Genomic DNA, 230,686 nt, shown 5'->3' on the forward strand with positions numbered 1-230,686 from the left:
ACGGTGTTGCCGTCCAGATCGCGGCCGGTGAACAGATGGGTCAGTCCCCGTGAGCGATGCTCGGGGGAATTCCTGCGCCGTTCGCCGAGTGCTTCCAATAATGACTGGGGCTGCACCGGATCGGACAGCATGGTGCCGAGTGAATGGTCGATGGATACGGCCTCGACTTGCAGTTCGATCTGGAGCTGGGTGCTGTAGATGCCATCCACGTTGTTCAATCGAATCAGGATGGCGTCCAGTGCCTCCCGCATGGTCAAGCCACGCTCCAGATAGCGTTGTAGGAATTGCGCATCGCCCAGCGCGGAAAGCGTCAGACGCCGGGTGGCGCCGGCGGCCTGCATGATCACCGCCGAGTCTTTCAATTCGCCCAGCAAGGCACCGTAAGCGGCGTCGCCGCGCATGACATTGCCGGTGTTCGCGGCGTCCGGATCCAGGTCTTCGAGCGTCTCTTGTGCCGAACCGCTTTCTTCATCGGTGGGGCCGGCGTGCACGGCGCAGGCGGCGGTGCCGGGCTCCATCAGGACATCGGCCAAACGGAAGATGACTGGCGTGGAAGGCTCGCTCGTGGCTGCCGGGGAGGTATCCGACATGTCATCGGACGATATTGGGGTTTGGTTCGACTGGGCTTGGTTCGACTGGGCGGGTTCGATCACGTACAGATCCGTCCCATCCCAAATCATGCCATGGGCTTCGCCTGCCATGGCGGCGAGGCGGACCCAGGATCGAGGGTTGCCGTCGAGCGTGCCGCGGTACAGGCTCAGGGAGGAGGGGGCGGATTTTGATTGCACCAATCCGTTCAAGCGGGCATTCGTTTCCAGCGACAACTCGAAGCGGCGCCCATACGCATCGAAGTGCAGCCGGTGCTCGCCATCCGAGCTGGCGAGGGCCTGCGTCTTGGCGGCGGTTCCGGTGTGAGCGTCGTCCCGTGCGGCCTGCGGCTGCGCGCCGGCCCAGGTGCGCAGCGCGGGCAGGGATTCGAAGTAAAGAACCTGGGGACGCGAGGCATCGATGCCGCTGGTATCGGCCGCCTGCAGTGTCGGCGCGGCCAGTACGCCGATTACGGCATACAGCCAGCCGAGGTGCCGTGCAGCACCGGATGCCCTGCGAAATTGCATATCCCCTCCCGACGACAATGCGCTTTTTCGCACAGCGGCATGAGCGCGGCAAGGGAAGGCGGGAATGGATCGTACAAGACGCGATGCGGATCACGTCGTGTCGGAATACTTTCCAGCGATTGCGAGATGGGGGCGGATTCCCTTGATCCATCGAGTCCGCCTCGCCTGCGCGAATATTGATCTGAATGTTAATATGCAGCATGTCACCGCCACCCCGGGTCTGTGTCCGGCGGCAATGCCGCCGCTGTTCCCGTTCCCGCCATGAGCCTTCATCCGGGCCGTCATCGCACCAGTGTCGGGGTTGAAACCGGCAGCCGCGAATCTCCTTGAGCGGCTCATCGTGGGCATGGCCATCTTGTCCTCTGCGGGAATCTCGCATTGCTCCATCTGCAAATCGATAGGCTGGTATCGGGAGCCGGTGCTATGAATCTGCGTCTGACGATGATGGGACCGCTGATCTTGCTGCTGGCCGGCTGCGGAATCCGCGACGGTGAAGGGCAGGTCATGGGGACCTTGGAGCGCGATCGCCTGGAGTTGATCGCAGAGTCCGGCGAGCCGATCGTGGAGATCATGGTGCGCGAGGGGGATCCGGTCGTACCCGGAGCGGTGCTGCTGCGCCAGGAACTGGGCGTCATGCAGGCGCGGCTGGATCAGGCGGAGGCGGCCGAGCGCGCCGCCGAGCGCCGGTTTGCCGAGCGGGTGAAGGGACCGCGTGCGCAGGAGATTCTCGAGGCCCGTGCGGCGCTGGATGCGGCCGGCAGCATGATGATCGCCCAGTCGAACGAATACCGGCGCATACGGGATCTGGTCGAGCGGCAGCTGGCCAGTCGATCTTCGTTGGACCTGGCGCGTTCGCAGCGCGATGATGCGGTGAGCACGCACAAACAGGCGGTGGCGCGCATGGACCTGTTGCTGGAAGGCACACGCAGCGAGGAGATCGAGCAGTCGGAAGCAGTACTGCGGCAGACGCAGGCCGCGCGCGCGGAACTGCAAATCAGCGCGGCCCGCTATTCGGTGACCGCCCCACGTGCCGGCCGTATCGAAGCGCTGCCCTACAAGCTGGGTGAACGCCCACCTGCCGGCGCGCCGGTGGTCATCATGCTGGCGGACGGAGTTCCCTACGCGCGTGTGTATGTGCCGGAACCGCGCCGGCTGCAATTCATTCCCGGTACGCCAGTGCGTTTGCGCATCGACGGTCGTCGTAAGGCGCTGCAAGGCAGCGTGCGTTTCATTTCGGCCGAGGCGGCATTTACGCCTTACTTCGCACTTACCCGGAAGGATCGCTCGCGCCTGAGCTATCTGGCGCATATCGACGTGACGGATCCCGCGGCGGATGAATTGCCGGTCGGTATCCCCGTGCAGGTCGAGCTGCCACAGGCTGGCAAGTGATGCAGGCCGCGCGACTGAACGGCGGTTCCATGAGCGCGGAGTCAGCCATTATCGCGCGCGGGCTGACTCGACAATTCGGCAAGCTGATCGCGGTCGACCACGTCGATCTGGATATTCCGGTGGCGCGTATCTACGGATTTCTGGGTCCCAACGGCTCGGGCAAGTCGACCACCATTCGTATGTTGTGCGGCCTCCTGCGACCGACCGCAGGCACGGTGAACGTGCTGGGCCACCGCATGCCGCGCGATGCCGAGCGGCTGCGGCACAAGATCGGATACATGACCCAGCGTTTCTCCTTGTGGGAGGATCTCACGGTCGAAGAGAACCTGGATTTCATGGCGCGGATTTTCGGTCTGGAAGCGGCCCGGCGTGCATCCCGCATCCGTCGACGGCTGGGCGAATATCGCCTGGAAAGCCAGCGCACTCAGCGCGCCGGTACGCTCAGCGGCGGGCAGAAGCAGCGCCTGGCGCTGGCGGCTGCGACCTTGCATGAGCCCGAGCTGTTGCTGCTCGATGAGCCGACCAGTGCGGTTGATCCGCAAAGCCGCCGTGACTTCTGGGGAAGCTTGTTCGAATTGGCGGATCGAGGCACGACGATTCTGGTATCGACTCACTACATGGATGAGGCCGAGCGTTGTCACGGTATCGCGATCCTGGATCGAGGCAGGCTGGTGGCGGAGGGTTCGCCGCGACAACTTTCAGAGGGAATCGCGGCGAGTGTCATCGAGATCGAGGCGGACGATGTGCGCGCCGCACGCCGCGCGCTGGAGGGCCATGATTTCGTCAGGAGTATCGCGCAGCTTGGAAATCGTTTGCATGCGCTGCTTGTGCCCGGAATGTCCTCGCCCGAAGCGCGGATCGAGGAGCTCATGGCCGCAGCGCGCGTGACTGCGAAGGTGGAGCGCGTGCGCGCCAGTCTCGAGGATGTGTTCGTGGCTGCCACGGGTTTCGGTGGATCAGATGTCGCCATTACGACGGACCAATCATCCGACCCGCGCTGTTCCTTCACGCCGACGGACGCCGGTTGATCCATGCTGGCGCGCATCCTTGCCATCGCTACCAAGGAGATCCGCCAGCTGCGACGCGACCGCCTGACCTTCGGCATGATCGTGGGTATTCCACTGATCCAGATGCTGTTGTTCGGGTATGCGATCAATTTCGATGTGCGCGGCCTGCATGCCGGCGTGGTCGATGAGGCGCGCACCTCGATGTCGCGCGCACTGATCGCCGACATGCAGGCAAGCGGAGTCATCCGGGTTCAGGCGTATGCCGACTCGGTGCCCGGTCTGCGCCGTCTGATGCAAACTGAAAACATATCCATCGGCATCCATATTCCCGCGGATTTCGAGCGCCGCCGGCTGGATGCCGAGCGTCCGCTCGCCCATCTATTCGTCGACGGCAGTGAGCCCACCGTGGAAAATGTCGCACGTGCGTTCGCTGCCATGCCGTTGCCGCGGCGCGCGGGACTGTACGGATATCCCGCACCCCTGTTCGAAGTACGCACCGAGTACAACCCCGAGAAACGGACGGCGGTACAAATCGTGCCAGCCTTGATCGGGGTCATTCTGAGCATGACCATGATGATGTTCACGGCCGTGGCCATCGTGCGCGAACGCGAGCGCGGCAATCTCGAACTGCTGATCACGACGCCGGCGAGCTCGTTCGAACTGATGATCGGCAAGCTTGTACCCTATGTATTCATCGGGCTGCTCCAGACCACGTTGGTGCTGTTCCTGGGAGCTGCGTTGTTCGACGTTCCCGTCAACGGCAGTCTCGGTAGCCTGTATGTGGCGGCATCGTTGTTCATTGGCGCCACTTTGGCGCTGGGTCTGCTGGCGTCCACGCTGGCGCAGACCCAGATGCAGGCCTTCCAGATGGCATTTTTCATCATGCTGCCCTCCATCCTGCTATCCGGGTTCGTTTTTCCTTTCGAGGGCATGCCGCAGGCGGCCCGTTGGGTCGCCCAGGTGTTGCCCTTGACGCATTTCGTCGAACTGGTGCGAGGAATCGCGCTGCGCGGCGCAAGCCTCGGCGGCCTGTACTTGCCGATCTACAAGCTGGTTACCTTTATTTGTATCGTGTTAGCGGCCGTAATCCTGCGTTTTCATAAGCGCCTGGATTGAACCACCGGGGCCGGTGCAGAATTGAGCGAATGCTCGCGTGATCGGGCCATTCCAAGAGCCCATGAATTTGGCGGGCCCAATTTTTGACAAGGATACATGCACCAAATTCGGGCGACGCGGCACAGGAGATGCGCCAAATCGGTGCGTACCGTCGCTGCCGCCGCTGCTATGACCTGAAAAGGCCTGGAATAGCCGCAGCTGCGGAGCGCTTTCGTCAATAAATGCGACGTCGGGCCGCGTCGGCATGGGATATGCAAGGTGGAATACGCAGTATGAAATATGCAGCTGCCTGGCATGCATGTCTACGTACCATTTTCCGGCGTCACCCATCCGCCCCGGGGATGCCGACCGCATCAGGAAGAGGAGCCACGGGGAATGAAACTCATCAGTGCGATCATCAAGCCGTTTAAACTGGACGACGTGCGTGCGGCGTTGTCCGAAATCGGGGTGTCCGGCATGACCGTTACCGAGGTCAAGGGTTTCGGTCGCCAGCGAGGGCATACCGAGTTATACAGGGGGGCGGAATATGTCGTGGACTTCGTGCCCAAGACCCGTATCGAAGTTGCGGTAAGCGACGGCCTGGTCGATCAGGTGGTCGAGGCGATCATCGGTGCCGCCAAGACCGGCAAGGTGGGTGACGGCAAGATTTTCATCACAGAGTTGGAACGCGTACTTCGCATTCGCACCGGTGAGACGGACGACCAGGCGCTGTAGCCGCACGCCGTTACGTTGCGGCAGACGCAAATTTCAGGCGCGTAGCGTCGTCGCGCCGCGCCGTATCGCCAGGGCGCCGCTGCGCACCACTTCCAAGAGTTCGGCGATGCCGGCAGCTTCAGCGATGAAGGAGGTGATCCTGGACTCGCTGTCGATCAGCTCGATCGTGAAGCTTTCAGCGTGATCGATGAGGATCTTGGCACCAGCGCTTCGGACACAGAGACGTAGATTTTCTATCTGGTCCGCGGACGCCTGAAGCTTGAGCAACAACAATTCTCGCTCCACGTGCTGATCGCGGGTGATGTCCTCGACATTGATGACGTCGATCAGCTTCAACGACTGGTTGATGATCTGGTGGATCACTGCCTCAGTGCCCGTCGTGACCAGGGTGACCCGGGAAATCGTGGGGTGATCGGTGGGCGCCACATTCAGTGATTCGATGTTGTAGCCCCGCGTGGAAAACAGGCTCGTGACGCGAGTCAGCGCTCCGACCTCGTTTTGTAACAGTATCGAAACGATATGGCGCTTACGCGAGCTCATGGCCGGGGTTGTCCTTTCGGTTTCTGGAGCCTGTCCGCACCCTGGGCGGGACGGACGGATCCTTCAAGCATACGGGATCCGGGCACATCGGATCCAGGCATGAGCCGCCTGAGGGCCCGGCACGGCGGCGCGCAGCTGCAGCGCAGTGTCTAGCCCGGTCTGCCTCGAGTGATCGGGCTGGAGGGTGACGGTATGCTATAATCCAGGGAGCAGATCATGCCGCGTCCCGTAATGGCCTCCTGCTTCGCGAAGCATTGTCGGAATCAATCCCGTGAAACACGCTCAGGCTGCCCGCCCAATGAACACCTCTCCCGTCTCGGCGCATGCCCTTGCCGGCACTTCCATGACAGGCGCGGAGATCATCGTCCAGGTATTGGCAGATGAAGGGGTGGATACCGTATTCGGCTATAGCGGCGGCGCGATCCTGCCTACCTATGATGCGATCTTCGTAAACAATCAGGATTGCGAGCGTTGCGATCGCCGTCAGATGTCGCTGATCGTGCCTGCGAATGAACAGGGCGCGGGATTCATGGCGGCAGGATATGCGCGTGCCACAGGCAAGGTCGGCGTATGCATCGTGACCTCCGGCCCGGGCGCGACCAACACCGTAACGCCGGTGCGCGACTGCATGGCGGACTCGATTCCGATCGTGGTCATTTGCGGCCAGGTGCCGACGGGGGCGATCGGCAGTGATGCTTTCCAGGAGGCGCCGGTGGCCAGCATCATGGGCGCCGTCGCCAAGCATGTATTCCTGGTCACCGATCCCAGCAAGCTGGAGGCCACGATCCGCACCGCGTTCGAGATCGCACGCAGCGGCCGGCCGGGTCCGGTGGTGATCGATGTGCCCAAGGACGTGCAAAACTGGCAGGGAAAGTTTCAGGGCGCCGGCCGTCTGCCGGTGGCAGGCTATCGCCAGCGTATGACTCGCCTGACGCACAGCGTCCTGAGCGATGCTCGTTGCGCGGAATTCTTCACCATGCTGGGTGCCGCGCGGCGCCCTCTCATCTATGCCGGTGGCGGTGTGATCCATTCGGGCGGATCCCAGGCCCTGCAGGAATTCGCCATCGAATATGGCATTCCGGTGGTCACTACGCTCATGGGGCTGGGAGCGCTCGATACCACACATCCCTTGGCGATGCGCATGCTGGGCATGCATGGGGCGGCCTTCGCGAACTATGCCGTGGATGACTGCGATTTCCTGTTCGCGCTGGGAGCGCGTTTCGATGATCGCGTCGCCGGCAATCCGGCCAAGTTTGCGCCCAACGCCAAGCAGATTGCGCAGATCGACATCGATATCTCGGAAATCAACAAAGTAAAGCAGGTGCACTGGCATCACATCGGCCTGTTGCCGGAAGCCTTGCGGGGCTTGATCGATTATGGACGGCGCAGCGCATTTAATCGCGACTGGTCGACCTGGCGGACGCATTGCGATCAGCTGCGACGCACATATGCCATGAACTACGAGCGCGACAGCGAGCGGATCCAGCCCTACCATGTGATCGAGGAGATCAACAAGCTGACGCGGGGTGAAGCCATCATCACTACCGGCGTCGGACAGCATCAGATGTGGGCCGCACAGTATTTCGATTTCCGCAGCCCGCGGTTGTGGCTGACCTCCGGCAGCATGGGAACGATGGGATTCGGCTTGCCAGCCGCGATCGGTGCGCAGTTTGCGCAACCCGATAGACTGGTCATCGACATCGACGGAGATTCCAGTATCCGCATGAATCTGGGCGAGCTGGAGACGGTCACGACCTACGGGCTGCCGATCAAAGTCGTGGTGCTCAATAATTGCGGCGACGGTATGGTGAAGCAGTGGCAGAAATTGTTCTTCAAAGGCAGGTTGGCCGCCAGCGACCGTTCCTTGCACAAGAAGGATTTCCTCAAGGCAGCCGAGGCGGACGGCTTCCCCTACGTGATGCGGCTGGAACGCCCGCAGGATGTGGCGCGTGTGGTGAAGGAATTCGTCGAATTTCAGGGACCCGCCTTCCTGGAGGTGATGATCGATCCGGATGCGGGCGTCTATCCGATGGTGGGGCCTGGGCAGCCATACAGCGAGATGATTACGGGCGAGCACATCGTTTCGCGCCACCAGATCGAGGTTCGCCCGCCCGACGCCTCCGAGATGTTTTAACGGGTCTTGGCCTGATCGAACAGGCCCTGATCGGGCCTGGCTCGTGCAACCTCGTTCCTGGAATCAGGTCCCGCCCATGGCTTGACTGGCTGTGTCTTGGGATTCACTGCCAGTCAAGCCATGGGCGGGACCGATCACTGCTTATGGAGCGCCATCGCCAACGGAGCCTCCGTTAGCGGGCCGAATCAGAAGATTTCGAACAGGCCCGCAGCACCCATGCCGCCACCGATGCACATGGTGACGACGCCGTATTTCGCCTTGCGGCGTCGACCTTCGATCAGGAGATGGCCGGTCATCCTTGCGCCGGACATGCCATAGGGATGGCCGATCGAGATCGCACCGCCGGAGACATTGAGCAAGTCGTTGGGAATGCCGAGCTTGTCGCGGATGTACAGTACCTGACTGGCGAACGCTTCATTCAACTCCCACAAGCCGATATCGTCCATCTTCAGGCCCTGGGTTTGCAGCAGCTTGGGTACGGCGAACACCGGGCCGATGCCCATCTCGTCAGGGTCGCAGCCTGCCACCGCCATGCCCCGGTAGGCGCCCAGTGGTTCAAGCCCGCGTTTCTCGGCTTCCTTTGCCTCCATCAGTACCAGAGCGGCGGCGCCGTCCGACAACTGCGAGGCGTTGCCCGCCGTGATGAAACGGCCTGCAGCAATACGCTGACCGTTCTTGAACACGGGTTGCAGAGCTTGCAGTTCGGCGAGCGTGGTTTTGGGACGATTGCCTTCGTCGCGTTCCAGGATGATCTGCTTTTCCGTTGTCGCGCCGGTGGCTTTGTCGGTGACGATCATGGTGGATGTCAGAGGAACGATTTCTGCGTCGTATCGTCCTTCCGTCTGAGCTTGTGCCGTACGTTGCTGTGACTGGAGCGCGTACTGATCCTGTTCCTCGCGGCTGATGTCATAACGTTCGGCAACTATTTCCGCGGTCTCGAGCATACCCATGTAGATTTGGGGGATTTGCTCCACCAGCCAGGGATCGTTGGCGCGGAACGAATTCATCTTGTCGTTTTGCACCAGCGAGATCGACTCGACACCGCCGCCGATGGTGATCAGCATGCCGTCCTGTGTGATCTGCTTGGCTGCCGTCGCTATGGCCATGAGGCCGGAGGAGCACTTACGGTCGATCGTCATGCCGGGCACCGTGACTGGTAGTCCGGCACGCAGCAGGCCTTGGCGTGCGACGTTGCTACCAGTGGATCCCTGCTGCAGAGCGCAGCCGACGACGACGTCGTCCACTTCTGCCGGATCGATCGCCGCGCGCTGCACGGCCTGGGCGATCACATGGCCCATGAGTTCCTGACCCTGGGTATTGTTGAAGGCACCGCGATAGGCTTTGCCGATCGGTGTGCGCGCGACGGAAACGATGACAGCTTCACGCATGGAAGAATCCTCTGTTCATGATCGGGCCGGACATCTCGTACAGCCAGTTCGAAAAATATTGAATTATCGGGACGCCTGCTACTGCAAGTCCTGGAAGCGCTGACCCGTTGCCGCGAGTTTTTCGAGCAGCGGTGAAATGCTGAACCCGGCGCCTAGCTTGGGGGCGTGTTCCTTGAGCTTGGCGACGACGTGGGCCAGCCCGAGCGTATCGGCGTAGAACATCGGACCGCCGCGATATACCGGCCATCCATAGCCGTTGATCCATACGATATCGATGTCCGAGGCGCGGATCGCTATCTTCTCTTCGAGGATCTTTGCGCCTTCATTGATCATGGTGTGGATACAGCGCTCCAGGATCTCCTCATCGGTGATCTTGCGCGGCGTGACGCCCGCCTTGGCCAGGAAATCGTTGACGAGCTTCTCGGTGACCGGTGAGGGGCGGGCATTGCGCTTGTCGTCGTAATCATAAAAGCCAGCGCCGGTCTTTTGTCCGCGGCGATCCATTTCGCACAAGACTTCGCGTATGTTTGCACTGCTGCTGGTGGCTTTTTTCCAGCCGATATCCAGACCCGCCAGGTCGGCCATCGCGAACGGCCCCATGGGCATGCCGAAGTCGTAAAGAACCTTGTCGATATCCCAGGGCATGGCGCCTTCCATGAGCATCGCATTCGCCTGCGCCTGACGCGCAGCCAGCATACGATTGCCGACGAAGCCATGACATACGCCGACCAGGACCGCGATCTTGCCGATTTTCTTTGCCAGCTTCATCGAGGTGGCGATTACCGATTTCGAAGTCGCCTTGCCGCGCACGATTTCCAGCAGGCGCATAACATTCGCCGGCGAGAAAAAATGCAGGCCGATGACATGCTCGGGGCGCCGAGTCATGGCAGCGATCTCGTTGACATTGAGATAGGAGGTGTTGGTCGCCAGAATCGCACCTTGCTTGACGATGCCGTCCAGCCTCGTGAATACGCTTTTCTTGATATCCATATCCTCGAACACGGCTTCGATGACCAGGTCGCAATCGGCCAGATCCTGCATATCCAGCGAACCCTTCAACAGGTTCATGCGCCGCTCGACATCCTCCGGCTTGAGTCGGCCGCGCTTGGCGGTATTTTCATAATTCTTGCGGATCACGCCCAGGCCGCGATCGAGCGCTTCCTGGTTCGCTTCGACGATCGTGACCGGAATGCCGGCATTGGCGAAATTCATGGAAATACCGCCGCCCATCGTGCCCGCGCCGATGACGCCGGTTTTGGCGATGGGGATGATGGGCGTGTCATCGGCGATATCAGGTATTTTCCCTGCCTGCCGCTCGGCAAAGAACGCATAGCGTTGGGCTGCGGACTGGGGGCTCTTCAATAATTCCTCGAACAGCCTGCCTTCGAAGGCGAGTCCCTCCTCGAAAGGCAGATCGACGGCAGCCTCGATGGCGCGAATACCGTATTCCGGTGCCAGAAAACCGCGGAACTTGCGGGCGTTGGCCGCGCGGAACTCCGCGAAAAACGCCGGCTTACCGCGGACTTCTGCAAGTTTCTCGTCCAGATTCCGTATTTTTTTCAACGGCATCTTTTGTGCGATGACCTTGGCTGCAAATGCGATTGCCCCGGCGCGTAGTTCGTCCTCGGCGACGATCTCGTCCAGTAATCCCTCTCGATGCAGCGTGGCCGCATTGACATGCGCGCCCGAGGTGATCATTTCCAGCGCCCGTCGCGGACCGACGATGCGCGGCAGACGCTGTGTGCCGCCGGCCCCTGGGATGATGCCGAGATGTACTTCGGGCAGCCCGCCCTTGGCGGAAGGCACGCTGACGCGATAATGACAGCTTAGTGCGAGTTCGAGACCGCCGCCCAGCGCCGTGCCGTGCAAGGCGGCGATCACGGGCTTGGGGGAGCCTTCGATAAGGCCAAGGACGTCGTTGAAACTGGGTGATTTCATCGGCTTGCCGAATTCCGTGATATCGGCGCCGGCAACAAAGGTTCTGCCTCGGCAGATGAGTACGATGGTCTTAACGGCATCGTTACCGATGGCCTGCTTGATGCCGTTGAAAATACCTTCGCGCAGTATGTGCGACAGCGCGTTGACCGGCGGCGAATCGAGCGCAAGAACGGCGATTTCGCCTTCGATGGCCAGATCAGCCACGGCATTGACAGCCCCCATCAGTACCTCTCCCATATCATGAAGACGTGATCACGAAATCTTGAAGTCAGCGAATCACTCTCAGCGAATCACTGATGCTGCCCGGCAGGCAATCGAGGCTGCAGCGGCGGCATGCCGCGTGTTACGAGCGCTCGGCGAAACGCCTATTATAGCTGTCAGTCCCGCGAAATTCCGGTTGCCGATGTCAAATGAGTCGCAGCGCGCATCGATTCCGGTCCAGTTCTAGGAAATAGCGATATAAATTCCAATAAAACAATTGGTTGCATTGATTCTCGGGGCCATTCAAAGAGCCGCTGCGCGGACGGCTGACGGGGCTCGACCGCCGCCAGGCGGCGGCTGCCATGGATGCCGCAACAGAGATTCTGCAGTGCGATCCTGAGCTGGCCGGGTTCAGGCCTTTGCCAGGATTCATGAACTGCTGCGTCCGGAGGCGGTGCGTGGCTTGCAGAGCGTGAGCGCGCTTTCGACGGCGCAAATGTCCGGGGCGCCATGTTCCTGCCAGTAGGCGCCGATGCCGGAGCCGACGATGATCTTGTCGAAGTGGCGACTCTGGCGCAGAAAAGCGGCTTCGGGTACCCACAGGATGCGCAGCGGTATGTAGCTACGCTGATGTTGTAGCCGCATGATACGGTTGAAAACGAATTCTACTTGGCGCAGCGCGGTCCCGCACAGGATCTCGGTAACGGCGTCGATACGCTGTTCGTTGGCGGCGCGTGTGACGGCTTGCAGTGCAGCGGGTACCTGACGCGAGTTTTCAGCGGCCTTCAGCAGGGGCGCCGCCCATGCTTTGAAATCCTCTGTATTCAGGGTGGCACGCAACACGTCCCGCGCCGATGACAGCTCGGCATCGAGAATCAAAGTCAGTGCATGTACCTGGGCGGCGGGCGTCGATGCGGGAATGGCATCGATTGCGGCTCGAGGCCGTTCCTTCGCCAGCGACAGGTCGGCGTACATGAAGCATTCCTGTGCGCCGGCGTTGTGCGCCTGCAATGCCAGGCTGCGCAAGGCGATGGGACGCGCATCGGCGTAATATCCGGCATCGACAAGCAGGCAGGCGAGGCCTTCCAGTGCGGGTGCATTGTTGATGTCCAGCGCCAGGGCCCGATCGAAACGCTCGCGTGCCGCAATCCATTCTCCCTGTCGCAGATGGACCAGACCCAAGACCGCATGGGCGTCTGCGAGGCCGTCATCGAGCGACAGAGCGCGCTCGGCGGTGGACCGTGCCAGTTGCGTCAGGGATCGTTCGTCTTCTCCGCCCTGGCTCAAGTAACCGGCGGACAGAGCGGCCCACGCACGGGCGAAGTCGGGATGCTTGTGTGCAAGCATTTCCAGGCGTTCGATCGTACGATCGCGGCGTTGCCGGGGTGGGCGAGTGAAGCCGTGGCCATGCGGCCCCAGGATGGAGAATGCGGCGTTTTCATAGGATTCCAGTGTCTGAGGATCGTCGGTGCCGATGAACGCCGTCCAGTCGTGCCGGGCATGTCCCGCATCCAGAAACACAGGTAGCCGTGCGGCAAGAGTACTCAAGATGGCCAGTTTGCCGCTGTGTTCACTGGTTGCGGTTTCGCGGCGTTCGATGATTCCATCCGGTGCGATGAGCATCAGCGTCATGGCGTCTTTCCCCAGTTCGATGCGCAGCGTGTAATGATCCGCTGCGGGCTCGTTCGTGACGGGCGCCACGCGCATGCGGCCGCGGCTCAGCAGCCGCCGCAACTCCAGTTCGAGCCACTCGCCTTGGACATCGAGGTGTGTATCTGGCGCCGCCTTGCCCGCGCTTTGCCGAGCGCCGCCTTGGGCTTGACCCGGCATATCTGCCGGACCCTTTGTCAGCCGTACAGCATCGGTAGCGATGACGCTGATCTGAATGGATTTCGAGGCGTGAAACAGTTCGCGCACGGGCGGTGCCGGGAGTTCGGCAGATTGTTGTGATGATGTGTAACCGCGCAGCACCAGCCATGCTGCCAGCACGGTGACGGCGATCAGGCCGACGATGCGCCATGTGGAGTTCATGACGTGAAGGTTGCCGAGTGCTTGCTAACCGCGCAAGCTTCAATGTTTCCCGGGGGGCGTAATGCCGCTCATGGCCCTCGTCTATGGTGAATCCGAAGGCGCGGTATACGAGGGCTATGAGCGGAATTGCCCGGGATGAGGCATCACTGTCTTTGACGCGATGGCGATGAAGCCATGACAGGACTGTCAGGGATGAAATATCGCGAATTGAAACGAAGTTGGATTCGACCGCGAAAGTCGTCGAATCGCAAACCGTTCGACACTATCCCTTCTGAACGAGGCTTTCCTGAGCCTGATGAGTCTGCGTTTCGGCAGCGGCGCCTGACGCGTAGTCCAGATCGCCGCGGCTGAAGCGGCCGGTTTGTATGGCGCGTTGACTGAACGAGTCGTCTGGACCGGAGGCCTGCAACGAGATGTCGCCGTTTGCCTCGCGGACCATCACCTGCGCGCGGCCGGCGTCGACCTGCAGCCAACCGATCACTTCAGCGGTCGTTCCCATCGGCGTTATTCCTTATGCCATTACCTGCCATATTGGCAAGCATTTATTGTGCCATTTTTCTTGAACTCTTATGAATCAGTTGGTTACGTCAGTAATGGCCAGAAGCGTTGACGCGAATTGTCACCTCCTGACGCGCCGATCCTGACGCCCCGGTGCGCATCACGCGGAAACGAGTACGGCCATTCCCTCCCCGGCGGCACTAGAAGCCTGTTACGGCTGGGTTCAGCCACGCAGACCTTTCCCGCTGCGACGGCTGAATCGCAGTGGAAGGATCAAGGGGATGCAGGCGCGATTCTGGCGGGTGGACCTGCTCCATCCTGCGGCTCGGGCGGGGCAGGCGGGACTGCCGGCGCAGCGATCTCTCCCGCGCCGGGCGCAACATGCTGCGCCAGCCAATCACGCATGGTGCGATACCAGAACAATGAATTCTGGGGTTTGAGAATCCAATGATTCTCATCCGGGAAATACACGAATTTGCTAGGCACGCCGCGCTTCTGCAAGGTGTTGAACAGCTCGATGCCGTGGTTCACGGGGACGCGCTGATCGAGCTGGCCGTGGATGACCAGCGTCGGGGTCTTGAAGCTGCCTGCGGACAGGTGGGGCGAGTTGCGCATGAAGCGTTCGGGATCGTCCCAGTGTTCACCGTGGCGCCATCGCTCTGCCCCATAGTCGCTGCCATACTGGGCATATAGGTCGTACACCGCTGCATGCGCTATCAAGGTCTTGAAGGGATGCGGCCTGCCCAGGAGCACGCTGGCGAGATAGCCGCCATAGCTGCCGCCGCCGGCCGCCATGCGATCGGCGTCGATCCATGGCTGGGCGGCGAACCAGTCCGCGGCGCGAATCGTATCTTCATAGGGAAGCTCGGCGAGTTCCTTGGTGATCGAATCCGTCCATGTCTGACCGAAACCGCTGGAACCATGAAAATTATGCCAGGCAACGACATAACCCCAGTTGGCGAACACCTGGGCGTTCCAGCGCCATTGATAGCCATTGGTCATGGCGTTGTGCGGTCCACCGTGCAGGAGCAAATACAAGGGCCATTTGCGTTCGGGCGTAAAATCGGGCGGATAGACCACCCACATCTGTATGTCCTCGCCGTTGGCGCCCTGGTACGTGACGCTCTCGAATCGGCCCTGTGTGAGATCTGCCAGCCTCTGATCGTTGAAATCGCTGAGCTTGGTTGCCGCGCCGGTGCGCGCAATGATGCTGACCAGGGTTGGGGGTTCGGTGAAGCTTTGCCGAAGCGCCACGATGACCGGTCCGCTGCCCGCAACCGCCAAAGCACTGTAGCTGGAATCGCGGGTGATTGCCCTGAGCTTGCCGCTGGAGACATCGAAGCGGTAGATGCGCTGTGATCCCGCATCGTCGATGGCACCGAAAAGCGCACTGGAATCCGGCGACCAGACCAGCCCGTTCGCGGAACGGTCCCAGGTCTTGGTCAGGCTGCGCAAAGTCGCACTGCGACGATCGAACAGCATGAGTTGAGCGCGATCGGCATAGAAGCCCTTGATCGTTTGGCGGCGAAAGGCCAGCGTACGGCCATCGGGGCTATACAGCGGCGCGGTATCGTCCGCGACATTGTCGCTGGTGATATTGCGCGCCATGCCGGGTTCGATCGAACCCGGGCCGATCGGTAGAATGAAGATGTCCAAATTCGGGTCGATACCGCTGGCATCGACGTTTGCGACGAATGCAATCTCGGTGCCGTCGGGCGAAATATCATAAGACGTGGCGTCCGGATTGGCGGGATCCAGCATCTGACCGGATCCCAGCGTGATGGCCTGCGGCTCGCCGCTTGTCCTATCGGCATCGTTTATATCGACAAAGAAGACATGCATCTGCCGGTCATCGAGAAAACGGTCCCAATGGGCGATGGGAGCCTTGTCCCAGACCCTTGCGGTCATGGGCGATTCGCCGCGCTTCTTCAATCGGGCCTCCACGGCATCCGCACTCTTCAAGTCAGGCCAGACGCGCGACAGAAAGGCCACGCGCCTCGAATCCGGAAACCATTTAGGTACGCTCACGCCCGCAGGCAGATTGGTGACTCGTCTCGCCTCACCGCCATTGACGGGGATAACATAAAGCTGCGGCTCCTTGTCTTCGCCGCGCTTGGAGACGAAAGCGATCTGCTCGCCATCCGGACTCCATACAGGTGCACTGTCGTTGCCTGAATCGCTGGTCAACCGACGCGCCTTGCCGGGCCTGGTGGGTATCAGCCACAAGTCGGTCGCACTCTTGTTCTTGTCGATGTCGAAGCGTGTCACCGGCACGATTGTGAGGCGTCCATCAGGAGAAATACTCGGCGCCTCCAGGCGTTTCAGTTGCCACATGGCATCTGCCGTATAGGGTTGCGCCAGCACCAGGCGCGTCGTGAACGTTGCATGAATACCCGCGATCCACGTGATGGCAGTAACGGCAATTCGCATCAGGTGAATCCTCAATCTCCCGTCTTGCGTGAGGCGAGTATTCGATGTCTCGTTATGACAGTACCGGCAGGTCATTCGTGATCCTCGATATGCCGTAGATGGATTCGATATTCCATAACAAGTCTAGTTTAGCCTACGTATGCATCCGCACTGTGCAAGCTGAGAAGTACATCATTTCTTCCGGGGACTCGCTGCGTACACTGTTCAACATGATTTTGCGCCGCGTTGCGCAACTTAGATCCTGCAGGACGCAGGATTGAATCTCAGGGGTCGATCTCCGGGTTCGATATCGGGGTTTGGCGCCGGGTCGAATCGCCAGCTTCAGGGGCCTTCAGTGATCCAAGTGAAACATCGCAATCGCCTGCCTTTTCCCCAGCCCGCCATTGTGCATCTGCGGCGTTCGTACGCAGAAAGCCGCTATGGTCAGATTCATCTCTGGACGGCCTATCCGTCTGGCGGCGGCTTCGATGAAGGCACGCCGGTCGTTTGTCTGCATCACAGCGGCGGGTCCGGGCGGTTGTTTGCGCCGATGATGCGTGAACTTGGCAGCGATCGCAGTGTTTATGCGCCGGATCTGCCAGGTCATGGCTCATCCGAGGCCGCGGGCAGCAAGGCGACGGTTGCGGATCTGGCGGGCGCGGTAGGGGACTTCATCGACGAGCTACGTCTGCGCACGATCGATTTGTTCGGTCACCAGCTTGGGGCGCTCGTGGCTACCGAGCTGGCGATCCTGCGCCCGCAGCAGGTGCGGCGAATCATGCTTTGGGGGGTACCGTGTCATTCCGCCCAGGACAGGATTGCCTTGCTGCAGCAGGTGAATATACCTGGTACGCGCGAGGATGGTGGTGATGTGATCGAGGCGTGGCAGCGCAGGCTCGATCGCCGCGGAGCGAACGCGCCGATTTCGAGCAGTGTCGAAGAGTTCGCCGACTGTCTTCATGCGGGGCGGCACGGCAGCAGCGCGTTGGCGGCGGTGATGGAATATCCTACCGCCGAACGCCTGCCGCTGGTGAAGCAGCAAACCTTGGTGCTGCGGCTGCACGACGAATATGAAGATCATGCGGCACGTGCGCGTGCGGCATTATCCAACGGTTCGATACTGGATCTGCCGGATTATGGTCAGGGATTTCTGACGGCCGCACCGCAGCGCTTCAGCTCTGTGGCCCGCGAATTTTTCGATCGCTAGGAGCGCTACCAGGAACGCTAGAAGATACGCTCCCAACCCCAGGCGCAGGCCAGCGCACTGATCAGGCAGGTGCCGAACCATCGTGAGGCGACCGCTATCCAGTCCTTGCAGCTGATCGGCAGCACCAGAGCGGCATTGATGAGGCAGGGCAACGTCAATACCGTCCAGCATAAGCCGCCGAACGACAGCCCGCGCACCCACCAGGCGACGTGGACCACTGCGGCAAATCCCCAGCTCAGCCAGAATATCAACCCCAACCCCATTCCGCAGAACATGTGCAGCAATACCTGCGGTGTCTGTAGCGAGGGTTCCAGTGCTGCGTTGTCCGTAGTGCGCTCGCGCAGCATGCCTAGGGCGGAGCCGGCCGCGGCGTGCGCCAGTACGCTGATCAGTCCGCTCAGGCTGCCCATGATCATCAGCCAGGCGAGATGCGTCATCGCAGCACCTGCTGTAGGCCCTGGATCAGTTTCTCGATATCGTCATGCGAGTTGAAGATGTGCAGTGAGACGCGTAGCGCGCCATCGGTGCGCTCCGCTCGATGCACTTCGCGTATGTATATCCGGAATCCATGCGCCAGATGCGCCGCCATGTCGGCTGCGGATCTGCCGGGTACCTGAAAACTCAGGATACCTGCCCAGAGTCCTGGACGCGCCGGCGTCAGCAGTTCCACTCCGGGGAGCGTCTGCAGACGCATGCGTGCATAGATCGCCAGTTCCCGCACGCGTGCCTCGATGCGGCTGCGTAGTATCTGCTGCTGGAAATCGACGGCGATCTCTGCGCCTCGCAAGGCGGGCCAAGCCAGTGGGACGATGTTGCCGAGTTTATGCAGCGCGGCGGGAACGCCGTGCTGGCCGACGGCCACTGTGGGAGTCGGGATCGGCGGCGCATCGATGCCGCGCGGTTCGATCGGCCAGAGCCGCTCCAGGCTGGGACGGCTGACATACAGCATGCCCGTGCCGTGACTGCCGTTCATCCACTTGTGGAAACTGGCCGCGTAGAAATCGCAATCTAGATCATGTAGCTGGAAATCCAGCATACCCAGCGCCTGAGCGCCGTCGACGATGGTGATGACATTGCGGGACCGGGCCAGGGCGCATATCTGCCTGACCGGCAGGAGTGCGCCATCGGCATAGTCCAGGTGCGGGAATGCCAGCACCCGGGTGCGTTCGCTCATGGCATCGCCCAGCACTTCCAGCGTCTGCTCGGGGGTCTCCAGCGGTGCAGGCAGGGTAATTTGTTTGACCACAATGCCATGACGGCGCGCCAGCATCAGCCAGGGGCTCAATGCGGCGGGATGCTCGCGGGTTGTTGTGACCACTTCATCTCCGCTTGCCAGATCCAGCCCCGCCGCGGCGATGCTCAGCGCCTCACCCGTGCCTCGCGTGAATATCAGTTCGTCCATGCTGCAGCCCATGAAATCGGCGAAACGTCTCGCCAGCCGGGTCGTTTCCGTCGCCCAGCGGTCCAGTGCGGCATTCGCCACGCCGAAGCTTTGGGCTTCGCGTGCACGATACTCGGCGGCCATGGCCGCGCGCAGGGTCGGGCCGGCGGTGGCGACGTCCAGGAAGGTGAGGCGCGAGTCGAACATTCCCTGTGTGCGTACCCATTGCCACAGTTCCCGAGAAGACGACGGCATACCGGGTAGCCGACTCTGCCCGAACGCCGGCGCGGAGGCGGCAAGGAGCGTGCCGGCGGTCAGCAGTTCACGGCGAGTCATACCGGTGGGACCGGTCGACTGCGGAGGGGGTGCCTTCGTATCGTTCATCGGCTCATCAGGACGCGATCTCTCATTTATCGCAGGACTGGGTGGAGGTTTCCTGCTACCGTAATGGCTCATATCCTCTGTCCATCGACCCCGCATGTCGCACGACTACCTGGAACGTATTCTGAAGGCGCGCGTCTATGATGTCGCGATCGAAACGCCGCTGGAGCCGGCACCGCGTCTGAGCCGCCGGCTCGCCAACGACGTATGGTTCAAGCGCGAAGACCTTCAGCCCGTCTTTTCGTTCAAACTGCGCGGAGCGTACAACAAGATCGCGCACCTTTCCGATACCACTGCAGGGCGCGGCGTAATTTGTGCATCGGCAGGCAATCATGCCCAGGGTGTAGCGCTGTCGGCCAGGCGCCGCGGCATTCCCGCGGCCATTGTCATGCCCCGGACCACGCCGCAGATCAAGGTTCAAGCAGTCATTGACCTGGGGGGTGAGGCGATTCTGCATGGCGATGACTACGACCAAGCGTATGAGCATGCGCTGCAACTGGCGCGTGAACGGCAGTTGGCCTTCATTCATCCTTTCGACGATCCCGACGTGATCGCCGGTCAAGGGACGATCGGCATGGAGATTTTGCGCCAACGAGCCGGCGAAGAAATCGATGCTATCTTCATCGCGATCGGCGGCGGCGGCCTGATCGCGGGTGTGGCGGCCTATGTCAAGTATCTATTTCCGAAGATCCGCATCATCGGTGTCGAACCGGAGGAGGCGGATACCATGTATCGCTCCTTGCAGGCGGGGCAGCGGGTGACGCTGGAGCGCGTCGGAATATTCGCCGACGGCGTTGCGGTGCGCCGTGTCGGTGAAGAGACCTTCCGTCTGGCACGCGAGTACGTGGATGAAGTGATCACCGTAGGCACGGATGAGATTTGCGCGGCGGTCCAGGATATTTTTGAGGATAACCGCACGATGGTGGAACCGGCCGGGGCACTTCCCGTTGCCGGCATCAAGCGCTACGTCAGCCGCGAGCAGTGCCGTGGCCGAACGTTCGTATCCATCAACGGGGGCGCGAATGTGAATTTCGACCGCCTGCGCCACATCGCCGAACGTGCCGATATCGGCGGCCAGCGCGAGGCACTGGTTGCCGTGCAGATTCCCGAGGAGAGGGGCAGCTTCCTGCGTTTTTGCGAAGTTCTCGAACAGCGCAGTATCACCGAGTTCAACTACCGTTACAATAATGCAACATCCGCGCGCCTGTTCGTGGGCCTGGCGATATCAGCAGGCCGCAAGGAGAAGGAAGCCGTCATCAGCCATCTGCAGCAAGCAGGTTACTCCGTCGTCGATATGACCGACAACGAGATGGCCAAGCTGCACGTGCGTTACATGGTGGGAGGATATGGTCGCGGGATCGAGCACGAGCGTCTGTTCCGCTTCGAATTTCCCGAGCGCCCTGGTGCGCTGCTCAAATTTCTGTATGCGATCGGCACACAATGGAACATCACGCTGTTCCATTACCGTAATCATGGATCGGACTACGGGCGGGTACTCACGGCCATACAGATTCCTCCGAATGAGCGCGCCGACTTCGACCTGCATGTACGAGAGCTCAAATACAGCTTCGTGGAGGAGACGGACAATCCGGCTTACGGGATGTTTCTGGCGGGTTGATCCGTCCGCTCGCCGGGCGGCTCAATGATGATGAAGCCGGCCCGAAAAAAAATAGTGCGTGCCGCCTCACCGCGCAGGAATTCCAGGAAGGGCCTGGCTTGTCGACCGGCATCATGTGTTGCGGCTATCGGATAGGTGATGGGTTCGTGGGAGGACGATGGAAAGAAGTCCACGATGCGTACCCTGGGCTCTGCCGAGGCGTCTGTCGAATAGACGATCCCCAAAGGCGTCTCGCCTCTCGCGACATACATCAAGGCCATGCGTACATTGTCTGCGCGAATCTGCCGCGATTCGACGATATCCCATAGGTTCAGCGTCTCGAGCGCCGACATGGCGTACTTGCCGGCGGGCACCGAGTCCGGGTCGGCAATGGATAGCCGCCCCGCGGGCCCCAACGCCTCGAGTAGCGCGGTACGGATGGTTTTGCCGCGATCCTTCTTGATTTCGGCGAGGCGAAAGGAGGTCTTGCTGTCGCTCGGAGCAATCAGCACCAATCGATTGCCCAGCAGGTTTTGCCGGGATCCGCGGTCGATCAGGTCGTGCGCCTGCAGATAATCCATCCAATCCTGGTCGGCCGAGAAATAAACCTGTGCGCGTGCGCCGGATTCGATCTGACGGGCGAGCACCGAGCTTGCGGCGAACGACAGCCTTACCGGTGTGCCGCTTGTCTGAGTGTATCGCTCGCCGATTTCCTGTAGCACGTCCGTGAGCGATGCGGCGGCAAAGACAACCAGTGGTTCCGGCGGCCGGCTAGCCGCCCCGCTGGCCGCCCCGCTGGCCGTGACCCAGGCCGTCGCTACGCAAGCAATCAGATATCGACGCCGTATGCTCATGGGATATCCCACACTGCTCGAGACTGCGGGATTCGTTCCGGGATCCGAGCGGGAGCTGCTGCGGCAGGTGAACGTTGCAGTTTCAGTAAATCGATCGCCTCGCGTGCACGCCGATCGATCGGGACGTTTTCGCCTTGAGTGTCGACGAGGGTGGTATGGATTTTCGTATCCGGGAGATCGGCGCGTGATTTTTCGATATGTGCCTGATCGCGCTCAGGCGCAATACGCTGCGACTGCCTGAGCGTGATCGTCTGAGCATGATGTACGGCGGCGCAGATGATATGGATCAGCCGGCTGCACTCAGTGAGTGGCAGCCGGCGCTTGTCGTCGTACCTCATATCATCCTGAAACGAGCGGCATTCATGTGTACCGAAAGCCTGTAAAACATGAGGCAACAGCATCTCATCCGAGCCGCAAGCACGATGCTCATAGTCGTTACGTCGATGTGATCGGAGTGCACGAGTACACCGGATGATGTCCGCCGCGGGATCGAGATCGTTGTCCATATCGTCACTCATGGAACGCAATCATGCATCATGAATGGTTTCCCGTGTAATAATGCAGGCGCGCCGAGGCTACACGCGGCGCTGGATCGCAAGATCCAGGTTCGAGTACCGACCCAATTTTGGGGACTAACCCGGAGGCCATACATGGCAACGAAGAGAAAAGTGAGCAAGAAGAAGGCTGGTGCGAAGAGGAAGGTCGCAAAGACTGCCGTCAAGAAGAAGGTCGCCCGGACAGCGGCCAAGAAGAAGGTCGCCAAGGCACCTCGCAAGGTTGCCAAGAAGAAGGTCGCAAAGACCGCCGTCAAGAAGAAGGTCGCCCGGACAGCGGCCAAGAAGAAAGTCGCCAAGGCACCTCGCAAGGTTGCCAAGAAGAAGGCTGGTGCAAAGAAGAGCGCAGCCAAGCGCCGTTCCGCCAGCGTGGTTCGCGCGCCTCAGTAGCACGCGATCCATAAGGTGCCGCTCATCGGAGCGGCACCTTTTCCGACCCGTTACGCGTGATCTGCGCTCCCTGCTCTCGACAGTCTTCCGTCCGCACCACCCCCACCGCGACGTCATGAACTCCAGTCGTATCGCATAACAGCAATCGGTGTTCAGGTGAGCAATAACGCTTGACTGATTGCCACCCTGACCGTTTCAGGCACGAAGGGCTTTGTGACCAGGAATGTAGGCTCGGGGCGTTCGCCGGTCAGCAGTCGTTCCGGATAGGCGGTGACGAAAACGATCGGAATCTGCGCTTCGCTCTGCTCCCGTAGTGTTGTGTTGCGAGCCTGCTACACCCCGTGTACAGCCGTTGGCGCTGTTCCAAAGCGCGTGAAAGACGCAGTACAGGCCGATCCGTGGAGGTACGTCGTCATTCAGTATCGCCGGATCCGCGACAATGGCTTCCAGACAGGCGCGAACATGCGCATCACCGCTGGCTTGCGAGCCGCACAGGGCGCGTGCATGGCGGCGCAGGTAAGGCAGATTCAGCGATGGCGTGTGCTAAAGCCATGAAAAGGCTCCGGGGTGTCACGAGTGCATTGGGGCCGAGCAGCAATTGGGATCGAGTCTAAAGTACACCCGGGATTGATTGAGATCGAACCCGATCACATCCATGGTCATATCTGACAGCCGTTAGGATCGTGTCCAAGATCATCCCTGGGGGTCATCCCTGATCTCCAAAAGCCTCTGGCCTCTGTAGGATGGGCCGAGGCGGCGCATTGCGAGTGCCATGTCGGCGCCGCCGCACCGATCGAGTACGGGAGCCCGGCCATGACTGACCAGGATAAGTTCTTGGAAGACGTCACGGCATTGCTGCCGGCGTTGCGCGCCTTTGGCCGCTCGCTTTGTGGAGATCCATCGAAGGCCGATGATCTGGTGCAGGATACGGTTCTGAAAGCCTGGTCAAATCGGGAACAGTTCAACTTAGGCAGCAATCTCAAGGCCTGGTTGTTCACGATCCTGCGAAACTGTTACTACTCGGAGCTACGGCATCGCAAATTCGAGATCGAGGATCCGGATGGCTTCATTGCGGCGCAGATTGCGGTCATGCCTGATCATGATGCACAGCTGTATCTGGGGGATCTGAGCCGTGCTATGCAGCTGCTGCCCGTGAACCAACGCGAGGCATTGATTCTGGTGTGTGCGACCGGATTGTCCTACGAGGAAGCAGCGGATGTCTGCCGGGTTGCCGTCGGTACGATCAAAAGCCGTATCGCTCGAGCGCGTGATCGGCTGGTGAATATCCTAAGCCGCGATGCGGCCCAAGTCACCAATGTACCTGCCCTTGCGGACGGCATGGAATTTCATCGTACCGGGCATCGTATCGGCCATCGCGCCGACGTGTTCCGGTAGCTTGAGAAACGCCAGAATCGTCAAGACGCGTTCCTGGTTCGGCCGCAATGCCCGGCCTGCGGCCCCGGCTGCCCGACGTTGCTCTCCAAAGCCACTCCGGGGAAGGTTATTGAGGTTGGAAGACCCTGGGCGAGCCTGGCTCAGCCGATGAAATGAAACCCGATGGATCCATTCACGGATCAGGCAGTAATCGCCCGGTCGCCGAGCGATAGGCCGAGGCAGCTGCCGCTGTTTTGATGCACCGGGTGGGTGGTTTCTGCGGGGGACATGCTTTTCGAGATCGCGGTTTCTCGGCATTGACGCCGGAATCGTTGGCGTATACTCGCTCGATGAGTCCGGGATTGCTTTGCCGCGCGGTCCGGATGGGATTTGCGATCGCGGCTTTCTGGAGGGGCTATGAGCGCCGCGAATGCCGCGTCTTGTAATGATGACGCCACATGCCGTTCATTTTCCATTGCCGGTGCGCTTCGTCTCGGCACGGCGGCGCTGCTGTGGTCCACCCTGGGCGGCTGTATGACGGCTAAAATCGAGGAACTGCGTGAGGCGCCAACGCAGATTTCCTCGAATGAGGCCATCGTGCTGTTGGCGAAGCCGCACCTGGAAGGCAGCGGTACGGAAGAAAAGTTTATGGATTGCCTGGAGCGCGAGTTGGTCGGTGTTTCGGTTTCCGCCAATGTCGCCAATCGGCAGCGAGCTGGCCAGGCGGTGGAACCTCGCAGCAATCTGGCGAAGAGACCATTCCAGATCTATGCCGATCATACTTTCATCGATGCCTTGTATCCGTGGCTGGAACCGAGCACGGCGCCGGCGAATGCTCAAGGATTCAATACATTTCTTGCCCGGCCCGGCGTGAGTGAGCGCATCGATTCCATGGGTGTGCGATATATCGTCTGGATCGATGGGATCACCCAGAAAACGGACGGCGGCGGCAGCTTTGCCTGCGCAGCGGGACCGGGTGGCGCGGCGTGCCTGGGCTTGGGCTGGTGGCAAAAAAATTCCGACTACGAGGCGACGATTTGGGACCTGCGGAACGGAATCAGCGTCGGCAGCCTGAGCACCGATGTGAAGGGAACCTCGGTCATGATCGGCGCAATCGCGCCGATCCCCCTGATCGCGCCGGTACAGAGCACGGCCTGTGACCGTCTTGCGGGACAGCTGAAATCCTTTCTGCTCGGTACCGGCGAGGAGGAGGTGGCCGCTGTCTCATCGCCATAGGAACCGTAGCCTGGCAGGCAGGTCGAAAGATCCGCTACCTCGCCGATCCAGGATAGCGATCTCAGGTTGCGTTTAGTTGCAGTGCGGCACAGTGAATTGTCCGTTCCGAGGTCCGGGTGTCCTGGGCCGGCACGCTTGGTTTTTGGGGCCGGCGCGCTTGGTTTTTGAACTCTGCCTTGCCGAGATCCGGCGGCCGCTGAACCGGTGCAAGGAATCGAGTAGAAATCGACAGGGAATCGATGGAGAAGCAATGAAGATTCATCATTCGCTGTATCGATGGATTGCTGTTGTGGTTCGTGTGGCAGCAGCTGGAGCGGTGTCGGTATTCCTGATGGGCGGCTGTGCGAGCCAGCAGTCCACGTCCGTACCTTCCCCGACTTCTTCGCCGTCATCCTCCGGCAGCGCTTCGGGTTCCGGCGGCTCCTCGGGCCGTTCCGGGGACGGCAGTTCGGCGAACACGCCCTCATCCGGCTCCAGCGGCCAGGGTTCCGCCGGTTCCGCATCGATGCCTTCATCGGGAGATTCCCGTCCACAAGAGTCTGCGCCGGGGTCTTCACCGGGAGCTTCATCCAGCAGCCAGGACAATACCGGTACAACGGCAGGCCGCAGCGGCGCCGGCCAAGGGCCGGGAGGCGATGCGGACGGCTCCGGTTCCGCGAGCGGCACCGGCCAGGGAGGATCGCAGGGCACGACAGCGGGCGGGGGGCAGGAGGCCGGCCCCGGCGCCGGCCCCATGACCACGGGCGAGCGCAGCGCACAGATCGATCGCGAACTAAATGCTTCGCTAGGCGTTTTTGATGATCGCCTCCGTGAAGAGCAGGCCAGCATTGCCGGACAGCGCGGCGGGTCAGGTTTGGGAGGAGATGGCCTGGATGGCGATGGGGGCGTTTTCGGTGCCGCCGGCGCGAGCCAAGGGTCTGGCGATCGCGGATCAGACGATGGTGTGCGGGATGCAGAAAATCGAGGCGGCTCAGGGAATGAGGGGAGCAGCGGGGGCCGGGGAGATGCGCAGGGCCAAGGCGGTGGCCGCCAGGGCGGCGGCGGCGTGGGTGGTGGTACCGGCGGGGGCAGCGGGCCGAACACGGTACCGGCCGGAATACCCGATGGCAGCGATGACGACATCGTCGCACGTCAGTTGCGCGAGGCGGCGATGAGCGAGTCCGACCCGGAGCTGCGTGAAAAACTGTGGCAGGAATATCGTAATTACAAGAAGGGTGGTTGAGTTGGCTCGAAGCATCGCAGAACCGAATCACCGGTTATACGCATCATGAATCGCATGATCGCCATTCTTGCTCTTTTGGCCACTGCGTTCGCAGCAGCTGGATGCGTTACTCAGGAAACCCGGCCCCAGCCGCGCATCAAGGCCATTCAGGCATCTACCGAGATTCCGGCGGCGCAGCTGCTGGACGTCGGCGTACGCCTGTTCGACGAAAATCTGCCCACGAACGAGAAGACGCTGGAGCGTGAACATATATTCCCTGAGGTTCGCAAGGCAGAAGCACGTTATTTTCCGATGCAGATTCGCAATACGTTGGAGGGGACGGGTCAATGGGGCCAGGTGCGGGTCATACCCAGGGATGCGGACAGTCTGGACGTACACGTCTCGGGCCGGATTCTCGAGTCCACGGGCCAGCTGCTACGCGCCGAGATCGTCGTCAGCGACGCCACCGGTCGTCGATGGTTCAAGCGCGAATATGAGCAGCCGGCGGATACCCGTTCCTACAAGGATCAAAGCGCCAGACCCCGCGATCCGTTCCAGAACCTGTACAGCACTCTGGCCAACGATATGCTGATGTACCGCAGACAGCTTGCGCCGGCCGATATGGAGAACGTACGCCGCGTATCCGAGTTGCGATTCGCGACGGACCTTGCACCGTATGCCTTTCAAGACTATTTAGGCGAGGATAAGAAGAGCGGACAGTACAAGGTGATGCGTCTGCCGGCCGACAACGATCCGTTGTCGGCGCGGATGGATCGTCTGCGTGAGCGCGATTACGCTCTGCTCGATACGATCAACGAGTACTATTCGCTGTTCACGGACAACATGGCCGAGTCATACACCAGCTGGCGCCGCTATAGCTATGCGGAACTCGAGGCCGAAAGCGCCGCCAAACGCTCGGCTCTATCGCGCAAGCTGCTTGGGGCGGCGGCGATCGTAGGCGGTCTGATCGCAGGCAGCGAATCGGATAGTTATGTTGGACAGGCTGCCGCAACCGGTGCGATCTTCGGCGGCGCTTATGTCATTAAAAGTGGTTTCGACAAGGGCGCCGAAGTAAAGATGCACTCCGAGTCGATCAAGCAGTTGGGCGATTCGTTCCAGGCGGAAGTTCAGCCGATGGTCATCGAGGTCGAAGGTCGTACTTTGCAACTACAGGGTACGGCGGAAGAGAAATATCATGAATGGCGGCGGTTGCTCAAGGAACTCTACGAGAATGAGACGGGGCTGCCTGCAGCACTTCCAGCCGCGGCACATGATACCGCACCGGCGGCGGTGGATACCGATGCTCAAAGCGATTGATGATGATGCGAAGGCCGTGCGGGCGAACCGAGGTGCGCCGCGCCGCGTATGACGCTGGAAAGCGGAGATACGCTGTCGGAAAGATTCGTTTTGATCCGGCAGCTGGGTACAGGCGGCAGCGGCGAAGTATGGCTGGCGCGGGATTATGAGCGGGACAGCTTCGTCGCTGTAAAGATTCTCGCCGTCAAGCAAGGCGGCAATGCGGCTGCCCTGTGGCTGCTGCATCGGGAATATGGGCTGCTGCGCCGGCTTGCGCATGAACATATCGTTCGGGTGGACGGCCTGTACCGCAGTGGCGGCCATGCTTGGATCGCCATGGAATATCTCGACGGCGGCGATCTGTCGCAGCTGCGCGGGTGTGGATGGGGCGAGATCCTGCGAGTGGTCTTGCCGGTCGCAGCAGCGCTTGCACATGTACACGACGCGGGTATCGTGCATAGGGACGTCAAACCCGCGAACGTCATGTTGACCACGACCGGTGCACCTCGCCTGGTCGATTTCGGTACAGCCCTGGCGTTGACTGCCGTACCGGCGCCGGATGCGGGCCGCGGCTCACCTTTTACCATGAGCCAGCAACAACGCACCGGCGCGCCGGCCAGCATAGCGGATGACATCTATGGTTATGGCGCGCTGCTGTACGAGCTGTTATGCGGGTATCCGCCGTTCTATCCGGACGAACCCGTTGCGTATGACCTGGAGGCAGGCCGAGTGGCCGGCGGCAGCGCTCGGCAACCCGCGGCGCGAACCGCGGCCTGTCTGGTCGAGAGGCCTGTCGTGCTGCCGGCGTCCGGCCGATCCATGGCGGCTTTGGATGCATCGGTGCCGTTGCTGCTGGCGCGGCTGCTCGAACGTATGCTGGCGCCTCTGCCTGAGCAGCGGCCGTCCAGCATGCATGTCATCGAACGGGAATTGAAAACAGTGCTTGCGAACTCGGCGGCACCGGTCATGATCGACAACGTGAACTCATCGACGCCTCGTAAAATCATACTCCCTGTCACGCCTCCGGCATCGTGCGCATCGGCTGGACAGGAACCGCTGCGCGGCGAGTGGCGCCGCCCGAGCGCGGCGCCGGTCGGCATGGCGGCCGGTGAGCATGCACGGCGCATCCTGAGAGCGGGGCTGGTCGCAGCGGGTGTTCTTGCCGCTGTCGTGGTATTCATCGTTCTGCCACGCTGGGTCGCCGAGCGGCAGATGCCGGCGCCGCCTGCTGCGGCGCCGGAGCCTCTCGATACGCCGGCACGAGAACCTGTGGATTTGACGGTACTGGCGCATGCCAGGCAGGGCGCCGATGAGCAGCGTATCGGTCTGCAGCAGCGCCTGGATGCACTCCGGGAACGCGCTGCATCGCAATGGGATGAAGCGGCCTATACGCGCGCTGCCGGTGAACTGGCGGCCGGCGACGAGGCCTACGCGGAACGCGAGTATATTGCGGCCACCGAACATTATCGCACGCTGGAATCCCTGGTTGACGTGCTGGAGCAGCGCGCCGACGAAGTGCTTGTGCAACGATTGCAGGAAGGTGCCACGGCTTTGCAGCAAGGTGCAGCGGGTTCAGCGGCAGCCGCATTCGAACTCGCATTGAAAATCGAGCCTGACAATACCGAGGCTCTGCAGGGGCGGAAACGGGCATCGACGCTTGGTGAAGTGATGAGACTGGCGTCCGAAGCGGAGCATCTGGAAAAGGATGAGCAGACGAATGAGGCGCTGGCACGCTTCCGTGAAGCGCTGGCGCTCGATGCGCAGGCTCAGCGGGCCGGCGACGGTGTACGCCGCATCGAGGCCCGCCTGGCCGGGGATGCATTCGCGGCTGCCATGGCGCGTGGTTATAGCGCGCTCGCCGCCGGCGACTATCCGGCGGCGAACGGCGCCTTCGAGGCGGCGCGCAGGATTCGTCCCGCTGCAACGGAGATTGCACCGGCATTGCACCAGGTAGAGCAGGAGCGGCGTACGCACGAGATTGCTACGAAACTCGAGTTGGCGCGCCAGCTGGAGATGCAGGAGCAATGGGCGCGTGCGCTGACGCAGTATCGAACCGTCCTGGAGCTGGATACGACGATCGCCGCCGCTGCTGAAGGTCTCGCGCGCGCGACGCCGCGTGCGACACTCAACGAGCAACTGGAGCTGTATCTGACTCAGCCCGAGCGCCTGTTCAGTCAGTCGGTACGTATATCCGCGAAAGAAATGATGGCGCGCGCGCGCGCGATCGAAAGCCCAGGTCCGGTGCTCAGCAAACAACTCGCCACCCTGCAACAATGGCTGGAGCGGGCTGATGTACCGGTTGTGGTAGCACTGCAGTCCGACAATATTACTCAGGTGACCATCTATCGCGTCGGCGAATTCGGTGCTTTCACGCATCGATCGCTGGAGCTCCTGCCGGGAAGCTATACGGTAGTGGGAACACGAGCGGGCTATCGTGATGTGCGTCGGGAGATCACGGTGCGGCCAGGGACGGTGCTCGAACCCATCGTCATTCAATGTGAGGATCGTATTTGAGCGGCTTGATCGTGCGCGAAGCGCTGGGGGAGCGCCGGTTTGCGACCGCGGATTTTCCGATTTCCGTTGGCGGCCCAGGCAGTACGATCCTGGTAGGCGGCTGTCTGCCCGGTGTCCATGCGTATATCGGATTGCACGAGGAGCAATTGTTCGTGCAGCCGGCCGAAGATGCGGAAGTGTTGCTCAATGGATTGCGGCTCACCAGCTCGAGCTGGCTGCGCTCTGGCGATGTGGTGAACCTCGGGCCGTCCAGACTGTGTATTGCGCGTCAGGACGGGCGTTTCGGCGAGGATTTCGTCGCCCGCGTGGACGACGGCAGCAGCGGCAATATCACGGCGCCGCCGATTATCGCCGCTGGCGCCGGCATTCACGGCGAAAACGACGGCGAGTCAGAGCGCATCGATATCGTCGATTTTCGGCGCAGCGATGCCGACAGTACGCCGCGCCGCTTTCTCGTCAGTCCGGCACGCGCCATGATGGGTATCGCGGCGATCGTTGTAGCCGCCGCGTTGTGGTTCATGTTTACCGCGGTATCCATCAGCGTGGTAACCGATCCGGCACAAGCCAGGCTCGATCTGGATGGACCTGCTCCGATCGTTCGCTTCGGCGGACATGTCCTGTTGCGCTCGGGCAGCTATCGCATCAGGGCGCAGCAGGACGGCTACGCAAGCGCACATATCGATGTGACGGTGACGAAGGAACCCAACCAGCGGTTCAGGCTCGAGCTGGCGAAGCTGCCGGGGCGGTTGCAGATCGATGTGCCGGTGAGCGCTAAAATCGAGGTCGATGGCAAGGAACAGGGCGTCGCGCCGGGTGAATTCGAATTGGCGGCAGGCCGTCATACCGTATCGATCACGGCGCCACGTTACCGGCCGTTCAGCGATACCCTCGAGATCGAGGGGGGCGGAAAGACGCAGGTATTCAGTCCGCAGCTGGAGCCGGACTGGGCGCTGGTCGAGGTGAAATCCGCGCCGCCGGGTGCCGAGGTACGGGTCGATGGCCGGCGTGTGGGGGTAACGCCGCTGAGAACCGAGATACTGGCCGGTAGTCATCCATTGGAATTGCGCCTGGCGGGATTCAAATCCTGGACGACCGACGTGCAGATCGAGGCGGGCCAGCCTGTGTCGTTGGGTCCGATCACGCTGGGGCTGCCGGATGGACGCTTAATGCTGCATTCCGAACCTGCCGGCGCCGGCGTTTCGGTGGCGGGGGTCTATCGCGGGCAGACGCCTTTGCAACTCGAGTTGCGCCCGGAATTGCCACACACCATCGTTCTTACCCGTCCCGGTTACGCCTCCGCATCGCGGCAATTATCTTTGCGTGCCGGAGAAAGCCGCAGCTTGAGCATTCCTTTGGAAGGCGTTTTTGGTGAAATAGAACTGCATGCTCAACCATCGGACGCGCAGCTTTACGTGGACGGTGAGGCTCGCGGTGCGGCAAATCAAACCCTGCGCCTGGTTGCCACCACGCACGAGATCGTGATCCGCAAGGCGGGCTTCGTGGACTTCAAGACCAGTGTGACGCCGCGCCCCGGCATGAGGCAGATCGTGGAGGCGAAATTGCCGACAGTGGAACAGTCGCGACTGGCGGCTACGCCGGCAACCGTGCAAACCAAGGATGGGTTACAGCTGCGGCGCATGCCGATCGGCCGATTCACCATGGGTAGTTCGCGGCGCGAACCCGGACGGCGCGCGAATGAGGCACAGAGGGAGGTGGAGTTCAAACGTTCTTATTACATCAGCGTGACAGAGGTGACCAATGCCCAGTTCAGGCGTTTCAGGTCCTCTCACCGCTCCGGCGTCATCGGACAGCATACCCTCGATCTGGACAATCAGCCGGTGGTCGGGGTGAGTTGGGGTGACGCCGCACAATATTGCAATTGGTTGTCGCAGCAGGAGGGGCTGTCGCCCGCCTACGAAAGCAAGGGCGGCCGGCTCGTCGGCGTCGAGCCGATGACGACGGGATATCGTCTGCCCACCGATGCCGAATGGGAATGGGCGGCTCGTTACGAAACCGCCACTCGTTTGCGTCGCTATCCCTGGGGAGATACCTTGCCGGTGGTGCCGCGTTCAGGAAATTATGCGGACGCGACCGCACGATTGATCCTGCAGGATGTCATTCCAGAGTATGACGATGGGTTTGCCGCCAGTGCACCGGTCGGGAGATTTCCGCCCAATCCGCTGGGTCTGCATGATATGGGCGGCAACGTCGCAGAGTGGGTGCATGATCTCTACACTGTGGGATTGAGCACAAGCCAGCCGGCCGTGGATCCCATGGGGCCGGCGGAAGGGCGGCAGCATGTGATCCGCGGATCCAGCTGGAGACACTCCAGCGTGACCGACCTTCGCCTCTCGGCGCGCGATTTCGGCGATGCCGCGCGCAACGATATCGGCTTTCGCATTGCCCGCTACGCGCAATGAGCGCATGGAGTCGAATCATGAGTTCCAGACGACGCTTTTTCCTGATCTGTACGAGTGTTCTGCTGGTGCCGCTGACTTCGACGTTCGACGCGATTGCGGATTCGCCCGACGATCCCAAGCCGGCCGAGGTGCTGGAGGCTCCACAGGCTCCCGCGCCGCGAACGAATGCGGCGCCGGCGGCAACCGCTTCTGCAGCGCCCCAGGAATCGGCTCCATCCGCCATCCCGGCGCAGTCCGACCCCGATGAAGATGTCGATGCAGGAAAGGCGCCCGAAAGCACATTGGACGGCCGAACGTCGCCACAGCGTTTTGTGCCTTCCGAGCAGGTGCGTGCCGACTTCGACGTGTCCTTCCCCATCGATATCTGAGTCTTCGAGAGCCGTTTCATGGTTATCGCTACCGCACCACCCCCCTCCCGCCGGTTCCAATATCCGAGCGAGTTTTTCGTGACCTTGCTGGCGCTGATCGTCACGATTCTCACGATTCATGCACTGTACGTCGCCTGGATCAATCCCGTGGGCACACAGATCGTCCAGGAGGAACAGGCACGTATGAAGGTGGATCCTGATTATGTGCCGGAGCGTTCGTTCTTCCTGGTGATCAATGCTCCTGAGCAGGAAGCCGAGATCATCCATTTCATCTGGGCGTTGTTGATCATCGGCTACAAGGCGTTGCTCATTCGCCGTGAACGCCAGTTTTTGAATCGTGAATTGATCAATGTTCCGGAAGGCATCAAGGTATTGCCGGAAGATGCCAAGGACTATGCGCGTCAGCTCGAAGCCCTGCCTCCGGAAGACCAATCCATGCTGGTGGTGCGGGCCTTGCAGCGCACTTTGGATCGTTTTGCCGCAACGCGCAGCATTCGTGATTCCTCGGAAACCTCACGTGCGGTCTGTGACTCGGAAGCCGACCGGCTCGATTCCGGGCTGGCCATGATTCGCTATATCGCCTGGGCCATTCCAGCCATCGGTTTCATCGGCACCGTGCGCCATATCGGTGATGCTCTGCTACAGGCGCACAAGGCGGTCACCGGCGATATCACGACAGTGACCTCGAGTCTGGGCATTGCGTTCAACGCCACCTTCGTCGCGTTGCTGCTGACGATCATCCTGATGTTTTTCCTGCACCAGTTGCAGCAGGCGCAGGAAGGCTTCGTGCACGATACCGATCACTGGATCGACCAGCGCCTGATCAAGCATATGCAGGTCAGGTGATTCAGGATCTCCGGCTGCCATGCTGTGCCTCGAGCTCATCGATTCCGAACTGATTCTGGCACGTCTACGAGATGACGTACTCGAACGGTTGGCTACTGCACCGGGTATCGCATTGCTGGGGGACCAGGCTACCTTGACGGGCGAGTCCGCTGCGCGATGCTTGCGCCTGAGGCCGCTGCTCGCGCATACGAATTACTGGCGCACTCTGAGTACCGTACCCCTGCCGCGCCCGTCGCAACTGGTGCGCACCAGCGCCGATCTGGCGTTTGTACAGGCCGAGACCTTATTGGGATCGTACGCGGCCGCGGCGGAACAGCTGTTGCTGGCCGTGCCCGCCGGCTACAGCCGCGAACAATTGGGATTGCTGCTCGGGGTCATCGGAGCAACGGGCATCCAGATTGCCGGCCTGGTGGATGCTGCGTTGGCGGCATCCAGCCTCCTGCCCGCGCCGGCGCGGGCGCTGCATCTGGATCTAGAATTGCACCAGGCGATCCTGACCGTACTGGAATATGTCGGTGGAGAACGCCAGGGATTAAGGCGTAGTCACTACGAGATAACTCCGCACCAGGGTGTGCTTGCTCTGCAGCAGACCTGGATGCGGTTCATCGCCGAGCAATTCGTTCGCAAGACCCGGTTCGATCCACTGCACCACGCAGAGAGCGAGCAGCGGCTGGTCGATGAGTTGCCGCGCTGGCTCGCCCTGCTGGCCGATCAGGATCGAATCGTCCTGGCGATGCAATCGGGTGAGCGTAGCCTGGAAATCGAACTGGAGAAGGCGCAATTCATCGCTGCGGTACAGCCGCATTACGTCGAATTGCGACGATTGGTGCAGCGCGCGCGCATTGCCGGCCTGCCGGTGGAGCTGCATCTGTCTCAGCGCATTGCCGGCCTGCCGGGATTGTTGCAGCATTTAGAGGATCTGCGCGACTGCACCATTCGGGTGCTGCCTCCGGGCGCTGCTGCACTTGGTGCACTGCAGCACGCGTCCGCAATCATTCGTCCAGCGGATGCATTGGCGCTGGTCTACCATCTGCCGGTATTCCGCGCCGCCGATATCGATGATGACAGCCCCGACAGCAGCGCCGCCGGCGACTCGACACCGGCGCTGCTGCGTCCGACGCATGTGCTGTTTCAGGGGCGAGCCTGGCGCATTGCGGAAGAGCCGCTGGAAATCGGCTGGTCGCCACAGACATCGGGCAGGGCATTGCTGCTGTCCGGATCGCCGGGCGTGTCACGCCTGCATTGCACCGTGCTGCGTCGAAACGGTGCGGTACTGATCGAAGATCACAGTACTTATGGTTCCTACGTCAACGAGGAGCGTGTCGTCGGCAAGACGGCACTTACAGTCGGCGATCGCCTGCGTCTTGGCACACCGGGCATCACGCTCGAACTGATCCAGCTGGTAAATGACGATGGCACGCCGCAAGACTGAAATCTTCAGCATGTCGTTCCTGGATTGCATCACCTGTGCCTTCGGCTCGGTGGTGCTTGTGTATACCTTGATCAACGCGCACGGTGGATTGCGACATGCTACCGAGTCGCAGGCGCTGCATGCCGAAGTATCAAGATTGGAACAGCAGGTGCTGGATGGCTATCAGCAACTGGTGGTATTGCGCAATTCACTGATTCAGGCTGATGAGGAACAGGCTCGTACGGAAGGACTGGGGACGCGCGTGCTCAGCGAAACCGAACGTATGAAGCAGCAACTGACCGACGCGGACAAGGAAGCCTTGTCGCGGCGCGAGGCGATCGAGCGTCTGAAAGCGGATCTCAAGTCTCTCGAGGAGGATGCACGGCGGCTGGAAGGCGCCAGCAAGGATGCTGGTGCATCGGGCACACGCGTGCATGGCTTTGTCGGTACCGGGGATCGTCAATACCTGACTGGACTACGTATCGGCGGAGAACGGATACTGCTGCTGGTCGATGTATCGGCCAGCATGCTGGATGAGACGGTCGTCAACGTGATCCGCATGCGCAACATGTCGGATACGCGCAAGCGAATGTCCGAGAAATGGCGCCGCACACTCTCGACGGTCGATTGGCTGGCGGCGCAGATGCCCCTGGACGGGCAGTTTCAAATCTATGCCTTCAACACTCGTGCTTGGGCACTGCATCCGGACTCGGACGGTAAGTGGCTCAAGACCAGCGACTCGAACGCGCTGATCGAGGCCCTGTCGAATCTGCGAAAAATCGTGCCGGCCGAGGGCACCAATATCGAGAATGCATTCATCGCGCTGAACCAGATGAATCCGCGGCCGGATAACGTGATCATGGTGACCGACGGGCTGCCGACGCAGGGAACGAGCGCACCGCTGATCCGCAAAACCATCGACGGCGATGGTCGTTTGAAGCTGTTCGAGCGGGCATTCGCCAGATATCCGCGCAGCATACCGCTCAATATCATCTTGATGCCGATGGAAGGCGACCCGATGGCGCCGAGCGCCTTCTGGGTCGCCGCACGCAGCACCGGCGGCTCATTCATGAGTCCGTCGAAGGATTGGCCATGATGCTCCCGATTGGACCGGGGCGAGCCGGGACGGACGAGGCAGCAGTCCACTGCGTCGATCCGGGGGGCAGTCGGTGTGTGGATCGACAGGGGGGCAGGTCATGTCGCGCAGGTTGAAACGGCGCGAGACCGAAATCTTCAGCATCTCGTTCCTGGACTGTATTACCTGCGGCCTGGGATCCGTCGTGCTGCTGCTGGTGCTGAGCAATATCCGGGCGCCGGACCTGGAATACTCGGAGCAGGATCTGCAGGCACAGCTGCTGAAGTTGCAAGATGAAATGATCGATATCCAGGGACAGAGCGACATTCTCAATCGCGACTTGCGCGCCAGGCAGGAACAATTGGCGGAGGAAAAGCAGCGCGTGGCACGCCTGCAGGGCAGCCTGAGCGATATCCGCGGCAAGTATGCCTCATCGAAGCAGGATGCGGACATCGCCAATCAGTTGGAAGGGCGGCTGGCGTCGGCGCAGCAGTCGCTCACCGAAGAAATGAAGCGCCTGCTCGGACAGGGGTTCCGACGCAAGGCCGATGACGCGATCGGAGGCATTCCGGTCGATAGCGAATATATCATTTTCATCATCGATACCTCGGGTAGCATGGTCAATTACGCTTGGCCCGCACTCCTGAAAAAGGTCGAGGAAACGCTGAACATCTACCCGCGTGTCAAGGGTTTCCAGGTGATGAATGATGAAGGTACCTACATGTTTCCGAGCTATCGCGGCAAGTGGATTCCCGATACGCCGGCACAACGCCGGCTGGTGATCGACCGGCTGCGCACCTGGAACGCATTCTCCAATTCGAGCCCCATCGAAGGAATCCTAGAAGCAATCCGTACCTACCACTCCAGAGATAAAAAGATTAGCCTTTATGTGTTCGGCGACGAGTTCACCGGCCCGTCGATCGACTCGGTGGTCAAGAGCGTGGACATCATCAACCGCGAAGACGAGACCGGAGAGCGGCGCGTACGTATTCATGCTATTGGCTTTCCGGTGCGTCCGGATGCACCGCAGTACACCAGTATCCGTTTCGCGACGCTCATGCGAATCATCTGTCAGCGTAACGGCGGCTCGTTCGTGGGGCTGGAGGATCCGCCGCGTCGCGGATCGCGTTTCCAGATCGGTGATGTCTCGGCGGTACCACCGGCCTTGGAGTCGGCGTTGTTACCGGTCATCGAGCCGGCACCGGTGTCGAGTCTCGTACAATTCCGGCAGCCGACGTGAACACTTTCGGAATGTTCCAGCCGCGGATTTTCCGCAAGCGCATGCAGGTCATCCGCAACGGCATGCTGCGAGTCGTCTGCAGTTTCCTGACCGGGCTGACGCTTGCCATGGTCGCCGGCTGCGGTCCAGTGCGTCTGGTTGTCGCAACAAATATCCCCACGCCGCTGATCGTCAAGATTCCAATGGGCGTGGCATTGTTCATTCCAGCGGAATTTTCACAGTATGTGCATATGGAAGAACGCTGGAGCACAAACTGGCATATCGATCTAGGTCAGGCGCAGACGGACGGTATAACGCGGCTGCTGCAAGCCATGTTCGAACGCGTCGTCATCGTCGATAGTTTGAATTCTGCCAGTCATTTGGATGCCGGCATACGCGTGATTCTCGAACCCAATATCGAGGAGTATGCATTCGTCACGCCTCGCGACGCAGGTTCGCAGTTTTTTGCGGTCAGTATCAAGTATCGCGTAAACGTCTATCTACCGGATGGCAAGCTGGCGGATTCCTGGAGGTTCACAGGTTATGGTTCGCTGCCTTCCCGCGGGTTGTCGAGCGAGGCACCTCTGGCTGCCGCAACGGCACTGGCCATGCGGGATGCCGGCGCCAAGCTGGCGGTGGAGTTCCGGGAACAGGCTGTGATGCGTGGATTGCTATCTAGGCCCGAAGCCGTCGACACATCGGGCGTACCTGCGGGTTTTGCGGCGGGTTCCGGCGTGATACCGGAATCGGATCAGAAATCCATGGTGTCCGATGAATTGTTGCCGCAATCCGCGACGTCGGCCGAATCATCATCGGAATCGCCGGCCGCACCGAAATCTGTATTGCCGGCTGCACCGCCTTCCGAATCGCCGGTTTCAGGCAGGCAATTCCAGCCCGGTCGTCCTGCCGGCAAGGAGACCTCGATGATCGATGTCGAAAGGACTCTTCTTGCGGAGGGTACCGTATCTGCGTGATGCCAGGGCTTCGCGGCTAATCGCCGGACTCGGCTTTAGGCGTGCGAAATATTTCACGATTCCTCATACCGGTCGTTTCTGTCGGTTCTCCGTCCACGAATCTAGGGCGAAAGCGCGATGCCTTGATGGCTTCCAGCGCCTCCGAGGCTTGTCGTGCCGAGCCGTTGTGATCGGTCACTTTGGCATCCTCGACGGTACCGTCACGGGTCACGGTGAATTCGATTTGTACAAAGGTTTCGTCGACCTGGTCCGCCGGCAAGGCCAAGTGACGTGTCGCCTGTAATGGCATCGGGTAATACACGCGGACGGGAAAACTCAGCGGCGTGGGTAGGGATGAAATATCCATGGCGCGGGAATCGGCGGCAATCCCGGTATCGGTGCCAGGCACCTCTTTTCGGGATAAAGCAGCGGCGCGGCGATAGTAGGACAGGGCTTTTTCCGACTGTTGCTTGATCTGATGCCAGTCGCCGTTTTGCAGAAGCACTTCGATGAGCCGGTCCGCGGGTGGCGCCGGCTGCATGTCCAGCAGCGCAAGCGCACGGCGCAGAGCGGTTTCGCCTTCGTTGTCCAGGTAGCGCGGGTTGAGCATCACCGATTCGTTTCTGGCGCCGTCTGCGCTCATGAGCGTCCGCTGTCGATCGGTCCTGCGACGCAGGGTGGAGTACAGCAGTTCGCGCGGATAGCTGGCGGCAAGCACCTGCAGCGGCTCGATCAATGCCGGATCATTGCTGCCCAGTGCCGCCTCCAGGATCGAAATCGCTTGTCTATAATAGGCTCTTGCGATCTGGAAATAGCCGATCTCTCCGTACCAACTGCCGATCCGTACAAGCGTCGGAGCGAGGCGCGGATCGTCACGGCCATAGGCGTGCTCGTCCACCTTCAATAAATACTGCATCTGGCGTTCGGCCTCGGCTGCTTGGCCGCTGCGGGTGAGACTGATCGCAAGCTGTTGCAGGATGCCGCGCTGGCTGAGGTCGAACAGGCCCTCATTGCGATGGATGATCAGCAGGGCACGCTGCAGATAAGGTATGGCTTCCGTATCCCGGTTCCCGCCCGCGAGTGAATACCCGAGGCCGCGCAACGGCTCGATCAAGGCTGAACTTGTCGCACTGGCATGAGCTTGAACGATGCTCAGTGCTTCCTGGTAGGCAGTCTCGGCGGAAGCATAGTCGGCTCTACCGAGATGTGCGTGGGCGAGTAAAATCAGCACATCCGCCAACATTTGCGGGTGTTGTGGGGCCTTTTCGCGGGTGGCGGCGACCAGTTTTTCGGCTGCCGCTGCCGCGGCGGTCCAGTCCTGCTGGTCCACCTGCGCCCAGTATTCCTGCTGGGATTCGGGCCGCTCTGTGGCATGAGCGGTTTGTATGGCCGACCGGCAGGGGACGGTCGCCAGCAATATCGAAAGCACCACAGGATATGAAAACCGCATGAGTTTGGGCGAGTCCATAGGCCGTGACGTTTCTTGCAAGGCTAAGGCGTCGCGGCGTCGGGTACAAGCGCATGCCGTGCGACAGAGCTTGACCCGTCGGGGCGATTTTGTCTCAATCGTTCGGTCATGGGGTATCCGGAACGAATGTCGTGGCGGACTGTCCCGTAGCCCAAACCTGCCTGGTGATGCGATGAGCGAAGAATCCCTATGGTACAAGGATGCCGTCATTTATCAGATGCACGTGAAGGCATTTCAGGATGCCAACGGTGACGGTATCGGGGATTTTGCCGGGCTGACCCAGCGGCTGGACTATATCCAGGACCTCGGAGTCGATACGCTCTGGCTGCTGCCCTTCTATCCCTCGCCGTTACGTGACGACGGATACGACATCGCGGATTATTGCGACGTGCACCCGGACTATGGCACGCTCGAGGACTTCAAGGAATTCATTGCCGCAGCACATCGGCGCGGCCTGAAGATAATCACCGAACTGGTGATCAATCACACCTCCGATCAGCATCCGTGGTTCCAGCTCGCGCGTCGTTCGCCACCGGGATCCGCAGAACGCGACTTCTACGTATGGAGCGATGACGACAAAAAATTTGCCGGCACCCGCATCATTTTCACTGATACCGAAGCCTCCAACTGGGCCTGGGATTCACTTGCCGGCCAGTATTATTGGCATCGCTTCTTTTCTCATCAGCCGGACCTGAATCACAACAATCCCCGCGTCGTCGATGCCGTCATCGAGGTGATGCGCTTCTGGATGAATATGGGCGTCGACGGCATGCGCCTGGATGCCATACCGTATTTGTGTGTGCGTGAAGGAACCAGCAACGAGAATCTGCCGGAAACGCATGCGGTACTGAAGCGTATGCGCGCGGCCATGGATGCCAGTTATCGCGACCGCGTATTTCTCGCCGAGGCGAATCAGTGGCCGGAAGATGTACGCGAATACTTCGGCGACGGAGACGAGTGCCACATGGCGTATCATTTTCCGCTGATGCCGCGCATTTTCATGGCGGTCGCACTCGAGGATCGTTATCCGATCTCGGAGATCCTGCGTCAGACGCCCGATATTCCCGAAAATTGCCAGTGGGCCATTTTCCTGCGCAACCACGACGAACTCACGCTGGAAATGGTGACGGATCGCGAGCGCGACTATATGTACCAGATGTATGCACAGGAGCCACGCATGCGTGTCAATGTCGGCATACGCCGGCGCCTGGCACCGCTGCTCGGCAATGATACAGATCGCATCAAGCTGATGAACAGCCTGTTGCTGTCCATGCCAGGGTCGCCCGTCATCTACTACGGCGACGAAATCGGCATGGGCGACAACATCTATATCGGGGATCGCGACGGCGTACGCACTCCCATGCAATGGAGTATCGATCGCAACGCAGGCTTTTCGCGCGCCGATCCGCAGCGGCTCTATTTGCCGACCATCATGGATCCGATCTACGGCTACCAGGCCGTCAATGTAGAGGCTCAGAATCGCGATCCTTCTTCCTTGCTGAACTGGACGCGGCGCATTCTGGCTGTGCGTCGCCAGTACCAGTGCTTCGGCCGCGGTACACTGGATTTCGTCCGTCCGCAGAACCGCAAGCTGATCGCCTACATCCGCAGCTTCGATGCCGAGATCGTATTGTGTGTCGCCAACCTTGCACAGACGGCACAGGCCGTGGAGCTCGATCTATCGAAATACAAGGGCAGGGTACCGGTCGAGCTGATGGGCCATAATGCCTTCCCGCCGATCGGTGAGCTGCCTTACTTCCTGACCTTGCCGGCTCACGGTTTTTTCTGGCTGCTACTGAGCGATACCGCGCAGCCGCCAGAGTGGCATGTGGAGCGCCTGCCGGCCACGGAATTGCCGGTACTCGTGCTCGCCGAAGGACTGACGACATTCCTGGTAGACGGCGCACGAGCGCCGAGCGGCAGCGGTCTGGCGCGTCGAACGGTGCAACAGCTGGAACAGGATGTGCTGCCCGAGTTTTTGCAGCCGCGATGCTGGTTCAGGCGTTCGCGGGAGGGCTTTGTTGCTGCGCAGCTCGGTCCTCGCAGCTTGTGGCGCATGGACCAGAAGACCTTTCTATTATCGTTCATCGAAGCGAAATCCGCCGAGGAGCCGCAGCGTTATTTTCTGCCTTTGACGATTGCGTGGGAAGACGACACCGACGGTGTTTTGCGCACCTCCGATTGGACGCTTGCGAAAGTTAGGGAACACGCCCGTGCGGGCGTGCTGATTGACGCATACGCCGACCCTACGTTCTGCCTCGGCTTGGTGCGCTGTGCCACAGAGAACGCGCGTGTGCCATTTGCCGGAGGTGAATTGCACTTCGAGCGCTGCGGAAATCAGCTATCACTCCCGCCGGAAGCAGAAGTACAGGCACTCGATCATGCCGGCACCGTGGTTGACCACACCAGCATCGTATTGCACAACGCGCTGTTTCTCAAAGCGTACCGACGCGTCGAAATCGGGCCGCATCCCGATGTGGAAATGGGAAGGTTTTTGACGCGTGCCGGTTTTCGTTCCAGCGCCGCGCTGTGCGCCAGTATCACCTATGTCGATACGGATTCCACCGTGATCGCCGCTGTGTTCGCATATATAGGCAATCAGGGAGATGCATGGACTTACGCGCTCAATCACCTGGATCGCTATGCGACCGACATGTATTCGCAGGATGTTGCCGTCGAGTCTCCGCATGCACTGTTCACCCGCCAGATGCGTACGCTGGGGCGGCGCGTCGGCGCCCTGCATGCGCTGCTGGCGCGGGCGCCTGCGGACGATGCGGCATTTGCGCCGGAACCCTACGAAATTACCGATCTGGAGCGCCTTTGCGATGCCATCTGCCGGGATGCCAGATCGGTGCTGGAATCGCTGTCCGATAAAATGCCGGCATTGACGCCGGCGTTGCGCATATCTGCCGAGAGACTTTTGACGCAGCGCAGAACCTTGCTGCAATGTATATGTGAAATGGGAAGCGTGACCGGCGGCGAACCGCTTCAGAGGTTCCGGACACGCCTGCATGGCAATTTACGGCTGAGCAAGGTGCTACTCGTGGCCGACGATCTTTTGATCACCGGATTCGAGGGTGATCCGACGCTTACGCTGGCGCAGCGCCGTCGCAAGGCTACGCCTCTGTATGACGTGGCCAGTCTGCTGCGCTCCTTCGATCACGCGCGCGCCACCGCGCTGGAGCGCGCGGTGACCGGGCGGCCGGATCTTTCCGAGCATCTGGAAGCAGCCTTGCTGCAGTGGCGTGAGGCGGCCAGCGAAGCTTTTCTCAAGGGGTATCGCGCCAGCATGAGGGGCGTCGGCAGCGTACCGGCGGATAAAGCTTCGTTCATGCGGCAGCTGAATTTATTGCAGATCGGCCTTGTGACGCGTGAATTGCTCGAATTACTGAGCAGCGATCCCGGACGTATCGCCGCGCCGATCGATGCGCTGCTGGAATTGATGAACAAACGGGCCGGGAGGCGGATTGGCCGGCAGGATCACCGGTAGGTGGGAGGTGCGCCTGGCCGTGCGGCCATACTGAAACCGCCGACGACATTACGACAGCGGCCGGCGGTGAGGTCGCACGTTATCGGATCATTGGCCGAATACCCAGCGGATCAACTCGGCCTGTATCGCCTCGCCACTACCTAGATGCGCATCGGGGTGGTTCACGAAAATGACGACCACGTAGGTCTTGCCGGAAGCGGCGTTGACGAATCCGGCCAGAGCACTGACATGATCCAGGCGTCCAGTCTTGAGCCGGATACGTCCTTGCATGCCCGGAGATTTGAATCGATTACGCAAGGTGCCGTCCATGGCCGATAGTGGCAGGGAGGCGGCGAACTCGGGCATGAAGGGATTGTGCCAGGCGATATCCAGCATTTCACCGAGGCCCCGTGCGGTGAGTCTTTCGATGCGTGACAGGCCCGAGCCGTTCTCCAACACGAATCCCGGAATCTCGATTCGCTGGCGCGCCAACCAGTTGCGAATCGCCGTACGCCCCGACTCGATCGAGGCCGGTGTTCCCGTTTGTTCCGCTGCGAGCGTCAACAGCAGGTGGCGCGCCATGATGTTATTGGAAAATTTGTTGACCAAACGCACGACCTCGGGTAGCGGAAGTGATTCATGTTCATACAGGAGGCGCGCGCCCTCCGGCAGTACTCCCATGCGAAAGGCGCCATCGATGACGCCGCCGGACTGCACCCAGAATGTCCGGAATGTGCCGTAGGCGTATTCGGGGGCAGCCATGATGGCGCGGTTGATGGAAAATCTGCCGCAAGCGGCTGGAAATACGCCGCTGATGACCAGCAGCGTCGGATCGTTTTCATCCGGCATGCCGAAGCTGATGCCACGGTTGTAGCCCTGACAGACACCCGAACCCAGACGCAGCTGGTTCTTGACGATGAGATTCGCAGGCAGCGGGTTGATGGTCACCTGTGGTTGTGCGCGCTGCGGCATGGCACTGATCGTGAAGCGCGAAGTCTGGAAATTCACCATCAAAGCGTCCGGCAGGACGTTGTAGGTGCGGAAAGGCTGGGTATCGAAATCGGCACGATTTGTACCGATAGGCTCGAAATAGCTGTTATCGACGACTATGTCACCGGTGATTTTCACCAAACCACGTTCGCGCAGATTTTGGATGAACATCCACCAGCGCTCTGCCGTCATGTAGGGATCACCCCCACCCTTGATGATCAGATCGCCATGCAGCACGCCATTGGCAAGTCTGCCATCCGCGTATGCGCGAGTCTTCCAGGTATAGGCGGGACCAAGCATGTCCAGCGCCGCGAACGTCGTCAGTACCTTGATGGTTGAAGCCGGGCTGCGCGGCTCATCGGCTGACAGATCGATCAGTACTTCATCCGTGCCTGCATCGCGCACGTAAATGCTGATGTGATCGGTCGGGATTTTCGCATTCGCCATAGTCCGTGATACCGCCGGCGGAAGAGGCGTATGGGCATGGAGCGTGCTGCCGAGGAATAATGATGACAGCAGGGCGAGGATGATGCGTGCGGCGGAGTATCTGAACATTGCGAAAAAGGATCGAGTCTGGCCGAGTGCAATTCTACCCGGTCAGGCTGCATACTTCCCGGTCTGCGTGGCAGCGGGTAAAACAGATGCGACGATTGTGGAACACCTTCCTGAAGGGTCTGGTGGCGGTGCTGCCGGTGGCGCTGACGCTTTACCTGGTATTTTGGCTAGGCAGTACGGCGGAAGCCATCCTGAGCGGACCGCTGCGGGCGATACTGCCGGAATACGGCTACTGGCCGGGATTGGGGTTGTTGATGGGTTTCCTGCTCGTGCTCCTCATCGGCGTGCTGGTAAACGCGTACATCGTGAGAGCGATGCTGCGTCAGGGCGAGGTGCTGCTAAGACGCATTCCCATCGTCAAGACGATCTTCGGCGCATTCAAGGACATTACCCGGTTCCTGCCGGATGGCAGCAGGGGGCGGGATCTCAAGCGTGTCGTTCTATGGCGCATGGGGTCGGCGCAGTTGATCGGATTCGTCACTGAGGAACAGCTCGATGTCGGCCTGTTCGGCCCGGAATCCGACCATCTGGTGGCAGTGTATTTTCCCATGAGTTATCAGATCGGCGGGTATACGATGTACCTGAGCAAGAACGATCTGCGCGAGACGGATCTGTCCGTGGAGGAGGCCATGCGGTTGGTACTCATCGGTGGTATCAGAAGCCAGCCGACAGATGCAGCAGGTTCCGTACCGGCACGCGGTGCAGACACCGGTCTGTGAATCAGTTCTCGAGTTGCCCATTCTTGTCATTCGTGGCCGCCTGGTATTTGTGGCCGGCTTAACAGTCCCGCGACTTTGTGGCGATTGAAAGGCAACCGACTGGTAGGATTCATGCGCAGAAAGTCACTACTCGCAATCACGTGTCCGATCCTTCCCCAATGCCGAATCTTCGGCAGCTGCGCATCCTGCACATCGTCGACGCCACCGGTGCGAGCGGCGACCTGCAGCAGCAGTTATTCATGCCTTTGCTTACGCGGATGCCACAGGATCGTATCAAGACCCAAGTTGCGAGCTTGTCGCCCGACGCCGTGCCGGCGGCTGTACTGCGACAGTACCGGATCCCGGTCCACGATGTGCATTTGTCCCGCCGTCGTTTCTCATGGCGAGCCATCCATGATTTGTCGGAGGCGGCCCGGTTATTCCGGCCTCATGTCATCCAGGCATGGGGACACACCGCGCAACTGCTGTCCATGCTGCTCGGCAAGCGTTGCGACTGGCAACCCCGAATCATCTGGAGTGCCGCCGACTCGTCGCCGCTGGCGCGCGACGCCGGTGTGCTCGACCGATGGAAGTTGAAAGGGATCATGCGCCTGTCGACACGCGTCGACCGCATCGTATACGCCTCCGAAGCGGATGCGGTTCGACACCGGCGCGCCGGCTTCCCGGAGGGAAAGCATCTGACTGTACCTCCCGGGGTGGATGCGATCCGCTTCAAGCCGGACCCTGCGGCGCGCAGTCGACTGCGCACACAGCTGCAGATCGACTCTGAAGCGTTCGTGATCGGCATGTCGGCCGCGTTCCGGCCGCAATCCGATCATGCCACCTTGCTGAAAGCGGTTGCGGACCTGATCAAGAGCCATCCCAGGATCGTAGTCTTGCTGGCTGGACATGGCGTGCAGAAGGGGAATGCCGCGTTGGCGGCGCTGCTGGGCAACAGCTCGTTGGCGACGCGTACTCATCTGCTGGGTGAATGGTCGGATCTCGCCGCGCTGTACAACGCCTGTGATGTGGTGTGCTCCAGCGCCTTGCATGACGGTTCGCGCATGCAATTGGTGATGGCGATGCTGTGTGGCGTGCCGTGCATCGGTACCGGACTGGGCGCACAGGGTGAGGTCATCGGACGATTCGGTATTGCAGTCGAGCCCGGCAGCCCGCCGGCATTCGTCAAGGGCGTTACTCGCCTGTTGGAGTTGACACCGGAGAAGCGTCTGCATCTGGTGCGCAATGCCAGAAGACACGCGCTGCAGAATTATATTCATGTGCGCCTGTTGCAGAGATACCTGCAGCTCTACTATGACCTGGCCGGATGCAACGTCCGCGGCAAGGACGACATTCCCGCCTTTCAATGTGATATGACGATCGGCATCGATGCGGCTGCGGATCCAGGTACATCACGGCCGCAGACCGAAGACGAGATCTTGCCGACATGGCAGCAACAGGCATCTTCGGGAAAAAAGCAGGCGCCGTCCAGGACGGCCCCGCCAGGCGCCGAGCGCAGCCAGGACGATGTGCTGAGGTTGTTCGAGGCGGAACTGGCGCGCGAAGCTAAGGCCAACCGCCTCACCGGTTCGCCCCAGCATGAGCGTGCTCGCGGCGTCGTCGAGGAAGGCGAGGATCTGCTTGCACCGGAGGCGTTGCAGATGCCGCCATCTGCGGTAACTGGAATGATGCGCCGCGATATTTGCGACTCGTAGACGAGAGCGGTAACGTACGTCTGATCGATGGGCTGGCAGCAGCAACCAGTGCCGGCAATACAGGTGGCTGCGCCTCGATCCGCAACCCTGCTTGTGCGAGACCGGATTCGCGGTGCTGCGCCGGCAAGCGAGCGAAGAGTTCCCGAGCCGAATCGCAGGTTTCACATGCAAACACTTCCGACGTTCGATCTGGTCCTGTTCGGTGGCACAGGTGATCTGGCGATGCGCAAGCTTCTACCTGCACTCTATCGCCGTACCTGTGCGGGACAGGTCTGCGCCGATACACGCATCATCGGCGCAGCCCGGAGCGATCTGTCGCGCGAACAATACCTTGCTCAGGTCAAGTCCAACTGCGAGGCGCACCTGGATGGAGAATTCAACGAGCGGATGTGGGAGAGCTTTGCCAGATGCGTGGATTATTGCAAGGTGGATGCCGGAGAAGATCTTGACTATGCGGCGTTGTCCCGCCTGCTGGAGGGACGTGAGGATCATGTCCGCATATTCTTCATGTCTACGGCGCCGAACCTGTTTGCACTGATCTGCGAAGGATTGGCGCGGCATTCTTTGGTGACATCGGCATCCCGGGTCGTTCTGGAGAAACCGCTGGGCGAGGATCTGGTTTCCTCCAGGCAAATCAATGAACGCGTCGGCACGGCATTTCGGGAGCCGCAGATTTTTCGTATAGATCATTATCTCGGCAAGGAAACGGTACAGAATCTGCTGGCGCTGCGTTTCGGCAATATGCTGTTCGAGCCTTTATGGCGCCGTGGGCGAGTCCGGCATGTGCAGATCACCCTGGCAGAGGACGTCGGCGTGGAGCGCCGTGCGCAGTTCTACGATCAGACTGGCGCATTGCGCGATATGGTGCAGAACCATTTGTTGCAGTTGCTGTGCATCATTGCGATGGAGCCGCCGGCCACCGCAAATCCAGATGCGATGCGCGATGAAAAACTGAAAGTACTGCATGCGCTGCGGCCGCTTGCGGGCAACGATGCCCGGAACAACACGGTGCGTGGTCAGTACAAGGCAGGTGCGATCGCGGGTCAGCCGGTTATCGGCTATCTGGATGAAAAGGACGTGCCGCCGAACAGCGTGACCGAAACCTTCGTGGCCTTGAAAGTCGAAATCGATTCCTGGCGCTGGGCGGGGGTGCCTTTCTATTTGCGTACCGGCAAGCGGTTGCAGGAGAAGCAGTCCGAGATCGTCGTGACCTTCGAAGACGTACCCCACGCTCTGTATGAGCGGCCGGAGCAGTTGCATTCCCTGAATCGCCTGGTCATTCAACTGCAGCCGGAAGAGGGCATCACGCTAAATGTGCTTGCAAAGAGTCCGGGCGAAGGTATGCGTCTGCGTCCCGCGGAGCTCAGTCTGGATTTCGCGGAGTATTTCAACGGTCAGCGGCTGGATGGCTATGAGCGCCTCTTGACCGATATCATCAATGGCAATCTGACGCTGTTCATGCGTCGTGACGAATTGGACGCCGCGTGGGCGTGGATCGATCCGATACGTGAGGCCTGGCAACAGTACGAAGAGCGGCCAAAGGCCTATATTGCCGGTACCTGGGGACCTGCTGCGGCGAGTTCCTTGATCGTTCGCGATGGATTCGTCTGGAGAAACGAGCTGTAATGCCGCTGCACTGGGTTCATGAACATCACTTTCCGGATTCGCCGACGCTGGTTCACGCCTTGTCCGGCGAGATCAAGGTCGACCTGGAAGAAGCCATCGGCGAGCGCGGCGCATGTAGCCTGGTCGTGTCAGGAGGGCGTACACCCAGAGCCTTGTTTGAACAATTAAGAACCGAGGCACTGGATTGGACGAAGGTCTGGATTGCACTTGCGGATGAGCGCTGGGTCGAAACCACATCGCCTGACAGCAATGAATATCTGGTGCGCGAGACCTTGCTGCAGGATCTTGCTGCCGCTGCGCATTTCATCGGCCTCAAGAATCCCGCACCGAAACCCGAGGCAGGCGCGGAATGGGCGTCCCGTGCGCTGACTCGAGTGCCGCGTCCCTTCGATGTAGTGGTGCTCGGCATGGGAGAGGACGGGCACACCGCATCCCTGTTCCCGGGATCTTTGGCCTTGGCGCGCGGTCTGGACCCTGCTGCCGTTCCGGGCTGTATCGCCGTCAATGCGCTGACTGCTCCGCATGCCCGCTTGAGCCTGAATCTTTCGGCTTTGTTGGATTCCCGCCGGATCATTCTGTACATCGAGGGCGAAGCCAAAAGACACGTATATCTGCGGGCCCGCGTACCGGGGACGGTAGCGGAGTACCCGGTACGTGCCATTCTGCATCAAAGAACCGTTCCCGTTGATGTATTCTGGGCGCCTTAGATCTCATGCTTTCCCAGAATCCCGGGTCTTTTGCGCAAATTCCCGTACCCATCCGCCTGATCGCCGATGTCGGCGGCACAAATGCTCGCTTTGCCTTGCTGGAAGAGACCGGATGGCATGCCGAGCGGGTATTGGCCTGCGCCGATTTTCCCGACTTCGGCGCGGCGGTCGAGCATTACTTGGCGATTGCCGGCGCGGAAACCGGCGCACGGCGGCCTCTGGAAGCCGCGATCGCGATCGCCAGCCCGGTGTCGGGCGATCAGGTACGCATGACGAACCATGTCTGGCAGTTCTCGGCCTCGCAGATCCGCCGACGCCTGGGATGGCGTCGGTTCATCATCCTGAATGATTTCACGGCGCTGGCTATGGCGATACGCCACCTGCCGTCTGATGAACTGGAACAAGTCGGCACAGGATGTGCGGTACCCGATCGTCCACTGGCGCTGCTCGGTCCGGGGACCGGGTTGGGCATGTCGGGCTTGATACCTGCCGGCGAACATTGGATGCCCTTGCAGGCTGAAGGCGGCCACGCCACCTTGCCTGTCGTGAGCGAACGCGAGATTGCGGTCTACCGGCAGCTGCACCAGCATTTTTCGCATGTATCGGCCGAGCGTATGCTATCGGGTCCGGGGCTGGTCAACATATATAAGGCGCTGTGTGCGCTGGATGGGGTCGCTGCGCAGCTGTTGAATCCACCGGACATTACCAGGCGCGCGGCTGAAGCTTCCTGCCGGCAGTGCCTGGAAGCAGTGAGCTTGTTCTGTGCTTTGCTGGGAACGGTGGCAGGCAATCTGGCGCTGACATTGGGAGCCACCGGTGGAGTATATATCGGCGGCGGGATCGTACCGGCATTGGGCCGCGGATTCGCGAACTCACCGTTTCGTGATCGTTTCGAAAACAAGGGCCGATATAGGGCCTACCTGGCAGCCGTGCCGACCTATGTGATTCTCACCCGGTTGCCGGCCCTGGCCGGCCTGGCGCGTTCGTTCACGGCGCCGGGGCCGCGATGGGAGGCCGACTGACTGCCGACCGGGGCACTGATCATCACCCGGCCATTGAAACTGGACCGGCAGGGCGAGGGTCGGAAGATCGTGGCTGTTGTGTCCAGGTTAACCTGTTCCCCCGAGGCATGCGATCATCAGGTCTTTGCGGCATCGGGGCAGGCATTGCGGCTGGATCGACAGGAATCTTCATTGGAACGTGCCGGCGCATCGACGTCGGCCGTAGCGCACGCGGTACCAGGCACCGAGCAGGCTGGCGGATCGAGCGATGGCTTGGCCGCGACACCGGTGTCGAAGGTGTGCCTGCTTCCCGACGGATGCGAAGCCTTTGCCGTGCGAGTGGCGTCCGCGAGGGCAGCGCTCCACAGCATCGACGTGCAGTATTACATCTGGCATAGCGATGCGACCGGTCGCTACCTGGCGCACGAATTGCTGCAGGCTGCCGATCGCGGCGTGCGTGTCCGTGTATTGCTGGATGATATGGATGCGCGCTCACGTGATTCGGTGCTCGTGGCGTTGAACCGCCATCCCAAAATCCAGATTCGATTGTTCAATCCGTTCGCGACTCGGGCGGGCATATTGCGTACGCTGCGGGAATTGTTCTCCCGCTGGTCGCGCCTGAATCATCGGATGCACAACAAGTCCTGGATCATGGACGAGGAGTTGGCCATCGTCGGTGGGCGCAATATCGGCGATGAATATTTTTCGGTCAGTGAGGAGGTGAATTTCGTCGATATGGACGTCTTGTTGAGCGGCGCGGCAGTAGGTGAGACCTTGCATAGTTTCGAGACCTACTGGCGGTTTTCGTCGTCCGTCCCCGTATCGCGTCTGCACCGGGTGGGGCAAAGCAAGTACACGTTGAACGAACTGCGCACCGCTCTTCTTGCAGAATCGACGCGGTTCGCCATGGAAACGCCGTATATGCAGCGCATGCTGAAGGCACCGAAATTTTCCCAGCTGCTGTCGGATGCGAGCCGCTGGTACGAATCCGATACCGTGCGGATCGTAACCGATGATCCCCGCAAAGCAATACGGCACGCACCGACCATCGATCCCGGCGTACTGGAAAGCATGATCGAGAGCCTGGATGCGGCAGATACGGAAATCTTGCTGATTTCTCCTTATTTCGTTCCAGGCGCCGGCGGCACAGCGGCTTTACGGGAACTTTCCAGGCGAGGTGTCGATGTCACCGTGCTGACGAATTCCCTTGCAGCCACCGACGTTGCGGCGGTGCACAGCGGCTATTCGCGGTATCGCGCATCGCTGCTGGAAGGCGGCGTGTGTTTGTATGAACTGAAAGCCCTGGCACCCAGTGAGCACGTCCAGCGAATGCGCCTGGGCTCCTCACGCGCCAGCCTGCATACGAAAGCTGCAATCATCGATCGCCGCCTTGTATTCGTCGGTTCGTTCAATATCGATCCTCGATCGGCACAGCTCAATTGTGAAATGGGCGCCTGGATCGACAGTGAAAAACTTGCGTGCCAAATGGCTGATCTTTTCAAGGATGCCGTGAGACCCGAGAACAGTTATACGGTTTCTCTGGACGAGCGCGGCCGGACGCGTTGGAGCGAATTGGTCGGCGGTGTGGAGGTTTTCCATGACAGGGATCCGCACGCGAACGGGTGGCGGCGGGCGGTCACCTGGCTGTTGGGGCTTCTGCCCATCGAATCCCAACTCTGAGCAGGGCATGCGCAGGTGTGGGATCGGGAGCGATGCGGCGCTCGATATCCGCCGGTCGAGTTAAACTAGCATCATTCCTGACTTGTCATTGGCCGAGCCATCGTCATGAGTCATTCCACTGAGAAGCACATGCCGGAGTCCACCCCGGATGACAGCGCCGTGCCGTTCGAGCCGCCTTTGACCGAGTTGCAGCGCGCGATCCAGTGGCGTGCCCAGGCAGCGAACGATGCCGATCGGGAGCGCGAGTCTGAAGCCAGAAGACCGAAACCCTTGAAATGGTTGATTACCTTCATACTGGCCCTGGTGCCGGTGGTGATGATTTTCGGTGCCTTGGATGCATTTTTGCGGGTTTACTATCGATTGATCGATACTTATCTGGTGACACAGCCTGGCGTAGAGTTCCAACCCGAACAGACCGATTCGCCGCCGCAACCGGGGATCGTGCTGTTGCAACCCTATGATGTGCAAACACCCGCGACTTCATCTTCGCGTGGAGTGGAACCGGATCAGGCATCACAGCCGGATAGAGTCCGGCAGCAAGAGAGCATGACCCCGCATCTCGATACTCTGGAACAAGCCCCGAAGTAAGCCGGTGGAATCAGTTTCAGGACGAACGTCGACACAGGGCGATGGCGATGGCGATGGCGATGCGCCGGTGTTTTATCACCAGAGTACGTGGCCCGGCGCAATCAGCCCGCCGTTGCGGCGGGCTGTGATTCATGGTGGATTCGCGGGGAGGGGCGGGATTTAGCCGGCTTCGGCCAACCGCTTGCCCACGAATTGCCAGTTGGCCAGATTCTCGATCACCGTCTTGACGAAGCGTGCGCGATCTTGCTGGTAGTCCAGATAATAGGCATGCTCCCAGACGTCGCAGGTCCAAAGAGCATGGCCGCCTGAGGCCAGGGGACTTTCCGCATTGGAGGTCGTGGTAATTTCCAGTCTGCCATCCTTGGATACCAGCCACGCCCAGCCGCTGCCGAACTGATTCACCGCGGCTTCCACGAACTTGTCACGGAAGTTCTCCACGGAGCCGAAGCTGGCGTTCAATCGGCTTGCAACTGCTTCAGGCGGCGTGCCACCGCCGTTGGGAGCAAGGGAGGCCCAGAAAAAATCATGGTTCCAGACTTGAGCGGCATTGTTGAATATTTTCTTGTCCTTGCCGTCAGCGCCAGCGGTGCCGCGCACCACCGTCTCCAGGTCGGCGTTCTCGAATTTCGTTCCCGCAACCAGTTCATTGAGCTTGTTCACGTAATTCGCATGATGCTTGCCGTGATGGTGCTCCAGGGTGCGGGCGGACATGGTTGCGCCCAAGGAATCCTTGGGAAAAGGCAAAGGGGACAGCGTGAAGGCCATGGTAGGCGCCCTCCAGTAGGTCGAAGTCAGTAGTTCGGAATGATTCGTGGAATGCGAAACGAACGCATGGACACCTGCCCTGTTACTTGCAGGGGCGTTGTGCCTTGCGTACGCGGCGCTACAGTGCATTTGTACATGAATCCTGCGTGTACGTCATGCGGTGAGACCGCATACGAATTATATTAACGCAGGTTCGTACGGCTCCGAGGAGGATCGGTCGTGGATAGGACGATACGAATCGCAGTGTTTGCCATTATGTTGACGGTCATGGGGGCAGGGCGATCCTGGGCGGAGCCGCCGCCATCCCAGGAACAGGAGCCGGCACGGCAGTCGCAGCACGACGCGCTGCCGGCCGATTTCATATCCCTCAAGCTGGAGGGCGCCTGCGACGATACGAATCGTCGTCTATGGCTGATCAATACACACACTTACAAATCGATCGCAACGACCGTGCGTTGGCGTGCCGATGGGGGTAAGGATCTCACCGATCGATTCTTTTCGGGGCCGGGTGATCTGCGCGAGATCGGCTGTGCTGCCGAGGCGCAGATCCTGGAGGCCGTGTTCGTGGAATTCTAGGCCGACCGCGCCCGGGGATGATTGGCGTCATCCCCGGGCTGTGCGGAAGCGTTCTCGAGCGGATGATTCGACTGGTGGGATACGTCAGAATGTATAGCGCAGATTGATACCGATGGTGTTGGCGTCGTCGGTGGATTGCACCGTCAGGCCGCCGGCTAGCGCATCCAGGAAGAAATACCGGCCTTCCAGCACGATTGCCGTGTCATTGCCAAGGTCATCCAGATCCACATACTCGAACCCGCCTTCCAGTTCGAATTTTGGCGCCACTTCGCCGCGCAGACGGGCGCCCAGCAAGAAGCCGTTGTCGTTTTGATCACGGCTACCGAATTCGACCTTGGATTTCACGATGGCGACTCGGCCGACGATGTCGAGTTTATTGCCCAGGGGCCAGCGCGCGCCGCCGCCGAGGTGAAATGTCGTCGAATCTACTCCACGCTCGAAATCGAGGTCTTCATAACCGGTGAAGACGAAAAAATTCTCATGTACTGCCAGGGAGCCGCGTAGGGCGAAGCCGTCGCCATCCAGATCATTGGGTCCCACATCGATCTCGGTGTCGACGTAGCCGAGTTCGATGTAGGTGTAATTCATCGTATCGGCCTGGCTGGCGACGGGCAAAGCGGTAGCGATCAGGGCAGCCAACAGGCTCGATATGCGTCGTTGCATCGGGTGAATCTCCAGGGCGTTAGGTCGGCGCGTGGCGTCGATTTGTATCGTTGCCGATATTTCTCATTCTACAGGGTATTTGTCCCTAAGGTCGGAAATGTCTCTTAATGGCAACAGCATCAACCGCGCTCGCCGACGGCGCGGGACGTGTCGAGTGATGTCTGTAACGCGTTGCTCATCACGCGCAACGCCAGCATGCCGGCGGCCATCAGAAGCAATGTCGCCAGCAGGAAGGGTGCGCCGGGAAGCTCCCATCTGCCGTGCCCCATGATAGAGCTCGCAAAGATCTGCGTGAACAGCAACGGGCCGATCAGGTTTGCGATGCCGATGACACTGCTGTTCGCACCCTGCAGGCGGCCTTGTTCAGCCGAGTCGACCAGCCGTGTCATCGTGCTTTGCAACGCCGGATTGAGCATGCCCCACAGCGACATGATGACGATGCCGATGCAGTACCACCAACCGTTCGGGGCGATACCCTGGACCAAAAAACCCGCTGCGCCGAAGCCGAGGCTCAACAGCATGGTGCGCCGTTCTCCGAGCCACTTGACCGCTCGGGCGACCAGTAGCCCCTGCACGATGATCGTGCCTATACCGACGCCGGCCAACAGCAGACCGATTTGTTGTGCGTTCCAGCCATATCGATATCCCATGTAGAGCACCGATACGCTGGGCAGCGCTACATGCGCCAGACTGCTCAGGAAGTGGATGCACCCCAGGCCCCACAGGCCGCGATGCGAGCGTAGCAGCTGTAGCGCTCCGGCCGGGTTGGCTTTGCGCCATGAAAAGGCGCCACGCCGTTCCTTGGACAAAGACTCCGGCAGGATGAACAGGCCGTACATGGCATTCGTCAGGCTCAATCCGGCAGCTACCCAGAAGGGCAGGCGGGGATCGATATCGCCCAGCAGGCCCCCCAGTGCCGGCCCCAGGACGAAACCCGCTCCGAACGCCGCACCCAGCATGCCGAATCTGGCGGCGCGCTGCGCCGGCGGGGTGACGTCGGCGATGTATGCACCGGCCGTACTGACGCTGGCGGCCGTGACACCCGAAATGAGACGACCAATGAACAGCCAGCCGATCGAAGGCGCCAGCGCCATGAATACGTAATCCAGACCCAACCCGAAGTTCGACAGCAGAATGACGGGCCGGCGTCCGAAGCGGTCCGATAGCAATCCCAGCACCGGTGAGAAAAGGAACTGCATCAACGCCCAAGCGGTGCCGAAGACGCCATAGGTGATTGCAGCACGCGCGGTATCGCCGCCCATGAAATCTTCGATCAGTCGCGGCAGCACCGGAATAATGACGCCGATCGCGAACATATCCAGCAGGACCGTGATGAAAATGAATATGAACGCCGCGCGGCGCGGAGCGGGCAGAGGTCCAGTCATGCGCAATCCAGTGGGGAGCCGAATCCATGATCCACGTCGGAACTGGCGCGAATGTTACCGCTCCCGATGGTCGGGCGCGTGGTATTTCGGCACCGATCGCCTGATCATGGTCCGTCCGCGCCATGTCTCAGGCCGCTCGTCGTGATCGGCAGGCATGCCGTCCGCGGTTGAGCAGGAGCCCGGCGGCGCCAGGGGCAGAGTGAAATGGAACACGACGCCTGCATCATCGAAGAATATCAAAATCTCCGAATACTCCGGCTTGAATATGCGGATTACCCCGCGGCTTATTTTCCCGGCAATGCCACCGATAGCTCCAGGATTTCTTGATCGTCCTCACGTTCGAGATTGATTTGGATCGCATCCGGATCGACGTTGACATATTTACGAATCACTTCCAATAGTTCCCGGCGCAGCAGCGGCAAATAATCTGGACCGCCGCGCGTGCTGCGCTCCTGAGCGACGATGATGCGAAGGCGCTCCTTGGCCACGTTGGCGGTTCGCGGTGCGCGGCGAAACAAAGCGAGTAGACTCATCTTCAGCCTCCGAACATGCGGGCAAAGAACCCTTTCCTAGGTTCTTCCAGGAAACGCAACGGCAGGGTCTCGCCCAGCAGGCGCATGACCGCGTCTTCATAGGCGTCTGCCACGTCGCTGTCTTCGTTGAGAATGACAGGCGTGCCGGCGTTGGATGCGGACAATACGTCCTGGGATTCGGGAATGACGCCCAGGACGTCGATGCCGAGAATTTCCTTCACGTCCTCGACGCTCATCATTTCTCCCGTGGCAACGCGTCGTGGGCTGTAGCGCGTCAACATCAGGTGCTCCCGCACCGCGGGCTCGCCCCGCTCTGCCCGCGCGGTTTTGCTGGCCAGCAGACCCAGGACTCGATCGGAATCGCGCACCGACGACACTTCCGGATTCACCACCACGATGGCACGATCGGCGTAGTACATCGCCAGATGTGCTCCCTTCTCGATGCCGGCGGGAGAATCGCAGATGATGTAATCGAAGCCGTCGGCGATCAATTCATCCAGTACGCGACGAACACCTTCCGGGGCGAGGGCTTCCTTGTCGCGGGTTTGAGAGGCGGCCAGCACGAACAGCGTTTCGAGCCGTTTGTCCTTGATCAGGGCCTGCTTCAAGGTGCAGTCACCTTGAATCACGTTGACGAAGTCGTACACGACACGGCGTTCGCAACCCATGATCAGATCCAGGTTGCGCAGTCCGATGTCGAAGTCGATCACCGCGACGCGCTTGCCGCGACGCGCCAGGCCGCAGGCGATGCTGGCCGAGGTCGTCGTTTTGCCGACCCCCCCCTTGCCGGAGGTGACAACGATAATTTCAGTCAAAGCTGGATCTCCTGGTGAATAGAGCGTCAGTGTCCGTGGATTCGCCACCGTTCATCCCGCCTGGCAGGTCGTGCCGGGGGGGGGCGTGCTGGACGAGGACTAACAGTCGAAAAAGATGAGTGGACGGTGAACATGGATGATCGATCGTTGCTCAGCCGCCCATGCTTGCAAATCGCAGGTCATCGCCGTCCAGCCAGGCTTGCACCGGGTGTCCGGCCAATTCCGGCGGGATCGTTTCGAAGACGCGGAACACGCCGGCGATCGATACCAACTCGGCGTTGAATTCCTGACAGAACACGCGGGCGGTCATTTCGCCGCGCGCGCCGGCGATGGCGCGGCCTCTCAGGGAACCATAGACATGTACGCAACCGTCCGAGATCACCTCGGCGCCCGCGCCGACCGCGGCAGTGACCACCAGATCGCGATGCCGGGCATAGATGCGCTGGCCGGAGCGTACAGGCCGGTGGTGCATCAAGGTCGGCAGGGCGAACTCGGGGACCTCCGGTACCGGCACCGGTCCGGGCGAAGGCGAAGAAGCCGGCGTGACGGGTTCCTTGACTCGCGCGCTCCCGGGCGTTCGGGCCTGGGCGCGAAACTGTGTCAGGATGGGCAGTTCTAACGCACGCGCCAGGATATCGATGGTCTCCGTGCCATGTGCCAGCCCTACCGGCAGCATACCCGCGCGACGTATGGCGTCTAGAGCCTTGCGGGTTTCCTCGACGTCGGGCTCTTGTTCGAGAGCGCTGAGATCCAGACATACGGGGGCACGCTCGAAGAACTGCGGTGCGGTCGCGATGCGACCCGAGAGCTCATCGAGAAGCGTGCCAGGATCGGTGGTGTGGATCCTCGCCTGGGCTAGTCCCACTTGGCCGAAACGAATCTCTAGCGCAGGGTCGGGTATGGCATCGGCTTTGTTCATCGAGGGAAATTTTTGCTTCGATTTGGCTTCGAGGAGTGTCGGCGGCGCAAGAACGAGCCACGGCAAGTGCGAAGTGTAGCGGGACTGCGCCTGGGATGCAGGCCGGACTGCGTCTGCGGGCACACAGGACGGAGCTTGGGGTGCTGGTTACGCGCAGTCAGGGCATGATGAGATCATCGAGGCGGAAGTTCGGACCTGACCGGCGTCTGCGCAGGCACCGGAAGGGCAGGCTCAACTCTATTGGGCTCGAAGTCTATTGCAGACTTGGTGAAATTCTGGCAGGAGACTGGCTCATGAACGATTGGTGCGACGAGGTGTTGAGCTTCTGGTTCCAAGAACTGGACAGCAGCATGTGGTTCAAAAAAGACGAGCGCGTGGATGCCATGATCCGGATGCGATTCCTGACGCTCTATGAACGGGTTGCGCAGCCGGGCGGCGTGCCACTGGAGGATGCGCGATCGCATCTGGCTGCCGTGCTCGTGCTGGATCAGATGCCGCGCAACATGTTTCGCGGCTCGCCGCGAGCCTACGCGCGGGACAGCCAGGCACTGGCGATCGCGCAGCAGGCCATCGCCGCTGGTCTGGATATGCAACTCGAACGGCAGCAGCGGTTTTTTTTGTACATGCCCTTTCAGCATAGCGAGGATCCAGGGGTACAGGCGCGCTCCGTGGAACTGTTCACTGCGCTGGGTGATGCCAACGGACTGGACTATGCTCGACAGCATCGGGAGATCATCGAGCGCTTCGGCCGGTTTCCGCACCGCAATGCCGTGCTGGGACGACAGTCGAGCCCCGAAGAGTTGCGGTTCATGGAAACGCATTCCGGCTTCTAATATCGAAAATCTACAGGGTGAGCCGGCGGTTTCGGCCTGCTCCCGTTCTCACGAATCGGGTGCGATGGTAACTACCGGAACCGATCAATCGATCGTTGGCTTCTCGAAAGGTGCCTGGCACGGGATTCCGGGAGCCTCAAGTTTGGCTATCCCGCTCATGATCTTCGCCTGCCGTGAATCCGAAGGCACGGCGGGCGAAGATCATGAGCGGGACTACGACCCGCCGCAGATGCAGCCTATTCACGTGGAAGTTTGTGTTTCGGGATGGGGTTGCATGGGCGATAATGAGCGATTCCACATGTCGTTCGGATATCGACGATTCATGAAATCCGCACATGCATTGTTGCTGCTTCTTGCTGCGATTTCTCTCGCCATCTCCCTGGGCGCGTGCCGCCAGGAAAAACGGGCTCTGATCGCGTCGTCCCAGCCGGCTCGCGAGGCGCTCGCGCCGCCGGTCAACGGGCAGCCTGCTAATGCGCAGCTTGAAGCAGTCGTCTACAAGAATGCCAACTGCGGCTGCTGTGGTCACTGGATCGAACATATGCGGAGTCACGGATTCGTGGTGACGGAGCATGATGTCGATAATCTCGGTCCGATCAAGGAGCGGGTCGGGGTGCCTGCGGGAATGGGTTCCTGTCATACAGCCGAGGTCGGCGGCTACTTTCTGGAAGGCCATGTCCCCGCCGCCGATGTGCTGCGCCTGTTGGCGGAGAGGCCGGCGGCGAAGGGGCTCACGGTACCGGGCATGCCGATCGGATCGCCCGGCATGGAGATAGGTGACCGGGTCGACTCGTTCGAAGTCTTGCTGGTGCACCAGGATGGCAGCACCAGCGTGTACGGAAGGTACCCACGGTAGCGCCGTGGCGCATGCATCAGAACAATCCGAAAAATCGTTTCGCGACGTTGCGGCGCTTGCAATCGACGATATCGCGGATGTCGTGCTCCAGAAGTTTCGTGAATAGCACTTCCATGCCTTCCCGTTGCCGCAATGCCATTTCCTCGAGGTATAACGGAATCGCTGCATAGAACGCAATGCGATCCGGCCCGCTGCCCAATTCATAGAATGCCACAGGGACTTGCAACGAAGGCGCCAGGATCGCACCGCACTGCCGGGTATAGGAGACAAAGGGACGCGGTGGATTGCCGTTGGGCACGACATCACCCCAGCCTAGCCAGAGGTTGTGAATGCGGGGATAGCGAGCCAGTGTTCCCAGCCAGCGGATCGGCCAGCCGTACCGCTCGTCCTGGGCGCCGCCGGCCAACGACCACTGTTGCGGCAAGATCATCATCAGCTCCAGCCTGCTTGGTGCTTCGTCCTGATTCTTGTCGGCCGGCAGGATCATCGGCTGGTCGCTCATGCCTGCCGTGACGAGCAGATGATAGGGTAGCGCGGGGTCGGGAGCGACATGCAGCACTTCGATATCATCGTGCGCAGAATACGGTGCATCGCGTGATGCGTCCGGATTCTGGAATACCTGTTCGATCCGGCCGATATGACATTCAACATGGGCGTGAATGTTCTGACGGCGGAGGGGTTGAGCAGATTTTCGCACTGACATAGCTAGGTTGACATCGGGCGGCTCGCAGGGAGCCGAGGACAGGCCGATCTTACCGGTATGTTTCCGCAAGGTCATGCCGTTCGCCGGGCCGGCTGGCGTTCGCGGCGTCGCCCGCGATATGCTGCATGAAGATTCCAAGCCCCGAATTCGTGGAGGTCGGCGGATATCCGCCGCCTGGCGGACTGTACGGCCTTTCTTACCGGTTCCCGATTTCATTTCGATGAGCGCCGATATCGACGATACCCGATCTGCCACGACCGCGTTGGCGGTGCTGAGCGGCCTCAGTTTTTGCCATTTCCTGAACGACATGATGCAGTCGCTGCTGCCGGCGATGTATCCGATCCTGAAGGACGCATTGCTTCTGGATTTTGGGCAGATCGGCTTGGTGACGCTGGTGTACCAGTCGACCGCGTCACTGTTTCAACCTCTGATCGGCTTGTATACCGATCGGCGTCCCCTGCCTTATGCGCTGGCCGTCGGCATGGGGTTCACGTTGGTGGGATTGCTCACGCTGGCGGTCGCACGGACGTTCCCGATGCTGCTTCTGGCGGCTGTGACCACCGGCATCGGCTCCTCGGTGTTTCATCCGGAATCTTCGCGAGTGGCGCGTCTGGCGTCAGGGGGGCGGCACGGCTTCGCCCAGTCCCTGTTCCAGGTGGGGGGCAACGCCGGCTCGGCGGTTGGGCCGCTGGCCGTCGCCTTCATCGTGCTGTCGAGCGGACAAAAGAGCGTGGCATGGTTCGCGCTGGCTGCGCTGCTGGGAATCGTGCTGTTATCGAGGATCGGGACCTGGTATCAGCAGCAGGCGCGTTACCCGGCTGTACGGACGCACAGCTTGCGGGAAGCTGCGCCTCTGAGCCACGGCAGGTTGTATGGTGCTATGGGGATTCTATTTGCGCTGATCTTTTCCAAGTATTTTTACCTGGCCAGCCTGACCAGCTATTACACGTTCTATCTGATCGAGCGGTTTCATGTCTCGGTGTGGAGTTCACAGGTTCATTTGTTCGTATTTCTTGGTGCCGTCGCGGTGGGCACATTCGCCGGCGGACCCATCGGAGATCGTATCGGGCGTAAACATGTGATCTGGTTTTCGATTCTGGGGGTGCTGCCGTTCACCGTGGTGCTGCCGTATGCGAATCTATTCTGGACGGGCGTATTGAGCGTGCCGATCGGGCTCATCCTGGCCTCGGCATTTTCTGCGATCCTGGTATACGCACAGGATCTGGTGCCCGGACGGATCGGCTTGATCTCCGGTCTGTTTTTCGGGTTTGCGTTCGGAATGGGCGGTCTGGGTGCGGCGGTGCTGGGATATCTGGCTGATGCAACCAGCATCGAATTCGTTTACCACATATGCGCGTATCTGCCGGCGATCGGTGTGTTGGCTTTGTTCCTGCCACGAGTGGAGAGCACAGCATCGCACGGGATCATTGCCGTGGATCCGGCGGCGATGCGCAACAGCTTGAAGACGCCCGCAGGCGTCCTGGCGCGCCCGCCCATCCGGGGTGAATAAGGCCGATGTCTCGATATGCAAGTTATTCCTGAGGAACATTCCGGCAATCTGGCCATGGAACACATCGAATCCAAGATTGCGTTCCTGGAACGCGCCAATATGGAGCTCAGCGACGTCGTCTACAGGCAGCAGCAGGAGTTGGAGGAATTGCGCATGCGATTGTCGTTGCTCGCGACTCAGCTCGAATCACTGAGGGGCGAGGATCCCACTTATACGGCCGAACAGGAGCGTCCGCCTCATTACTGAACCGATCCAGCCTCTACGATCTGCGTTGGTCTGGACGGGATTCCAGACCAACGCCCCGGATCCCGGCTCAGCGCGCGACGGACAATGCCTGATCGAGATCTTCCAGGAGATCCTCGATCGCCTCGATGCCGATCGACAAACGGATCGCCTCCGGTGCTACACCGACCTCGCGCTGCTGCTGCTCGGTCAATTGCCGATGGGTGGTGGAGGCCGGATGACAGGCCAGCGATTTGGCATCGCCGATATTCACCAGCCGCTTGAACAGCTTGAGCGCGTCATAGAATTTCACCCCGGCATCGAACCCTCCTTTGACGCCGAACGTCAGGATGCCGGAAGCGCGGCCCTTCATGTACTTTTGCGCCAGGGCGTGATGCGGATGGTTTTTCAGACCCGCATAACTGACCCACTCGACCATGGCATGTTCCTGTAGGTGCTCGGCGACTCGCTGGGCGTTCTCGCAGTGACGCTCCATGCGCAGCGGCAGTGTTTCTATGCCCTGCAGGAGCTGAAAAGCGTTGAACGGCGACAATGCGGCACCGGTGTTGCGTAGTGGCACTGTCCTTGCGCGGCCGATGTAGGCTGCCGGGCCGAGTGCATCGACATAGACGACACCGTGATACGCTTCCTCGGGTTCGTTGAACATCGGATAGCGCTGTTGGTGATCTGCCCAGGGGAAGTTTCCGGAATCGACGATCAGTCCGCCCAGCGTCGTCCCGTGGCCGCCCATGTACTTGGTGAGTGCATGCACGACGATATCGATGCCGTAGTCGATCGGTTTGAGCAGGGACGGTGTGGCGACGGTGTTGTCCACGATGGTGGCGACGCCGTGACCGCGTGCCATCTTGGCGACGGCCTCGACATCGACGATATTACCGGCAGGGTTGCCGATCGACTCAAAGAAGATCGCCTTCGTCTTGGCGTCGATCAGCTTTTCGATGGCAGCAGCGGAGTCGTCCGCCGCGAAGCGCGTTTCGATACCCATTTTCGGCAGCATGTGCGCAAACAGCGTATAGGTTCCGCCGTATAGCTGCGGCACGCTGACGATATTGTCGCCGGCCTCGGCCAGATTGATGATCGCGTAATGCACCGCGGCCATGCCGGCCGATAGGGCCAGGCTGCCGACGCCGCCTTCCAGCATCGCTACGCGCTTTTCCAGCACGTCGCAGGTCGGATTCATGATGCGGGTATAGATGTTGCCGGGGACGGCAAGATTGAACAGGTCCGCGCCGTGCTGCGCGTTGTCGAACTCGTAGGCCACGGTCTGATAGATCGGCGGCGCCACGGAGCGCGTCGTCGGGTCAGTCTCGTATCCGCCGTGTATCGCAATAGTCTGGTCTTTCAAGGTCGGTGTCCTCGGACGCGTTGCAGATTTACAGAAATATCTGGAAGATTCTGGGACATGAAGCTGGAAGTGTGCAACCAGGGGCGCCCAGTTGGCGCGCAGTTGGCGCTGGATCACTGACAAAATGGGGCAAAAACACCCGCGGAACCATCAGCATCTGTCTCGGTTGATCGCCAGCGTGTATTCTCTGCACCAAAGTCATCAGAGAGTAATCTTCCCCGGCCGCGCCGCGGGGCCTGCATCGACAGACTTGGCCACATCGGTCATGGTGCAGGCGACCCCTAAGCTTGATGATATCTTTGACCGCACCTAAGTCCGGTAGGGCCAGGACAGAGTGCAGGACAGGGCGTTCGTTGCGTCCGATTTTCCTGGAGCATGTCTGGATGGAGGCTTTCCTGGTATCTACCGGCGTCGTTGCCCTGGCGGAAGTGGGGGACAAGACCCAACTGCTGGCCCTGGTGCTGACGGCGCGATATCGCAAGCCTTGGCCGATCATCCTCGGCATCTTCGCTGCGACATTGGCAAATCATGCCTTGGCGGGTAGCCTTGGGGCGTCGCTGGCGCACCTCGTCGACCCGCGACTCATGCGCTGGGTACTGGGCGTGTCGTTCATCGCGATGGCGCTCTGGATACTGATCCCCGATCGTTTCGAGGATCAACCCAGCCAGAGATCGTCGCGGTTCGGCGTGTTCGGCACCACGTTGCTGATGTTTTTTTTACTCGAGATGGGCGATAAGACCCAGATCGCCACGGTGGCGCTGGCCGCCAAGTACACCAGCCTCCTGTGGGTCATCGCGGGTACGACCGTGGGGATGATGATTGCAAACGTGCCGGCCGTGCTGCTTGGGGAAGTGGTTGCGCGCAAGCTCAATATGAAGTGGCTACATGCCATCGCAGCCTTGGTCTTCCTAACGCTGGGTATCGCCGTATTGCTGGGCGCTGAGATTTAAAGCTGCTGCAGGAACTCCTGGCAGCCAGACACATCGTGCATCTACGGCTGATCGGTTTTAGCGTAGCGACCGGGCCCAGGCGACCAGGAGGATCGTGCGGGGCAGGCGGGTACCGTGCGTGCCTGCCTGGAGCTTGAGCGGCGACACCGGCACTCAGCAGCCATCCTGGATGCAGGATGCGCGGCGAAGCAGCAGGGTACGGCCCAGTGCGAGGCCGATGACGGCGGCGCAGGCCGAGCCCATCAACACGGCGAGTTTACTGGCCGACAACAGTTCAGGGCTCGTGAAGGCGAGGTTGGCGATAAAGATGGACATCGTGAAGCCGATGCCGCCGAGACAGCCGATCAGTAGTACGCCGCGCGCATCGATTCCTTCGGCAAGGGCGGCAAGACGCAGCTTCAGGCTCAGCCAGGTGGCCAGTGCGATACCGATGGGCTTGCCGAGAACCAGTCCCAGCGCGATGCCCAGGGTCAGCGAGGCGGACGCCTGCAGTGCGTCGCCGACGCCGCGCAGATCCACGCCGGCATTGGCCAGGGCGAACAATGGAACGATGCCGAAAGCGACCCAGGGATGCAGCGCGGTTTCGACCCGCAGCAGCGGTGGCAGCATTTCGCGTTGCGCGAATTTGAAGCGTTTGACGGGGGGCGGGAGCGCCCGCGCGTCGCGGTCATGCCGCAGGCGCTTGGCGGATTCCCGCAGCGCGCCTGCGGCAGCGGCCAGCAGTCCTGCGCGGGCTCTGCTCGGAACGACCGGGGTGAGCAGTCCCAGCGCAACGCCGGCCAGGGAGGGATGCACACCGGCGTGAAGCATTCCCGACCAGACGATGATTCCCGGCAGGGCATAGGCGAGCGGCGAACCGATGCCAAGACGCTGCATCGCGAACACCAGGACGATGCCGCAGGCCGCGATCAGCAGGCCGAGCAGTTTCAGACCGCTGGTATAGAACATGGCGATGATCAGGATAGCGGCGATATCGTCGATGATCGCGATCGCCAGCAGCAAGACGCGTAGTTGTACGGGGACGCGCTTGCCCAGCAAGGTCAATACGCCGACCGCAAAGGCGATGTCGGTCGCTGTGGGGACAGCCCAGGCATGACGCAGTAGCGGATCGTCGTTCAGGGCCAAGAAGATGACTGCCGGCATCATGACGCCGCCCGCGGCGGCAATCAGGGGCAGGGCTGCGAGGCGCACGGTGGCGAGTGCGCCGTCGTGCATCTCCCGTCTGATCTCCAATCCGACGAGCAGAAAAAAGATCGTCATCAAGCCGTCGTTGATCCAGAACTGCAGCGATTGGTGGCTGAGCCAGGAACTCCAGCCCAGAGTGATGGGCGTGTGCCATAGTGCGTGATAGGTCGAGGACCAGGGGGAACTCGCCCACAGCAGGGCGATGAGGGTGGCGACTAATAGCGCAATACCGCCCGCGGCTTCGAGGCGCGCGAAGCGCTCCAGTGGCTGGAGGAGTCTGCGGATGAATGAACGAGACGTACGGGCGCCAGATGGAACAGAGGTGTGCATGCAGCGTATCTCATCAGCCAGCTGCTGGCGGCCCGACCAGCATTAAACCTGTCTTGCCGCCGCTGCGGCGCAACACCCGACGTATGTTTTACACGCAGACTGACGTGGGTTCAACACAAGTTACGTCGATGGTGCCACCGCAGGGTCGCGGGTTCTGCCAGAGTTGCGCACTCGTGCCGAAGTATCGTGATAGCCGCAGCACTATCTCTGCGGTCACAGCCTGGCGCCAACTATTGGCGGACGAGTACGTCTGACTTGTGTACGAAACCGCGCTCGCAGGCATTGCATGGCGACACATAGTAGTAGTCCCCCCTTGCAGCGGTACCGACAATCGCGACCTCCGTGTCGCCGTGGAAGTAGCCGTTGATGCGTGCTGTCCCGGTCAACGCGATCGATTCGGATGCGTCTGCATCGATCGCACCGATCGGACGCCAGGTGCTGCCACGCTCTTCATACAGCATGAACGGGCAGCCGAGGCTGCCACAGGAGAAGACGCTCCAGGCACCCTCACAGGCCACGCTCTCGTCGAGTCGGAACAGGAATTCTCGCCGGCCATCGCCATTCACGTCGATGCCGGTGAGGACGGGTTGCGGGCCGGGCGCGAGGTGGCCACCTGCATCCGCGCACACCTCGCGCGCTTCCGCCAGGGCGGAGACAAGAAAGTCTGGACAATCCGTACTGCGCGGGCCGCTTTCACGACCCATACTCAAGCAGCGACTCACGTCGTCTACGAATGGCGTATCGTGTGGACTCTGACTATACGCTGCAACGGCGCCTACAACCGCAACCGCGGCTATTCCGTATTTTCGCATTTGGCGAGCCCTTCGTTTACGAAGCACTTGCACATGGCCTCACTGACGAGCCAGGGATGGCTGTCTTCGATGCACGATGCGATCAGACATAGGCAATTCGCTTGGGCATGATACCGCCTCACTGCGATTACTTCTTCCTGAGCGTGTTGAACAGATCGATGACTTTGTTCGCCGTGTCGACGGCATTGCCGGGTGCAGCCGGCCCGACGCCACTGAACGTACCTGCCGTCAGATTCGTGAAGCTGACGCTGTTCTGCCGTGTCGAGCGAATTTGCTGGCCGGGCAGGATCTCCAGCTCATCGATCACCACGTCGTAGCCGAAGCCGTTGCCGTAGGGCGGCTTGGCGTTGAACCGCACGACGTTGAAGGTCGCACTGCGACTCTGTCCCGGGCTCAGTGCGAACTGTGAGTCGGCATTGCGGCTGTCGATGATGCCGATGCCCTTCACGCTGGTGTCGTGGGTTCCAGCGCGGCCCCAGTAGTAGTGATTGCCGAGGTTGTCCATTCCCGCACTCGACGAGGCGCGGTAGGCCAGCACGATCGGCTGATCGCTCACGTTACGGAAGCGGACGTGGAGCGCCAGCGTGTGATGTCGGACGCCGGCGGCCATGTTGCCGGGTGAGACCTGCATGACTTCGGCGACGAACGTGCCGGCGTTGTAGCAGCGCGGCGAACCTCCACACGGATCGGCGATTTGTATGGGTGCGGCGGATGGCGTTGCAACTGAGGCAGCCGGCGTGGCGGCCCGTGCCGCAGACTCGCCGGTCGGCATCGCGGTTGCCGTGCTGGGCGCCGCCTTGACGCTCGCCTGCGCGAGGTCGGTGAAATGCAGCGCATGCTCCGCCCCGAGGCGGAACTGATCATCTGCGATGGGTGTGATCTCGCGCACGGCGAGGTCCAACTCGTAGCTCGTGCCGACGATCGCCTTGCCCGGCTCCCACATCAGCTCGAAGCGAGCATCGCTCCCTTGTCCGGGTTGCAACGTGAATTTTGGGTCGAAAGTGTTGCCGGTGATCTCGCCGATGGCGCGCACGGCGTTGGCTCCCGAGACACCATAGCGATTGCCGCGATCGTCAAGCGCAACTCCTGAGCCGCGCACGTAGCCGAGGATCAACGGCTTGTCGCTGCGATTCTCGAAGCGCACCGTTGCCGTGAGGATGCGGTAGCGTCCCTGGGTGCTGGTACGGAAGTTCGTCAACATAGCGACGAAGCTTCCGGTTTCGATACATGCCGCCTGAGCGGCGCAAGTCTTGGTTGCCGCTGCATGTCCCGGCGCAACGACGAAACCCCAAAGCACTGCTGCCAGAGCGGCCGTAAGGGGGCGCAGTGTGTTCATGGTGGATGCCTCCGCCTGCTTGGCTATTGCTGTTCGACTTGCACGCGGCCGATGGTGAGTCCGCGCTGCGCTTCGCGCATTTCGTATTCGATGACTTCAGTGATGAGGGTCCCGCCCGCAGGGCCCGGCTGCACGGAGGCGATCCTGAGCAGCGCGTCCAGCGAAACGTTGTGGAAGTAGCCGACCTTGTCGCGAATCGCCTGCGCCTGGGCCGGCGGCACGCGCCAGATCTGCGCCGTTCTGCCGTTGCCGAATTTCAACGAGACCTTCTGTCCGAAGGCATCGAACGAGACCACCGAGCTGGGTGCGAAAGCGCGCACCGTGAATTCGCCGTACGCCGGATCGTAGTCGCTGAGATTCGCATTCATCGACAAACGGATGAAGCCGATGCCACGCACGGCCGCTGCCGCCGATTCCAGTTCGGCGCGAACCGCTGCGCGCGTTGCGGCCTTGTCGATGGGCTGCGCGAACTTCACTCGGCCGTCGTCTTCAACCCAGCGATCGATCGGCGGTGCGAGGTCGGCCAAATCGTAGTAAAGAAGAACGACCGCGCTGTTGTCGGGATTGACGATCTCGACAGTGCGTCCCTGTATCCCGGGCCGCACGTCGCCGCTCGACACTGAGGGCGCGTGCTGCCTGTTGCTCGCGCCGTCCATTGCCGGAGCAGTCCCGGCAACCGCCGGTATCGCGGATGGAGCTGCGGTCTGCGTGTCTTCTTGCGTCGACCGTTTATCGGTGCACGCAACGAGCAGCAATGCTGCAAAAATGACAAGCGAACGCATGTTGTCCCCGGAATTACATCAAAGTTGCGGTGCGTCGGCGTTCTTGCCCGCGGCTTCCAACTCCTTGACCTTGCGCTGCTCATCCAGCTGCTGCAGCGCCCGTTCAGTGCCGGTGATGGCTTCGTAACCGGTGGCCTGATCCATGGTGCCGACCTGCAGGTACCGAGCCAGACCGGGATTCTCCCTTGTCGCAACTACCATCGCCATGACGACCACGCCGCAATCCGGCGAGAAGTTCGTCGCGCCATCCGGATCTGCCGTGCCACGGCACTGATTATAGAGTGGAGATGTCTCGGTGAGGCGCCGGCCGAGCGGATCGTAGCTCCAGGTCAGAACCCTCGTGCTTCCGGAATCTTGATTGTGCGTCGGCACTCCATACTTCTTCGCGAGTGCCTGCGCGACGCTGTCCATGGTCGGATTGCGCCCTTCTTCGAACCATTCCTCGCGAGCCGCGGCGATGACGCGCTCCTCGCCCGGGACCCCCATGGTGCTCACGTACCACTTGGCTTGTCCGGGCTTCATGTCATCGCGGCGGGCATTGCCCGAGCGCGCGAGCATGTCGTCCTGCATCTCCTTCATGATCTGCTGCGACGTCTTCTGCACGCGCGGCTCGGCGAAGCGGGCCGAGAATCCCTGCCGGATGGTCTGGCCGTAGGTCTGGATGTTGAAGCGGCGGCTGGTATCCGCCGTAACGACCATCAGGTCATGAGTGCACATCACGACGTTGGCCGCTTCATCAAAGGTCATGCCGGGATGCACGCCCACGACATCGTCCACCGGCGCATTGCTTGCACGCGCCGGCGTTCTGCTCTTGGCAGGGCAACGAACCTTGCCGCGAGCTTCCTTGGCAACTTCCTCCGCAGTCGCCGAGGAAGCCGCCTTGGCCGCGCTCGACTGCGAAGGCCTTGTGGATGCCGGACCGTTCGGCGGCGCCTTGTCGCAAGCGGCGAGTATCGACAGCAGCGCTAGCGCTAGAAGAAAAGTCTGAGGTCCGATTCGTGCGGTCATCGTGGTCATTGTTGCAATCTCCCCTTACCCGTGCCGATCCGCTCTGCGCCGGCCCGACCTGTTTTTCTGAATCTGTAAAGCGGAGTTCTACCGCTCGCAACATATTCGCTCGTCAATGGTCCAGGCATCAGGGTAATTCCATAGTGGATGCGGAATGCCTGCCAGACTCCGCAGTCAGTGTTGCATTGCCACCCAACCCTCTTTGCCCCTCACCATGCGCACGCGCGTATCGCTTCTTTGACGCATGCCGAAGACGCTGACGTCCATGGAGATATCGCAGTCGAATCCGTTGCCACGTGTATCTTTCCGGCAGCCGAGCTTCTCCAACTCATGGACTTCGACCAATCTGCCGTTGTCCGCGCCGGCGAACTCCGCCGCGATTTGGGCGAACGGGTTGTCGCCGGCGTTGTTCATGCTGTTCTCCACTGCCCGCCGGATGTCCTTCTCGCTGGGCTCGCCGGAGCAGGCGGCTAGCAGGCTGCAGGCCAGCAGCACGCCGATGACCGCGCGCGCCGGGCGTGTCGTTGCGACGAAGCGGGGGTGTCGTTTCATGAGGGATCTCCTACCGGCGGGATGGGCGAGGTGTCCCGGAGGGTGAGTTTACGGATGTCGCGGGCGATGCCGAGGGACAGGCCGAGCAATTCGGTGCCCATCATCACCAGCCAGTCCAGCACGATCGCAACCAGCAGACCGCACAACGGCCAGCCGATCAGGCCGAGGAGGGCGCCGGAAGTATCCCAGCGCAGGTTGCCCAGTCCTGCGAGCCCCTTGATCAATCCGGCGGCCAGGGCGATCGCGATGGCAATACTGGCCAGGGTTCCGCCTGCGACCCGGACCCAGGTCAGGTGCGGGACATCGTTGGCGACGTCCAATCCGCCGCCGCCGATCTCCCGGAGTTGCTGACCGGTGATGCGCAGGGTACGAAACGGCATGGTGAACCAGGCGGCCCACAGGACGAAGAAACCCTTCACGATTCCGGAATGGGCGATCTGGACAGCTCCGGCACGCAATGCGGCACCGGCAAAACTGGTGCCGCATTGACTGCAACGGCCGGCCCGGTCGGGATTCTGAGCGCCGCAGTTTGGACAAAACATGAGATGTGCTTCCTTGTGGGTCGTATCAGTCGTCGCCCGCGGCGTTCGCGGCAGTGCGGTAGTCGCGGATCGCGTCGATCGCGACCGGCAGCGTGGCTTGAAGCCGCCCAAAAGTCCTCACGGGGCGCTAACCAAACGCTAACTTCGATAGAAATTCCTTTTGAACAGTGTGTTATGTTTTCAGTTGAGGAGGCGAGCAATTCCCGGAGCCGGCCGGCAAGGGCTGCCAGAGACCTAGCAAAGGCGATGACCTGCACATACCGGAAGGTCACGGCAGTTGATCGGTCACCTACAGCCGCTTTGTCGCGCTAGAATCCTCTGAATAGAGCAGGTGATCGGTGAGCTGCAGTCCTGCTCATGGCCTTTGTCCGCCATGCCTTCGGATTCTCGGTAGGCAAAGGCCATGAACGGAACCGTCTACTCGGAGACGGACTGGCGCCATGATGAACTTGGCGGCAGACAGAGGTCATGAGCGGGATCATCCACCCGGGAGGTGGACGGGCACCGGTGCAAGTGCTTCGAGCGACTGAACATGTGCGGGCGGATTGAATCCGTGCGCGAGGCCAATCGATCGCGGGAGCGGCCGATCGAACGAGCAAGTATAAAGGTCCAATCGACCCAGGTTCACGATGCCTACGTTTCGTGAAGATCCGAGATCCTCGTTGTTCTGTTACCGGTTCGGTACGGCCGTGTTCGATGAGGCGCGTTTTGAACTGCGCATCGATGGGCATCCCGTCGAGGTGCAGCGCAAGCCTTTGGAGATCCTCGCCTGCCTGTTGGCCCATCCTGGTGAGGTCGTCACTCGGGAGGAACTGCTGGATACTGTTTGGGCAGGGCGGCCCACAGTCGACAATGTGGTGGCCAATGCCATGGCCAAACTACGCCATGCGCTGGGGGCCGGGAACGCCGAGCGTATCCTGACCCAGCCGCGCGTCGGCTACCGTTTCGAGGGGCCGCTGGAGCGCGTCGCGGTCGGCCGAGGATTGACCAGCGCATTGGATCTGAAGTCCGGCGCGCCGGTGCCGGGACGGCCTAATTTTCAGCTTGAGTCCCTGCTCGGCAGTTCTGGCAATGCGGAGGTCTGGCTGGCGCTTCACCCCCGGACCCGCGAAGTGCGGGTCTACAAATTCAGCTCGGGCGGGGAGCGCTTGAGCGCGCTCAAGCGGGAAGCGACGTTGTATCGGGTGTTGCATGATAGTTTGGGTGATCGCGCCGATTTGACGCGGGTCATCGACTGGAACTTCGCCATCGCACCTTTCTTTTTGGAATGCGAGTACGGGGGCCACAACCTGGCGGAGTGGGCACTGGCCGAGGACCGACTGGCATCGCTGACGCCGCAGGAACGCATCACGCTTTTTCTGCAGATCGCCGACGTGGTGGCGGCGGCGCACAGTGTCGGGGTGTTACACAAGGATCTGAAGCCGACGAACGTATTGATCGCGGCCGGACCCGAGGGGGCTTGGCAGGCGCGCCTGACGGATTTCGGCAGCGGGGGATTGCTGGAGGTCGAGCGGTTGGTGGATTTGAACATCACACGCATGGGCATAACCGTGACGCGCAGTGTACTCGCCGATTCCAGGAGCGGGACGCCGCTGTATCTGGCGCCGGAGTTGATCGCGGGTCAGACGCCAACCGTGCAGAGCGACTTATACAGCCTGGGCATCATGCTCTACCAGATGGTGGTGGCCGATCTGCGCAAGCCCATGGTGCCGGGCTGGGAGCGCGGCGTCGCCGATCCGCTGCTTCGCGAGGACATCGCTCGCGCCACCGACGGGGATCCATTATTGCGCCCGCGCAGTGTGGCCGAGCTGGCCCAACGACTGCGCGCGTTGGAGTCGCGCCGCCAGGAATATCGGCGTGCGATACAGATCGAGGCGGCGGCACGCGGCGCGGCGCAGGCGCTGCAACGCAGCCGGGCGCGCCGGCCTTGGATCATTGCGGCCGGTGTGATCGTGGCCGTGGGCTGCGGCTTCAGCCTGTGGTTGTACCGGGGTGCGGAACAGGCCAGTGCGCGTGCCGATGCCATCAACGATTTCCTGCATTGGGGCGTGCTGGCGAATACGGGTGCGCTCAAGACGGATAACGACAGCGATCCGACGATGCGCCGCGTATTGATCCATGCGGCGGCGAGTGTGGGCGAGCATTTCAGCAACGATCCGGGCAGTGAAGGTTGGATCCGCCTGGCGATCGGCCAGGGATTTTCGGGACTGGGCGATTATGCGGCGGCCGAGCAGCAGCATCGCTTGTCGGTGACGTTGCTCGAACGCGCCTACGGGCCGGTGCATGAGCGCGCGGTGGAGGCGAGGTATGCACTGGCTGTCACCTTGCTGGAGCAATCGAAATTCTCCGCTGCCGAGGCGGTCCTGGCGGAAGTGGATCTGCTGGGTGATCGCGCGCTGCGCTCCAGCGGGACTGCTATGAAGTCGCATGCGCTGCGCGGCATGTTGCGTGCCACGCGCAAGGAATGCCAGGCTGCCTTGGAGGACTTTCGGGCGGCCGAGCGGATCGATCCGGCGCCGTCGGACGGGGCCACCTTCAACCGCTACAACGTGCGCTCATGGATAGGTCAAAGCCTGAATTGCTTGGGACGTCATGAGGAAGCCAAGGCCGTTTATGCGGCGCTGCTGGGCCCCGAGCATCGTGAAGAGGTACTCGGTCCGGCGCTGATCGCTTACGCCCGCCTCGGGTATGCCGAGTCGCTGCGCCAGAGGGGATATATTGCGGAGGCTGAACAGGAATTCTTGCGTGCGTTGGAAGCGGTCGAGACGCGTGTCAGCGCCGTGGATGCCCTGACGACAGGCCAGCGCTGATGAGCAGGGGGCAGCCTATTGGCTGGCAGCGGCACTGGTCAGTGCCGGCCTTGTGAGTCGGCGCTCGCCGCCCTGGCTGCGCTGTCGTCCTGGCCGCTCATCGCTTGCGAGTTTCGGCCGCTATTCCGCCAGCGTCTGAATCGGCCGACTGGCCTGGATCGTCGCTGGGCGCGGTACGGATATCGATGACGCCGCAGGCGATGCGTGCGCCGGAATTGCCCGAAGGCTGCGATGCGTAGTCATCCGGATCTTCGTGGATCACGATGGCCTTCCCGATCACATCGGTTGCGCCGCCTGAATGCAGGCTGACGCTGTGAACGATGATGTCGATTTTGGCTATGCCCTGATCATCGGAACGCAGATTGAGCATGTCGCCGGCATGATGGCTATCGCCGGCCGGGTCGCCATGGGGCTGTTGACCGGGGTTGAAGTGTGCACCGGCGCTGCTGGCATCCGGGGCACTGCAATCACCTTTTTCATGGATGTGAAAACCGAAACTCGCCGTCGGCGGCAGGTTCTGGATCAGCCCGGTGATATGCACGCCGGTGGGCATTTGACTGAGCGTGAGCAGGCCGGAAGCTTGATGGCCACGTGTAGGTGCGAGATGGGCGGAGGCGGTCGGCATGAGGGTCGACTCGCCGGATCTCATCATGTCCATGTCATGGTTCATGCTCGCGGACTGCGTGTCCGCAGCCGCTGCACCTGCCGGTCTTTCGCCGGGGCCGGGTTTGCAGGCGACCAGTGCGAGGCTGACGAGTAGCGCAATACCCGCGGCGGCGGCGCGCGAGGGAGCGGCTGTGGCCGGCCTGGCCGGCAGGGTGAGCGGATGACGCATGGAATTTCGGATGGGGGCATGGTGGGAGGCGTACTGCATGAGCCGGTCTCGCTTGTTCTGAGTGGTTTTCTTGGCTGATCGTCCGGGAAAGTTCCGCGCGGGAAGAGATGAAGTCATTGGTACAATTCACGAAACCAGTATGGCGTTCCGGCATGGGCGAATTTTTTGCTGCCACGCTTGACCGATCATCGCCTGGTCGGTCGTCCGCGGAGCGGTGGCTCGCATCGTCGCAGTGTATGTACTACTCGCGGGGAGCGGCGCCGGGCAGGAGAATCATCATATCGCGAGGGAATTACCATGAGGATTTACCCCAAAAGGGAATTCCGGCAGCGTAATCGTCATGCTTAACGAAGGCTTGCTATTTCCGGCGCAAGCGCGTTGCATGATTCTGGCGCCACGGCAAGCGGCAGGGCACTGCGCTCGAGCGATCTGCCGTTGCCCGATGCGTTCCCTGCAGCGGCGCTGTCCGAGGATGTGATCCAATGATCGACCTGTATTACACGCCCACGCCGAACGGCTTGAAGATCAAGCTGTTCCTGGAAGAAATCGGGCTTCCCTATCGCACGGTGCCGGTGGACATCGGTAAGGGAGAGCAGTTCGAGCCGGCGTTCCTGACAATTTCTCCGAACAACAAGATTCCCGCGATCGTCGATCATGATCCGCTCGACAAAGGGTCGCCGCTGTCCGTGTTCGAATCCGGCGCGATCCTGCTGTATCTGGCGAACAAAACCGGCCGGCTCATTCCTGCGGATGAACGTGGCCGGATGGTAGTGCTGCAATGGTTGTTCTGGCAGACCTCGGGACTGGGGCCCATGGCTGGTCAGAACGGGCATTTCAACATCTACGCGTCCGAAAAGGTGCCGTATGCGATCGAGAGATACACGCGGGAGACCCGCCGCCTGTACGGCGTGCTGGACAAGCACCTGGCGGGACGGGAGTTTATAGCCGGCGAGTACTCGATCGCCGATATCGCCTCCTATCCCTGGATCGTGCCGCATCGAGGACATGGTCAGACTCTGACGGATTTTCCGCACCTGCATCGCTGGTTCGAAACGATCCGTGCGCGGCCCGCGACGATCCGTGCCTACGAGGGCGTCGAGGACAGCTATTCGAAGTCCGGCGGGGGGCTCTCGGAGGAGGCCCGCAAGATCCTGTTCGGACAGGGCGCGGCGGCCCGGGAGCGCTGAACCGCGTCAATATAAAGTTGGTGGGCCCGGCAGGATTCGAACCTGCAACCAAGGGATTATGAGACGGCCTTTTTGCGCATTGCAACTCAGCAGTACGCACGGCGAAGCTGCGTAAGTTATTGATCTTTTTCGTTTACCGAATGCCGCCGCGTTCGCCATGATATGTGCTAGCCCGGATATCTCACCGCTAGGGGGTGCATCGAGGCTGTGATTGGGTAAAACTTGTTTTACGACGACGAGTTAAGACCCAACCACAGGAGTCCCCGATGCCGACACAGTGTAACGCTGAACAACTGCAATTTTCATGTGTAGAACGCCGCCGGGTGGTGGCGGCATTTGACGGCGGCACGGTCAGCTCGGATGCCGGCGCATTGCTGCTGGGCAAGTGCGATGAAGCGATCGGATTGATCGATCGGCTGGCGGGGGGTTTTGTCGATTCGCGCGATCCGAACCTAATCGAGCATACGGTGAGGACGCTGATCGGGCAGCGCGTGTTCGCGATGGCGCTAGGGTATGAGGACCTGAACGACCATGACAGTCTGCGCCATGACCCAGTGTTCGGCGCCTTGTTGGGCAAGCTTGAGCCGAAGCGTCGCGGCGATTGTGCGGCGCTGGCGGGCAAGAGCACGCTGAACCGTCTGGAGTTGCACGCAGCGCAAGGCATCAGCCGCTATCACAAGATCCGCCCCGATACACAGGCCATCGAGGGGCTGTGGGTGGATCTGTATCTGGATGCCCACCACGAGGCGCCCAGCGAGATTGTCCTGGACCTGGATGCCACCGATGATCCGCTGCACGGTCATCAGGAAGGCCGATTCTTCCATGGCTATTACGACGGCTATTGTTATCTGCCGCTGTACATCTTTGCGGGCGAGCATCTGCTGTGTGCGAAGCTGCGTCGCTCGAACATCGATGGGGCCGCCGGGGCGCGCGAGGAAGTCGAGCGCATCGTGGCGCAGATCCGCCAGCGCTGGGGCGCGGTGAAGATTATTCTGCGCGCCGACTCGGGCTTTTGCCGCGAGGAGCTGATGAGCTGGTGCGAGCAAAACGCGGTGGATTATGTGTTTGGGCTCGCCAGGAACGCCCGCCTGGTGCGCTCGATCGGCGCCGAGTTGCAGGCCGCGGCGGCCGAATCACGCGAGACGCAGCAGTCTGCGCGGCGCTTCAAGGAACTGGTGTATCGAACGCGCAAGAGCTGGTGTCGTGCGCGACGCGTGGTGGCCAAAGCGGAACAAACCGGGGATAAAGCCAACCCGCGCTTCATCGTGACCAGTGTGTCGATGCGGCAGTGGCCAACGCGCGCGCTGTATGAAGAGTTTTACTGCGCCCGTGGGGAATGTGAGAACCGCATCAAGGAAGCGCAGCTGGATCTGTTCGCCGATCGACTCTCAACCGCCACGTTCCGGGCCAATCAGTTGCGCCTCTGGCTGTCCTCGGCTGCCTACGTGTTGATGCACGCGCTACGTCGTATCGGACTGGCTGGCACTGCGCTCGCACGTGCCTGTGCGAACACCATTCGACTGCGATTACTGAAAATCGGCGCTGTCGTCACCGTGAGCGTGCGGCGCGTGAAACTTGCCATGAGTGAGGCCTGTGCAACCCAGCGCGAGTTCATCGCAGCCTTCCACGCCTTGAGCGCTGCGGCGCGATAAACCGCACCCCCACGAACCAGACTGCCTCAACGTTGCACCATCGCCTCGATTACCGCTCGCTCGCAGCGGCGGTATTCTATATCCAAAAATCCACCTCCTCATCGGCGCGCCGCGCCGCGCTCGTGCCTGCGCGATCGCGATAACTCTGACATGTGTTTATATACAGTTATGTCGGTCGGTGTGAGAAATGCGGGCTAGTGCATGCAATAAAATAAGTCACTGCACCGAATTTGCACGAAATCGGCGCCAATGGGTTTTCGTGCACGCTGTTTTCTGATCGTTGATCGGCAAGGGAAAATACGTCGAGCCGACCAACGGTGTGAAATTCGGTTGGAGTGACGGGCGAAGACATCAACCGGCCCAGTGGCAGCCGTCATTTGACCTGTGCTTTCTCGATTGTTCTCGCCATCCGTGTCTGCCAGCCTGGCCCCGTAGCCTTCCAGCGCGCGATGACGCTGGCCGGCAGCCGGACCGATACGAGTAGCCGCGGGTCCGCCGCGATCGGCCGGCCCGCACGCTTCACCACAGCGCGCGCGAGCATCTCGTCCGTGAGCTCAGGAGCGTCGCGATACTCATGCGGCTTGATGACGTGAGCGTCTACCTTTTTCAGGTCAGAGCCCAAAGAACGGCGCGAGACGCGCTTTTTCGCGGTCATTGGCTTTCCTCATACTGATGATGTGGCGCGAGTCGCCACGCTGCACGTACACCACCACGACGAGTCGGCCGGTAAGGTGCCCGTAGCAGATGATCCGAGAGTCTCGCCGTAGTCCTTGCGGTCATCTTCGATCTCCACCGTGACACCGGCAAAGACGGAAGCGGCATCCTCGAAATCGAGCCCACGGGTGGCCAGTGTCCTGGCTCTTTTCGACGGGTCGTAGGTGATACCCATGGATTTATTGTATCTACATATATTAGTGGGTCAATATCTGCTCCTTGCTCTTCACGTACCGCTCGATGGCGCCGGTGCGGCGCAAATTCCACTTCTGAATCTTTCTGCGCCCCCTCTTGGCACCCGATTGAATCGCAGCGGCGATCTTGGGGTCCATGCCCGCTCCGGCCAGCAGGGCGCCACGAAATGGCGGGCGGAATCCACGCAGATTTATCAGTGAATTTACAAGTTATTATTTTTATTTATTAGTTGGTGGGCCCGGCAGGATTCGAACCTGCAACCAAGGGATTATGAGTCCCCTGCACTAACCGTTGTGCTACAGGCCCACGATGAACGAGTGGATCGGCAGTGGGCGATTCTAACAGCACCCATCATGTGTGCGCGCAAAACTGTCGAGCGGGATTGAAGGGGTATGGCCTGGGGTGGGGGTATTGTCCGGCATCGAATTTGTCAGGACCTTTGTCAAAGCTTTATCGGGGCGATGAGCCGCACCGCGCTCGACCGGAGAGGCTTGACAAGGCGGATCGAGGCGAACGTACGCTGGATATCCACAGAAGCGGTGGAAAACATCTGGATAACATGGGATTGACTTCACGTACCGGCGGCGGATGATGGCTCTGTCGTTCGATTGGTCGTTCCTTGATCAAAGGCGTACAACCGACGCATGGCCTACCGCGGGAACGCCGCGAAAAAGCAAGCCGTCGGGGAAGGGTTTGCGATGGTCGAAATATCTCCTTCCGACCACGTGCAGGGCGTCGCTGCGCAAGGCCAGCGGCTGGCGAAGGAAGCGATCTTCCGGGAACTGCAGGCGCCATACGCCGAGCTGGAGCACCTGATACGAGCAGGAACTCGAGCGCCTGATCCCGGAGGCCAGGATCACGCTCGGAAACCGCGCGATCCTGGCCCTGATCGTCGTCATGTGCCGGTGGCAGCATCGTTGGACGCCGGGCCGAAATACGCTCGCACACGCCGCGGTGTTTTGTACGCTGCTTGGTGGTTGGTTGCAGGGCTGTTGCTGACGGTGCTGAATCCGATCGCGATCGCCCAGGAACAGGTGCGTCCGGCGCGCAAGCTCGATGTATGGTATGTCCCGACGACGCCCGAGGTCGTCGATCGAATGATGACGGTCGCGAAGGTGCGTACCGGCGATGTGGTGTTCGATCTGGGATGCGGGGACGGCCTGGTGATCGCGGCAGCGAAAAAATACGGTACTCGCGGGATGGGCGTGGATCTGGATCCGCGGCGCATCAGGGAGGCGCGAGCCAATGCGCTGCGAGCCGGCGTGGAGGACCTGGTGCGCTTCAAAGTCGGCGATCTGTTCGCGACCGATATCCGCGAGGCGAGCGTGGTCATGCTGTACCTGCTGCCGAGATTGAATCGGCGTTTGAAGCCGAAGCTGTTCGCCGAATTGCGGCCGGGTGCGCGGGTCGTATCGCACGATTTCGACATGGGGAGCGACTGGCCGCCGGATGAGTACATCAAATTAGGCAACGCCGGCATCTATCTATGGATCATGCCACCCTACGAAGAACGTGATGCATTCCGGCGAGGCGAATCAGGGCGCCGCTGAGAATCGGTGTGGGTCGGCGCGCCATGATATCGCCCAGACGGCGATGCCGCTGAGCATGACTGCCAATGCAATATGGGTGGCGTGATCTTCGGCCTCGGCATAGCACTGCGCCAATCTAGCCATCTCCGGGTTGTACTCCACCCCGACCGAGCGGGTACCGAACTCGCGGGCCGCCGCGATGGCGATCTTGCCGTCTCCGGCGCCGAGGTCATACACCAGGTCCAGGAGGGATACGGATGCCAGCTTCAGCATGCGCATGACCAGCGGGTCGCTGGTGGGAACCCAGATGACATCCTTGCCGGGCTGCCCGCTCCTGGGCTTGAAGTCACGCTCGCAGGCGGCGCGTCCGGGCGCTCGCTCGAGGGCGGGATCGATGTAGCGGAGCGGCGTGATCGCCCGTGCCGGTATTTGGGCCGATGTTTGAGTCGGCGCTTCAGCCGGTGTCTGGGCCGGGATGCCAACCGACCCCATGGTCATGAGCAGCAGGCCGACGAGCCGTAGGGCTGGACCGCCTCCGTATTTGCGCTCATGTGCCAGAGGCCGGCACATGAGCGGTTCTCCTGATGCGAACACTAATCGCCACTGCGACAATGCGTTTGATGCGGGAGGGCTTCTTCGTCGATTATTGTCAAGGATCCTGCGGCATGTAGCAAACGTATCTGCCGAAGGGAGTGCAGGCGAGAGGAGAGATTTACGCGTTATCGGCATTTACGAAATGCCGGCTCAAATGTCGGCTCGAACCCCGGGTGTATACGAAGATCGGATCACTGCATGCATCTCGAACAACCTAGATCGCCGGCATCCGTTTCATTCTTGCAATGGCTTCCGGATACTTTTCGTGAGCCCGAGGCCGAACACGCCGGCCGACCACATGTTTTGCTGCTGACGTCGGGTTTGGGCCTGGGGCATGTCAGGGCCGCGCAGGCGATCGAGGCCGCCCTACGGGATCGAGCCGATGTCTTCACCGTGGATCTGTGGTCCTTGATGAATGCCTCGGTGGCACGGGCGGTGCAAGCCACCTATCTGAGTCTGGTGCAGAATTACCCGCAGCTGTATGAGCGTCTTTACCACCTCGATGAGCGGACTTGGCGCCTGGTGCTGGAAAAGGAAACGGGTCCGCCGCCTGATGTGCTCCAGGTGCTGGAGTTGATCTCCGGCATTGCTGCGAATATCGGCACGGATGAGCCGCGCGGCGGGCGTTATGGATCGGACAAGTTGCTGCTGTCGCTGTTGTGCGCGGCTTTGCCCTACGATGGCGACAGCCTGGCAGGCAACGGTGTGAGAGCGCGACTGGCATTGATGAAGTGGGTCTGGCTGCGCCTGATCAGGCGTCTGGATGCAGCGATCCGCAAAATATCACCGCAGCTGATCATCAGCACCCAGATGGTGCCGGCCGCCATGGCTGCCCGGCTCAAGCGGCGTGGGAAGCTGCGGGTGCCGATCATTGGCGTAATGACGGACTTCGGAGTACACGATTTCTGGAAACAACGCGGCATGGAACACTATTGCCTGGCGCACGAATCCAATTTAGGCAGTATCGGCATGCCGGAGGCCAGAGAGTATGCAACAGGCGTGCCGCTGATGCCCGACTTCTCCACGCCGATGCCGCAAGGCGAGGCGAGGCGCCGGCTGGGATTGCCGCTGAACGCTTCCGTCGTGCTGGTACTGGGCGGCGGATTGGGGCTCAGCGTGGATGGCGCAACGGCGCTGCTGCTGCAGCGGCGCACGCGTATGCACGTGATAGCGATGCCAGGCCGCAATCAGGCGGCACGCAGCGAGCTTGCGCGGCTCGAGCAGGCTCATCGTCTGAATTTAAGCGTATGCGACTGGACCGATCGCATGGATATCTATCTGCGTGCCGCCGACCTGGTGGTCGGTAAGCCCGGTGGCATCACCGTTGCGGAATCGCTCGCCTGCGGGCGGCCGTTGTTGGCGAGCCGCTCACTGGGTGGGCAGGAGGGTTTCAACGTCGATTTTTTGCAGCGGCATGGAGTCGGCGGTCTGATCGCCGACGATGTGCTGCTGGACAGAGTGCATGCATTGTTGTCCGATCATGAACGTTTGAATCTCATGCAGTCACGCGCGTGGCGGCTCGGCCATCGTGACGGAGCATCGCAGATCGCTGCGCTGGCGCTCGAACTGGTGATGCAGCGGCAGTCACTGGCATGGCAAACCCCATGAAGTGGATGCGATGGATTTCGCGCAAGGCGCTCTCTCTGGTCGATACCGGGTATTTACGGTGGCGCCGCCTGCGTCCTCTGGGTCCCGCGCTATATCTCGAATGCACGCGCTATCGGGGACCGGAGCTACGTTTCGAGGACGGTACGCTGCTGCGCGACAAGGATGCGCTCGGACGTCTGCACTTCAATAACGCGAATATCGCTGCGCTGGGAGAGGGATCGATGCATCGCGTGGGATTGCGCTTCGCAAAGCTCATGCGGGAATCCTTGCGGCACCTGGCGGAGGCGGCATCTTCCGACCCGCAGTTGCAGGACGTGCGAGTGTTCCAGGGGGTAACGGGGATGCCGGCGCATGGCGAGGTTGTGGGCTTCGTCAGTACGCCGTTGCCCAGAACCTGGCGTTCGCGCCTGCTGGCCGGCCACTTCCGGCTTCTCATCTGGGTATTTGCGCCGGCGGCGCGCATTCGCGCGCGCGCGCGTACCGAGCCGCGCCTGTATTGGCTGACCCGAAGCGCGTTGATGCGCAACCTGCATAAATTCGAAACTCCTAAACACCATGAGCGGCAGAGGAGCAGGCGCGTCTCGTGCGGTCGGGGCTTAGAGGCGGCAGCGGGCAGACACTTGGAGTGAACGATGCCGTACGCCGTCGATTTCCCTCGGGTCTATCTAAGCTTCGACGATGGACCGGATCGCGAGTGGACACCGCGCATCCTGGACATGCTGGAAGAGGTCGGCATGCGAGCGACATTTTTCATGATCGGTCGACAGGCGCAACGCGCGCCTGAACTGGTGCGCCGTATCGCCGCCGACGGCCATGCGGTCGGCAATCACACCTACAGTCATCGGCATCCCTGGTCGATGGGGGAATGCGCCGCTCGTGCCGAGGTGCGTGACGGCGCAAATGCCTTGAGCGAGCTGCTCGGACAGCCGCCGCGCCTGTATCGCCCACCGTATGGACGACAGCGAACCTGCATGAGCGAGCAGGCACGGACACAGGGTGAGCGGCTGGTGCTGTGGAATCTGAGCGCCGTTGATTGGGGACCATGGGGCACAGCAGGACGCATCAGGCGCCGCCTGGCGCACGTACGAGAGAACGATGTCGTACTGATGCACGACGGCCGTAATCGGCACAATCGGCCCGATGAACTTGGGCGGATGTTGCCGGGGTTCCTGCGGGCGCTGGCGCATCGCGGCCTGTGCTCCTGCAGTCTGTCATGACTTTGAGACGGGTGCGCCGAGCGCCACCAGAGTTGACTTTCTTGCCAGGAGTGCCGTCGTTCTGCCGGGGGAACTGTACGTGGGATGCTACCGTTTGGCTGGAACGGAGGCTGCTGTTTCGCCTCTCGGCGGGGCATCCCCGCCGAGAGGCGACTGTCCCGCCGGGACTTGCCATCCTGTTCGGATTCACTGTTTTTCCGAAGCTGACCTTTCCGCCCGTGGAGCGACACGCTGGATCGCCAGTTGCTTTTCGGCTTGGGGAGCAACCTGAGGCACTATATTTACCAGCCAGGCGGAGGTCTTTTGTGGTTCGCCGGTTTTCAGCCAGCTGAATACCAGTTGGTGCCATAGAATGCGCTGTACATAATTGCGCGTTTCGTTGTATGGAATATTCTCTATCCAAATGTCGGCGGCGATGGCGCGGGCAGGCAGCCATCGGGCGGATGCGCCAGGACCGGCGTTGTAGCCGGCCAGTGCCACAATCGTCTGTCCATTGAACCGATCGATCAGCTCGCGCAGATAGGCGGCGCCCAGCAGGACGTTTGTCCGGGGATCGAACAGATCCTGGATCTGCGGCGCGGGCCGTTTCCACTGGCGTGAGATACGGCGTGCGGTTTCCGGTAGCATCTGCATCAGGCCACGCGCGCCGGCCGATGAGACGGCATCGCTACGGTACAGGCTTTCCTGGCGTATCACGCCATACACGAGTTCGCCGGAGACGCCCGAGAACCGCTCGGCGGCGGCCACTTCCATGTCATAGGGTCGCGGATAAAGTACTTCATAGGCATTGAATACACGATGCTGTGTCGCCGTCGCGACAGCCTGGTCATACCAGCCCCAGCGCCTGGCGAGATGGATGGCCTGGGGACGCGTCTCATCGGGCAGGATACCGAGCCCGTAATTCCATTCGGCGTGTGCCTGCGCTCGCATGTTCAAGCGCAGTAATTCACGGCTGCGCACGAATGCCGGCTGTCGCTCGATCCGGCGAAGCAGAACGTCATCGCGCACCAGTTTCTCGGGATGCGGCGCCAGCGCTTGGCCGAGATGTGCGGCGGCCATCATCGAATAGAAATTATCATCGGGTAGGATGGACTGGTACAGGTGCTGCGCCAGGTCGGTGTCGCCGGTCTGCTCGGCGGCTCGGCCTGCCCAGTAGCGCCAGCGTGCCAGGCCTCGTTGCTGGTCGGTCATAGCTGCAATGGAGCGGGTGACCAGAGGCCAGTCTTGCGCCCAAAGCGCTGCACGCGCCTGCCATTCGAGCCCGGTATCGTCCAAGTCGGCGGGTTGTACACGCCGGAAGTAGGTCAGTGATTCGGCTCGCCGGTCCCAGGACAGGGGCAGCGCCAGCGCCAGCGCGTAGCGGCTGACCGACGAAGGCGTCAGATTTCGAGCGTGTACCAGCGCCTCGTAACGCACGATCGCGGCATCCCGATCGGTGCGGGCGAGTCTTGTCCAGCCGGCAAGCAGCCCTTCCGCATCGATCTGCCTCTCAGGTGCGGCGATCAGCGCGTCGATCTGAGTTCGGGGATTCTGCAGCAGCGCTGCCCACTGCCGCAGCGGCGCTGCGCGCTGCTCGGGCAGCGCCGCCATGATCTGCCGGGCGAAGCCTGGATTGTTTTCCCGCAGTGCCAGTTTGACGCGCCGTTCGATCAGCTGCGCGGTCAGTTCGCCCTGGTCGCGCAGCCAGTCGAACGGCACCTGGCAGTCCGGAATGCTCCTTGGCGTGAGCCATCGTGCAGCGATCAGGGGCACCAGCCCCACGGTGCGATCCAATGCGACGCGGGCATGGAGCGCGTGGCATTCCAGGACGCTGTCGGCGTGCTCCGCGCCTTGGCCGGCCTCGGCATGCTGCAGGAATTCGGTCCACTGCCGGCGCTTCGCCAGGCTCGCGAGCCACACCCCGCGCAGGCCGGCCGCGACGGGCTCGCCTGCGTGGTGCATCAGAAACGACGCGGCGTGCTCATCCGCTGCGCCGAGTGTTTCATCGGACGTCTTGCCCGGCGCTGCGGCGACATCGGCCAGCGCGCGACGAATGCGCGCGGCCTCCAGGTAGGGATACAGGGGATAGCGGCGCAGCATCTCGTCGTCGGGTGCCGGTTCGCGCTCCGTGTCTACGCGGGCATAGGCCTGTCGGAAGGCCTCCCTCGCCTGCGCAAGCGAATCTGTCGCGCCCTGTGCCGGCACCACATTCATGGGCAGGATGCCCAGGGACAAAATCAGAGACAGGAACCGTGGCATGCGGATGTGCAATCTACGGCTTGGGTGAGAGGCGGGTCGAACATCGATGAGATTCATGTCCACAGCGTATCGGCAAGCGGCAGCGGCGGCCATCGTGGGAGATCGTCGATATGTCTCCAGGGACAGGATCGTCGTTTGCGGCAGTCTCTGTCGTACCGGCCGGTGCCGGCCGCTTACCTATAGGCCGTCTTGCATATAGCCTGAAATAAGCGGATTCTTGCCGAGTGAAACTGTACATCGAATGGATCGAATCGCCTCTTGGAACCTTGCTCGCCGCAGCTACGCCAGAGGCCTTGCATTTGCTCGAATTCATCGATGATGAGGACATGCGCAATGCCAGGCTGGGTGCATTGCGGATCCGCTATCCTGAACTTCAGGTCGCTGCCGAGGCAGGGCGCTCGGGCTATGAACCGCTCGCGCAGCTGCGGCTGCAACTGGCGGAGTATTTCCGAGGAGAGCGCCGGGCGTTCGATTTGCCGCTGGCCTATCCGGGTACCGCGTTCCAGGAGAAGGTATGGAAGCTGTTATTGCAGATACCCTACGGGGAAACCTGGTCGTACCGGGAGCTTGCCGCACGAGCCGGTAACGACAAGGCAGGCCGGGCGGTCGGCACGGCCAACGGCATGAATCCGATCTCGATCGTGATCCCCTGTCATCGCGTCATCAATGCCAACGGAGCACTGGGCGGCTACGGCGGCGGCTTGTGGCGCAAGCGCTTGCTGCTCGACCTGGAACGCAGGCAGGGACGCATGGAATTTGAACGCAGAGTGAACGGAGCCGGTTGACGGTCGTTTGCGCAGCATCAGCCGCCGGCGGCACACGCGTTGATCTCGAAAGGGTTGCGGCGGCAGACGAAACTCTGCTGGGCTAAAGACCGGCAGGGATGAGAGAATCTCTCGAGGATCAGGCAGGGAAATTCGGGCTGGGGGACCCTGGATAGGGAACTCGGGACGCTGCGCCGGTATCCAAGCAAAAAGCCTGAAGACACGAGGTGCATTCATGTTCATGCGGAAGCCTGCGGCGGCGTTGGTGATGGTCCTCGCATTTATGATTGCGGGCTGCGCATCGACACGCGGACCGAAGACGCGTATCGATTACGACAAGGCAGCGGATTTCTCGGTCTATCGAAGCTACGGTTTTCCTAAGGAGACCGGCACCGATCGCGGCGGGTATTCGACCTTGATGACCAGCTACTTCAAGGGCTCGATTTCGTCTGCCATGGAAGCTCGCGGCTACAAGTACGACGCGGAACATCCCGATCTACTGGTCAATTTCTTTATGAACACTCGCGAGCGTACTGAGATACTTTCCAGTCCGCGCATGTCGATGGGCTACGGTTACTATGGCTACCGCTACGGCTTGTACAATGCCTGGCCGATGTATGACGAAGATCGCACCGTGACATACCAGGTCGGCACCATCAACGTGGATATCGTCGATGCCGAGAAAAAACAATTGATCTGGGAAGGCGTCGCGGAAGGGCGGGTGTCGGATGAATCGATGGCCAATCCGAAAGTGACCATCAATGCGGTCGTCACCGAGCTGATGCGCAGCTATCCCGGCCGTCCGGACATGTAAATCGAAATTGTTGCGCCGGCGGCAAGAGCCGGATTCCGCCGCTGTGCGCCTGGAAGCGCGCAGCGGCGGGCCGATCTCAGTCGTCCATCAGGAAACTGCGCAACTGCTCGCTGCGGCTGGGATGACGCAGTTTACGCAGCGCCTTCGCCTCGATCTGACGGATGCGTTCGCGTGTGACGTCGAACTGCTTGCCTACCTCTTCCAAGGTATGGTCGGTATTCATGTCGATGCCGAAACGCATGCGCAACACCTTTGCTTCGCGCGGCGTCAGTCCTGCCAGCACCGAATGAGTCGTTTCGCGCAGTGATTCCATCGTCGCCGAATCTATTGGCGAATCAACGGGAGTATCTTCGATAAAATCGCCCAGATGCGAGTCTTCGTCATCGCCGATCGGGGTCTCCATCGAGATGGGTTCCTTGGCGATCTTCAGGACGCGGCGGACCTTGTCCTCCGGCATTTCCATGCGTACGGCCAACTCTTCAGGCGTCGGTTCGCGGCCCATCTCTTGAAGCATTTGCCGGGAAATCCGGTTTAGCTTGTTGATCGTCTCGATCATGTGCACCGGAATGCGGATCGTGCGCGCCTGATCGGCGATCGAACGGGTGATCGCCTGGCGAATCCACCACGTGGCATAAGTCGAGAACTTGTAGCCGCGGCGATATTCGAATTTATCCACGGCTTTCATCAGGCCGATATTGCCTTCCTGGATCAGGTCCAGGAATTGCAAGCCGCGATTGGTGTACTTTTTGGCGATCGAGATCACCAGGCGCAAGTTGGCCTCGACCATTTCCTTCTTGGCGCGCCGTGCCTTGGCTTCGCCCACGGCGACTTCCCTATTGACCTCTTTGATCTCCGCTATCGTCAGGTGCACGCGTTTCTCGAGGGACTCGAGCTTCTGTTGGTGGCTTTCGATATTCTCGCGTAATCGAGCGAGTGCTGCCGAATGTTTGCGCTTGGCACGGATATGCTTGTCCAGCCATTTGGTATTCGTCTCGTTCTTCGGGAACGTAGAGATGAAGTCCTTGCGCGGCATGCCGGCATCGCGCACACAAATTACCATGATCTGTTTCTCGAGGTTACGAACCTCGGCAACATGATCGCGAAGTTGAATAATCAATGCATCGAACATTTTCGGCGAAAGCTTCAATTCCATGAATTCGCCGGCGAGTTTCTTGCGCAACTTCTGGGTTTTTGGTTCCCGTCCTCCCTTCTCGCCCAGCGCCTTCAGCGTCTGCTGGTGGAGTTTGGCAATGGACGCGAAGCGGCGCGCCGCCTCCTCGGGATCCGGTCCCGTATCCAGCGATTCTTCCTCGGAGGAGTCGCCGTCGTCATCCTCGCTCTCCTCGGGTTCCTCGGCGGCCGCCAGCTTGGGATTGACGGGAGCGGCAATCTCATCGGGTGCATTGGGATCGATGAAGCCGGTGATGACATCCACCAGGCGTCCCTGTCCTGCCTTCACCTGTTCATACTGACCCAGGAGAGCCTCATAGGTCATCGGATAGCTGGACAGGGCGCTGCGCACCGTATCCAGACCTTCCTCGATACGCTTGGCGATACGGATTTCGCCTTCGCGGGTCAGTAGTTCGACCGTGCCCATCTCACGCATATACATGCGTACGGGGTCGGTCGTGCGGCCGAACTCGGCGTCGACGGTGGCAAGTGCGGCGGCTGCTTCCTCGGCTGCCTCTTCGTCGGCAACGACCGGTTCGCGCAGCAGCAGCGTCTCGGACTCGGGGGCTTTCTCGTAGACCGGAATGCCCATATCGTTGATCATATTGACGATATCTTCGATCTGTTCAGGATCGACGATTTCGCTGGGGAGATGATCATTGACCTCTACGTAGGTCAAAAAGCCCTGCTCTTTGCCGCGGGCGATCAGCAGCTTCAGTTGCGACTGACGCTCATCGGCGATCTGTGCCGGTTCCTTTCTTGCTGCTAGGGTTTTGCTCAAGTTGGAGGCCCTCGAAGGGTGGCAGAGCGGGCTGAAAAAGACCGCGCAGTTTACTTAGATCGATTTGCGGGCGCCAGGGTTCCTGGATATTTACTGCTGTCCACATTCATGCGTCCGCCGCGCGCCCGCATGGCTACTGAATACTAAATAATTAAAATTCAGCGGCTTATGTTCATTGATGCCGCGGCGGGAGCGGGGTATCGCGCCATGGCGGTCTCTGGTTTGTCATCCACTGCCGGTATCCGGCCCGTCGAGCGCCGGACTCATCGCCGGTGCAAGGCGGGAGGGTGCCCCCGCGGCCTCACCAGTAACGCTTGTAGTTCCGCTTGTTCCGTCTCGTCCAGACCGGGACCGGTCCGTTTCCGGAGCAGCTGAATTTCACGCATCAGGTTGCTTTCCTCGGCCAACTGCTGGATCGCACCTCGCAATTCGCTTGCCGCCCCATCCATATCCCGGATCAGAGGTTCCTGGGTAGCCAGCTTGGCCAAAGCCCGTATGTCGGGGCGGTTACGCCAACGTTCAAGCAGGGTGCCAGTGGTTGCACAAGGCTGTGCCTTCAGAGTCTCGATCAACTCGACCAGCAAGGCCGCTCCCGGCCGCTCGAGGCGGGCGAGCGTGGCCGTATCCGGGATGCAGTTGGCTATCTGCGGGTAGTGCACCAGCAGACGAATGGCCTGACGGACCAGGCTGTGCCGTCCGAGGTGGGTGCGGGGGTGAGGTGAGGCAGAGGTGTCCGTGCCTGCCGCCACGCCGTCCTGGCGATGCAGAGCGACGTTGAGCCGCGCACGATCCAGGCCTACGGTCCGGGCGACCGCATCGGCCAGCAGTTCACGGTACAGCCCCACAGGAATCCGTTCGAGCAGCGGTCGTGCAAGTTCGCCGAGCCTGGCGCGGCCGTCCAGACTTTGCAGGTCGACCTGCGCACTGAGATGGTTGATGAAATACTCCGATAGCGGTACGGCGCCTCCAAGACGTTCCTCGAAAGCCTCGCGTCCTTCGGCGCCGACCAGCGAATCCGGATCCTGCCCGTCGGGCAGGAACAGGAAGCGGATCTGACGTCCTTCGCGCATCTGGCTCAGGGAATTCTCCAGCGCCTTCCAGGCCGCCGCTCGTCCGGCCCGGTCGCCGTCGAAACAAAAGACCAACTCATTGCACAGGCGAAAAACTCGTGTCAGATGATCGGGTGTCGTGGCCGTCCCCAGGGTGGCTACGGCATAGGCGATGCCCGCCTGGTGCAGGCGGATCACGTCCATATAGCCCTCGACGATCAGCAGCCGGGGCAGGATCCGCGAGGCCTGTCGCGCCTCGTACAGCCCGTAGAGTTCCCGGCCCTTGTGGAACAACTCGGTTTCCGGCGAGTTCAGGTACTTCGGCTCGCCCTTGTCCAGCACCCGCCCGCCGAAACCGATCGTCCGGCCCCGAGCATCGCGAATCGGAAACATGACTCGATCGCGAAAACGATCGTAATAGCCGGCGGAGCCTTCTCTTGGGCTGGGTTTACGCTCACGTTCGACGATCAAACCTGCCCGCAGCAGCTGTTGGCGGTCCGAATCTGATCGGCCCAGCGTGCGGGTCAGAAAATCCCAGGCGTCCGGTGCGTGGCCCAAGCCGAAATTGGCCGCGATTTCGCCATCCAGGCCGCGAGCTCGAAAGTAGTTCCTGGCACGTTCGGAATTTTCAAGTTCACGGCGATACAGCCGTGCAGCTTCCTCCAGGATGGCGAATAGACCATCGCTCGTCGTCGGGCGGGCGATGGCGCGATTCTCACGCGGAACTTCGAGTCCGACGCGCTCGGCGAGATCCTCGACAGCTTCGACGAAGCTTAAATGGTCGTGCTCCATCAGGAAGCCCAGCGCAGTGCCGTGCGCGCCGCAGCCGAAGCAATGATAGAACTGCTTCTCGGGGACGACGGTGAACGACGGAGTCTTTTCACCGTGGAAAGGGCAGCAGGCTTTGAATTCCTTACCGTGCTTCTTGAGAGGCACGCGCATTCCGATCAACTCGACGATGTCCGCTCGAGCGATGAGTTCGTCTATGAAATGCTGGGGAATGCGTCCGGACACGGCGGCAGTGGCAAGCGGGAAAATGGCAAGAATATGCCGTGCGGCCGCGCAGTCAAAGCCATGGAACGCATGGCATGCGTCGATCGCCGGATGGCGGGTCCAGGAGACGCCCGACGGGCGGGCCCCGGCGCGACGCCGGGAAGTTTAGCCGCTGAGGCGTGTCTTGAGTTTGGCGCTGGCTGCAGCCATATCGGTGCGGCCTTGAATCTTCTGTTTCAGGATCGTCATGGCCTTGCCCATGTCCTTGATCGACACGGCGCCGGCTGCGGCGATCGCCTCCTGGATCAGGGCGTCGACTTCGGCATCGGAGAGCTGGTCGGGCAGGTAGCCCTGCAGCAGTTCGATTTCCTTGTTTTCCTTTGCAGCCAGATCCTCGCGGCCGCCGCTGAGGAACTGGGATACGGATTCCTTGCGCATCTTGATCATTTTTTCGACGATCGCCAGGATCTGCGCATCATCCAGATTGATGCGTTCATCTACTTCGCGCTGTTTGATCGCCGAAGTGATCATGCGGATCGTGCCCAGGCGTTCGGCATCCTTGGCGCGCATGGCCGTCTTCATGTCTTCCGTGATGCGCTCTTTCAGAGACATGGCCGGGACAGGAGTGAATTTCCTAGGCGGGACGGATCAATACATGCGGGCGCGCATGCCGCCACGCGCATTGGGATCGCGATTGGCGCGCTTCATGTGGCGCTTCACAGCTGCCGCCTTTTTGCGTTTCCGTTCCTGGGTCGGCTTTTCGTAGAATTCGCGTCGGCGCAGCTCGGTCAGTACGCCAGCCTTTTCGCAGGCGCGCTTGAAGCGCCGCAGAGCGGCATCGAAATACTCGTTTTCTCGGACGCGAACACTCGGCATCGCTACCTCTTGATCAGCCGGACTGACTCGATTATTGGACTGGATTACTGGGCGGCTCGATTACTCGGGCCTCCCTCGAGAGCGCGCGCAAGCGTGCCGCGGCATCGGGGTGGCCGAAGAACGTGACAGTTTAATGAGACAGGATGGGAAAATCAAAGCGGGTTTTCAATGCGGCGGGCTTTCCGGACCTGCCCAGGCCGGGGCGATCCGGTGGATGGCCCGGAAAAATAACCCAGGCAGCCAGTCCAGGCAGCTGGCCCAGACTGATGACTAGAGCGCTCCGGCGGGCCGCCCGCCGCACCGGTCGAAACGATTCCATACGATCCGAAACTCCGATGTGCAACCATAAGAGTATGAAAGTACTAGGTATCGAAACCTCCTGCGACGAAACCGCCGCCGCCGTCTATGACGGTGAGAGAGGTTTGTTGTCGCATTGCCTGTACAGCCAGGCGCAGATGCACGCCGAGTACGGTGGAGTCGTTCCCGAGTTGGCCTCGCGCGATCATGTGCGCAAGCTCCTGCCTCTGGTGGAGCGCGCGCTGTGTGAGGCTGCGCTTGAACCCGAGCAGATCGATGCGGTGGCCTATACCGCCGGCCCGGGGCTGGCAGGAGCCCTGCTGGTGGGCGCCTCAGTGGCCCGGAGCCTGGCGTTCGCCTGGGATTGTCCGGTGGTCGGGGTGCATCACCTGGAAGGGCACCTGCTGGCACCATTGCTCGATGCGGATGCACCCGACTTTCCGTTCCTGGCGTTGCTGGTTTCCGGGGGGCATACCTTGATTGCACAGGTGCGAGGACTGGGCGATTACGAAATCATCGGCACTTCGCTCGACGATGCGGCCGGCGAGGCGTTCGACAAGACTGCGAAACTGCTGGGGCTGCCTTATCCTGGCGGTCCGGCTCTGGCGCAACTGGCCCGGCAGGGGCGCGCAGGGCGGTTCCGCCTTCCTCGCCCAATGTTGGATCGTCCTGGCCTGGATTTCAGCTTCAGCGGCTTGAAGACCGCCGTAGTGGTGGCGACGCGCGGCGTCGAACTCGATGCCCAGGGACGGGCTGACGTGGCCTGCGAATTCCAGCAGGCAGTGGTCGATACCTTGCTCGCCAAGTGCGTGCGCGCCATCGCACAGACCGGGCTGTCTACTCTGGTGGTAGCCGGCGGCGTCGGCGCAAATCGAGCGTTGCGCCAGGCGCTTACGACATTAGGCGAGCGTCGGGGTGTGCGCGTTCTTTATCCTCGCCCGGAGTTCTGTACGGACAATGCCGCCATGATCGCGTACGCTGGCTACCGACGCCTGATCGAGGGCGAGCAGGATGGACTGCAGATCCGCGCCGCCGCGCGTTGGCCGCTGGATACCTTGCGGCCTCCGGGGAAAATGTGTAGGGCGGCGGTCTGACTCACGGCGGGATTAAGGCCTTCAATTTTCATGGACAAGATTTTTCTTAGCGCATTGCGCGTAGATTGTGTCGTCGGCATCTGGGAATGGGAGCGGCGGGTCAAGCAAACCGTCATTATCGACCTGGAAATGGCTGCCGATGTGCGCCGCGCTGCCGCCACCGACCATATCGACGATACGCTCGATTACAAGCGCGTCGCCAAGCGATTGTTGTCGTTCGTGGCGGATTCCCGCTACCAGTTGGTGGAAACGCTGACGGAGAGCATCGCTCGGCTGTTGGTTACCGAGTTCGGGATCTCCTGGGTCAAGGTGCGCTTGAACAAGCAGGGTGCGATCCGCGGTGCGCGTGACGTGGGTATCGAGATCGAGCGTCAATCCTCGGATTATCCGGCGGGTCAAGGGCAGGAATGCCGGCCGCACGATCCGGAGACGGCGGGCATCGGTAGGGTCGCCTCCGAGGGAAGTGATCTGGACAGTCGAGGGATGGTCGAGGTGTTCGTCGCTGCCGGCAGCAATATCGAGCCGGAGAAATACCTGGACCGGGCGCTGCAGGCGCTCGAGGGCCGCTTCGGGCCGTTGAAGGTCTCACCGGCGTATCGCAATCAGGCGGTTGGATTCGAGGGGGCGGATTTCATTAACCTGGTCGTCGGTTTTGACAGCGATCTGCCCGTCGAGGCGGTGCGCGACCAATTGCAGCAGATCGAGGCTTTGTGCGATCGCCCGCCGCAGGCGCCTCAATGGGGACCGCGAACCATGGATCTGGACATCCTGCTATATGGCGATCGGGTGAGCGATTTGCCCGGACTGGTTCTGCCGCGGCCGGATCTGCTGCGCCGGGATTACATGCTCAGGCCACTGGCGGCGATTGCCCCGGACCTGTGCCATCCCACGGCACTGCGGACGATGCGCGAATTATGGGAGTCCTTCGATGCGGGTGCGCATTCCTTGCAGGAGATCACCATCCCACGCTGCGACCTCCGTCGACAGCCAGAATCTGGCCTGTGACATAAGGGGCATTCTTGGCGAAAAACAGGGCGGCGCGCACGATGTCCTGCGGACAGCCACTGCGCTTGAGCAAGGTTTTGGAGACGATCTCCGCCTTGAGCGATTCATCCATTCCGGCATCCGGCCACAAAATCGGTCCGGGGGCGATGCCATTGACACGGATTTCCGGACCTAGTTCGCGTGCCAGCGCTCGTGTCAGCATCGCCAGTCCGGCCTTGGCGCTGGAATAGATCAGATGGTCCGGCAGGGGACGTTGCGCGTGGATATCGATCATATTCAGGATCAGTCCCGCTCCGGCGCGCAGTGCTGGCGCCGCCGCCTGGGCCAGGAAAAACGGTGCGCGCAGGTTCGTGCCCATCAGGTCTTCCCACTGCGAGGCCGATACGCCACCCAGCGGGGTCGGATAGAAGGACGAGGCGTTGTTGATCAATATGTCCAGCCGGCCGAAGGCCGCCTGAATCCGGGTTACCAGTTCGGCCAGCGAAGCTGTGTCGAGCAGATCCGCGCCGACCGCTACGGCCGAGCCGGCGCGTGTTTGGTTTAATTCCGTCATCAACTGTTCCGCATCCTGGCGCGAACGGTAAAAATGGATGCCTATGTCGGCACCCTCGGCGTGAAACCCGCGGGCCATGGCCGCACCCAGGCGCCGGGCGGCACCGGTGATCAGCACGACGCGCCCCTCGAGGTCGTCCGCGGAGGTTCTGTCTGCCTCGGCACCGACGCCGGTCAGTGCCGCAATATGCCTCTTTCCAGGCTCGATCGAATGATTCATGGACACCATGTTCGCCGAACTGCCGCACGATGCAAACTCCCCGGCAACGCCCCGGGTTGCCACCACCTGGTTGTCGCCCCAGCTTCCTTGGGGTGAGGATATGAATAAACCCGAAAAAATGGCGTGGGTGGGCACGGCATGAGCATACCGATGGCACTGCCGGCGCTATCGGCGCAGGAGCAGGCTCACAGCGAACGGCTGGTCGAACGCATCCGTGGCGAGATCGAACGCTGCCATGGCTGGATCAGTTTCGAGCGATTCATGGAAATGGTCCTGTACGAACCCGGACTGGGCTACTACAGCGCCGGTGCCGTCAAACTCGGCACCTGCGGCGATTTCATCACGGCACCCGAGATTTCTTCGCTGTTCAGCCGCTGCCTGGCGAATCAATGCAGCCGGATTTTCGAACATCTGGGTGGGGACGACGGGCCGGCCGGCGCCGGGAGGAGCGACGCCGGCATCCTCGAACTGGGGGCGGGTTCCGGCGTAATGGCAGCGGATATTCTGCTGGAACTGGCGGCTCAGGACCGCTTGCCGGCGCATTATGACATCCTGGAGGTGAGCGCGGATCTGCGCGAGCGCCAGCGGGCCACGTTAGCGCAGCGCGCTCCCGAAATGCTGGCGCGTGTGCGGTGGCTGGACCGGTTGCCGCGGGGTTTTCGTGGCGTGGTACTGGCCAACGAGGTGCTCGACGCCTTGCCGGTGCAGCGTTTCCGGATCCGGGGCGGGCAGGTGTATGCGCTGGGCGTGACCTGGCAACTGGGACGGCTCGACGGATCGGAGGTGCTCGCCGACACTGCGTTGGCAACGGCGGTACGCGGCATCGAGGCGGCACTGGGTGAGCCGCTGCCCGAGGGCTATTGCTCCGAAATCAATCTGCGTCTGGCTCCCTGGATCGCCGGGATCGGCGACGCCTTGGAGCAGGGCGTGGTGCTGTGTATCGACTACGGACTGCCGCGGCGCCAGTTCTATCGGCCCGAGCGCGGCGAGGGAACCTTATTGTGCCATTTTCGCCAGCGGTATCACGATGATCCGCTGGTGCATGTCGGTTTACAGGACATCGGCGCCTGGGTGGACTTCACGGCCGTGGCCGAAGCGGCGGCCGCCGCCGGGCTCGAGGTGGCGGGATTTACGACTCAGGCGCATTTCCTCATCGGCAACGGCCTGGAACGGTTGCTCGCGCCCCGGGGAGAGGATGAGGATCTGGTCGCGCGGGTGCAGTTGTCCCGCCAGGCCATGCTATTGACTCTGCCCGGTGAGATGGGTGAGCGTTTCAAGGTAATCGGCTTGGCATCGAATTTTTCCGCGCCGCTACAAGGTTTTCAGGTCAGGGACCTGTCTGGCAGTCTCTGAGCGGCCGGATCCGGGCATGGGTGAGTGACGCTGAGCCAGCGGCTTGGTTTTGCTCCGGCTATGCGCCGGCGGCGTGATCCTTCTTGAAATCCCGCAGCGCCTCGAGGCGCGCCCGCCGTAGCCGCCTGGCGATCTGGGGACCCTTCAGGCCTTCACGGGCGCCGGCATCCAAGACGATGGCAGCGGCCGCCTCGCGTGCCCGGCGCAGATAGTCGGCCTGCGGATAGGAACGCTTTTCCAGGCCCTTGCGTCCCCGTGCATCCGCTTCGCTCGCCAGCAGGAACTGCTCGAAGCGTGCCGGGCGTCGGAACGCGTCGGTGTTTTCCAGCAGATCCAGCAGGGTCGATGCCCTGAGCTCCAGCGCACGGTGCGCATGCAGATGGTAGCGTGCGGTGAGCACCCCTAGTTCTCGATAGGCATTCGGTACGCGCAGGCGCTCGCAGAGTTGCTCGACCAGCGGCACGCCGCGTTGTTCGTGCCCAATGTGGCGCGGCCACTCGTTGCGCGGGGTGACGCCTTTGCCGAGATCGTGCACCAGCGTGGCGAAGCGCACCACCGGATCTTCGCTGAGCCGGGCGGCTTGTTCCAGGGCCATGAGCGTATGGATGCCGGCATCGATTTCCGGATGCCATTGCGGCACTTGCGGCACGCCGAACAGCGCATGAATCTCGGGAAAGATGATCGGTAGCGCCTGCGCGTCGCGCAGCACTTCCAGGTAGCACTGCGGTGCCGGCATGGCCAGGGCGCGGCGGGTTTCCTGCCAGACCCGTTCGGGTACCAGCGCATCCAACTCGCCGCGGGCGGCGATGCGGCGCATCAGCGTCAAGGTTTCGGGGGCAATGCGGAAACCCAGCGGGGCGAACCGGGCGGCGAATCGGGCTGTACGCAACACGCGCACCGGATCTTCGATGAAGGCATCCGAGACATGACGCAGCCAGCGCTCGCGCAGATCGCGCTGGCCGCCGTGGGGATCGATCAGCTTGCCGCTGTCGAGATCGCGCGCCATCGCATTGATCGTCAGATCACGCCGCTGCAGATCCTGCTCTAGAGTGACATCGGGCGAGAATGAGGTATCGAAACCGCGGTAACCTGGGCCGGTTTTACGTTCCGTGCGCGCCAGGGCATGTTCTTCGGCGGTCTGGGGGTGCAGGAAGACGGGAAAATCCTTGCCCACCGGACGAAAGCCTCGGGCGATCATTTCTTCCGGGCGGGCGCCGACGACCACCCAGTCGCGCTCGCCCACGGCCAGTCCCAGCAGTTCATCGCGTACCGCACCGCCCACCAGATAGATCTTCATGCGGCAAGTGTAGCGGGCGGGTCCGGGCTTGCGCAGACTGCGTCCGTGCGTGGACCGTCCCGTGCGATGCTCGTTCATGCGCTCCCACCTATGAGATCCTGGAATACTCGAGCAGATGGCGTCTGTCGTCCTGCATGGGAATACGGCGTCCCAGGCCAATCCTGCTCAGCCAAGAGCACTGCCCATGGTATCGCATGTTCACGAATGATCCGGATCGCCTGCCGCAGCGGCAGTCTTACGGGTGCGGCGCTTCGTTCGTCCCCGGGTTCCGTGACAGGATCGAGTACTGGCTGCGCCGCCGGGTCGGCGGATGGCGGCCATTGGCGCGCTGGTTGCTGCCGGTCTGTGCCGCCATGGTCTCCTCGGGCTGCTATCTGATGCAGGCGGCGGCCGGGCAGATGGAGATCACTGCCCGGCGCCAGCCCATCGCAACGCTGCTTGCCGATGCGAATACGCCTGCGGCCTTGCGTGGACGGCTTGCGTACGTGGCCGAGGCGCGCGACTTCGCGGTGCGCGAGTTAGGCCTGCCGGACAACGGCAGCTATCGCAGCTATGCCGATCTGGAACGCCCCTATGTGGTATGGAATGTGTTTGCGACCGAGGAGTTTTCGGTCGAGCCGCGGCGCTGGTGTTTCCCGATCGCAGGCTGTGTCGTTTATCGCGGTTATTTCAGCGAGGCGAGTGCGCAGCGCTATGCACGCCGCCTGCGAGCGGCCGGCAAGGACACCGCGGTCAGCGGTGTGTCCGCCTATTCCACCTTGGGGCATTTCGATGATCCGGTATTGAGCACGATGCTGGGCTGGAGCGATGCGCGGCTGGCGGCAACCGTGTTTCATGAGCTGGCGCATCAGGTGATCTACCTGCCGGGTGAGTCCCGGTTCAATGAAAGCTTCGCGATGGTGGTCGAGGAGGCGGGCCTGGAGCGGTGGCTGATGCAGCGAGGACAGCCTGATGAACTGGCCGATTGGCGCCAGCGGCGTCGACGTGAGGCGATGTTCATCCGTGCGTTGCTACATACGCGTGAGCAGTTGCGCAGCCTATATGCATCCGACCTGCCGACGGCACGCAAGCGCGAGCGCAAGCAGTATGCCTTCGGTCTGCTGAAGCTCGAGTACGCCAGGATGCGTGAAGTGTGGCACGGCAGCCATGGCTATGACGCCTGGTTCGATCGCACCTTGAACAATGCGCATCTGGTACCGGCGGCGACCTATCACGGCTGCGTGCCAGGCTTGCGGCGCCTGCTCGCATCGGTGGGCGGCGATCTGCCGCGCTTTTACGAACGGGTACGTATGTTGGCGAAGCTGGATCGGGCGACGAGAGAGCGGGAGGTTTGCGGCGATTTGCACGATTGGCGTGAGGGTTCCGCTCATGAACCTTTTTCAGCCATGCATTCTCTTGATGCATGGCTGAAAAAGGTTCATGAGCGGAACGGCCGTCCCGATGTGGCTTCCGATCGAGAAGGATGACGGGAAGGCCATGAGCGGAACTGCCCCCCCAAGGAGGTTTGCGGCCGGCGCATCCTGCGCCGGCGTTCGCGCCGCCGGAGGGCGGGTTCAACCTTTTCGACGGGAAGCATCCCTGCCGCCTGCATCCGGCCGGCGCATCCTGCGCCGGCGTTCGCGCCGCCGGAGGGCGGCGCTCACCCTACCGGGAATACCAGGGTGGAGTTGCCGCGGCGGATGGTGATCGCGAAGGCGTTCACATCCTTCACTGCGTTGCGCAGTTGCTCGATGGTCGTGACGCGCACTCGTCCCACCGCCAGAATGATGTCGTTCGGACGCAGGCCGCTGCGCGCCGCGGGACTGCCTTCCGCGACACTCTGGATCAGTACGCCGACATTGTTGTCGGCGGTGGCTAGGGACGCGCCCTGGAAGACAGGGTGGATCTCGGCGGCACCATTGCCATCGGCGCTGCCGCGATCGCTGATGATAGCGGTGAGCCGGCGTGGCTTGCCCTCGCGCAGCAGACCGATTTCGATCCTTTCGCCGATGCACAGCAAGCCGATGGCATTACGCAGTTCGGTGGAGCTGGCGACGCCGCGGCCGTTGACCGATGTAATGACATCGCCCGCCTTGATGCCGGCTTTTTCAGCAGCGCCGCCTTCCACGACCTGGGAGACCAGCGCACCGCGGGCGTTGCCCAGCCCGAGACTCTCGGCGATCTCCGGAGTGAACTGGTTGGCGAGCTGCACGCCGAGCATGCCTCGCTTGACTTCGCCGTATTGCACCAGCTGGCTCATGACGGCCTTGACCATGTTCGAAGGAATCGCGAAACCGATACCGATGTTGCCGCCGCTGCCGGAAAAGATCGCGGTATTGATGCCGACCAGCTGTCCTCGCAGGTCGACCAGCGCGCCGCCGGAGTTGCCCGGATTGATCGGCGCATCGGTCTGAATGAAGTCCTGGTACGACTCCGGATTGTTGTCCGAGCGCCCCAGGGCGCTGATGATGCCGGAAGTCACGGTGTGATTCAGTGCGAAGGGATTGCCGATGGCGAGTACGAAGTCTCCGACCTCCGCCGCGCTGGAATCCGCCAGCGGCATCTCGACCAGGTTCTTCGCCTGGACCTTCAGCACGGCGACGTCCGAGGGCTTGTCGCGGCCGACGATCTCCGCCTTGATCTGACGGTCATCCAGCAAGGTGACGGTGATTTCGTCCGCGTTTTCGATGACGTGCGCGTTGGTGATGATGTAGCCGTTCTTTGCGTCGACGATCACGCCGGAGCCGGCACTCTGGAAGCGGCGTTCGCGCGGCGCCATATCGGGTGCATCGAAGAAGCGGCGAAAAAAAGGATCTTCTAGCAACGGATTGCGCGGACGCTGTTCGCGCACGGTGCCTCGCGTCGCGATATTGACCACGGCCGGGGAAGCCTTCTTGACGATCGGCGCCAATGAAGGCACGGGTGTCGAGCCGACGCTTTCCGGTAGCTGCGCTGCTGCGGTGGTGCTCAAAAAGATCAGGGCGGCGGTGACGAGCCCGAAAGCCTGCTGTCTCATTTAATCACGATCCTATTGGTTGAAAACCTGGGCACGACGCCGGAGGCGATGGCTGCGCACTCCCCGATCGGCGGTCCCGCAAACGGGGTCCTCGGATGTCGGGTTTCCGGCGCTGCTTGTCCGGCTCTCCTGGATGACCGGCAAACGGCTGATTCCGGAGGTGCCCGCGATATTCCGATTCTAGCAACACCGTACGGACTGTCGGCAGAGTTCCGTTTACCGGAGTTATGAGGCAGGTGATCGGCATTTCGTCGGGCCGACATTAAACGAGGGATTTGTGGATAAGCCTGTGGGCGACCGTTGGAAAACCTATGGGCAGCCTGGGTCGAAGTTGTGAATGACCTGTGTTTTAAAAGCACAAGATATTGTGATTATGGGTTTTTAGGTCTGAACGTATAAATGCCCGCTTGACAAGCCAGATCCATTTGATGAATTTCGTAAATATATGTTTTTACTGTATTATTTATAGATATATACAAGCGGTTTTGATCTTGACGATACTGTTTCGGCAGATTAGGCTCCCTGTCCTGACACAATATGTTGTGTTTTGCAGCTGGCCCGCCGGCAATGCCGGCGATTTGATCCGACGACGATTACAAATCGCGAATCGCATCGCGAAAAATGTCCGGCCGCAAATCCTCATGGGTCAGATGGAGTTCTGTTCGAGCCGTCACCGCAACGGGGGAGCCGGTGCAGGGCAGGGAATGAATTGGGCCGACCCTTCGATTCGGGAGCAGCGCCGGTATGAAAACCGCGATTAAACTAGAACCCATGGACGTCAACAGCATTCCGTTCCAGGAGGCGTCCCGCGACATCTGGGAGCAGAAATACCGCTTGGCCGCCAAGGATGGAACGCCGATCGATCAAAGCATGGACGAGACTTATCAGCGCGTGGCGCGTGCGTTGGCGGATGTCGAACGGGAAGAGGTGCGCGAGCACTGGTATGAGCGCTTTCTGTGGGCGTTGCGCAAGGGCTCGATTCCTGCGGGCCGCATCATTTCGAATGCCGGCGCATTGGAGCACAAGCCCTCCACCTCGACGATCAATTGCACCGTGTCCGGCACCATCCACGATTCGATGGACGATATCCTGGCCAAGGTGCACGAGGCGGGTCTGACCTTGAAGGCGGGCTGTGGTATTGGCTATGAATTCTCGACGATGCGTCCTCGTGGCGCCTATGTGTCCGGTGCCGGTGCCTATACCTCCGGTCCGCTGTCATTCATGGATATCTACGACAAGATGTGTTTCACGGTATCCTCGGCCGGCGGTCGCCGCGGCGCACAGATGGGCACATTCGATGTCGGTCATCCCGACGCCATGGATTTCATCCGTGCTAAACGTGAGGCCGGCCGTCTGCGCCAGTTCAACCTGTCGCTGCTGGTCACCGATGAATTCATGCAAGCGGTCAAGGCCGACCAGGACTGGAAACTGGCCTTTCCGGTCTCTTTGCGCGAGGCGGGGGATGAGGATTTTCATGATCCGTCGAAGTATGTGTGGCGCGAGTGGCCGATCAAGGAAGGTTATGTCACGAACGACTCGGGCCAGGTGTGTTGCAAGATCTACAAGGTCCTGCCGGCACGGCGCATGTGGGATGTGATCATGTCCTCCACCTACGATTTTGCGGAACCCGGCTTCGTGTTGATCGATCGTGTCAATGAAATGAACAACAATTGGTGGTGCGAGAATATTCGCGCGACCAATCCTTGCGGAGAACAGCCGCTACCGCCCTATGGCTCCTGTCTGCTTGGTTCGGTGAATTTGACGCGCTTTGTGCTCGATCCATTCACGGAGAATGCACGTTTCGATTGGGAGACATACCGGGACGTCGTCAAGGTATTCACGCGCATGCTCGATAACGTGGTCGAAATCAATGGTCTACCGTTGGGACAGCAACGCAACGAGATCACGCGCAAGCGCCGCCACGGCATGGGTTTTCTCGGTCTGGGTTCGGCAATCACCATGCAAGGCATGAAGTACGGCTCGCGCAAATCGGTCGCCTTCACTCAGAATGCGGCGCGCGAAATGGCGATCGCAGGCTGGGAGGAGGGCCTCGCGCTGGCGCGAGAGAAGGGGGCAGCGCCGATCCTGCTGGAGGAGTTCGAGGTGACGCAGGAAATGCTGCATAAGCGTCCAGAGATGGCACGCGATGGCTGGCGCGTCGGGCAGACGATACCTGGACGTATCCTGCACGCGAAGTACAGCAGATACATGCAGCGTGTCGCCGAGGCGGCCCCGGAATTGGTCGACGAGCTTGCAGAAGTCGGCGCGCGCTTCACACACCACAGTTCGATTGCGCCCACCGGCACCATTTCGTTATCGCTGGCGAACAACGCATCCAATGGCATCGAGCCGTCGTTCGCGCACCATTATTTCAGGAATGTGATTCGCGAGGGCAAGAAGTCCAAGGAAAAGATCGATGTGTTCTCCTTCGAACTGCTGGCGTACCGCGAACTGATCAACCCGCGGGCCATGCCGAATTCATCGAATCCCGCGGAACAGTTGCCGGATTATTTCACGACGGCGGAAGACATTACTCCCAAGGAGCATGTCGACATCCAGGCTGCAGCGCAGCAGTGGATCGACTCTTCGATCTCCAAGACGGCGAATGTGCCGACAGACTATGACTATGAGGATTTCAAGGATATTTATTTGTACGCCTACGAGCAGGGACTGAAGGGCTGTACGACGTTCCGCTTCAATCCTGAGGCATTCCAGGGCGTACTGGTCAAGGAGGAGGATCTGAAGAATACGACCTACGTGTTTACGCTCGAGGATGGAGCAGAGATCAAGGTCAGAGGCGACGAGGAGATCGAGTATGACGGTGAGATGCACACGGCTGCGAATCTCTTTGACGCATTGAAAGAAGGGTATTACGGGAAATTCTGAGAAAAGGTTCGTCGGGGCGTCCGGCCATGATATGCCACAGCATACCTCGGCGCCGTTTTCCAGGTGGCACATCATCCCGCGCTCGGGCAGCGGATCAGATCGCCGAGAGCGGCCAGGAAGCCGTTGAGGACATTAGATTATGAGCTTCACCAAGATCGATAAGAAAATCGTCAAGTATCGGGTCGAAAGACCTGAGGATAAGCCGGCAGTAAAATCTGCTCCGGCCGAGACCGCCCGCAAGGATTCGAACGTGGTGTGGATGCACGAGAAGCTCGAGCGTCCGGAAGTACTGGTCGGATCGACCTACAAGATCAAGACACCGGTGTCGGATCACGCCATGTACGTGACGATCAACGACATGATCCTGAACGAGGGCACGCCTCACGAACAGCGCCGGCCATTCGAGATTTTCATCAATTCCAAGAATCTGGATCACTTTCAATGGATCGTGGCGCTGACACGCATCATTTCGGCGGTATTTCGCAAGGGCGGCGACGTCACCTTCCTGGTCGAGGAACTCAAGGCCGTGTTTGATCCGCGCGGCGGCTATTGGCAATCCGGCGGCAAGTTCATGCCTTCGATCATCGCCGAACTCGGTCATGTCATCGAAAAGCATCTGCAGACCATCGGTTTGCTGAAGGTGCCGGAACTGGATGAGCATCACCGGAAGCTCATCGAGGAAAAGAAGGCCGAGTTCGAAGCGCGCAACAAGCAGCAGGATGCCTTTGCCAAAAGCCACTTTCCCGAAGGCGCACAGCTTTGCGGAAAATGCAGCACCGCCGCCGTGGTGCTCATGGACGGCTGCATGACCTGTCTGAATTGTGGGGATTCGAAGTGCGGGTGAGCTGGGTGCGCGATTTCCCAGTTGAGGTGTGTGGGTTTACGTTTGAATCGCGACTTTTGTACGTACAGTTGCGACTTTTGACCCCATAAGTTGCGACTAGTTGGCTATGTAAATCAATGAGTTACATGAGGCGTGACACCAACAGATGCGACTAATCGATCTGGAGCGCCAAAGAGGGCGTTCAGGACGGCTCAAAACGCCAATTCAACGGTGATCTGGGGACTAACTCATTACCACCTACGCCCCGCATTTGCGGGGCGTTTTCTTGGCGGTTCGCCCGGCACGGGCGCACTCTCTCGAAGACGAAAGTCCTTCCCTGTAAGTTGATCACAGCGAACAAACTGAAACGCAACTGCATGAGGACGTCGAAGAGCCGGCCGGTACCTGCACAACCAATGCAGCAGCCAGTGGGACCTAACCCAAGTCGAAGTAATTCGCAGGAATACGGTGAGGGCCGTCGCTTGTCCAGAAGTCCAACCCAATCCTTATGTAGGTTAACTACACCGCGAGTTGCGACGACGTCCAGAGTCTGCTTCCGACCAAAAGCAGACATTGACCCACCTGCATCAGGGCCGCACGCGGATGCAGATACACAGAGTGATGAGGTGGCAGGAAGGCCGCAACCAATGGAGATATAATCCTAATAGAACTTTCAGAATTGAAAATGGCTACTGTAGCTCGAGTGGATGCAGGTTGTCGGTGACGTCGAGTGCGCTCTGCAAACTCCGCGCGACAGAATCTATTCCTACGGCCTTTTCGACAAGCCAGGTGTTCCGGACAACATCTATCGAGGATTTATAGAATTGCTGATTCGCCCTCGGCTTACCGATTATCATGGCATTCTGCGGTCGCAAGCGGACCTCGATTTCGCAATCCCCATTTTTGATGAGGACATTCCTCTCTATGTAGACCCCTTTCTACTGTGGCGCTCGCCATCGCAGATGGATCAAGGTCTTCACACAAGTATCATCAACGCGTTCAATCACTTTGGTGCCCTCGCTGCGAAAGGTGAGGAGGCACAAGCGGTTACAAACCTAATCGCCGCGTCAGAGTGCGATGAAGTTGGGCTGGGATCGTCAGCTACTCGCAAAGGAAAACGAATAGGAGAGGCGAAAGCGCGCGAAATCATCTCGCTATTCAAGCGGGTCCCTCACTATTCGAGAGTAGGCTTTCGCCACTTTGAAGAGATTCAGTTCTTCGTGGACGGAATCTCGAAAGATCGGATCAGCGATATTTGTTGTAGCCTTATGAAGTCGTTCTTAATCGACTTTACGATACAACAGTGCCGAAAACTCGGTATACCCTGCGGGGCGTGTGATGTTGAGAACGTATACGAGTACCGCACGAACTCGTTCCAGACTCAACGCGGCATTGATCTGCCAGTCAACCCTGTTACCGGGAAGCCGCTGATCTTCGTGCCCAAACGATGGCTGCGGTTTGTTCCATGGATTAACTACGATGAATACTTCGAAAAATATTGCCACAGGACGACATCTCACACCATGCGGAAGCCCTGACCCTAATCGAAGTGCTTGATTACAACCGAGACCACTTTGGGGTGGTTGAGGGCTACGTGAAAGCGAAGGAGCGGGCTTTCGAGGACTGCCACAACGATCCGCTCTTTTCTCAGATCCCAATCACGTCAGCGAAGCGTAAGTTTTCCATCATCCGCAAGCTTCCGATCGGCAAGGACGAAGGGGCGGACAGAAAGTATGAGGCAGCATTAGGACAGCTTCTTCCGTCCTTATTGTATCCAAAGCTGGACTTTGCAAAGGAGCAGGCGCGAACTGATAGGCGCGGTCCAAATCCCAGGAGCTCGCGCGGCAGGGACCTTCAGCCAGGCCAGCTCCGGACTCGCTCGCAGCTGGGTGAGTTCACGCGACAGGCTGATCGCATTCAGCTCTCCTTGCGCTCACGGTGGGCCTCCACCTGCGCTTCACCAATAATTACCGAGGGCGGGGTCTTCGGCTCCGCCTCAAGGAATCCACGTTTGCTCAGCAACGCTCGGAGACTCATCGTATGCGTGCTTGACTTCGAGCCACTTATTGAGCGCATCTTCGAGCTGCATCGCTTTTGCAAGCCGCTGTAGACGCGGCAAATTGAGGTCATCGAGATCGATGTCCAGCGGCGGCGCCGATAGGTTACTGCGTGGCGAGTTGGCCAAGTAGATCCAATGTAGCAGCGCAGCTTCAGGCGTTGCTCTGAGATAGCCATAAACATCGGCGAGCCGATCCGCTTCTCTTCCGGCCAGCAACACCGCCTCTGGGATTCCCCGAAAGTGAAACTGACCTGCCTGTGTCGATCGAGTGCCAAGAGAAGGCCTAACGGCGTCGAAAGAGAAGGGAACAACGGCAGTTGCAGCATCAGTGAAGTTGTTCCACGCACCGCAATCGCCAAGCACGGTCTGCAGAGAGACGATCGCGCCTGGCCGTAGCCACCCAGCTGCCTCAGTAAGCTCGGCCGGGGGCGTTGTCATTCTATTCAAGTACAACCCGCGAACGACCTTGATTAGTCGCTTCGCCGCAAGCGCATCAGTGATCCATCGCTCTAAGGAAGCGCGAGACAAGGTCGATTGTTCGTGGCGGGCCAGTCGAAACAGTGTTAATGTGTTGAGCACACGCGCAGCATTTGGCTCAGTGAGCCGCATCTCGAGCCGCGTGTCCCAATTCGCTTTTACAGCGATGGGCTTTGTTACGGTTGCGCGGTCCATTTCATCACCTCCTTTAAAATGCGATCCTTCATCGCACCATACTCACGTTCGGTAATGCGAGATCGCAGATCATCTGGAACCACGGGTAGCGTCTGTGATGTAAACATCTCCCAAGGCATGGCTTCCATCTTCTTTATTAGCTGATCAGCAACATCGTTGTATCTATCTTGGATAGCGGCAAGACCAGCTTCGCTTGGTCGCGCACCTTCGCCGATGAGTAAATCCAAATCATAGATATCGCGCGGAGCGATTCGGTTTTCATCGAGTAGCGCGTGCAGTTTCATCTCAACGAGTTTGTCGCTCTTGTAGACGTCAATGTATGAGCGGGCAGAGAAATTCTTGTCCCTCACTTGGAACAGTGACGACTCGACGTCATCCATCGAAATTTCGTGACGACGAGACACTTCAAGGGTGAGCTGAAACTCCTCGCCCTTTGGCCCTGCGGCGCGAATCTTCCAGCGCGCCACCGCGTCGGTTTGCTTGGGCTCAGAGACCTGGATTTTTTTGTAGCCACCGACGAAGGACTGCTCAATCGCTTTGCGGATCGACTTCACCAGGCTGTCCAGACCTCGCTTTGGGTCGTGGTCCAAATCGATGTCTTTCGTAAAGCGGGCGCTTTCGGTTCGAACCTTCATAGCCCCGCCGCCCTTCAAGATCAACTCGCCTGGCTGGCGTGCCTTGTAGATGGCCGCGAGTAGGCGTTCTTGAAAGGCATTTCTGACTTCTGTAAGAGAGTCCATGGGATATTCGTATTAAGTGCGTTAACTGCATTATAGCTGTTAACATACTTAATGCAACTAGATAGATCTGCCAGGCGCAGGCATCGGCTAGCGAGACGCTTGCTCCCGCCTTTGGCTATGACACTCTTCATTTAGGCGCCAGAGAAACTTGAACCGTGCTGAGCACGCAAGAGGCATATGCTTCCAATTGAAAGCATATGCCTACGAATAGAGGCAGCAGAGCGAGGCGAGAACTCCTCCTGGGGTTCATTAACGGGCGTGCCGTCAGAGCGCCTCGACAGGCTCAGTACGATAGAAGCAGTCCAGCAGGATAGCCTGCTCCAACATGTCGATGGAACGGATTTCCACGTTGTGACTGACGAAGAACTCGCGCCAGCCCTTGACGACGCCGAGCATGCTGTCGATGAGCGCCTGGGCTTCTTGGGTGGACAACCCGAAGGCGCCGCAATCCGACAGTAAGTTGTAGAGACTAGCGACCCGGCCGAATCGTCCGGCCTCCAACGCCAGGTCGTGAGCGTGCTCACGGATTGCGCGTTCCGGCCATGGCGGACAGCTGATCCGGTGATGGCGGACACCATCGGAGCGAAGCGACGCAAGCAGGTCGACTACTCTACCGACTGTTCGTCATGGTGGCCAGCCGGGTAGGTTCTGCGCATCGATTCCGGTGAGCGCAGCTCGATGCGATGGGCGTGATGCACGAGGCGGTCGAGGATGGCGTCGGCAACGCGCCCGCCGCCGAGATACTCATGCCAGTCGCTGATGGGGAGCTGGGCCGTCACGATGATTGCCCCGGCGCCGTAGCGTTCCTCAAGAGCTTCGAGCAGGTCTTGCTTTTCCCGGTCGGAAAGGCTGCCGAGACCGAAGTCATCGAGGACGATCACGGAGAGCTTGGCGAGGCGCTTGAGCAGTCGATCGTAGGTGCCCTCGGCACGGGCCTGGACGAAGAGGTTCAGGAGCATCGGCAGGCGCAGATACTGGACGGTGAAGCCCGCGCGACAGGCATGCTGGCCGAGGGCCTGGGCGACGAAGCTCTTGATCGTGGCGCTCGAGGCGCTCCTTGAGCGACTTGGCAAGTCCGAAGAGCTTCATGGCGTTCAACTTCTCGAGAGTCTGTTCAAGCAACATGTGATGGTTCCTGTGATTTGCTGATGTTTGGGTTCTGGTAATGCCGGAACGTGTTTGTGTTGATCTCCGTGTCTTCCTCCTATCCGCGCTGACATCTATTGGGCCTTATCCCGCTCGGGCAGCGCAGCGCGGCCGCCGCGGATCTGGCAGGAGCGCCCTACACTGTCCGCGGCGCGCATTGCCGGCGTCAGCTGTAGTACCGACGGCCGCGCACGTTCGCTGCGCCGAGTCCTGCGGTGGCGTCTGGGGTTTGCGCCTGATCAGGCAGCGGCGCGGTGTCCATCCGGCGCTTGAGGATGATCTTGACCGTGCGGTACTCTATCCGTATCCGCATCAACGCTTCGCGTCATGACTCAAGGCAGGAGCCGTATGCGGTAGTGCCGCACGTACGGATCTGTGCGGGGGGCGGGGAGCAATCTCCGTCCCTACCGCGACTACTCCGCCTTCCACTATGACGCTCCTCATTTAGGCGCCAGAGGGACTTGAACCCGGGCCGAGCACGCAAGAGGCATATGCTTCCAATTGAAAGCACATGCCTACGAATAGAAGCAACAGAGCGAGGCGAGAACTCCCTGCTGCCCCGGCTGCGTTCCTGCACGCCCGTTGAATGAGCCTTTCCTGGGGAGTCATTCCGCGAGCGTGCTGTCAGAGCGCCTCGACAGGCTCGGTACGATAGAAGCAGTCCGGCAGGATGGCCTGCTCCAACATGTCGATGGAACGGGCTTCCACGTTGTGTCTGACGAAGAACTCGCGCCAGCCCTTGACGACGCTGAGCATGTTGTCGATGAGCGCCTGGGCATCTTGGGTGGACAGCCCGAAGGCGCCGCAGTCCGACAGTAAGTTGTAGAGGCTGGCGACCCGGCCGAATCGTCCGGCCTCCAGCGCCAGGTCGCGGCGCTCCTTTGACACAAGTGGCACCGGCACGATGTCATAGGCTGGTGAGAGCCGCCAGCCGGAAAACGTGCGCAACAAGGCGTGGTTGCGCGGGTGATCGTCGTTATTGGTCACCATCGCGTTGAAGACCATGCGCATGAACAACTCGCGCCGATCCTCGTCGGGCTTGATGGACCACCGGCGCAGCTCGTCGGCCAGCAGACGATAAGACCATCGCTCGCGGCCAGTATAACCGTCTTCAGCGTCCAGAACCGTGAGGCCTGAGACCAGCCCGTGGCGTGCGTAGGCTTGGGCGTTTGAATTCCACTCGCGGTCAAAGCGCAACAGCAACAAGGCCTCGGCCTTGCCGACGGTTTCCAGACGGGCGCCACACACACGGAGGCCTGCCGCGCGAGCAAGCTCAAGAGTGGCGTACTCGATGCGCTGCATATTGTGCCGGTCCCGCTTCTCAGGCAGCTTGGCCAGGTAGATGTGCTGCTGGTCCTCCACAGTGACCTTCGGACGCGCGCCGCCCATGCTGGTGCCAGGCTCCAAGCGCTCCAGAATCTCGTGAGGCAGCTTGCCGGTCTCTTCCAGTTGTTCAGCGGCTTTGGTGAGTTCTTGCAGTTGGTGTGTACGGTTAAATGGTCGTGCAGGACCTGGGGGCGCTACGGAAAGACCGAAACGCAGGTTCCCGGCGCCATCGTCGGGTCCGTTGAGTAGGTACTCCATCTCAGTGATGTCAGCCTCGGGCCGCGCCAGACGGGCCTGGATGACGCGACGGCCCCAGGCGTCTGGACTGGCATCGCGCAGGGCACCCGGAATGCCCTTGAGCTTCGTGAAATACAGCGGCTTCGCCGAAAGAGACAGGTGGTAGGGGTCCAGCGCAATGACGTTCGGCCGTTCGAGATAGCGCTTGCCGTAGGTGAAGGTGCCCTGGAACGCGCCGGCGCCCACTTCACGGATTTTCAAAGAGGCGCACGGCACCCACTCGAAGGTGCCGGGCAGTTGGACATAGACGTAGCAGAATTCTTCTTGGACAGCCATGGAGGTTCCGTATCAAAAGTCGTTGTCGGGCGCACGCGCACGCACGCGCTGCGGCCGCCGGGCCGCTTCGAGGATCTTCCCGTGCTCATCGTCGTCCGGGTCGGCAACCGCACGAACCGTGTCGAGCAAGCCGAGTTTCCACAACACCGCCAACGTGAAGCCAATCGCCACACCGGGCTCGCCGTTCTCGATGCGGTACAGCGTGCGACGACCGATGCCGCAGGCTTTGGCCAACTCGTCCATATTCAAGCGCCGGCGCAGCCGGGCAATGCGGATGCGCCCGCCCAGCGACTCGACGGATTTCAGAACTTCCAAGGGAAGCGGCTGAGTGATTTCATGAGCCATATTTGACTCGCTATAGTGGTTAACAGGCCAAATTATGCCTGATTGCCAGCTGACCTGCAAATAATATCGGCCATATCTGACCCGCAATTTGAGAATGTGGGCCAGATATGGCCTGTTAGCGCGGAGCAACTTTGCCGTTCGGTGTGACGAGGACGGCCTCGTGATCCTCTCACGCGTCTGGGCATACGCAGCGCTCCGGCCAGGCGCTTCGATTTTCCCTGTATAGATGCCTTTTGCCTGTGCCACGCCATATCCTGTGAGTTCAGCAGATATTCGTGTAGTGCGATGGCACGTCAAGTCCATCCCAGATGAAACGGCCATCCAAGCTGCATTCGTTCATGCCCAACAAGGCGCCCCAGCGGACGGGTCGCTCGCTGAGCTTTGGCGTTAGGTGGCCCACAAAACGTGACGGACGCAGAGACCTATGACCAGTGGTATGAGACGCCGCGGGGTCGGTGGATCGGGCAGCGCGAGTTGGCGCTGCTCCTTGGAGAGCTACAACCTGGTTCAGGGGAGTCGCTTCTCGACGTTGGCTGTGGCACGGGTTTCTTCACGCGTGCCCTCGCTTCCGCGATAGGAGGCCCGGTCACCGGCGTCGATATCAATCCAGAATGGGTGGCGTATGCGCGCCGCCAGGGTGCCGGCAAAGCGTCCTATGTGATCGCGGACGCGCGCGCCTTGCCGTATGAAGCCGCAAGCTTCGACCTTGTCGTGTCGATCGCGGCACTATGTTTCATCGAGGAGGAACGGGCTGCGGTTCGCGAGATGGTCCGCGTTGCGGGTCGGCGGGTCGCGATCGGCCTGCTGAATCGTCGCAGCCTCCTTTGGCTTTGGAAGGGGAGACGTGGTGGTCGCGGGGCGTATGGAGGTGCTCGCTGGCACACAACCCGCGAGGCGGCCGACCTGTTCACGGGTCTGCCCGTGCGCCTTCTTCGAGTTCAGACCGCCATACATCTCCCGGGAGGCGGGCGGCTCGCGCGAATCCTGGAGCGCTTGTGGCCGCAGTGGGTTCACACTGGCGCGTTTATTCTTGTGGTGGCGGATACGGTTGCAGCCACCGATGCGCCACCTAACAACAGCATGCAGCGGACGGCGCTGTGCGCCGCCGCTGATGCCGAGCGTTAGGCGTCGCGGCAGTCAGACCTTATCGGTCAGCTTGTAGAACAGATTTTCCATCCGGGTGCGGTTGATGCCGGCGAGCTTGTAAGTCGCTACCACTTCGACCTTCGCCAGCAGATAGGTGGAGTCGTATTCGGCGTTGGCGATGCGTGTCTCCACCCTGCCGCCGGTCACGCCTACGCTAAGATGCAGCACTAATTATTGTAATACGACGCAGCATAACTATTGTTAATACAACAGCTGTCGCTGAAATGACTGTTGGGCAAGAATAGGATAAAAAGACATTCTCAGGCATGTGGTGGACCGCCCTCCCGCAGGGCTGCAACGAGGAATGGTCGATGAAGAATAAATACTGGGTGGCGGGGGCTTCTTGGGGCGGAGTAGATCATCAAGATACAAAGTGGATCGAACAGGGGTCTGGATGCTCGGATGGCAGAAAGGAAGTTAGTTGGAGGAAGCGTCAGAGATGAAATCGGGGAACAGAATTGCCATTAAGTGGATGAAAGGCCGGGGGCAAACCGGCATACGCAACATGCATCTCGGAATCATCAAGGGCGTCATTCTGGAAACGAACAAGATCATCTGCGCCGTGAACTGGGTCGCAACCAATCTGAAGAGAGATTTGTTGGAAAGCCGCGGTTGCTTCAAATCAATCCACGGTCCATTCGAGCATGACGCTTAGGTCCAGGAAGTTTTCTGTATGTAGAATGCCCAACAAGGCCATGCACGCGACCTGCGAAGACGCAGGCGCGTGAAGCTGTCCTGCAACTAACACTTCAATGGGTCTGCCAATGAGCGATCAGAAATTTTGCTGCAATTCCGCTACGGCGATCGAAAATGGAATCTCCTCCGCTGCTGATCATGATACGCACCGCCAGATCGTGCGGCAGGCCTACGCCGAAGTCGCCAAAGCCGACAGTGCCGGTGAGGGTTGCGGGGTGGCTGCCAGTTGCTGTGGCGTCAGTGACGACAGCGTAATCAACACCCTAATCTCCACTCGCCTCGGCTATAGCCAGGTAGATCTCGATTTGGCTCCTGCGGGTGCCGACATGGGCCTCGGCTGCGGCAACCCGAAGGCCATCGCGGCGCTCAAGCCAGGTGAGGTAGTGGTCGATCTGGGCGCTGGCGGCGGCTTTGATTGTTTCCTGGCAGCTCATGAGGTCGGTTCCGGCGGCCATGTCATTGGTGTGGATATGACACCGGATATGATCTCGAAGGCACGTGCCAACGCAGCAAAGGGGCGCTTCGATAACGTGGAATTCCGCCTTGGAGAAATCGAGCACTTGCCGATCGCCGACGCGACCGCCGACGTGATCATCTCCAATTGCGTGATCAATCTATCTCCCGATAAGCCCCGAGTATTCCGCGATGCCTTTCGTGTGCTCAAGCCGGGCGGACGACTGGCGATTTCCGATGTAGTTGCGACCGTCGAACTTCCTGTGGAAATGCGTAATGACGCGAGCCTCGTGGCCGGTTGTATGGGAAACGCATCCCTGATCGAGGATCTGGAAGCCATGATGCGCGCTGCCGGTTTTGAGTGCATCCGCATCCAACCGAAGGATGAATCCAAGGAATTCATTAAGGACTGGGCGCCTGAGCACAACATTACCGACTACGTCGTCTCCGCTACGATAGAGGCGATCAGACCACATAACCGCTCAACTTCATGCCGAGCTTCTTGATAGTAGGCATGCGTTGCGCGCGCAGGCTGGCACCGGTTTCGGTAGAGCCGGTGTTTTGCGCCAACGTGGACCCTCGTTCCAGACCGATGGCCTTTAATAGGTTATGTAAAATTTCGATGATCGGGGTGGAGTCTTTGCTCCAGGGGATACGCGCACCGGCGACCCGCAACTGGCCTCTTGCCACGCCGATCCTGACCGAGATCATGTCGTCATAGCAGCGATCCGCACTACACTGGACGAGAAGATGAGTAAGACAAAGTCATAAGCTAATTTTACAGTCTGCATTTCTGCAGGCCAAACGCCATTCCATTATTTCCGTATTCTAAGGAGCCATCGCATGACAGGTCCGGTCCATACCACGATCGATGTTCGCACTATTGCGCCGCATGAGCGTCATTCACACATTTTCTCATCCTTCGCTGCCTTGCCGGCCGGCGGTGCGATCGAGTTGGTGAACGACCACGATCCGCAGCCTTTGCACCGCCAGTTCAAGTCTGATTTCCACGGGCAGTTCACCTGGGACTATCTCGAGCAGGGCCCTGCTACCTGGCGTGTTCGCATCGCCAAGGAGGCGGGTAACTGCTGCGGTGGCTGCGGTGGATGAGTGAGAACACCATCGCGCTCTGGCATCTAGGCTTTCGCCCTTTTTATCTGCTGGCCGCGATATTCTCTGCAATGTCAGTGGGCTTGTGGGCGCTGCAGCTCGCCGGCCTACTGCCAAACGCCTATCTCGAAGGGTCGCTATGGCATGCGCACGAGATGCTGTTCGGCTTCACGCTGGCGGTCATTACGGGCTTCCTGTTCACCTCGGTACGTAACTGGAGCGGTCGGCCAACGCCGACCGGAGCCACGCTCGCTGCTATCGCAGCCCTCTGGGTTGCAGGGCGCGTGCTGGTGCTGACTCCTTGGGGCGTCGCGGCTGCGGTTGCGAACGTGGCATTCCCGCTGGTGGTCGCCTGGGGGATCGGTGTGCCGCTGTGGCAGGCTCGTAACCGGCGGAACTATTTCTTCGTTGGCCTGCTGGTGCTGATGTCTGCAGGCATCGCCTGCATTCATTTTGCCTGGCTCGGCATCGTTGCAGTGCCGCCCTGGGTCGGTGTGCAACTCGGACTCGATGTGATTCTGTTCATCATCGCCGTGATGGCCGGTCGCGTTGTGCCCATGTTTACCAACAACAGCGCGCCGGGGGCACGTGCGCGACGCTCCCTCTATGTCGAGCGTATGGCGCTGGGTGGCATACTCGCCCTACTGATTGCCGATCTGTTCGGACTTGGCGGTATACCGTTTGCTGGGCTTGCAGCCGCAGTCGCGATCATACACATTGTACGTCTTGCTCTGTGGAACACGCGGGTCACTTTACGCGTACCATTGCTGTGGGTGCTGCATCTCGCCTACGCATGGATTCCCGTGCACCTGCTGCTGCGCGCAACCGGCGAGATCATCGGGATAGTGCGCCCGCTGGCGGTACATGCGCTCACTATCGGGGCGATCGGTGGGCTCACCATCGGCATGATGGTGCGTACCGCTCGCGGCCATACGGGGCGGCTGCTGCTCGCCGATCACTTCGAAATCACTTGTTTCGTGCTGATAGCCGCTGCCGCGGTGATACGTGTGGTTGGTCCGCTGATCCTGCCGCAGCATTATCTGGCGAGCGTGTATATCGCAGCGACGCTATGGTCTGGCGGATTCCTGCTTTATGCAGTGCGCTACTGGCCGATCCTGATTCGTAGGCGGATAGACGGCGCAGCCGGCTGAGGCGAAGAAGCGTATCGCGGTGACGATACGTATCGTGGACCTGATACAACCAATCCATTTGCCGCCCGCCATCAAGAGACTCCGCTTGGACTCAGGCAAAAATCCGATCGGCCGGCAATGGGATTAGACAGATGAAATTACCTGGAGCGATCCATTGTCACAACGTCTGTCGTCGTAACAGTAGGCGTTGGAACCAAATCGGATCGCCCCTCGATTCCTCGTGCCTATATTCAGGCATGGAGCGCAAAGGCTCCATGGCCCGAGCATCCGTACATTCTCACAGCCAGTCATGGTCAGGTCTACGTAGCGGCGTGCTGCATCTGCATCGAACGGCAGCATCCGATCTTTAAACTGAAGTTCTTGTGAAGAAAGAGTAAATTTATTCGCAGGCTCAGATACTTAACCTGAGCCTGGGGTGCTCGCGCCTGGCTACACGGTGATCTTCTGCAACAACTCCAGTGCGCGCTGTTGTTTCGAGTTCGCGGTGGTCACCGCGGCGAACGTGGATGTCGACTCGCCGGGCAGCGCGGCGCGGCAGGTATTTCGCACGATCGTGGACAACTCCGCCAGGAGCGTTGAGAAGCTGTGGGCGGGCGTTGCGTCGGGAAGCCGACCCGTCAGGGCTTTGCGTTTCGCGGCCTCAGAGCGCTTCGCCGGCGCCACCGGATCGCGCGTGGCTTTGGCGGCCTGGTCTTCGTCCGCAAACAGCAGCTCGCGCCAGGCTTCGCGCATGTGCCATTCGATGTAGTAGGCCAGTACGCACAGCAGGATATGTGCGCGTACTCGCTCGGCGAGCCGATGATGGATCGGCCGGATGCGCAGATCCACGCTCTTCAGCGTTCGGAACGCGCGCTCTACTTGAGCCAACGATTTGTATTGGCGCACGCATTCGGCCGCGTCCATGATCTGGGCCGGGACGCTGGTGCGGATGACATAGAGCCCATCGAGGCGGGCTTCGGTTTCGATACCGTCGGTCTTGCGCTCGAAGCCGAAGAGATCCTCGCGGATATCGAGTGCGAAGTGCTTGGCCATCTTGTATTGATTGACTATGCGGCCAACCCGCACACCGATGTTATCTTGGCCTCGCAAGCGCCCCTTGGCCACGGACGCGCGGATCTTCTCGAGCTGCTTTTCGGTGGCGCACAACAGCTCTTCGCGCTTGTGTGCGCGCAGTTGCGCGAGCGCCGGGTTACGGCAGGCAACCAGGCGTTCACCGGGATAATCGGGGTGCTCAAGCTCGAACAGATTGCGCTCGTCGAACAGATCCAACTGCACATGTCCTTGGTTCACCAGCGTGCGGATGGAGGTGCTCTTGAGCGCGGTGATCCAGCGTACGCCTTGTTCATTCGTCAACGTATGGATGGCTTTCTGGGAGATCATGCCGCGATCACCCACCATCACCAGCTGCTCGACCCCAAACTCCTGCTTCAGCCGCGCGATTTCCGGCATCAGCGTTTGCGGGTCTGAGGTGTTGCCCTCGTAGACCGATACAGCGACCGGACAGCCCCGGCGGTCGGTGAGCAAGCCGTAGTTGACCTGCAGCATCCCCCGCTTACCGTCGCGGCTGTAGCCGAGTTTCGCCAGCGGGCAGGTGGTTCCCTCGAAATAGCTCGACGACAGGTCGTAGAGCACTACGCTGTCGGGACCCAGATGCCGCTGGGCCAGCTTTTTCTGGATCGCGCCCTGGCGCTCGAGCAGCCAGTCCATGGCGGCGTAGAGTTCCGTCTCGCTCGCATCCGCCACGCCGAAGTCCTGCGCGAGGGTGGTGGTGTGCCACCAGCGGGTGGTGGCGAGCTTGGTGCGCGGGCAGAGCACCCGGGCGGCCAGCATGGCCAGCACCAGATCGCGTTCGCGTGAGGGCTTCGTGCCCAGCAGTGAACTCAGGCGCAGCTTGGTCATGGCCAGGCGCACCGCCTCGACGTGGCCGTGTGCCTGCGATCCCACGACGTTGAACAGCGTCTGGAGTGGGTACAGGGGCTCACCCTTGAGAATCGCGCGCAAGGCATGGATCTGCTCATCGGTGAGGCTGGACAAGTTCGCGATCGTGCGCTTCCTGACCGTGTTTCCCTCGCGGAACGTCTCGCGCAGCAGGTAGGCGGGGCGGGACTTACGGTTGGGTACAACATCGATATGCATGCGCGTATTCTACGCTAAATTGGCCCCGTTGCAACTATTTACATGGGTACATATTTTGCGCAGAAAGACCACACAAGACTCGCAAGCCACTGATCCGCAACGGCTAACTAATTACCCAACGGGGGAATTCAGAAAGAACTTCGGTTTAAACGGGCCTAAAACATTCCGGGTAGGGGTTGACGGCAGCGACGAGTAACTTTAAGTTGCTTGTCGCTAGCAAGTAAAGTGACTCTTATGACAGTTCCAGCAAATTCCCCTCGGTGTCGGCAAGAAGGCCGCACTGCGTTCTTCGATCGCCTGCGCACAGAAACCGCGAGTGTTCTCGATGAACTCGAGTTTGCAGGCGCGACGCCCGCGGCCATTGCGCATGCGGCCGCCGGTGGAAGCTGCTACCCGGGAGCGCACGCACCATGATGCCGCGCGTCATCTTTCAGGATGAACACGAAACATTTCGCGACTCGGTCCGGCGCTTCTTCAAAGCCGAGATTGAACCGCAAGTGCCGCGTTGGCGCTCGCAGGGCTACGTCGATGCACAGGCGTTCAGGCGGCTCGGCGAGCAGGGCTATCTGTTGATGTGGGCGCCGGAGGCTTACGGCGGCTCGGGCAACGCCGATCTACGCTACGAGCAGATCGTGCAGGAAGAAAACGCCCGTCATGGCGACAGCGGATTCTATTTCAATCTGCATTCGATGATCGTTGCGCCTTATATCGCAATGCTGGGTACCGAAGAACAGCAGCAGCGCTATTTGCCGCCAGCCGTTCGCGGCGACTTGATTCTCGCCATCGCAATGACCGAGCCGGCGGCGGGCAGCGACCTCGCGGGGATGAAAGCACACGCCGAGGATTGTGGCGATCACTGGCTATTGAACGGCTCGAAGACCTATATCTCCAATGGCATACAAGCCGGCGCGGTAATCGTCGCTGCGCGTACCATACCGGAGTCGCGCACCGGTATGGGTTTGTTCATCGTGGATGCAGACGCGCCGGGGTTTCGACGCAGCCGCAGGCTTGAAAAGCTCGGGCTGGACGCGCAGGACACCGCGGAGTTGTTCTTCGACAATGTCAAAGTATCGAAGAGCAATGTGCTCGGTGATCCAACGCAGGGCTTTCGCAACATGGTTCGCTTCCTGGCAACCGAGCGGTTGATGGTTGCGATCAGCTCCGTAGCCCACGCGCAAGTCGCTTTCGACCTCACGCTCGATTTCGTCAAGGAGCGACGCGCCTTCGGCAGACCTATCGGTGCCCTGCAGAATACGCGCTTTCAGCTGGCGGATATGCGTGCGCGGCTCGACTCGACGCAGACTTTTGTCGATCAATGCGTTTTGCTGGCGAATGCCGGCCGACTGTCGGCAGAAGTGGCGAGCGAAGCAAAGCTGCTCGGCTCGGAGCTGGAGAATGAAGTGATCGACGCCTGTCTGCAGTTGCACGGCGGCATGGGCTATATGGAAGAACATCGCATCTCGCGCATGTACCGTGATGCGCGCGTCACCCGGATCTTCGCCGGCAGTAGTGAGATCATGAAAGAAATCATCAGTCGCGGACTAGGCCTGGATGACCGAAAACTCGTCTGATAAAGGATCACGGCCGAGCATCACCAAGGTTTCGCTCCGGAGGCGCAATGTACAGCTACAAATCCCCGATTCGTGACGTACGATTCTGCATGCAGGAAGTACTTGGCTTCGCATCCCACTACGCGTCGTTGCCGGCAGGTGCTGACGTCAGTCCGACTGACGTCGACGTGATCCTGAAGGCGGCGGGAAAATTTGCGGAAGAAGTGCTCGCCCCTTTGAATCACAGCGGTGACGAGGAGGGTGCGCACTTCGAGTATGGCAAGGTGCGTTCGCCGCAGGGCTTTGTAGATGCCTACAAACAGTATGTCGACGGTGGCTGGCCGAGGCTCGCGAATCCGGAAGAGCAAGGTGGCGAGACCGCACCGTACTCGCTCAAACTTGCGATGTCGGAGTTCATGCAGGCGGCCAATCATTCGTGGTGCATGTATGCGCTACTGAATGACGGTGCGATCAAGACGCTGATGAGTTTCGCCGATGCCAAATTGATCGAACACTTCGTCCCAAAGCTGGTCAGCGGCGAATGGCTAGGTACGATGTGTCTCACCGAGCCGCACTGCGGTTCGGATCTGAGCCAAATACGAACGCGGGCGGAGCCTCGCGACGATGGAAGTTACGCCGTTATCGGCACGAAAATCTTCATCAGCTCCGGCGAACAGGACTTCTCCGACAATATCGTGCATCTGGTGTTGGCCAGGCTGCCCGATGCGGTACCCGGTACGCGAGGAATCTCTTTGTTCGTGGTGCCGAAGATGGATGATCGGTCAGCATCAGGCAACGCCAACTCGCTGCGCTGTCTGTCGATCGAGCGCAAGATGGGTTTGCGAGCAAGTGCGACATGCGTAATGACTTTCGAGGGTGCACGGGGTTGGTTGGTCGGCGAGCCGGGCCGCGGATTGAACGCAATGTTCGCATTCATCAACAATTCGCGGCTTGGCACCGCTCAACAGGCACAAGCACATGCCGAAGGCGCATTTCAATCTGCGCTGGCGTATGCGCGGGAACGCCTGGCCGGCCGCTCGCCGCTCGCATCTGCGAGCGGCGGACCTTCGGCCTTGATCACGCACCCGGATATCCGTCGCATGCTGCTTACGCAGAAAGCCATCGCCGAGGGAGGGCGAGCGCTGGTGTTGTACTGTGCGAAATGGGTCGATCTGGCGGACAGCGGCGGCGCCGAGCAGCGTGCCAGTGCAGCGGAACGACTTGCCGTGCTTACTCCGATCGCCAAGGGAGCACTGTCGGAGTGGGCCGGCGAAGCGACCGATCTGGGCATCCAGATTCTCGGCGGGCATGGCTATATGAAGGAGTGGGGACTGGAACAGCGCGTTCGGGACGTACGCATTACGCGCATCTACGAGGGCACCACCGGTGTTCAAGGAATGGACCTGCTAGGGCGAAAACTGCTCGGGCCGCTGCGTCATGGACTGACTGATCTCAGCGACGAAATTCTGACCTTCTGTCGTCAGGTCACCGCCGCGGAGCTGAAGGTAATGATCGCTAGACTCACCGAGGCGGTGAAGACGTGGTTGGCGCTGACCGACCTGGCAGCAGAACGCAGCGCAGCCGATCCGGCCTTCGCCGGTTCGGTGGCAGTCGACTATTTGCTGCTGGCCGGTTATGTGAGTGTCGGCTACATGTTTATATTGTCGGCACAAGTTGCGAGTTCGAAACTTGCGGATGGAGCGACCGAGGAAGCGTTTTACCGTGCAAAAATTCAGACGGCGCAGTTCTACTTCGATAAGCTGTTGCCGAGAATCCATGCGCACGCCTCGAGCATCGCCAATGGCAGCGAATCGCTGACCGGGATGCCGGAGGCAAGTTTCGGGCTGGAAGTCTGAAGTCGGTAATTTGCCCACCCGCTAAACTACTCGTTGGAGTAGTCCCAACCCGCCGAGCCCTAGATAAGATTGATTCCGTAAATCAAGACGGCAGTCCCGACGATACGCACTGTGCAACGGTGCAGCTACGGAGACTGGAGTAGTTGTTGCGTTCATCAAGAGGGCGAAATGCAAGCCAATCGCGTACCACTCGGGTCGTCGGTCGTCTCCACACTCATCTTCGCCGCCGCGGTACCGCTGGTCGCGCAGGCTCAGGATGGTTCAAGCGGCGCGGTACTGGAGCAGATTATCGTCACGGCACAAAAGCGTGAAGAAAACCTGCAGACCGTGCCATTCTCGGTATCTGCTGTAAGCGGCGAATCGCTGGCGCGATTTCAGTATCAGGATCTAAAGAATCTCAACGGTCTAGTACCGAACGTGCAATTCACGCAAATGTCGAATGTGGGCCTGACGCTCGCACCCTCGATTCGCGGCATAGGCATCACCAACAATCCCGATCCCTATACCGGCACTGAAGTTGCAGTGGTCATAGATGGTGTCGTACAGGGTACACGCCTACTTGGATTATCGGATCAATTCGATATCGAACGTATCGAAGTTCTGCGTGGGCCGCAAGGCACGTTGTTTGGCGCCAATACGCTCGGCGGTGTAGTAAACATCGTCAGCCGGCAACCGACCGGCGAGTTCGGCGCCTACGGCAAGTTGACAGTCGGAAATTATGACGAGCGTAACGCCGCAGTCGCAGTGAACTTTCCCATCGTACAGGATGTACTGGCTGGAAAAGTGTCGTTGTCACAGCGTCAGCGCGACGGGTTCTACACCAATCTGTTCGACGGCTCCAATCTGATGTGGATCGATTCGAGCAAAGCACGTGCATACCTGTTGTTCACTCCCAACGACGACGTGCGCGCCACACTGATCGTCGGCCGCGACCGCGTCCGTAACGGCGCCGATGTTGCCGCCAATATTTCCTCGCCGGATGAGCTGTTCTGGCGTCCGGGCATCAGCCGCGACGTGAACTTCAATCTGTATAGCGATTCGCCGCACATCAATCGTGCCGATCTGAATACCTATACCTTGAACCTCGATTGGACCACTGGCATCGGTCAGCTGACGGCGATTGCCAACTACATGGACTTCAATGCCTTCAATATCCAGGACGTGGATGCCACTGCGGAATTCTTGATGAACGCCGGCCGGGATCTGGCGAGCCGTCAGTATTCTGCCGAGCTACGGCTGGCGAGCGACCTTGGCAACAGCGTCGAGCTGACGGTGGGTGCATTCTTCATGAATCTGCACTATGACGTGAATACCATGTCGATGGTGCATGCGTTCTCGCCGGACATCATCACTCAGCAGGATGTACGTAGTGACGAGGAAAGCGCGGCGCTGTTCGCCCAGTTGTATTGGAATGTGACCGATAAGTTGCGGCTGGGCGCAGGTCTACGCATGACCCGGATCGAGACCGATCTGCGATCGCTCAATAGCACACATCAAAATCCGAACCTGCATCCATTCTACTATGCACGCAATATTGCGGAATCCACGTTGATCGATGGCTTCGTCGCCAACGGCAGCGAGACCTGGACAGAGCCAGGCGGCAAATTGAGCGTCGACTACAAGATCGCGCCGGATGTGATGGTGTACGGTTACTACGCGCGCGGTTTCAAGTCGGGTGGTTTCAACGGCCGTATTACCGATCCGCTGGATATCGGGCCGTTCGAGCCTGAATACATCGATACGTTCGAAGTCGGCGTGCGTTCGGATTGGCTCGATCAGCGCTTGCGCGCCAACATCGGCGTATTCTACAGCAAGTGGGACGATATGCAGGTACCTCAGTCGGTGTTCCGCGGGAATCCGCCGGTGGCGTCGTCGACGATTCTCAACGCGGCATCGGCGAAATCACAGGGCGTCGAGCTGGAGCTGCAAGCGCTGCCGATCGATCATCTCCATATCAGCACGAGTATTGGTTACCTGGACGCCAAGTACGAAGATTTCAAGGATGCAGGCGTCGATTATTCAGGGCGTCCGACACCCTACGCGCCCCAGTGGACCGCATCGCTGACGGCATCATATGACTTCCAGTTGAATGCCGGCACGTTGACGCCATCGTTCCAGTACACGTTCAACGACGAGCGCTGGGCCGCATTCACGCAGTTCCCGGCGGAGCGTCTCGATAGCTACAACCTGGTCAATGCCAACATCAGCTTCACGCCGGTCGAAGGATCGTGGAAGGTGGCGTTATGGGCAACCAACCTGACTGATGAAAAGTATCTGTCGAGTTCGTTGACCGTGCCGCCGCTATTCTCCTTCGCATCATTCGGTGCGCCGCGTCAGTACGGCATCGACGTTACGTTCGATTTCTGATCGGCGTATCGTGACAGCAAAATCTTATATCGAGACGCTGCGCTCGCAGCGGGCGCAGCTGGTTGATCCAATACTGACCAAGCTACAGCTCGATAGACGCGGACTCGTGGCACTGGACCTTGCGCCTGGCGGTAATTCCCGCGAAACCTGGATCGTCACGATCCGCGACGGTGGGGAGTTGCGCAAGTTGGTGTTCCGCTGCGATCCGGATCATTGGATTCGTGCGCAGGAAATGGGTCGCGAGATCGACGGCTTGCTGCTCGCCGAGCGCGCTGGCGTACCGGCGCCGAAGCTGCTGCTCAGTTCGGATGATCTCGATATCGGCCGACCGTTCGTCATGACGGAGTATGTGCAAGGTACGAGCATTTCCCGCCGTATCCTGCGCGGCGAGGAATTTGCAGACGCCCGAAGGACATTCGCTGCCGACTGCGGCCGGATCCTCGCGAAGCTGCATAGTGCGATTGATGCGGCCAAGCACTGGCCGCATGAGGATTCGATGTGCGAACTGGAGCGTCATCGCGTCAATGCCGCGTATCCCAGTCCGGTGCTGGCGGCATCGCTGCACTGGCTGAACAAGCGGCGCCCGCCACCAGGCCGGCTGGCTCCTGTTCATCGCGACTTTCGCTTGGGAAATTTGATGATGACCCGTGACGGTATCGTTGCGGTGCTCGACTGGGAAACGTGTCACCTTTCCGATCCCTACGAGGACCTCGCGTGGCTGTGCTCGCGTGCATGGCGCTATGGCTCGGACCGCCCGGTCGGTGGCATCGGTGAGATGGATGAATTGCTCGCTTCATATTCGCAACATAGTGGCGAATCAATCGACATGCCGAGACTGCGCTGGTGGCAGGTATTTGCCGCCACTCGTTGGGGACTGGCCAGCGGCGCGCGCCCACGCGCCAGCTCTGCCGGCGACGCGATGGAAGAGGGCGCGATTGCACGGCAGGTGTGCAGGCAAGAACAGTATGTATTGCTCGAGTTGGAGGCTGCGCTATGAGCGGGATGGGCGAGTCTGTCATCGAGCCGCCTTGTGCAAGCGAGTTACTCGATCTGGTCGCAACTTTCCTAAGCGACGAGATCCGGCCGGCCATCGAGAACGAGAAACTGAACTTTCGCGTGGCTGTGGCGGCGAATCTATTGAAGATCGCCAAACGCGAATTCGAGAGCGCAGGTAGGTTCGAACCCGATGCAGACGGCTATCGAGTGACGCGAGAGATTCTCGATAATGCCGGCTCGTTGCGCGATTTTACGGATCAGCTGTTGCATGGTGAGCGAATCATCGAAGATCATGCAGTGTTCGAAATGCTGCGACGGTATGTAAACGAAAAGCTACACGTCGCATCGTCGCGCACTGACCTGAGTCTAGTAAATCAGCCCCTGTCGATGGGTGCCCGGTTACGTCAGTCGGCCGGCGTAATGGGCGACACCGTCGTAGTCCGCAGTATTCGCGGCATCGATGACTTCAGCGAGATCACCTGGCCGCAGCTCGATCACCGCTCCGATCGCGTCGCTGCGGCTCTGTTGCGAATGGACGTCGTGGCACGCCCTGCAACTATTCTACTGCTGACCCGCAACGCGGTCGATCACGCCGTATATGCCTATGGTGCGTGGAAGGCCGGGCAGACAGTGCTGTGTCTTTCGCCCATCACGGGTTCGGTCGAAGGTACGTCGATCCTGTCGCGGCTTGGGCGCACGATTTCAGTCGGCGCCAGGGTAAATTGGGATACCGGCGAATGTCTTATTCCTCTCGCGGACGGCGAGCCGACACCGGTACTGGCAGATTGTGTCGCCAATCCGATGTTGTTGGTTGCGACCGGTGGTTCGACCGGCATTCCCAAGCTCGTCGATGTGCTCGGCGCCGGACAATTCACGCCGGGTGCATTCCTCGGTGGGTTGAATCAGGCGCTCAAACGCCGGCCGCGTGCTAAGGCGTTCATCATGACGCCTCTCAGTCATGGCGCCGGGGCCGCGACTGCCTACATGGCCACGTTCGAAGAGTGTCAGGTAACCTCAATGGAAAAATTCGATGCCGACACTGCACTGTGGGCAATCGAACGGTTCGAGTTGGAACAGCTCACTATCGTGCCGACCATGATGCATCGGATGCTGCAGCGGCCGGGTTTCAGCGCCGAACGATTGCAGAGTATTCGCTCCATCGTACACACCGGCGGCAAAGCCGATCCGAACGACAAAGAGGCGTGGATGAACGCCATCGGTCCGGAGAAAGTGATCGAAGTGTGGGGATCGAGTGAAAGCGTAGGACATGCGTCCATCTCGGGCGAGGAGTGGTTACTGCATCGGGGCAGCGTCGGCAAGCCGATCAATTGCCGTGTGCGCATCCTCGATGAAGCTGGCAACGATCTGCCGGTCGGCGGCGCCGGTGAGATCTTTGTACAGCCGCTGATTCCGAAAGTGAATCTGGAGAGCAAGTACTACGGCTCGACACTCAAGATGAAGTCACGAGACGGGTATGTGAGCTTCGGCGACCTGGGTTACGTCGATGCTGACGGCTATTTATATATTTCGGGGCGAACCGACGATCTGATAATCACCGGCGGCGCCAACGTTTATCCTGACGAGGTGGAGATCGAGATCCGCCGGCTGCCGCACGTGGCCGATTGCGTCGTGGTGCCAAAGCCACATCCGGAACTGCATCAGTCGGTGCATGCCGTCATCGCAATGGAGCCGGGTACGGCTCCGATGACTCTGGAAGAGCTGCGTCATAGACTCGCCGGCTATCTCAGTCCCTACAAGATTCCGCGCAGTGTGGAGTATCGTGATGAGATGCCGCGTACCGATGCCGGCAAGATACGTCGCAGCAGCTATCGTCAAGCTACGACGAGATGATTTCTGGATGAGCTCATGACGAAATCTTTGACCGTTGGCAATCTGCATCCCGAAGACGACCACATGCACGCGGTGTCGGAGCATCCGTCGCACAACGAGAGCATGTTCTTCAATTTTTTCGATGATGCACTCGGCATGGGTGGTTTCGTCCGCATCGGCAATCGTCCCAACGAGGGATATGCCGAAATGACCTTCTGCGTGTTCCTGCCCAGCGGCGAATTGCTTATGCAGTGGGCCAAGCCGGCACTGCCGAGTAACGATGTATTCAGTGCGGCGGGCTTGAAATTCAAGGTTCTGGAAGCGGGACGTAGATTGTCGGTGTCTTACGTCGGCGAGGCGGTGCGTATCAAGGATCCGTTGGAGATGCGTCAGCCCGGCAAGGCGTTGCGCGGCAATCCATCGGTACCTACCCGACTCAAGCTGGATATCTCGGGTATGGGCCCCATGATCGGCGATAGAGACGGCACGTCGCCTGACGCGGTGATTTTTCTCGACGGCGTCGGTCATTATCAGCAGGTTATTGCCGCGATGGGCGAGTTGAGTGTCGGCGAGGACCTCTGGATGTTGAACGCTAGAGGTGTGCGCGATCATTCATGGGGGCCACGTCAGTGGCACAGTATCTTGCGTGATCGTTCACTGTGGATCTCGTTCGGCACCGATCTTACATTCATTGCTTGCAAAACCTGGCTCGACACTGAGCGGCCACCGGACGAAATGGGCTGCGTGATCGAGTATGACGAGGTCACGCCGCTGCGTTCGATCGGGATACACAGCCACTTCTTCGCCGATAGCTACTACCACGATCAGGTGGTACTAAAGGTGACGGACGTACGTGACCGGATCTTTACCATCGATGGCAAGGTGCTGGCGTACGTACCGCTGCGTCATCGCAAGGAAGGCAGGGAGACCGTGTACCTGGGTCAGGCCATGACTCGTTTTGAAATGAATGGACGGCAGACTCTGGGTCTGTCCGAATACTTCGATGCCGAATCGACGGTGGCGGCGCTGATCAGCCTGTCCCGGCGCGGCGAGTTCGTCGTCGAATGAGCGTGTGCGATGAAGCTGTCCGACAGCCAACGGCTGACGGCATCGTGCGCCGCTTACAGCTGCGCGACGAATCATGCCGACGGACAACTGCAGGCATCGTTATTTCATCCGAATGCGGTCGACGACGCCAGGGTGACATGCGCCGAAGGCTTGGTGATCGCACGGTGCTTTGCGCTCGATGGCCAACAGCCGTTTCGAGTTCTGGACCAGGTGTCTCATGCCGTTGACCAATGACATCAAGCTGAATATCTATCGCTACATGTATGCGGCGGAGCGCTGGGAGGCAACTCTGCTGAGACTCATCGAACAAGGCGTGGTCTCCGGTATCTATCATGCGGGCCGGGGCCATGAGGGAACCGAGGTCGGTGCGGTCTTTGCGCTCGACAAGAACGATTACCTGTTCTACGACCATCGCGGCTGCGGGCACTTGATTGCGAAGGGGGCCGACATGACCAGCCTGTACGGCGATTTTCTCGGTAATGAACTTGGCTCTACCCGGGGACTCGGAGCGGGTATCGTGCATGTGTGCGATCCCGACCTCGGCATCATGGGACAAAGCGGCACACTGGGACGCGGGCAACTGCTGGCGACCGGGGCAGCATTGAGCGCGAAGTTACGCGGGACCACGCAAGTGGCGATGCATTTCTTTGGTGATGGCTCCTCCAACCTGGGCACGTTTCATGAAGCCTGCAACGTCGCTGGAGCGTGGAAATTGCCGGTGGTGTTCATTGTACAGAACAACGGTTGGGCCGTGAGCGTGCCGATCGAATATTCCACCGCTGGTGGTGGTATTGCGCGACGTGCCGATGCCTATGCAATGCCGGGACTCGTGGTCGATGGCACCGACGCATTCGCAGTTTACGAAACGACGAGCATGGCTGTTGAGCGTGCGCGGCGGGGCGAAGGTCCAACGCTGATCGAAGCGAAGCTGGTGCGCATGCGCGGCCATTTCGAGGGTGATCCTGACCACTATCGACCCAAGGATGCGGATGCGCGGAAGGATCCGCTGGTGAGAACACGGCAGCGTCTGCTTGATGAAAAAGTGGCCGACGAGGCGCAACTGACGCAATTGGAAAGCACCGTAAAAGAATCGGTTCAGGCAGCGGTCGAGAGTGCACGGCGCGGCACGATGCCGGGTCGCAGCCGAATCTTCGAAGGCATATATGTCTGAGTTAACATCGACTTCCACTCGTATCATTACCATCGGCTCGGCGATTCGCGAAGCTCTTGCTGAAGAGATGCGCCGTGACGAACGCGTCTTCGTGATGGGCGAGGACGTCGCGAAATTCGGTGGTGTGTTCGGTGCGACTCGCGGCTTGCTGGATGAGTTCGGACCGAAGCGAATTTTCGATACGCCGATCTCGGAGATGTTTATCGTCGGCGGGGGCGTCGGCGCAGCACTCACTGGTTTGAGGCCGGTGGTCGAGCTGCAGTTCGCGGATTTCATCATGAATGCTGCCGACGAGATCATGGCGAAGATGGCTAAGTGGCGTTACATGCACGGCGGCCGGCTGACCGTGCCAATGGTGGTGCGTATGCCCGCCGGTGCCATGGGCGGTATGGGTGCGGAACATTCGCAATGTCCGGAAGCCCTGCTGCTGCAGGCTCCCGGTATCTACATCGTGATTCCGAGTACGCCCTACGATGCCAAGGGTCTGTTGAAGACTTCGATCCGCGACGACAATCCCGTATGCTTCTTCGAACACAAAGGTATGTATCAGACCGCCGGTGAGGTTCCAGCCGACGAATACACCATCCCTCTTGGTGTCGCCGACGTGAAGCGTGATGGCGGCGATGTTTCGGTGATCTGTTGGGGGCGCATGGTACAGATCGCACTCAAGGCGGCGGATGAAGCAGCCAGACGGGACATCGATGTCGAAGTGCTAGATCTCAGATGTCTGCGTCCTCTGGATGTAGATTCCATCCTCCGTACGGTGCGCAAGACCGGTCGCTTGATCATTTGCCACGAGGCCAGCAAGACCGGCGGCGCAGGTGCCGAGATCGCAGCCATCGTTGCCGAAGATGCACTCGATGCATTGGCCGCGCCGATTCGTCGTGTCTGCGGACCCGATGCTCCCATTCCGCAAAGTCAGCATCTGGAACGACTGTGGTTACCTGATTCCGAGGATTTGCTGACTGCCATTCAAGAAATCGTGAGCTGATATGCACGCACTGACCTTACCGCGGTTGGGCCAGACGATGGAGACCGGCCGCATCGTCGAATGGTTGATCGAGGAGGGCGCCGAGTACGTCGAAGGCGCGATCGTCTACTCCATCGAGACCGACAAGACCGTCCTGGAAGTACAGGCAACATTGCCGGGCAAGCTGTTGCGGAAGGTCGCGGCCGCGGATACGGAACTGCCGGTTGGAGCATTGGTCGGCGTTGCCGCGGATCCCGGCGAACAAGCCAGCATGGCGCAGGTGCAGAGTTTTATCGATGATAATAATGCCGTGGCTGCCGCTTCTGCCGCAAACGTAGCCGCAGTCGTCGCGAATGAACCGGAAACGACAGCGACGAAGCCGGCGGCTGCGATCCCCCGCGCCATGCCGCGCACCAAGAAGCTGGCAAGGGAACTCGGCGTCGAACTTGCCGCGATCGTCGCTCCCTCAGGTCCTGGTGGATTGATCACGGAGGACGATGTCCGGCGTTCCTGTCAATCGCTAGGCACGGATAGACCCCCGGATACTGTTGCGGCCGTGCCGATGAACCTGTCGGGTGCTCGTGCGCGCTCTGCAGTCGAGAAGACCATCGCTCGCCAGATGACACGCAGCTGGGCCGTTCCACAGTTCGCCCAGGACGTCGAGATCGACGCCGAAGCGTTGCTGGCGCGTCGTGGGCGGTTGCAGGCGGAAGGCCGTGATATTTCCCTGACCGCGCTGATGCTCGATGCGCTGGTCACAGCGCTCGGTTGTGTGCCCGAATGCAATGCTACGTTCGATGGTGAGGAACTCATTCAATCGAGCCGCATCGATGCCGCCATCGCGATCGCGACGCCTCGTGGGTTGCTGGTACCCGTGCTGCGTGACTGCAATGGCAGCGACTTCAACGCACGAACCGCCCGGCTCGCCCAGCTGACGATCCGCGCTCGCGAGGGCAATCTGCACCCGGACGAGATGAGTGGCGGCACCGTGACGCTGTCAAACCTGGGGGCGAGCCGGGTCGAGACTGGTGTACCTATCATTAACGCGCCACAAGTCTGCCTGGTATTCACCGGCGTCATCATCGACAAGCCCGTGGCCAGGAACGGCCAACTCACCATCGGCAAGCGCATGCATGTGGTGAACGTCTACGATCATCGTGTAATCGACGGCATCACAGGTTCGCGCTTCGTCGATGCACTTACTACGGCACTGACATCGTCATGATAAAGCGATTGATGGTGAGGCACGTCATAATTCCGAGAGAGAGGGCATGAGAAAGCCGCCCGACAAGGCGCCTCACCAAGCCTGGCTCGCGCTCGATCAGGAAGCCGTGCTCGAGCCGGCACTGCCCATCATCGATGCGCATCATCATCTCTGGTTGAATGGCTACGGCAAGCCGGTACCTTGGCAGCCGGATTATTGGCATGATGAGCACGCCAAGGACATCGGTTCCGGTCACGATGTGCTTGCAACCGTATTCGTCGAGTGTGGTTATGGCTATCGACAGGGCGGTGCGCCGGAGTTACGGCCGGTCGGCGAAACCGAGCAAATCGATCGATATGGCGGCGAGTTTCGGCAGCAGACCGGACTGAAGACTCAGGCCGCGGCAGCCATCGTCGGCTTTGCCGACTTGTGTCTGGGGGCGGCGGTGGATGCAGTGCTGGAAGCACACTTGCAGGCTTCGGATCGTTTCCGTGGTATCCGGCAGATCGTGAACTGGGATCCGAGCGAGGAAGTGCGTTATCCTGGCTTTACGATAGCTCCAGGACTGTTGCTCGATGATCGTTTCAACCGGGGTTTTGCGAGGTTGGCTCGCTATGGGCTGTCGTTTGATGCATGGTTGTTTCATCCGCAACTCGGTGAATTGGCGACGCTTGCACGGCGCTTTCCCGATACCACGATCGTACTCGACCATGCCGGTCGGCCGGTAGGCATCGGTCCTTATGCGACCAAGCGCGACGAGGTGCTCGCTTATTGGCGTGAACAAATATCGACACTGGCCCGGCTGCCCAATGTGTTCGTCAAGCTAGGCGGTTTCAACATGGAGCATGCCGGCATGCATTGGCACGAACGATCCCGGCCGCCGAGTTCGGATGAGTTATTGGCAGCCAACGCGGTGTACATCGACCACATCATCTCCGAATTCGGGCCGCAGCGTTGCATGTTCGAAAGCAATTTTCCGGTAGATAAAATTTCGTGTTCGTATCGGACGCTTTGGAACATGTACAAGAAGGCTACGCGCGGCTTGAACGCATCCGAGCGCGCGGCGATGTTCTATGGAACCGTGACGCACGTGTATCGACTCCGTCTCGGTTCGACCGCGATGTCGCAGGATATCGGCAAATAATCAGGCGTTTTCATGGTGTATTTAGCGACTAAGCTGCTGCAGAATCCTCAGCGATTCTGGAACGACGGCGACCGTTTTTCGCGAAACGCGCGCACTCCTTCCGTGAAATCCCGGCTGTGAGCAAGCACGGCCTGGGTATCGGCTTCCCACGCCAGGATGCTATCGAGGCTCATCGGTATGCGGCTCAGCGCCGCTTTGACCGCTGCGATCGTGCCGGGAGCGACCGATGCCAGCTGCTTCCCCATCGCGAGCGCCGTCTCCTGCACGGTGCCGCCTGGAACGCAGCGATCGATCAGCTTGCAGTCGAGCGCCTGCTGACCACGCACGACCTCGCCGAACATCATCATCTCGCGTGCTTTGGCAATGCCGACGCGCTGCGGCAAGCTCCATAGCAGTCCATAATCGGGGACCAGGCCGAGACGGGGAAAGACCGCGCAGAACGCGGTGTGTTCATCCGCAACGACGAAATCGCAGGCCATTGCGAGCGACAGGCCGGCACCATAGGCATTGCCTTCGACGGCGGCGATCACCGGCAACCGGCCGCCGATCACCGAGCGTACGGCCCGCTGGCCACGCAGCATCTCGTGGCGGAACTCCAGAGCGGGCGCGTCAAGCCCACCGATGTCGCCACCGGCGCAGAAGTGCCGGCCCCCGGACAACACGACGGCGCGCACCGTGGGCTCGTCCTGGAGCCCTGAGAACACTTCGGTCAACCCTAAATAAAGCTCCGGATTCAGGGCGTTACGCTTATCCGGCCGATTCATGATGACGCTCGCGACGGCGCCATGACGCTGTACTAGCACGGCTTCAGCCATGAGAGGCTCCGTAGATGAAATGAGAGGTTGACGACTGCAGTTCGGGACTTTAAGTTGCCTGCTGCCAGCAAGTAAAGTGCTCATGACAGCATCATCGACTACCTCGGGCAGGCGGCGCCAGGAAGACCGCACCGCGCTTTCCGACCGCCTGCTGAAAGAAGCGGCAGTGGCTCTTCTCAATGAACGCGGGCTTACGGGCACGACGCTTGCGGCTATCGGCCAGCGCGCCGGTTATTCGCGTGGTCTTGTCACGCATCGTTTCGGGACCAAGGCCGGGTTGTTTGCATACGTGCATGATACGGTGGCGGCCGCCTGGATCGCTCGTGTGCAGAGCGCGGTCGGCGAAAGCGTCGGCGTGGCTGCGCTTCACCGGGCTATCGAGGCATTACACGGCTTTATTCGCGACGAACCCGACGACGTCCGCGCCATGTATTTGCTTCGTTACGCGAGCATTGATCCAGGCGCGGAATATCGGGCAAACGTTGCCAAGGTCCACCGGGCGCAGCATCGTGATGTGCAAGCGTGGATAGAGCGCGGACAGGTTGGCACCGGTGCCGGTATCGACGGATCGATCGATGCGAATATCGCCGCCGAGTTGTTCTGCGCGGTCATCGACGGATTACTCTATCGCTGGCTGGTTACACCAACCATCTCTATAGATGTCCTGCATGAACGGTTGCACGACGTAGTACAGCAGGTGCTCACCGGTGCGCCGGCGTTTGCGTCATGACGTCATTAATTACGGGTGGAATTGAAATCATGTATCAGGGCCAATCGATTCGGCTGACGGCGTTGCAGGGTGGGCGAGTCGAACTATGTTTCGATCGGCAGGGCGACGCCATCAACAAGCTCGATGAGCGTGCCGTCCTCGAGTTGGCCGAAGTGTCTGCGTTGATCTCCAGCGATAGCAGTATCAGTGGTGTGCTCATCACCAGCGCCAAGGATGTGTTCATCGTCGGCGCGGATATCCTGGAGTTCGGTCGTTTGTTCCAACTGTCCGAGAGCGAACTGGCCGCGCACAACACGCGGCAGAACCGCTCATTCACGGCGCTCGAAGAGCTGCCCGTACCGACCGTGGCCGCCATCAACGGCTTTGCGCTGGGCGGTGGACTGGAAACGGCGCTTGCGGCGGACTTCCGCGTGATCTCGGCCCAGGCACAAATCGGGTTGCCGGAAGTCAAGCTCGGCTTGCTTCCAGGCTACGGCGGCACGGTACGACTGCCACGTATCGCCGGATTACAGACGGCTCTCGACTGGATCGTCTCCGGCACTCCTCAAAAAGCCGAAGCCGCTCTCGAAGATGGGGTCGTCGATGAACTCGCGGCTCCGGAATCGCTACGCGCAGCAGCTCTCGATTTGCTCGACAAGGCAGTCGCGGGTACGGCAAATTGGCACACACGGCGCGAGGCAAAACGCTCGGCCGTGCAGGAACCCTCCGTCGAGCGGCTGTTTGCGGAAGCAAAGAAGCAGGCCGCCAACGGCCCGAAACATCAACCCGCGGCGCTCATGGCCGTCGAACTGCTGGAAAATGCGCGGTTGCGGCCGCGCGATGAAGCGCTGGCGCTCGAATCGACCGCTTTCGCCAGGATCGCGAAAACCCAGGCGGCAGCTTCGCTGGTGCGCATCTTCCTCAACGAACAGGCAGTGAAAAAGCAGTCAAAGGCGCTGGCGCGCTTGGCGCAGCCGGTCAAGCGGACGGCCGTGCTGGGCGCCGGAATCATGGGGGGCGGCATCGCCTATACGGCTGCATTCAATTCTGTTTCGGTCGTGCTGAAGGATATTCAGCAGAAACAACTCGGTCTGGGCATCGGTGAAGTTCGCAAGCAGCTCGGCAAGCAGATCAAAAGTGGACGTATCACGCAGCAGCAGGCTGATGAAATGCTGGCTTCGATCCAGTCGCAGCTCGACTACTCGAGATTCAATGAAGTCGATATCGCAATCGAAGCCGTGGTCGAGGATATCAAGATCAAACATTCGGTACTCGCCCAGCTGGAGCGGGAGGTCGGCACCGGGACCGTGATTGCCTCGAATACATCCAGTCTGCGCATCGACGACCTGGCGCGGTCGCTCTCCCGCCCGGAGAATTTCGCAGGCATGCATTTCTTCAATCCCGTGCCGTCCATGCCGCTAGTGGAAGTGATCCGCGGCACGCATACCAGCGATGCAGCCGTCGCCAAGGTAGTGGGATTCGCGCTGACGATGAGGAAGACGCCCATCGTGGTCCGCGATGGAGCGGGGTTCCTGGTCAATCGCATCATCACTCCTTACATGCAGGCTTTCGGCAAGCTGCTCGCGGACGGCGAGGATTTCGTTCGCATCGACACGGTCATGGAGGCGTTCGGCTGGCCCATGGGCCCGGCCTATCTCAACGATGTGATCGGCATGGATACCGCCCTGCACGTGAGCAGGATCATTTCGAGTGCGTTCGGCGATCGCATGGCGCGCACTTGGGAGGATCCTCTGGAGATCATGGTCGCCAACGGCCGGCTCGGCCAGAAGAATGGGCTGGGTTTCTATCGTTACGAAACCGATCCGAACGGCCGTCCGAGGAAGAGTCCCGCACCGGAGGCACACGAGCTGCTGTCGAAGATGCAAACGAGCGGACCGCGGGTGTTCGGCGATGACCAGATCGTCGAGCGCATGATGCTGCCGCTCGTCTTCGAAGCCGTTCGCAGCCTCGATGAAGGCGTGGTTGCCAGCGCGGCCGAGCTCGACATGGCCTTGTTGCTGGGTATCGGTCTGCCCCAATATCTGGGCGGCGCTTTGCAGTATGCGGATTGGTCAGGCGTACCCCGATTACTCGAGTTGTCGTGCAAGTATCGCGAACTGGGACCGCAATACGAAGCGCCGGGAAGCTTGTATCACATGGCCACGCAGCAAAAACGTTTCTATCCAGAGGCATAATGCCCGACCATGAATCGCCTACCAGTGACGCGCGCTTCTGCCCGGAGGTTTGAGGGAGATTAGAAACTTTCCGTGCCCGGCTGCCGTCTCATAAAGGCGAGCATACGCTGAGCGGTACCGAAGAGGTTGTGTCGTGGCGACTAGCGATTCGACATCGAGCAGCAGGCGGATAGCGGGGATAGAGGCGCGCAGCGACGCGGAGCCTCTCATCGAGGGCTCGCTGTTGCGCCTGAGTCCGCCGCGGCCTTTGTCGGGAATCATCCCGCGCACCCGGCTGCTGAGCCGGATCGTCGCGGATCGCGCCATGCCGGTAGTGATCATCCAGGCACCCGCCGGCCATGGCAAGTCCACCCTGATGCAGCAGGCTTACGCCGACTGCGAACGCCGACTGATCTGTACCGGCTGGCTGACCTTACACGATTCGGATAACGATCCAACCCGCCTGATCCGTACCCTGCACGCGTTGCTGGAACAGCTTGCGCATTCGAATGGTCATCGCCGCCGGGGTAATTTCGAGGATCCGCAGCGGGCGGCTGGCCGCGGCTCACGGGCGGATTGGATGCTCGGCCGGCTGATCAGATTGCAACAGCCGGTGACGCTGTTCATCGATGAATTCCAGGTGTTATCCAGTTCCGAAGCGCTCGGCTTGTTTCATGATCTGCTCGCATCCCTGCCACCTGGTGTGCGGATGCTCATCGGCTCGCGTACGCTGCCCGAGGTCGGTTTGTCCCGCCTTCTGATCGCGGAGCAGGCGGAGATCGTTACGCCCGCCGATCTGCTGTTCACGCGACAGGAGATGAAGGATTTCTTCGCCACATTCGATACCCATCTGTCGGTGCACGAAATCGACGTGATCCATCAGCGTACCGAGGGCTGGCCCGCGGCCGTCCAGTTGTATCGACTATCCCTGGCAAACGCTGAGGCGCGCAAATCGCTCGGTGATATCAACGCTTTTCAGCCGTGGCAGTTGACCGAATATCTGACAGATAACGTGCTGTCCATTCATCCGCACGACGTGCAGAGGTTCTTCCTGGAGACATCGCCGCTGGTGCGCATGTCGGGGCCGTTGTGCGATGCCATCATGGGACGCGCGGACTCGCGCGAGCTGCTGGCCAAGTTGGAGGAATCCGGCTTATTCGTGCGCAGCCTCGACGTGTCGCTGCAGTGGTTCCAATATCACTCGCTGTTTGCCGGCTTTTTGCGGGCGCAATTGCATCGAACTGCGCCAGCGCGCGAGCACGAGGTGCATGCATTGGCTGCTGCATGGTTCAGAGACAACGGTCACCTGGAAGATGCGATCGTGCATGCGCTAGCGATTCAGGATTACGCGTTCGCTACCGAATGCCTGGAGACCTGGTCGGGCCGACTGGTCATGCAGGGCAATCTGCTGACCATCGAGCGCTGGTTCAACTGCCTGCCTCCCGAGTACACCCGGCGTCGGCCCAAGCTGTTGGTGCGAATCGCCTGGGCGCTCGGCTTCATGCGCAGACATCAACCATTGGCGGAGGTGTTGGCGCTGCTCGATGCGTATCCCGACGCTTCGCAGAGCGTAGTGCGTTCCATGATCTGCATTCTCAAGGACGACATCATGGGTGCCAAGGCGTACGCCGAGGAATCGGCTGCGCGCGGCCATGGCATGGACCCGTTTTCCCGTTTCGAGGCTGGAGCGACCGCGATCTTGCAAGGCCATCTGGCCCTGTTCTCGGGCGAACTGGATCTGGCACGTGATTTTCTAGTCGTTGGTCGGACTTGCGGCAAGCAGGCGGATTCCGCCTTCACCGTGCTCGGTTCGCTGGCGACCGCAGCGGTGAATCTTACCATTCAGGGCCGGTTGAGCGAAGCCATCGAGCTGTTGAGCGATGCGCCTGCGGATGCCTGCCTGACCCTGGATCAGTCAGTGGCATCAGCCGCCTATGCGGCGTCTTACATCTACGTGCTCTATCAGAGCAATCAGCTCGATGCGGCACGAAAATTGTTCGAGCAATCGTTCGAAGTGATCGCCGGCGCGGCGCAGGTGGATTTCCTTGCCATTGCCTGTGTGTCGATGATTCGGTTGCACGATGCGCAGGGTAACGAAGCACGTGCCAGCGCTTTGCTGGAAGAAGCGGAGATTGCCGGTCACGCCGGCAATTTGCCTCGTCTGGTTCGACTGCTGGCGTGGGAACGGGTCAGGCGCGCCATCCTCGCGGGCGACATAGAGCGTGCCGCAGCCATGGCTGCGCGCATCGACGATGCTACCAACCCCGTGCCGGCCGGCTGGTGTCCGTTTTCGGAGGAAACCGAAGGTGCGTCCATTAATCGCATTCGAGTTGCGATGCATCAAGGCCGCGACGAGGAGGTGCAGTCGTTACTGAGGAGCGAGCTGCATTTGGCCGTCGGGCAAGGCCGGGCGCATCGGCTCATCAAGCTGCTGTTGTTGCAGGCCATCGCTCAATATCGCCGGAACAATACGAGCGGCGCGTTCGACAGTCTGCGCGAAGCGTTGCAACTCGCGCGCACTGGCTACATTCGCGTATTTCTCGATGAAGGTGCGCCGGCGATCGAGTTGCTCACGGCCGCGCACAAACAGGAGCTACACAACATCCCCCGTTGGGCCGCTTCGGTCGCGCCGCATGCCGGCGCCGCGGAAAATATGATCGAGTCGTTGCTGATCCTGGCCGGTGCCCCACCGTTGCATGCGAAAGATCCAGAACCGGCAGGTCTCAGCGAGCCGCTGTCGAGCCGCGAAACCGAGATCGTGACGTTGCTGGCGCGCGGCATGTTCAATCGCGAGATTGGCGAGCGCTTGTTCATTTCCGAGAATACGGTCAAGTTTCATCTGAAAAATATCTACGCGAAACTTGGCGTCAAGAGCCGCAGCCAGGCCATCCACCGGCTCAGGGTCGGCCTGCCGGCTTGACGTGGATCGTCAGTTGACCCCTCTTCGAACTACTCGTTGGAGTAGTCCCTATCTAGCGTGCCTTTGCTAACGTCGGCCCCGGCAGGAATGCGCCGGGATTCCGCCGCCGGAGCCGAACGACCGGTGATCTACGAAGCGGTGAATACGGCGCCAGATGCACCAGTGAATGCTACGGATCGATCGAAGAGGAACGGCGGGTGGAAGATTTTCGCGAGCTAGGCAAGCGGCTGTCGAATTGGGGCCGCTGGGGAGCCGACGACGAAAAAGGCACGACCAACTTCATCACGCCGGAAGCCATCGTGGCCGCCGCGCTGCTGATTCGCACCGGCAAGGTATTCGACCTGGGCGTGCCGTTCGGTCCCGATGGACCGCAGAGCGGCGCTGGCGGCCGCATCAACCCCATCCTGCTGGTATCCGAGACGGGGCAGGATCAGGCTCACTTTCCGGGTGCGTTCCACTATGCCGACGACTATATTTTCATGCCGCTCCAGGCAGCCTCGCAGTGGGATGCGATCGCGCATGTTCACTATGACGGCAAGCTATACAACGGCTTTCCCGCGAACACGATTTCACCGCACGGCGCGAAGCGTTGCTCGATCGAACAGCAGGGTAAGGGTATCACCGGTCGCGGCGTGCTGCTTGACATCGCACGTCATCGCGACGTCGAATGGATGCAGGTCGGCGATATGATCACGCCGGAAGAGCTCGATGCATGTGCCGCAAAGCAAGGTGTGCAGGTCCGCTCCGGCGACATCCTGCACATCCGCACCGGCTGGTGGAAAAAATTTGTGGTGGAGAAGAACCGGGAGGAATGGCTGAAGGGCGAACCGGGTATCGGGCTGGCATGTTGTGAGTGGCTGAGCCGACATGAAATCGCCGCAGTGTGTTGTGACAATATCGCCGTCGAGGCATTGCCTGGCGAAACCGATAAGGAGATCCTGCCGGTGCATATGGTGCTGCTGCGGGACATGGGCATGACTCTGGGCGAGATCCTGAACTTTGAAGAGCTGGCCGAGGATTGCGCGCGCGATGGCATCTACGAATTTTTCTTCTGCGGCCCGCCCATCAAATTTCAGAGGGCACTGGGTTCACCCATCAATCCCCTCGCCATCAAATAGGCGCTCTGCGAACGGCCGTTCGCAGGAATACGGTGACGAATATGAGCCAGATGAATCGGCCGTTGTCGATGGGAGCGTGGCGATGTGCGGTAATTCTTCAGTGTCCGCTAGACTCAATCTGAATATCGACAGCGAGTTCGTCGCCGCATGAACGCGCTCGATGAGCTGCTTGCCAAGCAACGGCTGGCGGAGCTGGTCGCTGCCTATAGCCGTGCGGCGGATCGTGCCGACGAGCGGTTGCTGGCGTCATTGTTTCATGCCGATGCAGTGTGCGACTCCGGCGTCATTCGCGCCGAGGGCAAGGAGTTCGCGCGCCGCTTCGTAGCCTGGACTCGGGAGTATGCCGCCGCGCTTTCTCATTGCGCGTGCAGTTCATGGTTCGCCGTCGATGGAGATCATGCGACTGGCGAGACCTATGTGCTGGCGATGTGCCGTCTCCACGGGCATCACGGCGGCGGGCAGTCGTTGGTGGCCGGGCGTTATCTAGATCGTTTCGAGCGGCGCGCCGGCGAGTGGAAATTCAGCTCACGACGTTTCGTGGTTGATTGTGAACAGCCGCCGGGTGCGAACGCAGCCGAGGCAATGCGGCCTGAAGAAGCAACCCGGCCGCTGCGCGGCAGCTTCAAGCCCACAGATCCGGTTTGATGTCCCTGATCGGTGCTTCTGATTGATGCCTCGAGGGTGCGTGTTCGTCACCGCGCGCCGATGCACGACTGAACAACACTTGCCGACGAGTAGTCATCGGTATCTTGGAACATAAACTTCCGTGCCGGCGGTTCGATACCTCGATTCGTCGGATTTCGGAAAACCGAATATCCAGTTCATCACGGTACGAAGGTGCAGCACGAAGCTGCGTCGATACTCACAGCCTGTGGGTATATCCATATAAGGAAGGGATTTTTTACGGCTGTTTCATTACGCCGGTGATTTGCGTACCCTTGTGCCGTTAAAGCAAACCACTCCCAGGAGGGCACCATGGATTTTTCGACGTGGTATACATCCTTCAGTGAGTCGGTAGGTGGTTATCTGCCCGGAATTCTGGGTGCTTTGGCTATCCTGCTGGTTGGCTGGATCGTGGCATTGATCGGCCGCGCACTGGCGCGCAAGGCGCTGGGTGCGCTGCATCTGAATCAAAAGTTAGCGGCACAGGTGCAGGCAAAGTTCGATCTAGAGCGCACTATTGCCTCCATCGTCTTCTGGATCATTTTCCTGTTTGCACTGATCGGGATGTTCAATGTGCTGCGCATCGACAGTGTATCGGGCCCGTTGTCCGCGCTGGCGGCATCGGTAATGTTGTATCTGCCGCGCGTGTTGCTGGCGGCGGCGCTGATCCTGGTGGCATGGCTGCTGGCGACGATCGTGCGCACGATCGTTGACAAGGCTCTTGCCGCCACACATCTGGACGACAGTCTGTCAAAGGCTGCGGGAGTGAAGCCCATTGCCGAATCAGCGGGTCAGGTCGTGTACTGGCTGGTGATCCTGCTGTTTCTGCCGGCCATCGTCGGGGCGTTGCAGATCGAAGGTTTGATGGTGCCGCTCATGGAAATGAGCCGGAAGCTGCTGTCGGCCTTGCCGGACATCATCGCGGCACTGGCGATCGGCGGTATAGGCTGGCTGATCGCCAGCGTGTTGCGTGGTTTGGTCACCAGCCTGCTGGCTACCTCGGGCGTCGATCGCTTCGGTGATTCACGTGAGGGTGTACGCGGCGTACAGATATCGCAGCTGGGCGGTACGCTGGTCTTCATCCTGGTGATCGTACCGGCGTTGATCGCGGCGCTGGATGCGTTGAAGATCGAGGTCATCTCCGATCCGGCACGCGATATGCTGCGCATGTTCATGACGGCCATTCCCAACATTCTGGCCGCCGCTGCCATCCTGGCCATCGCCTGGTTCATCGGCCGCTTCGTTTCCGGACTGGTGTCGCGGCTGCTGCTCAACCTAGGCTTCGACCGCCTGCCGGAGCGCCTGGGCTTGCCGCAAGCCTTCCCGGCAGCCGGAGAGGCGGCATCGAATGCCGCACAGGCGGAGGGCAGCGCACCCGATGCCTGCGGCACGCCTTCCGCGCTGGCGGGCAGCATCGCGTTCTTTTTTGTGATGCTGTTCGCGACGGTCGAGGCTGCGCATCGGCTCGGATTCACTGGGGTGCGGGATCTGCTGGAGACTTTCATCGGATTTGGTGCCGACATCCTGGTCGGCCTGGTGATTCTTGCCATTGGACAATGGCTCGCGAGTCTGGCCGCGACCGCAATCAGGCGGACGGGACGCAGCTACAGCGAGCTGATGTCCACCATTGCGCGCGTCGCAATCCTGGGGTTGGTCATCGCCATGGGCCTGCGTGCAATGGGTATTGCCGACCAGATCGTCAATCTGGCTTTCGGCCTGGTATTGGGCGCCGTCGCCGTAGCCTTCGCGATCGCCTTCGGGGTCGGCGGGCGGGAGTCCGCAGGCCGTCTCGCCCGGCATTGGGTCGATCGGTATCTGGAGCAGCGCGACAGTCCCGACAGGAAATGAAGCCGGCGATGCAGCCAAGGCGTTGCCCCGCCACGGACGGGGAACGGCAAAAACAGTAGCCGCACCGAAGGTCGATGGGGATCGAATAAGGCTCCCTCGTTCCAGGAGGGAGCCGGCCCCAGCTTCGAACATGCACTTCCGGATCGGATTTGGTGCTGACATCCTGACCGGTCTGCCGATATTGGGCGCCATCGCTATTGCCTTTGCGATCGCCTTACGCAGACAGCGCTGCGTAATTCTGCCGAGTGCGACTTGCAGCGCAGTTCCCCCTCTGGATTTTACATAGCCTAGGCATATCTCTAAGCTCCTGGGGTGCCGTCGTTCCCGGTTTCATTGCATCCTTCGACCCAAGTTCCATGCCGATGACTTGCCGCAACGCTACTTCCAACCGGATGTTCAGCCGACTACTGGTGCTGCTTGGAACCGCTGTGGCACTGCTACCCATTGCCGTGGATGCCAAGGATGCTGACGACGCGGCGGCTGCCAAGACCAGCAAGCATTTCGTGCGTCCGGTAGAGCTGGAGCCGGATATAGCATTCTGGCGGCGCATCTATACTGAAGTGACGACCCAGGGCGGCCTGATCCATGATCCCGACAATCTGGCTGTCGTCTATTCGGTCATGAAGTTTCCCTTGGATCTGGCGCCGAGGCAGCGCTCGAAGCAGATCGAGGAGGAGAAAAAAAAATATACCCGCATCCTGGAGCGCCTGGCGGCAGGGGTCGATGATCTGACTACGGAAGAACGGCGCGTCCAAGCGCTGTGGCCGAAAGACACGCGCCGGGCACGCTATGCCCGTGCGGCCGCGGCAGTGCGCTTCCAGCTGGGTCAGGCCGATCGATTCCGGGAAGGCCTGGTGCGTTCAGGCGCCTGGCATGATCATATCGCTGCAACATTCGAGCGCATGGGATTGCCGCGCGAACTGGCGGCGCTGCCCCATGTGGAATCGTCCTTCAATCCCTATGCTTATTCAAAGGTCGGCGCGGCGGGCATGTGGCAGTTCATGCCCGGTACCGGCAAGCGTTTCCTGCGTATCGATGCGGCGATCGACGAGCGTCTCGACCCTTACCGTTCCACCGAGGCGGCAGCTAAGTTCCTGGAGCAGAACTATCTCATCCTGGGCAGCTGGCCGCTGGCGCTGACCGCCTACAATCATGGTCCCGGCGGCATGCGCCGCGCCAAGGAACAGCTCGGTACCAGCGACATCACGACGATCGTGCGCAGGTACAACAGCCGCAGCTTCGGCTTCGCGTCGCGCAATTTCTATGTCGCGTTCCTGGCGGCATTGGAAATCGACGCCGATCCGGAGCGTTTCCTGGGTAGTGTCCGTCGCAATTCGCCGGACAACAGCAAGGTCGTGACGATGCCGCATTACGTGCCGGCTAGCCAGCTGTTGCTGGTGTTGAAGCTGGAGCGCGAGGAGTTGCAGCTTCTGAACCCATCGTTGCTGCCGTCCGTCTGGAACGGCGCGCGACACGTGCCGCGCGGCTACGAATTGCGCGTGCCGGCAAGACTGGATCTCGCTGCCATGCTGGAACGCATCTCGCAAGGGCCGCACTTCGACGCGCAGGTCGTGGATACCACGCATCGGGTGCGCAGCGGCGAGACGCTGTCCGCCATCGCTTCACGTCATCGTGTGAGCATGGCGCAACTCGCCAGCCTGAACAATTTGCGCAGTCCCTATCCCATACGGGTTGGGCAGGTGCTGACCTTGCCGGATCGTGCGGGCGCAGCCGCTGCCGTATCGGTTGCAGCCCGCCCGGCGCCGAAGCAGGCACCGATAGAATCTGTCGCGGCGGTTTTGCCGCCGCTGGCGCAGGTGCCGGCGGAGTCTGTTGCTGCAGTCTTGCCGGCGCAGGGTTCATCGGATGTCGGCGAGGCGGCCGAACCGGAGTCGGAGTTCGAGGCCGAAGCGATCGGCCCGGCCCTGGTGCCCGGTACCCAGGCGGCGGCGTCTGCGGATCCAAGCGATTACAGTGTGCATTCCGATCGCAGGATCCTGGTGCAGGCGGCGGAAACACTGGGCCACTACGCCGACTGGCTGGAGGTGCGCGCCGGCGAGTTGCGCAAGCTCAATCGCATGTCCGCGGCGGCACCTGTCATCGTCGGGCATAAACTCAAGCTCGATTTTTCACGAGTTTCACCGGAGCGCTTCGAAGCCAGGCGCGTGGAGCATCACCGCCAGTTGCAGGAGGTGTTTTTCACGAAATACCGCATCAAGGACACGGTGGCCCACACGATCAAACCTGGCGAATCGGTCTGGATACTGGCGCAGCAACGTTACGGCATCCCGATCTGGCTGCTGCGGCAATACAATCCTGATCTGGAACTGGGTTCGATTCGACCGGGCACGCGCTTGATCATCCCGGTGTTGGAGCCGGCGGGAACCCCGCAAGCAATCGTGGAAACCTCCATGGCCTCACATGCCTCATGATGTCGTTCCTTCCCCATTCAACCTTGCCGATTCGACGATCCCTTGCATGTCTGCGATCGATGACGCTGATCATGGCGTCGTTGATCTTGCCGATCATGAGCCTGGGGGGGTGCTCGACCGCGCGCGGCTACGAGGGTGGACAGCGCGCGGCCGGTGAAGTTGCCCGTATCAGCGGCGATTTTCGCGTGACGGCCGGAGCACCGCTGAGCGTCATCCTGCGGCAGGTGGATGAGCAGGTACTGAGCGTAGGCGAGCGCAGCGTGGATGTGTTGCCGGGCGAGCACCGGCTGCTGGTCGACTGCCGGATCGCCGAAACCGGCAGCGTTTCACGCCACGCGCTTGACGTGACCGTCCTCCCGGGCCGGCGTTACAAGTTGCGTGCGGAACTGGCCCCCGGTCTGCGTGAATGTACCGCGGTGATCTTGGCCCCAGTGCACTGATCTCATCCGGTAACTGATCGTATAATCCCATGGTGTTCGATGCTTCATCCACGATCCAGCTCATGATTCCGAGCGCCATGCCCTATCGTCCGTGTTCCTCGTTCGGATCCAGGCTCCGGCGGTCTTGCGCCAAGGCGGGCCGGATTACCGCGGCGGCCTCTCGTCCAGGAAATGCCCTGGCATGGAGCGTGATGGCGGTGCTGGGGCTGTTCTCCGGCCTTGACGCCGGTGCCCAGGCACTGCAGGCAGACGCCTCTTCGATGAATGCCGTGGCCGATATCAGGAGCGGTTTCTCAGACAGTCCGGCCATGGCGGCGTTGTCGATTCCAGCTTCGTCCTCGGCATGGAATTCGTCTGCGGCATCCAGGCCCGCTTCCATCGGCACGGACTCCGGCTTAGGCCCCGGGGCACTTGCCGACGCGGAGGCTGCCCTGCCGCAGGCCGATCGGGTATTGGTGGACAAGGCTGATCGGAGACTGTATTTGCTGCGTAAAGGCGATGTGTTGCGCGCCTACAAGGTTTCTTTGGGATTGCGGCCGGAAGGCCACAAGCAGTTCGAGGGGGACTTTCGCACACCGGAGGGGGTGTATCGCTTGACCCGCCGCAATCCGAACAGCGAATATTTTCTGTCGATCCAGGTCGACTATCCGAATGCGCAGGATCAAGCTCGCGCTCGACGCCGGGGATTGAGTCCCGGCGGAGCGATCATGATCCACGGTGAACCGAATGCGCCACGCAAGCCGCGGGACTATTACGCCAATGTCGATTGGACGGAAGGTTGCATTGCCGTGTCCAATTCCGACATGGTCGAAATCTGGTTGATGACGCCGCCTGATACGCCGATCGAGATCCGGCCCTGAACAACATGGCGTATCGTTCGATGACGATTGCTGCAACGACTGCAGTCGGCGTGCGAGTTTCACGAAAACAATGAGTGCAAATCATGGGTTCGGCCCGATGAGTTTCATACCGTGAGTTCGACTGGCCACGACCGGCGTCAATCGGGATCGGTAACCCAGATCGACTCCGAGGAGGAGTTGGTGGATGCGCGCATCGCCCCGCTGGGCAGCCTGGAGAATCTATCGCAGCGCGAAGTCGAACAGATCCTGAACGCGGGGCGCGGTGATGTCTATGCGCTGTTCCGCCGCTGCGCACTGGCCGTGTTGTCCTCCGGGCTCGAAACCGACGATATACGCGATATCTTCGAGCGTTACAGGGATTTTGATATCCGGTTGGGGCGGCAGGCCTGGGGTGTGAAGTTGGAACTGAAGAACGCACCCGCCAATGCCTTCGTCGATGGGCAGATGATCCGCGGCATCACCGAGCATCTGTTCGCGGTGCTGCGCGATATCGTCTATATCCATGATGCCATCCTGGGCACACAGCGTTTCGACCTGGAGGACTCCTACAGCATCACGAATGCCGTCTACCACATCCTGCGCAACGCGCGCATCCTCGACTACAAGGGCCGGCCGAATCTGGTTGTATGCTGGGGCGGACATTCGATCACTGCCGTGGAGTATGACTACACCAAACGCGTCGGCTATGAACTGGGGCTGCGGGCGTTGAACATCTGCACCGGCTGCGGGCCGGGTGCCATGAAGGGACCCATGAAGGGGGCCACGATCGGACATTCCAAGCAGCGAATCCGCGATGGGCGTTATATCGGTATGACCGAGCCCGGGATCATTGCCGCCGAGCCGCCGAATCCGATCGTGAATCAGCTGGTGATCATGCCTGATATCGAAAAGCGCCTGGAAGCGTTCGTGCGCTGCGCGCATGCCATCGTTGTATTTCCCGGTGGAGCCGGGACGGCGGAGGAGATCCTGTATCTGCTGGGCATCCTGCTGGCCCCTGAGAATGCGGACTTGCCCTTGCCGGTTGTTTTCACCGGTCCTCCCTCGGCCGCCGAGTATTTTGGCCACATCGACCGGTTCATCGGTGCGACGCTCGGATCCGCCGCACAACGGCGTTATAAGCTTATCATCGGCGATCCTGCTCAAGTTGCGCGCGAGATAGCGCACGGCGTGGACGCTGTGCGGGAATTCCGGCGTGCTCGCAGCGATGCCTGGAATTATAACTGGCTGCTGAAGATCCCGCTGGCGTTCCAGCAGCCTTTCGAGCCCACCCATGAGGCGATGGCGACGCTGGAATTACACCGCGGCTTGCCGGCGCACATCATGGCCGCAAATCTGCGCAGGGCTTTCTCAGGCATCGTGACGGGTAACGTCAAGGAGCAGGGTATTCGGTCGATCGATACGTTCGGGCCATATGTTTTGCGAGGCGACAAGAAGATCATGGGCTTGCTGGATGAACTGCTGGCGGCATTCGCTGCGCAGCGTCGTATGAAGCTTGCCGGAGAGTATCGGCCCTGCTACCGGCTGGTCGCATGAATACGATGGTCATTGTCTATCGTTTCACTTTGCCGGATTCGCGCGAGCGAGTATTCGAGCTGGAAATGGATCGCGACACTGCGCTACTGGCACCGATAGCGGCTCCCGAGCCGCCGGCGTGGACCGAGCTTGCGTTCAACCAGTGCCAAGGCTGTCCGTTGCAGGTCGCAGAGCATTCGCATTGTCCGGCGGCCCTGCATCTGTCCGGCGTCATCGACGGTTTCACGGATCTCGTGTCCTACGACAAGGTACGTGTCACCGTGGAAAGCGAAGAGCGTTCGGTCGTTGCGACCTTGTCTGCGCAGCAGGCACTGGCGTCGCTGATGGGGCTTATCATGGCTTCCAGCGGTTGCCCGCGGACTGCTGTTTTTCGTCCCATGGCGCGCTTTCATTTGCCGTTTTCCAGCGAGTCCGAAACCGCCTATCGCGTGGCCTCGATGTATCTGGTGGCGCAGCATTTCATTGCCCGTAGCGGCGGTCCGGCGGATTTTGCGCTGGATGACCTGGAAGGTGTCTATCGCGGCGTGCATGCTGTCAATCGGGGCATGGCACAGCGCCTGCGTGCGGCGAGCCGGCAGGATGCAATCGTGAATGCCGTGGTGCTGCTGGATGTCTACAGCAGCCTTGTTCCCGCGGCGATCCACGATCTCCTGGATGAAATCAAGCCGGCATTCGCGGCACTGCTGCTGCCGGATTCCTCGACAGTGGCTTAGTGCCTACAGTGGCTTAGTGCTTGTAGCCGGCACTCGCAAGGCGGAAAGTCCTGCGCGCGTGCTTTCAATAATCGATAACGGATCTGTCAAATCGGCGTGCGATGCAGGCCGATATGTGACGTAACTCAATCGCAACCACGCCGTTCATTGCGATACCTGTCGCAATACGACGACGGCGTCGAGCGGCTGTGATGCAGTTCCTCTCCTGTCGTGAGGGCGTGTCGATACCGTGCCTATCATAGGAGAGCACACCATGACCGAACCCAAGATCGATGAACTGAGCTCGACCGGCAGGCATCGTGCCTGGACCCGGGAATCGTTCGGGTCAATCGTGCGCGCCGGCGCACCCAGGGAGGCTCAGCGCAGCTGGATCGATCGCAAGCAGACGGTCAATTCGCGTCACGCCGCCATTACACGTTCCTTGAGCAGCTGGTCGAGTTACAAGAGCTGGACCGACAAGGTTCGCCACAGCTGGGACAAGGACAAGGATAAGGATAAGAAGGGCGGATAGCAGCCAGAGTCATCATGCGACTGGCTCGGTGCAGTGTCGGAGCAACTGCGTGGCACTCATCATGTTTCAGTGGCGTTTCAGCAGCCGGTGCAGGAAGGTGCGGGCAGGAGGAGGCGCTTCCGCCGCTGGGGTAGACGATGCTTCGTCCGTCGAGTCGTTTACCGATGCGAGTGGGAGGGTGATTGGAAACTGTGTCGCCGGGAGCGGCGTATCGACTCGGGAAGTGACTGCCGGCGTGCCCGCCTCGATAGGCAACGCGGTACGCCGCGACAGCCAGCCCAGCAGCGGCAGCCATTGATCCAGGTCTTCGCGAACGGTGTAAGGCTTCATTTCGAAAAGACCTGCGCCCGATTCCGCGGTACGGATATAGTTCTGCGAATCACGCAGGGTGGCAACGACCGGAATGCGCAAGGTCTCCAGAAATTGCAGTAGTGACGCATAGACCAGGGTATTCTTCTTGACCCGGTTGGCGATGATTGCGATGCGATGTTCATTACGGCGAATCTTGGCGGTCAGCAACAGATCGGAAATGCACTTCGTCGCCGCATGGATATCGATGTGGGAGGGCAGCACCGGCACCAGTACAGCCGTGGCGTTGTGCGTGATTTCCGGCAGCCGCTGGGGTTCCAGCGCCGCGGGCGTATCGATGACCAGGCGCTGCGTCTCGGGCGGTATGCGTGTAGCAAAGCTGCGTGTCACACGTGTATTACGCTCGAAACCGGCGATACCATGGATGATGGGCTGCTCCATGGTGCGTTTCTTGAGCCAGTGCATGCTGGAGCCTTGTGTATCCAGGTCCATCAGCGTCGGATTGAGGCCCTGAACCGCAAAATAGCTGGCCAGATTGGTGGCAATGGTGGATTTACCGGAACCACCCTTGGGATTCAGGATGACGATTTTTTGCATACGAGGCCCGCGAGGTCGTCGACAATCAGCCTACGCATCTCCCGCCTGACGTACAAGCCAGCAGCCCCCGGTGTACAAGCCGGCAGTCATAGAGGCCGGGAGTGCCGGCGGAAGAACCCCAATGTACGACGGCACAAGGATCGGAAGCGTGATCGTCTTCACCACCGAGGCGTCTCCCGGAGCCGGGCGACCTGGCCGGATCAGCCTGCCTGTGAGCCGGCTCACGGCGCGTCGGCCGGGACGCGAATAGATTCTTGAACATGGAAATCCTGCTACTTTGGGCAGACAACCTCGATGATGCCATCGGCGCCCTGCGCCACTATGGGCCGCGCATCATGGAGCTGCTAGTCGCGCTCGTGCTGTTCGTGGCCACCGGTATCGGCCTGTTACTGGCGCCGTCGCCGGTTCTGGCGGTGGTGGGATGCGCCGTCGTGACCGAAGTCGTTCGCCGCCGTCGCCTGCGGGCATGGGCGGCGCATAGGCCGATCAGCCCGTACGAGGACGGCTGCCGCTGAGGCGAAGCGCCTTCGTGGGTATTGCGGAGGGGCTCCTCGCTCCGCCGGTGTACCAGTCTTCGTTCCTCGGGGGGGCTTCGCCCGAGTTCCGGCCCATGCTCGCCGTTACAGGCGTCCAGACCTTGAAACACGGCGCAAGAACCCCATACGCCCTTGCGCCGCCCGATATCACCGGCAATCAATCCGGCAGGCGGTGGCCCTTCGGCCTTGAGTTCTATCCAGCCCTTGAACCGGGTCGTTGTGATCGGCAGGGCATGTTATTTCGACGGAGCATGAGCGATGAGTGACGCTAGCGCAGCGCAGGCCCAAGCACAAACCCAAGCACAAACGATGGGATTCCAGACGGAGGTCAAGCAGCTGCTCAAGCTGATGATCCATTCGTTATACAGTCATAAGGAAATTTTCCTGCGCGAGTTGATTTCGAACGCTTCCGATGCCTGCGACAAGCTGCGTTTCGAGGCGTTGGCAAAACCTGAGCTACTGGAAGGCGATGCCGAATTCGCGATCACCATCGATACGGATGATAAGGCGCATACCATCTCCATCAGCGATAACGGCATCGGGCTGACGCGTGAGGAGGCGATCGAGCATCTGGGGACGATCGCGAAGTCCGGCACGGCGGAGTTCCTGTCGCGCTTGACGGGCGACCAAAAGAAGGATTCGCAGTTGATCGGCCAGTTCGGCGTGGGTTTCTATTCGTCATTCATCGTGGCCGATCGGGTCGAGGTGTTTTCACGGCGGGCCGGTCAGCCGCCCCAGGCCGGCGTGCATTGGGAATCCCGCGGCGACGGCGAGTTCACGATATCCAACGTGGAATTGCCCGATCACGGCACGAAGATCGTGTTGCATCTGAAGGAGGGTGAACATGAGTTCGCCGATGGGTATCGGATCCGGGCACTGATACGCAAGTATTCCGACCACATTGCGTTCGCGGTACGCATGCGCAAGGAGGCAGCGGCGGTCGAGGATCAGGCGAAAGATGCCGAAGCGACGAGCGAGGCCACTTCTGCCGCTGAGACACAGTATGAAACGATCAATCATGCCCAGGCCCTGTGGACGCGGCCACGTACCGAAGTAAAGGACGAGGAATACGCGGAGTTCTATCGTCATGTCACTCATGATTTCACGGATCCGCTGGCCTGGTCCCATGGCAAGGTGGAAGGCAAGAAAGAGTACACCAGCCTGCTCTATATCCCGGCACGCGCGCCGTTCGACCTGTGGCATCGCGAAGCGGCCCGCGGCCTGAAGCTTTACGTGCGGCGCGTATTCATCATGGACGATGCCGAGCAGTTCTTGCCGTTGTACCTGCGCTTCGTGAAAGGCGTGGTGGACTGCGCCGATCTGCCTTTGAATATTTCCCGCGAAATGCTGCAGCAGGACCCGGCTATCGACACGATACGTACCGGCCTGACACGCCGCGTCCTGGACTTGCTGGCGAAGCTTGCCAAAGATGAGCCGCAGAAATACGCAACATTCTGGAAGGAATTCGGCAGTGTGCTGAAGGAAGGTCCGGCAGAGGATCACGCGAACCGTGAACGTGTCGCCAAGCTGTTGCGTTTTTCCAGCACGTTGGCGGACAGGGAGGAACAGGACGTATCGCTGGAGGACTATGTCGGGCGCATGAAGTCGGACCAGAAAGAGATTTACTACGTGACCGCCGAAACGTTCGGTGCGGCCCGATCCAGTCCCCATCTTGAGGTGTTGCGCAAGAAAGGTATCGAAGTTCTGCTGCTGTCGGACCGGGTCGATGAATGGCTGACCGATCATTTGCGCGAATTCGACGGCAAGAGTCTACGCAATGTGGCACGTGGTGAGCTGGACTTGGCGGCGGTCCAGTCCGATGAGGAAAAACAGACGCGCGAGTCGCTCTCCAAGGAGCATGCCGCACTGGTGGAACGGGTAAAAAAGGCGTTGGAGACACAGGTCGATGATGTCCGCGTGACCGCCAGGCTCGCGGATTCACCCGCCTGCCTGGTGTTGGGGGAGCATGATCTGGGTGCACAAATGCGACGCATCCTGGAAGCCGCCGGTCAGAAGGCGCCGGCAGCGAAGCCGACGCTGGAGATCAATCCCGCTCATCCTCTCTTGCAGCGTATGGAAGCAACGGCAGATGAAACCACGTTCAACGATCTGTCACTGCTGCTGTTCGAGCAGTCGACCCTGGCCGAAGGCGGCCAATTGGCGGAGCCCGCCGCCTTTGTGCAGCGCTTGAACCGGTTGCTGCTCTCCCAGGGTTGATTTACCCCGGGCTGATTTACCCCGGGTAGATTTACCCGGGGTTGATTTGCCGAGACGGTCATGCCGCCGCGCTGCCGGCCGGATCGTTATCCCACCTCCGGATTGATGGCGTAGGTGCCGGTGATGCGGGCTTCGGCGAGCACGAAGGGGCGAATCGCCTCCAGGGTCTGCGGACCGGTGAAATCACCCTCGACTGGCGCCCGTTCGCAGCTCAGGGCGTACAGGGTGAAGTGGTAGCGATGTCGGCGCATGTCGTTCCAGGGTGGACAGGGTCCATCATAGCCGCGATAGGTGCCGGCCATGTCGGGATCGTTCGCGAACCAGCTGGTGTAGTCGTTCACGCCCTGGCGTGAACCTTGGGGGCCGTGCAACCGCTTCTTGCCGCCCGCGACGATGCCGTCCGAGCATTCGCCCGCGGCGATTTCCGACGTGGCGGGTGGAATATCGACCATGATCCAGTGATAGAAATCCGCCCGCGGCAGATTGGACGGCACAACCCGTCCCTCCTGGTTGACATCGTCCGGCCGGGTCGGGGCGTCTACGTCGACGCAGATGAGCGCGAAGGACCGGGTCGGTGCCGGGGCGCCGGTCCACGCCAGTTGCGGATTATGATTCGCGGCGAGACGTACATGCAGATGGCGATCCGGCGCACCGAAGGCAAATTGCTCCGGGATAGGCTGATCGTGCTGAAAACTGCTGGAGGTGAGCTTCATGGTTTGTGCTCTTGTGAGTTAAGGACAAATTTTCATAATGATCCTGGCAGTGCCGGGAAGTTTCTTTAACGGTGCCACATTCGCTACTCTGCCGCCATGGCTATCGTCCGCACACATCCTCTTGTCGAGACTTTGAACATTCCCGGTCCCGCCGGCGTGCTGGAATCGATCATTGATCTACCCGTCGATTCCTCAGCATCATCTGTACCGACTGGACCGCGAGCCGCGATTCTTTGCCACCCGCATCCCTTACACGGCGGAATGATGACCAACAAGGTGGTTCACATATTGGCGAAGGCCTTCAACGATTTTGGCATCACGGCAGTGCGTTTCAACTATCGCGGCGTAGGGGGAAGTGCCGGTCGGTATGATGAGGGCGCCGGAGAAACCGACGACGCGCTGGCGGTCATGGACTGGGCTGTACGGCGCTGGCCGGGTGTACGGCTGTGGCTCGGCGGCTTCTCTTTTGGCGGCGGAGTGGCGATCCGGGCGGCGAGCGCCCGGAGGATCGAGGGCTTGGTCACTGTCGCACCGGCGATTCGTGAGGCCGGCGTACCAGCCGGCGATGCGCTGCGCATGCCCTGGCTCTTGATCCAGGGCGATCAGGACGAACTGGTGGATGCGAGGGATGTTCAGGAGTGGGCTGCGGGGCTGCCCTTTCCGCCGCAAATCGCACTGCTGCCCGGTGTCGGTCATTTCTTTCATGGACGGCTGGCTGAGCTACGATCCGTGGTACTGGATTGGCTGAAGGCAGGGCTGGATTCATCGCCTCCCGAGGCAGCCGGCTAAGACATGATCGCGCAACTTAGAAGAATTCTTGGCGGCGAGCCCGCGGTGGAGCGTGTACTGGAAGGCCGCGAGCCGCCGGAGTTGACGATCGCGGCGTTACTGGTGGAATTGACACGTTCTGATTTTACAACTTCACAGGTGGAGTTGGATGAAGTCAGGCGGTTGTTGATGGAGCGCTTCGGTCTTGAGGAAACCGCAGTACAGGCGCTGGTCGCGGACGCCTCGGCGCGCGCGGATCGTGCTGTTTCACTGCATGAGTTCACTCATCGACTGAACCGCGAACTTGCCGATTCCGACAAGCTGGAGATGATCGAGATGCTCTGGCGGGTCAGTCTGGCCGATGGACATCTCGACAAGCATGAGGAACAGCTCATCAAGCGGATCGCCGGGCTGTTGCATGTGTCGGATCGCGACCGCGTCCGGTTGAAGTTGAAGGTTCTGGAGGGGCAGGCGTAGCGCCTGACCGGAATAGGGCGGTGCCGGGATGGGACGGGGAGACTACGCTGCGGCGAGGTGAAAGACCCCCGGAGCGATGCGCCCCGGAGGCGAATACCGAAGAGCGGCTTAGTTCACCATTTCCTTCAGATTCTTCAGGGCGGCAATGCGGACTTTCTTGCTGGCGGGTTTTGCCTTGAAGACCATTTTTTCGCCGGTGAAGGGGTTCAATCCTTCGCGTGCCTTGGTCGCGGGCTTCTTGACGACTTTCATTTTCAGCAGACCTGGCAGGGTGAACAGACCGGCACTTTTCAGACTGCGCTTGACGACCACATTGAGTGAATCGAACACCTCGGCAATTTGTTTTTTGGCCAGTCCGGTGTCCTTGGAAATGTGGGCGAGGATCTCCGACTTCGTCGGTGCCGCATTCTTTTTTGCCATTCTAGTAAATCTCCTGTAACGAGTGACGAGACGCGCCGGCTGCCGTCTGTACCAAGAGGGCGCAGTCGCGGAGAAGCTGGACGCGCGGGAAAATAGCACAAGATTTGCCGCGGAATAAGCAGCCCACTGACTTTTTACCGCTTTTTTACTGCTTTTTTGTCTCTCGATGTGCGGGCGGCAAGCGGTGTCACCCGCAAGCCCCGCCGTCGCTGAACTACGCCCCGGGACACCGGATGATTTCTGTCGCCGCCGCACGGCCAGATCTCAGGTAAGCGCGATATTCAGTGCCTGAAGGCCGATGATCACGAACAAGGCCGATAGATCGATACCGCCGAGGGGAGGGAGTACTCTGCGCACGGGACGCAGCAAGGGTTCGCACAGGCTGGACAACAATGCCGCCGCCGGACTGTAGGTGCTCGGTGCGACCCAGCTGAGCAGCACATGCAGCAGCAGTGCGAACGTATAGAATTGCAGCACCGTGGTGATCAGGCTCAGGGCCACGACATATACGAATTGCGATGACGCCCTGATCCAGGGGTAGGCTCCCAGCAGCCACAAGATGGCCGTCGCGGCGACTTGCACGATGATCAAGGCCAGGATCGAAGCGGTATCGATCTTGCCGATCGGCGGCAGCAGGCGGCGCAGCGGCAGGACCAGGGGATTGGTCAAGCGGATGACGGCTTGCGAGAGCTGATTGCGTGCGTCGGCGCGTACCAGAGGCAGCAACACCCGCAGCAGGAACACGGTGACGAGCAACACCTGCAAGAGCGTACGGACGATGAATATGATGGCTTCCATGGCGGGATGTCGGACTGCAGTACGCTGAATAGAATAATCGATGGTCGTTACGAATGGGTGCGTCGCAAAGGATGCGCCCATACCGGTCGACCCATACTTGGTCGAATGGCCGCGCACTTCATCCAATACCGTGATCCGGTGTCGGAGTCCAGTGCCGATACGATGCCTACCCGGCAAGCTCCTCGGCGAGCTGTGCCGAACGGCGGGCCGCCGCGGCCACGGCTGTTGCCATGATGCCGCGGAAATCACTCGCTTCCAGATGTTTGAGCGCCGCCTCCGTCGTGCCGCCCTTGGAGGTCACCTGCTCGCGCAGCGTGGCTGCGGATTCACGCGCGACACGCGCCATCATGCTGGCTCCGTAAGCGGTCTCGATGGCGAGCTTGCGGCTGATTTCCTCCGGCAGGCCGAGCGACTGCCCCGCCTGTTGCAGGCTTTCGATCAAGAGAAAAAAATATGCCGGTCCGCTGCCTGATATCGCCGTGACTGCGTCGAGGTCTTCCTCGCGTTCCAGCCACAGCACCGTGCCGACGGCGCCCAGTACCTGTTCCGCCAACTCGCGCTGCGTTGCGGCGACCTCATGTGTCGCATACATGCCGGTGACGCCGCAGCCCTGCATGGCGGGACGGTTGGGCATGCAGCGCACCACCGGCAGGCCGCCGACCCAGCGTTGCAGATCGCGCGAGTGCACGCCGGCGGCGATCGAGATCAGCAGGGGCCGCCGCCGTGCCAGCACATCGCGCAGTTCGGCGCTTACCGAGGCGAGATCCTGCGGCTTGACGGCGAACAGGACCGTGTCCGCTTCTGCGGCGGCGGCTGGATTGGACGACGTGGTGCGAATGCCAAAACGAGTCCGCAGGGCTTGCAATTGTTCGGGCACGCGATCCGCCACAATGATCCGTCCGGCCGGCATACCGCGAGCGATCAGGCCGCCGATCAGGCTGGCCGCCATATTGCCGCCACCGATGAACGCCAGTATGCCGGGCGCGATCGCCGGGATCTGCGGCTGCGCGGGCGCGGGGGGATTCGGTGCTTGCCGGGTTACCGGTTGGCCGGAAGGAGTATGGTTCATCGCCGTTTCCGCTTGCCGAATAATGCACTGCCGATTCTCACCCACGTCGCACCGGCGGCGACTGCCGCTTCGAGATCCGCCGACATGCCCATCGACAAGGTATCGAGTTCGAAGCCTTGCTGGATCAGCCGCCGGCGATGCTCCGCCAGGATCGTAAACATCGCCTGCTGCGCCTCGAATGTTTCGTGCGGCGGAGGAATGCACATCAGCCCCCGCAATCTCAGCCTGGGCAGTTCACCGATACTGTGCGCCAGCGGGGCCAGCGCCTCGGGTGTCACTCCCCCCTTGCCCGATTCGTCGCCGAGCCGCACCTGAATGCAGACTTGGAGCGGTGGCGCCCATGGCGGCCGCTGCTCATTGAGCCGGCGGGCGATTCGCTCGCGGTCCAGTGTATGTACCCACTGGAACCACTGGGCTACTTCCCGGGTCTTGTTCGACTGCAATCGTCCGATGTAGTGCCAGGTGAGTGGCAGATCCTGCAAGGCCGCCAGCTTGGGCAGCGCTTCCTGCAGGTAATTTTCGCCGAAATCGCGCTGACCGTGCTCTGCCAGCGCTCGTATGGTCTGAGCCGGCTGCGTCTTGCTGACCGCGATCAGGCCAATACCGGCCGGATCCCGGCCGGAGCGCAGCGCCGCGGCCTCGATGCGCCGGCGGATGTCCTCCAGGCGGCGACCAAGTTCGCATTGCAAGCTGGCCGCCGGTAGATCAGCCGATTTCTGCGGACCAGTTAACATATTGAGCCCGACACTGCTCCGCTATACTGGCGCAGCCCTCTTCCGCAGGAAGATTTCATGTCCGTCGACATCGCGCAACTGCTGACATTCGCAGTCAAGAACAACGCATCTGATCTGCATTTGTCCGCAGGTGTACCGCCCATGATACGTGTGGACGGCGACATGAAGCGGATCAATATGCCCGCGTTGACGCACAAGGAAGTGCACAGCATGGTGTACGACATCATGAATGACAAGCAAAGGAAGGCCTACGAGGAATTCTACGAAACCGATTTCTCATTCGAAATCCCCAAGCTGGCCCGTTTTCGCGTCAATGCGTTCAATCAGAGTCGTGGCGCCGCGGCCGTGTTCCGGACGATCCCGTCGCTGATCATGTCGCTGGATGACTTGAATGCTCCGAAGATATTCAAGGACCTGTCGATGCAGCCTCGCGGACTGGTGCTGGTGACCGGTCCGACCGGCTCCGGCAAGTCGACGACCCTGGCTGCGATGGTCAACTATGTCAATGAAAACAAGCCCGACCATATCATCACGATCGAGGATCCGATCGAGTTTGTGCATGAGTGTAAGCGTTCACTGGTGAACCAGCGCGAGGTGCATCGCGACACGCTTGGCTTCAGCGAAGCGCTGCGTTCGGCCCTGCGCGAAGATCCCGACGTGGTGCTGGTGGGCGAAATGCGTGATCTGGAGACCATCCGCCTGGCGCTTACTGCGGCGGAAACCGGGCATCTGGTGTTCGGTACGCTGCATACGAGTTCGGCCGCCAAGACGATCGACCGTATCGTCGATGTCTTCCCTGCGGCAGAGAAGGAGATGGTACGAACGATGCTGTCGGAATCGCTGCGGGCAGCGATTTCGCAGACGTTGCTCAAGCGCATCGGCGGCGGGCGTGTCGCAGCGCACGAAATCATGATCGGTACGCCTGCCATTCGCAATCTGATCCGTGAAGGCAAGATTGCACAGATGTATTCGGCGATTCAGACGGGCCAGAAGGACGGCATGCAGACGCTGGACCAGTGTCTGACGGAATTATTACAGAAGGGTATCGTTACGAAAGAGGAGGCGCGCTTCCGCGCCCAGAACAAGGATGCATTCTAGAAAGCGGCGCCGTTCATGAGCGCTGGGCGCTCCGGCACGGCGCCGGAGCGCAAGATATCGAATCGAGTAGCAGGGGGGCGAAGCGGAGACGACCATGGAACGCGATCAAGCCATTAAGCTGATGCAGGACCTGCTGCGGCGTCTCGTGGAGCGCAAGGGTTCCGATCTGTTCGTGACGGCGGGATTTCCGCCGGCGATCAAGGTGGACGGTGAAATTCGTCCCCAGTCTGAGCGGGTGTTGACGCCCGAGCAGGCGGCGGTGCTGGTGCGTTCGATCATGAACGATAAACAGACCCTGGAATTCGATGCGACCAAGGAGTGCAATTTCGCGATTGCCCCCGTGGGCATCGGCCGCTTTCGTGTCAGCGCCTTCGTACAGCAGAGCCTGCTCGGCTGCGTGGTGCGTACGATCAACGCGAAAATTCCGACGCTCGAGGAAATGCAGCTGCCGCCGATTCTGAAGGACATCGTCATGACCAAACGCGGCCTGGTCATCGTGGTCGGCGGCACCGGTTCCGGCAAATCCACGTCGCTGGCGGCGATGCTCAACTATCGCAACGAAAAAAGCCGCGGCCACATCATCACGATCGAGGATCCGGTCGAGTACGTCCATAATCACAAGGGCTGTGTCGTCACGCATCGCGAGGTAGGCGTGGACACCGAGAACTGGCATACGGCACTCAAGAATACGCTGCGCCAGGCGCCCGATGTGATCCTGATCGGCGAAATCCGGGATCGGGAGACCATGGAATACGGTATCCAGTTCGCCGAGACCGGCCACCTGGTACTGGCGACCCTGCATGCGAACAGCGCCAACCAGGCGCTGGACCGCATCATCAATTTTTTCCCGGAGGAGCGCCGCGAGCAACTGCTCATGGATCTGTCGCTCAATACGCGCGCCCTGATTTCCCAGCGTCTGATACCGCGCGACTCGGGTACGGGCCGTATCGCGGCCATGGAGATCATGTTGAACTCGCCCTTGATCACCGATCTGATCTTCAAGGGCGAAGTCGCCGCAATCAAGGAAGTCATGGCAAGGTCCAACCGATTGGGCATGCAGACCTTCGACCAGGCGTTGTTCGAGTTATACGAAGCCGGTCTCATTTCCTATGAGGATGCCCTGCGCAATGCGGATTCCAAGAACGAGGTGCGGCTGCGCATCAAGCTGGAAAGCAAGCGCGAGATGAAAATTGCCGATGAGGCGAGCAATTCTCTGCGTATCATGGAGGAAGAGACCGAAGGCGTGCTTGGGCGTTGAGTGGAGTAATCCCGATGTCGGCCGATGGCGACGTGCTCGAGAATGAAAGCGACGTGACCGGCGAGGAGCGCCAGGTCATGCTCAATACCAAGCCGTTGTTCAAGTTGATGGTGGACAAACGGGCTTCGGATCTGTTCTTTACTTCCTACGCACCTATCAAGATCAAGATCGAAGGGCAGATATTCCCGGTCAACAAGCAGATGCTGACGCCGGAAGTCGTGCGCCAAGCGGCGTATGGTCTCATGAGCCAGGAGCAGATCGAGGCTTTCAACGAGGAACTGGAGATCGATTTCGCGATTTCCGAGCCGGGTTTAGGCCGTTTTCGCATCAACGTGTTCCATCAGCGCGGCAATCCGGCCATGGTGTTGCGCTATATCACCGCCGATATGCCGCGCCTGGACGACTTGGGGCTGCCCGAGATCCTGAAGGATCTGATGATGCTCAAGCGCGGCCTGCTGCTGATGGTCGGCGCGACCGGTTCGGGCAAATCGACCACGCTGGCCTCGATGATCAATTATCGCAACGAGCATTCCTCGGATCACATCATCACGATCGAGGATCCGATCGAATTTCTGCACTCCAACAAGAAATCCATCGTCAATCAACGCGAAGTCGGCCTGGACACGAAATCCTATGCACGCGCGCTGCGCAGCGCCATGCGCGCGGCGCCCGATGTGTTGCTGATCGGCGAAATCCGCGACCGTGAAACGATGGAGTCGGCGATCATGTTGTCGGGTACGGGACACCTGGTGCTTGCCACCTTGCATGCCAACAATGCAGCCGAAACGCTGGATCGCATCATCAACATGTTTCCGCGCGACCAGCACACGCAGATCTTCCTGGATCTTTCCCAGTACCTGCGGGCGATCATGGCGCAGCGCCTGGTGCCGGGCAAGAACAAGCGGCGCGTCGCTGCCGTGGAGTTGTTGATCAATACTCCGCATGTGCAGGAGCTGATCAAGAAAGGCGATGTGCTCGGTGCGAAGGAGGCGCTGCGCACCAGCAGCGAGAAGGGCATGCAGCATTTCGATACGGCATTGTACGAGTTGTACCGCGCCGGACGCATCACCATGGAAGACGCACTCGCCTACGCCGATTCACGCACCAACCTGGAAGCCAAGATCAATTTCGGCTGACGGTAACGGCCGATTCAACGGCGCTTTGCGCCACTATAATGGACGTCAGGGACGTTGGAGCGCTGGGCGGATCCCGCCGCCGGACTGGCGGCGTTTTTTGAACCGGCACGAAATTCCATCACGACGGTGCGAACACCGTCATGGCATCGAATACCGGCCCATCCACGCAGATACGCTTCATCGCCGGGCCGTCCGGGGTCTCCACCCGGACAGCGCAGCCTGCACATCCGCCGACTCCGCAGGCCATGAATTCTTCCAGCGAGACCTGACAGGGAATCTCGAAGCGCCGCGCAACCGTGGTGATCGCCTCGAGCATGGGTGTGGGGCCGCAGGCGAAAAGTTCGGTCCGGGCCAGCGTATCCTGGTCCAATGTGCTCAGCCAGTGAGCCGCCAGATCGCTGACGTAGCCGTCATGGCAGCCGGCATAGCCCGCCAGGCTGGCCAGCCGGCTGGGGATGCCCCATTCCTCCAGCAAGGGCATGCAGGCGATCGTGCCGTCCGGCATGCCGGGCACCAGAATCGTCGACGGCCGGGTACGGAACGGGAAGGGTATTTCCGAGCCCATCAACACCAGGGGCTGCCACTCGGCATCCGTACGATCGAGCAGGGCTTCGGCAAGGAATATCATGGGTGGAATGCCGACACCGCCGCCCACCAGCAGGGTATGTGGTCGCTGCGGGTGGGGCCTGAAGCCTTGTCCGATAGGGCCGAGGCAACTCAGCTGCTCGCCGACCTTTCTGTGTGACAGCAACGTAAGGCCGGCGCCCACGACCTTGTACAGAATCTCGATCGTACCTCGTCCGGCATGCGCCCGCATGATGGATAGCGGCCGGCGCATCGGCAGCGAGGGATCGCAGCTCAAATGGATGAACGAGCCGGGCGTGGCCGCCTGTGCGCATTTAGGCGCGTGCAGCTTCAGGACGTATTGCCGGCCGTCGAATTCCTGGTGTGAAAGTATTTCTGCGTCTTCCAGGAACAGAGTGCCGCGATGCGGATGTTGCTGACTCATGAGGCGAGAGAGTGTCGTGCTTGCGCATTGCGCAGGATGGTCGCGAGCACAGCCATACGTACAGCGACACCGTTGGTGACCTGACGCTGGATGACGGACCAGGGTCCATCGGCAACCTCGCTGGCGATCTCGACATTGCGGTTCATGGGGCCCGGATGCATGACGATCGCATCCGGATTGGCTCTGCCCATGCGTTCCATCGTAATGCCGAAGCTATGATGGTAGCTGGCCTCATCGGGAATATCCGTGGCGCTCATGCGCTCACGCTGGATACGCAAGGTCATGATCACATCGACGCCGGTAATCGCCTGGTCGATATCGTCGAAACGCAGCACACCCGGAAATTCCTCGGGCGGCGGCATCAGCTCCCGGGGCGCAGCCATGCGCAATTCGCCTGCACCGAGCGTCTTGAATGCCTGCCAGGCGGAACGTGCGACGCGTGAATGGCTGATGTCACCTGCGATGAGGATTCGCAGCGCGCCGAAGTCCCCTTTGAGCTGACGCACAGTCAATGCGTCCAGCAAGCCTTGTGTGGGATGCGACAAATGCGCTTCGCCGGCATTCAGGACGCAGACGTGAGGGGCCACGAACCTCGCCACGTAGGCGGGCAGGCCGGGCTCGGCGTCGCGCATCACCAGAATGTCGGCCTGCATGGCCTGCAGGGTGTAAATCGTGTCCAGCACGGTTTCACCCTTGACGCGGGAGGAAGATTGCATGTCCAGATTCACCACTTCGGCACCCAGGCGGCGTGCAGCCAGCTCGAAGGACACACGGGTACGCGTGCTGGGTTCAAAGAACAGATTGGCGACGGTATGCCCGGCAAGGCTCTGATCGCGCGCCGCCAGATCGCCCGGTTCGCGTACATAGAACTGCGCCAGATCGAGCAGCGCGGTGATTTCCTCGCGGCTCAATCCTTCCAGCGTGATGAGATGACGCAGGTGTCCTGTCGCATCTTTTTGCACAGTGGCGCTGGCGTCTATGCTCATGATTCGATCATTGTAGCGGGCTCATGCGTGCGTTGCCGACTCTTGCAGCGATTCGGCGGCGTCGGGATTCTCGAACCAGCGCTCCAGCAGAATACGAGCTGCGATCCGATCGATATCGCCATGAGTGATGCGCCTGCGTTTCAGGCCTGTGCTTCGGGCCGCACGCAGCAGCGCTTCGGCTTCGCGTGAACTGAGCCGTTCGTCCACCAGGGCTACGTTCCTGCGATAGCGCGCGGCAAGTTCGGCGCCGAAGGCCCGGCTGGCGCCGAACAGAGCTGTGGGTGTGCCGTCCATATTGCGGGGCAGGCCGACGACGAACAGCGCCGGCTGAAATTCATGGACCAGGGCATCGATCATTTCCCAGGAAATGCCGGCGGCCTGATCCAGGGTCGCCAATGCCCGAGCGGTGCGAGTAAGCGTGTCGCCGCTGGCCACGCCGATCCTGCGTGTGCCGTAGTCGAAGGCCAGGATGACTTCGACCCTGCTCAGGCGTGCCCCGCATGCAGGCTGATCGTGGCCAGATCCACGCCCAGCAGACCTGCAGCTGCCTGCCAGCGCCGCTCGTAGGGGGTGGCGAACAGGATACGCTCGTCGCAAGGTACCGTGAGCCAGGCATTCTGGAATATTTCATCCTCCAGCTGACCCGCGCCCCAGCCCGCGTAACCCAGCGCCACCAGGGCCGTGTCCGGGCCGCTGCCACGTGCCATGGCACCCAGAATATCGGGCGATGTCGTGACATGGAGGGTCGGCGACACCTGGCGCGTGTATTCCCAGTCCCCTCCGCCCCGATGGATGACGAAACCGCGGTCGGTCTGCACCGGGCCGCCTTGCAGGACCGGTTGCTCGGCGTTGATTCCGGGCGTCGTCGGCATCTGCAACTGTTCGAACACATCCTGCAAACGCATCTGCAGCGGGCGGTTGATGACGATGCCGAGCGCGCCTTCCGCATTGTGTTCCCAGATGAACGTGACGGTCTGCGCGAAATTGCTGTCGGCCATCGCAGGCATGGCGATGAGCAGTTGGTTGGTAAGGAAATCTCCAGTGGACATGGTGCCAAGTATCGGGGTCGTGAAGCCTGTACTCAAGATAATCCATCGTGGCGGCGGGCCATGAGAGTTCAGGGCGGGGCCTCGCCCATCAGGAATTGCCATTCGTAGGCGAAACGCAGTTCCTGGTATCGGTCGCGCAGTTCCACAGGAAAGGGATCGAAAGGGGAGGCGAGGCGCAGAATGGACAAGGCGGCCTGATCGATGTCCTTGCGCCCGCTGGAGCGCTTGACGATGGCGCTGCCCAACATGCCATCGGCATGAATGGAGACTTCCAGTACGGGGTTGTCGCCGCCGGCGTGGCTACGCACCGTCTGGGGAAAGTTGAGTGTACCGATCCGCTCGATCTTGCCGCGCCAGGCATCCAGATACGGTGCCAGGAGCGATTCACGGGTGTTGGGGATCACTTCGAAGCTGCCGTCGTTGCGCCGCCCGTGCAAACGCAGCGTCAGGTCGGTCGCGCTGGTCGCGATCGGACGCGGTGTGGTCGGTGAAAGCGCCAGAGGTGTCTGCACCTGTCGAGCAGGCGCGTCCTCGCCGCTGCGGTGGGCCAGGTTGCTTTGTGCGCTGCGGCTGCTGAGTATCCGGGCCGCCGGCTGACCGATAAGCGCCTCGCGATATTGGTCGCTGTTGCCATCGGACATGCCGGTTTGTTGCAACGCCAGCGCAGAGGAAGCCGGGTTGGCGGGACGTACGCGCTCATCCGTCGTCCCGCTGCCCAGCTGGCCGCGCTGCGCCAGGTATTGCGCCTGCAGATTGTCCGCAGCGCGAGTATCCGCGCCTGTCAACAGCAGGACCTCCAGTGTCGGCGTCGGCCGTTCATCCTTACCGGGTTTTGCGAATGTCACTCCGAGAATGACGATGCCGTGGAACAAGGCGGCCAGGAATAGCGTGGTCGTCAGGCGGTCCCTGACCGGGAGCGTCAGGCCGGCATCCCGACCCGGCATTCGGGCGGGCGGCAGGGCATCGGTCGCGGTGTTGCGGACGGTCATGGGCGCGGGGATCAGGGTTGCCGGGCCCGCGCCTCGAGGCGCCGGTCTATGGCGTCCATCAACCGGTCAGCGATCCGAATGCCGAATTGCCTGTCCAACTCGCGCACGCCCGTGGGACTGGTGACGTTGATCTCCGTGACATAGCCGCCGATCACATCCAGCCCCACGAACAGCATGCCGCGCTGCCTGAGAGCGGGACCGATCTGGCTGACCAGCCAGCGATCGCGATCGTCGAGCTCGCGGCCTTCGCCGCGGGCGCCGGCGGCCAGGTTGCCGCGATGGTCGGCGGCCGTGGGTATGCGGGCCAGAGCGTAGGGGACCGGCTCTCCGTCGATGACCAGGATGCGGGAGTCGCCGCTGGCGACGATCTCGGGCAGGTATTTTTGCACGATGGCGAAGCGCGATCCGTATTCGGTGAGGGTTTCGAAAATGACGCCGGCATTCTTGTCGCCGCGATCCACGACGAAGATCGAGCGTCCGCCCATGCCGTGCAGCGGCTTGCAGACGATGCGCAGATGCTCTTGCAGAAATGCATGCATATCCGCCATGTTCCGCGTGATGAGGGTCGGTGCACAGCAGTGCGGAAACCAGGCGGTATAGACCTTTTCATTCATGTCGCGCAGGCCCTGCGGACGGTTGACGACCAGAACGCCCTGTTCCTCGGCACGTTCCAAGATATAGGTCGTATAGATGAATTCCATATCGAAGGGCGGATCCTTGCGCATCAGTATCACGTCGAAAGCGGATAATGGCGCCAGTTGCGCCTCGCCGAGATCGAACCAGTTGTGCAGCGGGTCGTCACGGACCTCCAGCGGCTGCAGGCGTGCCTGCGGCACGCCGTCGGCGAGGCGCAGGTCGTCCTGCCGGGTGTACCACAGTTCCCAGCCGCGTGCCTGTGCGGCCAGCAGCATGGCCAGTGTCGTGTCCTTGGCGGGCTTGATGGACTCGATCGGGTCCATCACCACGACCAGACGGACCCGGGTCCGAGTTCCTGAGCGGGCCTCGGATCCGGTGCGTACGCTGGCGGAATCTGCGCCGGCAGGGTGCCCTGAAGGCGGCGTGGCTGGGGGTGAGAGGACCATGACCAAGAGTAACCTCGAACGCTGCGATGTGGTGTACGGCCCGAGCGAGCAATGCGTCACGTGTGACGGGCTTCATAGTATATGAGCGCAGCCAATGGCGGCCCCATAGCCAATATGTTAAAAGTTTCGGCAGTTGTGTTGCGCAGTCGAAATGACGGCAGCCCCTCGGCGCTCGTCATCGCGAGACGGCGCGGCGGCCGGGGCGAAACGGCGCGACCGACGGGCGATCCGAGGCAGGTCGCGAGAACCCTGCGCTCATTTCCGTGAGGTACCGATGGAGAATCTAGCAACGACTCAGGCCACCCGCCTCGCGGGTCTGAAGGTGCTGGTCATCGATGACAGCAAGACCATCCGCCGCACCGCCGAGACTTTGTTGTCCAAGGAGGGCTGCGAGGTTTTTACCGCAGTCGACGGTTTCGATGCACTGTCGAAAATCGCCGACCACCAGCCTGACATCGTTTTCGTCGATATCATGATGCCGCGCCTGGACGGGTATCAGACCTGTTCGCTGATCAAGCACAACAAGGTGTTTCGCTCGACTCCAGTCATCATGCTTTCGAGCAAGGACGGTCTGTTCGATCGGGCACGCGGCCGGATCGTCGGTTCCGAACACTATCTGACCAAACCGTTCACGAAGGACGAACTTCTGAACGCGATCGAAGCCCATGTTGGCGAGGTCTCGCGCTAGGAGCCGGTCCGATCATCGAGCAAAGGTAATCGAGATGGTCCCGGAGACAGCCCAGGCGGCAACGATGCAATCGCGGCAAGGTCAATCGGCGCAAGCTAAGTCGGAGCAAGGTATGGCCCTGATCCTGATCGTGGATGATTCACCCACCGAAGTGCATATCATGCAACAGGCGCTGGAGCGTCACGGCTACCAGACGGCCTCGGCCGGCGATGGTGCCGAGGCGATACGCAAGGCGAAGGAAATGCGGCCCGATCTGATCTTCATGGACGTGGTCATGCCCGGAGTGAATGGATTCCAGGCGACCCGCAAGCTGGCAGCCGATCCCGATACCCGGACGATTCCCGTCATCATGGTGACCTCCAAGGATCAGGAAACCGATCGTATCTGGGGCATGCGTCAGGGCGCGGTGGATTATTTGGTGAAGCCGGTGCCAATGGACAAGCTGATCGAGAAGGCTCAATCGGCCTTGGCTGATTGAGCCGCGGGCAACGAGCCGGCCGCATGACGGACATGACGAATCTGAAGGCCCTGCGTGCGAAACCCTTCGAGTTGCTACTGGAACTCGAGCGGCTGGCGCGTGCGGCCTTGACCGGCCAGGGCCGCGATGCGCCCGGCGAGCGGGAGTGGGTGGGTGTCGCTTTTCGGCTGCGCGCGGAGAATTTTCTGGTAGCGCGTGAAGAAACACGCGAGGTTCTGGGCTTTCCATCGGTCGTCACCCGAGTCCCGGGCGCCAAATCCTGGATCTGCGGGATTGCCAATGTGCGCGGGCAGTTGCTGCCGGTGGTGGATCTGCGTGCCTTCCTGGGTGGCGGCGCGAGCACGACGGCCCGCAGTACGAGGGTGCTGGTGGCCCAGCATCGGGAGGTGCCGGCGGGGTTGCTGGTCGATGAGGTTCTGGGTTTTCGGCGTTTCGCGGAAGACGAGTTTTCCAGCACGACGCCGCCGACGATCGCGCGCTGCGAGCGCTATCTCGCCGGTGCGTTTCGGCGCGGTGCAGAGTGCTGGCCGGTATTCAGTCTGCGTACCTTGTTGGAGAGCGCGGAGTTTTTGCAGGCGGCCTCCTGATGGAAGGACGTAGCTATGGGCGAGATTAGGATGAGCGGCGTACGGTTTTTGCCGGTGCTGATGGCGGTAGCGCTGGCCTGTATCGTAGCTGCGATTACGCTGCTGCTGCTGCCAGGCACGGGCCGCGGGCCGGCTGTGCAGGATGCCGACGAACTGGCGCTGCTGGCCCTGAAAATTCCCGCGCAGGCCCAGGCCGCTTTGTACGGCAACACCGAAGGCAATAAGGCCGCGTTCCAGACGCTGGCGCAATCGCGCACGCGTTTTGCCGCTCGGGCCGACGCCCTGGGCGCCGATGTGGCGCAGTTCGACGCCTCGAAGGCGTTGCTGGAAAGCAGCCAGACGGTGTTGGATGTCGAGGAGATACTGACCGGTGTGCGCAAGGCTTCAGCCGAGGTGCGCGCGCTCGTGCCTCAGCTGCTACAGAGCCTGGGGAACGTGGCGAGTGCGCTGGGCTCTCCCGGCGTGGAAGGCATGGCGCGGCATCTGGAGCGCTTCGAGCTGGCAGGTTTGCGCCTGCAGCAGGATACCGAAGCGCTGGCCGGCGGTATCGGCGATGGCGCTGCGATCGCGCGCCGGCTGGCGGATGGCAACGACTATATGGGGCAGGTCATCGGCGGTCTGGCCGGCGAGGATGCCGGCCTGGGACTGCCGAGCGTGACCGGTACGGAGGCGTCGACCCGGTTCAAGTCGACCCAGGCGCTGTACGCCCAGCTCAGCGAAAAGGTGCGTGGCGTGATCAGCGCCGCCGACCGGCTGCGCGAGGCACGCGCGGCCGGTATAGTACTGGCCGTCAGCGGCGATCAGGTCCATGCCCGCTTCGGCAGCGGTTCTTCCGCCGACGATATTGCCGGCCGTACTGCCGCAGCGGCGAGGGGCAAGACGCTGCCTGTGGCGCTGCTGGGGGGCGGAGTGCTGGCGCTGCTGGTGCTGTCCCTGCTGTATGCAATGAGCGGCAGCATCCGCAAGACGGTGGAACTTCAGACGGCCAAGAACGAGCGCAACCAGGAGGCGATCCTGCGCCTGCTCGATGAGCTTTCCAGCCTGGCCGACGGCGATCTGACCGTGCAGGCGACGGTGACCGAGGACATCACCGGCGCGATTGCCGATTCCATCAATTACGCCATCGAAGCGCTGCGCGAGCTGGTTACCACGATCACGGAATCCGCGGTATCGCTGGATGCCGCCGCGAAACAGACTCAGGCCTCTGCCGGCCAGCTTGCCAAGGCTTCCGTCGCGCAGTCCAAGCAGGTCACGCTGGCCTCGGAATCGGTCGCGGCAATGGCTGCATCGACCGAGGAAGTCTCCGGTAATGCGGAACGCTCCTCGGATGTCGCGCGCCATTCCGTCGACGTCGCGCACAAGGGCGGTGAAGCGGTGCGGCGCACGATCGACGGCATGAACGCGATTCGCGAAACGATCCAGGAGACGTCCAAGCGCATCAAGCGCCTGGGCGAGAGTTCCCAGGAAATCGGCAATATCGTCGAGCTGATCAACGATATCGCCGAGCAGACCAATATCCTGGCCTTGAACGCCTCCATCCAGGCATCGATGGCAGGCGAGGCCGGCCGTGGTTTCGCCGTCGTCGCCGATGAAGTGCAGCGCCTGGCCGAGCGTTCGGCGAATGCGACGCGGCAGATCGAGGTGCTGGTGCGAACGATCCAGGCGGATACGAACGAGGCGGTGGTCTCGATGGAGCGCAGCACCACGGATGTGGTCGGCGGCGCACTGTTGGCGGAAAACGCCGGCGCTGCGCTGGAGGAGATCGAGCAGGTGTCCAATCAGATCGCCAGTCTGGTGCAGAATATTTCCGCGAGTGCCCGTGAACAGGCATCGGCGGCGCAGAATATTTCGCGCAACATGGGGGTATTGCGCGAGATCAGTGCGCAGACGGCGGAGAATTCCTCGGCGACCTCCAGTTCGGTCGGCAAGCTGGCCGAGCTATCCGCTCAACTACGCAGATCCGTAGCCGGCTTCCGGCTGCCGGACGCGGTGACCGGCAGTACTGCGCTGCTGACCGGTCATGGCGGAAGCACGCCGCACGCCAAGGACGATGATGAAGCCGAACTCCCCGCGCCCAGAAAAATCAGTGGGCTGGTCGGATGAATTACGCGTCTCGGCCCTCACGGTTCTATGGCCGGTTCGCCGCCCGCGCCGCTGCGATGATCGACCGACATGATGCCCGGTACCCCTACTGAAGCTGGATTTGCACAGACTATGGCTGAGGTCTCATCGCAAACCCTGCATATCGTTGCACGCGAGCTGGCCGCCGAGCTGAATGAAGCGCGCGCGGCGCTCGAGGCATTCGGTGAACAACAGGACAACCTGGCCTTGCTGCGCAAGTGCCATGAGCATCTGCGTTCCGTCCACGGTGCACTGCGTATCGCCGAGGTTTACGGCGCCGCGTTGCTGGTGGAGGAGATGGGGCAGGTCGCACGCTATCTGATCGATAACTTCGAGGAAAGACGTCATCTGGCCGAGGGATTGGATGCGTTGATGCGCGCGATGGTGCAGCTGCCGACGTATTTGGAACGCGTAATGAGCGGCGGACGCGACATGGCGCTGGTGCTATTGCCTTTGTTGAACGATCTACGCGCCGTACGCGGGCATGCGCTGTTGTCGGAAGGCACTCTGCTGTTGCTTAATTTGAGTTCGGATCAGCAGGCCAATCCGGTCGCGGCCATCGATGGCGAGGCTTCGCTGACGGTGGCGCAGTGGGCACGCAAGTTACGTACCCGTTTCCAGCTGGGTCTGCTGGGCTGGATCAAGGGTGAACGCGTCGACCAGAATCTGGAGATTCTGGCGCGCACGGCGGAGAAACTCGAACAGGTCGCGACGACGCAGCCGGTGTTCCAATTATGGTGGGTGGTCGGTGCCGTGCTCGAGGGACTGCGCGAAGGCGGTCTGGAGGGCAGCGCTTCCGTCAAGCGGCTGCTGGGTCAGGCCGATCGCGACATGAGGCGACTGTATGAGCTGGGCGAAGTGCGTTATGCCGATTCGCCGGCGCTGGAACTGCTGAACAATCTGCTTTATTACGTGGCTCGCGCTCGTTCCTCCGGCCCGCGTGTTGCAGCTGTGCGCGCTTCGTTCCGCCTGAACGAGCTGCTGCCTGCCGACGACAGTATCGATGAGGCGCGCGAGAGCCTGTCGGCGCCGTCGGTCAAGCTCATGAAAACCGTGGCGGCCGCGATCAAGGAGGATCTGGGCCGTGTCAAGGACGCATTGGATATCTTCGTGCGCCAGGGGGGGACGCAGGTCGATGAGCTGGCGCCGCAGCTGGAACTGTTGAAGAAGATTGCCGATACGCTGGGTGTGCTGGGGCTGGGCGAACTGCGCGACAAGGTCCAGGCTGAAGCCGGCGATCTGCAGGCCATCGTAGCCGAGCGAATCGCGGCCGGCGACGATACCTTGCTGCGCATGGCCGCTACCTTGATCAAGGTCGAGGACAGCCTGGACGAACAGCTGGTCGGCATGATCGTGCCAAGTACCGGCGCGCAAACGACGTCCGCTTCGGATACTGCCGACGGTCCGGACGAGATCGAGTTTCGTCAGGTCACCGAGGCGGTGCTGCGCGAATGCATCGTGAACCTGGCCCGCATCAAGGAGGCAGTGGCGCTCCTGGTGGAAAAGCCGCGCGAAGCGCAGGCGATCGATCAGATCCCGCAGCTCACGCGCGGGATCATCGCCGGCCTGCTGATGCTGGGTAAAACGCGTGCGGTGGAAACCATGGAGGGCATCAATCGGATGCTCGGCCGGTTCGTTCGCAGCGATGGCCTGACATTGCCGCAGGAAGCCATGGACCGCTTGGCAGATGCAGTTGTTGCCGTGGAATATTACATGGAAACGCTGCAAGCCGGACGGGCCGATCCCTGGTACATGCTCGATAACGCCGAGACCTGCCTGCGTTTCCTGGCTGACGCCCAGCCGATCGAGCACGTTGAAACTGATGACTCCGGCCTTGCGGATCCGGCCCGCACGATCGTCATCGAATCGAACGCTCAGACCTTTGCACTGCCGACGCAGCATGAGCCGACGGCGGTACTGGCGTCGATGCCGGCCGTGAGTCGAGACGGCTCGGCGTCACGCCGGCCGGAGAGTCCATCCGAGCTCGATCAATCCGCATTGCCGGCAGCGATCGTCATGCCGCGTGAGGGCGATATCGATCCGGAGTTCCTGGAGCTGTTCATCGAAGAGGCCAAGGACGAAATCGGGCATCTCAGAGAGCTCTTTCCACGTTGGGACGAGAATCCGCAGGATCTGGAGGCGTTGATCAATGTGCGCCGGTCCTTCCATACCCTGAAAGGCAGCGGCCGCATGGTCGGTGCGCAGCTCATCGGCGAGTTCGCCTGGGCGATCGAGAATCTGCTGAATCGCGTGATCAGCAAGACTCTCGAACGCACTCCCGAAATGATGTCGCTGCTGCGCGAGAGCGTTGCCGCCGTGCCTGAACTGGTGGAACAGCTCGAAACGGCTCGTAGCCCGCAGCTCGATATCGCGCGCCTGATCGGCCAGGCGAATGCGATGGCGGGCGTACGTCCCGGCGCCGGCGCTTCGAGAAGGTCGGCTGCGCCTTCCGGCGCCGTACGGGCGGTGCCGTCTTCGGCACCCGTGTTGCCTGCGCCGGTTGCGGTACCTGAAGAAAAAAAAACGCCGCGGGCCGGCATGCCGTCCATCGCCGAGCGGATGGATCCGGTACTGCACGATATCTACGCCAAGGAAACCGCAGGGCATCTCGCGGCCATTCGTGAATATCTCGCCGTCTGTGAGCCGCTGGAGGCGCCTTACCCGGTCACCGAGTCCCTGCATCGCTCCTGTCACACGCTCAGCGGCACGGCCAAGACGGCCGGGGCGCGTCAAGGCATCAAGATTGCCGAACCGCTGAATCGCTATATACGCAAGCTCTACGATAATTCCGTCGGCTTACCGCCGGCAGGCCTGGCGATCCTGCGGGACTCGGTCGCCGCCATTCAGCAGGTCGTCGATCATATCGATGAGGACACCGGCTTTTTTACGGATCAGGCAGGCATCGTGGCACGCCTGGAAGCGCTCGAGCATGGCTTAGATGCCGAAATCTCCAGACTTGCCGAGGCGCTGGACGGCACGGTGTCGACGCCGATCATTGCGGGCGAGGTCGTCCCGGCGCTGGAAGCGCCGCTTGAGGGTGCCGCCGGTTCCCTGGCTTCGGACGATGATGATGTGCTCGATATTCTCAACTGGAGTTACGAAAACTTTCCGTCGGATCCGGATGATGACCCGGATGATACGGTCTCATCCATACCGGCCGACAGCGAGTCCGGATCGAGTATGCCGGCCGAGGGGGTTCCCGATGGCGCGAACACCGGGTTCGTGGATGATATCGAGGTAGAAACGGGCTCCCAGATCGAGGAGAGCGTCGCTGGCGATGACGGTACCGTCATCGCGGCCGGTATCGAGACGAGTCATGTCCTCGAAGAGGCCGGCAAGGGTACGGCGGCAAACGCCGCCATCGACGCTATCTCGCCGGATCCACAGGATTTCGCAGCGGAACAGGACTTCTCTGCGATGGATCCGGCGGACCTCGAAGCGGATGACTCGAATATCCTGATCGATGAGACGGGCGAGCAGGAAGCGGCCGATGACCCGGCTGCAGCGTCCGCCGAGGAGAGTCCGCAAACCATCATCGTGGAGACGGAGGCCTGGGCAGCCGAGTTCGACCCTCCGGAATTGGCCAGTGTGATGCGGGCCTCCGCTCTCGATGCAGTCGAAGTGTCCGAAGTGCCCGATGTATCCGAAGCGATCGATGCCGCCGAGGCGGACGGCATTGAGCCTGTCGCAACGGTGGCGGCGATTGTCGAAGAGGAAGAAGACGATTTCGATCCGGACATTGCCGCGATCTTTACCGAGGAAGCGGCCGAGCTGCTGGAGGCTGCCGATCAATCATTGTCGGCATGGATACGCGATCGCACCAACGGCGCACTCATTTTTGAACTGAAACGTCTCGTGCACACCCTCAAGGGCGGTGCCCGTATGGCGGGCATTCGCGCCATGGGCGATCTTAGTCATGAACTCGAAACGCTCATGCAACGTGTCGAGGCGAAAGAGGTACCGGCGGAACAGGCGGTGTTCGACGCCTTGCAGGCCAGCCTGGATGAACTGAATCGGATGCGCGATCTGGCCAGCGATGGCCAGCGCTGCACGCCGGCGCATGAACTGGTCGACCGTATTCGAGCACTCGCAGGCCTGGCACCGGCCGAGCCGGCTCGCGAGCCGGCGCCGGATTTCTCCCCTGAGGCGCATGCGCAGGCGTCGCTCGCACCCGTGGATGCAGCTGAATTCGAGTTTTCGCCGGCATCCCCAGATTCGCTGATATCACCGGACTCGCAGCCGGATGGTTCGCAGACCGACATGGTGCCGACGCTGACGGATCCCTTCGAATCTGTCGAGGGTCTGCCGGAATCCGCGCCGGATGCTTGGATTGGTGACGCCGCCGCTCGCGATATCGATGGCTGGCGTACTGAACTTCCTGGGACCGATACGCCGCCTCAGACTGCGATGCAGATCGATCGGGGAGAGGATGCGCAGGCGTCCTGGAACCCCGAAGCCGATACCGAGTCTGGGATCGAGCCGGCGGCTTTAATCGAGCCAGCCGCTGCCGCAGCCGGGCCTGGTTCGCCGGAGGTGGCGGGACTGGCGCCCGACTTGCCGGAGGTATTGCCGGAACCGGCACCGGAGGCGGCGGTCCTGCCTGGCCGCGAGCCGCAGGCCCAGGAACGCCATGAAGTCGCTCGCGTCGATGCCGACCTGCTGGACAATCTCCTCAACAATGCCGGGGAGGTGAGTATTTTTCGTTCGCGCCTGGAGCAGCAGATCAGCTCGATCGAGTTCAACCTCGCGGAACTCGGCCGCACCGTAACCCGCCTGAAAGAGCAGTTGCGCAAGCTGGAACTGGAGACGGAGGCGCAGATTCTGCACCGTCACGAAGCAGAGCATCCTGGCCGCGCCGATTTCGACCCCCTCGAACTGGACCGCTATTCCTCGATCCAGCAGCTTTCCCGCGCATTCGCCGAGTCTGTCAGCGACGTCAGCAGTATCGAAGGATTGTTGGAGAACCTCACGCGCGAGGCGCAAAACCTGTTGCTGCAGCAATCCCGTGTCGTCACCGAGATGCAGAACGGACTGATGCGCACGCGCATGGTGCCCTTCCAGCGCCATGTACAGCGGCTCAGTCGTCTCGTGCGCCAAGTGGCGACCGAGACGGGTAAGCAGGCCGAGCTGGTCGTGACAGGTGCTTCGGGTGAACTCGATCGTCAGGTACTCGACCGGATGTTGCCGCCGTTCGAGCATATGTTGCGTAACGCGGTTATCCACGGAATAGAGTCCCCCCAGGAACGTCTCGCAGCAGGCAAGCCCGAACGCGGTACGATCAAGGTCGGTCTGCATCGTGAAGGATCCGAGATGGTCATCGTCCTGGAAGACGATGGCCGCGGCATCGATGTCCAGGCAGTGCGGGAACGGGCGCGCCTGCGCGGCCTGTTGCAGCAGGGTCGCGAGCTGAGCGACGAGGAAGCCTTGCAGCTGATCCTGGAACCGGGGTTCAGCACAGCCAGCGCGGTCACGCAGCATGCAGGCCGTGGTGTGGGCATGGATGTCGTGGTCACGGAGATCAAGAAGCTGGGCGGCGCGCTGTTTACCCGTTCCCGGTACGGGCAAGGAGCACAGTTCACGATTCGTCTGCCGTTCACACTTGCAATCACCCAGGCGTTGATCGTACGCACCGGTGAGGAGCTATACGCCTTGCCGCTGCCCTCGGTCGAGGGCGTGGCCCGCGTGCCGCGCTCGAAGGTACAGCAGCATCTGGCCGAGGATACGCCCTCTTTCGATTATGGCGGACAGCTTTATCGCTTTCAGCATCTCGGAGCGTTCGTCGGTGGAGGTGCTTCGGTATTGCCGGAGGCGGATGTCTCGGTGCCCGTGATCCTGATCCGCGCCGGCGAGTACTCCACCGCAATCGTTACCGATGAACTGATCGGCAGCCGGGAAATGGTGGTGAAATCGGTCGGTCCGCAGATTGCCACGATCCGCGGTATTGCAGGCGCGACGATCCTGGGTGATGGGCGTATCGTGATCATCCTGGACATGGGGTCCCTGGTGCGCTCGGAATGGCGTGGACCTGCTGCTCTGAATTCCTTGGAGGCAGGTCCGGAGCGACGCGCGCTTGCTCTGGTCGTAGATGATTCGATCACGGTGCGTCGGGTGACGCAGCGGCTGCTGGAGCGCAACGGCATGCGCGTCATGACGGCGAAGGACGGTGTCGACGCTCTGTCGATCCTGCAGGAGCATAGTCCCGACGTGATTTTGCTCGATATCGAAATGCCGCGCATGGACGGCTATGAGCTGGCTGCGCATGTACGTGCCGATGCGCGCCTTGCCGCCGTTCCGATCGTGATGATCACTTCGCGCGTAGGAGAGAAACACCGTGCGCGGGCGATCGAGTTGGGGGTGAACGATTATCTCGGTAAACCCTACCAGGAAAATCAGCTGCTGGACGCGATCGAACCGCTGATTTCGGCGCGTCGTAGGAGAGTATCGTGAACACCTCCGTACCGGCGGAGGGCCGGATGAGCGAAGTCTCCACGCATGAACTCTACAGTCTGCTGGTGCCGCTGGCGCACGAGCGGCTGATCGTACCTCGTGCCTGCGTGGCCGAAGTCGTCACCTGGCAGGCTCCCGAGACGATGCATGGGGCGCCGCCGTGGTACCTGGGCACGATTCGCTGGAGCGGCCGGCCCGTACCTGTCGTTGCCTTCGAGGCAGCCTGCGGGCAAGCCGTTCCCACTCCTGGAACGCGCACCCGGATCGTCATTTTCGTCGCTTTGAGCGGCGCGCTATCGAGCGGGTATTTTGGAGTCATGACTCAGGGCTTCCCACAGCTGGTGCGGCTCAATGCGGACGTCGTGAAGGCGGATCCGAGCCGCAGCTTTGGCGAGCGCGGTCCAATCCTGTGCCAGGTTCAGATGCTGAACGAGTCACCGCTGATTCCCGATTTCGCCTGGATGGAGCAGATGATCAGCGAAGAGACGTGCGCTGCCTGATTTGGAAGCCGGTCCTGCCTTCGGCACCCTTGCCGGCAAAACCCGGTTTTGCCGGCGGCGTCCGCGAATGCGGGAACCATCTACCGCAAGTCGCCCCATAAAGCTTGCAGTATCGATAGCGTGACGACTGATGCCGTCTCGGTTCTCAGCACGCGCGGACCCAGGTGTACCGGCCTGAAGCCGGCTCGTTGTGCCGCCATCGTTTCTTCATCATCCAGTCCGCCTTCCGGACCGATCAGCAATTCGACCTGATTCGGCTGATTGCCGAGGCTTGCCAGCGATGTCCTGGCGGATGGGCTGAGCACGATGCGCAGGCCGGATTTTCGCGATTGGATCAGGTAGTCTCGCAATCTCATCGAGGGTGCAAGAGCGGGGATGCGGGTGCGCCCGCTTTGCTCGGCAGCTCCTATGATGATGCCGCGCCAGTGCGCCTGCTTCTTGCGCATTTGTTCTTCATCCAGCCGCACGACGCTGCGGGCACTCAGTACCGGTACGATGGCCGTGACGCCGAGTTCGGTAGCTTTTTGCAGCGTCCAGTCCATGCGATCGCCGCGCGATACGCCCTGGACCAGGGTGATGTTCAACATGGATTCGCTGATGCGCGAGATTCGTTCCAGCAAGCGAAGTGTGACCTTGCGTTTGTCGAGGCGGCTGATCTCGGCATGGAATTCGGCGCCTTTGCCGTCGAATACCGCAAGCGGTGCGCCCTCCCGCAAGCGCAAAACCCGGACGATGTGATAAGCGCCGGCAGCCGGCAAGTCGAGTTCCGCGCCGCTGGCCAGCGGGCCTTCACAAAACACTCTGTTCAATCGCATGAGAATTCAGCCTTGGACCGTAGCCGGGTGCGGTGTGCAGGTCATGATCGGGATTCGGCGGTCTGCCGGTGAAGGCATCTACGGCTGGCCCGGTCACAGAAGACGTTGTGCCGTACAATCACAGGATGCAAACTCATACCCGATGAATGCAATGCATACGCACTGGCAGATCGATCCGGGAAGCGGCTTCGTGGAGGGCGCACGGCAGGTGGTCTCACCCAATTGCGACCCGCGGCCGGACGGCGCATTGCCGGAACTCATCGTAGTGCATGGCATCAGTCTTCCGCCAGGGGAGTATGGCGGTCCCTGGATCGATGCGCTGTTCACCAACCAGTTGCCGCCGAATGCGCATCCCTACTTTGCCACCGTTGCCGGCTTGAAAGTCTCTTCCCACTTGTTGATTCGCCGCGACGGGCTGCTGGTACAGTATGTGCCGTTGCATCTGCGAGCCTGGCACGCAGGTGAGTCGATCTACCGCGGCAGGCCGCGCTGCAACGATTTCTCCATCGGCATCGAACTGGAGGGTGCGGACGAGGCGGCCTACGAACCGGTCCAGTATCGTATTCTGAGTGCGATCGTCCTGGCTATGTGCGCGGCGTACGCATCGTTGTCGCCGCGGCGGATCGCGGGCCACTGCGATATCGCGCCCGGGCGCAAGAGCGATCCCGGTCCCGCCTTCGATTGGCCCAGGCTGCACGCATTATTGCGCGCGGAACAGCGATGACAGCCGCCGAGACGGTCGCCGGCGAACGTACGGGATCGTGTCGCCTGGACCACGGACTTCAGGCAGCACGGGCATATGTGGCGCGCCGGATGCGAATGAGCCGCGTACGTCCGCTGATGCGAATGCTGATCTTGGCCGGCGCGGTGGCCGGCCCGACTGATTCTGCGGCTGCGCTTGCGGTGGCGAGCCGCTTCGGGCCGGAGGTTGCCGCGGTCTCGGCGGCCGAGGATGATGCCTCGGCGGTGCCGGTCCGGCGTATTCTGAGCCTTGCGCCCAACCTGACGGAGCTGACGTTTTCCGCAGGTGCGGGGGAGCGTATCGTCGGAACCGTGGAATACAGCAACTATCCCGAGGCGGCGCGCGCCATTCCCCGCATCGGAGACGCCTTCCGGGTCGACCTGGAACGGGCGCTGGCGCTGCGCCCCGATCTCGTGCTGGCCTGGGACTCTGGAACGCCGCTGCCGACGATCGAGCAACTACGCAAGCTGCAGCTGCATGTCGTGTCGATCGAGACGCATGTCATCGATGACATCCCGGCGGCCGTGCGCGCCATCGGCAAACTGGCGGGAACATCGGCTGCGGCGGACGAGGCCGCAGCTCGCTTCGAACAGGACATGGCGAGTTTACGCCGGCGATACCGCGATCGTGCCAGCATCAGCGTCTTCCTGCAGATCAACGAACAGCCGCTGTACACGGTCAACGGTAAGCATCTGATGAGCGAGGCTGTCGCCTTGTGCGGCGGGCGTAACGTATTTGCCGGACTCGGCGAACTTGCGCCTGTGATCGGCGTCGAGGCGGTCATCGCTGCGAATCCGCAGGTGATCATCAATACAGACTATGCGGGTGCTGAAGCGGTGGCGCAGTGGCGCCGATGGCGGCATATCGAGGCCGTACGCAGCGGCAACGTCTATTCGCTGCCTTCCGACGACATTGCACGTGCGACCCTGCGCCTCGTCGACGGGGCGCGGGAAATCTGCCGCACCTTGGACAAGGCACGTGCGCGCCTGGGCATGTAGTATTTCGAAGTCCCGATACGACTCCTTCAGGAGCTGTCCCGGTTCGCATCATTGCAGCGGTCTCAAGAGTCCGCTGCGCGCATCCGAGTTTCATCGGCGTTGGACGTTCTTGTACCGTGGTGGTGTTCGCTCGTGTAGCATCGGCGCCGCAATGGACCCGATTGGCGATCAATGACACGACCTGTCGCGACCTATCTGATGCTGCTCGTCTTGATCGCCCTGATGCTGGCTATCACGGTGCGGGCCGCGCGGCGCACGCACAATGCCGCAGACTTCATCTTGGGCAGCCGCAGGCTGGGTGCCTGGACGGCGGCGTTGGGCTATACCGGCGGCGTGACGAACGCCTGGGTCCTGACGCTGATGTGTGCTGCCGCGTTTTCATGGGGCATGTCGGCGTTATGGCTGTGGCCGGCGATGCTCTTGGGTTGTGTCATCAACTTATGGTTTGTCGCGCCGAGACTGCGCGCAGCGTCCCTTGCCCAGAGCCATGCAACCCTTATTCAGGTGCTGAGCGCGGATGCCGGCGGCCGGCTGCAGCCGGCCGTGGCGCGCTCCGCGGTATTCATTCTGACGGTGACCCTGCTGTTGCTGGCCAGCGCTGCGCTGCGCTTCGGCGCCGATGTGCTGCAGGTGGAACTGGCGTTTACCGGGGGGGGTGTGATCATGCTGACCCTGACATTGATCGTGATCAGCTTGTTCAGCGGCGGCCTGTTTGCAGCCAGCCTGTGTGATGCCGCCCAAACTGCCCTGCTGCTGGGGTCCGCAGTATTGCTGCTGCCGCCGGCCTGGATTGCCGCAGGGAGCTGGGGGGAGCTGTGGGCGGGGTTGGGTGCCCTGAGCCCCGAGTCTCTGGATATCTTCGGCGGCCGCAGCGGCGTGGCCGCCGTCGCCTTCGTAGCGGGCACGTTCGGCCTAGGGCTTGTCATGCCGGGACAGGCGCATGCATTGAGCCGCTGCATGGCGGTTCGGGATGAGGCCGCCTTGGGCCGACTTCGCTGGATTGCCTTGGGATGGATCGCCGTGCTGCTGGCGGCCGTGCTCCTGTGCGGCTGGAGCGCCAGCGTAATGTATGCCGGCCTCGAGGATTCTCGGCAGGCGATGATTGCTCTCGCCATGCGGATGCTGCCACTGTGGGCCGGGTCGGTGTTCTTGCTTGCTCTGGCGGGCGCAATCATGCTGGGTATTGCCAGCCTGCTGTTGACGGTCTCCACCAGTTTCGCCCTGGATCTGGGCTACGGTGCAGCGTCATCCTCGCTGGCGCGGTGCCGAGTGGCGCTGATCATCGCCGCCGCGCTGTTATGTAGCCTGGTAACGTATGTACCTGGTACAAGTCTGGATCGTGGTTTTTTCGCGTTCACGGCGCTGGGTGCATCGTTGGGTCCCCTGTTGCTGGTGCGCTTGAGCGGCAAGCGCATCCGGCCGGGCTCGACCCTTGGAGCGATGTGGTCGGGGTTCATATTGTCTGTGTTGTTTCACCTGTTGCCGGATGCGCCCGGAGATTTCCTGGAGCGAGTGTTGCCGTTCATTGCCGCCCTGGGAATCGCGCTGAGCGGCGGAGAGCGTCGGCGCAATCCGGATCGCGCGGATCGCTCGGAAGAAACCATCCATGACCGATTGCCGATCTAGCGGCTGACGGCAAAGGATTCGGCGCCGCCGCCGACGCGAAGTCGAAAGAACCCTGTCGTGGGTGGCCGGACCGATCTGCGATATTGGGACAATCTTCCTAGCTGCCCACGAGAGCGTGGCTTTCTTCAGCCCAGTGCAGTGCTTGCATGTAGGCGGTACGGATCTGTTGCTCATCCAGAGCGCCGTACCGCACCCGGTTCCAGTCACCGGATTCGTAGTGGCGGACGCAGCTCAGCGCCGCTCCCAGGTCCCCTTCCCCCTGCAATAATGCCCGGCTGATCGGCGCCGCCAACGGCAGTTCGGACAAGGCTTCTGCGAGGGGTTGAGCGACCAGAGCGTCGAGCACCGAGAACAGCCCGGTGACGAAGTACGGACCGCTGTCGGCCACGCCCGCCTGTTGTGCAAGTAATTCGCACATCCTGGCTCGTGTCATCGCATCGATCAACAGTTGTCCCGGCCGATCGTCGAATCCTGCCAGCATTACCAGGGCACATAACCGGCGCAACTGATCCAATCCCAGGATGACGATAGCCTCGCGCAAGGAGCTTATCGGGCGTGGCAGGTTGTAGTAGCTGGAGTTGATGCAACGTAGTATCCGATAGCTCGTGGTCGTATCGCGTCCTACCAGTAACTCCAGATCGGAAACCGACACCAGCGGATTCTGCAGCTCCGCCATGATTCGCAGGATCGCCAGGCGGTTGGTGGGCATGCGGCGTCCGGTGAAAGTCTCCGGCCGATGCAGAAAAAAACCTTGGAAACCTTGAAAACCCAAGCGGCGACAGTGCTCGAATTGTGCCGATGTCTCGATTTTTTCCGCGATCAATAGCAGATTTCGGGGCTGCAGCGCCTTGCAGGTTCGTTCGAGCTGGACCGCGTCCAGGTTCATGATGTCGATCTTTACGATGTCGGCTAGATCGAGTAAGGCGGCATCGCTATTCTCGAATGAAAAATCATCCAGTGCGATCATATATCCGTGGCGGCGTAGCGCCGCTATGCCGCTCGTTACTTCCTGATCCGCAACTACGTCCTCGAGTACTTCGATTACGACGCGTTCGGACGGCAGCGGCAAGGTTAAGGGCGTATCTCCTCCCACGAGCAGATCTTTGGGGAAATTGATATACGCCGGCTTACTGCCGACCAAGTGATCCAGGCTGATCTCCAGGCAGGCATTCATGATCACGCTCAACGTCGCAGTCCGGGCATCCTGCAGCTCGGCGCTGTCATGACCGGCGGATGCGCGATACAGAAGCTCATGCGCCAGTACGCGCAGCTCCGAATCGAAAATCGGCTGGCGCGCGACTAGTGCCTCGATCGTGTTGGAAAGATTCGATTTGCTCGCCGGGCTGCCGATTGCGGCGGGCGTGTGAAGCGGGCGACGTCGCGACCTTGCGGCCCCGATACCCAAGCCTTGTCGATACGCCATCCTCGTCATGTGCGCTACTGCTTTCTTCACCCAGCGGGGAGTATATCGATTCGTCGTCTTCCGGCTTGAGCAGCAGTGCTCACTCCGGATCTTGCGGCAACGAGCGAATCCCGCCGCAGCGCCCTCAGGCCGGGTCCTGCGCAGTCCTTTGCGGTGGCGATGAGCCGTTCGGATAGAATTCGAGCGACTCCGAATTCAGGCAGTAGCGCTTGCCGATGGGCGGCGGACCATCGTCGAACACGTGGCCAAGGTGGCCGTCGCAGCGACGGCAACGGACCTCGATACGGATCATGCCGCGGCTCTCATCGAGCAGCTCTCTGATATGTTGTGAGTCGAGGGGTTGGGTGAAGCTCGGCCAGCCGGTACCGGATTCAAATTTCGCCTTCGCCTCGAATAGCGGCAGGCCGCACAGTCGGCAGGCATACAGTCCCGCCTGCCTGTTGTTGAGCAGCGTACCGCAAAACGGCGGCTCCGTTCCCTGGTGCAGGATGATCCGGCGTTGTTGCGGTGTGAGAGCCTCGGCCAGCGCTTCGCGCCGGCGTGTATCGAGAGGACGGAGATCATAGCCGCTCTCGGATACCGTCATGATTCATCATCCATTTGATCGCGTATGCGGCAGTGGCGATAGTCATACGGCGCATAAACAGGAAGTCCGAACCGTGATGGCGGCGGCACGGACTGCAAGAGTCTACAGGTTGCAGCGCCTGCATAGAAGCGCCAGCCAAACACGGGCGCGTCCGGACTATTGTTGCAGCCGATGGGCGGGGCTGTTTGAATGCCTTATCATCGGTGTCCATATGGTCCGTCAAGCGTTGGAATCCATGCCATCTCCGCTGCCCAACAGCTATTGGGTTCAGCCCGGGCGGTTGCTCGCCGGCGAATACCCGGGCTCCATGTCGCGTGCAGATGCGATGGAGCGGGTGCAGCAGCTTTTGCGCGCAGGAATCAACAGTTTCCTCGATCTCACCGAGGAGGGTGAGCTGCCGGCTTATGACTGTCTGCTGCCGGGTTTGACGGAACAGCAGGTCCGATATCGCCGCATCCCGATCGTGGATCACGATCTGCCGGAATCCGACGAATACATGAGCCGGATCCTCGATCGGATCGACGCAGAGATCGCTGCAGACCGGAATGTGTACGTTCACTGCCATGCCGGAATCGGGCGTACGGGCATGACCGTCGCATGTCATCTGATTCGTCGTGGCCTCGATAACGAGGAAGCCCTGGAGCGGTTGCAGCATCTGTGGCGGCAGTGTGTCCGCTCGCACCGCTGGCCGACGGTGCCGGAAACGCCGGAGCAGGTGGAGTTCGTGCGCCGCTGGCACGATACGTCGGGCTCCGAGGCGGAGTCAGCAGGTCTGGGCGTACGCTATCAGGGGGCGCTGGTCGGACTGGCCGTCGGTGACGCGCTGGGTACGCTCGTGGCCGTCAGCAATTATAATGCTGCAGCCGTCATGGCGACGATGCGCGATGCGCAGCCTCTGGCTACGAGCATTCATACGGCAACGACGGTGGCGGCTGCGCAGAGCCTGTTAGCGAGCGGCGGGCATGACCCGCAGGATCAGCTGCAGCGCTATCTGCAATGGTTCCGCGATGCCGAGGCACCGGCGGATTTCAAGCGTGCGCTGGCTGTCTGGCAGTGGTCGAGGAAGCCGCATGCCGGTTCGCACGATCCGAATAACCTGGACCCGCACTCCTTGCCGCGCACGCTGGCGGCGGTAATGTTCCGGCACCGAGATGCAACTCTCGCCATCGATCTCGCTGCAGATCTGTCGCGTACGACCCAGCAGTCGCCGGTCGTCCTGGATCTGTGTCGTTTCTGGGCCGGCATGCTGATCGATGCATTGGCCGGCGTGGACCGGAACACTCTGCTGGCTTACGAGGGGCCGGCAACGCAACTGGCGCGCCGACGCCCGCTCAAGGCGGTGATCGAGGCGTGTCTTGCCGAAAACCGAGATGCTGCCGGCAATGCGGATGACAAGCATTGTCAGAGCAAGCGTCAAAATCGGGATGGGTCCGACACGCAGAGCGCCGTGTTGGTGACGCGCATGGCGATACAGGCATTTGCTTCGGGTATGAGTTTTCGTGAAGCCATGATTGAGCTTACGACGCGCCTGCGTGCGCCGTCCGCAGCAGCCGCGCTGTGCGGTGCGTTGGCGGGTGCGCACTACGGTATCGAGGCGATTCCAGCCGAATGGCGCCGGCGCCTGCTCGAAGATGCTGTCCTGCGCAGCATCGCCCGACATTTGTCGAACTTGCAATGAGAGTACCGACGCGCAAGATAGCGCGTCGGAAAGTCGTGACTCGCGAGCCGTCCTGGATACGTCTGTCGGATGAGAAGCTGCTCCAGATGCGCTCTTGCGACTTGACGCTGAGCTCGCGCTGCACATCTGTTACGATTTTATTCTTTGGTGCCGGTCCACCGGTTCAGCCACTTCTCCACCTCGCGATGCCACTGGATGCTGTTTGCAGGTTGGAGCACCCAGTGATTCTCGTTTGGGAAGAACAGCAACCGGCTGGGAACACCGCGCCGCTGCAGGGCGGTGAAAGTGGCCAGTCCCTGGGTATAAGGCACGCGATAGTCATGTGCACCGTGGATGATCAGGGTTGGGGTGTTCCACTGTGCAACATGGTTCACCGGATTGAACCTTGCATAATTGCGGGGTACCGTGAATGCCGAGCCGCCGTGCTCCCATTCCGGAAACCATAGTTCCTCGGTCGTGTACGCCATGCTGCGGTTGTCGAAAATGCCTGCATGGTTCACCAGGCAGCGGAACGGTTCGGACCATTGCCCCGCAATCCAGTTGATCATGTAGCCGCCGTACGAGGCGCCAAGCGCGCACATGCGCGTGTCGTCGAGCCAGGGATATTTTTCCAGTGCCGCGGCCAATCCCTTGCGCAGATCTTCCAGCGGCCCGCCGCCCCAGTCCTCACTGATGGAATCCGTGAATTTTTGACCGTAGCCGGGCGAGCCATGGAAGTCGATGAAGATGGATGCATAGCCTGCGCCGGCATAGGTTTGCGGGTTCCAGCGATAACTCCAGCCGTTCGCGAACGAAATCTGCGGGCCGCCGTGCACGATGAAAGCCACGGGGTAACGCTTGCCGGGAACGAAATTCGCCGGTTTCATCACATAGCCGTACACGGTGTCGCCATCCGCGCCGGTAAAGGTGAATTGCGCCGGCTCGCCGAGCCGGCGCTGCGACAGCAGTTCCGCATTCATGCGCGGCAGCTCGCGCAGCGTGGTCTCCCGTAGCGTCAACACTTGGAGTTCCGCCGGTGACCTGAGTGAGGCCAGTGTGAAGATGATTTTCTTTCTGCCGACCGAGAATTCCTCTACCCGTCCCGGACCGGTCAGCATCGTCGGCTTGCCACTTTTGACGTCGATCGCCCACAAGGGATGCTGGCCGAAGTGATCGGTTGTGGCGTAGATCGTGCGTCCATCGTGCGAAAACGCGAATGAATCGATCGAGCGGTCCCATGCCCGGGTGAGCGCCCGCCGCTCGCCGCTTTTCAGATCCTGCACCATGAGATGAAAGCGGTCAGATTCGAAGCCGGCGCGTTCCATCGCTCGCCAGGCGAGCAGCCTGCCGTTCGGCGAGAATACGGGTTGGGTGTCCCAGGCGGGATTATCCTGTGTCAGGTTATGCGACTCGCCGCCTTCGACGGAGACTTCGTAAAGATCGAAGTTCGTGGACCAGGCTTCGGTCCCACCCTTCAGCCGCGTCGCGAACACCAGTCGCGAGCCATCGGGCGAGAAAACATATTCGCTGGCGTCACCGAAGGGTCTGGAGGGCACATCGGCGTCCAGGGTACCGCTCAGCGAAACCGGTTCGCCGGCTCGACCGTTCTCGAGGCGGGCGATGAACAATTGCGACACGCGACCATCGGACCAGGTATCCCAATGGCGTACGAAAAGACGGTCGAATACCTGGCCCTTCGCTGGATCGGCAACCCGTGACGCCAGGCGGCGTACGCTGCAATCCAGCCCGGAACAGTCCGCGAACACCTCCAGCGACAAGGCCAGACGGCTGCCGTCCGGACTGAGACGAAAGCTGCCGACATCCAGCGGCAGTTCGGTGACCTGCTCGGCGTTTCCCCCGCCGCCGGGCATACGCCAGATCTGCTGCGATCCGCTACGCGAGGACAGGAAGTAGATGTGGCGTCCGTCGGAAGACCATTGCGGTGAGCTGTCGTTTTCCGGATGTGTCGTAAGGCGCCGTGGCTGCGCATCGCGGCTCGCCAGATCCAGTGACCACAGGTCCAGGCGGCCTTTGTTGGCGGCCATGTCCGTTTCCCTCACCGTGTACACCACGGTACTGCCATCCGGTGACAGCACGGGTTCGCTGATACGGCTCAAGCGGACCAGATCCTCGACCGAGAACGGCTGCCATTCGTCCTGCCCTCCGGGAATGGCGTACGAGCACTGGAATATCAGCGATGCGATCAAGGCGAACCAACGCGAATTCGATACAGGCATGGGGCGATGACTCCAGGCAGTAGCCATATCGGCAAATATCTTACTTCTTGTCCATGTGCGTCGGGGCCGATCGGTTCACGGGGCACATCAAGCAGCAGTGGTCGGCCGGAAGCGGACGGGGACGGAAGAGAGGCGGATGAACCGCCCGCAGGCGGCTATTGTCTTGTCCGGATCACGGCGAAGGCGCTGGTAAAGCCATGCAGATAAGTGGAATGCTGTACCGGACCGATCTCGCCGGCACAAAAGAAGCCACCGATCGGCAGGTCGGCTACAAGCCGGCGAAATGCATTGCTGTCGTGGTCGGACTGACCATACAGAGTCGTCCCGCGACCGGCGCAGGAGAACAGTAGTACACCGGCATTGGTGTCCGCACTGCGCGAGGCACGGTATTCCGTCAAGGTACGTTCAAGATCATAAGCTGAGGTAGCGGCATCGCGCAGATGGAATTGCACGACGCTGTTGGTGACGATGTTTGCGTTGATCCAAAGGGCGCCGCTTTGCGGATCCATGCCGAGAATGCTGCGGATCAGGAAGTCACCCGGAAGATACTCGCTGGTGCCGGACTGCATTGCCAGTCCCAGAAATAGGGATCCCTCGAACAACTCTTGGTCCGCGGGCCGCAGGTGTTCGAATACACTGGCCAGGGTATCGCGCGCACTTCGGCCATCGAGTTCGCGGATCAAATTTTCATGCGCAACCGTAACGAACATCGGATCACCGATGGGCCGGCATCCCTGCGCAACGATTGTATCGATCTCGATGTCGCCCGTGAAGGTCAGCATGATGCAGCCGCTATGATAAAGCCTGCTACCCAGAAACAGTGCCGAGCCTCCCGCTCTGGGAGCCCCGCCGCTAGCCAGACCGCCGATCTTCGGTGCACGAGGATAGACGCGATCCAGTCCCCGAAGAACGGTTTCCGTTTCGAAGCCGTAGGGATCCGCGAGCAACAGAAAGGACGGCTGCTGGCCGGCGGTCACACGCAGCGTATCTTCCCACATGCTTGCCTCGGCATAGATGGGCGGCAGTTGTGAAGTTTCCAGATGTGTTCCTTGAAGCTTGACGCCCGGCAAAAGTGCGCCGGTCAGCGATACGGCGGGACGATCCTCGATCTCGCGTCCGCCGCCGATGACGCTTTGCGCGCAACAACCGAACAGGAGGGTTTTGTCGAATTCCCGCCGCACCAGATCGGCGAGCATATTGAAGCCGGCGGCATACGCCGGACTGACGAACGCGATCAACAAATCAGGTTCTGCCCGGCCTAGTCCCAGAAATACCGCCTCACAGGCATGTTCCACCGCGGCAGCGAGATTGCGATCGGTGTCTGCGGCTGACGCCCAGCGCATATGTATATCCTGTAGTTTGCGACACTCGGGCCTGGCAGTCTAATCGTCCTGGGCGCCGGTGAAAGCTGCGCATTGTACGTGGACTGAGTACCCTTCCCTGAAACGGCATTTCGATATCGATACCGAAACGCCAAAATCGGACAGTTCCGTGGTTTTTTTCTTACATTGCCAGGTGGTCCGGGGTGGCCGGGCCGGACATGAGCAGGACAGGTTATCGACGATGGTCGTTCGTGCGGTTTGTTTCGATCTCGACAATACCTTGTGGGATGTGCGGCCGGTCATCCGCCGCGCCGAACAGGCAATGTACGATCTGCTGGCAACGCGTTATCCGAGAGTCGTGGCGGCGCTGACAGCCGAAGATCTGCGCGAGGCGAGAGTACGGATCGCCGAGACCTTTCCGCAGATGCGCCATGATTTCACCTTCCTGCGCCAGCAGGCGCTACGCGACCATGCGCGCGACTTCGGCTATCCGGAGATCATGGTGGAAGAGGCGTTCGCTGCATTCATCCGGGCGCGCAACCAGGTCGAGCTCTATCCGGATGTGCGCCCAGGTCTCGATTTGTTGTTTGCCCAATACAGGCTCTTCACGGTCACCAACGGTAATGCGGATCTCGAGCAGATCGGTCTGGCCCATTATTTCGAGCGCATGCTCGCGGCCCGTCAGGCTGGCGCCCTGAAACCCGATCCGGCGATCTTTCGGCAAGTCGTAGCAGGCAGCGGTCTGGCCTTGCACGAGGTCGTCTATGTCGGGGATGATCCGGAACTTGATGTAGAGGGTGCCCGGCGAGCCGGCATGCAGGCCATCTGGATGAATCGTGATGATGCCCGCTGGCCTTCGGGATTGGAGCAGCCCGTCCACATGGTACGTTCCGTGGTGGATCTCATACCTCTCCTGTCGGCCCTGGGGTCCAGACGCTCCGCCGGATCTGCTTGAGCAGGCAACTTCAGGGCGATAGGGTTGACCAGACACCGTATCGGCACCAGCCCGGAAACCGGAACCATTGAGCAGATTCGGTCGGGACGGAAACGTGCGCCGTGAAGATTCCCGCGCTAATTGCCTTGGTTCTGGGTTTGGCGTACATTCCGCGCCGTTCGTTGCCTTTGACCGCTTTTTTCTCTGGCTTGGCCAGCCGGGTCATCGCAGACCCTTTTGACATCGGCCAACTTCTGAAAAATCCGACGAGACCGCGAACGTTAGGCCTGGGATCTCAACTATGGCGCCGGTGTCGTAAATGACAAGTGCCACAGGGGCGGAGCCCGTATGTAACCAGGCCTCGCAGTGGGGATCCGTCTGTTCGGCGATCGCGCTCGGGGCTTTTTCAGAGAGATGGGTATTGTCATGACAAAGATCTATGTAGGAAATCTGCCGTTTTCGGCGGACGAGACCCAGGTGCGTCAGCTGTTCGAGCAGCATGGCACGGTCGAATCCGTCGCGTTGATCAACGATCGTGAGACCGGCCGCCCCCGCGGCTTTGGTTTCGTGGAAATGCCGCGTGCCGATGCGCAGCGGGCCATCCAGTCCCTGAACGGCAAGGAGATGGGCGGCCGTCCCCTGCGCGTGAATGAGGCCCAGGAGCGGCAGGGTGGCGGCGGACGTGGTCCTCGTGGTGGTAGTGGTGGTGGTGGCGGCGGCGGGCGCTGGTAAAGACACCGGCTTAACTTACAGCATTCGATCGCAGCAGACCCCGCGGCATGCAAGTGCCGCGGGGTTTTGCGTCTGGGCATCGGTATTGATATTGGTTACCGCTATTAGTATTGATTATCAGCGCTCGCATTCATCGGCTGCCAGCCCCTGACAAAACACTTGATTCTGCCGTCTGCATGACTTCCTGATTTGATCGATGCCGAATTTTTCCTTGGCGGCGAAGCTTCATTGAAGATTGAGCAATGCCGCACAGATTCTTCGATGCCATCGCGGCATTTATGAGGCGGATACAGATCCCGATGATGGGCCCAGGACGTTGAACAGTCTTTTACAAGACCAAGAGGATCGTGAAAGGCGGATCGATGTCCAAAGGTGAAACAGGAGCGGCACGGTAGAGAAGCGAGGTGTACCGATGGAGCGTGGAGCTGACGAAGCGATCGTTGCGGTTACAAATCTACGTGAATTCTTTCATGGTTCGGTGCAGACGGCGCTGCGTAAGCAGCGTGTCGAAGTCGATGCTCATACCGAACACTACGTCGTGAATATATTGACGATGTTCGCCCGCTCGGAGGACCTCTATGAGAATACGCCCCAGGGCGTCCAGCTTCGTCCTCTCGCCGTCATGCTCGCAGAGGCATCCGAGGCGGCGTCGGTTCAGCAGCGCGATGTCGTGCTGCGCAGACTGGGCGATGTGTCATTGTTCGTTGCGGGGTTCTTTGCGCAGAGCTTTGCTCGCCGGCTGGTCGATATCGATTATCACATCGCGATGGGCGGGGGTGCGTACGGTACGCTGGCGGAGAGTATGCGTGGATCATTGCGCGGCCAGGCGTTCGCGGCGGTGTTTGCGGAGCTCGCGCTGAAATTTCAGCGGCTTGTCGATGTACTCAACGAAGTCGCTGAAAGGGCCTATGAGCATAGTGACAAGGACGTACTGCGGCTGTACGAAATCTGGCTGAAGACGGGCAGTCCTCGCGCCTATGCGATCCTGCGGCGCTTGGGTGTCGAGCCAGTACCCGCCGGTCGGACGGGATCTTTGGGAAGTGCACACTGATGTCACCACTGCGCAGCCTGCAGGCCTCGCTTTTCCGCTTGCATGATGTGCCGGTAGAGCACGACGTCGATGATTTCGTGTTCGGCGACCGGCGGCGTCTGGCCGAGGTGCTGGGAGCGGCAGCTGCCGAGCAAGCCAGTGACGAGCAGGTCTGCCTGATTCCGGATGAGCAGGGGGTGCGTATCGGCCTATACATCGATCAAACTGTGCTGGATCGCTTGCAGCGGAATAATCCCTGCCAGGCGCTCGGAGAGAATAATTTAAGCGACTTCTGTACCGCCCTCGAAGGCGTCAGCCACTTTAATTATCTGAGCTGGTGTCTGACACGCGGCCGGAGCGTATCGCTGTTGGAACTGGAATTGCAGGCAGAGGTCGACAAATATGCGCTGGCACTTGCGCTGCTGGTCCGGCAAGGCGCCGGGCACTTTCCCGGAACCCTGCATGCCAGAATGTTCGACTCGGTCAGTTTCCTGCCGTATCTGGATGAGGCAGTGCGTCATCGCTACCAGGAAGCCAATCGCCACGCCGCACGATATTGCCGTCGATTGGACGAACGTTTTCTCAGGACGCATGTACCGCGACCGGCTTTGTGGCTGGCCGAATTACGGAAATTTTTTCGCTGTGGGCATATGGAAAAACTGCGGCTGGCCGTCTGAATCGGCCCCTGGCGTCGACCGCTTGTCTTGCCGCGGGGGCGTCCGGCTGGCAATGCGGCGCTTCCGTGAAGCGTCGCAAATCTCAGTCCTCGGAGGGCTTCAATCCAATCCTGCGTTTCATTTGTACCCATCGGGACAGTTCACGTAAATCGGTCTTTTTTCGTCTCGGCCGCCTGGTAAGCAGGCCACTCTCGTAGGGGTCATAGCCAACGCGCAGGCCTGCGGGGTTGCAGCGGATCGGTGCGCCGTCCGCCGGCGGCTCTTCGATAAGGGCCAGCCGGGAGTCATGCAAAGCCAAGTATCGAAGGTATTCGTCCTCCAGGCCGTCTTGCAACAGGTTCTGGCCCTGCCACCGGTACTTGGCGTTGCCGCGCTCGTCAGGCCCGCTTTTTCCGGGGCGGGTCGGGTGTGGTCGACCTTCCCCGGGATCGTCGGTGCGTACGCATTCATTTGCCGGCGTCACGGCTCGCAGGCGAACGCGCAATCCCAACTTTTTCAGCTCGTCATTCAATGCAATATCCCTGTTGTTGCGGCAGTGTTTCGTTACTGCATGCGGCCGGACGCGAAGCGTCACCGGAGCCTGGCGCGATGTGCCTGCAGCCCGTTTCCTGGAGCGTTATTGAATTTCGATGTGATCGTACTGGCAAGTACTAAAAGTGTGACGCATGTACTGGAAACACAAGTACGAGTGTCACGAAAACCGACAGCGGTCTGTTGTCTTGCTCGGGAAGCCGGCAATACGGTGCACGGCGCATACACCCCTGGGCGCCGTTGATGGACGCCGCGCGCCTCTGGTCGATGCCGATCAGCCCCGGGGAGAGCCTTCCTCGTCTTCAGGCGAGACGTCTTCCGCGGGATCCTCCGGCGCACCTTGGATAGTGCGCTGCGCGGCTTCCGCCTTGGACGTAGCGGTACCGATCCGGTACGCGGCGAAACCCGGCAGGACCACCTGGTTCAATGCCATGCCCAGTACCCGCCCGCTGGCGGGCGCATAAACTCGGTATTGCCGATTAGAGATCGGATCGGTGACGACGCCCAGCAACTCGCCTTCGCTGACTCGTTCGCCGAGAGCGACGTCCGAAAACAGGATGCCGCCATGGTCGACGCGTACCCACTGCGATGCGTAATAGACCGGCTCCGGATCGCCCCAATAGCGGCGTTGGTGCGTCATACCCAACGAATACATTAGCGTTTCGATTGCCTTCGCGCCATGTTCCACCTGTTCAGGCTGCACGCGCATGGGTTCGCCCATCTCGAAGGTTACGGCGGGAATGCCCGCTTCGCCGGCTGCACGGCGCAGCGAGCCGAAGTCACCGGCGCTTTGCAGGACTACGGTCGCGCCGAACGCCTGGGTCATACGTGCGATTTGCGGCATTCGCAGATCGGCGCGGACCTGCGGCAAGTTGGTGCGGTTCAGCGAGCCGGTGTGCAGGTCGATCAACGCCGAGCAGTGGCGCACCACTTCCGTAAAGAACGAGTGCGCCATGCGCGTGGCGGCACTGCCATGCGGATTGCCGGGGAAGTGCCGGTTCAAGTCGCGCCGGTCGGGAAGATAGCGTGTACCGCGATAGAAGCCCTGGATATTAACGATGGGTACGCTGATGACCGCACCGTTGAGCTCTTCGGCTTCGATGTCATCCAGTACGCGTCGGGCTACTTCGATGCCATTGAGTTCATCGCCGTGTACGGCTCCGGTCAGGCAAAGCACCGGCCCGGCGCCTTTGCCGTTCACCACGATGACGGGTGTGGGAGAGGCGAAGCCTTCGATTGCGGCACCACTGGTCCAGGTCAGTCGCTTGCGTGTTCCTGGAGCGACCTCACTGCCCAACAAATGTATTTTGCCTTTTAGCCTCAGACCCGTAGCCTCGGCGGGCGGATCCTGCGCGGCGAATACTTGCCCGAACGCCAGCAGCCCGCAGACAAGCCATCCAGCGGCAACGCGGACTCGTTTCAATAATGCGGATCGAATCATCGTGTGGGAAGCGAAGGTGCAAAGCCGTTCGATTCCGGCAAGATAGTTGAATCTATGGAGATCCGCTACCGCAAGGACAATACCTGCCGTACACCCGGGCGTAGCCGGATGGGTGATGTTATCAGCAGCCGGGGGTGTATCCCGGCAGGGATCCAAACCTGGTGGCGCCGGTAGCGAAAAGACCCGCGCCGGGCTCCGGCGGCTATCTACCAGCGCGCTCCCTGGCGGGGTATCCGTGCTTCGCGCTCGCGCGCCTCGTTGACCCGCAGCGGCCGTCCTCCCATGTCGAAGCCATTCATGCTGCGGATGGCCGCCTGCGCTTCTGCAGGCGCCATTTCCACGAAACCGAAGCCGCGGGGACGGCCTGTCTCGCGATCATTGATCAGCTTGACCGACTGCACGGCACCATACTGTTCGAAGAGGCTGCGAACGTCCGATTCGGTGGCGCTGAAGGGTAGGTTCCCGACGTAGATCGTTGTCATCGATATCATCACTCTTGAGACCACGAAGGAATTGCGGCAAGCCGCTTCGGCCGGGGAGGGCACCTCGGACGGACGACGAGCTGCGATTTTGGCCGCTGGAAATCAATAGCTTTCGGTATCGGATTGGTAAAGAAGCGACCGGAGTCGAGCGATCAGGAATGATTCACGAGGCGGCCGCTCATTGTAGATTGAGTGTATTCAGCTGACCGTCGCCGATACTACGTCAGCAATTTGGGAGTTGCAATGCCGCACCGATCAGTGCCGGCCGCCTTTCTGAATATCTTGTTCTCACAACCGGTATCGTCGTCCGATCGCCAGGGACAGCTGCGAACCTGGGCCGGCCAATGCTCGAACTTGTGCCGGTTGCCGAATGTCGAGTCGCCCTGGCTCCGGCAGCCCATCCATGCTTCCAGGGCAGAAGCTCCCGCAAGCCTTGGCGAACAGTCCTGCTTGTAGTGTCATCGCTGCGGCAACCTGAGGTACGAATTCGTAAGCGGATTCATCGCCGTGCCTACCTGTCAATCCTGCTCAAGATAGGTATAGCCGTTGAGTTCCCGTTCGTAAAAGCGGCGCATGGCCTGGCTTTCCGCTAGCGTCATACGGCCCTCGCGCACTGCTCGTTCGCAGTCGCGCCCGAGTTGCGGGAACAGGCGCTCGACATCGTACTGCATGTAGCTGAGAACTTCGCGTGCGGAATCGCCTTTGACGATCTCCTCGATCCACCAGCCGCCTTCATCATGCAGGCGTATGTGCACGACATGCGTATCTCCAAACAGATTATGCAGGTCACCGAGGGTTTCCTGATACGCACCTACCAGGAAGGCCGCCAGGTAGTATTCCTCGTCCGGGCGCAGCTCATGGACTTCGAGCGTGCGTTTGACCTCGCGCTGACTGACGAACCGGCCGATCTTGCCGTCGGAATCACAGGTGATGTCGGCGATGACGGCATTACGAGAGGGTTTCTCCTGCAGGCGATGGATGGGCATGATCGGAAACACCTGATCGATCGCCCAGCTGTCAGGCAATGACTGAAATATGGAAAAATTACAGAAATACGTGTCGGACAGGCTGACTTCCAGCCCGTCGAGCGCCTCGGGAACCGAATCGAGCGTGCGGCAGACATCTCGAATTCTTGTACAGGTTGCCCAGTAAAGACGCTCGGCCAAGCCGCGAAACTCGAGGCTCATCAACCCGAGGTTAAACATTTGCAGCACTTGTTCGCGCGCCTGCAGGGCGTCGTGGTAACACTCCACCAGGCGTCGCTGGGAAATGCTGCGGTAGGCCTCGAACAGATCCAGTATGGGTTGGGGCAATTCCTGCCCGCCCGTGTAATTCTCCTCCAGCCGTTCGGAAACGCGGAATTGATCCAGTGCGGAGGATCCCAATACGTTGAAGACGAGCACGCTATGATGCGCGGCAGTGGCGCGGCCTGATTCGCTGACGATGACGGGATGATCGATGTTGCGCGCGTTACAGACGTTCGTGATGCGATAGACGACATCGCTGGCGTACTCGTTCATGGTGTAGTTCATGGAGGAAGCGAAATTCGTACCGCTGCCGTCATAATCGACACCCAGCCCGCCGCCTACATCGATATATTTCAGGCCCGCTCCCATGAGTTTGAGTTCGGCGTAAACATGCGCCAGTTCGTTGATGGCATCCTTGACGCGGCGAATGTCCTGCAGCTGGCTGCCCGGATGGCAATGAACCAGTTCCAGGCAGTCCAACATGTCATGGCGCTTGAGCGATTCGACCAATTCGAGGATCTCACTGACGAACAGGCCGAATTTGGATTTCTCTCCGGCCGAATCCCGCCAGCGTCCGGCGCCTTCGCTGGTCAGCTTGATCCGCACGCCGATGCGCGGGCGCACCTGGTATTTGGCGGCCTGGCGCAATATCAGATCAAGCTCCTGGAAATTCTCGATCACCGGAATGATCGTGCGTCCAAGCTTCGTAGCGAGGATGACGGCTTCGATATAGCTGTCGTCCTTGAAGCCGTTACACACGATCATGCGATGCGGAGAATCTTCCGTCAGCGCCATGACGGCGAGCAGTTCCGGCTTGGAACCGGCCTCGAGGCCGAAGTCGAAATCCTCGCCGTAGCGATACACCTCCTCGACGACCAGGCGCTGCTGATTCACCTTGATCGGGAAGACCGCGCAATAGCGGTTACGGTAGTCGTTCTCGGCAATCGCTTGCGCGAAAGCCTGGTGTAGCCTTGCCAGCCGATGGCGCAGAATATCGGAGAAGCGAATGACGACGGGTGCTGTGAGATCACGAGCCTGCAGTCCCTTGACGACTTCATGCAAGTCGATTTCGCGTTCCTCGGAGCCGTCCGGGCGCACGACCACGTGGCCGGCGGCATTGATGCCGAAATAGGGACGGCCCCAGGCAGATACCTGGTACAGCTCCAGGGAATCCTCGATTGCCCACGAACTGCGGGCAGAATTACGTGTCACGTCGAGCTCCAGGGCACGGTTTCGATCAAGAGCAACCGTTTGTCGGAAGGGGAGACATTAGAAAGAGTCTGCACTCGCCGCGGTGCCGTTACAATCACCGGGTTCGAGGAGCATATCGAGGGGAACATGGCACTGGAACTTTGGTGGGGCAGCGGCAGCCCTTATTCCTGGCGTGCGCTGCTGGCGCTCGAGTACAAGCGGCTGGACTATATTTCACACCAGGTTCAGTTCTCCAAGCAGGAACACCAATCGCCGCAGTTGCTGGCCATGAACCCGCGCGGGCGCGTGCCGGTGTTGAAGGACGGCGATTACGTCTGTTTCGAATCGTTGGCCATACTGCACTATCTGGAGCGCAAATACCCTACGCCGCCATTATTCGGCCACTCGGCGCCGGAGGCCGGTACGATCACTCGCGTCATCTGCGAGTACCAGGGGTATGCCGAGGAGCATATCCAGAAAATCATTTATACGATTCTGTTCCAGGACATGGATGGACGTATGGAGGAGGTAGAGCGGGCACTGGGCAACGTGATCGGCGAGGCACGTACGATCGAGGCGCGTTTATCGGCGTCCTCGTGGCTGGTCGGAGACTCGTTCTCGGCGGCTGATATCGTCGTGTTTCCGGGCATCCAGGTGCTGCTGCGCGCCCTGGAGCGGCGGGAAGCGCGGGAACTGCGCGCACGGCTGCTTCCAGTGGAGGTGAACTTTCCGGCCATTGCCGCCTGGATCAGGCGGATCGAGGCGCTGCCCGGATACGAGCATACCTACCCGCCTCACTGGCGGGAGTGAGCGGGACGAAGGTACGTGAGCAGCGTACATCTGACGTTCCGTCTTTGAATATGCGTCAGGTCGGCACCCTGCCGGCATACCAAAAAAAACCCCGAACTAGAGGTTCGGGGCGAAAAAAGCGGACTGTCCTGAAGGGGGGGAAGTCCGCAAGGGGATGGGTCGAGTCGAGGAATGCCGGGGTTACGGAAAATGCCGGGTCAATGCAGGCGCGACCATTGCAGGACCTTGATATCCTGGGTGTCGCATTCAAAATTCTTTGCCAGCACGGAAGCGGCTTCTTTCAGGTCGCCCCGGGGCAGCACACGGCTGACTTCGACGATGCCGCGAAATTCGCTCATGCCGCTGGGAGGACGCTCCTGCAGCAAAAAGTGGGTGTAATACTTGATGCTCATGAGACGCCAGACTAGGCATCGGAACCTGAAGGTGCTGTGAAGGAATCCACACTATTCCGGGCAGTCACCCGAAATCAGGCGCCGCCTTACCGGATCATTCAACCCATACGTCCAGCCCATACGTCCATGTCCCGCTATCGTCCACCCCGGCCCAAAGGTTCGAAGTTCATCACCTCGGCAGGAGCACAACGTCTGAAGGACGAACTCGATGATCTCTGGCTTGTACAGCGTCCCCAGGTCACCCGGGCTGTCCAGGAGGCGGCCGCGCAGGGTGATCGCTCCGAGAATGCAGAATACATTTACGGCAAGCGTCAGCTGCGCGAGATCGACCGGCGTGTCCGTTTTCTGCGCCAGCGTCTGGACGGCATGGTGATCGTCGACCAGGGGCCGTCGGATCGAACCCGAGTCTTCTTCGGTGCCTGGGTCGGCATCGAGGACGAGAACGGCAATCAGGCCGAGTATCGAGTGGTCGGTCCCGACGAGATCGATGCGGCCCCGGGCTATATCAGCATGGACTCACCGCTGGCGCGGGCGTTGATGCGCAAAGGTATCGATGATGAGGTTACCGTCGAATCGCCCGGCGGCACCAGGACCTGGTGGATAGTGGGGATCCGGTATGAATATTGAAGACAGCGCGGTGCTGCGATATCTGAGCGAGGCAGGAGGCGATTGGCTGTACGGTGCCGCGTCCGGCACGGCAGTAGCGATATCCTTGCTGGCAGCTCTCATGCTGAGTGCCTGCGGGGCGCAGCCCAATGGCGGCTCCGGCGCTGCGCCACCGTCCCTACGGTCCGGCGTATATCTGCAGAATATCGATCGAGGGGTGCGTCCCCAGGATGATTTTTATCGCTATGTGAACGGCCAATGGCTGGCGCGAACGCCGATTCCTGCGGATCGCTCGAACTACGGCGCATTCACGATACTGGAAGAGGCGGCACGTGACGATGTGCATGCCATCCTGGAGCAGGCTGCACTAGCGCAGGCTCCGGCGGACAGCGATCGGCAGAAAGTCGGTGACTTCTATGCCAGTTTCATGGACGAAGCGGCGATCGAATCGCAGGGGCTGGCGCCTTTGCAGCCTGAACTCGACCGCATCGATGCCATCGCCTCCGCACGGGATGTCGCCCGCTACATCGGACGCGGCCAGCGCATGTTCGTGCCGCATCCCTTCGCCTTCTATGTGGGCATCGATGAAAAGAACTCGAGCGAGTATATCGGCTCGCTGTACCAGACCGGCCTGGGCATGCCGGATCGGGATTACTACTTGTCGAAGGATCCTCGCCAGAGCGACGTGCGCCATAAGTATCGCGCCTATGTTGGGGATCTGCTGGCTTTGTCGGGGGTACCCGACGCCGAGGCTGCCGCTGCCGGCGTTCTGGCGATCGAGACGGCGCTGGCGCAGGCGCACTGGACGCGCGTGCAGAATCGCGACGCGCGCAAGACCTATAACCGCCTCGACAGGGCAGCCTTGAAAAAGCTGATGCCGGAATTCGACTGGAGCGCCTTTTTCGCGGGCGCCGGGATCGAGGAAGGCAAGATATCGGCGCTCAACGTGGCACAGCCCAGCTATTTCCAGGCGCTCGCCCCGCTGATCGCCCATACGCCCGTGGCGCACTGGCGGGTCTATTTCCGGTACATGTTGCTGAACGCCCAGGCGCCGGCGCTGCCCGCGCGCTTCGTGCAGCTGCATTTCGATTTTCATCGCCGGACGATTTCGGGTATCGAAGAGATCGAGCCGCGCTGGAAGCGGGGCGTCGATACCGTGAATGCAGCGATCGGGGATCTGGTCGGCAAGTTGTATGTGGAGCGGCATTTCAAGCCGGAAGCGAAACATCGTGTCGATCAGCTGGTCGGCCACCTCATGGATGCTTTCGCACAGGGCATCGATGCGCTGGAGTGGATGACGCCGGAGACCCGAAAGCGCGCGCACGCCAAGCTGGCGCAATTCTCCATCAAAATGGGTTACCCGGAAAAATGGCGGGATTGGTCGGCGTTGCAGGTACACCGGGGGGATCTGATCGGCAATGAAGCGCGTGCGGCCGCAGCAGTATTCGAGCGCAATCTTGCCAAACTCGGCGGGCCGGTGGATCGTACGGAGTGGTACATGACGCCGCAGACCGTCAATGCCTACTACAATCCGCCTGCCAATGAGATCGCTTTTCCCGCAGCGATATTGCAGCCGCCGTTTTTCACAGTGGCGGCCGATGATGCTGTCAACTACGGAGCGATCGGCGCGGTGATCGGTCATGAGATCAGCCATGGATTCGATGACCAGGGGCGCCGCTACGATGGCGCGGGCAACCTGACGGACTGGTGGCGGCAGCAGGACGACGAGGAGTTTTCGCGCCGTGCACGGCAGCTCGGTGCGCAATATGCGGCGATCACTCCGGTGCCGGGGATGTCCATCAATGCCGAGCTGACCATGGGCGAGAATATTGCGGATCTGGCCGGACTGGCGATGGCCTATCGCGCCTACCGGATGTCCCTGAACGGGAAGCCGGCACCTGTAATCGACGGATTCACGGGCGACCAGCGTTTTTTCATCGGCTGGGCACAGGGCTGGGCACGCAAATATCGGGACGATGAACTACGCAAGCGCCTGTTGACCGACCCCCATAGTCCAAGCGAGTACCGTACCAATGTAGTGGTCGCGAATCTGCCGGCATTCCAGTCGGCCTTCGACGTGAAACCAGGCGACCAGATGTATCTGGCGCCTGGGCGGCAAGTGCGGATCTGGTAACGCAGTGCGTGGGCTGGTGGTCGGTCACAGAATCAGGCATTGTCGGTGGAGCCATCACCCCGACTCGGCAATTGGAGTCGACAATCTGCGGCGGGATAGCATCGAAAGGCCAGGAGAGGAGGCTTACATATGCGCTTTATTCGTCCAGGCCTGATCGCCGTACTCGCTCTGGCGTCAGCGGGCTGCGGCTATAACACATTGCAGCAACAGGACGAACAGGTGGCTTCCGCCTGGTCGGAAGTTCTGAACCAGTATCAGCGCCGCGCCGACCTGGTGCCCAACCTGGTCAATACCGTGAAAGGGGCCGTCGTTGCGGAGAAGGACATCTTGGATGGCGTGATCCAGGCGCGCGCCAAGGCGACTTCGATACAGGCTACCCCGGAACTGATCGACAATCCCCAGGCATTCCAGCAGTGGCAGGCGGCACAGGGCGAACTCGGTTCTGCCCTGTCGCGCTTGATGGTGGTCGTCGAACGTTATCCGGACCTGAAATCCGTTTCCGGCTTTAACGATCTGACCGCGCAGTTGGAGGGTACCGAGAACCGCATCGCCGTTGCCCGCAATCGTTACATCCAGGCTGTGCAAGCTTACAACGTGACGGTGCGATCCTTTCCTTCGAACCTGACTGCAAAAGTGTTCGGACATCACACCAGGACCAATTTTTCAGTGCGGGACGAGGCGATCACTCGCCCGCCGAGCGTCGATTTCGGAGCGTTGCCGCTCACACCATCCAGTCCGGTACCGGCTCAAGATCCGGCCGCGTCCCGGGACGACTGACGCAGGATGAATGACACAGGGTGTTGGACGCCATGATGACTGTCGCCGACACGCGGCGCGGCTACGATTGGCGCTTCGGCCGGCAGGCGCTCTGGTGGACACTGCTGCTGTGCCTGGGGGTGGTTTTCGCCTTGCAGGCGCGGGGCGCGGACGGGATCGGTGAACAAACCGTGCCGGTGCTGCACGGCCCGGTGACCGATCTGACCGGCACTCTGACACCGCAGCAGGCGGCGCAGCTCGAAGGACGCCTGCGCGAATTCGAGATACTGAAAGGCAGCCAGATCGCCGTCCTGCTGGTGCCGACGACACAGCCGGAAACGATCGAACAATATTCGATACGCGTCGTCGACGCCTGGCTGCTGGGCCGCAAGGGTACGGACGATGGTGTGTTGCTGCTGGTCGCGAAGGATGATCGCACGGTGCGTATCGAGGTCGGCCGCGGTCTGGAAGGCGCGCTGCCGGACGTGATCGCCAATCGCATCATCGACCAGGTCGTCGTGCCGAGATTCCGTGCAGGCGATTTCTTTGGCGGCCTCGATGAGGCGGTGACGCGCATCATCGCGCTCGTCGAGGGAGAGCCGCTGCCGGAGCTCGAAGCGCTTGAGCAGTCCAATACACCGGCGGGCAAGGAAACGCTTCTCCTACTTTTGATGCTGACCTTCATGGTAGGCGGCGTATTGCGCAGCGTGCTGGGTTCACTCGGCGGCGCTGTGCTCGCCAGCGGCCTCGCGGGATTGCTGGCATGGATGCTGACCGGCATGATGGCGATATCGATCGGCGCCGCCGTCATCGCGTTCCTGTTCACGGTACTGGGCGGCGGCGGCTCAGGCTGGACGAATGCGCGCCGCGGCCAGGGAAGCTGGAGCGCTCACCATGGAAACGGCTGGGGTGGAGGATTCGGCGGTAGTACTCGTGGCGGATGGAGTGGTGGCGGAGGCAGCTTCGGCGGCGGCGGCGCCACCGGGCGCTGGTAGGCGGCAAGCCATGCGCATCGCACGCTTGTTCCGACATCTCACCTCGACGTCTTGGGGGCTGCGCCGGCGCTTCGATCGCGCCTGCCTGGATGCGATCGAAGACGCCATCGAGCAGTGTGAGCGCGGACAGGGCGGCGAGATTCGGGTAGCCATCGAAGGCAAGCTTGAACTCGTCGATTTGATGCGCCGCATCACGCCCCGCGAACGCGCGCTACAGGTTTTCGGACAGCTGCGCACCTGGGATACGCAGGACAACAACGGCGTACTGATCTATGTGCTCTGGGCCGACCGCGACGTCGAGATCGTCGCCGATCGCGGCTACAACCAGCGTGTATCCGCTCTGCAATGGCAGGACATCTGTCGGCGCATGGAACGATGGTTCGCGAGCGGCGACAATACGCGGGCGTTGATACTGGGCGTCCGCGAGGTCAGCGAACTAGTCGCGCTGCATTTTCCGAAAGCGGATCGAAACGAGCTTCCGAATCGTCCCGTGATCATGTAGCCACTGGAGATTTCCGGAACACGGCGCGGAAGCTGCCGGATGCGCTCCGGGCCGCCCCGCGCAGGAAATGACCTGAGCGCCGGCGGATACCCAGGGGAACCATGGGGGTACCGCCAGCGCCGGCAATCGGGTCATAATCGGTTCATGAATACGTCGATCCGCCGTGTCAGCGTTCTCGCTGTCGTTCTCGTTGCAGCATGGGGACTTACCGGCTGTCAGCTCATGTACTCGCAGGAATCCGCGACAGCACTCATCCCGCCGTCCAAACCCGAGGTATACGCGCCGGCGGCGACTCATCAATTCCACTTCGATCCCAAGCTCGATGACGTGGTCGGGGTGTTGCAGATCACCCACGTGCAGGGAGAGGACACGCTCTCCGATATCGCACGACGTTTCAACCTGGGTTATGAGGAAATCGTGCGGGCGAACCCGGGTGTCGATCCCTGGCTGCCTGGCGAAGGCCGTGCGATTGTGTTGCCGACGCAGTTCGTGCTGCCGAAGGCGCCTCGCGAGGGGGTGGTGATCAACCTGGCGCAGTTGCGTGCATATTACTATCCCAGACGCCGGAAGGACGAGGTGTTGCAGACGGTCATTACGCATCCGATCGGCATCGGCAAGGTCGGCTGGTCGACGCCGCTGGGTACGACCAAGGTAACCTTGAAGCAAAGGAACCCCATCTGGATTCCGCCTGCCTCGGTACGCAAGGAGCACGCGAAAGCCGGCGATCCGCTGCCCGCGCGCGTACTGCCCGGTCCCGATAATCCACTGGGTGCGCATAAGCTGACTCTGGGCTGGCCAAGCTATCTCATGCACGGAACCAACAAGCCTTACGGCGTCGGAATGCGTTCCAGCCATGGCTGTATCCGTTTTTACCCGGAAGACATCGCGCAACTGTTCGAAGCGATTCCGGTCGGTACCAAGGTCACCGTCGTGAACCAGCCGTTCGTATTCGGCTGGCACGGCGATGCTTTGTATGCACAGGCATTTCCCATCCTGGAAGATGATGGGCGCAAGCATCCCAATGAGGCGAGTGTGCTGATGAACGCAGCGATTACCGATGGAATGTGGAAAAAGATCAAGGAGTACGGTGCGGTCGTGAATCTGGCGCGGGTGGACGAAGTGGTGGAACAGGCGCGCGGCATTGCGCTGCCGGTGTCGCGTGCCGATCTGGCGATCGATGCGTTCCTTGCCGATGCGCGGCAGGTCGAGAATCGCCTGCCCGAAGGAGCGAACTGGGACGGCAGGGACGAATTGCTGGTGACTGCAGAGGAGTTCGAGGCGGCGTTGTCCGGTACACCCTTGCCGAAGCAGCCGCCGGCAGCAGAATCCTCTGCGGGTCGAGCCGCGAACAGCCTGCCCGCCGGAGGTTCGCACTGAGGCTTGCTTCGTCAGGATCCCGCTCACGGATGAGGGTCCCGCCCATGATCCTTACCCAGCCATGCATCGAGAGAAATGCATGGCTGGGTAAGGATCATGGGCGGGACGGTTCCCATTTGATATGGCTTCAGGTCGATGCATCGAGAGAAATGCATGGCTGGGCAAGGATCGTAAAGTATCCCGACGTTTTTCACGGCCGTATGCATCGCCGGTCCGGATTCCTTTCATTTGCGCCGTCTGCACTCTGTAGGTACCCGTGTCGTGTGCTAAGTTACTGCACACAATAATTTCGGGAGGGCTCTCGTGCCCGGGCGTCAGCTCGCTTCGTGCGCAGATATCCAGGTCGTGGAAACACCCGGCGCGCAGCAGCCCATACCCAGGGCTTGTGCGTTGTTGACGGCCTTTGTCGGCCGCTGTCTGCGCGGCCCGCTGAATCAGCCGATCCTGGTACGCAGCTTTGCCGATTTCCAGCGGTATTTCGGCGGCCTATGGCAGCCCAGTACTTTGTCATACGCACTCGAGCATTTTTTCGAGCAGGGCGGGCAACAGGCGATCGTCGTGCGAATCGCCAATGGTGCTCGACCGGTCAGCTTGACGCTGAACTGCGGCCGCGAGCGTCTGATCCTGGAGGCGCGCGCGCCGGGAACACGGGAGTTCCTGCGCGCCGCGGTCGACTATGACCAGATCGACGCGCTCGACACACGGCGTTTCAACCTGGTGATTCAGCGGGTGAGAGCACCGGGTTCCGAGTGGATCGAGGAACAAGAAACATTTCGCGGCCTGACGATCGACGCCGACTCGGCGCGATTCGTGGCAACCGTACTCGAAGATTCGGCGTTGGTACGAGTGCATGGCGAAGTGCCCGCGGCACGTCCGGATCGCACCCTGATGCCGGGTACCAACCTGCCGGTCGGCTATGTCAGCTCCAGTCCGGACGGTGACGATGGGCGGCCGATCAGCGACTACGATGTCATCGGTTCGGCCGTGCGCCGCTCGGGATTGTTTGCACTGGCGGAGGTCGATGAACTGGCCTTCCTTCACGTCCCTCCCCTGACGCGGACCGCCGAGGTCGGCATCAGCACCTTGCTGGTAGCAGCGCGCTTTTGCCGAGAGCGGCGCGCGATGCTGATCGTGGATCCGCCGGCGAATTGGATGGGGACGAAAGATATGGCGCGGGCACTGAAGCATATCGAACTGCGCAGTGACAATGCCGTGATGTTTCATCCGCGCGTGACTGCCATGGATCGGCTGCGTGGCCGCCTCGAGACATTTGGCAACGGCGGGGCGGTCGCCGGCCTGTTGTCGCGTTCCGGGGATGCGGTCTCAGCCGCGTTGACGTCCCAGGAGCCCGAACCTCTGCTGCGTGCCGGCATGAAGCTGTCGCACGAGATCGACGATGCGGATCGCTGGCTGTTTGCCGCGCATGGCGTGAACGTGCTGCAGACCGTGCGACGCGTGCCGCGGGAGCGGCTGCCGTTGCGTACGCTCGCCTGCGGTGCGAGCGCTTCTCCCGACGGATCCTATCTGGCGCAGCGGCGCCTGGCGCTGTTCACGATCAATGCGATCGAACGGGGGACGCGCTGGTGCCTTTCTGTGCAGGATGATGCTTCGGCTTGGGGGCCGGTGACCCGGCAGGTCCGTACGTTCCTGGGCGAACTACGCGGCGCCGGTGCGTTCGCCAGCGTGCCGTTCGATCAATCCTTCCTGGTGATTTGCGATGACAGGATCAACGTGGCCGGTCGAACGCCGCGCGAGGTGAATATCCTGGTGCAATTCGCAGCAACCCGGCCCGGCGAGTATCACAGTTTCATGATCACTCATTCAGTGGCTCATAGGGCGGCGCGAGTGCGCCCGGTGCTCGTCAACCGGCTGGAGGCTTCGCTGATCGTCACCCATCAGCTGGAGCATGAAGTGACGATTCGCCTGCGACGCATGGATGCGGTCAATCTTTGACCGGCTCGTCGTGCCGCGCACCGCGAGGCTTGCGCTGGTGATTCCAGAGCACCTCCGTGCCATTCTCGTGGCGGGCCAAGACCCGCGCCACGACGAACAACAGATCCGACAGACGGTTGAGATACTGCGGCACTTCGGCGGCGATACTTTCATTCTGCGCCAAGAGCCATACGCGCCGTTCGGCACGGCGCGCGATCGTACGGGCCAGATGACAGGCTGCGGCCGCGGGTCCTCCGCCGGGCAGGATGAATTCCTTCAACGCCGGCAAGGGCGCGTTCAGCCGGTCCAGCGCCTGTTCCAGGCGGGCGATGTGTTCGGCAGTGATGCAGCGATAGCCCGGCACCGCCAATTCGCCCCCCAGGTCGAAAAGTTCGTGCTGCAGGCGGGTCAATAATTCCACGATCTCCGCCGGCAGTCCGGGGACGGCCAGTACCATCCCCAGCACGCTGTTGGTTTCATCCGTGGCTCCATAGGCCTCTATGCGCGCATGGGTCTTGGCGACGCGCGTGCCGTCTCCCAGGCCGGTCGTGCCTCGATCGCCGGTGCGCGTATAGATCTTGCTGAGACGATTTCCCATTGAAGCAGTTCCGATGGCGGCGCGGTCTGCGCCGGAATGCATTACGTTGCCTCGCTTGCAAGCGGCCTGCAAGCCATGCCGCCTGATGGCCGAAGCGGCCTCGGGATCCGGCCGGTCGTTGCCGGAGCCCGGTCGGCCGTCATGTACTCAGATACTCGGAAGGCCTGGCGTTCAGAAGGCTTGGCGAATACCGGCGAACAAGCCGCGGCCGATCGATCCATAGCCCGCGGCGGTCTGGTATTTTTCGTCGAACGCGTTTTCCAGTCGGCCGAAGATCTCGAGTGTGCGAGTGACGGCATACGTGGCGCGCAGATCGACCAAGGTATAGTCATCCAGCACGATGGTATTGGCCGGATCGTCGAAGCTTCGGCCGGCATGCTGTACGGCCACGGTGGTCGTCAATCCGATCGGCCAGGCGTAGCTCAGGCTGGCGTTGGCGGTTTGCTTGGGACGGCGCGCCAGCGCCCGGCCGAAATTGGCGTCGCTCCGGGTCGCGTTTTGCGCATCCAGACTGGTGTAGTTCGCCGTGAAACGCAGGCGCTCGCCGAGTTGCGCGGCCAAGCCTAACTCCACGCCGTCCGCGGTCGTCTTCTGCAGGTTGTCATAGAAGCCGAAAGGTCGCGTGACGCAGCGCGGATCGGCGTTACCGTAGCAGGAAACGAAGTCGATCATGTTGTTGGTATCGCGGCTGAAGTAGGTTGCCGAGACGACCAGCGTGCCGTCGAGGAGCCGCTGTTCGATACCCGCGTCCCAGCCCTCGGCCTTCTCGGCGGCGAGCGCTTCGTTACCGTAGTCGCTGAACAATTGGTACAGCGTCGGCGCCTTGAAACCCTCGCCGTAGCTGGCGCGCACCAGGGTCGTGGGCGTCATCGACCACGCCAGTGCGGCGCGACCGGTGGTGGAGTCGCCGAAGGTTTCGTGGTCGTCGTAACGCAACCCGGCGGTCAAGGTCAGGGTTTTCAGCGCCGTGGTCGAGAGCTGCGCGTAGGCGCTGTCCAGCCGGACGTCGTTTTTCATGGGCACCGGATTCGGATCGAAGTCGCTCGGCGCAGAGATCGTTTCGAGCTGCGAGGTCTCGGATTCCAGTCCGAACACCGCGTCCCAGCGCTCGTTCAGTAGCAGCGTGCCCTGGTACTCCCAGCGCTCGTTACGGCCGGTAGCGTCGAAGGTTTTCGGGTACGGATTGCTTGGATCGAAGTCTTCGCGGTCAGTGTCGGTGTACGCAAATCCGAAGCGGTTGGACAACCGGCCGTCGAGAGCGGTGAGATTGAGGCCTGCATAGGCCACCAGTTCTTCGTGATAGCCGTATTCGCCGGTATCGGCCAGGCCGTACGCAGGCGGCGGAAAGCCGTCGAATTCCGCCCTTCCCTTGCTCCAGGTGGAGCGTAACTCGGCCGAGGCGGCGGCGCTGAGCTTGAGCAGGCCGCGCACGTTGAAGCCGACATTGCGATAGCCGTCTTTTTCGCTGCCGCCGAACCTTTTGTCGAATGAGGAGATGCCGTCGGTGGTGAGATAATTGCCGCCGATGCGCCAGGCGAAGCGTTCGCCGCCGGCCTCGGCGCGTGCGTTGAGCGCCGCCGTGCCGCGCGCACCGCCTTCGGCAGACAGGGATCCCGACAACGGACCTTCCGGTACGGAGGTGACGATGTTTACCACGCCGCCGATCGCCTGGCTGCCCCATAGTGTGGATTGCGGGCCGCGCAATATCTCGATGCGCGCGTCATCGTTCGCGAGCAGATGGCCGAAATTATAACCGCCGCCAACGGAGGAAGGGTCATTCAGCTTGACGCCGTCGATCAGTACGACGGTCTGATCGGTTTCAGCACCGCGAATGCGCACTGAGGTCACCGCGCCGAAACCGCCATTGCGCGACACGACCACGCCCGGCGTGGCTGCCAGCAGATCCGCCACCATGGTGCGCTGGCTCGAGCGGATCTCATCCGGCTCGATGACGGTGACCGAATCGCCGATACCGGATTGCAGTTGTTCGATGCGATTGGCGGTGACGACGACTCGATCCAGTGTGCGAGGTTCGGGGGCAGTTGCGGCTACGGATACGGCCGGCGGCAGGAACAGCAGAAACGTGGATAAAACAACAAGGGTACACGCCGACGCCATAGGGTGTAGAGAGTATGGAATATGCATGGGCAGAGCTCCGCAACGAACGCAACCACATGGTTCGTCGCGAGCGCGAGCCATGTACAGGTCGCCACTCGGGAACTCCCGCTCTCGCAGCACACCCCGGCTGCTCGATGGACGACTGCGGCAAGCAGGTCTCCTGGCTCGTGGCTGGGTCCGTTCGCGTCACCTTCCCGGATCACGGAGGCCCGTGAAATCCAGTGGTTCATCGACGCACGGCATACCACTTACAGTTGCGGGGACAGCCCGGGTATTGACCCGGTTCCCATTTGAATCCCTGGGGAATGCCGAGCACCGGCCTGTATTACAGGCGATGCGCGGCGTTCTCGTCGCGGGGAACTTGTCGCTGCAGTGGATGATGAAGCCAAACCATTGCGCTCGTCAACTTGCGGGGTGTCGGCGAGGTTCGCAGCAGGATATCCGCAAAGTGCACGTTCTCCGGGCGGCGCACCGGGTATGCCGCCATACCGACAGGCCGTTACCCGGCAGGCTTCTTCCGGATCCGAGCCGCGCGTATCATGAGAACATATGAATCAATCCCCTTTTCTGAGCGCCGCCCTGGATGCGGCGCGCGCCGCCGCCGATGTCATTCGTCGCTACTATCAGCGTAATCTCGAAGTCGTCCTCAAGGACGATAAGTCGCCGGTTACCCGGGCGGATGTGGAGACCGAGAAGGTGATCCGCGGCTTGATCGGCGAGCGTTTCCCGGATCATGGCTTCTACGGCGAGGAAACAGGGCAGAGCGCGATCGATGCCGATTATCTCTGGCTGGTCGATCCGATCGACGGTACCAAGGCGTTCGTGCGCGAATATCCTTTCTTTTCCACCCAGATCGCGCTGATGCATCGCGGGCATCTGATCGTGGGCGTGTCCTCCGCGCCCGTATATGGCGAGATCGCCTATGCCCAAGCCGGCGAGGGCGCCTGGCTCGACGGTCGTCCGATCCGGGTCAGCGAGATCGACGCGATCGAGCAATGCGCGATTTCAGGTGGGAATCTCAAGACCTTGGCCGCCGGTCCGGGCTGGGCTCGTTATGGACGACTGGTCGAGCGCGCCAGCCGTATTCGCGGTTACGGGGACTTTCTGCACTATCATCTGCTGGCCGCGGGCAAGATCGACGTGGTCATCGAATCCGATGTGAATATCCTGGATATTGCTGCGCTCGCGGTCATCGTCGAGGCCGCCGGTGGCCGCTTCACGGATCTGCAGGGACGGGCGCCGACGCTTCAGACTACCTCGGTGGTGGCCACGAACGCCAGGCTGCACGAAGAGGTACTCGCCAGCCTGGGGGAGACTTGAGCATCTTCAGGCGACGACGAAAGTCCGCCCCTGAGCCCAGGCGATCTCGCGCACCGGTACCCCATACAAGCGTGAGATCGTCTCTTCGGTGAGCACTTCGCGGCTTGGACCGCTCAACCATTCGCCGCCGCCGAACAGCAACAGCGCATGATCGGCGAAACGTGCCGCCAGGCCGGCATCGTGCAGACTCATCATCACCGCATGACCGGCGCGGGTGCGTTCCTTCATCAGCTTGAGCACATCCATCTGGTGATGCGGATCGAGATGATTGAGCGGCTCGTCCAGCAGGAACAAGTCGGGATTCTGTGCCAGCAGGCTGGCGATCGCGACCCGGCGGCGCTCCCCGCCCGACAAGGTCGCCACATCGCGTTGCGCGAACGATTCCATGCCGACGGCCGCCAGTGCCGCCCGCGAAGCCACGCGATCATTTTCGTTTTCCCACGCCCAGAAACCAATATGCGGATGCCGCCCGACCAGCACGGTGTCGAGCACGCTCGATGGAAAAGGATCCTCGGTGCCTTGCAGCAGCAACCCCAGGCTGAGCGCCAATTCACGACGCGACAACGTGTCGATCCGCTGTGTACCGATCTTGATCTCACCGCCGGCGGGTGCGCGCAGGCCGGCAAGAGTATGCAAGGTCAATGTTTTGCCGGTGCCGTTACGGCCCAGGATGCAGGTCATCGTTCCCGCATGGACGGAGAGTTCCAACTCATGCACAAGGGGATGCCCGGCGACTTCCACGGTGAGCCGATGGCATGTCAAAAGCGCCGATGCGGCATTCATGATTTGCGCCAGCTGATTTCGGCCGCCGGACCGGCGCAAGGAAGCTTCGCAACGGAATCGGGATTCTTCAAAGACTGAAGGCATTCTTGATCCAGTCGATCGTGCTGCCCGGTATGCGGCCGTCGATCGCGATCACATCGAAACGGGCCGGATGGCATCTTAATTCGGGGTGGGTCAGCAGCAGATGCCGGGCGGCATTTGCCAGGCGCCGCTGCTTGCGCCAGGTGACTGAGGCGGCGGCGCTTCCGAAACGGGCCTCGGACCGGTAGCGTACCTCGGTCAGCACCAGGGTGGCGCCGTCGCGCAGCACCAGGTCGATTTCTCCGGCCTTGCATCGATAATTCCGGATGACGAGAGTCAGTCCGGCACGTTGCAGATACGCAAGCGCCGTATCCTCGGCGTGGCGTCCGGTGTCTTGTCGGCGGCGCTTGTCCATGCGGTTTGCCGGGATTGCTGGCTGCAGAATTCAAAGGGATGGAGCCGCGAGAACATCAGCCGTGCGCGGCGCCGTTCTGCGCGTGTCATCGCTTGTCGTTGCGCCGATGTGCCCGCTGCCGAGCGCCACCGGGCGTCCGTTCGACACCCGAGCCCAGTCGAGTCCGCGATGCACGCGTCCTTCGGTATCGATGGAGAGGGATCCTGTCATGCCGGGAATCACCTGCGTCTGTCCGAACTTTCCGGCTTTGAGCAAAGGTACGAGCCGATAGGCATCAAAGCCGAAAGCGTACAGACGCCCGCGTCCGCGGGCGCGCACCGGCCAGTAGCGGTTCAAGGCGTCGCGCAACTGGGTGGAGACCGCGTCGGGAGAAATGACCCAAGGCATATCCGGAAATATCACGCCTTCCAGGTCATCGTTCGCCTGGACGTCGGGTTCGAAAATATCCGACGTGGCATACACCGGTAAATCCTCGGCGAGGTGAAATCGCAGTGCAGGCCGTAGCGAGCGGCCTTGTACAGGCTGCGCACCGATGAACACGAACTGCGCGTCGCCGCGCCGACGAGGCTCGAATTGCAGGCGCGTTCCCAGCAGAGCATCGAGTGCCTGGGCACGTGCGCGCGATTCATCGACCAGCAGCAGGTGCGTGATGGGCTGCGAGAAATCACGCTGCGAAGGATCGTAGAAGCGTACGCCTGCTATTGCGCCGCCGCGTGCCTTGAGTTCCAGATCGAAGGCGCCGAACACGCGGCGGCCCCATTCATTGTTCGGCATCAGCACGAGTCCACGCGGCCGGCCATCGGCGATGACTCGTTGAGCGACCTGGCGCGCTTCGTCCTCGGGATCGAGTGCGAACTGGAACATCAGGGAGGGCGCGATAGCCTGACCGTGCAATTGATTCAGGGCCAGGGTAAGCACGGATGTTGCTGCCGATGCTGCCACTGCTGCGACCTCGTCCTTGGTCAGCGGGCCGACGATGAACTGCGCTCCATCGGCAATGGCGCGGCGATAAGCGGTCGTTGCATCCGCCTGCGCAGTGTCGTAGACATTCAGCATCGGCCGACGTGCAGGATCCTGCTGCAGCATGGCGGCGAGAAATCCGTCGCGCACCGCCATGCCGAAGGCCTGTTGGCGTCCGGACAGAGGGAGTACCAAGGCGATGTGCGCCGGATAATCCAGTCCTACGCCGAGTTGGGGCAGTATTTCTTCGTTCAGGAACGAGTTGGCGGGATGGCCCGGATAGCGTCTGCGCCAGTCGGTGAGCCCTTCTTTCGCGGTAAACGGGTTTCTTGCTGCAGCCAGTGCCGCATGCCCCAATTCCAGCCAGCCAATGAGGATGGCGCCGGCACCCGCTGGCGGCGTGAAGTCGGCATTGCCGGCGGCGCTTTCCTGTAAGCCCTGCCAAATCAAGCGGCGATTGGCGCGTAATTGCGTCTCGCTGAGCATGCCGCGTTCGCGTTCAAGAGCGGCGTCCACGCCGGCTGCTGGACGGTTGTCGGCAAACGAGGCGCGCGCGCGCAGAGCAAGGATGTCGCCGGCGTCATCGCGGGGCAGGGGCTGCGGGATACGTTCCAATTCGGCCAGTGCCTGCCGGGGACGCCCGGCTTGCAGCGCGAGTTCGGCAGCGACTTGTGCGCGCAGGATGAAATCTGCGGTCGGCAGGCTGGCATTCACCTGCCCGAGCAATACGCGGGCGCGCTCCGGCTGACCGGTATGTATGTACTCGCGCGCCGCGCGCAGCCGAAAGCGATCACGCAATTCGCCGGAAGACTGCGCGGCCAGGGCCTCGTAAATCCGGGCAGCCTCGTCGTGATTGCCCTCGCGCGACAGTTTTTCCGCCTGGTTGGACTGCTTCTCGGCGCCCAGGCGCAGCGGTTGGCTCGGCGCCGTCGAACAGGCGGAGAGCAGCGCGAGCAGGAGCGCCGCAACGCAGACTGGAATGTCCAGCGGAATGGATTTCGAACGTCTCGGCATCTGACTGCGCTCCGGCGCCGCGATCCAATCACGGGCTTACGAGAATCGGCTCGTCCATTATAGTGCCGAGTGCCTGCCCCGGCGTTCGGGCGTACTCCACCTTGCCGGTGGAGCCCTGCCGCGAGAGTAAGTGGAAGACAGCATGATCGCCGCTGTTGCCTGCTGATTTATGCATAAATCCAGTGAATTGGGGAATTTTTGATCATGTCATGCTCTGTCCCCCCAGCCTTCGAGCAGCGTCCCGCGCCTTCAGAGGTGCGGGACGCCCCGGGTTTTGACGATCCGCTGGATGTCTCGCAGTCCTTGTCCAGCCGCGTTTCCGGATCCACGGATGCCGGGGTGCTGTTCGTGGTTGCCACGCCTATCGGCAATCTCGGGGATCTGAGCATACGGGCGAAAGAAGTGTTGGCGGGCGTGGATTTGATCGCCGCGGAAGACACGCGGCACACTCGGCAATTGTTGCAGGCCTGCGGCATCCATACGCCGCTGACCTCCCTGCATGAGCACAACGAAACGCGTAAAAGCGAGGCACTGGCGAGGCGCCTGGCACGGGGCGAGTCTGTGGCGCTGGTTTCGGACGCGGGAACGCCGCTGATCAGCGATCCCGGCTTCGATCTGATCGCCGCGGCGAAAAAACAGGACACCCGCATCGTGGTGGTGCCGGGACCGTGTGCGGCCATCGCTGCACTGTGCGTTGCCGGCCTGCCCACCGACCGGTTCAGTTTCGAGGGTTTTCCGCCCTCCAAAAGGGCTGCACGGCGCGCTTGGCTGGAGCGGCTGGCGCCGCAGGAGCGCACCATGGTGTTCTACGAGGCGCCGCATCGATTGCGGGAACTGCTGGACGACATGCGTGAGATCCTGGGTGCGGATCGGCCGGCGAGCATCAGTCGTGAGCTGACCAAGCGTTTCGAGACGACCTATACGGATACACTGGCCGGATTGAGCCGGCGCGCCCACGAGGATGCCGACATGTCGCGGGGTGAGATCGTACTGGTCGTGGGCGGCAATCCCGGGATTTCATCGGCACGGACACCGGATACCGACCGGCTTCTGCGTGTCTTGCTGGAAGAGCTGCCGCCATCGCAGGCCGCGAAGATCGCAGCGCGCCTGACCGGGGAAAGGCGCAGCGACCTGTATGAGCGGGCGATGCGGGAACGCGGTTGACCCGCGGGAAGCAAAGCCTCGTGCCCGGGCCGGCCGATCATTGCCGGGACCAGCAAGGCGAATACCTGGCAGCACGCAGCGAAAGGGCTTGTATCCGGGGCTGGCAGCGCCCACCATAGACCCTGGAGTCGGCCAGGCAATCGCTGCGCGCAAGCGTGGAGGAAAGTCCGGGCTCCCAGGGCAAGGTGCCAGGTAACACCTGGGGGGCGCGAGCCCACGGAAAGTGCAACAGAAAGCAAACCGCCTAAGCGCTGTTTTCGTGACGGCGCCGGTAAGGGTGAAAGGGTGCGGTAAGAGCGCACCGCGCCGGTGGCAACACTCGGCGGCACGGCAAACCCCGCCCGGAGCAAGACCAAATAGGGGAGCAAGCAGCCCATTCTCAGGAGTGGGTCGCACGTGCGGCCCGCACAGGCTCCCGGGTAGGTCGCTTGAGGTGCGCGGTAACGTGCATCCCAGATGAATGATTGCCCTCGACAAAACCCGGCTTATCGGCCGACTCCATTTTATTTTTCTCCCCGCATGATTTCCATGACTTGATTTCATGGCCTGATTTCATGGCCTGTTCGGGGCATTCCGCCGCCGGACCGCGGCGGCCCGTGCAAACGTCCGGGTCGTCCACCACGCGTCCGTAATCGCCAAAGGCGATACCTCGTTTTCCAGGTATCGAATCGTTTTTGCGCACAATCTGTTCAAGCGGGTTTTTCAGGAGAGACAGGCGACAGGGCGAGGCCTTTTATCAAGCGTGCATTCCTACATAAAGAACACTTCATAAGCCCATGATTTCTGTTAAGTCGCTTTCGGGCGATCCCGCCAGGGATCCGATTCCTGGTGCTAAGTCACTGTCGCAAAACGGGAAATCCCTCAGAAATTTTTGACTTGCGGGTTTCACGCTCCCTATAGTGCAACTCAGTGGGAAAAAGTGGGAATGAATGGGTTCCAGGGTCAGCCAAGGGTGCTGCGTCCCTAGAATCCTTACAAAACGAACCGACCGATGATGTTCCGCGGCGCCAACAAAGTGATTCTGGATAGCAAGGGGCGGCTGGCCATGCCGACGCGCTATCGCGAACGCATCATGGACCGCTCGAACGGACGATTGATCGCGACAGTGGACCGGTCGGACCGCTGTCTGCTGATCTACCCGTTGCCGGATTGGGAAGAGATCGAGTTGAAGCTGCGTCGCCTGCCGAGTTTGAACCCGGTCGCCCGGCGTTTGCAGCGCCTGATGATCGGCTATGCCACGGATCTGGATCTGGACAACAGCGGCCGGGTGCTGATTCCCCCGAGTCTGCGCGAGTATGCGGGTCTATCGCGTGCTGCGATGTTGATTGGACAAGGAAGCCGTTTCGAACTGTGGGATGAAGCGCACTGGAACGAATGCCGTGAGCAGTGGATGAATGTCGACGAGACAGCCGAAGCACTGCCACCAGAACTCGAAACACTGTCGTTGTAGCGCGGCGCGATGTTGCAACACACGCCAGTGCTTTTCGATGAAGTACTGGCTGCCCTCGATATTCGCCCCGGCGGATGCTACCTGGATGCGACTTTCGGCAGGGGTGGGCATAGTGCGGGAATTTTGCAGCGAGTGGGCCGGGAGGGCCGGCTCATCGCGATCGACCGCGATCCGGAGGCGATTCGTGCCGGGCGCGATAGATTCGCGGCGGATCAACGGCTGACGTTGGTGCACAGTCCTTTTTCCAGATTGGCCGCGGTGGTCGCGGAGATGGGATTGGCCGGGAGATTTGACGGCGTGCTGCTTGACCTCGGAGTTTCTTCTCCACAGATCGACGATGCGGAGCGTGGTTTCAGCTTCGCGCAGGATGGTCCGCTCGATATGCGGATGGACAATCGCGTGGGCGCGAGCGCTCAGGACTTTCTGGCGCGCGCGCCGGAGCATGAGATCGCGCGGGTGATCCGCACGTACGGGGAGGAACGCTTCGCGAAGCGAATCGCGCGCCGGATCGTGGCGGCGCGGCGCGAAGCACCGATCACGCGTACTGCGCAGCTGGCTGACATCGTGGCGGCGGCGGTGCCGGCGCGCGAGCCCGGCAAGCATCCGGCGACGCGCACGTTTCAGGCGCTGCGCATTCACGTGAATGACGAACTCGAGGAAATTCGCGCCGCGCTCGAGGGCAGCCTGACGGCGCTCGCGCCGGGCGGCCGTCTGTGCGTCATCAGTTTTCATTCCCTGGAAGATGGGATCGTCAAGCGGTACATGCAGGCTCACTCGCAGGAAGCTCCGCTCTATGCCGGTCTGCCGGAAGTGCCGGCGCATGCACGGCCGAAACTGCGCCGCCTGGGCCGTGCCGTGCATCCTTCGGAGGCCGAGATCGCCCGCAATCCGCGGGCGCGCAGCGCCATCATGCGCGTGGCGCAACGGGTGGCGGCATGAACGTGGCCGGCCGTATGGGTTTCGCCGCACTATGGTGTCTGCTGTTCGCTTCCGCGATCGCGGTGGTGTGGAGCAAGCATCAGGCGCGCAGCCTGTTCATTCAGCTGCAGTCGCTCAATGCTGAACGTGATGCCTTGGACATCGAGTGGGGGCAGTTGAAACTCGAGCAGAGCGCGTGGTCCACGCATGGGCGCGTCGAACAGACCGCGCGCGGCGCGCTGCGCATGATCATTCCCCGTCCGGATGAGGTCCGGATCGTGAAACGCGAGGAATGACGCGGCGCATGCTTGCTCACAAGGACAATAAGAGCTTCTCTCAGGACCAGTTCCAATCGCGACTGTATGTGGTGCTGGCTGCCTTGATACTGATCGCGCTTGCGCTGGTGGCGCGCGCCGTGGATCTGCAACTGTTGGACGAGGGTTTCCTGGAGGGTCAGGGCGATGCCCGCTTCACGCGGGTCGCGAAGCTGTCCGCGAATCGCGGCGGGATCTATGACCGCAACGGAGAACCTCTGGCTGCCAGCACACCGGTCGATTCCGTATGGGCGAACCCGTCGCGGGTGATGCGTGCGGCCGACCAGATTCCGCGGCTGGCGGAGGCGCTCAATCGCGACCAGAAATGGTTGACCCAGGTCATCACCAGCAATCTGGATCGGGAGTTCGTCTATCTGGTGCGGCACATGCGTCCGAGCGATGCGCAGCAGGTGCTCGAGCTGAAGATCCCGGGTGTGTACCTGATGCGTGAATACCAGCGATTCTATCCGGCCGGCGAAGTGACCGGCCATCTGCTGGGCTTCACCCGAAAGTACGAGGACATCGGCCAGGAAGGACTGGAGCTGGCGTTCGACCGCTGGCTGGGCGCCCAGCCCGGGGCGAAGCGCGTCATTCAGGACCGCTACGGCCGTACGGTCGAGGACATCGAAAGCATCAGCGCGGCGCGCCCGGGTGAAGATCTGGTCACCAGTATCGATCTGCGCATCCAGTATCTGGCCTATCGCGAACTGAAGGCGGCGGTGCAGTCGCGGCGGGCGCAGTCGGGCTCGGTCGTGGTGCTGGATGTCGATACTGGCGAGGTCTTGGCGATGGTGAACCAGCCCGCCTACAATCCGAACGATCGTGACCAGGTCTCGGCGGCGCGCTATCGCAATCGGGCGGCGACCGATATTTTTGAGCCGGGCTCGAGTATCAAGCCGTTCGTCGCCGCCGCCGCGCTTGCCTCGGGGCGCTATCATCCTGAGACGCCCATCGACACCTCGCCGGTGCAGATCGGCGTGAAAACCTTTCGCGATACGCATCCGCTGCGCAATGCCACGCTCACCAGCGTCATTGCAAAATCCAGCAATGTGGGCATGACCCGCATGGCTTTGTCACTGTCCGCGGAATCGATCTGGAGCACGCTCACGGCATTCGGTTTCGGGCAGGTCACCGGCAGCGGGTTTCCCGGCGAGTCGGCCGGACTACTGAACGATCCGGCGCATTGGGGGCGTATCGGCACCGCGACGTTGTCCTTCGGCTATGGCCTGTCCGTGACATCGCTGCAGTTGGCGCACGCCTACGCGGTGCTGGGGGCGCAAGGGATCAATCGGCCTGTGAGTTTGCGGCGCGTGGATCAGCCGGTCCCGGGCGAGCGCGTGATCGAGGAGCGCGTCGCGCGGGAGTTGTTGGCGATGATGGAGAACGTGGTGTCCCAGGACGGCACGGGCACACGTGCCGCGCTTGCGGGTTATCGCGTGGCGGGCAAGACCGGCACGGCCTGGAAGGCCTCCGCGGGCGGCTACGGCACCGCCGAGACGCGCAAGTACATGTCGATCTTCGGCGGTGTAGCGCCGGCAAGCCAGCCCAAGCTGGCAGCGGTGGTCGTTATCGACGAACCCAGCGGCGGCGCCTATTACGCCGGTGAGGTGGCGGCGCCGGTGTTCTCCAACGTACTGGCCGGGGCGTTGCGCCTGATGGGCGTGCCGCCGGACGGTTTGGACCTGCTGCCGGCCACGACGCTGGTCCAGGCGGGGCCCGAGCCATGAACGTCCTGGCTGCGGGACGGGAGTGCGTCGTGAGTCCCGGATCTGGGTCTGGGTCTGGTCCTGGTCCTGGTTCTGGTTCGGGAAGATCGCGCGCGAAAAACCTGCGGGCATTGCTGTCGGCATGCGGTTGCCCCGCCGCCGCGGACATTGCCGAGGATATCGTCGTCACGGACATGACACTGGACAGCCGGGCGGTTCGGCCGGGCAGCGCCTTCGTCGCGCTGGCCGGCGCGCGTACACATGGCATCCGTTTCGCGGCGCAAGCAGCGCAAGCGGGCGCCCGCGCGATTCTGTGGGAGCCTTCGGCAGCCGTGACCCGGCCCCGGCTGCCTGCGGGAACCGCTTTGATTGCCGTTCCGGATCTAGCCGAGTCATTGGGGGACATTGCGGACCGGTTCTTTGACTCACCCTCCGCGGATCTGCGCGTGGCCGGTATCACGGGTACGAACGGCAAGACCACGACGGCACATGTGCTGGCGCAGGCATTGGCCGGTTTGGGCGAATCCTCGGCCTATGCAGGTACTCTGGGTGTCGGGCGCATGATCCCTGGGCCGGCGTTCGCCGGCGAGGCCGGCGGCGGGATGGGCAAGGCGCGTCAAATGCGATACGACTACACAAGTACGACGCATACCACACCGGATTGCATCACGGTGCATCGCCGCCTTGCCGAACTGCGCAATGCAGGTACGCGTTTTCTAGGCATGGAAGTGTCTTCGCACGCACTGGACCAGCACCGGGTGGCCGGCGTTCGTTTCGATACGGCCGTATTCACCAACCTGACGCACGATCATCTGGATTACCACGGCAGCCTGGCGGCCTACGGCGCCGCCAAGGCGCGTCTATTTTCATGGCCGGGACTGAAGTATGCGGTGATCAACGTGGACGACGAGTTTGGGCGCAGCCTGTCGAGGCGTGCGCTCCAGGCGCAACTCGTTTTCTACAGTCGTCGTGACGTGAACATCCCAGCCGCCCTCGCCACGAATCCCGATCCACGGGTGGCGGTGTTCGCCGCGACGGCGGCGTCGCAGATTCGTGAACTGCATGGCGATCGGGTGTCGGCCGCGCCTTCGGGATTGGTGATCGACGTAGATGGAAGCTGGGGAGCGCATGAATTGCGTTGCGGATTCATCGGCGACTTCAATACGGAGAATCTGCTGGCGGTGCTGGGAACTTTGCTGGCGTGGGGCATCCCGCCGGCCGAGGCGATCGCCGCACTGGGACGCTGTACCGCACCACCAGGCCGCATGGAAGTTCTGGGTGCCGCAGGTCAGGTCAAGACGATCATCGACTATGCGCATACGCCGGCAGCCCTGGAAAAGGCGCTGCGGGCGGCGCGAGGACATTGCACCGGAACTCTGACTTGCGTGTTCGGCTGCGGCGGAGAACGCGACATAGGCAAGCGGCCGCTCATGGCGCGGATCGCTGAAAATCTTGCCGATGCCGTCATCGTCACCGACGACAATCCCCGCGGCGAAGATGGCGATGCCATCATTGCCGATATATTGAAAGGCTTCGCTCGTCCCGGCCAAGTCGTGATCGAGCGTAATCGCGCCGCGGCGATCGCCGGCGCGATCCGCGGCGGCAAGGCAGGCGACATGGTGTTGATTGCCGGCAAGGGGCACGAGGACTACCAGATCATCGGCGCCCGACGGTACTACTTCAGTGATCGTGCGGTAGCGTGCGCCGCTCTCGATTGCGAGAGCGGAACTCCCGGCTCCCCGCCGGACGGCGATACGGACGGCGCAGAGGATGGCTATCCAGGCGAGCGCCCAGGGGTGGAATCGTGAGCGCGGCATCATGAGTGCGGTTATGACGGCCTGGACCTTGGGAGAGCTCGCGCGTTGCGTGTCTGGCAGGATGGTCGGCGCGGATCGGGCGTTCAGCAGTGTCTCGACCGATAGCCGCAGCCTGCGCCCGGACGCCTTGTTCGTGGCGCTGAAAGGTCCGAATTTCGATGGTCACGAGTTTGCTGCCGCCGCCGCCGAACGCGGTGCCGCCGCGGCGCTGGTGGAGCATCCTGTCGCGGCTGGTCTGCCGCAACTGGTCGTCGCGGATGTGCTGGCAGCGCTGTCGACCTTCGCGCGCGCTTGGCGGCGCCGGTTCCGCATTCCAGTCATCGGTGTCACCGGTAGCAACGGCAAGACGACGACCAAGGAGTTGATCAATGCCATCCTGTCGCCGCTCGGGCCTACGCTGGCGACTCGCGGCAACCTGAACAATCACATCGGCGTGCCGCTCACCCTGCTGGAGCTCAGGGCGGAACATCGCTACGCGATCATCGAGATGGGTGCGAGTCGTCAGGGAGAGATCGCGCAGCTGGCAAGCCTTGCTGAGCCGGAGGTGGGCATCGTGACGAACGCGGGAGCTGCGCATCTGGAAGGTTTCGGCAGCCTGGACGGCGTCGCCGACGGCAAGGGAGAGCTGTTGCGCTCGCTGCCGTCCGACGGTGTCGCTGTCATCAATGCCGATGATCGCTACGCGGCGCGCTGGCGTAACTCGAGTACGGCAAAGCGCATACTGAGCTTCGGCTTGGAACAGCCCGCCGATTTCATGGCCCGCAAGGTGCGAATCGCCGGTGAGGTCGGGTCGTTCCGTACGGATTTCGACCTGGCGACACCCGGCGGCTCATGTGCCGCGACGCTTGCGCTGGGCGGCCTGCACAACCTGCGCAACGCCTTGGGTGCAGCCGCCGTGGCCTGCGCCGTCGGCGCGACGCTGCACGACATCGCCGCAGGGCTGGCCAGGATGCAGTCTGTCGGCGGGCGGCTCGAATTCAAGCCCGCCATCCATGGTGCATTCATCATCGATGATTCCTACAACGCGAATCCCGGTTCGCTCAGGGCAGGACTGGATGTGCTGTGCGGTCCGGGTGCCTTTGGCAGAACGCCGGCGATGGGAACTGCCCGCTGGCTGGTGCTGGGCGAGATGAAAGAGCTGGGCGCGAATACCGATGAGCTGCATGCGCAGGTGGGTCGGTATGCGCGCGATTCCGGGGTCGAGCGCCTGCTGGCGATCGGCGAGGACGCTCGCCACGCAGTCGATGCGTTCGGCGAGGGAAGCCGGTGGTTTGCGGATGTCGGCGCGTTGATCGAGGCGGCGCGCCGTGACTTGGAAACTCGTGAACCCGGGGTGGTCATGCTCGTGAAAGGTTCGCGCGCGAATCATCTGGAACGCTTCGTGGCGGCGCTGGCGTCCCCGGCGGCAGACCGGATCCGGATGGATGGGGTCGAGTCGGATGACGAATCGATCGATGGTACGACTCCGGCCGGGACGAAGGAATCGTAGGCATGCTGCTGTATCTCGCCAGACAACTTGCCGAACTGGAGTCCGCATTCCGGATTTTCAACTACCTGACCTTGCGCGCGATCCTCGCAACCTTGACGGCGTTGATGATTTCCTTCGTGGTCGGCCCGTGGATGATTCGTACCTTGTCGCACAAACAGATCGGGCAGCGGGTGCGCGATGACGGCCCGCAGTCGCATTTGCCCAAGGCGGGTACTCCGACCATGGGCGGCGCGTTGATCCTGGTGGCGATCTGCACCAGTACGCTGCTGTGGGCGGATCTGGCGAACCGTTTCGTATGGATCACCGTGCTGACTACCCTGACGTTCGGTTTGATCGGATTCTGGGACGACTATCTGAAGCTGGTGGTGGGCAATAGTCGCGGCCTGATCATGCGCTACAAATATTTCTGGCAGTCGATGGCCGGGTTGGGCTGCGCTTTGGCGCTGTTCTACAGTGCCAAGGTGCCGGCCGAGACGGCTTTATATGTCCCCTTCTTCAAGGCCGTGATGGTGCCCTTGGGCTATGGCTATGTCTTGTTGACGTATTTCGTGGTCGTGGGCAGCAGCAATGCAGTCAATCTTACGGATGGGCTGGATGGATTGGCAATCATGCCGGCCGTGCTGGTCGGCGGCGCACTGGGGGTGTTCGCCTATGCAACGGGCAACGCGGTCTTCTCGGGTTATCTCGGCATACCTTTCATCGAAGGTACCGGCGAAGTGCTGGTGTTCTGCTCGGCACTCGTCGGCGCCGGACTGGGTTTTCTCTGGTTCAACACCTACCCGGCGCAAGTGTTCATGGGTGATGTGGGGGCGCTTGCGCTCGGAGCGGCACTAGGCGTCGTTGCCGTCATCGTTCGCCAGGAGATCGTGTTGTTCATCATGGGCGGCGTATTCGTGATGGAAACGCTCTCGGTGATGATCCAGGTTGCTTCCTACAAACTCACGGGCAAGCGGGTGTTCCGCATGGCGCCGATCCATCATCATTTCGAGCTGAAGGGCTGGGCCGAGCCGAAGGTGATCGTACGCTTTTGGATCATCTCGGTAATCCTGGTGCTGGTGGGTCTGGCGACGTTGAAGGTGCGTTAGCCATGATGCCGCACGATCGAACAATGTGTGCTTCGCCAGGCCGCACGATCATCGTCGGACTGGGCCGTACGGGGATGTCCTGTGTACGTTATCTGCACTCGCGCGGCATGGCTTTTGCAGTGACCGATAGTCGTGCGGAACCGCCCGAAGCGAAGGCGCTCCAGGGGCTGGCGCCGGAGGCGCCAACTCGTTTTGGCGTGTTCGACGAATCGCTGCTGGACGGTGCCGCGCAGGTGCTGGCCTCGCCCGGCGTGTCGCTGGCGGAACCCTTCCTGGCCGCCGCGCTGCGGCGCGGCCTCCCCGTAATAGGCGACATCGAACTGTTCGCGCGCGAGGCGCGCGCGCCGATCGTCGCCATCACGGGCACGAACGGCAAAAGCACCGTGACGAGTCTGGTCGCGCTCATGGCCCAGGCAGCGGGACGCCGCGTGCTGGCCGGCGGCAATCTGGGAGAGCCGGTGCTGGATCTGCTCGAACAGCCCGTGCCGGATGTCTATGTGCTGGAATTGTCCAGCTTCCAGCTGGAGACGACCCACAGTCTGCGCACGGCGGCGTCGGCGGTGCTCAATATTAGTGAGGACCACATGGATCGTTATGCGACGCCGGGACAGTATGCCGCGGCCAAGGCGCGCATTTTTGAGCACTGCGCCGTGGCCATCGTGAATCTGGACGACCCGGTGGTACGCACGATGCCGCCACCCTCCTCGCGCGTGCTGAGCTTCAGCCTGCATGCGAAACCGCCCGCGGACTATCACGTGCGCGCCATCCCGGCGCCAGACGCCTCCCCGGACGATAGCACTGCGGTCGCTGCGGATTGGGCGCTCGTGCATCGTGACGAGGCGCTGGCGAGGATGTCGGATCTGAGGATCGCCGGCCTGCACAATGCCGCAAATGCGCTGGCGGCGCTGGCGATCGGTGCCGCGCTGGAGCTGCCGCGCGAGGCCTGTCTGCATGCTCTACGCGAGTTTCCCGGCCTGCCGCATCGTTCCCAGTGGATCGCCGATCGTCGCGGCGTGCGTTACGTGAATGATTCCAAGGGGACGAATGTCGGAGCGACCCTGGCGGCGGTGGCCGGCATGGCCGGACCGCTGATCCTGATCGCCGGCGGCCAGGGGAAGGGGCAGGACTTCACGCCGCTGGCCGCGGCGTGCCGCCGCAAGGTACGGCATGTGGTGCTGATCGGCCAGGATGCTGCGATGATCGCCGCCGCACTGCAGGGCGTCGTGACGATTCAATTCGCGGACGACATGCAGACGGCGGTACGCCTTGCGGCGCAGGCTGCACGGGCGGGAGAGGTGGTATTGCTTTCGCCGGCCTGTGCCAGCCTGGACATGTTCCAGGACTATGCTCATCGAGGCGATGTTTTCGCCGCGGCGGTACGGGAGTTGCCGGCGTGAGCGCGGTGCCGTTGACATTCGCCCGCTCCAGCGCGCGCCCGCGGCATTACGCGTTCGATGGCGTACTGCTGCTGAGCGTCGCCGGCATTCTGTTGATCGGTCTGGTCATGATGACTTCGGCCTCGATATCGATCGCGGATCGCCAGATGCACGAACCTCTGCATTTCCTGGAGCGGCAGCTGGCGGGTGTGGTGCTGGGCCTGCTTGCCGCAATGATCGCGATGTCGATTCCGACGCCGGTATGGGAACGCCTGGGCGTGCCGATGATGATCTTGGCGTTCGTCTTGTTGATCATGGTCCTGATTCCGGGCGTTGGGCACGAGGTGAACGGCAGCCGCCGCTGGTTGCGCGCGGGCATCATGAATTTCCAGGTTTCCGAACTGGTGCGCGTACTGATGCTGCTGTACCTGGCCAGCTATGTGGTGCGCAGGCAGGCGGAATTGAAGGATCGGTTGAAGGGTTTCCTGAAGCCGCTGGGCATGCTGATGGGAGCAGCCGGCTTGCTGCTACTGGAACCGGACTTCGGTGCTGCCACCGTACTGATGACGACGGGGCTGGGCGTGTTGTTCCTGGCCGGCGTGAAGCTACGGCATTTCATCGCGCTGGTGGCATTGGCAGCCGGCGGCATGGGCTTGCTGGCGGTGACTTCCGCGTATCGCCTGAAGCGTCTGACGACGTTCCTGGATCCCTGGGCTGACCCGTTCAATTCAGGTTTCCAGCTGACGCAATCCTTGATCGCGATCGGGCGCGGTGAAATGTTCGGTGTCGGTCTGGGCGCCAGCGTGCAGAAGCTGTTCTATCTGCCCGAGGCGCACACCGATTTCGTGTTTGCAGTACTGGCTGAGGAGCTTGGTCTGACCGGTGTACTGGCGACCTTGAGCTTGTTTCTGCTGGTCGTATGGCGCGTGTTCCGTATCGCTCGCACGGCCGCCGCGGCCGGTCTGCCGTTCCAGGCATACAGCGCCGGTGCCTTCGGCATCTGGTTGGCCTTGCAGACATTCATCAACATCGGTGTGAATCTGGGGCTGCTGCCGACCAAAGGTCTGACGCTGCCGCTGATGTCCTACGGCGGTTCGAGCATGCTCGTCACTCTGGGTTGGCTCGGCTTGATCATGCGCATCCATCATGAAGCAAGCACCGCCGGCCGTCTGGCAGTGTCCCGGCGAGAGCGTCCATCATGAAGGCTCGTTGCACCGCTCCCATGACGGCGCCCATGAAGGGCCGCGCGGTACTGATCATGGCCGGAGGAACCGGCGGGCATGTATTTCCTGCGCTGGCGGCTGCCCGAGTATTGCGGGAGCGTGGCTATGAACCCGTGTGGCTGGGTACGCGAAACGGCATGGAAGCGAAGCTGGTGCCGATGCAACAGATCGACATCGAGTGGATAACTGTGGGCGGACTGCGTGGCAAAGGCGCCGCGGCTTGGCTGGGGGCTCCGTTCAAGCTGTCGCTGGCGATTTGGCAAAGCCTGCGGGTGATGCGTCGGCGCCGGCCCGCCGCGGTGCTGGGCGCGGGGGGCTTCGTCTCGGGTCCGGGCGGTGTCGCGGCCTGGTTGACCCGCCGGCCGCTGGTGATTCACGAACAGAACGCCGTGGCCGGCCTGACCAACAGGATTCTGGCGCGCTTGGCCAGGCGCGTGCTCGAGGCGTTCCCAGCCAGCTTCCCTGCCGGGGTGTGCGCCGAGCGGGTCGGTAACCCGGTTCGCCGGGAGATCGTCGCGCTGGCCGCACCGGCGCAGCGTTACGCGCAACGCGGCGGTCCGCTGCGTCTGTTGGTGATCGGCGGCAGCCAGGGCGCGGCACGTCTGAACGCCGTGGTGCCGGCGGCGTTGGCCATGATCGAGGCATCACTGCGTCCCCAAGTGATCCATCAGGCGGGCGAGCGGCATCTGCAGCAGACGCTGGCGATGTATGCCAAGCACAATGTGCAGGCCGATGTCCGTGCCTTCGTGGACGACATGGCGGAGGTCTACAGCTGGGCGGACTTGGTCATCTGCCGTTCCGGCGCATTGACCGTATCGGAGCTGGCCGCCGCCGGCCTGCCGGCGATCTTGGTGCCGTTCGCGGCAGCCGTCGACGATCACCAGACCCTGAATGCACGCTTCCTGGTCGATCGTCAGGCGGGCATCCTGTTGCCGGAAAAGGAATTGACGCCGCTGCGCCTGGAAACAGAGTTGCGCCGCCTGATCACGGCGGGACGCGAGTCCTTGTGCGCCATGGCCACGCGCGCGCGTGAAGACTCGATTATCGATGCCGACGTACGTCTGGCCGATGCCTGCATCATGGCCGCAGGAGATGCGGCATGAGCGATCGTATGCGCCGCATCAACCGCATTCATTTCGTCGGCATCGGCGGCAGCGGCATGGGTGGCATCGCCGAGGTGTTGTTGAACCTGGGTTACCAGGTGCAAGGTTCGGATCTGAAACCCAATGCCATCACCCGCCGTCTGGCGCGCTTGGGGGCGCACATCATGCTCGGCCACGCGGCGACGAATGTCGGCACGGCCGATGTGCTGGTCATCTCCAGCGCCGTGCAGCCCGACAATCCCGAGGTTCTGGAAGCGCAGGCACGCCGCCTGCCGGTCGTGCAGCGCGCGCTGATGCTGGGAGAGTTGATGCGCTTTCGCTATGCGATCGCGGTCGCCGGCACGCATGGCAAGACCACGACGACCAGCATGGTCGCCTCGATATTGGCCGAAGGGGGTTTGGACCCGACCTTCGTGATCGGCGGGCGCTTGAAAAGCGCCGACAGCAACGCCCGACTCGGTACAGGCAAGTATCTGGTCGCCGAGGCTGACGAAAGCGATGCCTCCTTCATGCATCTGCAGCCCATGATCGCCATCGTCACGAATGTCGATCAGGATCATATGGCGACCCACGAGGGCGATTTCGAACGTCTGAAACAAAGCTTCGTTGATTTTTTGCACAATCTACCGTTCTATGGGCTGGCAGTGGTGTGTACCGACGATGCCGTCGCCGCCAGCCTCATCGGCCGGGTGTCACGGCCGGTGGTCACTTACGGCATCCTCAGCGATGCCGACATACGCGCCACGGACATCGTGCGCGATCGGCTGCAGACGCGCTTCGAGGTGCGCCGCCCCGGTGTGCCGTCGCTGCCGATATCGTTGAATTTGCCGGGCACGCACAATGTGCTCAACGCGCTGGCTGCGATCGCCGTCGCCACCGAGCTCGGCGTGGCGGATACGGCCATCCAGTCCGCACTGGCAAGCTTCCATGGCGTGGATCGGCGGCTGCAGCAGTACGGCGATATCCAGACTGCGGTCGGCTGCGTCACCTTGATCGACGACTATGGGCATCACCCGACCGAATTGGCCGCAACCTTGGAGGCGATCCGACAGGGCTGGCCGCAGCGGCGCATCCTGCTGGCCTTCCAGCCGCATCGCTATTCGCGAACGCGCGATCTGCTGGATGACTTCGCGCGAGTGCTGGCCGGCGTCGATGCCCTGATCGTCACCGAGGTGTATGCGGCCGGCGAGGCGCCGATTGCGGGTGCCGATGGCAAGGCGATCTGCCGCGCGGTACGTTCGCATCATCGAGTCGAACCCTTGTTTGTCGAAAAACTCGACGAGTTGCCGGCTGCGCTGATCCAGATCGCAAGGGATGGCGATCTGATCGTTACGATGGGCGCCGGTAGTATCGGCGCGCTGGCACATGAGTTGCCGGCCCGCCTGACCGCCTTGCAGCCCGTGGCGCCCGCCCGGGAATCCGTCCAGGGATCCGCCGGATCCACATCGGGCGCCGTACCTGATCCGGCGCTGGAAGGGGGGGCGGCATGAACGCGTTCGTTTTGGCGCCCGATGTCGCTGCGCGTGTGCTGCGCGACGAGCCGATGTCCAGGCATACGTCCTGGCATGTCGGCGGTCCCGCGGATCTGTTCTTCAAGCCGCTGGATGCCGACGACCTGGCGCAGTTCCTGCGGTCCCTGACGCCGGAGACGCCGATACTGTGGATCGGCCTGGGCAGCAATCTGCTGGTGCGTGATGGCGGCCTGCGCGGTGCGGTGATCGATACCCACGGTGGACTGGGAGGGCTCGAGCGCATAGGCGAAAACGAGGTGTGGTGTGGAGCCGGCGTGGCATGCGCCAGGCTGGCCAGACAATGCATCGAATGGGAATTGGGTCCAGCGGAGTTTTTCGCGGGTATTCCGGGCACGCTCGGCGGTGCGCTGGCGATGAACGCAGGTGCCTTCGGGGGAGAGACCTGGGCACATGTGATATCGGTCGCGACGCTCGATCGTCAAGGCATGCGGCGCGAACGATCGGCCGGCGATTATTCGGTGGGCTATCGCCACGTTTCGGGTCCGGCAAACGAGGGCTTCCTCGGCGCGAGATTGCGATTCGGACGGCGCGAGCAGGCGAACCAGGAAGATATCCGGTCGCTGCTCGCACGGCGCAAGGCCAGTCAGCCTATCGGCACATGGTCCTGCGGTTCCGTATTCACGAATCCGCCGGGCGATCATGCGGCGCGGTTGATCGAGACTGCCGGTCTGAAGGGTATCGCGCTCGGTGGCGCGCAAGTCTCGCCGATGCATGCCAACTTCATCGTGAACGACGGTACGGCCAGTGCGGCGGACATCGAACGTCTGATCGAGCATGTGATGCATGTCGTCGAGCAGCGCCATGGCGTCAAGCTCAAGACGGAAGTGCGGATCGTAGGCGAGGCGGCGCGCAGCGCCGGCCCGCATGCGGGACAGGAGGGTTGCGTATGAGCGCCGCCGATCCTGCTGAATTCGGCCGTGTCGCCGTGCTGATGGGCGGTTCGTCCTCGGAGCGCGCGGTGTCGCTGGATTCGGGCCGCAACTGCCTGGCGGCCCTGCTGCGCCGTGGGGTTGACGCCTATCCGGTCGACGGCATCGAAAATCTCGTCAAGGAGATCGCTGCCGGGAATTGTCAGCGTGTGTTCAACATCCTGCACGGCGGCGACGGCGAAAACGGTGTGGTGCAGGGGTTGCTCGAAGCGTTGCATGT

198 protein-coding genes, 1 tRNA gene, 1 other RNA gene, 5 pseudogenes and 2 riboswitches (2 of these 207 cut by a window edge) are annotated in these 230,686 nt (G+C 61.1%); of the genes and pseudogenes, 124 read left to right on the forward strand and 81 right to left on the reverse strand.

From position 1 onward, the window contains the following. A protein-coding gene (locus ACG33_RS00705; protein ID WP_066917910.1) for a M12 family metallo-peptidase crosses the window boundary here: on the reverse strand, positions 1-1,115 show its 5' portion. Its footprint begins 505 nt before the window's first position; 1,115 of the gene's 1,620 nt are visible here — the first part of the coding sequence; its start codon is at positions 1,113-1,115; the stop codon falls past the left edge of the window. A 423-nt stretch (positions 1,116-1,538) separates the two neighbouring features. Between ACG33_RS00705 and ACG33_RS00715 the strand changes: the two genes are divergently transcribed. From ACG33_RS00715 to ACG33_RS00730, 4 genes are all read left to right on the forward strand, one after another. Then, positions 1,539-2,504 (forward strand): HlyD family secretion protein, encoded by a 966-nt coding sequence (locus tag ACG33_RS00715; RefSeq protein WP_066917912.1) that lies wholly within the window; start codon positions 1,539-1,541, stop codon positions 2,502-2,504. A gap of 29 nt (positions 2,505-2,533) precedes the next feature. Continuing rightward, positions 2,534-3,532, forward strand: a complete 999-nt coding sequence (locus tag ACG33_RS00720; RefSeq protein WP_066922625.1) for an ABC transporter ATP-binding protein — start codon at positions 2,534-2,536, stop codon at positions 3,530-3,532. Between the two features lie 3 nt (positions 3,533-3,535). Next, positions 3,536-4,627 (forward strand): ABC transporter permease, encoded by a 1,092-nt coding sequence (locus ACG33_RS00725; protein ID WP_066917913.1) that lies wholly within the window; start codon positions 3,536-3,538, stop codon positions 4,625-4,627. Between the two features lie 375 nt (positions 4,628-5,002). Next, positions 5,003-5,341 (forward strand): P-II family nitrogen regulator, encoded by a 339-nt coding sequence (locus ACG33_RS00730; RefSeq protein ID WP_066917914.1) that lies wholly within the window; start codon positions 5,003-5,005, stop codon positions 5,339-5,341. Positions 5,342-5,374: 33 nt separating this feature from the next. On the opposite strand, the gene ilvN is transcribed toward ACG33_RS00730, so the two are convergent. Next, positions 5,375-5,881 carry an acetolactate synthase small subunit gene (gene ilvN / locus ACG33_RS00735; RefSeq protein WP_066917915.1) on the reverse strand — a complete coding sequence of 169 codons (507 nt, stop codon included), beginning with the start codon at positions 5,879-5,881 and terminating at the stop codon, positions 5,375-5,377. Between the two features lie 298 nt (positions 5,882-6,179). On the opposite strand from ilvN, the gene ilvB reads away from it, so the two are divergent. Beyond that, the gene (gene ilvB, locus ACG33_RS00740; RefSeq protein ID WP_066917916.1) at positions 6,180-8,015 is read left to right on the forward strand and encodes a biosynthetic-type acetolactate synthase large subunit; all 1,836 of its coding nucleotides are present in this window, start codon (positions 6,180-6,182) and stop codon (positions 8,013-8,015) included. Between the two features lie 185 nt (positions 8,016-8,200). Here the strand turns inward: ilvB and ACG33_RS00745 are convergent, their stop codons facing one another. The 5 genes from ACG33_RS00745 to ACG33_RS00765 form a co-directional block, all read right to left on the reverse strand. Beyond that, positions 8,201-9,403 (reverse strand): acetyl-CoA C-acyltransferase, encoded by a 1,203-nt coding sequence (locus ACG33_RS00745; protein ID WP_066917917.1) that lies wholly within the window; start codon positions 9,401-9,403, stop codon positions 8,201-8,203. A gap of 78 nt (positions 9,404-9,481) precedes the next feature. Next, complete coding sequence (locus ACG33_RS00750; RefSeq protein ID WP_066922627.1) at positions 9,482-11,563, reverse strand: 3-hydroxyacyl-CoA dehydrogenase NAD-binding domain-containing protein; 2,082 nt, start codon at positions 11,561-11,563, stop codon at positions 9,482-9,484. Between the two features lie 408 nt (positions 11,564-11,971). Continuing rightward, positions 11,972-13,573 (reverse strand): tetratricopeptide repeat protein, encoded by a 1,602-nt coding sequence (locus ACG33_RS00755; protein ID WP_066917918.1) that lies wholly within the window; start codon positions 13,571-13,573, stop codon positions 11,972-11,974. Positions 13,574-13,835: 262 nt separating this feature from the next. Beyond that, the gene (locus ACG33_RS00760) at positions 13,836-14,072 is read right to left on the reverse strand and encodes a hypothetical protein (protein ID WP_066917919.1); all 237 of its coding nucleotides are present in this window, start codon (positions 14,070-14,072) and stop codon (positions 13,836-13,838) included. A gap of 272 nt (positions 14,073-14,344) precedes the next feature. Further along, a complete protein-coding gene (locus ACG33_RS00765) occupies positions 14,345-16,501 on the reverse strand; it encodes a S9 family peptidase (protein ID WP_066917920.1) in 2,157 nt (718 codons plus the stop codon). Between the two features lie 334 nt (positions 16,502-16,835). Between ACG33_RS00765 and ACG33_RS00770 the strand changes: the two genes are divergently transcribed. Further along, on the forward strand, positions 16,836-17,687 hold the full coding sequence (locus ACG33_RS00770; protein ID WP_066917921.1) for an alpha/beta fold hydrolase: 852 nt from the start codon (positions 16,836-16,838) through the stop codon (positions 17,685-17,687). Between the two features lie 17 nt (positions 17,688-17,704). Here ACG33_RS00770 and ACG33_RS00775 read toward each other — a convergent pair whose 3' ends face one another. After that, complete coding sequence (locus ACG33_RS00775; RefSeq protein WP_066917922.1) at positions 17,705-18,124, reverse strand: hypothetical protein; 420 nt, start codon at positions 18,122-18,124, stop codon at positions 17,705-17,707. Next, positions 18,121-19,452 carry an aminotransferase class V-fold PLP-dependent enzyme gene (locus ACG33_RS00780; RefSeq protein WP_066917923.1) on the reverse strand — a complete coding sequence of 444 codons (1,332 nt, stop codon included), beginning with the start codon at positions 19,450-19,452 and terminating at the stop codon, positions 18,121-18,123. Before ACG33_RS00780 ends, ACG33_RS00775 begins: the two co-directional genes overlap by 4 nt. Positions 19,453-19,546: 94 nt before the next feature. On the opposite strand from ACG33_RS00780, the gene ilvA reads away from it, so the two are divergent. Then, the gene (ilvA, locus tag ACG33_RS00785; RefSeq protein ID WP_066917924.1) at positions 19,547-21,067 is read left to right on the forward strand and encodes a threonine ammonia-lyase, biosynthetic; all 1,521 of its coding nucleotides are present in this window, start codon (positions 19,547-19,549) and stop codon (positions 21,065-21,067) included. Here the strand turns inward: ilvA and modA are convergent. Together modA and ACG33_RS00795 are read right to left on the reverse strand one after the other, a co-directional pair. Beyond that, positions 21,043-21,900 (reverse strand): molybdate ABC transporter substrate-binding protein, encoded by an 858-nt coding sequence (modA, locus tag ACG33_RS00790; protein ID WP_066917925.1) that lies wholly within the window; start codon positions 21,898-21,900, stop codon positions 21,043-21,045. The genes ilvA and modA overlap by 25 nt on opposite strands. Next, positions 21,897-22,418 (reverse strand): hypothetical protein, encoded by a 522-nt coding sequence (locus ACG33_RS00795; protein ID WP_066917926.1) that lies wholly within the window; start codon positions 22,416-22,418, stop codon positions 21,897-21,899. Before ACG33_RS00795 ends, modA begins: the two co-directional genes overlap by 4 nt. Positions 22,419-22,550: 132 nt before the next feature. On the opposite strand from ACG33_RS00795, the gene ACG33_RS00800 reads away from it, so the two are divergent. Beyond that, positions 22,551-22,844 carry a hypothetical protein gene (locus ACG33_RS00800; RefSeq protein WP_066917927.1) on the forward strand — a complete coding sequence of 98 codons (294 nt, stop codon included), beginning with the start codon at positions 22,551-22,553 and terminating at the stop codon, positions 22,842-22,844. 152 nt (positions 22,845-22,996) lie between these two features. Here ACG33_RS00800 and ACG33_RS16980 read toward each other — a convergent pair. Next, positions 22,997-23,125, reverse strand: a pseudogene (locus ACG33_RS16980) (response regulator); the annotation flags it as partial. A 151-nt stretch (positions 23,126-23,276) separates the two neighbouring features. Then, positions 23,277-23,375, reverse strand: a pseudogene (locus tag ACG33_RS16985) (response regulator); the annotation flags it as partial. A 282-nt stretch (positions 23,376-23,657) separates the two neighbouring features. Here ACG33_RS16985 and ACG33_RS00805 point away from each other — a divergent pair. Beyond that, on the forward strand, positions 23,658-24,239 hold the full coding sequence (locus ACG33_RS00805; RefSeq protein ID WP_066917928.1) for a sigma-70 family RNA polymerase sigma factor: 582 nt from the start codon (positions 23,658-23,660) through the stop codon (positions 24,237-24,239). A 396-nt stretch (positions 24,240-24,635) separates the two neighbouring features. After that, positions 24,636-25,454: a hypothetical protein gene (locus ACG33_RS00810; protein WP_066917929.1), complete on the forward strand. Its 819-nt coding sequence runs from the start codon at positions 24,636-24,638 to the stop codon at positions 25,452-25,454. A 261-nt stretch (positions 25,455-25,715) separates the two neighbouring features. On the opposite strand, the gene ACG33_RS00815 is transcribed toward ACG33_RS00810, so the two are convergent. Then, positions 25,716-26,144 carry a hypothetical protein gene (locus ACG33_RS00815; RefSeq protein WP_210399122.1) on the reverse strand — a complete coding sequence of 143 codons (429 nt, stop codon included), beginning with the start codon at positions 26,142-26,144 and terminating at the stop codon, positions 25,716-25,718. Positions 26,145-26,187: 43 nt separating this feature from the next. On the opposite strand from ACG33_RS00815, the gene ACG33_RS00820 reads away from it, so the two are divergent. The 10 genes from ACG33_RS00820 (at position 26,188) to ACG33_RS00865 (ending at position 38,778) form a co-directional block, all read left to right on the forward strand. Next, the gene (locus tag ACG33_RS00820; protein ID WP_066917931.1) at positions 26,188-26,676 is read left to right on the forward strand and encodes a hypothetical protein; all 489 of its coding nucleotides are present in this window, start codon (positions 26,188-26,190) and stop codon (positions 26,674-26,676) included. Between the two features lie 45 nt (positions 26,677-26,721). Beyond that, the gene (locus ACG33_RS00825) at positions 26,722-27,972 is read left to right on the forward strand and encodes a hypothetical protein (RefSeq protein ID WP_066917932.1); all 1,251 of its coding nucleotides are present in this window, start codon (positions 26,722-26,724) and stop codon (positions 27,970-27,972) included. Positions 27,973-28,020: 48 nt separating this feature from the next. Then, entirely contained in the window at positions 28,021-30,465 is a 2,445-nt protein-coding gene (locus tag ACG33_RS00830; RefSeq protein ID WP_066917933.1) for a serine/threonine protein kinase, read from the forward strand. Next, positions 30,462-32,885, forward strand: a complete 2,424-nt coding sequence (locus ACG33_RS00835) for an SUMF1/EgtB/PvdO family nonheme iron enzyme (RefSeq protein WP_066917934.1) — start codon at positions 30,462-30,464, stop codon at positions 32,883-32,885. The genes ACG33_RS00830 and ACG33_RS00835 overlap by 4 nt, the downstream gene beginning before the upstream one ends. A gap of 17 nt (positions 32,886-32,902) precedes the next feature. Further along, positions 32,903-33,253, forward strand: a complete 351-nt coding sequence (locus tag ACG33_RS00840; RefSeq protein WP_066917935.1) for a hypothetical protein — start codon at positions 32,903-32,905, stop codon at positions 33,251-33,253. 18 nt (positions 33,254-33,271) lie between these two features. Next, entirely contained in the window at positions 33,272-34,099 is an 828-nt protein-coding gene (locus ACG33_RS00845; RefSeq protein ID WP_066917936.1) for a MotA/TolQ/ExbB proton channel family protein, read from the forward strand. A 19-nt stretch (positions 34,100-34,118) separates the two neighbouring features. After that, complete coding sequence (locus ACG33_RS00850) at positions 34,119-35,531, forward strand: FHA domain-containing protein (protein WP_066917937.1); 1,413 nt, start codon at positions 34,119-34,121, stop codon at positions 35,529-35,531. Continuing rightward, entirely contained in the window at positions 35,506-36,606 is a 1,101-nt protein-coding gene (locus ACG33_RS00855; RefSeq protein ID WP_066917938.1) for a vWA domain-containing protein, read from the forward strand. The genes ACG33_RS00850 and ACG33_RS00855 overlap by 26 nt, the downstream gene beginning before the upstream one ends. 100 nt (positions 36,607-36,706) lie before the next feature. Then, positions 36,707-37,825, forward strand: a complete 1,119-nt coding sequence (locus ACG33_RS00860; protein WP_210399123.1) for a hypothetical protein — start codon at positions 36,707-36,709, stop codon at positions 37,823-37,825. Then, positions 37,822-38,778, forward strand: coding sequence for a hypothetical protein (locus tag ACG33_RS00865; RefSeq protein WP_157071614.1), 957 nt, complete (start codon positions 37,822-37,824; stop codon positions 38,776-38,778). Before ACG33_RS00860 ends, ACG33_RS00865 begins: the two co-directional genes overlap by 4 nt. A 16-nt stretch (positions 38,779-38,794) precedes the next feature. On the opposite strand, the gene ACG33_RS00870 is transcribed toward ACG33_RS00865, so the two are convergent. Then, on the reverse strand, positions 38,795-40,207 hold the full coding sequence (locus tag ACG33_RS00870) for a TonB family protein (RefSeq protein ID WP_168159982.1): 1,413 nt from the start codon (positions 40,205-40,207) through the stop codon (positions 38,795-38,797). A 190-nt stretch (positions 40,208-40,397) separates the two neighbouring features. On the opposite strand from ACG33_RS00870, the gene treS reads away from it, so the two are divergent. Next, complete coding sequence (gene treS / locus ACG33_RS00875; protein WP_066917941.1) at positions 40,398-43,715, forward strand: maltose alpha-D-glucosyltransferase; 3,318 nt, start codon at positions 40,398-40,400, stop codon at positions 43,713-43,715. 87 nt (positions 43,716-43,802) lie between these two features. Here the strand turns inward: treS and dacB are convergent, their stop codons facing one another. Continuing rightward, positions 43,803-45,131, reverse strand: a complete 1,329-nt coding sequence (dacB, locus tag ACG33_RS00880; protein WP_168159983.1) for a D-alanyl-D-alanine carboxypeptidase/D-alanyl-D-alanine endopeptidase — start codon at positions 45,129-45,131, stop codon at positions 43,803-43,805. 194 nt (positions 45,132-45,325) lie between these two features. Between dacB and ACG33_RS00885 the strand changes: the two genes are divergently transcribed. The 7 genes from ACG33_RS00885 to ACG33_RS00915 all read left to right on the forward strand — a co-directional run bounded on the left by ACG33_RS00885 (position 45,326) and on the right by ACG33_RS00915 (position 53,254). Continuing rightward, a complete protein-coding gene (locus tag ACG33_RS00885) occupies positions 45,326-45,958 on the forward strand; it encodes a DUF502 domain-containing protein (protein ID WP_066917943.1) in 633 nt (210 codons plus the stop codon). A 158-nt stretch (positions 45,959-46,116) separates the two neighbouring features. Further along, positions 46,117-47,652, forward strand: a complete 1,536-nt coding sequence (locus ACG33_RS00890; RefSeq protein WP_066917944.1) for a glycosyltransferase — start codon at positions 46,117-46,119, stop codon at positions 47,650-47,652. 165 nt (positions 47,653-47,817) lie between these two features. Then, the gene (zwf, locus tag ACG33_RS00895; protein ID WP_066917945.1) at positions 47,818-49,278 is read left to right on the forward strand and encodes a glucose-6-phosphate dehydrogenase; all 1,461 of its coding nucleotides are present in this window, start codon (positions 47,818-47,820) and stop codon (positions 49,276-49,278) included. Continuing rightward, on the forward strand, positions 49,278-49,985 hold the full coding sequence (gene pgl / locus ACG33_RS00900; RefSeq protein WP_066917946.1) for a 6-phosphogluconolactonase: 708 nt from the start codon (positions 49,278-49,280) through the stop codon (positions 49,983-49,985). The genes zwf and pgl overlap by 1 nt, the downstream gene beginning before the upstream one ends. Positions 49,986-49,990: 5 nt before the next feature. Continuing rightward, the gene (locus ACG33_RS00905) at positions 49,991-51,007 is read left to right on the forward strand and encodes a glucokinase (protein WP_066917947.1); all 1,017 of its coding nucleotides are present in this window, start codon (positions 49,991-49,993) and stop codon (positions 51,005-51,007) included. Positions 51,008-51,085: 78 nt separating this feature from the next. Then, positions 51,086-52,666 carry a phospholipase D family protein gene (locus ACG33_RS00910; protein ID WP_157071615.1) on the forward strand — a complete coding sequence of 527 codons (1,581 nt, stop codon included), beginning with the start codon at positions 51,086-51,088 and terminating at the stop codon, positions 52,664-52,666. 105 nt (positions 52,667-52,771) lie between these two features. After that, complete coding sequence (locus ACG33_RS00915) at positions 52,772-53,254, forward strand: hypothetical protein (RefSeq protein WP_066917949.1); 483 nt, start codon at positions 52,772-52,774, stop codon at positions 53,252-53,254. Positions 53,255-53,413: 159 nt separating this feature from the next. On the opposite strand, the gene ACG33_RS00920 is transcribed toward ACG33_RS00915, so the two are convergent. Further along, positions 53,414-54,019, reverse strand: a complete 606-nt coding sequence (locus ACG33_RS00920) for a superoxide dismutase (RefSeq protein ID WP_066917950.1) — start codon at positions 54,017-54,019, stop codon at positions 53,414-53,416. Positions 54,020-54,238: 219 nt separating this feature from the next. Here ACG33_RS00920 and ACG33_RS00925 point away from each other — a divergent pair, with 219 nt between their 5' ends. Beyond that, the gene (locus tag ACG33_RS00925; RefSeq protein WP_157071616.1) at positions 54,239-54,595 is read left to right on the forward strand and encodes a hypothetical protein; all 357 of its coding nucleotides are present in this window, start codon (positions 54,239-54,241) and stop codon (positions 54,593-54,595) included. 84 nt (positions 54,596-54,679) lie between these two features. Here ACG33_RS00925 and ACG33_RS00930 read toward each other — a convergent pair whose 3' ends face one another. From ACG33_RS00930 to minC, 5 genes are all read right to left on the reverse strand, one after another. Beyond that, complete coding sequence (locus ACG33_RS00930) at positions 54,680-55,258, reverse strand: outer membrane beta-barrel protein (protein WP_066917952.1); 579 nt, start codon at positions 55,256-55,258, stop codon at positions 54,680-54,682. Positions 55,259-55,377: 119 nt separating this feature from the next. Then, the gene (locus ACG33_RS00935) at positions 55,378-56,643 is read right to left on the reverse strand and encodes a TCR/Tet family MFS transporter (protein ID WP_066917953.1); all 1,266 of its coding nucleotides are present in this window, start codon (positions 56,641-56,643) and stop codon (positions 55,378-55,380) included. Positions 56,644-56,927: 284 nt separating this feature from the next. Then, positions 56,928-57,176 carry a cell division topological specificity factor MinE gene (minE, locus tag ACG33_RS00945; protein WP_066917955.1) on the reverse strand — a complete coding sequence of 83 codons (249 nt, stop codon included), beginning with the start codon at positions 57,174-57,176 and terminating at the stop codon, positions 56,928-56,930. 2 nt (positions 57,177-57,178) lie between these two features. Then, complete coding sequence (gene minD, locus ACG33_RS00950; RefSeq protein WP_066917956.1) at positions 57,179-57,991, reverse strand: septum site-determining protein MinD; 813 nt, start codon at positions 57,989-57,991, stop codon at positions 57,179-57,181. A 151-nt stretch (positions 57,992-58,142) separates the two neighbouring features. Beyond that, entirely contained in the window at positions 58,143-58,910 is a 768-nt protein-coding gene (gene minC / locus ACG33_RS00955; RefSeq protein WP_066917957.1) for a septum site-determining protein MinC, read from the reverse strand. 293 nt (positions 58,911-59,203) lie between these two features. Between minC and ACG33_RS00960 the strand changes: the two genes are divergently transcribed. Next, complete coding sequence (locus tag ACG33_RS00960; protein ID WP_066917958.1) at positions 59,204-59,743, forward strand: DUF924 family protein; 540 nt, start codon at positions 59,204-59,206, stop codon at positions 59,741-59,743. A gap of 322 nt (positions 59,744-60,065) precedes the next feature. Further along, positions 60,066-60,599, forward strand: a complete 534-nt coding sequence (locus ACG33_RS16630) for a DUF411 domain-containing protein (protein ID WP_083537100.1) — start codon at positions 60,066-60,068, stop codon at positions 60,597-60,599. Between the two features lie 16 nt (positions 60,600-60,615). Here ACG33_RS16630 and ACG33_RS00970 read toward each other — a convergent pair whose 3' ends face one another. After that, positions 60,616-61,296 carry a suppressor of fused domain protein gene (locus ACG33_RS00970; RefSeq protein WP_210399124.1) on the reverse strand — a complete coding sequence of 227 codons (681 nt, stop codon included), beginning with the start codon at positions 61,294-61,296 and terminating at the stop codon, positions 60,616-60,618. Positions 61,297-61,522: 226 nt separating this feature from the next. On the opposite strand from ACG33_RS00970, the pseudogene ACG33_RS00975 reads away from it, so the two are divergent. Then, a pseudogene (locus tag ACG33_RS00975) lies at positions 61,523-62,713 on the forward strand (MFS transporter); the annotation flags it as partial. 114 nt (positions 62,714-62,827) lie between these two features. Then, positions 62,828-63,058: a SlyX family protein gene (locus ACG33_RS00980; protein WP_066917960.1), complete on the forward strand. Its 231-nt coding sequence runs from the start codon at positions 62,828-62,830 to the stop codon at positions 63,056-63,058. Positions 63,059-63,125: 67 nt separating this feature from the next. Here ACG33_RS00980 and ACG33_RS00985 read toward each other — a convergent pair whose 3' ends face one another. Beyond that, a complete protein-coding gene (locus ACG33_RS00985; RefSeq protein WP_066917961.1) occupies positions 63,126-64,400 on the reverse strand; it encodes an O-acetylhomoserine aminocarboxypropyltransferase/cysteine synthase family protein in 1,275 nt (424 codons plus the stop codon). 191 nt (positions 64,401-64,591) lie between these two features. Next, positions 64,592-64,777, forward strand: a riboswitch (yybP-ykoY riboswitch). Positions 64,778-64,783: 6 nt separating this feature from the next. Between ACG33_RS00985 and ACG33_RS00990 the strand changes: the two genes are divergently transcribed. Beyond that, positions 64,784-65,350: a TMEM165/GDT1 family protein gene (locus ACG33_RS00990; protein ID WP_066922630.1), complete on the forward strand. Its 567-nt coding sequence runs from the start codon at positions 64,784-64,786 to the stop codon at positions 65,348-65,350. 153 nt (positions 65,351-65,503) lie between these two features. Here the strand turns inward: ACG33_RS00990 and nhaA are convergent, their stop codons facing one another. The 7 genes from nhaA to ACG33_RS01025 form a co-directional block, all read right to left on the reverse strand. Further along, on the reverse strand, positions 65,504-66,865 hold the full coding sequence (gene nhaA / locus ACG33_RS00995; protein WP_083536317.1) for a Na+/H+ antiporter NhaA: 1,362 nt from the start codon (positions 66,863-66,865) through the stop codon (positions 65,504-65,506). A gap of 230 nt (positions 66,866-67,095) precedes the next feature. Beyond that, entirely contained in the window at positions 67,096-67,575 is a 480-nt protein-coding gene (locus ACG33_RS01000) for a hypothetical protein (RefSeq protein ID WP_157071618.1), read from the reverse strand. A 229-nt stretch (positions 67,576-67,804) separates the two neighbouring features. Further along, on the reverse strand, positions 67,805-69,013 hold the full coding sequence (locus ACG33_RS01005; protein ID WP_066917963.1) for a hypothetical protein: 1,209 nt from the start codon (positions 69,011-69,013) through the stop codon (positions 67,805-67,807). A gap of 23 nt (positions 69,014-69,036) precedes the next feature. Then, positions 69,037-69,633, reverse strand: coding sequence for a hypothetical protein (locus ACG33_RS01010; RefSeq protein WP_157071619.1), 597 nt, complete (start codon positions 69,631-69,633; stop codon positions 69,037-69,039). A 180-nt stretch (positions 69,634-69,813) separates the two neighbouring features. Next, complete coding sequence (locus ACG33_RS01015; RefSeq protein ID WP_066917965.1) at positions 69,814-70,812, reverse strand: hypothetical protein; 999 nt, start codon at positions 70,810-70,812, stop codon at positions 69,814-69,816. Positions 70,813-70,977: 165 nt separating this feature from the next. Beyond that, the gene (locus tag ACG33_RS01020; protein WP_066917966.1) at positions 70,978-71,355 is read right to left on the reverse strand and encodes a hypothetical protein; all 378 of its coding nucleotides are present in this window, start codon (positions 71,353-71,355) and stop codon (positions 70,978-70,980) included. Beyond that, positions 71,352-71,897 carry a zinc ribbon domain-containing protein gene (locus ACG33_RS01025; RefSeq protein ID WP_066917967.1) on the reverse strand — a complete coding sequence of 182 codons (546 nt, stop codon included), beginning with the start codon at positions 71,895-71,897 and terminating at the stop codon, positions 71,352-71,354. Before ACG33_RS01025 ends, ACG33_RS01020 begins: the two co-directional genes overlap by 4 nt. Positions 71,898-72,526: 629 nt before the next feature. On the opposite strand from ACG33_RS01025, the gene ACG33_RS01030 reads away from it, so the two are divergent. Beyond that, entirely contained in the window at positions 72,527-74,707 is a 2,181-nt protein-coding gene (locus tag ACG33_RS01030; RefSeq protein WP_083536318.1) for a protein kinase domain-containing protein, read from the forward strand. Between the two features lie 97 nt (positions 74,708-74,804). Here ACG33_RS01030 and ACG33_RS01035 read toward each other — a convergent pair whose 3' ends face one another. Beyond that, positions 74,805-75,542 (reverse strand): superoxide dismutase family protein, encoded by a 738-nt coding sequence (locus ACG33_RS01035; RefSeq protein WP_066917969.1) that lies wholly within the window; start codon positions 75,540-75,542, stop codon positions 74,805-74,807. A 482-nt stretch (positions 75,543-76,024) separates the two neighbouring features. Here ACG33_RS01035 and ACG33_RS01040 point away from each other — a divergent pair, with 482 nt between their 5' ends. Together ACG33_RS01040 and ACG33_RS01045 are read left to right on the forward strand one after the other, a co-directional pair. Further along, a complete protein-coding gene (locus ACG33_RS01040) occupies positions 76,025-76,729 on the forward strand; it encodes a glutathione binding-like protein (RefSeq protein WP_066917970.1) in 705 nt (234 codons plus the stop codon). A 266-nt stretch (positions 76,730-76,995) separates the two neighbouring features. Next, positions 76,996-78,381 carry an IS1380 family transposase gene (locus ACG33_RS01045; RefSeq protein ID WP_066917971.1) on the forward strand — a complete coding sequence of 462 codons (1,386 nt, stop codon included), beginning with the start codon at positions 76,996-76,998 and terminating at the stop codon, positions 78,379-78,381. A gap of 373 nt (positions 78,382-78,754) precedes the next feature. On the opposite strand, the gene ACG33_RS01050 is transcribed toward ACG33_RS01045, so the two are convergent. Together ACG33_RS01050 and ACG33_RS16990 are read right to left on the reverse strand one after the other, a co-directional pair. Further along, a complete protein-coding gene (locus tag ACG33_RS01050; RefSeq protein ID WP_066917972.1) occupies positions 78,755-79,036 on the reverse strand; it encodes a BrnA antitoxin family protein in 282 nt (93 codons plus the stop codon). After that, positions 78,993-79,270: pseudogene (locus ACG33_RS16990) on the reverse strand (BrnT family toxin). Before ACG33_RS16990 ends, ACG33_RS01050 begins: the two are co-directional and overlap by 44 nt. On the opposite strand from ACG33_RS16990, the gene ACG33_RS15950 reads away from it, so the two are divergent. Next, a complete protein-coding gene (locus ACG33_RS15950) occupies positions 79,269-79,490 on the forward strand; it encodes a hypothetical protein (protein ID WP_157071620.1) in 222 nt (73 codons plus the stop codon). The pseudogene ACG33_RS16990 and the gene ACG33_RS15950 sit on opposite strands and share 2 nt — an antisense overlap. A gap of 30 nt (positions 79,491-79,520) precedes the next feature. Here ACG33_RS15950 and ACG33_RS01060 read toward each other — a convergent pair. Then, positions 79,521-79,596: transfer RNA gene (locus tag ACG33_RS01060), tRNA-Ile, on the reverse strand. A 392-nt stretch (positions 79,597-79,988) separates the two neighbouring features. Here ACG33_RS01060 and ACG33_RS16415 point away from each other — a divergent pair. Continuing rightward, positions 79,989-80,840 carry a class I SAM-dependent methyltransferase gene (locus ACG33_RS16415; protein ID WP_083537104.1) on the forward strand — a complete coding sequence of 284 codons (852 nt, stop codon included), beginning with the start codon at positions 79,989-79,991 and terminating at the stop codon, positions 80,838-80,840. Here the strand turns inward: ACG33_RS16415 and ACG33_RS01070 are convergent. After that, the gene (locus ACG33_RS01070) at positions 80,826-81,389 is read right to left on the reverse strand and encodes a class I SAM-dependent methyltransferase (protein WP_066917973.1); all 564 of its coding nucleotides are present in this window, start codon (positions 81,387-81,389) and stop codon (positions 80,826-80,828) included. The genes ACG33_RS16415 and ACG33_RS01070 overlap by 15 nt on opposite strands. Before the next feature lie 327 nt (positions 81,390-81,716). Between ACG33_RS01070 and ACG33_RS01075 the strand changes: the two genes are divergently transcribed. From ACG33_RS01075 to ACG33_RS01085, 3 genes are read left to right on the forward strand one after another with little or no spacing between them, the layout of a single operon-like run. After that, on the forward strand, positions 81,717-83,021 hold the full coding sequence (locus ACG33_RS01075) for an MGDG synthase family glycosyltransferase (protein ID WP_210399125.1): 1,305 nt from the start codon (positions 81,717-81,719) through the stop codon (positions 83,019-83,021). Then, positions 83,018-83,650, forward strand: a complete 633-nt coding sequence (locus tag ACG33_RS01080; RefSeq protein ID WP_066917975.1) for a YkoP family protein — start codon at positions 83,018-83,020, stop codon at positions 83,648-83,650. Before ACG33_RS01075 ends, ACG33_RS01080 begins: the two co-directional genes overlap by 4 nt. A gap of 3 nt (positions 83,651-83,653) precedes the next feature. Continuing rightward, a complete protein-coding gene (locus ACG33_RS01085; protein WP_066917976.1) occupies positions 83,654-84,238 on the forward strand; it encodes a polysaccharide deacetylase family protein in 585 nt (194 codons plus the stop codon). A 186-nt stretch (positions 84,239-84,424) separates the two neighbouring features. Here ACG33_RS01085 and ACG33_RS01090 read toward each other — a convergent pair whose 3' ends face one another. Next, the gene (locus ACG33_RS01090) at positions 84,425-86,476 is read right to left on the reverse strand and encodes a lytic transglycosylase domain-containing protein (protein WP_066917977.1); all 2,052 of its coding nucleotides are present in this window, start codon (positions 86,474-86,476) and stop codon (positions 84,425-84,427) included. A gap of 224 nt (positions 86,477-86,700) precedes the next feature. On the opposite strand from ACG33_RS01090, the gene ACG33_RS16635 reads away from it, so the two are divergent. Both ACG33_RS16635 and ACG33_RS01100 read left to right on the forward strand, forming a co-directional pair. Beyond that, positions 86,701-87,261, forward strand: coding sequence for a methylated-DNA--[protein]-cysteine S-methyltransferase (locus ACG33_RS16635; protein ID WP_066917978.1), 561 nt, complete (start codon positions 86,701-86,703; stop codon positions 87,259-87,261). Positions 87,262-87,475: 214 nt separating this feature from the next. Then, positions 87,476-88,054: a DUF4136 domain-containing protein gene (locus ACG33_RS01100; RefSeq protein ID WP_066917982.1), complete on the forward strand. Its 579-nt coding sequence runs from the start codon at positions 87,476-87,478 to the stop codon at positions 88,052-88,054. A 76-nt stretch (positions 88,055-88,130) separates the two neighbouring features. Here ACG33_RS01100 and rpoD read toward each other — a convergent pair whose 3' ends face one another. From rpoD to rpsU, 4 genes are all read right to left on the reverse strand, one after another. Further along, positions 88,131-90,005: an RNA polymerase sigma factor RpoD gene (rpoD, locus tag ACG33_RS01105; RefSeq protein WP_083536321.1), complete on the reverse strand. Its 1,875-nt coding sequence runs from the start codon at positions 90,003-90,005 to the stop codon at positions 88,131-88,133. A 263-nt stretch (positions 90,006-90,268) separates the two neighbouring features. After that, positions 90,269-92,068, reverse strand: coding sequence for a DNA primase (gene dnaG, locus ACG33_RS01110; RefSeq protein WP_066917983.1), 1,800 nt, complete (start codon positions 92,066-92,068; stop codon positions 90,269-90,271). Positions 92,069-92,212: 144 nt separating this feature from the next. After that, positions 92,213-92,659 (reverse strand): GatB/YqeY domain-containing protein, encoded by a 447-nt coding sequence (locus ACG33_RS01115; protein ID WP_066917988.1) that lies wholly within the window; start codon positions 92,657-92,659, stop codon positions 92,213-92,215. A 36-nt stretch (positions 92,660-92,695) separates the two neighbouring features. Next, positions 92,696-92,923 carry a 30S ribosomal protein S21 gene (gene rpsU / locus ACG33_RS01120; protein WP_066917990.1) on the reverse strand — a complete coding sequence of 76 codons (228 nt, stop codon included), beginning with the start codon at positions 92,921-92,923 and terminating at the stop codon, positions 92,696-92,698. 353 nt (positions 92,924-93,276) lie between these two features. Here rpsU and tsaD point away from each other — a divergent pair, with 353 nt between their 5' ends. Continuing rightward, the gene (tsaD, locus tag ACG33_RS01130) at positions 93,277-94,314 is read left to right on the forward strand and encodes a tRNA (adenosine(37)-N6)-threonylcarbamoyltransferase complex transferase subunit TsaD (protein WP_066917995.1); all 1,038 of its coding nucleotides are present in this window, start codon (positions 93,277-93,279) and stop codon (positions 94,312-94,314) included. A 30-nt stretch (positions 94,315-94,344) separates the two neighbouring features. Continuing rightward, positions 94,345-95,319, forward strand: a complete 975-nt coding sequence (gene folK / locus ACG33_RS16425; RefSeq protein WP_210399127.1) for a 2-amino-4-hydroxy-6-hydroxymethyldihydropteridine diphosphokinase — start codon at positions 94,345-94,347, stop codon at positions 95,317-95,319. Here the strand turns inward: folK and ACG33_RS01140 are convergent. Continuing rightward, positions 95,270-95,950 carry a pteridine reductase gene (locus tag ACG33_RS01140; protein ID WP_066922638.1) on the reverse strand — a complete coding sequence of 227 codons (681 nt, stop codon included), beginning with the start codon at positions 95,948-95,950 and terminating at the stop codon, positions 95,270-95,272. The genes folK and ACG33_RS01140 overlap by 50 nt on opposite strands. Before the next feature lie 139 nt (positions 95,951-96,089). Here ACG33_RS01140 and ACG33_RS15960 point away from each other — a divergent pair, with 139 nt between their 5' ends. Continuing rightward, positions 96,090-96,233 (forward strand): hypothetical protein, encoded by a 144-nt coding sequence (locus ACG33_RS15960; protein WP_157071621.1) that lies wholly within the window; start codon positions 96,090-96,092, stop codon positions 96,231-96,233. Beyond that, on the forward strand, positions 96,230-97,444 hold the full coding sequence (locus ACG33_RS01145) for a class I SAM-dependent methyltransferase (protein WP_066917996.1): 1,215 nt from the start codon (positions 96,230-96,232) through the stop codon (positions 97,442-97,444). The genes ACG33_RS15960 and ACG33_RS01145 overlap by 4 nt, the downstream gene beginning before the upstream one ends. Before the next feature lie 58 nt (positions 97,445-97,502). On the opposite strand, the gene ACG33_RS01150 is transcribed toward ACG33_RS01145, so the two are convergent. After that, the gene (locus ACG33_RS01150) at positions 97,503-98,741 is read right to left on the reverse strand and encodes a multifunctional CCA addition/repair protein (RefSeq protein ID WP_066922640.1); all 1,239 of its coding nucleotides are present in this window, start codon (positions 98,739-98,741) and stop codon (positions 97,503-97,505) included. Between the two features lie 194 nt (positions 98,742-98,935). On the opposite strand from ACG33_RS01150, the gene ACG33_RS01155 reads away from it, so the two are divergent. Beyond that, positions 98,936-100,207, forward strand: coding sequence for an aminopeptidase (locus tag ACG33_RS01155; protein WP_083536322.1), 1,272 nt, complete (start codon positions 98,936-98,938; stop codon positions 100,205-100,207). 173 nt (positions 100,208-100,380) lie between these two features. On the opposite strand, the gene ACG33_RS01160 is transcribed toward ACG33_RS01155, so the two are convergent. Then, a complete protein-coding gene (locus ACG33_RS01160; RefSeq protein WP_066917997.1) occupies positions 100,381-101,736 on the reverse strand; it encodes a Do family serine endopeptidase in 1,356 nt (451 codons plus the stop codon). Positions 101,737-102,480: 744 nt separating this feature from the next. Between ACG33_RS01160 and ACG33_RS01170 the strand changes: the two genes are divergently transcribed. The 3 genes from ACG33_RS01170 (at position 102,481) to ACG33_RS01180 (ending at position 106,983) form a co-directional block, all read left to right on the forward strand. Continuing rightward, positions 102,481-104,622, forward strand: a complete 2,142-nt coding sequence (locus ACG33_RS01170; RefSeq protein WP_066918000.1) for an adenosylcobalamin-dependent ribonucleoside-diphosphate reductase — start codon at positions 102,481-102,483, stop codon at positions 104,620-104,622. Between the two features lie 139 nt (positions 104,623-104,761). Then, positions 104,762-105,466 (forward strand): TSCPD domain-containing protein, encoded by a 705-nt coding sequence (locus ACG33_RS01175; RefSeq protein WP_066918006.1) that lies wholly within the window; start codon positions 104,762-104,764, stop codon positions 105,464-105,466. A gap of 686 nt (positions 105,467-106,152) precedes the next feature. Then, positions 106,153-106,983, forward strand: coding sequence for a hypothetical protein (locus ACG33_RS01180; protein ID WP_066918008.1), 831 nt, complete (start codon positions 106,153-106,155; stop codon positions 106,981-106,983). Between the two features lie 458 nt (positions 106,984-107,441). Here ACG33_RS01180 and ACG33_RS01185 read toward each other — a convergent pair whose 3' ends face one another. The 6 genes from ACG33_RS01185 to ACG33_RS16290 all read right to left on the reverse strand — a co-directional run bounded on the left by ACG33_RS01185 (position 107,442) and on the right by ACG33_RS16290 (position 112,306). Further along, positions 107,442-108,176, reverse strand: coding sequence for a hypothetical protein (locus ACG33_RS01185; RefSeq protein ID WP_066918010.1), 735 nt, complete (start codon positions 108,174-108,176; stop codon positions 107,442-107,444). Beyond that, positions 108,158-108,916 (reverse strand): nucleotidyl transferase AbiEii/AbiGii toxin family protein, encoded by a 759-nt coding sequence (locus ACG33_RS01190; RefSeq protein WP_066918011.1) that lies wholly within the window; start codon positions 108,914-108,916, stop codon positions 108,158-108,160. Before ACG33_RS01190 ends, ACG33_RS01185 begins: the two co-directional genes overlap by 19 nt. A gap of 264 nt (positions 108,917-109,180) precedes the next feature. Further along, positions 109,181-109,348, reverse strand: a complete 168-nt coding sequence (locus ACG33_RS01195) for a hypothetical protein (RefSeq protein ID WP_210399128.1) — start codon at positions 109,346-109,348, stop codon at positions 109,181-109,183. Between the two features lie 173 nt (positions 109,349-109,521). Next, positions 109,522-109,989 (reverse strand): ATP-binding protein, encoded by a 468-nt coding sequence (locus ACG33_RS01200; RefSeq protein ID WP_083536323.1) that lies wholly within the window; start codon positions 109,987-109,989, stop codon positions 109,522-109,524. A 697-nt stretch (positions 109,990-110,686) separates the two neighbouring features. Then, a complete protein-coding gene (locus ACG33_RS01205; protein ID WP_066918016.1) occupies positions 110,687-111,961 on the reverse strand; it encodes a type II toxin-antitoxin system HipA family toxin in 1,275 nt (424 codons plus the stop codon). A 12-nt stretch (positions 111,962-111,973) separates the two neighbouring features. Next, positions 111,974-112,306: a helix-turn-helix domain-containing protein gene (locus tag ACG33_RS16290; RefSeq protein ID WP_066918017.1), complete on the reverse strand. Its 333-nt coding sequence runs from the start codon at positions 112,304-112,306 to the stop codon at positions 111,974-111,976. A gap of 405 nt (positions 112,307-112,711) precedes the next feature. On the opposite strand from ACG33_RS16290, the gene ACG33_RS01215 reads away from it, so the two are divergent. After that, the gene (locus ACG33_RS01215; RefSeq protein WP_157071623.1) at positions 112,712-113,431 is read left to right on the forward strand and encodes a class I SAM-dependent methyltransferase; all 720 of its coding nucleotides are present in this window, start codon (positions 112,712-112,714) and stop codon (positions 113,429-113,431) included. A gap of 27 nt (positions 113,432-113,458) precedes the next feature. Here ACG33_RS01215 and ACG33_RS16430 read toward each other — a convergent pair. Beyond that, positions 113,459-113,620, reverse strand: a pseudogene (locus tag ACG33_RS16430) (GIY-YIG nuclease family protein); the annotation flags it as partial. A 596-nt stretch (positions 113,621-114,216) separates the two neighbouring features. On the opposite strand from ACG33_RS16430, the gene ACG33_RS01225 reads away from it, so the two are divergent. Continuing rightward, a complete protein-coding gene (locus ACG33_RS01225; RefSeq protein WP_083536326.1) occupies positions 114,217-115,107 on the forward strand; it encodes an arsenite methyltransferase in 891 nt (296 codons plus the stop codon). Here the strand turns inward: ACG33_RS01225 and ACG33_RS15965 are convergent. After that, positions 115,067-115,312 (reverse strand): hypothetical protein, encoded by a 246-nt coding sequence (locus ACG33_RS15965; protein ID WP_157071624.1) that lies wholly within the window; start codon positions 115,310-115,312, stop codon positions 115,067-115,069. The genes ACG33_RS01225 and ACG33_RS15965 overlap by 41 nt on opposite strands. A gap of 132 nt (positions 115,313-115,444) precedes the next feature. Between ACG33_RS15965 and ACG33_RS01230 the strand changes: the two genes are divergently transcribed. Next, positions 115,445-115,711: a DUF2249 domain-containing protein gene (locus ACG33_RS01230; RefSeq protein ID WP_066918018.1), complete on the forward strand. Its 267-nt coding sequence runs from the start codon at positions 115,445-115,447 to the stop codon at positions 115,709-115,711. Beyond that, positions 115,708-116,862 (forward strand): NnrS family protein, encoded by a 1,155-nt coding sequence (locus tag ACG33_RS01235; RefSeq protein ID WP_066918019.1) that lies wholly within the window; start codon positions 115,708-115,710, stop codon positions 116,860-116,862. The genes ACG33_RS01230 and ACG33_RS01235 overlap by 4 nt, the downstream gene beginning before the upstream one ends. 429 nt (positions 116,863-117,291) lie before the next feature. On the opposite strand, the gene ACG33_RS01240 is transcribed toward ACG33_RS01235, so the two are convergent. Next, complete coding sequence (locus ACG33_RS01240) at positions 117,292-118,998, reverse strand: IS1634 family transposase (protein WP_066918020.1); 1,707 nt, start codon at positions 118,996-118,998, stop codon at positions 117,292-117,294. 413 nt (positions 118,999-119,411) lie between these two features. On the opposite strand from ACG33_RS01240, the gene ACG33_RS01245 reads away from it, so the two are divergent. The 11 genes from ACG33_RS01245 to ACG33_RS01295 all read left to right on the forward strand — a co-directional run bounded on the left by ACG33_RS01245 (position 119,412) and on the right by ACG33_RS01295 (position 133,154). Continuing rightward, the gene (locus tag ACG33_RS01245) at positions 119,412-120,569 is read left to right on the forward strand and encodes an acyl-CoA dehydrogenase family protein (protein WP_066922644.1); all 1,158 of its coding nucleotides are present in this window, start codon (positions 119,412-119,414) and stop codon (positions 120,567-120,569) included. 89 nt (positions 120,570-120,658) lie between these two features. Next, on the forward strand, positions 120,659-122,404 hold the full coding sequence (locus ACG33_RS01250; RefSeq protein ID WP_210399130.1) for an acyl-CoA dehydrogenase C-terminal domain-containing protein: 1,746 nt from the start codon (positions 120,659-120,661) through the stop codon (positions 122,402-122,404). Positions 122,405-122,572: 168 nt separating this feature from the next. After that, positions 122,573-124,771 (forward strand): TonB-dependent receptor, encoded by a 2,199-nt coding sequence (locus ACG33_RS01255; RefSeq protein ID WP_066918022.1) that lies wholly within the window; start codon positions 122,573-122,575, stop codon positions 124,769-124,771. Positions 124,772-124,781: 10 nt separating this feature from the next. Next, the gene (locus ACG33_RS01260; RefSeq protein WP_066918023.1) at positions 124,782-125,768 is read left to right on the forward strand and encodes a phosphotransferase family protein; all 987 of its coding nucleotides are present in this window, start codon (positions 124,782-124,784) and stop codon (positions 125,766-125,768) included. Continuing rightward, positions 125,765-127,618: an AMP-binding protein gene (locus ACG33_RS01265; protein ID WP_083536328.1), complete on the forward strand. Its 1,854-nt coding sequence runs from the start codon at positions 125,765-125,767 to the stop codon at positions 127,616-127,618. Before ACG33_RS01260 ends, ACG33_RS01265 begins: the two co-directional genes overlap by 4 nt. A 15-nt stretch (positions 127,619-127,633) precedes the next feature. Next, positions 127,634-128,665, forward strand: coding sequence for a DUF7064 domain-containing protein (locus ACG33_RS01270; RefSeq protein ID WP_066918026.1), 1,032 nt, complete (start codon positions 127,634-127,636; stop codon positions 128,663-128,665). A gap of 9 nt (positions 128,666-128,674) precedes the next feature. Continuing rightward, entirely contained in the window at positions 128,675-128,899 is a 225-nt protein-coding gene (locus tag ACG33_RS15970) for a hypothetical protein (RefSeq protein WP_066918027.1), read from the forward strand. Further along, the gene (locus tag ACG33_RS01280) at positions 128,883-129,836 is read left to right on the forward strand and encodes a thiamine pyrophosphate-dependent dehydrogenase E1 component subunit alpha (RefSeq protein WP_168159985.1); all 954 of its coding nucleotides are present in this window, start codon (positions 128,883-128,885) and stop codon (positions 129,834-129,836) included. Before ACG33_RS15970 ends, ACG33_RS01280 begins: the two co-directional genes overlap by 17 nt. Continuing rightward, positions 129,829-130,827, forward strand: coding sequence for an alpha-ketoacid dehydrogenase subunit beta (locus ACG33_RS01285; RefSeq protein WP_066918029.1), 999 nt, complete (start codon positions 129,829-129,831; stop codon positions 130,825-130,827). Before ACG33_RS01280 ends, ACG33_RS01285 begins: the two co-directional genes overlap by 8 nt. Before the next feature lies 1 nt (position 130,828). Next, positions 130,829-132,031 (forward strand): dihydrolipoamide acetyltransferase family protein, encoded by a 1,203-nt coding sequence (locus tag ACG33_RS01290; RefSeq protein ID WP_066918031.1) that lies wholly within the window; start codon positions 130,829-130,831, stop codon positions 132,029-132,031. Between the two features lie 46 nt (positions 132,032-132,077). After that, positions 132,078-133,154: an amidohydrolase family protein gene (locus ACG33_RS01295; RefSeq protein ID WP_066918032.1), complete on the forward strand. Its 1,077-nt coding sequence runs from the start codon at positions 132,078-132,080 to the stop codon at positions 133,152-133,154. A 47-nt stretch (positions 133,155-133,201) separates the two neighbouring features. Here the strand turns inward: ACG33_RS01295 and ACG33_RS01300 are convergent, their stop codons facing one another. Then, positions 133,202-133,969, reverse strand: a complete 768-nt coding sequence (locus ACG33_RS01300; protein ID WP_066918033.1) for an enoyl-CoA hydratase/isomerase family protein — start codon at positions 133,967-133,969, stop codon at positions 133,202-133,204. Positions 133,970-134,051: 82 nt separating this feature from the next. Here ACG33_RS01300 and ACG33_RS01305 point away from each other — a divergent pair, with 82 nt between their 5' ends. The 12 genes from ACG33_RS01305 to ACG33_RS01360 all read left to right on the forward strand — a co-directional run bounded on the left by ACG33_RS01305 (position 134,052) and on the right by ACG33_RS01360 (position 149,890). Next, the gene (locus ACG33_RS01305) at positions 134,052-134,699 is read left to right on the forward strand and encodes a TetR/AcrR family transcriptional regulator (protein ID WP_083536330.1); all 648 of its coding nucleotides are present in this window, start codon (positions 134,052-134,054) and stop codon (positions 134,697-134,699) included. A 26-nt stretch (positions 134,700-134,725) separates the two neighbouring features. Beyond that, positions 134,726-136,873: a fatty acid oxidation complex subunit alpha FadB gene (gene fadB, locus ACG33_RS01310; RefSeq protein WP_456114925.1), complete on the forward strand. Its 2,148-nt coding sequence runs from the start codon at positions 134,726-134,728 to the stop codon at positions 136,871-136,873. A gap of 133 nt (positions 136,874-137,006) precedes the next feature. Further along, positions 137,007-139,772 (forward strand): LuxR C-terminal-related transcriptional regulator, encoded by a 2,766-nt coding sequence (locus ACG33_RS16295; protein ID WP_168159986.1) that lies wholly within the window; start codon positions 137,007-137,009, stop codon positions 139,770-139,772. 197 nt (positions 139,773-139,969) lie between these two features. Further along, positions 139,970-140,890 (forward strand): cyclase family protein, encoded by a 921-nt coding sequence (locus tag ACG33_RS01320; protein ID WP_066918037.1) that lies wholly within the window; start codon positions 139,970-139,972, stop codon positions 140,888-140,890. A 147-nt stretch (positions 140,891-141,037) separates the two neighbouring features. Then, positions 141,038-141,535, forward strand: coding sequence for a nuclear transport factor 2 family protein (locus ACG33_RS01325; protein ID WP_066918039.1), 498 nt, complete (start codon positions 141,038-141,040; stop codon positions 141,533-141,535). 330 nt (positions 141,536-141,865) lie between these two features. Then, positions 141,866-143,401 carry a mechanosensitive ion channel gene (locus ACG33_RS01330; protein WP_066918041.1) on the forward strand — a complete coding sequence of 512 codons (1,536 nt, stop codon included), beginning with the start codon at positions 141,866-141,868 and terminating at the stop codon, positions 143,399-143,401. A 428-nt stretch (positions 143,402-143,829) separates the two neighbouring features. Next, positions 143,830-145,833: a LysM peptidoglycan-binding domain-containing protein gene (locus ACG33_RS01335; protein ID WP_168159987.1), complete on the forward strand. Its 2,004-nt coding sequence runs from the start codon at positions 143,830-143,832 to the stop codon at positions 145,831-145,833. Positions 145,834-145,892: 59 nt separating this feature from the next. Beyond that, the gene (locus ACG33_RS01340; protein ID WP_066918046.1) at positions 145,893-146,273 is read left to right on the forward strand and encodes a hypothetical protein; all 381 of its coding nucleotides are present in this window, start codon (positions 145,893-145,895) and stop codon (positions 146,271-146,273) included. Between the two features lie 29 nt (positions 146,274-146,302). Then, the gene (locus tag ACG33_RS01345; protein ID WP_066918048.1) at positions 146,303-147,133 is read left to right on the forward strand and encodes a L,D-transpeptidase family protein; all 831 of its coding nucleotides are present in this window, start codon (positions 146,303-146,305) and stop codon (positions 147,131-147,133) included. 159 nt (positions 147,134-147,292) lie between these two features. Then, entirely contained in the window at positions 147,293-148,666 is a 1,374-nt protein-coding gene (gene ppnN, locus ACG33_RS01350; RefSeq protein ID WP_066922648.1) for a nucleotide 5'-monophosphate nucleosidase PpnN, read from the forward strand. Further along, a complete protein-coding gene (locus tag ACG33_RS01355) occupies positions 148,663-149,379 on the forward strand; it encodes a DUF6901 family protein (protein WP_066918050.1) in 717 nt (238 codons plus the stop codon). Before ppnN ends, ACG33_RS01355 begins: the two co-directional genes overlap by 4 nt. 253 nt (positions 149,380-149,632) lie before the next feature. After that, positions 149,633-149,890 carry a hypothetical protein gene (locus tag ACG33_RS01360; RefSeq protein WP_066918051.1) on the forward strand — a complete coding sequence of 86 codons (258 nt, stop codon included), beginning with the start codon at positions 149,633-149,635 and terminating at the stop codon, positions 149,888-149,890. Positions 149,891-149,956: 66 nt separating this feature from the next. Here the strand turns inward: ACG33_RS01360 and ACG33_RS01365 are convergent, their stop codons facing one another. Beyond that, positions 149,957-150,796, reverse strand: coding sequence for a nucleotide-binding protein (locus tag ACG33_RS01365; protein WP_083536332.1), 840 nt, complete (start codon positions 150,794-150,796; stop codon positions 149,957-149,959). 260 nt (positions 150,797-151,056) lie between these two features. Here ACG33_RS01365 and ACG33_RS01370 point away from each other — a divergent pair, with 260 nt between their 5' ends. Together ACG33_RS01370 and htpG are read left to right on the forward strand one after the other, a co-directional pair. Further along, positions 151,057-151,311: a hypothetical protein gene (locus ACG33_RS01370; RefSeq protein WP_066918053.1), complete on the forward strand. Its 255-nt coding sequence runs from the start codon at positions 151,057-151,059 to the stop codon at positions 151,309-151,311. A gap of 279 nt (positions 151,312-151,590) precedes the next feature. Continuing rightward, positions 151,591-153,549 (forward strand): molecular chaperone HtpG, encoded by a 1,959-nt coding sequence (htpG, locus tag ACG33_RS01375; protein ID WP_066918055.1) that lies wholly within the window; start codon positions 151,591-151,593, stop codon positions 153,547-153,549. Between the two features lie 86 nt (positions 153,550-153,635). Here the strand turns inward: htpG and ACG33_RS01380 are convergent, their stop codons facing one another. Further along, the gene (locus ACG33_RS01380) at positions 153,636-154,262 is read right to left on the reverse strand and encodes a YbhB/YbcL family Raf kinase inhibitor-like protein (RefSeq protein ID WP_066918057.1); all 627 of its coding nucleotides are present in this window, start codon (positions 154,260-154,262) and stop codon (positions 153,636-153,638) included. Between the two features lie 261 nt (positions 154,263-154,523). On the opposite strand from ACG33_RS01380, the gene ACG33_RS01385 reads away from it, so the two are divergent. Both ACG33_RS01385 and ACG33_RS01390 read left to right on the forward strand, forming a co-directional pair. Beyond that, entirely contained in the window at positions 154,524-155,051 is a 528-nt protein-coding gene (locus ACG33_RS01385) for an alpha/beta hydrolase (RefSeq protein WP_066918059.1), read from the forward strand. 3 nt (positions 155,052-155,054) lie between these two features. After that, positions 155,055-155,507, forward strand: coding sequence for a tellurite resistance TerB family protein (locus ACG33_RS01390; protein ID WP_083536334.1), 453 nt, complete (start codon positions 155,055-155,057; stop codon positions 155,505-155,507). A 108-nt stretch (positions 155,508-155,615) separates the two neighbouring features. On the opposite strand, the gene ACG33_RS01395 is transcribed toward ACG33_RS01390, so the two are convergent. The 4 genes from ACG33_RS01395 to ACG33_RS01410 form a co-directional block, all read right to left on the reverse strand. Beyond that, complete coding sequence (locus ACG33_RS01395) at positions 155,616-155,927, reverse strand: HU family DNA-binding protein (RefSeq protein WP_066918063.1); 312 nt, start codon at positions 155,925-155,927, stop codon at positions 155,616-155,618. A gap of 264 nt (positions 155,928-156,191) precedes the next feature. Continuing rightward, positions 156,192-156,725, reverse strand: coding sequence for a YggT family protein (locus ACG33_RS01400; RefSeq protein ID WP_066922650.1), 534 nt, complete (start codon positions 156,723-156,725; stop codon positions 156,192-156,194). Between the two features lie 166 nt (positions 156,726-156,891). After that, positions 156,892-157,674, reverse strand: coding sequence for a pyrroline-5-carboxylate reductase (gene proC / locus ACG33_RS01405; RefSeq protein ID WP_407696489.1), 783 nt, complete (start codon positions 157,672-157,674; stop codon positions 156,892-156,894). Between the two features lie 116 nt (positions 157,675-157,790). Beyond that, a complete protein-coding gene (locus tag ACG33_RS01410; RefSeq protein ID WP_066918065.1) occupies positions 157,791-158,528 on the reverse strand; it encodes a YggS family pyridoxal phosphate-dependent enzyme in 738 nt (245 codons plus the stop codon). 57 nt (positions 158,529-158,585) lie between these two features. On the opposite strand from ACG33_RS01410, the gene ACG33_RS01415 reads away from it, so the two are divergent. The 3 genes from ACG33_RS01415 (at position 158,586) to ACG33_RS01425 (ending at position 162,020) form a co-directional block, all read left to right on the forward strand. Next, a complete protein-coding gene (locus ACG33_RS01415) occupies positions 158,586-159,626 on the forward strand; it encodes a type IV pilus twitching motility protein PilT (protein WP_066918066.1) in 1,041 nt (346 codons plus the stop codon). A gap of 94 nt (positions 159,627-159,720) precedes the next feature. Beyond that, positions 159,721-160,884, forward strand: coding sequence for a PilT/PilU family type 4a pilus ATPase (locus ACG33_RS01420; protein ID WP_066918067.1), 1,164 nt, complete (start codon positions 159,721-159,723; stop codon positions 160,882-160,884). A gap of 14 nt (positions 160,885-160,898) precedes the next feature. Next, the gene (locus ACG33_RS01425) at positions 160,899-162,020 is read left to right on the forward strand and encodes a PilT/PilU family type 4a pilus ATPase (protein ID WP_237392661.1); all 1,122 of its coding nucleotides are present in this window, start codon (positions 160,899-160,901) and stop codon (positions 162,018-162,020) included. Between the two features lie 118 nt (positions 162,021-162,138). Here the strand turns inward: ACG33_RS01425 and ACG33_RS01430 are convergent, their stop codons facing one another. From ACG33_RS01430 to gshB, 6 genes are all read right to left on the reverse strand, one after another. Then, positions 162,139-163,029, reverse strand: a complete 891-nt coding sequence (locus tag ACG33_RS01430; RefSeq protein WP_066918068.1) for a dihydroorotate dehydrogenase electron transfer subunit — start codon at positions 163,027-163,029, stop codon at positions 162,139-162,141. Continuing rightward, on the reverse strand, positions 163,026-164,015 hold the full coding sequence (locus ACG33_RS01435) for an aspartate carbamoyltransferase catalytic subunit (RefSeq protein WP_066918069.1): 990 nt from the start codon (positions 164,013-164,015) through the stop codon (positions 163,026-163,028). Before ACG33_RS01435 ends, ACG33_RS01430 begins: the two co-directional genes overlap by 4 nt. A gap of 21 nt (positions 164,016-164,036) precedes the next feature. Then, the gene (ruvX, locus tag ACG33_RS01440) at positions 164,037-164,450 is read right to left on the reverse strand and encodes a Holliday junction resolvase RuvX (protein ID WP_066918074.1); all 414 of its coding nucleotides are present in this window, start codon (positions 164,448-164,450) and stop codon (positions 164,037-164,039) included. A 50-nt stretch (positions 164,451-164,500) separates the two neighbouring features. Continuing rightward, positions 164,501-165,064, reverse strand: coding sequence for a YqgE/AlgH family protein (locus tag ACG33_RS01445; protein ID WP_066918081.1), 564 nt, complete (start codon positions 165,062-165,064; stop codon positions 164,501-164,503). 68 nt (positions 165,065-165,132) lie between these two features. After that, positions 165,133-166,053, reverse strand: coding sequence for an energy transducer TonB family protein (locus ACG33_RS01450; RefSeq protein WP_066918083.1), 921 nt, complete (start codon positions 166,051-166,053; stop codon positions 165,133-165,135). Positions 166,054-166,064: 11 nt separating this feature from the next. After that, positions 166,065-167,135, reverse strand: coding sequence for a glutathione synthase (gshB, locus tag ACG33_RS01455; RefSeq protein WP_083536336.1), 1,071 nt, complete (start codon positions 167,133-167,135; stop codon positions 166,065-166,067). A gap of 274 nt (positions 167,136-167,409) precedes the next feature. Here gshB and ACG33_RS01460 point away from each other — a divergent pair, with 274 nt between their 5' ends. The 6 genes from ACG33_RS01460 to ACG33_RS01485 all read left to right on the forward strand — a co-directional run bounded on the left by ACG33_RS01460 (position 167,410) and on the right by ACG33_RS01485 (position 177,956). Beyond that, a complete protein-coding gene (locus tag ACG33_RS01460) occupies positions 167,410-167,823 on the forward strand; it encodes a response regulator (RefSeq protein WP_066918087.1) in 414 nt (137 codons plus the stop codon). A gap of 112 nt (positions 167,824-167,935) precedes the next feature. Beyond that, positions 167,936-168,301: a response regulator gene (locus tag ACG33_RS01465; RefSeq protein ID WP_066918089.1), complete on the forward strand. Its 366-nt coding sequence runs from the start codon at positions 167,936-167,938 to the stop codon at positions 168,299-168,301. Positions 168,302-168,333: 32 nt separating this feature from the next. Next, positions 168,334-168,888 carry a chemotaxis protein CheW gene (locus ACG33_RS01470; RefSeq protein WP_168159988.1) on the forward strand — a complete coding sequence of 185 codons (555 nt, stop codon included), beginning with the start codon at positions 168,334-168,336 and terminating at the stop codon, positions 168,886-168,888. Between the two features lie 15 nt (positions 168,889-168,903). After that, entirely contained in the window at positions 168,904-170,991 is a 2,088-nt protein-coding gene (locus ACG33_RS01475; RefSeq protein ID WP_083536337.1) for a methyl-accepting chemotaxis protein, read from the forward strand. 111 nt (positions 170,992-171,102) lie between these two features. Continuing rightward, a complete protein-coding gene (locus ACG33_RS01480) occupies positions 171,103-177,456 on the forward strand; it encodes a hybrid sensor histidine kinase/response regulator (protein WP_066918093.1) in 6,354 nt (2,117 codons plus the stop codon). After that, positions 177,453-177,956 carry a chemotaxis protein CheW gene (locus tag ACG33_RS01485; protein WP_157071625.1) on the forward strand — a complete coding sequence of 168 codons (504 nt, stop codon included), beginning with the start codon at positions 177,453-177,455 and terminating at the stop codon, positions 177,954-177,956. The genes ACG33_RS01480 and ACG33_RS01485 overlap by 4 nt, the downstream gene beginning before the upstream one ends. A gap of 80 nt (positions 177,957-178,036) precedes the next feature. Here the strand turns inward: ACG33_RS01485 and ACG33_RS01490 are convergent, their stop codons facing one another. After that, positions 178,037-178,771 (reverse strand): 16S rRNA (uracil(1498)-N(3))-methyltransferase, encoded by a 735-nt coding sequence (locus ACG33_RS01490; RefSeq protein WP_066918095.1) that lies wholly within the window; start codon positions 178,769-178,771, stop codon positions 178,037-178,039. Positions 178,772-178,922: 151 nt separating this feature from the next. Here ACG33_RS01490 and ampD point away from each other — a divergent pair, with 151 nt between their 5' ends. The 3 genes from ampD to ACG33_RS01505 all read left to right on the forward strand — a co-directional run bounded on the left by ampD (position 178,923) and on the right by ACG33_RS01505 (position 182,137). Further along, positions 178,923-179,495 (forward strand): 1,6-anhydro-N-acetylmuramyl-L-alanine amidase AmpD, encoded by a 573-nt coding sequence (ampD, locus tag ACG33_RS01495; RefSeq protein WP_066922656.1) that lies wholly within the window; start codon positions 178,923-178,925, stop codon positions 179,493-179,495. 95 nt (positions 179,496-179,590) lie between these two features. After that, on the forward strand, positions 179,591-180,511 hold the full coding sequence (locus ACG33_RS01500) for a cobalamin-binding protein (protein WP_168159989.1): 921 nt from the start codon (positions 179,591-179,593) through the stop codon (positions 180,509-180,511). Between the two features lie 171 nt (positions 180,512-180,682). Beyond that, positions 180,683-182,137, forward strand: coding sequence for a sodium:solute symporter family transporter (locus ACG33_RS01505; RefSeq protein WP_066918097.1), 1,455 nt, complete (start codon positions 180,683-180,685; stop codon positions 182,135-182,137). 97 nt (positions 182,138-182,234) lie between these two features. Here the strand turns inward: ACG33_RS01505 and ACG33_RS01510 are convergent, their stop codons facing one another. Together ACG33_RS01510 and msrB are read right to left on the reverse strand one after the other, a co-directional pair. After that, the gene (locus ACG33_RS01510) at positions 182,235-183,569 is read right to left on the reverse strand and encodes an EAL and HDOD domain-containing protein (RefSeq protein WP_157071626.1); all 1,335 of its coding nucleotides are present in this window, start codon (positions 183,567-183,569) and stop codon (positions 182,235-182,237) included. Positions 183,570-183,684: 115 nt separating this feature from the next. Continuing rightward, complete coding sequence (gene msrB, locus ACG33_RS01515) at positions 183,685-184,146, reverse strand: peptide-methionine (R)-S-oxide reductase MsrB (RefSeq protein ID WP_066918114.1); 462 nt, start codon at positions 184,144-184,146, stop codon at positions 183,685-183,687. Between the two features lie 235 nt (positions 184,147-184,381). Here msrB and ACG33_RS01520 point away from each other — a divergent pair, with 235 nt between their 5' ends. Next, entirely contained in the window at positions 184,382-185,824 is a 1,443-nt protein-coding gene (locus tag ACG33_RS01520; RefSeq protein WP_168159990.1) for an ADP-ribosylglycohydrolase family protein, read from the forward strand. A 137-nt stretch (positions 185,825-185,961) separates the two neighbouring features. Here ACG33_RS01520 and ACG33_RS01525 read toward each other — a convergent pair whose 3' ends face one another. Both ACG33_RS01525 and ACG33_RS01530 read right to left on the reverse strand, forming a co-directional pair. After that, on the reverse strand, positions 185,962-188,040 hold the full coding sequence (locus ACG33_RS01525; protein ID WP_083536341.1) for a S9 family peptidase: 2,079 nt from the start codon (positions 188,038-188,040) through the stop codon (positions 185,962-185,964). Between the two features lie 155 nt (positions 188,041-188,195). Further along, positions 188,196-189,383 carry an FIST signal transduction protein gene (locus ACG33_RS01530; RefSeq protein WP_066918126.1) on the reverse strand — a complete coding sequence of 396 codons (1,188 nt, stop codon included), beginning with the start codon at positions 189,381-189,383 and terminating at the stop codon, positions 188,196-188,198. Between the two features lie 220 nt (positions 189,384-189,603). On the opposite strand from ACG33_RS01530, the gene ACG33_RS01535 reads away from it, so the two are divergent. The 4 genes from ACG33_RS01535 to ACG33_RS01550 all read left to right on the forward strand — a co-directional run bounded on the left by ACG33_RS01535 (position 189,604) and on the right by ACG33_RS01550 (position 192,735). Beyond that, positions 189,604-190,317 (forward strand): HAD family hydrolase, encoded by a 714-nt coding sequence (locus ACG33_RS01535; protein ID WP_066918130.1) that lies wholly within the window; start codon positions 189,604-189,606, stop codon positions 190,315-190,317. Positions 190,318-190,722: 405 nt separating this feature from the next. Then, the gene (locus ACG33_RS01540; protein WP_066922660.1) at positions 190,723-191,028 is read left to right on the forward strand and encodes an RNA recognition motif domain-containing protein; all 306 of its coding nucleotides are present in this window, start codon (positions 190,723-190,725) and stop codon (positions 191,026-191,028) included. 412 nt (positions 191,029-191,440) lie between these two features. Next, entirely contained in the window at positions 191,441-192,079 is a 639-nt protein-coding gene (locus ACG33_RS01545; protein WP_066918131.1) for a hypothetical protein, read from the forward strand. Then, on the forward strand, positions 192,079-192,735 hold the full coding sequence (locus ACG33_RS01550; RefSeq protein ID WP_066918132.1) for a hypothetical protein: 657 nt from the start codon (positions 192,079-192,081) through the stop codon (positions 192,733-192,735). Before ACG33_RS01545 ends, ACG33_RS01550 begins: the two co-directional genes overlap by 1 nt. Before the next feature lie 82 nt (positions 192,736-192,817). On the opposite strand, the gene ACG33_RS01555 is transcribed toward ACG33_RS01550, so the two are convergent. The 4 genes from ACG33_RS01555 to speA form a co-directional block, all read right to left on the reverse strand. Continuing rightward, the gene (locus ACG33_RS01555) at positions 192,818-193,246 is read right to left on the reverse strand and encodes a hypothetical protein (RefSeq protein WP_066918136.1); all 429 of its coding nucleotides are present in this window, start codon (positions 193,244-193,246) and stop codon (positions 192,818-192,820) included. A 294-nt stretch (positions 193,247-193,540) separates the two neighbouring features. After that, complete coding sequence (locus tag ACG33_RS01560; protein ID WP_210399132.1) at positions 193,541-194,689, reverse strand: succinylglutamate desuccinylase/aspartoacylase family protein; 1,149 nt, start codon at positions 194,687-194,689, stop codon at positions 193,541-193,543. A gap of 224 nt (positions 194,690-194,913) precedes the next feature. Then, a complete protein-coding gene (locus ACG33_RS01565; protein ID WP_066922661.1) occupies positions 194,914-195,189 on the reverse strand; it encodes an RNA recognition motif domain-containing protein in 276 nt (91 codons plus the stop codon). A gap of 518 nt (positions 195,190-195,707) precedes the next feature. Then, entirely contained in the window at positions 195,708-197,648 is a 1,941-nt protein-coding gene (gene speA / locus ACG33_RS01575; protein ID WP_210399133.1) for a biosynthetic arginine decarboxylase, read from the reverse strand. Positions 197,649-197,774: 126 nt separating this feature from the next. Here speA and ACG33_RS01580 point away from each other — a divergent pair, with 126 nt between their 5' ends. Further along, positions 197,775-198,437: a glutathione S-transferase family protein gene (locus tag ACG33_RS01580; RefSeq protein ID WP_066918143.1), complete on the forward strand. Its 663-nt coding sequence runs from the start codon at positions 197,775-197,777 to the stop codon at positions 198,435-198,437. A 197-nt stretch (positions 198,438-198,634) separates the two neighbouring features. Here the strand turns inward: ACG33_RS01580 and ACG33_RS01585 are convergent, their stop codons facing one another. Further along, complete coding sequence (locus ACG33_RS01585) at positions 198,635-198,829, reverse strand: hypothetical protein (RefSeq protein ID WP_066918145.1); 195 nt, start codon at positions 198,827-198,829, stop codon at positions 198,635-198,637. 126 nt (positions 198,830-198,955) lie between these two features. Here ACG33_RS01585 and greB point away from each other — a divergent pair, with 126 nt between their 5' ends. From greB to ACG33_RS01620, 7 genes are all read left to right on the forward strand, one after another. Next, on the forward strand, positions 198,956-199,456 hold the full coding sequence (gene greB / locus ACG33_RS01590) for a transcription elongation factor GreB (protein WP_066918147.1): 501 nt from the start codon (positions 198,956-198,958) through the stop codon (positions 199,454-199,456). A gap of 100 nt (positions 199,457-199,556) precedes the next feature. Next, positions 199,557-201,569 (forward strand): M13 family metallopeptidase, encoded by a 2,013-nt coding sequence (locus tag ACG33_RS01595; protein WP_066922664.1) that lies wholly within the window; start codon positions 199,557-199,559, stop codon positions 201,567-201,569. A gap of 129 nt (positions 201,570-201,698) precedes the next feature. After that, a complete protein-coding gene (locus tag ACG33_RS01600; RefSeq protein ID WP_066918149.1) occupies positions 201,699-202,346 on the forward strand; it encodes a LemA family protein in 648 nt (215 codons plus the stop codon). Between the two features lie 35 nt (positions 202,347-202,381). Further along, positions 202,382-203,320, forward strand: a complete 939-nt coding sequence (locus tag ACG33_RS01605; protein WP_083537114.1) for a TPM domain-containing protein — start codon at positions 202,382-202,384, stop codon at positions 203,318-203,320. Positions 203,321-203,330: 10 nt separating this feature from the next. Beyond that, positions 203,331-203,822, forward strand: coding sequence for a TPM domain-containing protein (locus ACG33_RS01610; protein ID WP_066922666.1), 492 nt, complete (start codon positions 203,331-203,333; stop codon positions 203,820-203,822). 144 nt (positions 203,823-203,966) lie between these two features. After that, positions 203,967-205,199 carry a L,D-transpeptidase family protein gene (locus ACG33_RS01615; RefSeq protein ID WP_210399135.1) on the forward strand — a complete coding sequence of 411 codons (1,233 nt, stop codon included), beginning with the start codon at positions 203,967-203,969 and terminating at the stop codon, positions 205,197-205,199. A gap of 303 nt (positions 205,200-205,502) precedes the next feature. Next, positions 205,503-207,152 carry a hypothetical protein gene (locus tag ACG33_RS01620; protein WP_083536343.1) on the forward strand — a complete coding sequence of 550 codons (1,650 nt, stop codon included), beginning with the start codon at positions 205,503-205,505 and terminating at the stop codon, positions 207,150-207,152. Here the strand turns inward: ACG33_RS01620 and ACG33_RS01625 are convergent. Continuing rightward, complete coding sequence (locus ACG33_RS01625; protein WP_066918155.1) at positions 207,142-207,729, reverse strand: cob(I)yrinic acid a,c-diamide adenosyltransferase; 588 nt, start codon at positions 207,727-207,729, stop codon at positions 207,142-207,144. The genes ACG33_RS01620 and ACG33_RS01625 overlap by 11 nt on opposite strands. A 171-nt stretch (positions 207,730-207,900) precedes the next feature. After that, positions 207,901-209,847, reverse strand: a complete 1,947-nt coding sequence (locus ACG33_RS01630) for a TonB-dependent receptor plug domain-containing protein (RefSeq protein WP_066918157.1) — start codon at positions 209,845-209,847, stop codon at positions 207,901-207,903. 133 nt (positions 209,848-209,980) lie between these two features. Beyond that, positions 209,981-210,175, reverse strand: a riboswitch (cobalamin riboswitch). A 221-nt stretch (positions 210,176-210,396) separates the two neighbouring features. Here ACG33_RS01630 and ACG33_RS01635 point away from each other — a divergent pair. Then, a complete protein-coding gene (locus ACG33_RS01635) occupies positions 210,397-211,167 on the forward strand; it encodes an inositol monophosphatase family protein (RefSeq protein WP_066918159.1) in 771 nt (256 codons plus the stop codon). A gap of 6 nt (positions 211,168-211,173) precedes the next feature. On the opposite strand, the gene ACG33_RS01640 is transcribed toward ACG33_RS01635, so the two are convergent. The 3 genes from ACG33_RS01640 to ACG33_RS01650 form a co-directional block, all read right to left on the reverse strand. Then, on the reverse strand, positions 211,174-211,950 hold the full coding sequence (locus tag ACG33_RS01640; RefSeq protein ID WP_066922670.1) for an ABC transporter ATP-binding protein: 777 nt from the start codon (positions 211,948-211,950) through the stop codon (positions 211,174-211,176). A gap of 67 nt (positions 211,951-212,017) precedes the next feature. Then, positions 212,018-212,386: a YraN family protein gene (locus tag ACG33_RS01645; protein ID WP_066918161.1), complete on the reverse strand. Its 369-nt coding sequence runs from the start codon at positions 212,384-212,386 to the stop codon at positions 212,018-212,020. Positions 212,387-212,416: 30 nt separating this feature from the next. Continuing rightward, positions 212,417-214,360: a penicillin-binding protein activator gene (locus tag ACG33_RS01650; protein WP_066918163.1), complete on the reverse strand. Its 1,944-nt coding sequence runs from the start codon at positions 214,358-214,360 to the stop codon at positions 212,417-212,419. A gap of 204 nt (positions 214,361-214,564) precedes the next feature. Between ACG33_RS01650 and rsmI the strand changes: the two genes are divergently transcribed. The 15 genes from rsmI to ACG33_RS01725 form a co-directional block, all read left to right on the forward strand. Then, positions 214,565-215,524 carry a 16S rRNA (cytidine(1402)-2'-O)-methyltransferase gene (rsmI, locus tag ACG33_RS01655; RefSeq protein WP_083536344.1) on the forward strand — a complete coding sequence of 320 codons (960 nt, stop codon included), beginning with the start codon at positions 214,565-214,567 and terminating at the stop codon, positions 215,522-215,524. 124 nt (positions 215,525-215,648) lie between these two features. Beyond that, an RNA gene (rnpB, locus tag ACG33_RS01660) (RNase P RNA component class A) lies at positions 215,649-216,028 on the forward strand. A 490-nt stretch (positions 216,029-216,518) separates the two neighbouring features. Continuing rightward, the gene (mraZ, locus tag ACG33_RS01665; RefSeq protein ID WP_066922674.1) at positions 216,519-216,974 is read left to right on the forward strand and encodes a division/cell wall cluster transcriptional repressor MraZ; all 456 of its coding nucleotides are present in this window, start codon (positions 216,519-216,521) and stop codon (positions 216,972-216,974) included. 9 nt (positions 216,975-216,983) lie between these two features. Further along, positions 216,984-217,913, forward strand: coding sequence for a 16S rRNA (cytosine(1402)-N(4))-methyltransferase RsmH (gene rsmH / locus ACG33_RS01670; protein ID WP_066918165.1), 930 nt, complete (start codon positions 216,984-216,986; stop codon positions 217,911-217,913). Then, entirely contained in the window at positions 217,910-218,188 is a 279-nt protein-coding gene (ftsL, locus tag ACG33_RS01675) for a cell division protein FtsL (protein ID WP_083536345.1), read from the forward strand. The genes rsmH and ftsL overlap by 4 nt, the downstream gene beginning before the upstream one ends. 8 nt (positions 218,189-218,196) lie before the next feature. Beyond that, on the forward strand, positions 218,197-219,933 hold the full coding sequence (locus ACG33_RS01680; protein ID WP_066922678.1) for a peptidoglycan D,D-transpeptidase FtsI family protein: 1,737 nt from the start codon (positions 218,197-218,199) through the stop codon (positions 219,931-219,933). Positions 219,934-220,106: 173 nt separating this feature from the next. Next, a complete protein-coding gene (locus ACG33_RS01685; protein ID WP_210399136.1) occupies positions 220,107-221,720 on the forward strand; it encodes a Mur ligase family protein in 1,614 nt (537 codons plus the stop codon). A gap of 10 nt (positions 221,721-221,730) precedes the next feature. Then, positions 221,731-223,218 (forward strand): UDP-N-acetylmuramoyl-tripeptide--D-alanyl-D-alanine ligase, encoded by a 1,488-nt coding sequence (locus ACG33_RS01690; RefSeq protein ID WP_237392663.1) that lies wholly within the window; start codon positions 221,731-221,733, stop codon positions 223,216-223,218. A gap of 2 nt (positions 223,219-223,220) precedes the next feature. Next, positions 223,221-224,303: a phospho-N-acetylmuramoyl-pentapeptide-transferase gene (gene mraY / locus ACG33_RS01695; protein WP_066918169.1), complete on the forward strand. Its 1,083-nt coding sequence runs from the start codon at positions 223,221-223,223 to the stop codon at positions 224,301-224,303. Positions 224,304-224,326: 23 nt separating this feature from the next. Further along, positions 224,327-225,700: a UDP-N-acetylmuramoyl-L-alanine--D-glutamate ligase gene (gene murD, locus ACG33_RS01700; protein ID WP_066918171.1), complete on the forward strand. Its 1,374-nt coding sequence runs from the start codon at positions 224,327-224,329 to the stop codon at positions 225,698-225,700. Next, entirely contained in the window at positions 225,697-226,881 is a 1,185-nt protein-coding gene (ftsW, locus tag ACG33_RS01705; protein WP_066918173.1) for a putative lipid II flippase FtsW, read from the forward strand. The genes murD and ftsW overlap by 4 nt, the downstream gene beginning before the upstream one ends. Then, positions 226,878-228,005 carry an undecaprenyldiphospho-muramoylpentapeptide beta-N-acetylglucosaminyltransferase gene (murG, locus tag ACG33_RS01710; RefSeq protein WP_210399137.1) on the forward strand — a complete coding sequence of 376 codons (1,128 nt, stop codon included), beginning with the start codon at positions 226,878-226,880 and terminating at the stop codon, positions 228,003-228,005. The genes ftsW and murG overlap by 4 nt, the downstream gene beginning before the upstream one ends. After that, positions 228,002-229,495 carry a UDP-N-acetylmuramate--L-alanine ligase gene (gene murC / locus ACG33_RS01715; protein WP_083536349.1) on the forward strand — a complete coding sequence of 498 codons (1,494 nt, stop codon included), beginning with the start codon at positions 228,002-228,004 and terminating at the stop codon, positions 229,493-229,495. The genes murG and murC overlap by 4 nt, the downstream gene beginning before the upstream one ends. Continuing rightward, a complete protein-coding gene (murB, locus tag ACG33_RS01720; RefSeq protein WP_066918175.1) occupies positions 229,492-230,427 on the forward strand; it encodes a UDP-N-acetylmuramate dehydrogenase in 936 nt (311 codons plus the stop codon). The genes murC and murB overlap by 4 nt, the downstream gene beginning before the upstream one ends. Then, positions 230,424-230,686 carry the 5' portion of a D-alanine--D-alanine ligase gene (locus tag ACG33_RS01725; protein WP_066918177.1) on the forward strand. It continues 682 nt past the right edge of the window, so 263 of the gene's 945 nt are visible here — the first part of the coding sequence; its start codon is at positions 230,424-230,426; the stop codon falls past the right edge of the window. Before murB ends, ACG33_RS01725 begins: the two co-directional genes overlap by 4 nt.

Source organism: Steroidobacter denitrificans (assembly GCF_001579945.1).
GTDB lineage: Bacteria > Pseudomonadota > Gammaproteobacteria > Steroidobacterales > Steroidobacteraceae > Steroidobacter > Steroidobacter denitrificans.

What these genes read in the sequence shown, in the direction of transcription:
- ACG33_RS16290 (WP_066918017.1), bottom strand. Translation starts at nt 112,306, where the DNA reads ATGGCTCATGAAATCACTCAGCCGCTTCCCTTGGAAGTTCTGAAATCC.
- ftsL (WP_083536345.1), top strand. Translation starts at nt 217,910, where the DNA reads ATGAACGTGGCCGGCCGTATGGGTTTCGCCGCACTATGGTGTCTGCTG.
- nhaA (WP_083536317.1), bottom strand. Translation starts at nt 66,865, where the DNA reads ATGCACACCTCTGTTCCATCTGGCGCCCGTACGTCTCGTTCATTCATC.
- ACG33_RS01470 (WP_168159988.1), top strand. Translation starts at nt 168,334, where the DNA reads ATGACGAATCTGAAGGCCCTGCGTGCGAAACCCTTCGAGTTGCTACTG.
- dacB (WP_168159983.1), bottom strand. Translation starts at nt 45,131, where the DNA reads ATGGCGAATGCGAAAATCCCGACCGATCACATCAGCATTTACGTGCGC.
- ACG33_RS01430 (WP_066918068.1), bottom strand. Translation starts at nt 163,029, where the DNA reads ATGAGTCAGCAACATCCGCATCGCGGCACTCTGTTCCTGGAAGACGCA.
- ACG33_RS01090 (WP_066917977.1), bottom strand. Translation starts at nt 86,476, where the DNA reads ATGCCACGGTTCCTGTCTCTGATTTTGTCCCTGGGCATCCTGCCCATG.
- ACG33_RS01265 (WP_083536328.1), top strand. Translation starts at nt 125,765, where the DNA reads ATGAGCGGGATGGGCGAGTCTGTCATCGAGCCGCCTTGTGCAAGCGAG.
- gshB (WP_083536336.1), bottom strand. Translation starts at nt 167,135, where the DNA reads ATGGTCCTCTCACCCCCAGCCACGCCGCCTTCAGGGCACCCTGCCGGC.
- ACG33_RS00730 (WP_066917914.1), top strand. Translation starts at nt 5,003, where the DNA reads ATGAAACTCATCAGTGCGATCATCAAGCCGTTTAAACTGGACGACGTG.
- ACG33_RS01155 (WP_083536322.1), top strand. Translation starts at nt 98,936, where the DNA reads ATGTTCACGAATGATCCGGATCGCCTGCCGCAGCGGCAGTCTTACGGG.
- ACG33_RS01640 (WP_066922670.1), bottom strand. Translation starts at nt 211,950, where the DNA reads ATGAATGCCGCATCGGCGCTTTTGACATGCCATCGGCTCACCGTGGAA.
- ACG33_RS00780 (WP_066917923.1), bottom strand. Translation starts at nt 19,452, where the DNA reads ATGAACGATACGAAGGCACCCCCTCCGCAGTCGACCGGTCCCACCGGT.
- ACG33_RS01175 (WP_066918006.1), top strand. Translation starts at nt 104,762, where the DNA reads ATGAGCTTCACCAAGATCGATAAGAAAATCGTCAAGTATCGGGTCGAA.
- ACG33_RS01530 (WP_066918126.1), bottom strand. Translation starts at nt 189,383, where the DNA reads ATGCGCTGGGCGTCAGCCGCAGACACCGATCGCAATCTCGCTGCCGCG.
- ACG33_RS01635 (WP_066918159.1), top strand. Translation starts at nt 210,397, where the DNA reads ATGAATCAATCCCCTTTTCTGAGCGCCGCCCTGGATGCGGCGCGCGCC.
- ACG33_RS01330 (WP_066918041.1), top strand. Translation starts at nt 141,866, where the DNA reads ATGGATTTTTCGACGTGGTATACATCCTTCAGTGAGTCGGTAGGTGGT.
- ACG33_RS00855 (WP_066917938.1), top strand. Translation starts at nt 35,506, where the DNA reads ATGACGATGGCACGCCGCAAGACTGAAATCTTCAGCATGTCGTTCCTG.
- zwf (WP_066917945.1), top strand. Translation starts at nt 47,818, where the DNA reads ATGCAAACACTTCCGACGTTCGATCTGGTCCTGTTCGGTGGCACAGGT.
- ACG33_RS01100 (WP_066917982.1), top strand. Translation starts at nt 87,476, where the DNA reads ATGTTCATGCGGAAGCCTGCGGCGGCGTTGGTGATGGTCCTCGCATTT.
- ACG33_RS00830 (WP_066917933.1), top strand. Translation starts at nt 28,021, where the DNA reads ATGACGCTGGAAAGCGGAGATACGCTGTCGGAAAGATTCGTTTTGATC.
- ACG33_RS01505 (WP_066918097.1), top strand. Translation starts at nt 180,683, where the DNA reads ATGACACGACCTGTCGCGACCTATCTGATGCTGCTCGTCTTGATCGCC.
- ACG33_RS01545 (WP_066918131.1), top strand. Translation starts at nt 191,441, where the DNA reads ATGGAGCGTGGAGCTGACGAAGCGATCGTTGCGGTTACAAATCTACGT.
- ACG33_RS01015 (WP_066917965.1), bottom strand. Translation starts at nt 70,812, where the DNA reads ATGACCACGATGACCGCACGAATCGGACCTCAGACTTTTCTTCTAGCG.
- ACG33_RS01160 (WP_066917997.1), bottom strand. Translation starts at nt 101,736, where the DNA reads ATGAGACAGCAGGCTTTCGGGCTCGTCACCGCCGCCCTGATCTTTTTG.
- ACG33_RS01690 (WP_237392663.1), top strand. Translation starts at nt 221,731, where the DNA reads ATGAGTGCGGTTATGACGGCCTGGACCTTGGGAGAGCTCGCGCGTTGC.
- ACG33_RS01245 (WP_066922644.1), top strand. Translation starts at nt 119,412, where the DNA reads ATGCCGCGCGTCATCTTTCAGGATGAACACGAAACATTTCGCGACTCG.
- ACG33_RS01625 (WP_066918155.1), bottom strand. Translation starts at nt 207,729, where the DNA reads ATGGGAAATCGTCTCAGCAAGATCTATACGCGCACCGGCGATCGAGGC.
- ACG33_RS01500 (WP_168159989.1), top strand. Translation starts at nt 179,591, where the DNA reads ATGAGCCGCGTACGTCCGCTGATGCGAATGCTGATCTTGGCCGGCGCG.
- rsmH (WP_066918165.1), top strand. Translation starts at nt 216,984, where the DNA reads ATGTTGCAACACACGCCAGTGCTTTTCGATGAAGTACTGGCTGCCCTC.
- ACG33_RS01685 (WP_210399136.1), top strand. Translation starts at nt 220,107, where the DNA reads ATGACACTGGACAGCCGGGCGGTTCGGCCGGGCAGCGCCTTCGTCGCG.
- ampD (WP_066922656.1), top strand. Translation starts at nt 178,923, where the DNA reads ATGCATACGCACTGGCAGATCGATCCGGGAAGCGGCTTCGTGGAGGGC.
- ACG33_RS01520 (WP_168159990.1), top strand. Translation starts at nt 184,382, where the DNA reads ATGCCATCTCCGCTGCCCAACAGCTATTGGGTTCAGCCCGGGCGGTTG.
- ACG33_RS01045 (WP_066917971.1), top strand. Translation starts at nt 76,996, where the DNA reads ATGCCGACACAGTGTAACGCTGAACAACTGCAATTTTCATGTGTAGAA.
- ACG33_RS01070 (WP_066917973.1), bottom strand. Translation starts at nt 81,389, where the DNA reads ATGTGCCGGCCTCTGGCACATGAGCGCAAATACGGAGGCGGTCCAGCC.
- ACG33_RS01615 (WP_210399135.1), top strand. Translation starts at nt 203,967, where the DNA reads ATGAATACGTCGATCCGCCGTGTCAGCGTTCTCGCTGTCGTTCTCGTT.
- ACG33_RS00765 (WP_066917920.1), bottom strand. Translation starts at nt 16,501, where the DNA reads ATGCGAATTGCCGTTACTGCCATCACGTGGATCGCGGGTATTCATGCA.
- ACG33_RS01180 (WP_066918008.1), top strand. Translation starts at nt 106,153, where the DNA reads ATGCAGGTTGTCGGTGACGTCGAGTGCGCTCTGCAAACTCCGCGCGAC.
- ACG33_RS16630 (WP_083537100.1), top strand. Translation starts at nt 60,066, where the DNA reads ATGAAATCCGCACATGCATTGTTGCTGCTTCTTGCTGCGATTTCTCTC.
- ACG33_RS01145 (WP_066917996.1), top strand. Translation starts at nt 96,230, where the DNA reads ATGAGCATACCGATGGCACTGCCGGCGCTATCGGCGCAGGAGCAGGCT.
- ACG33_RS01280 (WP_168159985.1), top strand. Translation starts at nt 128,883, where the DNA reads ATGCCGTTGACCAATGACATCAAGCTGAATATCTATCGCTACATGTAT.
- ACG33_RS01465 (WP_066918089.1), top strand. Translation starts at nt 167,936, where the DNA reads ATGGCCCTGATCCTGATCGTGGATGATTCACCCACCGAAGTGCATATC.
- ACG33_RS01030 (WP_083536318.1), top strand. Translation starts at nt 72,527, where the DNA reads ATGCCTACGTTTCGTGAAGATCCGAGATCCTCGTTGTTCTGTTACCGG.
- ACG33_RS01285 (WP_066918029.1), top strand. Translation starts at nt 129,829, where the DNA reads ATGTCTGAGTTAACATCGACTTCCACTCGTATCATTACCATCGGCTCG.
- ACG33_RS01600 (WP_066918149.1), top strand. Translation starts at nt 201,699, where the DNA reads ATGCGCTTTATTCGTCCAGGCCTGATCGCCGTACTCGCTCTGGCGTCA.
- ACG33_RS00745 (WP_066917917.1), bottom strand. Translation starts at nt 9,403, where the DNA reads ATGCGTGAAGCTGTCATCGTTTCCGTCGCGCGCACACCGATCGGCAAA.
- proC (WP_407696489.1), bottom strand. Translation starts at nt 157,674, where the DNA reads ATGGCGGCCAGCCTGATCGGCGGCCTGATCGCTCGCGGTATGCCGGCC.
- ACG33_RS01445 (WP_066918081.1), bottom strand. Translation starts at nt 165,064, where the DNA reads ATGTCCACTGGAGATTTCCTTACCAACCAACTGCTCATCGCCATGCCT.
- ilvN (WP_066917915.1), bottom strand. Translation starts at nt 5,881, where the DNA reads ATGAGCTCGCGTAAGCGCCATATCGTTTCGATACTGTTACAAAACGAG.
- ACG33_RS15965 (WP_157071624.1), bottom strand. Translation starts at nt 115,312, where the DNA reads ATGATCTCGGTCAGGATCGGCGTGGCAAGAGGCCAGTTGCGGGTCGCC.
- ACG33_RS01020 (WP_066917966.1), bottom strand. Translation starts at nt 71,355, where the DNA reads ATGAAACGACACCCCCGCTTCGTCGCAACGACACGCCCGGCGCGCGCG.
- tsaD (WP_066917995.1), top strand. Translation starts at nt 93,277, where the DNA reads ATGAAAGTACTAGGTATCGAAACCTCCTGCGACGAAACCGCCGCCGCC.
- ACG33_RS01480 (WP_066918093.1), top strand. Translation starts at nt 171,103, where the DNA reads ATGGCTGAGGTCTCATCGCAAACCCTGCATATCGTTGCACGCGAGCTG.
- ACG33_RS00990 (WP_066922630.1), top strand. Translation starts at nt 64,784, where the DNA reads ATGGAGGCTTTCCTGGTATCTACCGGCGTCGTTGCCCTGGCGGAAGTG.
- ACG33_RS01550 (WP_066918132.1), top strand. Translation starts at nt 192,079, where the DNA reads ATGTCACCACTGCGCAGCCTGCAGGCCTCGCTTTTCCGCTTGCATGAT.
- ACG33_RS01425 (WP_237392661.1), top strand. Translation starts at nt 160,899, where the DNA reads ATGTCGGCCGATGGCGACGTGCTCGAGAATGAAAGCGACGTGACCGGC.
- ACG33_RS01610 (WP_066922666.1), top strand. Translation starts at nt 203,331, where the DNA reads ATGCGCATCGCACGCTTGTTCCGACATCTCACCTCGACGTCTTGGGGG.
- ACG33_RS01365 (WP_083536332.1), bottom strand. Translation starts at nt 150,796, where the DNA reads ATGCAAAAAATCGTCATCCTGAATCCCAAGGGTGGTTCCGGTAAATCC.
- ACG33_RS01240 (WP_066918020.1), bottom strand. Translation starts at nt 118,998, where the DNA reads ATGCATATCGATGTTGTACCCAACCGTAAGTCCCGCCCCGCCTACCTG.
- ACG33_RS01450 (WP_066918083.1), bottom strand. Translation starts at nt 166,053, where the DNA reads ATGACCGTCCGCAACACCGCGACCGATGCCCTGCCGCCCGCCCGAATG.
- ACG33_RS01645 (WP_066918161.1), bottom strand. Translation starts at nt 212,386, where the DNA reads ATGGACAAGCGCCGCCGACAAGACACCGGACGCCACGCCGAGGATACG.
- ACG33_RS01650 (WP_066918163.1), bottom strand. Translation starts at nt 214,360, where the DNA reads ATGCCGAGACGTTCGAAATCCATTCCGCTGGACATTCCAGTCTGCGTT.
- ACG33_RS15950 (WP_157071620.1), top strand. Translation starts at nt 79,269, where the DNA reads ATGGATTTATTGTATCTACATATATTAGTGGGTCAATATCTGCTCCTT.
- ACG33_RS01565 (WP_066922661.1), bottom strand. Translation starts at nt 195,189, where the DNA reads ATGACAACGATCTACGTCGGGAACCTACCCTTCAGCGCCACCGAATCG.
- minC (WP_066917957.1), bottom strand. Translation starts at nt 58,910, where the DNA reads ATGAACAAAGCCGATGCCATACCCGACCCTGCGCTAGAGATTCGTTTC.
- minE (WP_066917955.1), bottom strand. Translation starts at nt 57,176, where the DNA reads ATGAGTCTACTCGCTTTGTTTCGCCGCGCACCGCGAACCGCCAACGTG.
- ACG33_RS01535 (WP_066918130.1), top strand. Translation starts at nt 189,604, where the DNA reads ATGGTCGTTCGTGCGGTTTGTTTCGATCTCGACAATACCTTGTGGGAT.
- ACG33_RS00850 (WP_066917937.1), top strand. Translation starts at nt 34,119, where the DNA reads ATGCTGTGCCTCGAGCTCATCGATTCCGAACTGATTCTGGCACGTCTA.
- ACG33_RS01005 (WP_066917963.1), bottom strand. Translation starts at nt 69,013, where the DNA reads ATGAACACACTGCGCCCCCTTACGGCCGCTCTGGCAGCAGTGCTTTGG.
- ACG33_RS01205 (WP_066918016.1), bottom strand. Translation starts at nt 111,961, where the DNA reads ATGGCTGTCCAAGAAGAATTCTGCTACGTCTATGTCCAACTGCCCGGC.
- ACG33_RS01525 (WP_083536341.1), bottom strand. Translation starts at nt 188,040, where the DNA reads ATGCCTGTATCGAATTCGCGTTGGTTCGCCTTGATCGCATCGCTGATA.
- ACG33_RS01385 (WP_066918059.1), top strand. Translation starts at nt 154,524, where the DNA reads ATGATGACCAACAAGGTGGTTCACATATTGGCGAAGGCCTTCAACGAT.
- ACG33_RS00800 (WP_066917927.1), top strand. Translation starts at nt 22,551, where the DNA reads ATGGCAACGAAGAGAAAAGTGAGCAAGAAGAAGGCTGGTGCGAAGAGG.
- ACG33_RS00810 (WP_066917929.1), top strand. Translation starts at nt 24,636, where the DNA reads ATGAGCGCCGCGAATGCCGCGTCTTGTAATGATGACGCCACATGCCGT.
- ACG33_RS01035 (WP_066917969.1), bottom strand. Translation starts at nt 75,542, where the DNA reads ATGCGTCATCCGCTCACCCTGCCGGCCAGGCCGGCCACAGCCGCTCCC.
- ACG33_RS00930 (WP_066917952.1), bottom strand. Translation starts at nt 55,258, where the DNA reads ATGCAACGACGCATATCGAGCCTGTTGGCTGCCCTGATCGCTACCGCT.
- ACG33_RS01185 (WP_066918010.1), bottom strand. Translation starts at nt 108,176, where the DNA reads ATGGACCGCGCAACCGTAACAAAGCCCATCGCTGTAAAAGCGAATTGG.
- ACG33_RS01190 (WP_066918011.1), bottom strand. Translation starts at nt 108,916, where the DNA reads ATGGACTCTCTTACAGAAGTCAGAAATGCCTTTCAAGAACGCCTACTC.
- ACG33_RS01585 (WP_066918145.1), bottom strand. Translation starts at nt 198,829, where the DNA reads ATGAGCATCAAGTATTACACCCACTTTTTGCTGCAGGAGCGTCCTCCC.
- murB (WP_066918175.1), top strand. Translation starts at nt 229,492, where the DNA reads ATGAACGCGTTCGTTTTGGCGCCCGATGTCGCTGCGCGTGTGCTGCGC.
- ACG33_RS00805 (WP_066917928.1), top strand. Translation starts at nt 23,658, where the DNA reads ATGACTGACCAGGATAAGTTCTTGGAAGACGTCACGGCATTGCTGCCG.
- ACG33_RS00760 (WP_066917919.1), bottom strand. Translation starts at nt 14,072, where the DNA reads ATGGGAACGACCGCTGAAGTGATCGGTTGGCTGCAGGTCGACGCCGGC.
- ACG33_RS01290 (WP_066918031.1), top strand. Translation starts at nt 130,829, where the DNA reads ATGCACGCACTGACCTTACCGCGGTTGGGCCAGACGATGGAGACCGGC.
- ACG33_RS01050 (WP_066917972.1), bottom strand. Translation starts at nt 79,036, where the DNA reads ATGACCGCGAAAAAGCGCGTCTCGCGCCGTTCTTTGGGCTCTGACCTG.
- ACG33_RS01410 (WP_066918065.1), bottom strand. Translation starts at nt 158,528, where the DNA reads ATGTTAACTGGTCCGCAGAAATCGGCTGATCTACCGGCGGCCAGCTTG.
- ACG33_RS01300 (WP_066918033.1), bottom strand. Translation starts at nt 133,969, where the DNA reads ATGGCTGAAGCCGTGCTAGTACAGCGTCATGGCGCCGTCGCGAGCGTC.
- ACG33_RS01630 (WP_066918157.1), bottom strand. Translation starts at nt 209,847, where the DNA reads ATGGCGTCGGCGTGTACCCTTGTTGTTTTATCCACGTTTCTGCTGTTC.
- murC (WP_083536349.1), top strand. Translation starts at nt 228,002, where the DNA reads ATGAGCGATCGTATGCGCCGCATCAACCGCATTCATTTCGTCGGCATC.
- ACG33_RS01150 (WP_066922640.1), bottom strand. Translation starts at nt 98,741, where the DNA reads ATGAAGATCTATCTGGTGGGCGGTGCGGTACGCGATGAACTGCTGGGA.
- ACG33_RS00960 (WP_066917958.1), top strand. Translation starts at nt 59,204, where the DNA reads ATGAACGATTGGTGCGACGAGGTGTTGAGCTTCTGGTTCCAAGAACTG.
- ACG33_RS01580 (WP_066918143.1), top strand. Translation starts at nt 197,775, where the DNA reads ATGGCACTGGAACTTTGGTGGGGCAGCGGCAGCCCTTATTCCTGGCGT.
- ACG33_RS01080 (WP_066917975.1), top strand. Translation starts at nt 83,018, where the DNA reads ATGAAGTGGATGCGATGGATTTCGCGCAAGGCGCTCTCTCTGGTCGAT.
- ACG33_RS01360 (WP_066918051.1), top strand. Translation starts at nt 149,633, where the DNA reads ATGACCGAACCCAAGATCGATGAACTGAGCTCGACCGGCAGGCATCGT.
- ACG33_RS00725 (WP_066917913.1), top strand. Translation starts at nt 3,536, where the DNA reads ATGCTGGCGCGCATCCTTGCCATCGCTACCAAGGAGATCCGCCAGCTG.
- ilvA (WP_066917924.1), top strand. Translation starts at nt 19,547, where the DNA reads ATGTCGCACGACTACCTGGAACGTATTCTGAAGGCGCGCGTCTATGAT.
- ilvB (WP_066917916.1), top strand. Translation starts at nt 6,180, where the DNA reads ATGAACACCTCTCCCGTCTCGGCGCATGCCCTTGCCGGCACTTCCATG.
- ACG33_RS01605 (WP_083537114.1), top strand. Translation starts at nt 202,382, where the DNA reads ATGACTGTCGCCGACACGCGGCGCGGCTACGATTGGCGCTTCGGCCGG.
- mraZ (WP_066922674.1), top strand. Translation starts at nt 216,519, where the DNA reads ATGTTCCGCGGCGCCAACAAAGTGATTCTGGATAGCAAGGGGCGGCTG.
- murD (WP_066918171.1), top strand. Translation starts at nt 224,327, where the DNA reads ATGTGTGCTTCGCCAGGCCGCACGATCATCGTCGGACTGGGCCGTACG.
- mraY (WP_066918169.1), top strand. Translation starts at nt 223,221, where the DNA reads ATGCTGCTGTATCTCGCCAGACAACTTGCCGAACTGGAGTCCGCATTC.
- ACG33_RS00935 (WP_066917953.1), bottom strand. Translation starts at nt 56,643, where the DNA reads ATGACTGGACCTCTGCCCGCTCCGCGCCGCGCGGCGTTCATATTCATT.
- ACG33_RS15970 (WP_066918027.1), top strand. Translation starts at nt 128,675, where the DNA reads ATGAAGCTGTCCGACAGCCAACGGCTGACGGCATCGTGCGCCGCTTAC.
- ACG33_RS01025 (WP_066917967.1), bottom strand. Translation starts at nt 71,897, where the DNA reads ATGTTTTGTCCAAACTGCGGCGCTCAGAATCCCGACCGGGCCGGCCGT.
- ACG33_RS01680 (WP_066922678.1), top strand. Translation starts at nt 218,197, where the DNA reads ATGCTTGCTCACAAGGACAATAAGAGCTTCTCTCAGGACCAGTTCCAA.
- ACG33_RS01415 (WP_066918066.1), top strand. Translation starts at nt 158,586, where the DNA reads ATGTCCGTCGACATCGCGCAACTGCTGACATTCGCAGTCAAGAACAAC.
- htpG (WP_066918055.1), top strand. Translation starts at nt 151,591, where the DNA reads ATGAGTGACGCTAGCGCAGCGCAGGCCCAAGCACAAACCCAAGCACAA.
- rsmI (WP_083536344.1), top strand. Translation starts at nt 214,565, where the DNA reads ATGTCATGCTCTGTCCCCCCAGCCTTCGAGCAGCGTCCCGCGCCTTCA.
- ACG33_RS01230 (WP_066918018.1), top strand. Translation starts at nt 115,445, where the DNA reads ATGACAGGTCCGGTCCATACCACGATCGATGTTCGCACTATTGCGCCG.
- rpsU (WP_066917990.1), bottom strand. Translation starts at nt 92,923, where the DNA reads ATGCCGAGTGTTCGCGTCCGAGAAAACGAGTATTTCGATGCCGCTCTG.
- ACG33_RS01510 (WP_157071626.1), bottom strand. Translation starts at nt 183,569, where the DNA reads ATGACGAGGATGGCGTATCGACAAGGCTTGGGTATCGGGGCCGCAAGG.
- ACG33_RS00890 (WP_066917944.1), top strand. Translation starts at nt 46,117, where the DNA reads ATGCCGAATCTTCGGCAGCTGCGCATCCTGCACATCGTCGACGCCACC.
- ACG33_RS01490 (WP_066918095.1), bottom strand. Translation starts at nt 178,771, where the DNA reads ATGCGATTGAACAGAGTGTTTTGTGAAGGCCCGCTGGCCAGCGGCGCG.
- ACG33_RS01390 (WP_083536334.1), top strand. Translation starts at nt 155,055, where the DNA reads ATGATCGCGCAACTTAGAAGAATTCTTGGCGGCGAGCCCGCGGTGGAG.
- ACG33_RS01170 (WP_066918000.1), top strand. Translation starts at nt 102,481, where the DNA reads ATGAAAACCGCGATTAAACTAGAACCCATGGACGTCAACAGCATTCCG.
- ACG33_RS00755 (WP_066917918.1), bottom strand. Translation starts at nt 13,573, where the DNA reads ATGAACTCCACATGGCGCATCGTCGGCCTGATCGCCGTCACCGTGCTG.
- ACG33_RS00860 (WP_210399123.1), top strand. Translation starts at nt 36,707, where the DNA reads ATGTCGCGCAGGTTGAAACGGCGCGAGACCGAAATCTTCAGCATCTCG.
- ACG33_RS16415 (WP_083537104.1), top strand. Translation starts at nt 79,989, where the DNA reads ATGGTCGAAATATCTCCTTCCGACCACGTGCAGGGCGTCGCTGCGCAA.
- ACG33_RS01340 (WP_066918046.1), top strand. Translation starts at nt 145,893, where the DNA reads ATGACGCTGATCATGGCGTCGTTGATCTTGCCGATCATGAGCCTGGGG.
- ACG33_RS00825 (WP_066917932.1), top strand. Translation starts at nt 26,722, where the DNA reads ATGAATCGCATGATCGCCATTCTTGCTCTTTTGGCCACTGCGTTCGCA.
- modA (WP_066917925.1), bottom strand. Translation starts at nt 21,900, where the DNA reads ATGAGCATACGGCGTCGATATCTGATTGCTTGCGTAGCGACGGCCTGG.
- ACG33_RS01325 (WP_066918039.1), top strand. Translation starts at nt 141,038, where the DNA reads ATGAACGCGCTCGATGAGCTGCTTGCCAAGCAACGGCTGGCGGAGCTG.
- ACG33_RS01270 (WP_066918026.1), top strand. Translation starts at nt 127,634, where the DNA reads ATGACGAAATCTTTGACCGTTGGCAATCTGCATCCCGAAGACGACCAC.
- ACG33_RS15960 (WP_157071621.1), top strand. Translation starts at nt 96,090, where the DNA reads ATGGACACCATGTTCGCCGAACTGCCGCACGATGCAAACTCCCCGGCA.
- ACG33_RS01475 (WP_083536337.1), top strand. Translation starts at nt 168,904, where the DNA reads ATGGGCGAGATTAGGATGAGCGGCGTACGGTTTTTGCCGGTGCTGATG.
- ACG33_RS01595 (WP_066922664.1), top strand. Translation starts at nt 199,557, where the DNA reads ATGCTGAGTGCCTGCGGGGCGCAGCCCAATGGCGGCTCCGGCGCTGCG.
- ACG33_RS00720 (WP_066922625.1), top strand. Translation starts at nt 2,534, where the DNA reads ATGAGCGCGGAGTCAGCCATTATCGCGCGCGGGCTGACTCGACAATTC.
- ACG33_RS01235 (WP_066918019.1), top strand. Translation starts at nt 115,708, where the DNA reads ATGAGTGAGAACACCATCGCGCTCTGGCATCTAGGCTTTCGCCCTTTT.
- ACG33_RS00820 (WP_066917931.1), top strand. Translation starts at nt 26,188, where the DNA reads ATGACCACGGGCGAGCGCAGCGCACAGATCGATCGCGAACTAAATGCT.
- ACG33_RS01115 (WP_066917988.1), bottom strand. Translation starts at nt 92,659, where the DNA reads ATGTCTCTGAAAGAGCGCATCACGGAAGACATGAAGACGGCCATGCGC.
- ACG33_RS00905 (WP_066917947.1), top strand. Translation starts at nt 49,991, where the DNA reads ATGCTTTCCCAGAATCCCGGGTCTTTTGCGCAAATTCCCGTACCCATC.
- ACG33_RS01085 (WP_066917976.1), top strand. Translation starts at nt 83,654, where the DNA reads ATGCCGTACGCCGTCGATTTCCCTCGGGTCTATCTAAGCTTCGACGAT.
- ACG33_RS00715 (WP_066917912.1), top strand. Translation starts at nt 1,539, where the DNA reads ATGAATCTGCGTCTGACGATGATGGGACCGCTGATCTTGCTGCTGGCC.
- msrB (WP_066918114.1), bottom strand. Translation starts at nt 184,146, where the DNA reads ATGACGGTATCCGAGAGCGGCTATGATCTCCGTCCTCTCGATACACGC.
- ACG33_RS01345 (WP_066918048.1), top strand. Translation starts at nt 146,303, where the DNA reads ATGGTGTTCGATGCTTCATCCACGATCCAGCTCATGATTCCGAGCGCC.
- ACG33_RS00980 (WP_066917960.1), top strand. Translation starts at nt 62,828, where the DNA reads ATGCAAGTTATTCCTGAGGAACATTCCGGCAATCTGGCCATGGAACAC.
- ACG33_RS01380 (WP_066918057.1), bottom strand. Translation starts at nt 154,262, where the DNA reads ATGAAGCTCACCTCCAGCAGTTTTCAGCACGATCAGCCTATCCCGGAG.
- ACG33_RS00775 (WP_066917922.1), bottom strand. Translation starts at nt 18,124, where the DNA reads ATGACGCATCTCGCCTGGCTGATGATCATGGGCAGCCTGAGCGGACTG.
- ACG33_RS01255 (WP_066918022.1), top strand. Translation starts at nt 122,573, where the DNA reads ATGCAAGCCAATCGCGTACCACTCGGGTCGTCGGTCGTCTCCACACTC.
- ACG33_RS01435 (WP_066918069.1), bottom strand. Translation starts at nt 164,015, where the DNA reads ATGAGCATAGACGCCAGCGCCACTGTGCAAAAAGATGCGACAGGACAC.
- ACG33_RS01040 (WP_066917970.1), top strand. Translation starts at nt 76,025, where the DNA reads ATGATCGACCTGTATTACACGCCCACGCCGAACGGCTTGAAGATCAAG.
- ACG33_RS01395 (WP_066918063.1), bottom strand. Translation starts at nt 155,927, where the DNA reads ATGGCAAAAAAGAATGCGGCACCGACGAAGTCGGAGATCCTCGCCCAC.
- ACG33_RS01420 (WP_066918067.1), top strand. Translation starts at nt 159,721, where the DNA reads ATGGAACGCGATCAAGCCATTAAGCTGATGCAGGACCTGCTGCGGCGT.
- ACG33_RS01295 (WP_066918032.1), top strand. Translation starts at nt 132,078, where the DNA reads ATGAGAAAGCCGCCCGACAAGGCGCCTCACCAAGCCTGGCTCGCGCTC.
- ACG33_RS01400 (WP_066922650.1), bottom strand. Translation starts at nt 156,725, where the DNA reads ATGGAAGCCATCATATTCATCGTCCGTACGCTCTTGCAGGTGTTGCTC.
- ACG33_RS00795 (WP_066917926.1), bottom strand. Translation starts at nt 22,418, where the DNA reads ATGAGTGACGATATGGACAACGATCTCGATCCCGCGGCGGACATCATC.
- ACG33_RS00920 (WP_066917950.1), bottom strand. Translation starts at nt 54,019, where the DNA reads ATGGCCTTCACGCTGTCCCCTTTGCCTTTTCCCAAGGATTCCTTGGGC.
- ACG33_RS01370 (WP_066918053.1), top strand. Translation starts at nt 151,057, where the DNA reads ATGGAAATCCTGCTACTTTGGGCAGACAACCTCGATGATGCCATCGGC.
- ACG33_RS01460 (WP_066918087.1), top strand. Translation starts at nt 167,410, where the DNA reads ATGGAGAATCTAGCAACGACTCAGGCCACCCGCCTCGCGGGTCTGAAG.
- treS (WP_066917941.1), top strand. Translation starts at nt 40,398, where the DNA reads ATGAGCGAAGAATCCCTATGGTACAAGGATGCCGTCATTTATCAGATG.
- ACG33_RS00870 (WP_168159982.1), bottom strand. Translation starts at nt 40,207, where the DNA reads ATGCGGTTTTCATATCCTGTGGTGCTTTCGATATTGCTGGCGACCGTC.
- greB (WP_066918147.1), top strand. Translation starts at nt 198,956, where the DNA reads ATGTCCCGCTATCGTCCACCCCGGCCCAAAGGTTCGAAGTTCATCACC.
- ACG33_RS00915 (WP_066917949.1), top strand. Translation starts at nt 52,772, where the DNA reads ATGAGTCATTCCACTGAGAAGCACATGCCGGAGTCCACCCCGGATGAC.
- ACG33_RS00885 (WP_066917943.1), top strand. Translation starts at nt 45,326, where the DNA reads ATGCGACGATTGTGGAACACCTTCCTGAAGGGTCTGGTGGCGGTGCTG.
- ACG33_RS00840 (WP_066917935.1), top strand. Translation starts at nt 32,903, where the DNA reads ATGAGTTCCAGACGACGCTTTTTCCTGATCTGTACGAGTGTTCTGCTG.
- ACG33_RS01250 (WP_210399130.1), top strand. Translation starts at nt 120,659, where the DNA reads ATGCAGGAAGTACTTGGCTTCGCATCCCACTACGCGTCGTTGCCGGCA.
- ACG33_RS01305 (WP_083536330.1), top strand. Translation starts at nt 134,052, where the DNA reads ATGACAGCATCATCGACTACCTCGGGCAGGCGGCGCCAGGAAGACCGC.
- ACG33_RS00845 (WP_066917936.1), top strand. Translation starts at nt 33,272, where the DNA reads ATGGTTATCGCTACCGCACCACCCCCCTCCCGCCGGTTCCAATATCCG.
- folK (WP_210399127.1), top strand. Translation starts at nt 94,345, where the DNA reads ATGGACAAGATTTTTCTTAGCGCATTGCGCGTAGATTGTGTCGTCGGC.
- ACG33_RS00750 (WP_066922627.1), bottom strand. Translation starts at nt 11,563, where the DNA reads ATGGGGGCTGTCAATGCCGTGGCTGATCTGGCCATCGAAGGCGAAATC.
- ACG33_RS01225 (WP_083536326.1), top strand. Translation starts at nt 114,217, where the DNA reads ATGAGCGATCAGAAATTTTGCTGCAATTCCGCTACGGCGATCGAAAAT.
- pgl (WP_066917946.1), top strand. Translation starts at nt 49,278, where the DNA reads ATGCCGCTGCACTGGGTTCATGAACATCACTTTCCGGATTCGCCGACG.
- ACG33_RS01355 (WP_066918050.1), top strand. Translation starts at nt 148,663, where the DNA reads ATGAATACGATGGTCATTGTCTATCGTTTCACTTTGCCGGATTCGCGC.
- murG (WP_210399137.1), top strand. Translation starts at nt 226,878, where the DNA reads ATGAAGGCTCGTTGCACCGCTCCCATGACGGCGCCCATGAAGGGCCGC.
- ACG33_RS01540 (WP_066922660.1), top strand. Translation starts at nt 190,723, where the DNA reads ATGACAAAGATCTATGTAGGAAATCTGCCGTTTTCGGCGGACGAGACC.
- ACG33_RS01140 (WP_066922638.1), bottom strand. Translation starts at nt 95,950, where the DNA reads ATGGCCCGCGGGTTTCACGCCGAGGGTGCCGACATAGGCATCCATTTT.